The organism is Brevibacillus humidisoli, from assembly GCF_020923435.1.
GTDB lineage: Bacteria > Bacillota > Bacilli > Brevibacillales > Brevibacillaceae > Brevibacillus_E > Brevibacillus_E humidisoli.
The window spans coordinates 1666840-1897525 of sequence record NZ_CP087263.1 but is presented as its reverse complement, the minus strand read 5'-3'; the positions used below and the strand labels follow the sequence as shown (position 1 = coordinate 1897525).

Genomic DNA, 230686 nt, shown 5'->3' with positions numbered 1-230686 from the left:
CTGGAGACACGTTTGCCACCAGACAGCCTGACCCTGTCCTGCAGCAAATCGAACGCTGCCATGATGCAACGATCACGACGAACGATGCCTTTCGGGCGGTCAGCAAATACTGGGACCGAGTCAACCGACCGGAACAATTGATGACAGCGATGATCCATGCGATGCGTGTCCTCACTGACCCGGCGGATACGGGGGCGGTAACGATTGCCTTGCCTCAAGATGTGCAAGGTGAGGTTTATGATTTCCCCGCCTATTTCTTCCGCAAACGGGTACATCGGATCGAACGGCGTGTGCCAAATGAAGCGGATATACAAGATGCGGTGGAACTGCTGCAAAGGAAGAAAAAACCTGTGATCATCTGCGGCGGCGGTGTACGATACTCGGAAGCTGCCACAACATTAAAGCGGTTCGCGGAGAAATTCAACATCCCATATGCCGAAACGCAAGCTGGAAAAAGTGCGATTGAAAGCGATCATCCGTGGAATCTGGGTGGAGTCGGTGTAACCGGTAACCTGGCAGCCAATCTGATCGCCAGAGAAGCTGATCTGGTGATCGGGGTTGGGACCAGGTACTCGGATTTTACAACTGGCTCCAAACAATTGTTCCAACATCCGGAGGTAGAGTTCCTGACGATCAATGTTTCCGAGTACCACGCTGCCAAGTTGGATTCTGTGAAGATCGTAGCTGACGCGAAACGAGCCCTTGAGGCATTGGAGTCGGAATTGGAGCGGATCGGATACCGTTCCGCCTATACGGAAGAAATCCAATCGGCCAAGACGGCATGGGAGAGGGAATTGAATCGCCTGTACCAGGTGCGTTATCGCCCTGAAGGATTTACCCCCGAGGTGGCGGGTCATCTGGATGAAGTACTGCCGGAGTTCATCGACACCTATCAATCCTGTCTGACCCAAACAGAAGTGATCGCGTTGGTCAATCGCCGCATCCCTGAAGATGCAATCATTATCGGGGCTGCTGGCAGCCTGCCCGGCGACTTGCAAAGAATGTGGAAGTCTCGTCGCCCCAATACCTACCACATGGAATACGGCTATTCCTGCATGGGTTATGAGATATCTGGAGCGCTTGGCGTCAAAATGGCTGAACCAGACAAAGAAATATACGCCTTGGTGGGGGATGGCAGCTATCTCATGCTGCATTCCGAATTGATCACCAGCATCCAGGAAGGCCTAAAAATCAATGTATTGTTGTTTGATAACGCCTCCTTCGGATGCATCAACAACTTGCAAATGGATAATGGGACGGGCAGCTTTGCCACGGAATTCCGCTACCGCAATCCCGATACCGGTCGGCTGGACGGCCCGTTCATCAAGATTGATTTTGCGCAAAGCGCAGCCGGATACGGCATCCAGACTTACTCGGTGCAAACGCTGAAAGAACTGGAAGAAGCCCTTGAAGATGCCAAAAAGCAAACCGTCTCTACGCTGATCGATATAAAAGTACTCCCGAAGACGATGACCATTGGGTATGAATCGTGGTGGCATGTTGGGATAGCAGGCACTTCGCAAAATCCCAAGGTCAATGCCGCCTATCTGGAAAAAGAAAGCCATCTGAAAAAGGCAAAAAAATACTAGTTTGAAGAGGTGGAAACGATGGCAGTGGAGCAAACGACCAGGAACCACTTCCGGATCGGGATCGCTCCGATCAGTTGGGTAAACGATGATATTTCTGGTCTCGGCGATCACTATTCGCAAGACCAGGTCTTGTCTGAGATGGCCTCATTGGGGTACATCTCAACCGAGATGGGGCGCTTGTTCATGCAAGATCCCCCCGCTCTGAAGGAAAAATTGGCGGAGTACGGCATTCAGTTGGCAAGCAAATTCGTTGGGACTTTGTTTACGGATGCAGATCGACTGGATGAGGAGCTCCACTCCTTCGGCAATTGGGTGAAATATCTGAAGGAAATGGGTTGTGAACATGTGATCGTATGTGAAATGGGTGGTTCCATGCATTGGGATCCACGTCGCCCTCCCGGAACAAAAGATGTCAAAAGATTTACGGATGAAGAGTGGAAAAACCTGGTGAACGGACTTCATCGTGCGGCTACACTCGCCCAAGCAGCAGGGATGCAGCTTGTCTACCATCCCCACGCTGGCACAGCGGTAGAGACAGTAGACGAAATCGATCGCTTGCTGGCGTCAACGGACCCCGAGCTGGTCCATCTCTTGTACGATACAGGCCATGCGCTGTATGGCGGGTATGATCCGCTGGAACTTCTGCAGAAATATTATGAACGGATCAGCTACGTCCATGTAAAAGATGTCCGCCGTGACATTTTGGAGACGGTCAGAAGGGAGCAGATCGATTTTCGCACGGCGGTGCTAAAAGGGATGTTTACCGTTCCAGGAGATGGCTGCATTGACTTTGCGCCCATATTTCGGGAACTTGTCCAGCGAAACTACGATGGCTGGGTCATTGTGGAAGCCGAACAAGATCCCGCGGTTGCTCATCCATACACGTACGCCAAACTGGCAAAGGAGTACCTGGACGCGACCGTCGTCTCCGTAAAAGCGATGTGTCAAGGATAGGAAAGGGTGGAGAAGCATGTCCAGATTGATTGTCCCCAGCCTAAGACCCAATCACGAAGGCAACGTGTTGACGATTACCCCGAAATCCGCCGGGTGGCAGTATATCGGCTTTGAAGTCTACACGCTGAAGCCAGGGCAAGTCTTGAAAAAGGAAACGGCTGATCAGGAGGTCTGCCTTGTTCTCCTGGCGGGAATCGCTCATCTCTCTACCAACCGAGAAAGATGGGAGAACATCGGACAGCGGATGAATGTGTTCGAAAAGATTCCCCCCTATTCCGCTTATGTACCTGCCGGAGATTCGTTTTCAATAGAGGCGGTTACGGATCTGGAATTGGCCGTATGCCGCGCGCCGGGCAAGGGAACATACCCTGCCCGGCTACTTGCTCCTGCAGACGTAGGTGTCGAGATCAGGGGAGCTGGAAACATCGAAAGACAGATTCACAACATCCTTCCCGAACAAAAACCGGCGGACAGCTTGCTGGTAGTAGAAGTGTTCACGCCGGAAGGAAACTGGTCCAGTTATCCTCCGCACAAACACGATCAAGACAACCTGCCTGATGAATCCTATCTGGAAGAGACGTATTATCACAAAGTAAATCCCGGTCACGGATTTGCCGTACAACGAGTCTACACGGACGATCGTTCTCTGGATGAAACGCTGATCGTCCAGAACGGCGATACGGTATTGGTGCCCAAGGGTTACCATCCTGTTTCCGCTCCACCTGGTTACGAAGTCTACTACTTGAACGTGATGGCGGGCCCGGTCCGTACCTGGAAGTTTCAGAACGATCCGGATCACGAGTGGGTGATGACCAGTAAACTGGCGGCAAAGTAGTGTGAAAGGAGGGAAAGCGGATGAATCACGTAACGTTTGACGGCGAAAAACCGCTCGATTTTATCGCGATGGGACGCCTGTGTATCGATCTAAACGCCAATGAGATCAATCGCCCGATGGAAGAAACGGTCACCTTCACGAAATATGTGGGGGGCTCACCGGCCAATATTGCGATTGGGCTGTCCAGATTAGGGATGAAGACAGGGTTTATTGGCCGCGTGGCTGATGATCAGATGGGGCGGTTTATCGTCCGCTACCTGCATCAGAACCAAATCGACACCTCCTGCGTCATCACGGATCGGACGGGAAGTGTTACAGGACTTGCTTTCACAGAAATCAAAAGTCCGACCGATTGCAGTATTCTCATGTACCGCGATAATGTAGCCGACTTGAAGCTGGAACCAAAAGATGTTAGCGAGGCCTACATCCAAAAAGCAAAGGCGCTTTTGATTTCAGGCACAGCATTGGCTCACAGCCCATCCCGTGAAGCCGTATTTCTGGCTCTGAATTATGCCAGAAAACACAAGGTAGTCGTCTTCTTTGACATCGACTACCGGCCCTATACGTGGACTTCGCCAGAGGAGACGGCGGTTTACTACAATCTGGCGGCTGAGAAATGCGATGTCATTATTGGAACCCGTGAAGAGTTTGATCTGATGGAATGCTTCGAACAAAATGGAAATCACGATGATCGCTATACAGCGAACAAATGGTTTGACCACTGCGCCAGGATTGTCGTGATCAAACACGGCAAAGATGGCTCCATTGCCTACACGAAAGAGGGAGAAGCCTATAGGGGAACTACCTTTCCGGCCAATGTGATCAAAACATTTGGCGCCGGGGACTCCTACGCTGCAGGGTTTATATACGGACTGATGAACGGGTGGGAGATCCCAAAAGCCATGGAGTACGGTGCAGCCGCCGCTTCTATCGTCATTTCCAGTCACAGTTGCTCAGATGCGATGCCAACAGCACAGCAAATCGACGATTATATGGCGATGTGCAAAAGTAGAAAATGGGTCATGAAATAGGAAAATAGAGGGGGAGAGAGACATGTCTACAGACACGAAAGGGCAAACAGTAAAAAACTTTATCGGCGGCCAATGGATGGTGTCCACTTCCGACAAAATCGAAGCCGTACCAAATCCCGCAACGGGAGAGGTGCTGGCCCATGTATCGATCTCCAACCGAGAAGATTTGGATCGGGCGGTGGAAGCGGCAAAGGAAGCGTTTAAAAGCTGGAGGAAAACGGCTGTTCCGCGGAGAGCGCGCATCCTGTTTAAATACCAACAACTATTGGTTGAACATTGGGAAGAGCTGGCTCGCCTGGTAACCTTGGAGAACGGCAAAAGCTACGGAGAGGCATACGGCGAAGTACAGCGCGGGATTGAATGCGTAGAGTTTGCAGCAGGTGCTCCAACGCTACTGATGGGCAGGCAGCTTCCCGATATTGCCACGAATATTGAATCCGGGATGTACCGTTATCCGGTTGGCGTGGTCGGAGGAATTACGCCATTCAACTTCCCGATGATGGTTCCGTGCTGGATGTTCCCGCTCGCCATCGCTTGCGGAAACACCTTTGTGTTAAAGCCGTCCGAGCGCACCCCCTTATTGGCGAACCGTCTGGCAGCATTATTTCAGGAGGCTGGACTTCCGGATGGAGTACTCAACATCGTTCATGGCGCTCATGATGTGGTAAACGGATTGCTGGAACACCCTGGGGTCAAAGCGATCTCTTTTGTCGGCTCACAACCGGTTGCCGAGTATGTGTATCGTACCGGTGCCGCACGAGGGAAACGTGTTCAAGCATTGGCCGGGGCGAAGAACCATTCGATTGTGATGCCGGACGCAGACCTGGATTTGGCAGTCAAGGAGATCATCAATGCCGCCTATGGTTCAGCCGGTGAGAGATGTATGGCAGCATCTGTTGTGGTACCGGTTGGAGAGATTGCTGAACCCCTGATCGAAAAATTGGTTCAAGCCGCCGACCAGATTACGATCGGAAACGGGTTGGATGAAGGGGTGTTTCTTGGACCGGTGATTCGCGATTCACATAAAGAAAGAACCGTAAAATATATCGAAATCGGGGACCAAGAGGGAGCGCTGTTGATCCGCGATGGACGTAAAGAGGCAGCGGCTGACCGACAAGGTTATTTTGTCGGGCCCACGATTTTCGATCAGGTCACCCCGGATATGACGATCTGGAAGGAGGAAATTTTTGCACCTGTCTTATCGATCGTGCGTGTCCATTCGCTGGATGAAGCAATAGAGGTAACCAACCAGTCACCCTTTGCCAACGGCGCTTGCATCTATACCAAAGATGGCAGCAACGTACGTCAATTCAGGGAAGAAATCGATGCCGGCATGTTGGGAGTAAACCTAGGTGTGCCCGCACCGATGGCCTTCTTCCCGTTCTCGGGATGGAAAAACTCCTTTTACGGCGATCTCCACGCCAACGGACCGGATGGCGTAGAGTTCTACACACGCAAAAAGATGGTGACAGCCCGCTGGTAATTGAGCAGAGAGTACCAGGTTTGCATCAGCTTGGTGCTCTCTCTTCCCTTATAGCTACACATCGTAATTTCGTGGGAAAGGAGAGTGGCGATACATGGCATTGGTTTCCATGAAAGAAATCCTTGGACACGCCCTTGCCGAAACGTATGCCGTGGGTCATTTCAACCTGAATAACCTTGAGTTTGCCCATGCGCTCGGCGTTTCCGTGGAAGCAGAACTGGGCAGAATCGGGGGACAAGAATATGACATCATCGTAGCTGAAGCGGATGCGATGTACGCAATCCCGGAAGAGTGTGCGCGTCTGGTGCGCGAGACAGGGGTTGATTGTCTCGCACCAGCCCTCGGATCGGTCCATGGACCATACAAGGGGGAGCCCAGGCTTGGATTTGCTCAGATGGAGGAGATTCGGCGCTTAACAGGAGTGCCGCTCGTGCTGCACGGCGGTACCGGAATTCCGCTTCCGGATATTCAGCGTGCGATCGCTTTGGGCACGGCCAAGATCAACGTTAATACAGAAAATCAAATCTCCGCCACCAGGGCCATTTGGCAGGTACTGGCGGAACAACCGAAGCTGTATGATCCACGCACCTACCTGGGAGCGGCCAGAGAAGCGATCCAAGACACTGTAAAACAAAAAATGAGAGAGTTTGGTTCTTCAGGACAGGCAGACAAGCTGGTAACCGTGTCAACAGCCTATCAGTAACCAGTTGCCTGGACGTTTCAACACCTGTTTGCATGGCATGAAGCATTGGTCGAACAGCCATTCAAACAGGTGTTTTTCATGCTGCCCTTGTTGTCCAACCGTTACGGGAACGGGAAGAGGTCCCACAGGCCAAGGTTCGGTCGTTCCACCGCTAATCAGCCGCATGCTGCGCTTTCTTGCCAAGGCGAATGGTTAGGGGCGGATACCGGCTGTCTTACACATGGAAATACTCGATTTGCTGCTTTAATGTTTTGGACTGCTCTCGCAAGATCTCTGACGATGCTGCGATTTCTTCCATCACGGCTGTTTGTTCCTGGGTGGAAGCGAACACGCCTTTTGCACCCAGACATATTTTGGAGGCAATGTCAGCTACGTCACGCGCTTCGTGAAAGGCGCTCTGTACTTGATCCGCTTGGTAGGAGACCATGGAAGCGATATGATTCACGGTTTGCGCCACTTTCTCGGCTTCTCCCGCGATCTGTTGGAGGGCCACAGCAGCCGTTTCACCGTGGGCCGATTCCTGCTTGGCCACATCACTTTGCTCCGCTATTTTCTGTACGGTGTTGCTTACTTCGGACTGAATTTGACTGATCAGTTGATTGATATCATGAACAGCCTGAGAACTTTGTCCGGCCAGTTTTTTCACTTCTTCTGCCACAACCGCAAAGCCTTTTCCGTATTCGCCGGCTCTCGCTGCTTCAATGGAAGCATTAAGAGCCAGCAAGTGGGTCTGGTTGGCAAGTTCACCGACAACTCCGGATATTTCGCTTATTTCTTGTGCGTTTCGTTCCAAACACCGGACGACCTCAATCGATTCTTGGCTGGAGGCGGCCAGTTTTTGCATGCCGTCCACTAATGATTGGATCACGCTGGTGTGATCCTCAATCGTTGCCACCATTTGACTTGTCACATTTCGTGCCGTACTAGCTTTTTCATTGATTTCATCCGTGATCTTCGTCATATGCTCGACGGAAGCGTACATCGCTTCTGAAGACTTCGATTGCTGCTCAGCTCCTTGTGCGATATCTTCAATCGTCGCAGTGATCGATTCCACGTGAGAGGCAGCTTGTCCAATCACTGTTCTTAATTCATCCACATGGACATCGGTTGCCATGAAGTTGGTTGAAATGCCATCAATCATTTTTCTTAGATTTTGGATCATCTGAGCAAATGATAGACCGAGTGCTCGCAGTTCATCATCCGATTGATGCGGAATGATCTCAACACGCAAGTTTCCCGCGGAGGCGCTGTTGGCCGCTTCTGTCAGTTGCAGCAGCGGTCGGACGAACCATCTGGCCGCAAGCCATCCCAAGAAACCAGTCCAGAAAACACCCAATGCAAGTGTGATCCAGATGAAGAGCCACTCAGGGATGTAGGGGTTCAACACATCTTGCAACGTAAAGATACAAAACGCACTCGTCCCATAGGTGATAACGGAAACCCCGGTAATGCCCCATACCATTTTCTTAACCACACTATATTTCGGTTTTGCCATCTCGTTCGACCCCATTCTGTTCCCAGCTTGATTTCAAGAAAGATACATGATTTCAATTCAAAGATAACAGAATGCACTGGAAAATGGTGTGATTTTTCTCACACAAGCCTCATCCCACCTATCGCAGTTCCTTCATGAATAGAACCCGATCTTGCCCTCTGCCATCGTAATCAACGGTTACCGGTACGCCATCGATCGCACCATTTCCTGGTTCGATTTCAACTCCCATGCGGGAAATCACTCCCATGCTGCGTGATCATTTTAACGCATGATGCGATGCTAAAATCACTTGCGGTTAGAGGAGGTGATAGCCCTGTTCCCCTAATTGAACCGGCAACCGCTCCTGCAGTTGTTCCAGTCTGTTTACGTATTCGGCATAGAGGGGGCTGATCCGCTTCATCAAAGGGGGAATCTCTTCGTAATACCCGGCTTGGGAGAGAACACGCTTGCTGTCCCGCATCATAGAGGCGAGCTGGGAGAGGGTGTTGGGTTGACTGTGCAAGTGCTCGCGGAGACGGTCAGCGATCGCGGCCAGCTTTTCCGGCGAAGCGGCGAGCAACTCCAAGGCCTGTTTGCGGTTTTGTTCGATCAACTCCTCGATGGTGCTGTCGGACAAGAGGTCAAATAACCCTTCCATCTCTGCAGGCAGCTTAAACCGCTCCAGCTCCCGCAGCTCTCTAATCATCAATAACCTCTGTAGTTCTTCGGTGGTAAAATGCCGATAACCGCTCTCTGTTTCACCGACAGGATGGAGAAGGCCTTGCTCGATATAATAGCAGATCGCCTTCTTGGTCAAGCCAGTACGCTTTGCGATCTCTCCCATCAGCATAAGAAAATCCTTCCTTTCTCAATGAAGTGATACACCTATGCTAAAAGCTTACCCTGTTCCCTCAGGGTACGGTCAAGAGGCAGGCAGCCAACAAGTAAGAAGGCAGTATGCCCATCCGATGGCAGACTGCCTTTTATCGTTACCGTTTCTACTAGTAAAAAGCCTCGTACCCGGGAAGAGAATGATCGTATTCGTGAAGCAACGAAAGAAAATATACGCACGGCTTGAAGTGCAGTGCGAGATGTTCGCCAAACTGGGGGTGAGCGATTGGCGTTTGCGCTCTCTCTATTTTTCCTCCACTCTGCATGGGGCGATGCTGATGATATCGACTTTTCCTGATGATTACCCTGTCAACGAGATAAAACAGAAAATCACACAGCAATTCTGTATCGCGCCTTCACAGAGCTGAGCATTTACGGAGAGGAGCAGTTAGGCAAAGGAACGTTGGCTTGTTTCGACGAACTGCTTTTCCAGTGGTGAGAGCTCATAATGCAGTCGTGTCACCAAATATTTCTCGACATATCGATACGTTGGGGGCAGTTCGAAATAATCTGTAGCCTTGAACTGCTCCGCAATCCTTTTGGAGGTCAGGGTAATTCCCATACCCAGGGAGGCAAGCTGAAGCAACGTTTTCCATTGCTCCTACTTCTGTTGTTGGCCTTGTTCTACGCCGGTAGCAGTATACATTCTTGCTAACATCGCGGAATACAAGCACTACGCTTTTCGGGGGAGAGGAAGAACCCGAAGCGCCCATGCGCCAAGTAGCAATCGCGCATAAAATCCTCGCCAGGGACATAGAAAATGGAACGTTTGCATCTCCAAATTATCATGATGCCATTCGCTTGCATCGACTGAGGTTATCCGACTCGCTGCGATGACAGGAACCAGACAGGTGCTCCATGGCAACAAGCATTAAACCCAATCGATTAGCCGAGGAGAGGTCACCGTATCAGCTCCAACACGCATCATCCCCATTCTACGTTTATATCATCACAGTTGTAATGGATTTTAACATCTCAATCATTCTCGCAATAAAAATCGTAATGATAAAAGGACGCTGATTGACGACACAAACCCATAATCCGTATCCGATAACAGATACAGCCCCAAAAACTGCCGCATCCCGGTAAAGTTTCTTACGAAGCAATCCCAAAACCGGGATACCTATCAAAGGCGCCAGCAGGATGTGAAGCATCAACATGTTCAATTCATCCTCCTTTTGATTCGTTTCTCGAACCTGCGTTTGGCCCATGTTGTCACCAGCAACAAAAAGGGGATCAGCAGAACAAAGAAACTGTCGTATATGAATGTATATTTTACATTCCATTCCCCGTTTTGGATCGGGTTTTCATAGATGGACAGGGCGGTGGCCGACAACAAAATCGTCAAACCCAGAAAGTGAGGCCAGCGGGTTTTGGGACGAAATACTTGACGCAGCGTTTCGTAAGCCCCGTAGATCAGTACCAGCAGCTTGATGAAAATCAGTATCAGCAAAATGACGGAGATGATGGAATGGATGTTGATGATCGCCTCGCCGATCGAAACTTCCTGCACGACCGTATACACCGGAAAAGTAAGCCGGGAAGCCCTTTCCACACCCAATAAACCGATAATCATAAACATGGTCAAGCTGAGCGAAACGGAAGCGGTCAACATACCAAGCAAAATGGGGCGGCCTGCCCCCTGTTTGACCAGCGGGAACAACATCGTGAGCGCAATGGTTTCCATATACGGAAAACCAATAAAGGAGTGGTATTGCAGGATGGCGCCCAGGTCGGAATGGAATACGGGCTGAAGTCTTTCCCAATCCCAATTCACCGTCGCCAGCAACAGAACAAGCCAGAACGGGAAGAACAAAAACGGAGTGATGACCTGATTCAATCGTCCGATCGTTTCCGCTCCGTGAGCGACCGAATAGCAGGCGACAAGCAGAAACATGACATGAAGCATGCTTTTCGGCGTCTCCGGCATGAGGGTTGCATTCATAAAATCGCTTAAATTTCGCAGGACCCATCCGGCCAGATTACAGAAGAAAAGAAAGTACAGGACGGCAACAAATATTCCCAGAGGACGTCCCCACGCATCCATCGGGATTTGCACCAGACTTTTGCCCGGGTAATATCGGAAAAGCAAGATCCAGAACAGACCGACGAGTAAGCCAAAACTTCCTGCCCACATGGGCATGAGCCAGGCATCCTGTCCCGCCTGTGTGACCAGCCGTTGGATCAGCACGAAAAGGGTGGTTCCGAGTATATAGTTGATCGTCAGCAGATAAAACTGGAAGCGGGAAATCATTGGCCTCATCCTGTTCCTTAATAAGGTTGACTTATGCTGACCGTTCTCAACAGCCGGGTGTTTACATGAATCATGACTTCCGCGTTTTTCGCCGCCCTGTCGATGTCCGGATGATTTGGCGTCTGTTTACGCAACAAGTCCCTGATTCTTAGCAGATCCCAGCCCCGCTCCCGTGTCATTTGATAAAAGGCGAGCGACTCGTCTGCTATGATTTGATCCAGTCTGTTCTCAAGCCTCTCCACCTCATTCCGGGAATGCGGGATGAACTCGCTTGCCAAGGCGGTGGACAGTTCGAGGTCCAGGCGGATCTGGAGGACAGGTTGGTCGGATTTCCAAAAGACCTCACGTTTTATGCGAACCAGTCTCAATTCTACGGATACCTGTTTTCCCTCCACCTGAAACCGCCGCACGTGGCGACCTCGATCGCCATTCAGCAAATGATACCAGACCAGTTGTGCATCATTCAGTTTGCCCGCCATGCGGTAATCCCGGAAAACCGCCCCGCCTCCGACGATAAAGTTGTTTTGATTGGCGTCGATATCCGCCGACGTTTCCCCGCTGTTGGAAGAAGGTGACTCCTTCATTCCGGCGATCAACGGCAATACGATCGTATCCGACTTTTCCATCCGTTCAATGACATCATTGACCTTGATATGTTTTCCCACCAGGAGCGAATTGCGGATCAGCAGTTTGAGCCTGGAATCGATCGCGTCAGACGGCACCCGCTCCAGGGGAGTAAATGTTTTCATGACCTGAGATATCGGTCCGTCGACGATCAGCATCGGGACCGACGAGCGGCCGTTGGGTTGCATTTCGATAAAGTTGACAATATCGCGGATGCCTTGTCTGGCGACCCGCTGGGAAACGAGCAACACTTCATAATGGGCGACGAATAATTTGCGGGGCAGCAATTGGTAGACGGTTGATTTGATTTCCCCAAAAGACGATCCGCTGATTTCGTAGGTGTAGACGGGGGCTTGTTCGCCTCCCGGCGTTCCTCTGGCGGAAGTGCCGCTTAACGGGTTGATGATTTGGTAATACACCTTTTTTTTGCCGCTGTCCGGATCGCTGTCCACCCCCACCATGCTGACCAGCGCCAGTTCGTTCATCTCCGTCTTGTCCCAGCAAGCCGTAAGCAGAGTGGTAAACATCATCAGGATGAACAGGCCCGCTGCATACCGGTAGGCCATGTGTGCTCCTCCAAGTTACCTTTTTCTTTTCAGGTTCCGAATATATCCGGGCAGACGGTTCGGATACAGCCAGGGCCGGGGCAGCCGCACCAGCACATCTTTCCAGCCGGCTCCTTTGAACGGCGCGGCGGGGGTCATGTACGGAACGCCAAATGACTTGAGCGACACCAGATGGGCGACCAGAAAGAGAGCGCCGCACAGAATGCCGAATAACCCCATAAAACCGGCCAACAGCAGGAATGAAAAGCGAAGCAGACGTTGGGACATGCCGAAGCTGTAAACCGGAACGACAAAATTGGCGATGCCGGTAACGGCAACGACAATGACAATCGCGGCGGATACAAGACCGGCTTCCACCGCCGCCTGACCCAACACAATTGCCCCCACGATCGAAAGTGCCTGTCCGACCGCCCGGGGCATACGCAGCCCCGCTTCCCGAATGATTTCAAACAAGACTTCCATAATCAACACTTCGAATAAAGCGGGGTAGGGAACCCCTTCCCGCTGGGCGGATAAACTGATCAGCAACTGGGTCGGGATCAGTTCCTGATGAAACGACGTGGCCGCGACATACAAGGAAGGAATGAACACGGACATAATAAAAGAGATCAGCCGAATCCAGCGAACAAAGGTGGCGATATCCGCCCGTTGATAATAATCTTCGGGGGAACTGAAAAACTCAAAAAACGTCATAGGGGCAAGCAGGACGCTGGGCGTCCCGTCCACCATCACGGCCACTTTACCATCCAGCAACTGGGCAGCTACCATATCGGGGCGCTCGCTGTTGGTCAACGTTGGAAAAGGAGAGGTAATCCGGTCCTGGATAAATTCCTCCACATAAGTGCTTTCCAGCACGCTGTCGGTCCGGATGGCCGACAGCCGGTCTCGCACTTCCCGAACCAGCGAATCCGGGGCGAGGTTCTCCATGTACACCATAAGCAAAGTCGTCCCGGTTTGACTGCCAATGTACATCTTTTCAAACCGGAGAAACGGATTGCGGATTCTTTTGCGGACAAGCCCCACATTGGTCAGAATGCTCTCCGTAAACCCTTCATGTGGCCCACGAACAGTCGACTCCGCTTTCGGTTCGTCAATTGGGCGATGCCTGGGTTTGGTCACGTTGATGAGACAAACGCGTTCCCTTGCAAATTCGGTCAGCACGCAATGACCTGCAAGGAGTGCTTTTACGGCATGTCCCCGCAACTCTTCATACGGATCGGAAAAAGAAAATACGTGCAAAAAACCGCTCTCGGTCGAACGGGGCGCTTCCCCTTCGGCAAACGTATTTTTCGTGAACGATTTCAAAATGTAATCATCAATCGTTTTTTTATCGACCATCGATTCCAGATAAACGCACTGCACGGTTTGTTCCTCTTGGACAAACAAGGACCGGCAGACCAAATCCAGCGGAAATCCAAGGGCTGATTGAATATCTCCGAAAAAATCGTTCCGGATCGATTGGTTTTGTTTTCTTCTTGCCATCGACGAACCTCCGGATTGATCAAATCCCATCATCATCTTTATTTTTCCTATTAGGTGGATTTTTATTCCAATGGTAGTCGCTGTTTTTATCATTCACAATCTGCTGTTCCTGCTGCGGTACGGGATCCTGGAAAATCAACCGTCGGTAGTCGGGATGGTGGAAAAAAACGTGGACTCCATGTATCGGGGCAGGATATATGATCACATTGGCTTCGGGTTTGCCCGTTACTCGGTGGATCGGAAGTGGTTGGTGCCTCACTCTGAAAAAGCGCATTGCTCATTGCTGTATGGATCGTTGCCTAAAGACCGACAGGATGCGCGCCTCCTCTGCGACGGTACACACTGATCCGCAAAAGCGTCGCCAACCCGAGATAGCCGAACAGCGGGTACAGAAAGAGCAGTAGTTGGGAGTAGCCAAACAGACAGAAGGCGAAGCTGACGGTAAACAAGGTTACATGAATCGTTCTCTCTTCCAGCGTAAAGATTTCCCGCAGTTGCTCGGTGATGCCGTAGACGTTGGAGATCAGGGTGGTGAAGATCTCGGCATAGAGTACGATGATGAAGAACAAACCCAGATAGTCATTCCACTGCTCCGTGATGAATGCCATCGGGATGTCCATCAGGCGGACATCGTTCCAATGAGATAGCATCGCGATATGGGCCACGATCAGCATGAAACCGAGGCCGAGACCACCTATGATCGCCCCGTTCTTTAAGACCTGCACATTCTTGATCTGATACCCCATCGGAATTAATACGGATTGGGCCATGGCCAGATTAAACGAGACATAGAGAATCGACTCCCAGATAAAGCCGTACTGTGTCGGCAGTTCCTCTGGCATGACAGGAGAGGTTGCTGGGCTGGAAAAGAGGATCAGACAAGAAAATAGCAGCATCGAAGGGACCACGATCGAGTTGACCACGAGCAAGCGGTCCAATCCTTTATTCAGTGCGATCATGCCGAGGCCAATGGTTGCCAAAATGCCGATCAGATAAGGCAGCCTAAACTGTTCTTCGTAAATAGCTCCCGACCCGGCCAGCATCACCGTCGTCACGCCAAGCAGAGTAATGAAGACGATCAGATTGATTACCCGTCCGAACAGGGGCCCAAACATCGCTTTGTTAAACGATTCGTACGATGGGGAACCGATCTCGCGGGCAATTCGCATCATCTTATAGCCTAACCACATGAACAACCCGGTGGTAAGGGCAATCCCTACCGTACCCCAGACACCATAAGAGGTGAAAAAGGCGAGGATTTCCTGGCCGCTGGCAAAACCGGCACCTACGATCGTTCCGATATAGGTAGCAGCCACTTGAATGCTTTTCCCCCAGTCCTGCATCACAACTCTCTCCTTTTCATCCTTCTGGTACTATTTTATGTTTGACTGGACGAGATAGTAATGAAATGTCGGAAAAGAAGAATCGCCCCTCACCACTTACTGGGAGGAGCCATCATTGATATCAGTTTGATAGCGTTGTGTGTTCCTTACAGCAGGAACATGGCGACGATGGTCGTCACCGCAAGTCCAATCCCGACCGGCAGCAGATTGCGCCGGGCCAACTCGAAAGGATCAACCCCGCATATGGCAGCAGCTGGGATCAAGGCCCACGGTATCAGAGTACCGCCACCGACCCAGATCGCTGCTACCTGACCCAATGCCGTTAGCGTGTCAATCCCCGTACCTAATGCAGCAGCAAACAACTGGGCAACTGAGCCTGCCAGGGTAATACCGGAAAATCCGGAGCCATCCAAACCGGTGATCACACCGACGATCGTCAATGTAATCGCCGCGATTTCGTGATTGAGCGGGATTGAGTGAGCCAGCGCGATACCAAGATCATTTACAATTCCTTGCGATCCATCCGGCAGAACTTCGCCAAATACCTTGACAAAGCCGCTGTCACCCATGTAAAAAAAGGCAGCGATCGGAATGACCGGTCCAAACACTTTAAAACCAAACTGGAATCCCTGAATGAGATAACTGGTCGTTTTCTCCAAACCGGCTGACTTGTGCGCCATCATCGCAGACACAAGAAGAATGATCAAAGCCGTACCTCCAACCAGTGCTGTCGCATCTCCTCCCCGCAAGTCCAGTGCGAACATGGCTGCGACGTCTAGCAAAAACAGGATCGGGACGAGCAGGGCCAATACTCTGCGTGCTGAAGAGGAGAGAGGAGTGGCAGGGCCATCGGATACAGGTTGAGGGGAAAGAGAAACGGACTCATCGTTGATTGCCGGGATTAGTTTGCCTTTTTTCATGTCTCGTGTAAGCAGCCAGAACGCTGTTACCGTCGTTACCACACCCATCACGATGACAAGGGGTACACTGGCACTCATCACATCACTGACTGGAATTCCGGCTGCTTTGGCAGTCAGCGTAGGAGCGCCCTGAATCATGTAGTCTCCGGAGAGGGCAATTCCGTGACCGAACAAGTTCATCGCCATCGCCACCCCGAGTGCGGGCAGTCCGACGCGAAGGGCGACCGGCAGCATAACGGCACCGATCAGAGCGACCGCAGGGGACGGCCAGAAGAACCAGGAGATGACCATCATCACGAGTCCGATGATCCAGTAGGCGAGACCAGGGGAGCGGATCAACCGGGTCATCGGTTGGATCATCGTTTGGTTCACTCCTGTTTCCGTCAGCACGTGACTCATCGCCACGATGATGCAAATCACCAAGATAGTAGGCAGCAATTCGGTAATCGCGTAAATAAAACTGCCAAAGATACCGCCAACAGAGGAAACAAGTGATCCGGTCGCGGTAAGACCGAGCAAGGCGATGCCGATTACACAGATCAGACTCGTGTCTCGTCTCGCAATCATCATACCGATGATGAGGAGGACAAAAAGCACATAAACGGCGTGCAGCAGGACAAGCTCAACACCCATGCGAATTCCTCCTTTGTCCATAGAGCAGGTACTGCTCTTTTGCTTAAAGACTATGCGGAGGAGAGAGCAAGAGTGAAAGCAGCCCAACTACTGCCGTCCACATGGATCGTGATTCGTTTTTATTGGGTGGACGCCGACGGGTCCGACCGGTTTGTATTGCTGTAATACAGCAACCGCCACACATCCCACATCATATGGTGAGTGACATGATCCAACTGTTCGGTCCGATTCAGTATCTGGTAGATTCGCTCCATCAAGCGATCGTATTCTTCTGTAGATAATCGAAAATCGGGCATGCGGCAACCTCCTTTCGATTGTCATCATTTGGTATCATTCTGGACGAATCAAGCAGTCTGCATAAGTGACAAGCTGGCATTTTTGCTTGGATTGTGTCAGTATAGGAAGCGAAATCATCCATTCAACCGATCTTTACGGAACGGGAGGGAAGCGCTTCGCGCCACTTCGATGAATGCCAATCCTACGACGCTGCAGGGAAACATTGAGAGAGCTATCCAATTGTTGGAACAACGCTTTTTGGAGCGTGGCGAATTGATCCGCTTGCTTTTTCTGGGGATCATGGGCGGAGAAAACGCCCTTCTGATCGGACCGCCTGGAACAGCCAAATCACAGTTGGCTCGCGCCTTGTCCCAAATGTTTGGTACGGAACATTGGTTCGAGTACCTGTTGACCCGATTTACGACACCTGATGAGATCTTCGGTCCCGTGTCGTTGACACAGTTGAAGCAGGATCAGTATGTGCGAAAAACGGAAGGGTACTTGCCCACGGCCGAATTCGCCTTTCTGGACGAGATTTTTAAAGCAAACAGTGCGATTTTAAACTCGCTGTTGTCTATTCTCAACGAGCGTGTTTTCTTTAACGGACGAGAAAAAGAAGCGGTGCCGCTGTTCTTTCTGATCGCTGCTTCCAATGAATTGCCGGATGAGAATGAGCAGTTGGCGGCGTTATACGACCGCTTTCTGATTCGCTACCAAGTGACCTACTTGAAGCACGCTTCCAGTTATGAGTCGATGTTTCAGTTGCCGACAGAACCGCTCCCTGTGCTGTTCTCACCTGAAGACTTGAAACATGTTCAGCAACGGACAGTACAGGTGACCATTCCTGAAGCATTGATCTATCTGCTGTATCGTCTGAAGCAAGACATGGAGGAAAAAGAATACGATCTCTCCGATAGGCGCTGGCGCAAGATCGGTTCGATCTGGAAGACGTCCGCTGTATTAAATGGGCGCGAAACCGTCTCGATCTGGGATACGGTATATACGCCCCACATGTTGTGGGACGATCCGGAAGACGGGGCGATCCTGCACGAGCTGTTTGACCGCCACTTCACGGAAGCATTAAAAGCTGAGGTGAGGAACGAATTGCCGCTTGACCGATATGAGCAGGTGACCCAGCGCTGGATCGAGCAGGAAAGTGAACTGCACGCCTTTCAGTTTAAAAAGGAAGTTGGCGCCAAACTTGGCCAAGAGGCGACGGAGCGGTACCGAAGTATGCTGGAGCAGTGTCGCGCTGAAGTAGAGGAAGCAGCGCGCGCCCTTCGTACCCAGCTGCAGCAATGGCAGCAAGCGGAGCAAGATATCACTGGCTATATCCTGGGCAAAAACTTTCTGATCCACAACCTGCAGAAGTATGCCGTCAAATACAGTCACCTGCGAATCGAAGGGGAACGATTGCTGCAGATGCTGCAGGGCATTTACCGTACCATCTTCGATCGGGAGATTCCCGGTGTGGAGTACGACTACACGCTGTAAAACATCAGGAGGCAGATTGATGATGATCCGCTGCAATCGTGTCGACCGGTACGTCTTTGACGCTTACTTCCGTTCGTCCAGGGTAGCCCGCGAATGGATGGAAGAAGCGAAGCTGCGGGCTGCCTGGTTTGAGCGCGAATTGCTTGCTGATTTTTTTCTTTGTTTCTACCTGGAAAAGCCGCAGATCGATGAGACAGCGGAGGCGACACCGTTTCATCGCTGGATCGTCCGCAGCCTCATGAAGCAGTACTTTTACCAAATGATTCACCCGCGAACGATTGGCCATGAAAGTGCCGCGTTTAAAACGGCGATCAAGGCACTGATGTGGCTGTCAGAGACTTATGCAGCGGAAACGAAACGACGTGAGCAGGAAGCGGCACCCATGCTGACTGGCATCCAGTCAAAGACAGGCCAAGCAGATGATACGGGAACAATGGTAAGCCAACACTTGACGGAAAACCAGATCGAGCGCTTGCGGTTGGTTGGCTACACGCTGCAGCACGGCAAACGGGTAGTGGAAGAGAAGCAAGAGGCGAGAGATACCAGGCCACTCGTAGAAGCGGAAATCCGCTCGCTCAAGGAGAAGATCGAAACGCTGCAAATGGAAATGCGCACCCAATATACCAAACGAGCAAAGCTGCAGCAGAAGGCCAAAAAATGGCAAGACGAGTTGGAACAGCGGGAGAAGCAGCGTGAACGACTGCTAAAACAAGAAAAACAGGTGATGCAGGAACTGGAGACAGAATTAGGGCAGTGGCTCGAACAGTCGCTGCGACAGACACTGTCAGACGAAGCTGAGGAGAGCTTGTTTGTACAGGAGTTGATCGAGGCCAGTCTGCGCTTTGCCAGCCCCCGGTGGGGCACCGAATTGGGTCGGCTGCGTCGGCAGCAGCTTGAAAAGTATCTGGAATGGGTGAACAAATTAAAAAAGCACCCGGAGCTTTTGCAATTTTTGCAGGAGGTGGGCCGCAACGTTCATCATTTCCGTCTCAAACGAAGAGAGCGGCGCAGCAGAGAGCTGCCTGAGGAGTATTACGATTTGCGCCAGTCCGGCGACATCTCCCATCTGCTGCCCAGTGAAGCGGTGCTGTTGGCCGATCCGGACTACGAGTACTACTTTGCATTAAAGTGGTTGGAACAAAAGCTGCTGACCTACGATACACTGGGCTGGGTCGAACAACCGCCTAAAGGGCCGGTAATCTGCATGCTTGATACCTCTCATTCCATGCGTGGCGGGAAGCTGCGATTAGCGCAAATCTTCGTGATGACCTTTGCCGCCATCTGTCTGTTGGAACGTCGTGATTTTCTGCTGCTGCTGTTCGGCGCAAAAGGGGAGCTGCGCGAACAGCAGCTGTACTACAAGCGGCCCGATTGGCAGGCGTTTTATGACCTGGCACGGATGGCTTACGGAGGCGGCACTCATTTCGATGCCCCGATCAAGCGCGGGATCCAGCTGATTGGAGAGAACCGCAGCTTTCAGGCCGCTGATTTTGTCATGGTCACAGACGGGATTGGCCGCATATCCCCATCAGTGCAAGATGAATTGGCGGGGCTGGCTATAGACAAACAAATCCGTCTATTTACCCTGTTGATTGGCTCTGTGCGACAACATTTGGCCCATTCGTACGATATCCTGGGTGTTTCCCATCAGATTCGTTTTGCCGCTAGTTGGGAGACGCAGGAGGAGCCCAATACGCAGCTGCTGCTCGATGTATTTCAATAATGATGTACGAAAAAGCTCGCCTTTCCCTTGAGAAGGCGAGCTTTTGTTTATCCAACCCAGGATAGGGCTGTTTTACCGAACTCCAATTCAGCAAACTTCTCCAACACACGTTCTCGCTCATAGGACCAGACGGCCTGCGCACTGTCCAGTTCCACCGGAGCGTCCCGGAAAATGGTTGCTAGTCGACGGCTGGTGTATATGAGTTCGCGATGCTCCTCCAGTTTGCTGCGCCAGCGAGGTGGGACCGCATCAATCTGTTCATACAGGACATCCAGATTCCCGTATTCTTGAATCAGTTTGATAGCGGTTTTTTCACCAATCCCCGGACATCCAGGGATGCAGTCGGAAGGATCTCCCTGCAGTGCCTTTACATCGACAACCTGTTCCGGAGTAATTCCTCTCATTTCGTGCAAACTGAAGGGAGTGAAATGTTCGTGCTTACCTCCGTTTTTCAGGATCTTTACACTGATCCGGTCACTTACCAACTGCAGGGTGTCGTAGTCACCGCTGACTATCGTGATGGAATGCCCTTCCTGTGCAAAACGCTCGCCAAGTGTGCCCAGCACGTCGTCTCCCTCATAACCAGGTACACCGACGTTGGGAACATCAAAGGCAGCGGTCAGTTCTTTGACCAGGTCAAACTGGGGCAATAGTTCAGCAGGCGGATCAACGCGGTTTGCCTTGTATCCGGGAAACCATTGACTGCGCACAAGCGACTCCCTTGAGGCTACGTCCCAAGCTACGGCTAGATGTGATGGCTGCACCATGTCAGCGTACTGCAGCATCATTCGGGTAAAACCATAAACGGCGTTGGTGTAGAGGCCAGTTGAGGTTTGACGTACGGAGCCTGTCCAGGAAGAGGCGTAAAAAGCACGAAACAATAGACTCATCCCGTCGATTAACAAAAACGTATCACGATTCATTTCGACGTACTCCTTTCGTTCCATTGCACAATGCGTTCATTATACCATGGATCGACGGAAAGCCTGCAGGAACCTTAACAAAAATTGCTTGAGTCGATCGGGAATTGAAACATCAAAACGAGGGATGATAGTATTACGGAGCCGCCAATCAAGGCTCCAACAACTCTCGGTCTCAGACGGTGAGAAGCAAATAGCTGACGGTTCAATTCCGTCCCGGGAGAAAAAACGCTGAAGGAGGAATCGTAATGGCTAACAACGGAGGCGGCAACAACAACCAACTGTTAGTTCCTCAGGCTAACCAAGCTCTTGACCAACTGAAGTATGAGATCGCCCAAGAGTTCGGTGTTCAGCTTGGCGCTGACACGACTTCGCGTCAGAACGGTTCGGTGGGTGGAGAGATTACCAAGCGTCTGGTGAGCTTCGCCGAACAACAACTGGCCCGCCAGTAAGCAACTGAATAAATGGATGCGTGAGGAAGGCACAATTGGGTGCCTTCCTTCACATTATAGCCGGATTTGCTGGCTGTGAAGACATTGCATGGAATTGTGCCGTGCTCACCCGTATCATGCAGTAGACCGTTAAGAATAGTAGTAGTACAAATAATCCGCACCAAAAGTGGAATGATCTTGTTTATTATGCCGGGGCGGTTTGGAAAAGACTTGATGTTTCTTACCGTGGCGCTTATTCTGCTTGACTCTTTGCTGTTGCTTTTGTACCGTTTCGGTTTCGCTTGACTCCGACACATGCTTTTGCACATCCCGGACAGACTTGTTTCCTTCCTTTGCCCATTTTTTGATGATCCAGTCCAGATTTCGCTGTCTGTACAAAAGCATTTTTTTGATCTTCTGTCTGTTCTCGTAGTCCAAAATCGACGCGGGTACCGCATCAATTGCGGCTTCAATGTCACGCGAGGGGATCCTCTGGATTTGCTTGATGTACGGTACCAGCTGCCGGTAATTGCGGACATAGGACAAGAGACCTCGCACGTAGTGACGATTGTACCTCCATACATTAGTCCAGTATGACGAGTTCCAGGGTCGCTTCCGCCATTTTAACGCACCGTCGAGTGCCAACCCGTGATCGATCAGGTAAAACCCGTACCGCTTGCCACGCGGGAATGTAATCAGATTGCCGCCATGTCGGTCCACATTACAGATCCAGACGTCAAACACAAACGTACGTAAAAGCTGCTCAGGATGGTCGAGATGATGGATCGCCGATCCTTTCATTCGATGCAGTCGATTCCAGCTATACAAATGGCGTGCAGGCCTGGCAATGGAAACAACTCCTCTGCGACCACGAATCTTTGCCAGCTCAACATTTGCCACGTTCAGATCAATCAGTTTGGCCAGTCGATAGGAGATCAGTTCATTGGCAATCAAGTTTCCTACGTATTTTCTGTTTCGGCGGGTGGGAAACTTGAAGTACCCAGTCTGTTTATGATTGTGATGCGTTCGGCGTACGACCCAGACAGGCCCCAGTTTTCTAACTAGCTTGCGTACCGGTCTCCAGCTTTTGGTAGTCATTCTGTATTCGATTCCTCCTTACCTTCCGGATTAAGGTCGGACCTGGAACATACCTACGTTTGCCATCCCCCGACAAATGATGCTCCGGGACTGCTATTCCCTAGTATGCTATTCATTTGTGTGCTGTCGGCTAGAGCGAATCACCCAGTCTTATCGTGGAATTTTTGTGCATTGTCTCTATATCCGGGCTGCAATCTCGTAAACGGATGACTAGACAGGACACCAGCTTACGAGTAATAGTCTATTTCTTTTAGAATTGGTGCAAACGTTTATGGCGCGATGCTGATCGGCACATATACATGCAGTACAGCTGCTCCTACAGGACATTTGGAGAGAGGGGAAAGAGCAAATGGAAGAAGATTGCACATTGATTACGTATCTGGAGTCTATGGTAGGGAAGGTTTTGCGCGTATACGAGTCGGGCCTGGAGCCGAAACATGTCAGACTAATCGCAGTAAAAGGTAGTTGCATCGTCGTTGACGCCGATCAAGACGGCCTTATGTATTACAACATGGAACACATCAAGTTCGTATGTGAAGATTTCAATGAGACGTATCCTCCTACTGATAGGAGAGAAGGTTACGACGATGGATTACCCGATTCACCTAGTTTCAATGAGGTACTAGTGATTCTAAAGCATCAACCTGTCCGAGTTGATCAGGGAGGACCGAAATCTCAATCCGGTCGTATTCTGAAAATTGGAGAAGATTTCTTCGCTCTGCACACCGGAGAGGATGGCGTCGTGTATTACAAGACCGCTCACGTAAAGAGTCTCAGCCAGGATAAAACCTATAGCTTCCATATGGACGAGGACCCTGAGTTTGTTGACGCGGAGACTTTTGTAGAACTACTTGAGAACTTGCAGAACTGTTGGGTAACAATCAATCAGGGAGGATCGGAAGCGGTCGAGGGGTTGCTGATGGAGGTACAAGACGACCATGTGACAGTGATGGACAACCAGAAAGTCTTCCGGATCGCTATCCTGCACATTCGCAACATTGCGGCAGTGGACGAAAAAGAAAATAGTGGGGAGTCGATGGGAGAAGAAGATGGCGAGGAGATGGCTGCGAAAGAGAACCGGCTGCGAGGAAGGAGATCCTCTAAAAAAATAACGGTTGCGATTCAACCGCAGAAAAAAGTGTGGGTACCCAAGCGCCCTGCGTACAGTACAAAAAAAGTTGTTCGAATCGCTGAAAAGCGGTTCCTGAAGCAGAGCAGCAAATGGTCACCGAGAGTGGCGAAAGCAGTGGTACGGAAATCGAAGCCAGTGATCAGAAACAGGAGGATGGCAGCTTCTCGCGTAAGTTCTCGTGTGAATTCCCGTATGAATTCTCGTATGAACTCGCTCCTTCATCCTCAGATTCAAGTTATCAAAGTGGACGCTAAAGGCATGAAGGTAGTGAGAACAATCCAACGAAGCACATAAGCGGTGAGGTGTTTGGCAGGATCGTACTGGAAATCATCAGTATCATCCCTCGCTATGTCTTGATCGTTATGGATCGTTTATGGTGCACTGCTCGTCGCTGGTGTCAGTGCACCTAATCGACTCCGAGAATCCGACCAATATGGACTCTGTGGGTCATCTTTTGAAAGGAGGACTGCTATGAGCCATTTCAAGCATTACTTGGGAAAGCCAATCATTTTGGCATTGCCGGGAAAAAACCAGTGTGAAGGAGTCTTGATGGATTACGGCTTGGACATTTTGGTGATCTACGACGGCCAACAGTTCCTCTACATTCCCGTGCACCAGTTGCATCATTTTCGACCAAGTCCTCGCACGGATGTCCAGATGGAACACCCCCAGGTGCCCCCCTTGGATACGCACAGCGACAAAATCTCACTTCGCAATATTCTCAATCATGCCAAGGGCAGATTTATTCAAATTTACGTGACGGGTGGTCAACCGATTCATGGCTACATCACCAGCATGTTAAACAACTATTTTGTCTTTTACTCTCCGGTATACCAAACAATGTTTGTCTCATTACAACATCTAAAGTGGTTGATCCCCTACGCTCACAATAAGACACCGTACACGCTGGGCCTGGATCGACTGCCTGTACACCCAACCACTTACGTTTTGCCCCGCACATTTGAAGAACAGGTAAAAAAACGAGAGGGACAAATGGTAGTGTTTGATCTGGGCGATCATCCAAACAAAGTGGGGCTCCTGCAAAAAACAGATCAGAATATGGTCGGAGTAGTTGCAGGTGATGGTACAACCACATACTGGAATCTCCAACATCTGAACATCATGCATCTGCCTTAGGAGTCCCACTGACTTGGAGGATCTTTCGCATAAGCCCTTCTTCTAAATACAATTGTTTTAGCGGAAAGGAGCGGTCCTGCCGCTACAACGGCTTTCCTCGAAGATGGGAAGTCGTATTCTTCCAGACTCGGCGCATCGTCCGCCGTGCTTCAGCGCTCAGCGACGCGTTAGAGTTCCGTAAAAACCGCCGGATCGGCAATACCCGAAAGCGTGGTTTTCCCTTTACAACCCGTTGATGAACCCATGTTGGAATATAATTGACATGTGTGATGGACACCTCGCCCTGATCGTTTTTCTGGATGTTGATATTGAGAATGACGCCGCTATCCGCATGGATGTTGTTTAGCATGCGATCGGAAATAAAGTTGCCGAGCGAGTAAATGACGAACTTCTTCTTCAAGCCTGGACCGGTTCCGCTTGTGTGTTGGAAGGCCATTGGCTGCAGCACGTGAGGATGGGCACCGAGGATAATGTCCGCACCCTGCTGAAACATGGTTTTCACCAGCGACCGTTGCGAAGCATTGGGGTACCTTTTGAACTCCTGCCCGAAGTGCAAAGCAACGATAATCACGTCAACCTTTGGGCGAAGCGCTTTTAGATCCCTGAGAATCTTGGGCTTTTGAATTCGATTTACCAGCCATGGCTTTGATTGGGGGACCGGGATGCGGTTGGTGCCGTAGGTATAGGCAAGGATGCCAAATTTGATTCCTTTTACTATTTTGATCAAAGGAGTCTGGGCTGCCTGCCGGTTGCGAAACGTTCCTGTATGGGGCAAATGGTGCCGGTCCAGCACATGAAGCGTCCTGACTAACCCTCGCACACCTCGGTCCATACAGTGGTTGTTGGCCGTAGTCAGAACGTTGAAACCCACTCTTTTTAAGGCAGCGGCCAACTCATCCGGACAGTTGAACATCGGCCAGCCTGTCTTGGGATTGCGCCGCTCGTACTGCGACTCTCGACCGGAGAGGGTCGTCTCCAGGTTGCCGATTGTCAGATCAGCCGACCGCAAATAAGGAGCTACTGCTCCAAACATGTTGTCAAACGAGTATCGATTGCTATTCCCCACCCGCGCAGAGGCAATCTGTCTTCTCCACATCAAGATGTCGCCAACTGCAGCAATTTTTACTCGTGTCGTCATCAGATAACCACCCCTCTACCCTCTTTCCAGCAGTCTATTCATCCGTCCCAAAAAAGGTTTGGGTGATCGCAAAAGTCGACATTCGTCCAAACAAGCTGTCAGCTGCATACATAGAATGTTTATTAGATCTGCGCACTAGAAAAGACAGCAGAAGGGTGGGGAACCCATATGCCGGGGATACTCGGGAATAAAAGACCGATCATCGCGGTCACAGGGAGCGCCGGTAAAACGACGACAAAAGAGATGGTCGCTGCCATACTGAGCGCACGCAATAAAATATTTAAAAGCGTCCGCAACAAAAACACCTGGGTCAATACTCGCGCTTACAAAAAACAGATCAACGCTTCCCATCGCGCTGTTGTACTGGAGTATGGGATGCTGCGTGCCGGACAGATTAAAAAACACTGTCAGATGATTCAGCCCAACATCGGCGTGGTTACCAACGTTGGCACGGCTCATATCGGGAACTTTGGAGGCAGCATTCGCGGCATTGCGAGAGCCAAATCAGAGTTAATCCAGCATATGAGACCACGTGGAGTGTTGTTCCTCAATGCAGATGATGTCAACTCGCGCATGCTGTTAACCAAGGGATTCAAAGGGAGAATCTTTAAAGTCGGCATCAACAATCCCGCCCAGTTCAAAGCGTTTCATATTCGTGAAGAGGGTAACGGGGTCTCCTTTGATCTGAAGCTGAGGGGCCAGGTTCATACGTTTCACGTTCCGCTTCCTGGCCGCCACAATGTCTATAACGCACTGTTTGCGATTGCGATTGCCCACTGTCTGGGCTACCCGGTCTCCGCCATGCAGAGGGGATTAAGAAGATTTGCACGGCCACAGCGACGCTTAAGCACGTTCCGCGGCAGAGACGGAATCGTGATCATTGATGACACCTTTAGCGCCAATCCCAATGCCGTAAGAGCAGCCATTGACGTACTACAGCAAAATAAGGGGCCAAAAATTGCCGTGCTGGGTGCCATGCTGGAGATGGGGAAGTACCATGTGAGGGGGCATAAGGGCGTTGGTCGCTACATTGCTAAAAAAGGAATCGATTACCTGTTTACCTTTGGGAAGAATGCTGCTCTGATCGGGAAGGGCGCAGTGGAGGCAGGGTTTCCTGCCGCAAAAGTGATTCACTGCAATACGAGAGAGGTGCTGCATCGCAAGCTGTTGCAAAAGATCCAGGCTAACAGCTCCATCCTCGTCAAAGGTTCTCATAAAGTGAAGATGAATCTGACTGCCGCATTTTTGCGGAAACGCTTTGCAAGACAAAAGAGTAACTGACGCTTCCAATCCTGACTGGAAGCTTTTTTTTTTTCGGGTAGGAGGGTGCAAACGCACAAGCGGCTGGAGCGGACGATCATAAGGTAGTAATGACCATGCAAATACCTTGCTGATCTCAAACCGAAGGGAGCAGACGGTACATGAAGAGGAGAGATCTAAAAAGAGTATTGAGGGAAAACCCTCAGTTTGCGGCTTGGCTCAGGCAGGACGCAAACCGAGTGAAGGAGGTTCGCACCAAACCAGAAGAAATCACAAATATGATCAACAAATGGAAGCAATCGACGTCCGGGCGCCGCTCCTCCGCGCTTGACTTTGAAGAGATATCACGCAAAACAAAACGGGCATCCGACGTGCTGGGCAAGGTGCAAAACTTTATGAATTCGATTGCCGATTACGCAAAAGAGCAGGATTCGAACAAATGAAACCATCTGTTTAGGGGAAGGTACCGTCCACAGAATGAGACGGTGCTTTTTATTTTTGTCAATCGGACAAGTTAATTTTTTCATTGATTTTTGAAAGAATAAGGAATATAATCATAAACAATCAAGAAACAATCAAAAACAGTCACAAAAAATCATATAACGACAGAAAGTGATCAATAACAATCATGACGTGGTGAGGGATGAGCGTGATTTATGGAGAAGAGCGAAAGGCCCAAATCCTTGAGTACGTGAACCGGCATTCACGTGCTTCCGTTCAGGAACTGACCAGTTCCTTTGGAGTCTCGGAGTCGACCATCCGCCGCGACTTGCAGGAGTTGGAAGACGCAAAACTGCTGCGCAGGACGCATGGCGGAGCGGTATCGTTGCAAAGTGTCACATTTGAGCCGACTTTTGGTGAAAAGGAAGAAGCCTATCGCAAGGAAAAAGAGGCAATTGCCCGTAAAGCGGTTTCTTTTATAGAAGAAGGAGATACCATCCTCTTGGACTCGGGGACGACTACCTTTTTCATCGTGAAAGAACTGAAAGCGTTCACACGTTTAACCGTTGTGACCAATTCTGTGATGTTTGCCCAGGAACTGCAGAACCAACCGGGCATCGAATTGCTGCTGGCAGGTGGATCGCTGCGAAAAGAGACGCTGGCACTAGTCGGTCCTCTCACCGAACAAGCCTTGCAGATGGTTCGCGTCGACAAGGCATTTATCGCTACCAACGGGTTGGATCTGGAGGAAGGGTTGACAACCCCCAATCTCGTGGAGGCCGCAACTAAAAAACAAATGATAAAAATAGCCAAGGAGGTCATTCTAGTAACAGATCACAGCAAACTAGGGAAGGTCGCGTTTGCAAAAGTGGCTGAACTCGCCGATATCGATAGGTGCATCATCGACAATAACGCACCGCTCAGTACGATCAGGGAGCTGGAGCGTTCCGGGATCGATGTGCATGTTGTACAACCAGAGGAGGAGTAGCAGCATGGTTTCGTCGATCGTGACGATCACTCTCAATCCTGCATTGGATAAGACGGTGACAGTGGAGCACTTTCAACAAGGCGGATTGAACCGGGTTAAGGACGCCCGCATCGATCCGGGCGGAAAAGGGATTAATGTGGCACGAGTACTGAGGCAATTCAACACCCCAGTTACGGCAACTGGCTTCATCGCCGGGTTGCCGGGACGACAGCTGCTCGATCAAATCACGGAGCAGGGGATTGTGGCAGACTTCTGCACGCTGCCAGGCGAAATGCGGATCAACATGAAAGTGTACGACGAGGCTGCCAAAGTAACGACCGAAATCAATGAGCCAGGTTTTCAGGTAACTTCAGCAGATCTGCAACGGATCAAAGAAAAACTGTTCACTCTGCTGGCTGATGCGGAGGTTCTGGTGATCGGCGGAAGTTTGCCGCAAGGTGCTCCTGAATCGTTATATCGAGAGTATATCGATATGGCAAACGAGCAGGGAGTCAAAACGATTCTGGATGCGGACGGCGCAGCTTTCCTCGAAGGAATCAAGGCCCAACCAGATGTCGTCAAACCCAACCAGTACGAATTGGAGCAAGCAGTCGGCAAGCAGCTGCACTCGTTGCATGACACTGTTTTGGCCGCACGAGACTTGCTGGAACGAAGTGGTGTCAAACTGGTCGTGGTGTCGATGGGTGGCAACGGCGCGATAGCTATCACGCAAGCGGAGGGGTATTATGCTAAACCGTTTCCGATTACCCCCCAGTCGACAGTTGGTGCGGGTGACTCCATGGTTGCAGCATTGGCATATTCGTTGCAGGCAGGTTGGACTGTAAGCGAAACCATTCGATGGGCTACAGCGGCAGGCACCGTAACGGCGGCTAAATCCGGCACTCAAGTGTGCACATTGGCAGAGGTACAGCAGAGTCTGAATCGAGTAGAAATCAAAAATCTAAAGGAGGGGATTCTGACATGAAAAAGTTGCTGGCGGTGACCGCATGTCCAACAGGGATTGCTCACACCTATATGGCTGCGGAAGCCCTGCAGAATGCAGCAAAAGAAAAACAAGTGGAGATCAAGGTAGAAACACGGGGTGCAGTTGGTGTGGAAAACGGCTTGACGGATGATGAAATCCGTGAGGCGCACGCGATTATTATCGCCGCTGCCACAGACGTGGATGAAGCGAGATTTAAAGGGAAACCTGTGATTAAAGCCTCACCTGGGGACGCGATCAAAAACGCGGATCAGTTGATCGAAGAAGCGCTGGCCCAACAAGCGACGGCTGACGCATTCGTCGATCAAGTGAAACAAACAAAGTCAGAGCGCAGCGCAAAGCGAACAGGACCATATCAGCACCTGATGAACGGGGTATCGTTTATGATCCCGCTCGTCGTCGCAGGCGGTTTGATCATTGCTCTTTCCTTTGCTTTCGGAATTGAAGCGTTTCAAGAAGAAGGAACACTGGCTGCAGCCCTCATGCAAATCGGTGGCTCATCTGCTTTTGCCCTGATGATACCCATTTTGGCTGGCTATATCTCGTATTCCATAGCGGACAAACCTGGATTGGCTCCTGGCCTGGTGGGAGGGATGCTTGCGTCCAGTACGAATGCTGGCTTTCTAGGAGGAATCATCGCAGGTTTTCTCGCCGGATACATCGCCCGGTTCCTACGGGATGCGATTCGGTTGCCGCGTAATCTGGAAGGATTGAAACCGGTACTCATCATTCCATTTCTGGCAACCCTAATCGTTGGTCTGTTGATGATCTACGTGGTGGGTACTCCAGTCAGCGCCTTGATGAACGGCTTGACTGCATGGCTGACCGGCTTGAGTGGCACGAATGCAGTGTTGCTGGGGCTTTTGCTGGGTGGCATGATGGCGGTCGACATGGGTGGACCGCTGAATAAAGCGGCCTACACATTTGCGACAGGACTGTTGGCCAGCGATGTTTTTGCTCCGATGGCGGCGGTAATGGCCGCCGGGATGACCCCGCCGCTGGGATTGTGGTTGGCCACGCTGATGGCGCCTAAAAAATATACGTTGGAAGAAAGAGAAGCTGGCAAGGCTGCCGGTGTACTGGGCATCTCGTTTATCACAGAAGGAGCGATCCCCTTTGCTGCGGCTGATCCGCTGCGGGTGATTCCTTCCCTGGTGATCGGTTCTGCTGTCACCGGTGCTTTATCGATGGTGTTCGGTGCTGCCCTGCGAGCGCCGCATGGCGGAATCTTCGTTCTGGCCATCCCGCATGCCGTCACCAATGTACTGCTATATGCCCTGTCGATTGTGGTAGGGACGGTCATCACAGCGATTCTGGTCAATCTATTTAAGAAACGACAAGAAGCAGCAGATGCGTAAAACAGGAGGTAGCAACAGATGGACATCACATCATTGATAACAGATGAGACCATTCTTTTGTCCCTGGAGGCAAACGATAAGGCGGATTGTATACGCCAGATGGCTGGTCAGCTTCAGCAGACAGGATTTGTGGCGGATTTGACTGCTTATGTGGAAGCAGTGGAAGCACGTGAAGAAACGGGGTCAACGGGGATCGGCTTTGGCGTCGCGATTCCGCATGGAAAGTCTGCTGGTGTAGGGCGAGCCGGACTTGCTTTTGCTCGTCTCACCAAGCCGATTGATTGGGATTCGCTCGACGGCAAACCGGTAACACTGGTGTTTATGATCGCTGTCCCGGAAAACCAAGCTGGCAATGAACATTTGCAAATCCTGGCTGCTCTCTCCCGAAAACTGATGCACGAACCGTTTCGCGAGCAGTTGAGCAGTGCCGCATCATCAGCGGAGATCATCCAACTATTGCAGGCATAGAATCAGGAGGATACATCATGGTAGCAAGACAGGTTACGATTCAAAACGAAACCGGGCTCCATGCCCGTCCGGCTTCCGAGTTTGTCAAGGCGGCCAATCGATTCCAATCAGCGATTAAGATCAGAAAAGATGAGAAGACAGTAGCCGATGGCAAAAGTATTCTTGGATTGATGACGATGGCCTTATCCAAGGGAACAGTTATTACGATTGAAGCTGAAGGTGCCGATGAACAACAAGCAGTTGACGCGCTGGTTCAGTTGATCGAAAGCAAGTTTGGTGAAGAATAAATTGTACATTTGCTGGCTGCATGTGTAATTGCAGCCAGTTTTTTTCTTCTCAATATTGGCTGTCTGTGCTACTGTTAGGTACAGGAAGCAGTGCGCAAAAAATAGTCTGCAATAGGATCCTTGCTGTAGGTGCCACAGTTCGTGGAAAATGTGAGACCCTTCGCTCCATGCCCACGTGCCATGGAGCTTTTTTTATGTAGAAGAAAAAAATGGCGACCTGGGGCTGATCTAGGACTGCCCGATCAAGCAACGGAAGCATAAACAGGGCGAGGCGGTGTGATCGCATGAACAACAAGACTGACAATCCCATGCAGTGGATAGAACGGTACGGTCACGGGGGTGACGTCTGGACGGCCGCAGAGGTATTTGGAACAAATACCAGCGACTTGCTTGATTATAGCGCCAATATCAATCCGCTCGGACCGCCTCCCGGCCTGTATGACCATCTCCGGCAGCAGTTGTCGGAGATCGTTCGCTATCCAGATCCAACCTGTCGGCGTCTTCGCGCCAGATTGGCGGACAAGCTGGGAGTGAGATCGGAGCAGATCCTGGTCGGGAATGGCGCTGCTGAGTGTATCCAACTAGCGGTGGACAGTCTGGGGGTGAAGAGGGTTGGCGTCATCCAGCCCTGCTTCTCCGAGTACGAATCGGCGGCCCGCAAAGCAGGATGCCATGTCTTTTCACACATTACATCACCCGATCAGTTATTTCTCCCCACTGTATCGGATCTTCTCCCGTTTATCGAACAGATAGATCTGTTATTCCTTGGCTATCCCAATAATCCAAGTGGCAACCTGGTGGAACGGGATGTGCTGCTGGAGATGGCGCAATTATGCGAGCAAAAGGACGTGTATTTCGGTGTGGATGAGGCTTTTCTCGATTTCTTGCCGGACGCTCATAAACGTTCCCTGCTGCCGCAGCTGCAGCGCTTGCCGCACTTGATGCTGTTTCGCTCCATGACAAAAATATTCGCCATTCCCGGACTCAGGCTGGGGTACGTGATTGCTGATGCAGGCTTGATAGACCAGCTCCACTCCCGTCAAACCCCGTGGAGCGTAAACGGATTGGCTCAGTCTGCAGGGGAGTGGCTGCTGGAACAAGAGGCTTTCGTCAGTGAGTCGCAGCGCTATGTGCAGCAAGAGAGGGAGAGGATGGCTGCTACGATTGCGGCATGGCCCGGCGTCTTTCTCTTCCCCAGTGAGGTGAACTACCTTCTGCTCTATATAAAAGGGATATCCGGCCGCCGCTTGCAACAGCGGATGGCGGAAAAGGGCTATCTAATACGCAACTGCGGGATGTACCCCGGACTCGACGACGGTTATATCCGCCTTGCGGTCAAGCAGACGGACCAGAATCAGCGGATGCTTGCCAACCTGCAGGCGGCGATCGCCGAGTGTCGGTAGAGAAAGGAGGAGAACAGGTGAGTATCGTATTGGTCATGGGTGGAGTTCGATCCGGCAAAAGTGTCTATGCCGAAGCACTGGCCAGAGAACGGGGACGCGATTCTGTTCTCTACGTCGCGACAGGGCGAGCGGTTGACGAGGAGATGGCACAGCGTATCGAACAACATCAAAAACGTCGCCCCGCATCATGGGAGTCGTGTGAGGAGTCGATGGTGCTGCCAGCAGCCCTGAAGGTTTATTCCAAATGTAAGGTTGTGCTCTTGGACAGCTACTCAGGCTGGATTGCCAATCTGCTGCTGTCCTATCCTGAACAACAATGGCGAGTGCCTCATGTACAGCAAGAGATCATGCAGCAGGTGAGAGACCTGCTGGGATACTGCCAGGAGCAGTCCGAACAGTGCTGGATTCTGGTCAGTGACGAAGTAGGGTGGGGAGGGGTCGCACCTACTCCGCTGGGCAGAGCTTTTCAGGATACGGTAGGACTAGCCAACCAGGCTGCAGCAGAGATGGCTGATGAAGCATACCTGATTGTCGCGGGGCAGCCAATCTTGTTAAAAGAGGGAGACAGGTAAATGTCCAGGTTGCTTTGGGTGCGCCATGGTGTGACGGCAGAGAACCATAACAAACAGTATCTGGGACAGCTTGATGTGCCGCTCAGCGCACAGGGCAGAATACAAGCGGAACAGTTGGCCGAGCGGTTGAGACACCTGCCGATCAACGCGGTCTACAGCAGCAATCTGCAGCGCTGTATGGAGACGGCCTCCGAGATCTGTCGTTTTCATCCTCATCTAGATATCCATCCATCTGCTGATCTGCGTGAACTGGCATTCGGCAGATGGGAAGGAAAGACATACGAGCAAATCGCTGCAGAGGAAGAACAAGTGATTACGCGCTTTTACGAGGACCCCTGGCGGAATGCTCCACCAGGCGGCGAGACAGTCGAAACACTGGCGTTTCGGCTGCAACGCTTTGTGGAGCAGGTGCTCTGCGCCCACAGTACTGACGAGACGATACTGATCGTCAGCCACAGAGGGGTGATAGGATTGTTCTACGCGCTCTATCTGGAACAGCGTCGAGATGCGTTGTTTTCACTGCAAATTGACCCTTGTGAAGGGTTGCACTGCGCTTTTGACTATCAACTGGGGAAGTGGACTTATGCAACCTCTTAATCAGTGGCTGCTGCCAAAGTGGAGCATCTCAACCAGCGAAGAACGCTTGCTCATCCGCTGTGAAGAACCGTTTCGGGCCTGTTCCAACGCTTTATGGAACGGCGGCTTTTATCAGGGTTATGGCATTTTGAATCAGCGCGTCGACCATGACTATCACTCTTCCGATCCCCTGGCGGATATACAGCGAAGAATCGAGGAGTTGGGAGAAGAACCAGAGAAGTTCATCGGCATGTTGACCGCTGCCCAAGTATCCGCAGCCGGAACAGCTTGCCTGCAGGGGGATCAGTTCCGGCTGTGTGCCGTTGTCACTGCCGGTGTAGGCAATGCTGTGAGAGCCGGACAGGCACAGAAGACGTATTCGGCATATCGGGCTGACACCATCAATACAATTGTGATGTTGGATGCAAACCTAACCGATTCTGCAGTAGTGAATGCACTGGTCACTGCGACAGAGGCGAAAACAGCAGCGTTGCAGGATGCAGGTGTAATGGACGCCTTGGGCAGAACTGCCACTGGTACCTCAACAGATGTCGTGGTGATTGCCGCAAGACGCATAGATGGCAATCTGCCTACTCATCAGTACGCTGGAACAGCGACGTCACTGGGGGATTCGTTGGCTAAATCAGTCTATACCGCCACTGTAACGGCAGTGGAACAGGAGAGGATTCGCGGCCGTCGGAGGGAGACGCATCGATGAGCCCGCTGTTCCCTTACCAGGTTGCCGTTGCTTTCGTGCTCGATTGGCTCGTCGGCGATCCTCGCTGGCTTCCGCATCCCGTGATCGGTATGGGAAAGCTGATCGTCTGGGTAGAGCGAATCGTCCGTCCATTGTACGATGCGTTTTCCTGTGACAGTCGCTCACGGCAGCGTGCCGGCAGATGGCTTGGCCTGCTGTTTCCCCTCCTGGTTGGAGGCGCTTCCTTTCTTTTCGCTTGGCTGCTGGTGCAAACGGCTGCTAAACTTCATTGGCTTCTAGCCGATGTCGTCGAGATTCTTTTGATCTCTACAACGATAGCTACCAAAGGGTTGGCGGACGCCGGGAGAGCGATTTACCGCAAGCTGGTTGAGCGTGATCTGCCAGGTGCTCGGCAGCAGCTGTCCCAGGTGGTGGGACGTGATACGAAGCACCTGGACGAGCGGGAGGTGACACGCGGGGCGGTTGAGACAATTGCCGAAAACATCGTTGATGCGGTGACGGCTCCCCTGTTATTCGCCCTGATCGGCGGCGCTCCGCTTGCCTTTCTCTATCGTGCTGTCAATACGCTTGATTCGATGGTTGGCTACAAGAACGAACGTTACCGTGATCTCGGCTGGGCCTCCGCGCGTTTGGACGATCTCTGCAATTGGCTTCCCGCACGACTTACTTATCTGACCATCCTGATAGCTGCCTGGGTGTTGGGACACGATGCGCGCGGTGTATGGAAGATCGGGAGAAGGGACGCCAGCAAGCATCCCAGTCCCAACAGCGGCTGGGCGGAAGCAGCCGTCGCCGGTGCGCTCCGGGTCCAGTTGGGCGGAACCAACTATTATCAAGGGGTACCCTCGCATCGCGCGCTGCTCGGTGACCCCGCAGTAGTTCTCCACCCCGTTCATATCTTGCACACGATCCACTTGCTGTACCTCTCGACGGCGCTGTATTGCGGGATCGGTCTGCTGCTGTGTTGGCTGCTCTCCTACCTGTTATCCTGAATGTTTTTTCTGTTTGATATGGAACACAGGCAGGAGAGAACAAGTGTGCGTAGAATGTTTTTATGTCGATGAGTTGTTCCTGTCAAGAGATGGAGGGGAAACGAAAAAATGAATCTTCAGGTACCGAGAAAAGTGCTAAACACCCTTGTCCATTTTCTGGCTCCGTATGAGCAAGCGGTAGAAGAATTAAAGTTGAAGCTAAAAGGCATCAAATACGGATTTCAAAAGAGCGGCCGGTACTCCCCGATTGAATTCGTCGTTGGCCGTGTCAAAAAAGCGGACAGTTTGTTTCAAAAAGCACAGGAAAAGGGGATCGACTTTACACGCGATACCTGGCAGGAAGAACTGAGCCGTGAGATTGCCGATATAGCCGGATTGCGCGTGGTCTGTCGATACATTGATGACGTTCGGGAAGTGCAGCAATTGCTGCAGGAGCGAGAGGATATCCAAGTGATCGATGTTAAAGATTACATCACCCACCCCAAGGAATCGGGCTATCGCAGCATTCACATGATTGCCACTTACACCGTCTACCTTGGAAGCGATAAAAAGAAACTGTTCTGCGAGATTCAAATCCGCACCCTGGGGATGAACTTTTGGGCGACCAACGAACATGAGCTTCGCTACAAATACGCCGGAAACATCCCGGAAAATGTGCTGCTGCAGCTTAACGAAGCGGCGATGATCGCCCACGAGCTGGATGTGCAGATGAACAACCTGCGCCAGGAAATCCTAAAACCAACTCCCTTCGATCATTCGTTGGAAGAAAAGCTGGAAGAGATTTTCTCTCTGTTCGTCAAGCAGGATTACGAGTCGGCCGCAGCCTTGTACCGCGATCACCTCAGCGGGTATGAAGGGGCCTTTGTCGACAATCCCAAGTTTAAAATGATTTACGACTTGATCGGCAAGCGTTTAGGCGGTTAGGAGACTGGTCCCGACGTATACACAAGGATCCTACACATGGCGTTGCGGATCGAGATGTTCCGCCAACTGCTCAAGACTCAACCCGGTCTCTCTGCCGGCAATCTCGCGGATCGTCTTCCCTTCACGATACGCTTGTTTGGCGATCTCCGCAGCTTTTTCATAGCCGATCAAGGGGTTGAGCGATGTCGCCAGCGCCAAACTTTGCTCCACATAAGATGAGCAGCGCTGCTCGTCTGCTGCAATTCCCTCGATACAGCGTTCGCGCAGTACACGGAGCGCCTGAGTGAGAATGTCAATCGAAAACAACATATTAAAAGCAATGACCGGCATCATCACATTAATCTCCAGTTGGCTGCCCATTCCTGCTGCAGTAATGGTCGCATCATTGCCAATCACCTGGCTGGCCACCATGTAGACCATTTCCAACATAACCGGATTTACCTTTCCAGGCATGATGGAGGAGCCTGGTTGCACGGCCGGAAGCTGTAGTTCGGCAAGGCCGGTGCGCGGGCCTGAACTTAGCAAGCGCAAGTCGCTGGTGATCTTGATCAGATGAATCGCCAACTCTTTCAGTGCGTGGCTGCTCTGGATAGCAGCAGACGTATTTTGCATAAAAGCAAACCGATCGACGGGCTGGCGAAACGGATGACCGGTGCGGCGTGCAATCTCCTGTACAGCCCGTTGGGGGTAATCAGGATGGGCGTTAATGCCTGTACCGACAGCATTTCCACCGATCCCGATCTCGAGCAGTGCCTTAGAGCTGCGGTGAAGACTCTGCTCACAGTTAGCGAGCGTCTGTGCATAGCCGCCGAACTCCTGACCCAACCGGATCGGAACAGCATCCTGTAGATGAGTACGCCCCGATTTGAAGATCGGTTGGAACTCCTGTTGTTTTTGGCGCAGACTGTCAACCAACTCACGCAGGGTGGGGAGTAATCGTTCAGTCAGTTCCGTATAGGCACTAATGTTTATGGCGACATGGATCGTATCGTTTGTCGACTGTGCCATGTTCACATGGTCATTCGGGTGTACTCGTATAAATTCTCCTTTTTTTCCACCCAGGCGTTCATTGGCCAGGTTGGCGATGACTTCATTGGCGTTCATATTTTGTGATGTGCCTGCCCCTGCCTGAAACACATCAACCACGAATTGATCGTCCCATTTTCCCTCGGCTACTTCTTCGGCGACCTGCTGAATCACTTCACCAATCTCACGCGGCAGGCTGCCCACAGCCATATTGGCTGCGGCTGCTGAAGCTTTGATGATCCCTTGTGCACGGATGAATGCACGCGGTAGGCGCAGCCCACTGATTGGAAAATTCTCCACAGCCCTCTGAGTTTGCGCGTCGTAATAAACATCCTGGGGAATTTGCACTTCTCCCAACGTATCCCGACTTATCCTCATTTCCACAGCCTGATCCTCCTGATTCGTTCTCATTTTCATTTCCTCGTCCTCCTGACTCGAACTCGTTTTGTTGAAAGGTTGTCACTTGTCCCCTCACCCGGTATATTGGTAAGGTGATAAAGAAACGTTTTACGAATCAGAAAGGACAAGTCACCATGCTCCAACATTTACTAAAGCTTATTCTGTGTATAAACGTACTGATCTTACCCTTTTTTCATGCAGGAACTGCCGGTGCCGCAGGGAATGATACCCTCGCACCTGAAGAGATAAACGGAGAAGCGGCGATTCTGATCGATGCTACATCGGGTGATCCGCTGTTTGAAAAAAATCCTGACCAACGACTGTACCCGGCTAGTATCACCAAAATTGCCACCGGCATTTATGCGATTGAAAACGGAAATCCCGACGATATTGTTACTGTATCGAAACGGGCCAGATACGAAGAGGGGACACGTGTCTACCTGGCAGAAGGCGAAGAGGTGACGCTGCGCAAACTGGAATACGGGCTGTTGATGAACTCCGGTAATGATGCAGCGACCGCCATCGCGGAACACTTGGCGGGCAGTGTTGAGCGATTCAGTGAGCAGTTGAATGAATATTTGCAGGAGAAAACCGGAGTGGAGGATACTCATTTCACCAACGCTCACGGATTGCACGATCCAGACCACTATACTACCGCATCTGATATGGCCAAGATTACCCAATACGCGATGAAAAATCCAACATTCCGTGAGATTGTGGGGACCAAGACACTCCCTTGGGAGGGTGAGGAATGGAATACGGTAATTGTCAACCACAACAAGATGCTTTGGCGTTACGAAGGAGCAACTGGTGTGAAAAACGGTTTTACCGATCAGGCCCGTAACACACTGGTCGTTTCGGCCAAGCGAGGAGAGACAGAACTGATTGCCGTCACCATGAAAGCTCCATCAAGTGAATTGGCATACAGCGATGTAACCAAACTGCTTGATTTCGGTTTTGCTCACTATGAAACGAAGCAGGTAGCCAAAGCAGGCGAAACGTTTGCTTCGACCACAGTGGACCAGCAGGGACGCCACCTGCAGTATTTTGCGGAACACGATCTGTACGTCGCAGCTCCAATCGGTGAGACATATCGGAAAAAGGTGACGGCAGACGGTCAACTGCTTCTCCAGTTTTCAGGAGGAACGGAGTACCGACGATCATTGAAGCCAAAGCAGCTGCCTCCTGTCCAGCCAGCCGCATCGAAACAAACGGACAAGCAGTCGGCACCATCAGCCGGCCAACAAGCAGCCAAGTACGCGATTTTTGTCACCTGGTTTCTCCTCAATCTCTTTCTCGTTTTCTACCTTTATGCAAGGCGGAACAGAAAGAGAAAGATGATGAAAAAATGGTACAACCACTCATTTTTAGGTAAAAATTAACACGGATAGGGCACCCACAGATCGAAGAGGGTGCCTTTTCACAAAACAACCGGAACGAATCCGGTTGTTTTTCATTTATTGGATTATTTCTCTATTTTGTAGTAGAAATGTATCCATTTTAAGGGTAAATTGGAAGTGTAATTTTTTTTCTATAGGAGCAGCGAAGCTGGTATGTTTCCGAATGCTTACTTACCGACTTGATGCTACTACCCAATATTGTTTTGTTGGAGGGGGAAATGTCATGCAGAAGCAGGATTACCTCACACGATTAAAAGAACAAATCGATTCACTAAAGGAAAAGAAACGAAATATGACAGTACGATTTGCTACAGAATTGGCAGCAGTAGATGAAGAATTAAATCAAAAATTTGATGAGTATTATCGACTGATGACTGGCGTTGTCTACCCTAGCCACTCATCCGCCAATCAGGCACGGACTAACGATCATCCCAGTCTCTCCGTTGCCTCGGCAGACAGGACAGTGACAGTCGATGAGGAGCCTTTTAGGCGGGCTAGACCCGATCTGCATGTTAAGTATCAACGTCCGTACTTTAATGTAGAAAAAGATATCGTTCCCAAAGTGGAGCATTTTTTAAAGCAGTTGGGGCGACCTGCTACGAAAAATGAAATCGTTGAGTACCTAAAGAAAGATCACAACATCGCCTATAAGAATCCCTTTATCATTTTAAAAAAATGCGAACAGGTGAGCGATCATGTAGAAAAAATCGGCAGAGCCCTGTACAAATATTCCGAACAAAAAGAACCACAGTATCTTCGAATGGAAAAACAGAAAAAGAACAATTCATTTAAAACAGATGTTCTCCCCCTGATCATTGAGATCATGCGCGAGAGAAACCAGCCAGTGACCGGCAAGGAAATTTTTCAAACCCTTGAACAGAAGCACCAATTGGTTTATCTTAATTACACGCTTACGATGAACAAGGTCATCAGCCTGGACGATCGCGTCCGAAGACTTGATCGTGATCAGTACATATTGGTAGAGGAGGAAACAGGGCCTGAGTCATCTGAGTCCTAGGTATGCTGATCTTCCATTCGTTCCTGCAGCTATTGATAACCCATGCCAGCGCCTTGGCGCAATATGGATCAGGCCTTGTATCGGCTAGGAGCTTAGTGGCAAACATGGAGAAGATACTTTGATGGGAACCGGGTGCATCGATCACACCCGGTTTTGTTTTTTGGGTCCTCGCGGAAAACAGCAATCGATAAGAAACTATACGAATTGTTCCCTGATAGAATGGGGGAGTAGCTTGCGTGTGAGCACATACGCACCATGTAAAGAAGTTAGATAAAAAATCGATAGGGTGAAGAAAGGAAGCAGACAGAAATGAAAACGACGGAGAGCAGAACCATATCTGAGGCCGACTCTTCTACCTTGAAGAAAAGTGTGCCGTGGATTTATTACGTGATCTTTTTTGCTGTACTCAATGAATCGGTATTTAATGTATCCACTCCAAGCATTGCGGAGCAGTTTCAGCTGGATGCTGCCGGCGTCAGCTGGGTCGTTACGATCTTCTTTATCGTCTTCGGCATGGGTATGGTGATTTTTGGCAAACTGTCCGATATGCACAGCGTCAAAAAGCTGATTACAATGGGCATTGTTCTCTACAGCCTGGGGTCTGTACTCGGCTTTGTATTGCAATCTTGGTACCCCGCTGTCATCTTATCCAGAGCGATCCAAGGGGCAGGTGGATCCGCCATCCCGGCATTGGTCTTTGTCATGGTTGCCCGGTTTTTTACACAGGCAGAACGTGGGAAGATGTTTGGCATCATCACCTCGACAGTCTCTTTCGCGATCGGTATTGGTCCGGTGCTTGGCGGATACGTAGCCGGCTCATTACACTGGTCCTATTTATTTCTCATTCCGCTCCCGGTACTTGTCGCCATTCCTTTTTTCCGCAGCTATTTGCCGGAGGAGGCGCGCAAACCGGGAACACTGGATATAATGGGGGCGGTGCTGCTGGGTGTTGTCGTGACGGCGCTGATCTTGTTTACCACAAAATCAGAAACCCTCTATTTACTCGCAGCTGTGATTGCACTGGTCCTATTTGTGATTCGCATCCGCAAAGCGAAGGAACCTTTTGTTGATCCCGCGCTGTTTGCCAATTCGCTCTACAGAAGTGGAATTCTCATCGGCTTTCTCATCTTTGGTACGGTGATGTCCGTGATGTTCGTGATCCCGCTGATGCTGCATCATATGTATCATCTGAACACAGAAACAATCGGGCTTATTTTGTTTCCGGGTGCGATCAGCGCGGTGATCTTTGGAAGAGTGGCCGGCAACATGACGGTGAAAAGAGGAAGCCATTTTGTCGTCTACCTAGGGCTGTTGCTAATCGCGATCAGCCTGCTGCTGCAATCTTCCTCGATCGGGTTTTGGGTGTGGTACATAGGAGCAGCCCTTATCATGATGTACATTGGATTTTCATTCTTGCAGACGGCTTTGGCCGAAAGCATAACGCAAATACTGCCCGTCCACCAAATCGGCGTCGGCATGGGGTTTTTTAATATGACTTCGACTCTTTCCGGGGCAGTCGTGACGGCCCTTGTTGCCAAAGTGATGGAGCAAGAATTGTTCGCATTCCCATTCCATCCTTTTATCTCGGATGCACGTGCTTACTTGTACGGCAACCTGATTTTGATCTTAAGCTTGGTTGTTGTCACCAGCGCGCTCCTGTATTTCTTTACTTTCGGCAAAAAGGCGCCACAGCCGGCTCAGGATCCGATCTGACCACACCTACGTCAGTTGATCCCGCTTGTCATGGGCAGTTCCATAGAAGTCCTTCTTCTGCACGATAGCGGAGAAGGACTTCTTATCATCTCAAGACGACGAAATCGTCCGGCCTCTGCTGCTAGTTCTTTTCGCGTACAGCACCTGTCCTAGCGTAAATCCCTGGCAGCACGAGCAAGCTTACCAACACGAATACTCCCCCGAGTACGCCAAAGACGACGATCGCTTTTAGATGAGCTAAGAACAGTCCGGATATGACGGGGCCCATCGCCATCCCGATATAGCGGACAAAGTTAAACATTCCGATTGCACTGCCTCTATTGTACTCAAACTCATTGGTCAGCATAGTGGAGTACAAGGGGGTGATGACGCCGATCATCATCCCATAGAGCACTAAGGCGAACGACATGCCGATCAAAGAAACCGCATTGGTCACGGCAAACAACAGAATGCCGCAAGCTGCTACAAGATTTCCATAGGTGTATAGGATTCTGAGTTGGATTCTCCGCTGCAAATATTTGTAGATCATGCTGCCGATGATCGTGCTTACAGCCATGGGCAAATAAAGCAGACCTACAATTTCCAGGCTTACATGATACTGATCCGTCAATTTCCTGTTCTATTTGTAAAAACAGCTTGGTAATGGATCAATAACTCGCTTATGTTCCATGACTTTTTCCTATCCACCTGATCCTTGGGGAAATACATCCCGTTTGTCAGAAGCAGCATGGCTGCAATGATGACCAGAAACCAGAAAATACCCGGATAATGGAGTATCATTCGAAACTTTATAAACATAACGATATGTGTTAAAAAAATGATGTAAAGAAAGGCCACCGTCGATATTGCACAAAAAAACGTTGAGAGGTCGTAACATGTCAAAAACAATACTAATTGTGGAAGATGAGCCTATTTTACGAGAGGTCATGAAGGATTATTTGCTCGACGAAGGCTATGCAGTGCTTGAAGCGAGCGACGGGAAACAGGCGTTGTCGTTATTTCAAGAACGCGAGGTACACTTGATTATTCTGGACATCATGCTGCCGGAGTTGGACGGGTGGGCTGTGTGCCAGCGTATTCGCAAAGCGTCGGACGTTCCAATCATCATATTAACAGCCCGCTCGGACGAGGACGATACGCTGCTAGGATTTGAACTGGGTGCGGATGACTATGTGACGAAGCCCTATAGTCCTCCAATATTGTTGGCGCGGGCCAAACGACTGCTGGAGAGTCGGTATCACCGTGAACGGGAGGGGGATACCCTGTCTGGCGGGGGTATTACGATCCATTTCCCATCCCGCGCTGTTTCGGCAGGAGGGGCCAGCTGCAGCCTGACGTATACGGAATTTGAAATCTTGGCTTATCTGATGAAAAACAAGGGGATCATCATCACTAGAGAGCAATTGCTATCGAAAATATGGGGATACGATTTCGTGGGCGATGATCGAACAGTCAATAGTCATATTCGCAATCTGCGTTCCAAACTGGGAACACATGCGAAGCAGATCGTCACCGTCGTACGTTCCGGTTATAAATTTGAGGATCAGCCATGAACATGAAAATAGGCATTGTACCGAAGCTGTTTCTGTTCACCACCGCCTTATGCCTGTTCATTGTGGCGATCATTTTTTTAGGACAAACCATGTTCTTTAAGCATTTTTATGTGTATCAGAAAGTAGAGGATGTGAAGGAAGCCCTCCAATCCTTTCAACAAGACTATGTAAACATGGCTGGCGATGCACAGGCCGTGGCCAAGCTGGAACAAGATTTTTATCAAAAGCACAACACCTGGGTCACGGCATTAGATGGTATGGGCTATTTGCGAAATGCAGATGATTATTACATGGAGATCCGCTTGGAGCATACGGACAACAACCCGGCTCTTTCTGATCAAACGATATTCGTCCCGCTGTATACAGTAACGAATGTGGAGGACTTCCACACAGACAATCCGTTTCTCCAAAATACGTTGATCCAAGTGGGGCAACGGATCGCGATTGAAGGACTCATGATGCAGGATCAGCTGATTCCCCTGCGGATGGGAAGGAATGTATCCAACCTGAGAGAGGAAAACCGCCTGATTAACCTGCAGTTGGAGAGCAAAGAGTACGAAGTTGTCCCAAGATATGAAAGTCCTACCCAGTATCATGAAGAATACCCCAATGTGCTCGTGTACGGGACCATTACGAAAGTCCAGACACCAGAAGGGGCGCATGTTGCGCGCTATACGAACCGGTTATTTTTAGACCGGATCAAAGCATTTCAAGCAGATCTTCTATACGGAGACTACGACGGGAATTCAAACCAAATCATCAATTATGAAGAAAATCATGTCAATTATAAAATGTTCGTCAACCGCACCCAGGATCAGTCAGGCAATGTTATCTACATTGTCGCCTTGACATCCCTACAGCCTGTGAGTGAAGCTGCTGGGGTGATGCAAGATTACTATGTCTATCTGATTTGATTATCGCCACACTGCTGCTCGCGCTGTTGGCATCGTTCTATTATTCCCGCCAAATTGCCCGTCCTCTACTCAGAATCAACGATACGACGCAAAAAATGGCCGGGTTGGACTTCTCAGAGAAAATTCCGATCTTGACGCAGGATGAGATCGGGGACTTGTCCCGCAACATTAACGCGATGTCGGATCGGCTGCATTCCCATATCACCCGACTGGAGCAGGATATGGAGAAAGAAAAGCAACTTGAGCAGACGCGAAAGCAATTTATATCCGGCGTGTCGCATGAATTAAAGACACCACTAAGCGTCATTCAGAGCTGCCTTTCCATTCTGAAGGACGGGGTTGCGAGTCATAAGCGGGATTATTATTTTGCGGCCATGGAAGATGAAGTGAAGAAGATGGACCTGCTGATAGCGGATATGCTGGAGCTCGCGAAATATGAGTCCGGCACGTATCAGATGAATCTGACCTCGTTCTGGATCGATACAGTCATTGAGCGACTATGTGCAACATTCGATTCGGACATCGCGGACAAGCGATTGCATCTGCAGACTCGCCTCGACCCAGTCGAAGTCGTAGCCAATCAGCACCGCATCGAGCAAGTCATCGTTAATTTCCTCACCAATGCGATTCGCTACACGCCAGAACAGGAATCAATACATGTATGGACTGTTGAGGAGCGAAATGTGGTCAAAGTATGTATTGAGAACAAAGGAGCCCATGTACCGGTCGAACAAATGGAGAAAATATGGGATCGTTTCTATCGCGGCGAAAGTTCCCGCCATCGTGCAGAAGGAGGAACCGGCCTGGGACTGGCCATCTGCAAGCAGATTCTAGAGCTGCATAGGGTGCCGTATGGCGCGGCCAATACCGACGATGGCGTGATCTTCTATTTCTATCTGAATAAAAAAGGGGAAGTGTAGGACTTCGGTTCTGCACTTTTTTTATTTACTTTGGATGTCATCTGCACATTATCTTTATCTCGCTCTTTTATTCTTCTTGAGTGGGGAGGGCCGACGGTGAAGAGCTAGCGTCACTAAGGCTCGGCACACTGATTTTATTCATAAAAAGAGAGGGATTATGAAAATGATGAAAAAAATCGCCGGAATGTTGCTAATCGGGATCGCTGCACTATCGTTCGCGGCATGCGGGAATCAAGAGAGCTTTCAGGAGCCGGCTTCCGCGCCCCATGGACACGAGAAGGATACGGCAGCATCGTCACAAGCTTATATTTCAAACAAGCGTATTTCTCGGGGATTCGATTACGGAAGGGCTGTCGTATCACGATGTGCTGGATGAAGCCAATGTGCTTGCTGGCGCGGGAAAAACGGCCGAATTCGCGCTGGAAGATATTGATGAGTTGATCAAGCGCAGCCCGAAGCATATTTTTATCCATTTGGGGTCGGATGATATCTTGTGGCCGACGGACGATCCCAAGGAATATTCATTGAAACACTATGCTACATTGATCGGCACGATCAAGGAGAAGCTTCCGGAGGCAAGTATAACGCTGCTGGCGGTTACTCCGGTGACAGCAGAAGTGGAGAAAAAAGAACCGCGCTATGGCAATATTGAAGCTTACAATCAGGGGCTGCAAGAATTAGCGACCCAGGAACAGGTCGGATTTGTCGATCTATCCCCGATCCTTGCAAACAACCCCGATCTGTATGACACGGACGGCATCCATTTTAAAGAGGCGTTTTATCCGCTCATGCTGGATGAATTAAAGGATCAGGTGAACTGAGATCGGCCCTGCAAAAGACTACTCGGGAGGTGACGAGCATTGGTTTTCAGCAGTCTTCTCTTCCTGTTTCATTTTTTGCCAACTACCCTTTTCGCTTATTTAGTGTGTCCCCAAGGGCTTCGCAATGCCGTATTGCTCGTCGCAAGTCTCATATTTTATGCCTGGGGAGAACCTTTCTATATTTTCATTATGATCTGTTCAACCTTATTCAACTACGTCAACGGGTTGTTGATCGATACCTACAGGCATCGCAAGCCGGTCGCCAGAGCGGTCCTCATCGGTTCGATCGCCGGCAATGCAGCCATTTTGTGTTTCTTCAAATATGTCGGGTTCGTCGTGGACAATATCCTGTCCGCGAACCTGGTCTTGCTGATTGCGCTGGCATTGTGGGCGACTCCACTTCCCCGGAGAGTTTTCTCATTGCTTCAGGAAAGAGGGGGGAGGGCAGGCGTTATCGCCGTTCCGGCTGTTTATTTTGTGATGATGGTGCTGTCCACGGCTTATATGGTTACGGAAACCTATAATCCCTTCCTATACTTTCGTTTTTGAAGGAGGAGGACACTCTGAATAGATATGACAACCTCTACAGAAGAATCATGGCTTTATTGCTGCTGCTGTTTATAAGTACAATGGCCATTCTGCATTTGGTGATGCCTGATAGGGCATTTTCGGAACCGGAGAATCGGGTGCTAGAGGTGCTGCCGACATTTTCGCTGCAATCGCTGCTCTCAGGGAAGTTTACGTCCAACTATGAGAAATACGTGTCCGATCAAATTCCCTTCAGAGACGTTTGGATCGGTATGAAAACCGATGCAGATCGGGCGATGGGGAGAAGGGAGAGCAACGGCGTCTACCTAGGTAAGGACGGATACCTGATTCAATCGTTTACTCCGCCGACAGACGGGGATATGGAGGAGAAGATTGCAGCCATCCATTCGTTTGACAGCGCCACCCCGAGTGTTCGCAAGCATATGATGCTTGTGCCGACGGCCGCGTCGCTGTATAAAGATAAACTTCCGGCATTTGCCCCGGTCGCCGATCAACTTATGTACCTGGATCAAGTTCGGCAAGCACTTCGTCCGACGATTCGCTTTGTCGATGTGTATCCCGCACTGAATGTCGAACGGGAGCAGTCTATTTTTTATAAAACCGATCATCATTGGACGACCAAAGGGGCCTTCTATGCCTATCGGGAGTTATGCAAGAGTATGGGGATCGCTCCGAAAGACGCAGAGGATTTCAACATTCGTCTTGCCACAAATGAATTCTATGGTTCTCTCTATTCGAAGAGTGGATTCAAACATATTGAACCTGACAGGATTGAACTGTACCTACCGAAGGATAAAAAGAAATATAGAGTGGAGTACGTTGACGAACGGCAAACCTCGAATTCATTGTACGAGATGGAACACCTGGACAAGAAGGATAAGTATGCTGTGTTTCTTAACGGCAATCATGGACTTGTCAAAATCACAACGAACCATCCGGAGGGAAAAAAACTGCTAGTAGTGAAAGATTCGTATGCCAATAGCTTGATTCCCTTTCTAGCAGAGCACTTTAGTGAAGTGTATGTCGTCGACCTTCGGTATTGCGAGGAAAATCTAATAAGTTTCGTGCAAGAACACCGAATCCCTGACGTGCTGCTGCTTTACAATGCCAATACCTTCTTTGAAGATTCCTATATCAAGAACATATCGGAGGTGTCCAAATGAAACAATGCAGAGGTGGAAAAGGGGCGTTTTTATCCACTTTCGCCGCGGTTGCCATGGCGATCGGCTTCTTAGCCGGATGTTCTAGCCAGGAAGACAGGGCCACAGAAAATCTTTCGGCCGCCCAAATAGGGGAACGAATCCAACAAGCGGTAAGCCTGGATGATATGAAACAAGGAGGTAGCGACAAGCTGCAAAAGTTATATCATATCGATGTCGGGGAAGTTGAAGATTTTATTCTTTATACGGCTTCGTCAAATGTAAAAGCAGACGAATTGGCTGTGATCAAAGTAAAAAATGCGAAACAGTCGGAAAGCGTCAAAGAGAAAATAAAAATATTAGAGAAAATAGTGCAGAGAATCGATGCGCAAACGGCAAAGTTTAAAGACTATCGCCCGGACGAATATTATCTGATCAAAAAACATGTTTTAAAATCGAATGGCCCATTTATATTTTTTGCGGTCTCAAAAGAAGCTGATCAATTGGATTTGGCGTTTGACGAGGCTTTTAAGTGATAAATCTGCAGTAAAAATGGTCGTCTGACCGTACTCAATGACCAGGTCAAAGAACCCGAACGAAGCTTCGCGTTTTGGACCTGGTCATCTTTTGAGATTTTATTGAGTCCGATAATATATATTATGTTAACTAATAAAAAAGTGAAATTACATTTGGTTACATGTATGCAAATGATGATAGACCGCCCCGATCATACCTGCCTGGTTTTGCAAACGGCACACGTCCAGGACAAGATCCTTTTCGGAAAGACCTAGGTAGCGCAAATGACGCCAAAGTTCATCCAACAACGTCGCTCGCGAAGCAACGGCCCCGCCTAGCAATATTTTTTGCGGATTGAGGATAAAGGAGAGATTGTACAGACAAATGGCCAAACTCTGGAACAAACTCTCCACATAATAAACGGCCATCGGTTCTTTCCGATCGTACGCGCGAAACACGTCCTCGCCTGTCACGTCCTCCAAAGAGCGGCCCGTTGATTTCGCATACTTTTCACGCAAGGGCAGGATAGCGCCGATCCGGCTGATCGTGCACTCATCCGGCGTGTTGTTGTGCAAGCCTTGTGTGATCATGTAGCCAAACTCGCCCGCGCGAAACTTATGGCCTCTGTACAGTTTGTTGTCTAAAAACAGGGCGCCGCCGACTCCGGTTCCGATGGTGAGGCAGAGAAAATCCGTATCGTCCTGGGCATTTCCCCTCCACTTCTCCGCTAAAGCCACGCAATTGACGTCATTTTCCACGGAGACCGGGACTTCCAGCTTCTGTTCCAGATACGCTTTCATAGGGAAATGATGAAAAGCGTGGACCGCTCCCCCTGTTTCCATGTAACCACTCACAGGGTCGATAAAGCCGGGAGCGCTGATCGCTACCCCCTGTATGGGTGTGGGGCAGCGTGCAAACTGCTCCGCAATGCCTTGCAAGACCGTTTCACCGTCTGCCTGGTTGGACGAAAATCGGCCGTGTTGCAGGATATTCCCCTGTTCATCAATACTTCCATATTTGACATCGGTTCCCCCGATATCAAAGGCTAAATATACGGCCATCGTCTTCACCCGCTTTGTCTGGAAAGGCCATTTTGCCTGATTACGTCTCGATACCAGTAGAAGCTTTTCTTCCTGATTCGACGCAAATCCTTTTCTCCCTCTTCGTCCCGATTGACATAGACGAAGCCATACCGCTTCTGATAGCCGTTCAGCCAGCTCAAGAGGTCAGTAAAAGACCAGGTGCAGTACCCGAGCACCTCTACACCGTCACTGATGGCGCCCTGGATCTGTTCGATATGGCGCTGCAGATATGCGATGCGATAATCATCGTTCACCATATCGTCGGGTTCGAGCGTATCGAATTCCCCTAGACCATTTTCCGTGACAAGCACCGGCAATCGATAACGGTTGGCGATACGGCGCAGTCCGACGCGCAGGCCAACCGGGTCGATCGTCCAATCCCAGTTGGTTGTCTCTAGGTAAGGATTCCGGTTGGTCCGAAATATTCCCGGCACACCGGAATCCTGAGAGGTCCCCTTCCTCCCTGTCGTATTCATCGCGCCTTCCCCGATTCCATCCAATGGATTATGGCTGACGGTCGTGGTCTGGTAATAATTGACCCCCATGAAATCAGGTTTTGCGGCTGCAAGCAGCTCTAGGTCTCCTTCCTCCAGATCAGGCGCCACCCCTTGTTCCTGCAGATAGCTCCACATGATCCGGGGATATCTACCCCATGCGTATACATCCATCCACCAGTGATTCATCAGTTCCTCCGCGTTTTCAGAGGCGAGGATATTGCCGGGATGACAATCCAGCGGGTAGATCGGGCTGTAGGCGAAACTTGGCCCAATCTTTCCGTCTGGCACATGGTTGCGAAACGTTTGAATTGCCCTGGCGTTGGCAAGGTTGGCAATATGATTGGCTTGATGCATGCGCTTGACATCCCTCACCCCGGGAGGATGGATTCCTGCGCGATAGCCCAAGCCGATGAAGATATTCTGCTCATTTAACGTAACCCAGAGCTTCACCCGATCGCCAAAACGCTTGTACAAGGTGACGCAGTATCGGTCGAAGTCTTCGATGATCTCACGGGATTCCCATGCCCCGTAAGCATCCATCAACGCTTGAGGGACGTCCCAATGGTAGATGGTGATGATCGGTTCGATCCCTTTTTCGAGCAATTCATCGATGAGATTGTCGTAAAACTGAAGCCCTTTCTCATTCACCTCACCGCGTCCCAGCGGGTAAATGCGGCTCCAGGCAATGGAAAAGCGATACGCCTTTAACCCCATCTCCGCCATCAGCTGGACGTCTTCCTTGTATCGGTGGTAATGGTCAACGGCGACATCGCCATTTGTCCCCTTGTAAGTCGTGCCTGGAATTTTGCTGTAGAGATCCCAGACGGACGGACCTTTTCCGTCTTCGTTCCACGCCCCTTCAATCTGGTAGGCAGCCGACGCTGACCCCCATAAGAATGATTCCGGAAACTTCTTCCATGATGAATGTTCCATCTCTTCACTCCTCTCCACTGTTCTCGCCGCATGACCCTCGAACGATCAGCTCCGGTTCCACCATCAGCGAGCGCACTTTCGTTTCGCCGTTGATCAAATCTTCCAGCAGACGGGCGGCCAGCTTGCCGATCCTCGCTTTATCCTGCCGCACGGTTGTCAGCGGCGGATCGACATACCGGCAAGCATCCAAATCGTCGCAGCCGATGATCGCAATGTCCTGGGGGATGCTCAGCCCCTTCTCCCTGATCGCCCGGATCGCTCCAAAAGCCATCTGGTCGGAAGCGGCAAAGACAGCGGTAGGCACGCGCTCCCCTTGCAAAAGCTGCTGCATCGCCCTGTAGCCGCTTTCCTCATAAAAATCACCGTACGTAATCCACTCTTCACGTTGCGGGATGCCATAGGTCTGGAGAGAATGTATGTATCCTTCCTTGCGTATATTCCCGATTGTGGAGGATGGCGTCCCGCTGATATAGGCAATGTCCCGGTGCCCCAATAGATACAGATGCTCGACCGCTTTTGCCGAGGCTTTGTGGTTATCCGTCATGATGTAGCCTGAGTTTTCCCCTGTTAGCTGGAGATCGACGCCGATACACGGTATTTCGCTCTGTTCCAATTCGAGAATGGAGGATTGGATATCATCCCCGTTGATAAGGATACAGCCATCGACCTGATAATAGCGGCATCGGGCCAAATAATCTTCTTCGCCTTTGGTAAACTTCTCGTTGGAAAAGAAGAGCAGGTCATATCCTAACCCGCCAATCGTTTTTTTGAACGAGTTTACCACTTCAATAAAAAACGGATGGTTGAAGCTCGCATTGATCTTACCTGCATAGATAACCCCGATCAGGTTCGATTTTTTGGTGGCCAAAGTATGTGCCGTATAGGTAGGACGATATCCGGTCTGTTCGATGATATCCATTACTTTTTTTCGCGTCGATTCGCTGACATCTTCATAATCGTTCAGGATCTTGGAGACCGTAGCGCGTGAGACGCCCGCCATTTCCGCGATTTCTTTGATTGTGATCTTCATACTTCGCCACCTGCCGTCATTAACTTCGTACTACTATTGTAACCTTCCCTGGGAGAACGGTGGTAGTTCGACATCCATGCAATTAGCTTCGCGAAGTGGTTCACGACTTCACGGCTCCGGCCATCGCTCCGCTGATAATATATCGTTGGATGAGCACATACAGCCCGATGAGCGGCGCTGCCACGATCGAGATGCCGCAAGCGAGAAGCGGCCAGTTGTTGCCGTATTGACCGCGGAACTCCTTGAGGCCGGTCGTGATGGGGAAATTCTCAGGACTGGTCAGATAAAGCAGCGGTCCGACGAAATCATTCCATGTCCCGATCGCGGTCAGAATCACACCCGTGGCGATGACAGGCTTCATCAACGGGAACAGGATTTGGAAAAGGTACCGGACATAGCCGCATCCGTCGATACTTGCCGCCTCGTCCAACTCCCGACTGATCGATTTGATGTGGCCGACAAACATCATGAAGACGACGCCCGTTCCCGTCGCTTTCAACAGAATGTAACCCAGCTTTGAATCATAGCCGATCAGAGGCATATGCTCCTTGAGGCTTAGCATCAGTTTAAACTGTGCCACCAATGGATTGGGCAAGAATTGAGCCATGATGAAAAAGAGATAGAGAAACCCCGCCCACTTCACGTATCCTCGTGCAACCGGAAAAGCGGCTAAGAGCGAAATGATGACCGTAATGATCGTGGATGCCGAGGTATACAGAATGCTGTTCCAAAAATAGCGGGAAAACTTCCCCTGATTCCAAGCCTCGACGTAGTTGGACAGCTGGATATCGGTGACGATGCCCATCGGGTTGAGCAGATACTCTTCAAACGATTTGAACGAGACATTGAACACAATCAGCAAGGGAAGAACGTACACGACGACCAGAAGCAGAATCAATGTGTAGGACAGGAATTGGGATATTTTAGAATCCTGCATCAATGTTCCACCTCTCTCTTGCGCAGGAAATGTACGGCGAGCACCACAAAAACGAGAATAAACAAAAACTGGATAACCGAAAGCGCTGATGGCAGCCCCATTTCCAAAGACCCGCGGAACGTTTCTTTGTATACATCGTAGGCCATGGTCCTTGTATTGAATCCTCCATCTGTCGTCGCCACAATGATATCGAAGGTTTGCATCGCGCCGATGATGGACAGCAGCATATTGACCGTAAACGCTGGGGCAATCATCGGAAAGGTGATATGGCGAAAGGCTTTCCAACTTGTCGTCCCATCAATATACCCGGCCTCATACAGTTCCTTGGGTACCGATTGGAGGCCAGCAAGAAAGATCAGCATGGAATAGCCCATATACATCCAGATCTGGACGAAGATGATATATTCAAACGCATGCTCGAAGCTGCCAAAAAAGGTATCGGAATATCCGAATAGCTGATAGATTTGATTGACAGGACCGCCTACCGGATCAAACATCATGGTCCAAATCAGAGAGACGACCGCTACCCCAAGGACCACCGGAAGGAAAAAAACCGCGCGGAAAAATGTATCGCCCCTCAGCCTTTTGTTGATCAAGACGGCAACGAGCAGCGCCACCCCGTTTTGCACGACGGTTACAACCAGCGTAAAATAGAGCGTCCGGCCAATCGAGTCCCACCGCTCGCTCGCATTGCCAGAGAAAAACAAGTCCCGATAGTTGTCCAAGCCGACGAAATGGTAATCCTTGCCGGGAACATTGGTTATATCGGTAAACGAATAAATGACTGTAAAGAGCGATGGCCCAGCATAAAATATGACGTATTGCGCAAGGGGAAGCAGCAGCAGCAAATAGGGCAAATATCGAGCAGGTCCTTGGCCAAAAGGATACAAGCGATCTACCTCCATTCGAGCAAGTCAGGACCGAGCAAGTCAGGACATGGAAAGGGCCTGTCTTTCAGACCCTGGTTCTCCATGCTTTGTTGTCATAAACTACTTCTCGGGGGCTGCCGCTTCCCATTCCTTCTGCTGCACATCCGCAAGTTCTTTTGCCGATCGGAATGGACCTCCTGGCGCAAGGAATTCGGTATGCACACCTTCTGCCGCCAGATGCTCGCCGACATTTTCGCGATTGATCATGAGAATCTCATACGCCAACTGGAATCGATCCATATAGGGCATCACTTCGTTGTCTAGGAAGGCGCTGTTCGTTTTTACGTTATCCATCGTCGGCAGGAACCCTGCAGCTTGCACGAATTGCTGATAAATCTCCGGCTGCGAGAAGAAGACGAGCCACTTGAGCGCTCCCTCTTTGTTCGGCCCTTTCTCTGCCACATACCAGGTCATGTCGTACTTTCCAACCAGGAAGTTGTTTTTAGCAGGATCTTCGGTGCCTGGCAGCGGGAAGTAGCCGAACTTCAGGTTGGGATTCGCAGCAGCCACAGTAGGGGCTTCCCAGACGCCGTTTGGCATCATGGCTACCTTTCCGGAGGCGAAGTAGGAAGGGAGTGTGTTGTAGCTGATTCCCATAAAGCCGTCGATGGTATAGTTGTCCTGGATGGTTTTCATTTTTTCCAGAACCTCTACCGCGTCCGGGTCATTAAATTTCGCCGTGCCTTTCCAGACGCCTTCAATCCACTTGCTTTGATCCCCGCCCGCCAGGATTTGCGCCTGCAAACTGAATACGGGGAGCTTAAGCGGCCAAATATCTTTGCCCGCCATGGCAATCGGGATAACGCCATTCTTCTTGAGCGTTTCGGAGACGTTGACGAACTCTGTCCATGTTTTGGGTACCTGGAGGTTATACTTTGCGAAAATTTCCTTGTTGTAGAACAGTCCAGACATGGCTACCTTGCCCGCGGGAATTGCATACACTTTGCCCTTATATGTACCTGCCTGTGCGATATCGTTGGCATTCCAGTTTTTGACGAATGCCTCATTAGAAAGGTCGGCGATCAGCCCGGCATCAATCCATTGCTGCCAATCCGGTACCTTGGCGCCTGGCGTCCAGTCTTTCGGTGACAGTCTCATACCCGACAGATCGGGAAAGATATCCAGATCGCCAGCGGTAATCCTTGACCGCATCGCCTGCTTGTATTCCTCATCCGGCGCTGTCGTCGTATACTCCACTTTATACTCCGGATATTTTTCCTCGAACTGCTTGTTGATGGACTCGATAACCTTGTTGATGTTGTCCTGTTTCCAGTGGAGCATCTTGATCACTTTTTTCTCACCGGACGGTTCATTCTTATCCGTTTCCGTTTTCGGTTCCGGTGTCGCTTGGCCGTTCGTGTTGCTGCTGGAGCAAGCAGACATCGCAAACATCAGCACAATGCACAACATAATGGAAAGCCTTTTCATTTTTTACTACCCCCATCGCCCAAAATTTTTCATGTTCTCCCACTGCGGAAAATGCAAGCGCATACATTATTCGAAACCGGTTTAGGTAATATCATTATTCAACATTTTCCTGTTGTTGTAAATACTTTTTGTTTAAAAAATTCAGAAATAACGAGAAACGCATGAAAATTCTATGTTTTCACCGATTTGATGAGGTTTCGCTGCACGTTCCTGCAATTCTCATCTGGCAGATAAAGAGATTGATGCGTGTACCTTTTAGCCGATGCGATCGCGTTTCGATCGTCATTTTTGCGAAACCGGTTTCGGTAAAGAAATAGTTCCCCCATATCACATACCACAAAAAAACGTGTAAACCTCGTACTTTGTAGTACGCTGTCTACACGTTGAGCAAACCTACTTCTAAGAATAGGTTTGGTTGATCGTGTGGCAACTGCCGCATAGTCCGTTGCCTATACCTTTACGTTGTGAATGTTAGTCCGCTATGCATGACGTCGGTCTATGCGTCCTCTCGACCCGGCGTCTTGCTTTAGGTAACGTTTCTGCCAAACCAGGGTGGTTACCAACGTTACTACCAAAAGGACAAGCCCTAAAACGAAAGGATACGTGATCTCAATGTCATATAACGCACCAGCAAATGTGGGGCCTAATACGTTTCCGATACTCATATAAGCATTATTCATCCCCATGGCAAACCCTTGTTCGTCTCCAGCCATCTTGGAGATAAGCGTATTTAATACAGGACGAAGTATCGAGGTCGCCAGAAATATTAATAAGGTAATACCAAAGAACAATGTGTAACTGGAAGCAAACAACGACAGGAGGAAACCAATCGCTGCTACACCTAAAAAGATGTTCAGAACGGCTCCTTCTCCATAACGACGAACCAAGCGGTCCACAATAAAGAGCTGCACAATCACACTAACGATGCCAGTTGCCGTAACCATAAAGGCAATTTCCTGAGGGCTGGCACCGAATTGTTGATCGACGAACAGACCCAGGACAGATTCATACGCCATCAAACCAAAGCTCATTACGAGTGTAATAATGAGCGGAACGAAGAACGGCATCTTCACAGACCGAACCAATTTCTTGGCCATTGATTCATCATCTTGCGCATACATGTCTGTTGAAGTCTGCTTATTTCCACTCTCTTTAAGCACGGCAACAGAAAATACAACCGCAAGAAGCGATACGACGGCGGAGATCAAAAATGGCGTTTTCAATCCAAAGTCAGCCAAAAATCCTCCAATACCGGGCCCTATGACGATCCCAAGAGACATAGCGGCGGATACCCAGCTATTGCCTTTTGCCCGCTGATCCAACGTAGTAATATCAGCAATATAGGCAAATATAGCCGGAATCAAGAGAGCTGCTCCAATCCCTCCGATGACACGTGAGGCATAGAGCCACCAAATGGAATCAAAAGCATAAAAAACGAACATGGAAAGCGTTAAGCCGGCAAGTCCGTATATGATCATCTTTCTCCGGCCATATTGATCCGCCCATTTGCCGGCAATCGGAGAAAAGATGAACTGAGAGCCTGCAAAAATGGCGATCATCAAGCCTGCAGCAGTCCCTCCCTGATTGATTGACTCCAAATATGCCGGTAAGATCGGGATAATGATCCCAAAGCTACCAATTGCAATAAACATATTGATCATCAAGATGATCATCTTTTTTCGTTGTTCTGCTGACATTTTGCATCCTCACCTTCTAAAGATCACTACTAGGTTTTCTTCGAGATTACTTGTCGTTTTTAGTACATAAATCTTGTCGTGAACGCTTGTGGAGAACGGATAACAAATAAACCGCAGGGATAGCCTGCGGTTAGGTAATCGGAAACAGATCGCATATAAGCAGAAACTCCAAGCTTGTTCACCCATGGCCTGTTATCAGACGGAGAGGACCATAAAATAGCTTGCTTAACGCATGGATCTGGTATGGATTGTTTTTTGGCATAGAAAAAAGAGGTTGAAATCCCCTCTTTTTTGAACGCTCCGAATGAGTTGCATCAAAAAAAGGCATTCCGATCCCGATTACTCTGCACACGCAGGCAGAGCCCATTAAGCACTATTTAATTAGCAGCTCCAAGGTTCAATCGGACTCGAAAAAATGCCACGGGTAACCCCTCCATTGCCATAAGTAGATATAGATTATCATATTTATGATCGGTTAGCAACTCCGTATTTCAGGATTGATGTACGTCTGTGATAATGAGCGCTATTAACCCTAATAGGATTATATTAAGAAAGTGGATTTGATGCATTACAACAAGTATCTTCCTGTGATCGACTGCTCCGCATGGATGATCTGCGGAGGTATACCCTCGAACACCACCTGGCCACCCTTGCTGCCTCCATCGGGTCCCATATCGATGATCCAATCCGCTTGGCTGATCACATCGAGGTTGTGCTCGATGACGATCACCGTATTGCCGGCATCCACGAGGCGGTTCATGATCCCCAGTAGATGACCGATATCTGACATGTGCAGGCCGGTCGTTGGCTCGTCCATCACGTAGATGCTGCCCTTCTTGTGCAGCTCGCTTGCCAACTTGATGCGTTGGCATTCCCCGCCCGAGAGCGTGCTGAGCGGCTGGCCGAGTGTAATATAGTTCAGCCCCACATCACTCATCGCCTGGAGCTTGCGCACAACCTCTTTTAGCTGAAAAAATCCAATGCCTGCTCCACAGTCATCTCCAGCACTTCTGCAATTGACTTGCCGTTCAGCTTGTACGCGAGCACCTCTTCCTTGAACCTTCTACCTCCGCATACTTCGCATGGCAGCTTCACGCTGTCGAGGAATGCAAGGTCTGTATACACAACCCCCAGCCCTTGGCAGTTCTCGCAAGCTCCCTTGGAGTTGAAGCTGAACAAGCCTTGGTTGACCTTGTTCGCGGAAGCAAACGCCTTGCGCACATCATCCATAATGCCCGTGTAGGTCGCGGGATTCGAGCGTGTTGACACGCTACTGCCGATTGGTCGATGACGATCGCATCCGGATGCTGACTGAGGAATACTTCGTTAATCAGCGTACTCTTGCCCGAGCCGGCGACACCCGTAACTACTGTCAGCGTACCTGACTCCAGCAGGCCTTGGAAGCTTCCTTCATACACGATGGTACCGCCGCGGCTGTCGGCGTAAGGCCCGACGTCGACGATATGATCCGCCACCTTGATCACATCGGGATCATGCTCGACGACAATCACGGTATTGCCCTTGTCGCGCAGCTTCTGAAGCAAGCCATTTAACCGGTGTACATCCCGGGGGTGCAAGCCAACGCTGGGCTCATCGAATATGTAAGTGACATCCACCAGACTGCCGCTCAGGTGTTTCACCATCTTGACGCACTGCGACTCGCCGCCGGACAATGTATCCGTCTCGCGGTCCAGCGTCAAGTAGTCAAGTCCGATATCCACCAGATGCTGCAACCGCTCCGCGAGCGACTTGACGACCGGCGCAGCGGACATCGCATCGGCTCCCTGTCTCATGTCTGCGTACATGATCTGGTACATGAATCGCTGATTCTAACGGAACAAGGTTGCACCTACCGAGCGTTTCTGTTGAGAACGCTGAGCGAAAACAGGATTCCTTTTCAGATCACGTTTGAATTCGGGAGCCTCGACGCAATCAAACAATGCGTGATGCATGGCTGGGGAATCGCTCTGCTGCCGCGGTTTGCCGTGGAGGCAGAATCAGCAAATGGCAGCGTGATAGCGATTCCTTTTCACCATCCCACATCAGACTTTGCTACTCAGGTCATTTATTTACAAAACAAATGGCTGCCGAAAGCGTTTCGATTGCTTTTACAATGGGTCTCCGCCCCATCACTGAGTCAAAGAATGGATCAACGATGACGGACATTTCACCTGTGCGATCACCGGTGGACCCGCTCATCCGCACTTCTCCACTTGTACCCGCCCGGAGAAAAACACGGCTCCGCCACCCATGTCCGCAATCCGGTCGGGTGTCAAGGTGTTGACCGGTTGACCGTTGGTCTCCGCGTCTGACCGCAAACCTTGGCACACGACGACGCCTGGGAGAACGTCTGTCCCCACTGCGGCCGTAAACTCACACTGGCCCCGTTGATTCCAAACTTTTACCTTGTCTCCGCTTACAATACCAAGAGGAGCCGCATCCACTTCGTTCATGTACAGCGTTGGTGTTTTCTCCATGCTCACATGCTTTTCGTTGTGGGCAAACGTCGAGTTCAGGAAGTTATGGTTGGGTGCCGGAAGAAACTGAAACGGCAATTCGCTCTCCCCGTCTGTCGGAAGCGGCACATAGGTGGGCAATGGTGGATAGCCTTTGTCCGCCATCTTTTTGGAGTAAAGCTCAATCTTCCCGCTTGGTGTACGCAGCCGACCTGGAAATAGAGGCTTTACTCTCCCTTTCATAAATTTTTTCTCCTGTAGAGCTTCAAAAGTGATGCTTTCAAGTGCCGGATTGGCCGGATAGTCGAGCGCCTGCCGGATCAGTTCCTCGTCGCTATCCTGCAGCGCTTGCTCTTCGTATCCCAATGCTTTAGCAAGCAGGCGGAACACTTCCGTATTCGACTTGCTTTGCCCAAAAGGCTCGATAACGGGCTGTTGAAGCTGCACATAATGATGCCAATAGGAACGGTACAAGTCCGTATTTTCTAACGATGATGTTGCCGGCAGCACAAGATCGGCGTACAAGGCTGTTTCGGTCAAGAACAACTCGTGCACGACCGTAAAGAGATCCTCCCGCGCCAGCCCCCGCCGTACCTTGTTGGCTTCTGGTGCGACGAGTGCTGGATTGGAGTTGTATACATATAGCGAGCGAATCGGCGGGTCTAGCTCAAGCAGGGCGCTGCCGATGAGGTTCATATTAATCTGCCTGGTTTGCTTCTCAAGCAGGTCCGGGCGTTGAAGCGCAGCGGCATTATGGGCCAAATATCCGCTGTTTCCTTTGATTGCGCCACCTCCCTGCTTCAGCCACTGGCCGGTCAGCGCCGGTAGACAGGAGATCGTCCGCACGAACATACCGCCGTTATCGTGATGCTGCGGTCCGTTGCCGATCCGGATAAACGATGGGCTTGTCGTTCCATACAACCGTGCAAGGCGGTAGATATCTTCTACCGGTACGTGCGTGATCGCAGAAACCGCCTCAGGGTCGTACTGCCGGACATGTTCGCGCAGTTCCTCCGCCCCGACCGTATACTCCCGCAGGAATACTTCATCCACCATCTGCTCGGCAAATAAGATATGCATGATCCCTAGCGCCAGCGCCGCATCCGTCCCCGGGACGATCGGAATGAACCAATCCGACCAGCGGCCAGTTTGATTCCGGTGGGCGTCGATTACGATGATTTGTGCACCGTTCTTCCGCGCTTTCTCTGCCAGCATGACCTGATGCATATTGGTACTCGCCGCGTTGATGCCCCACATGATAATCAGCTTTGCCTGCACGCTATCTTCCGGATCGATCCCAAAGCTGCCGCCCATCGTATACCTGTAGCCTTCTGTTCCGGCAGACGAACAAATCGTATACATCAGCCGGCTTGCGCCAAGCCGATGGAAAAAACGACGTCCCATCCCTTCAGCACTAATCAACCCCATGTTGCCATAAAAGCTGTAGGGAAGGATCGACTCCGCTCCCGCCTCATCGATCAATCGTTTCCAGGTGGTTGCTATCGTATCGATTGCTTCTTGCCAGGTGATCTGCTTGAAGCGGCCTTCGCCTTTCCTGCCGATCCGCTTCAACGGATACTGGAGTCGCTTTGGATCATAGAGGCGGTGCGCCATCTGGCGGACTTTGTTGCAAATCTTCCCCTGTGTGACAGGATGAGCAGGGTCCCCTTCAATTTTGACAATGTTGCCCGCTTCTTTATGGATAAGCAGTCCGCACTGGTCGGGGCAGTCCAGTGAACAGACAGACGGAAAGACTCCGGACGGACGATTGGTAAAATCCCGGTTCATGCTTCTCCTTCCTTCCTCTTCAAACGATTCTGTCATATTCTGTCATGATACCACAGATGGGTAGCAAGATCATTGAGTAATCTGTTGTTGCTTTTTGATAGTTGGAACATTCATGATCACTTTCTGGTTTCCTCTGGATCCGATTGGACATACTACCAAGGGAATCCATTTAACCGATAGGTGTCTAATCATGAATCCCAATCAGGGTAATCTCACCATCCTGCACATTGCTATGTTGATCATCACGGCTGTTGGACTGATCAACCATGTGATCATCATTCCCGTTCTGTTGAACGTGGCCGGAAGAGATGCGTGGGTATCTGTCTTGCTCATCGTCATCCCATACCTCCTTTGGATCGGACTGCTTTTGTCAATCGTCAAGAGGACCAAACAGAAGCCGATTATCAGATGGCTCCAGGATCACTATGGCAGAATGGTTGCTCGTATCGCATCTGTCATGTTTGCAGGCCAGTTTTTGCTGCTGGCTCTGGTCACCCTGAAGGACTTGGCCGATTGGACCCATGCCTCCTATCTGCCCAAAACCCCTGTTCTGCTGATCAGCCTCGTCTTTTGGCTGTTGTGCATCCTTGCTGCGATGACAGGTATTCGCTCACTGGCTATTGTAAACGGTATATTGCTTCCATTCGTGGTCTTGTTAGGGTTCTTTGTTGCGAGCTCCAATCTGCCCAACAAAGATTACAGCCTGCTTTTTCCTGTGTTTGAAAACGGTATCGTTCCGGTAATGAACGGTATGCTCTACGCTGGAGCGGGGTTGTTTGAGATCGTGATCCTGCTCAACCTGCAACATCGATCGAAATCGCCTATACGCTTTCGGTCCATTGCACTGACGGCTCTGTTTCTGCTCTACATGACGTTTGGTCCCATAACGGGTGCCATTGCCGAGTTTGGACCCACGGAAGCTGCCCGACAGCGATACCCGGCATTCGAAGAGTGGCGCCTGGTGACGATTGGCCACTACGTGGAGCATGTCGATTTCCTCGTGATCTATCAGTGGATGTCCGGAGCATTTGTCCGCATCTCGCTCTATCTGTTCCTAGTTCTCGAGATACTGGCGGTGCGTCCCACGCGGACGAAAGGGAGCTGGATCCTGCTCCTGTCACTGACCGCTCTTATGCTGTTTGCGATGTATGGAGTAGGTAGTGATATTCAGTTTTTACGGTTGTTGAATGAAGGAATACTACCCTTTTCCTTTGCCTATTACATTACGATTTCCCTGGTTCTCTTTGCCCTGGTTAGACTCCGAACATCAAGAAAGGGCGATGTTAAATGAATCATCACGCACGGACTACTGCCCAGGCAAAAAACAGAGAGGTATCCCCCGACATACACGAAAACGAACACTGGATCAAGCAAGCTTTTACCCGGTGTGAAGATGTCAAAATCAAGCAGCACCCTCCCGGCAGAGCGCCCGAGCATTCCGCTTTGCTCATCTACTGCAGCGGAATGATTAATTACGAGAAACTGGAAACCGATGTTCTCCCGAAGTTGGATGCCTGGTTGCTGAAAGAAATTGCAATTGAGACGTCCACCTCCACTCACCCCATACCTGTGTTTATGGAAAACTGGGAGGTCAACCAGGGGACGCTGCTGGATGACATTGTGCTGCGGGTGTTTAGCGGGGAATTGGTTTTGTTTGTGGATGGGATTGCGACTTATTATGCTATCAACATCGCCAAAATCCCGCAGCGAGACCCTGAAGAAACCAAAACAGAGATCTCTGTCAGAGGACCGCGGGACGGTCTGATCGAAGAAATCGGGGTAAATGTTGCCCTTATCCGCAAACGATTGCGTACCGAATCTTTTAAATACGAACAATATGTGATCGGCGCCCGCAGCAACACCAAGGTGGGGCTGCTCTACATCGATGACATCGTCAATCGGGACATATTGCAAAAAGTGCGTGATCGGCTCTCCCAGATCCAAACCGATGCCCTTACCAGCATTGTTCAGTTAGAAGAGCTGTTGCTGCCCAGCAGCTATGTGCTCTTTCCGATGTTTAACTACACCGGCCGACCTGATTTTGCGGCAAGCAGCCTGCTCCGCGGCCGATTTGCGATCGTGATGGACGGCGCCCCAACGGCGATTATTGGTCCGGTCAATCTGCTCTTTCTGCTGGATAGCGCAGCTGATAAACAAATGCTGTTTTTCATTCCGGCGGCTGAGCGGCTGATTCGAGTGATCGGTCTGTTGATCTCTCTACTTTTGCCCGGTTTTTGGATCGCGCTGGCTACGTACCATCAGGATCAGATCCCGCTCAGTCTGCTGGCGACGATCGTGGAAGCGCGCAAAGGGGTACCATTTCCTACGCCACTGGAGGCGTTCTTGATGCTGGCATTATTTGAACTGTTTCGGGAGGCAGGACTGAGATTGCCTGCTCCTGTCGGCCCTACTCTATCTGTGGTAGGTGGTCTGATCATCGGCGATGCTGCGATTCGCTCAGGTTTGACCAGCCCCGCTATGGTGGTGATCTCAGCCGTCACAGCCGTTTCTTCCTTTACCTTGGTCAATCAATCATTGAACGGTACCATCACACTGCTCCGATTGGTTGTCCTGCTGGCTTCATCTGTCTTGGGTCTGTTCGGCTTTCTCATCTCGTCATTTGCCATCCTGCTCTACCTGGCTGCGCTCCGTTCCTTTGGCATCCCTTATCTGGCACCACTCTCTCCGATTAGTTGGACCGATCTGATCAAAAGCGTACTGAACGTACCCACGAAAAAAATGAATCGACGCCCTAACCTGTTGATGGTGAGGGATCAGGATCGACAACCCCAGAGGTCATCCGATGAGTAAAATGCTGCAGGTGTTATGCTTGCTACTTCCCGTCGCCCTTGGAGGTTGTTGGGATGCAAAAGAGTTGGATCGGGTCTACTACGTTCATGCAATCGGTGTCGAGTATAACCATGGACGCTTTGAGGTCTATGCACAGATCCTCAACTTTGCCTCATTGGCCAAGCAAGATATTGCCGGTCAATCCGCGGAACAGACAGCATGGGTAGGAAAAGGCGTGGGAAAAACCTTGGACACGGCGATTCACGATCTCTATGCGACATCACAAGAAGAAATCTACTGGGGCCATCTAACGGCAATTGTACTTCACGAATCAACTCTGGAGCAGGGGCTAAAGCAGGTTTTGGATATTTTTACACGCTTTCATGAAACCAGGTACACGATTTGGATGTTTGCTACTCGGTCATCCGTGCAAGAGATCCTGTCCGCATCGCCGATCTTGAATGAATCCCCCGTCTTTTCGCAACTAGGCAACCCTGAAGATATTTACGATCAGCGATCCTTCATTGAACCGATTCGCATGCACCGCTTCATCGCAGACTTGCAAGAACCGGGTAAAACATCGCTGCTCCCGTATCTGACAGTGGCAAAGGAAAAATGGTACACCCGGGACAAAGCGATGTCCGTCTTAAAAATGGAAGGAATAAGCATCCTCAGAGACGGACGGTTGGTTGGCTGGCTGCCTTCTGAAAAGATTCCAGGACTTCGTTGGATGACCAGGGCAACTAATCGAGCCAGCCTGGTTGCGACCGAACGATCAGAGCCGGTTGCGGTCATCTTGCTTGGCGATGCACGCCCTGCCATTATCCCAACCGTAAAAGGGGATACGATTTATTTTTCTCTGTCTGTAGAGGTAACCGGAGAGATTATTCAACTAATGAGAAATGCCTCTGAGAAAGAAGTAACCAGACTGTCAGAACAAGCAATCAAGCGGGAAATCGAATCAACCTTCGCAAAGGGAGTCGAGATAGGTGCCGATTTGTATCAAGTTACCCATTCTCTCTATAGAAAGAAAACAGCAGAATGGAAAAGGTTAGACAGCCGAGGCCACTTTCCGCTGCGAAAAGATTCCCTGAGGACGGTAAAGGTGAAAGCCGATATTTATTCCGCCAGAAAGACAAAGCTGGAAGAGTTTAAGATAGAGTCCGATTAACCGTCTAACGCTCATGTATACGATAAAGAGGGGGCTTTCTCCCCCTCTTTTTACAGCCCATTTGTCTGATCGTTACGATTTGCCTCTTAGTGCTTTTTTTAACTCCGCGCAATCAAATGCTAAACCGCTCCCTTGTTGACGCAGCGCGTACTTTTGGATGCGCTGTGTGGCTGTCTTCGGCAATTCCTCGACCACCTCAACATAGCGTGGCACCATGTAATAGGCCATGCGTTCCTGGCAAAAAGAAAGGAAGTCTTGATAGTCCAGGGAATGGTTGGGCTGAAGCGTGAGCACCACCTTGACGTCCTCCTCTCCTACTTCAGATGGAACGCCAATCGCAGCAGATTCCCGAACACTAGGGTACTTGTTCACCACTTGTTCGATCTCGTACGAAGAAATATTCTCTCCGCGATACCGTATGCAGTCTTTTAATCGGTCTTTAAAATAGAAGTAGCCGTCCTCATCCCGGTATCCTCGGTCTCCTGTATGGAACCAACCATCCTTGATCGCTTCTTCGGTCTTGTCAGGCATCTTGTAATAACCACTAAACTGCGTATGAGGGACATCTTCCCGGATCGCGATTTCCCCCACTTCATTTGGGGCCGTTTCCTGGTCTTGTTCATTGACCACTCTGATCGAGATATGGGGCAGCGGCTTCCCAATAGAACCGACACGAATCTCCTCCAAGGAATTGCAAAGGCATACAGTGGCTGACTCGGTTAAACCGTATCCCTCGACTATCGTCAGGCCAAATCGCTGCTCGAACTCCCTCCAGATTTCCTTTGGTGCTCCTCCTCCGAACACGCGGGTTATCGTATTGTCTTGATCTGTCAATTGTGGAGGCTGCTTCATCAAAATCGTCAGCATCGATCCAATGTAATTAAAGATCGTCGCTTGCGACTGACGGATCTCCTCCCAAAAGCGGCTTGCACTGAATCGTTCGGAGAGGACGAGCTTCGCCCCCGACAGCAACGTAGACATCACCGACAACTGCTGTGCGTTGCAATGAAACAATGGCAAGCAGGTATACAAAATATCGTCTTTCCGGATCCTCATCATCACATCACGAAACATGAGCCCCGTATTGATATAAGAATAGTGGGAGAGTACGACTCCTTTTGGACGTCCTGTCGTACCCGAGGTATAGATAATGGAGAGGGGGTCCTCCTTCCGGATCGCTGTATACGGACGATGCCGCCCGCTTTCTTTATGGGCCTGCCTCATCAACTCATCGCGATGCAATATTTGTTGCAGCTGTGTCAAATCCGTCTTAATTTTCACTATTTCTTCGCTATACTCCTGGTCAACGATCAACATCACCGCGTCCGAATGATTCATCGTGTAACAGAGACTCTCGCCTTTCGCATGCACATTGAGCGGTATCATCACAGCCCCAAGCTTGGCGATGCCAAACCAGATCCACAGATAATCTGGATGATTCTTCAGCATCAAGGCGATATGATCACCTTTCCGGATTCCTCGCGCAGCTAAGAGATTGGCCACTTGATTTGATTTTTTCTCTGCATCGGCGTAAGTGAAGCACTCGTTTTGATATACCAGGAAGGTATCATCGGGAATCCTCTTTGCTTGCTCCCCGATCAGTTCAACCAGATGAGAAGTCTGTCTGTTCATATTCTCTCCTCCCCGCGTACATTAAACCAGTAACCAAAAGCCCAACGATCCAATCAGAATATAGATGATCCCGGCCAGCAAACAGTACCCCCAGATATCGCGAATGCCCAGCCCGGCCACTCCTAATGCGGGAAGGGCCCAAAACGGCTGGAACAGGTTCGTCGTCACATCCCCCATCGTTACCGCATTGACCACGGTTGCTGGGTCCACGCCAATCGTCTTGGCTGCTTCCACCATAACGGGTCCTTGAACGGCCCATTGACCACCAGCGGAAGGGACGAAGAGATTGACGAGACAAGCCGACCAGTACGTAAACAAGGGAAGTGTACCGGTGGTCGAGATGGAGCTAAACCAGTTGGAAATCATCGTAATTAAGCCCGCGCTTGCCATCATCCCCATGATCCCGGCGTAAAACGGGAATTGCAGCACAACGCCAGCAGAGGCAGGAATCGCCTTTTCGATTGCTTTGATATAGTTTCGGGGACTGCCATGAAGCGCCAAACCTACGATGATCAGGAGAAAGTTCATAAAATTGATGTTGAGATCCAAACCTTTGGTGGCGAAGTGATAGATGATCCAAGCGAGCCCGCCGGCTACGATGAGATAGCTAAGAATGGAGTTATTATCCATTCTATCGGCAAAAGTGGGCGCTGCCGCCGCAGCGGACTCATCGACAGAAGTCTCTTTGCGCTTCTCCTCGTTTTGGACGAATGGAATCGTCTCTTCCGGCTTCGGGTGCATCGCTGGAAAAAGGAAAGCAAAGAAAAGCGTAACCAAGATGGAAGGAACCAAAAGCATCGGACTGAAGATCGTCTGCTCTAGCGAGATCAATCCGATCTGTTCTTCCAGGAAGTGTCCAGGCGTGTTGACCAACAAGGGAGCCGTGATCGACAAGGATGCGGGCAGCATCGCCATCGCCCCGCAAAAAGCGCTGGCGATCAGTACCCGATAATCAACCGTGCGAAGATTTCTGGACAACTCACGCGCAAAAATGGGTCCCAGCACCAGTCCAAGGCCCCAACTTAGATAAGCAGCCACTGCACTGACGATAACGGTACTCAAGACAGCTGCGGTTGGACTTCTGGGAATCTGGGCCAGTCGTTGGACGAGCTTCTGAACGGCAGGAGCCAGCGCTAGACAGTAACCTGCTACCAGTATGACCACCATCTGCATCGAGAAGGAAAGAAAACTCCAAAATCCACCATACCAGTATTCAATCATTTCAAAAGGACCCTTCCCTGCTACTAAGATGCCCACTAAATAAACAATAAGAGTGAGGACGATAGCGAAAACAAAGGCATCAGGCAGATACTTCTCTACCCCGAACTTAAACCGGTTGACCACTCGATGAAGCATACCATCACTCCTTGCAGTTTTAGAAAACGCTTTCATAATGCTATCAGCAAGATTGATGCCAAACCGACGTCTGTCATATTCAAAGGCATGCAGCAGGAAACAGTAGGTTTATATGTATTTATGCATATGTTAGAATACAAATAATATTTGCAAAAATGCATAAAAAAGATGAGGTGTAGCTACTGATGAAAACCTCTCATTATTTTCAAAGCAAATCAACGGAAGAGATCGCCGCTTTCTTTCATTCCATCTTTAATATCTCCTCCGACGGGCTCTATATTTGTGATGATCAGGGGCATACACTGCTGTTTAACCATTCCTTTCTCGAAATCTCCGGCATTCCTGAAGAGCTGCTGTGGAAATACAGTGTGTTCGAGCTAGTCGAGATGGATGCCGTGCCAAACTCCTGCGCAGCGGTGACGATCCGCACCTTAAAGCCACATGACACAATTATTGATTACTACAACGGAAAAAAGGCGATTCTCACTTCATCTCCGATTTTTGAGGATCAAAAACTGGTGTGCGTCGTTTCCAATGTCCGAGACATTACCGAACTGAACCGCCTTCAACGGGAATTAGAGCAGACAAGACAGATGAACTCCAAGTTTCAGGAGGTTTTGCTGCAGATACAGGGAGACTATCAGTCCTCCCAGCAATTCGTTTACCGCAGCAAGGAAATGCACACGATTACGTCTCTAGCTGCTCGATTTGCCAAAAACGATTCGCCTATCCTCCTCCTTGGGGAGTCTGGGGTAGGAAAAGACGTGCTTGCTCATTATATCCATCAGCAAAGCGGACGAGTTGGTTCCTTTGTCAAAATAAACTGTGGAGCTATTCCCGATCATCTCTTGGAGTCTGAACTGTTCGGCTACGAAAAAGGAGCGTTTACCGGTGCCAACCGACCGAAAGAGGGTCTCTTTGAATTGGCCGATAAAGGGACCATTTTTTTGGATGAAATCGGTGATCTACCTTATGCACTGCAGGTGAAGTTATTAAATGTTTTGCAGGAACAGAAGATTCGCAGGTTGGGCGGTGTTGAGACGATTGAGGTTGATATGAGGATTATCGCGGCGACCAATGTCGATTTGGAACAACGTGTCGAAAAGAAGAGATTTCGGCATGATTTGTATTACCGATTAAATGTGTTATCTTTGACTATCCCCCCGCTGAGGCAACGAAAGGATGATATTGCTGCGCTGATCTTTTATTTCCTCGATAAATTAGAGCAGAAATACGGAGAGAAAAAAAGTATGGGTGCGCATGAACTGGAAAAGTGGATTGCGTACAACTGGCCTGGGAATATTCGAGAATTGAAGAACATGGTTGAACGAGCGTATCATATGAGCGACCATTCCCGCATTCAAAGTGATGTCCTGCATTACTCTGCGCGACAAAACAGGGATACATCCTTTTCCTCACAGTTTCAGCACTTGTTTGATCAGCCGCTTGCCCTCAAGCAGGCAGTCTTGCAGTTTGAGCGGGATTACATCAGACAAGCACTAGCCAAATCAAGGACAATGAAAGAATGCGCTGACAAGCTAAATATCGATATATCCACTTTGGTTCGCAAAAAACAAAAGCTCGGGTTATAGGAGGCTGTCGGTTACCGGCAGCCCCCACTCGATTGTAGCACCAAAGGGGACTGTGGAATTCGGCGATCGCCATGTATGGCAACAACCTTGCGATGGACGTGATCAACCGCTACACTTTTGCCTTCTCTCGAGCAAAACGCTTGGCTACCTCTTTGGCTTGTGCAATGGCATTTTGCTTAATCGTTTCCGCTTTATCCGGCATTTGGGCCATACCTTCCACGATAATCGATTCAGCGTCCGTTATCCCGATAAACGAAAAAATGGCACGAATGTAGCGATCGCCAAACTCGAACTCTATCGCAGGACCTTCCGAATACACACCGCCACGCGCTTGGATGTGAACAGCCTTTTTATCAGTCAAAAGACCAACTGAGCCTTCAGCGGTATACTTGAACGTTTTTCCTGCAATACAGATGGTATCAATATACTTCTTCATCCTGGGTGGTACACTGAAGTTCCACATCGGGGTTACAAAAACATATTTGTCCGCAGAGATGAACTGCTCTGTCAGTTCGTTAATTCTCGCTACTTTGGACTTTTCGTCTGCTGACAGTTCCTCAAAAGCTTTACCCTGCTGCAGTTTTCCCCAGCCGCTAAATACATCGGTATCGATATCGGGAATCTCTGTCTGATACAGATCCAGTTCAATCAGTTGATCGTTTGGGCTTTCTGCACGGTAAGCTTCGAGGAACGCTCTTCCTACCGAAAGACTATAGGACTGTTCCTCCGATTTTGGATTCGCTGTAATATACAAAACCTTCGCCATTGCTATCCCATCCCTCTCTAAGTAGTTATTCCGCTTCGCTCACAGCTGCGTCCGCATCTTTGTCAATCTGTGATATTCTCAAGAGGGATTTCTTTCCCATGCATGTACATAAACTCTTTCTTTTCGTGACCTCCCGCATCATTGCGTGAGACAACAGAGGTCTCTGCTGTTACAACGTCCTGCAAGGGAATATCTTGACCGTATACAAACAACCCTTCTCAACCAGTACCCTTATTTTCACCTGAGAAGGTATTTTTAGTCACAACCAAATGAAAAAGGAGCTTCCCTTGCCGAGTGTGTTGAGACGCTGTCCAACAAAAAAAGACCAGATTATGACTTGGATGTACAAGTCATAATCTGGTCTTTTCAACTCAATTGTTGCTTGCTCTTGTATACCTGTGTTCCGGATATTAGTCCTCTTGCTTCTGTTCAACTACTTGCAAAGGTCCTGATGATTCCTCCAGGTCGTCGGTCTCCACATAGCGCCTAAGTGCAGTAATTTTATTTTCCCAAAACCGTTCATAGTAAGCGAGCCATCGCTTTAACTCCTGCAGCGGTTCCGGTTCAAGCCGGTACCGTGTCTCCCGCCCCACTTTCCGTTGTTTGACGAGCCCGGCCTCTGACAGAATGCGGAGGTGCTTGGACACAGCCGTCCGGCTCATCGGGAAGTGGTTGCTGATCACTGTGACAGGCATCTCCTGATCTCCCAGCAATCTCAGCAGCTTGCGGCGGGTAGGATCGGCGATCGCTTGGAAAACGTCATGTTTCAGTGCAGCAGCCATCTCAAGCCTCTACGTAGGCGCCCAACTTCTTGACAAGACCAACCCAGCCCTGGTCCATCCGGTCACGTACAATCTGGTGAGTCTCCCCGAATTCCGTCACCTTGTCCGGATCCCAACCTGAGTGAATCAGGGTAAATTCCGTTTTTCCATCAAGATCCTTTAATTCAAAGGTAATGGTCCAATCTTTATCCCAGTTAAAGGAGAGGCGATTGGGCGGATCGATTTCGGTCACTTTGCAGGGTGACTTGCCATATGGACCCGCGTTAAGGTGGAATTCATGGCCGAGTACAGGTTGAAAGTCATTCGGCATGAACCAAGCAGCGATGCCTTCCGATGTGGCAACAGCCGCCCATACTTTCTCGATGGGAGCATTGAATACAGTGGTTTGCCGGATGTCCGGCAGTGTATGTTGGTTTTTGTTTTCCATCTTTCATCCCTCGCAGTCCGTAATCGATTTACTTTCTTGCTTTCGCTTTGTCCTGGGGACGGAAGCGCAAGGCTGACCACTTTTCGTTAACCGCTACATTACTGACGGCTCTGTATGGTGATTGATTCTGCACCATCTGAGCAAGACTGTCCCGGTTGATATCGGTCTTGATCTTGGTACTTTGCTTTGGATATGTGATCCAGAATACGGCATCCTCGTTTAGCATCCCAATCACCTTGGGCAGCCATTTCTCAACTTCCGCCGCGTTGTTTACAAAAAGTTGGACAAAATCATACTTCCCGTCTGTTTCATCACCGAATACCTCATCGGTTTCAATACCTAATCGATATCCGTCAGGTGCATTCAGAACAACAGCTCGACCTGACTTATAATGCATTTTTTTCAACAACTCTGCTGACATGGGATCATTCCCTTCTTGCTGTAATGAAACCGATCAGTTTCGTTTTGCATTATACGAAACCAATCGGTTGCGTGTCAAGTTCTGTTCGATGACTGAATTGTTTTTTCCTTTTGTTGCTGCTGATCCCTTTTTTTCTTGAAATGACGGTTGGACCAAAGCAGGCGTGGTATTGGTAGGCATTAAAAAAGAACAGGGATGTGGGCTCACTCGAACCCATATCCTTGTTCCTCTAAAAAGGAGCGCATATGCTGCCGTGTTGCTTGTCTAAACTTTTCGCTCATCTCCTGAGACCATGTCGTATCCCGCTTTCCTCCCGTGCGGTGGCGGTAATATTCTCGCATCACTGTATTATACTCCTCAATCGCCTGATCAAAGCGCTGAGTGGAATAGACGTTTTGATGGTACACCGCTTCGAGAGGAAGCCGCGGTCTCCGATCCGGGTCTTGATCGGGATAGCCGAGACACATCCCAAATACCGGATAAACCAGTTCCGGGATCTGCAGCAAGCGAGACACTTCGCGGGGGTGGTTGCGGATACCGCCGATATAGACGATGCCTAGGCCCAAAGACTCTGCGGCGATGGCCGCATTTTGTGCTGCCAGCGCCACATCGACAGTAGCGACGATGAAGTTTTCCATCGTGCCGTGAACCATCTCCACCTGCTCCCTCTCGCAAGAATGACGCAGCCTCAGCAGATCGGCACACCAGACCAGAAACAGCGGGCACTGTTCGACGTACGGTTGGTTGCCGACCAGGATTGCCAACTCCTTTTTCATCGCCGGATCGGTAACGCCAATGATGCTATAGGCCTGTACATTGCTGGAGGTAGAAGCAGACTGTGCACTGCGCAAGATCAAATCTACCTGATCAGGAGGAATCTGATCCGGTTTAAATCGTCTGATGGAGCGGTGCTGCTGCATCAATTGGATAACGGAATTCATCTTCGATCACCTCTTCTCTATCCATCCCTGACTATTATCGACTGATTGGACAAAGGATACAAATGATCTGGCATAATCCAGGTCATCGTTTGGCGTATAGTGCCTCCGGTAGGTTTATACTTGGTACAAGCCCTGCTGCTGCCGCTCTGCCTAGCAGCGCGGCAACTGCTCCATACCCTTCTTCACCCAGGTTGGCGGTAAACGAGTTGACGTATAAGTCGATATGCGCTTGTGCCACTTCTGGGTCCATCTCCTGGGCATGGTTCAATACGTATGATCTGGACGCATCCGGGTTGGCCCATGCGTACTCGACAGAGGTACGAACCCAGCCGGCAATCGCATCCAGGTCGAGTGAACGGCGAGCGATGATGGCTCCCAGCGGGATTGGCAGTCCGGTGTCTGTTTCCCACCAACTGCCCAAGTCAGTCAGCATGTAAAGACCGTAAGAGGGATAGGTAAACCGCGCCTCGTGGATGACAAGCCCAGCGTCGATCTCTCCATCCCGCACGGCTGGCATGATTTGATGAAACGGCATGATCACGATCTCACCGACGCCTCCCGGCACGTGTTGAGCCGCCCACAGCCGGAACAGCAAATAAGCTGTCGATCGTTCACTGGGAACAGCGACCCGTCGGCCGGACAAATCCCTCGGATCGCGGATCGTCGTACCATTTGTCAAAACGAGTGGGCCGCATCCTCTGCCCAGCGCACCTCCGCAAGGGAGCAAGGCGTACTCCGACAGAACCCATGGCAGTGCTGCATATGATATCTTGAGAACGTCCGGGCCGGTGCCGCTTGTCGCCATACCGTTGGTGATATCGATGTCTGCGTAGGTGACGTCCAGTGCCGGCGCTCCAGGGACCAACCCGTGCACCCAGGCATGGAAGACAAAGGTGTCATTGGGACAGGGAGAAAAAGCGATATTCATGGTAATTCCTCCAGTAATACTGAACTTGCTGCTTCCAACATGGAAAGCGCTTCTTTTATTCGCCAGGAAGTCCGATCGCGTGGGCCAACGGGGTTGGAGATCGCTCTTATTTCCAAAACCGGTACGCCTTGTGCTTGCGCCGCCACTGCTACGCCATAGCCTTCCATCGCCTCTGCAGTCGCACCGGGTATTCGCGTGCTTAATTGATCAGCCGTTGCAGCGGTTCCGGTTACAGTGGAGACACTTAGTACCGGCCCCAAGCTAACCGGCAGTCCCGCTCTAATCAGTTCCTCAGTCACTCTGCTGGCCAGCTTTGCATCGACGGGAATCCGGGTCGAACCAAAACCCAGCTTGTCCAGACTGCAGAAGCCTTCCGGGGTCTCCGCTCCCAGGTCGGCCGCGACGATTTCGCTAGCGACAACAAGCGAGCCGACTTCCGCCTTGCCCGCAAAAGCGCCGCCGATCCCAGCACATACGACCAAGTCATATGGGGCGGACGTCAACGCAGTTGCCGTGCTGGCTGCAGCAGCGGCAAGGCCGACGCCCCCTACCAGAACGTCAAACCGCTGAGAGTCACCCAATCCTCGTCTGACCGCATCTGCTTCGGCGGACACCGAAGTCACGATAAGCGCTCGCTTGATTGCCGTCAGGTGATCAAGCGGAGCCCCGCTCGTTTTCCGGGTTGCATCATTTTTCACAGTAAAACTCCTTTTTTCGGTGATCCGGATCTAGTCTATCCTTTTCAACGGTATCCTGAATTCCCTTTCATGTAAAGAGGCGGTGCGATCTAAATGTGTTGAAACTCCGGGCTGTGGTTACGTGCAGCAGCGGTTGAATCAACATTTCACTGCAGGGTAGTCATGAGTCATTCTGCCATGTTGCCGGCCATCGGATGGTATTGATAATGTTCTAAGCTAACAGTGCGATCATCCATCAATTCGATCCCTTCTCCGAGTAAAAGCAGCTTTTGCAGCGAGTGCATGTCAGGGTCTTGCAGAGCGATCTGCCCCTTGGCATTGATCACTCGATGCCAGGGAAGACGGTGCTTTCGGCTCATGGCATGCAAAATTCTGACCACTTGTCTCGCCCCTCTCGGACTTCCGGCTAGTGCTGCGATTTGCCCATACGTCATCACTCGTCCCGCGGGTATCTGTTTGATGATCTCTACCACTTTTTCTGTAAAAGGGTTCATTCGTTACCTCCCGAAGGGTCTTGAATCATTCGCGTACGCCAAACATGGGATCGCTTCCCACGCGATGTTGCCGCTCTGCCTCGTCACCAAGCGGCAAGGCATTCGGACCTGATAAGCTATATTAAAGTCAAGTATAGCAAAGGCAGAATGAATGATGCTGAATAAGCGACGATTATCCGCCCATGCTGGACTCACAACAACCAAAACAGCATCCTTCCGCGGAAGGATGCTGTGGCAGAATTGTTCACTTCTTATAATCGCAGCATTGACGAGGCTTATAATTGAGAAGGGATAAGGGTCTTTAAACTCTTCTTTGGACGGACTTGTTTCGTTTGAAAGCAGGGACAGCATAAGTGCGACTGCATCCAGCCCCAAGGGCATACGTAAAGGCGCTGCTCCCCTAGCTGTCAGAGTAGGCCGCGAACTTGCCGAAGTCCGCAAACTCATCTACAACGGAAAGTGGCAAGCTGCCATCTGCCCCTCTCCCTGCTGTTGAAGAGTAGGAGCCTGTTCCCGACATATAGCCTGTACATATGGGCAGCGGGTATGAAAGGAGCAGCCTTGCGGCGGATTGGCCGGATGAGGCAGGTCTCCCTGCAGGATGATTCGTTCTCCTCGCTGGGTAGGGTCCGGGATCGGAACCGCCGAGAGCAATGCTTGGGTATAAGGATGTTTAGGGGTGGCAAACAGTTTGTCGCGATCTGCCAATTCGACTATTTTCCCCAGATACATCACCGCGATTCGGTCACTAATGTGCTTGACCGCTGGGAGCCCATGGGCGATAAATAGATACGTAAGCTGTCGTTCTCTTTGCAATGTTTTTAGCAGATTGAGGATTTGCGACTGAATCGAGACATCTAGCGCTGATACCGGCTCGTCACAGACGATCAATTTTGGTCTGAGTGCCAATGCTCTGGCTATGCCGACCCGCTGCCGCTGCCCGCCACTAAATTCATGTGGGTGACGACTCATGTGATGTTCACCCAGTCCGACCAATCGAAGCAATTCGGCCACCTGCTCCCGCAGTTCTCTTCCCTTGTACAAACCGTGCACCTTTAAGGGCTCGGCAACAATATTTTCCACCCTCATCCGCGGATTTAGCGACGAGAACGGGTCTTGGAAGATCATCTGCAAGTTGCGCCGTACCTGACGAAGCTGTTCCTTGCCCAGCGTTCGCAGATTGTTCCCTTCGAACCAAATCTCCCCTGCTGTCGGTTCCAATAACTGCAGTACCATTTGTCCAGTTGTCGACTTGCCGCACCCTGATTCCCCCACAATTCCCAGCGTTTCTCCTCGACGAACGGCAAAATCGACACCGTCCACTGCCCGCACATAGCCCATCTTTCGCGAGAATATCCCCCGTTTGACGGGAAAGTGTTTTGCTAACCCTTTTACTTCGAGCAGTGGTTCCACAAACTCTTGTTGCCGATTCACTTACACCCCTCCTCCGGCAAAAAAGCAACGCACCCGATGAGCTGGCGCAGCATCGGTCAGCTCCGGCTTCTGCTCTCTGCATGACTTGGCAGCCAGCGGGCAGCGTGGGTGAAAAGTGCAGCCCTGCGGCATCGCCAGTGGATGAGGGACGGTGCCAGGAATCGCGTCCAATTGATCCCGCTGTTCATCTAGTCTGGGCAGAGAGGACAGCAGTCCTTTTGTATACGGATGACGAGGATTCGCAAACAGCTGGTACACGGAAGCTTCCTCCACCACTTCTCCGGCATACATGACGAGGACGCGGTGCGCCATCTCTGCCACGACACCTAGGTCGTGAGTGATCAGGATCATGCTGGTGGCAGTCTGGCTGTTTTGCTGTTTCAACAGGTGGAGGATCTGGGCCTGGATCGTAACATCAAGAGCGGTCGTCGGCTCGTCAGCAATCAGTAAATCAGGGTTGCAAGCCAGTGCCATGGCGATCATGACCCGCTGCCGCATGCCTCCGGAGAGTTGATGAGGAAACGAATCGACGACCGATTCCGGATGGGCAATACCCACCTGAGCCAACATCTCAATACTGCGCAGCCGTGCTTGTCGTTTATCCAGCCTCTGATGAAGGCGAAACACTTCCCCCAACTGGCTGCCAATCGAAAAGACCGGGTTTAAAGAGCTCATCGGCTCCTGGAAGATCATCGAGAGTCTCCTGCCCCGTAGTTTGCGCATCTCTCGCTTGCGCAGACGAAGCAGATTAGTGCCGTCAAACAGGATTTCTCCCTCCGTCACCTCTCCAGGAGAAGAGACGAGTCCCATGATGGATAGCGAGGTGACGCTTTTCCCGCAGCCCGATTCGCCTACGATCGCCAATATCTCTCCTTTTGCGATCGAAAAGGTGACATCATTTACAGATGGTACAATCCCCGCCTCCGTTTTGAAAATGGTTCGCAGGTTTGAAACCTGCAGTAGGATTGCTCCCACCACATGTCCCTCCTCTCTGTTCGGTCTATCTGGACATTCCTGATTTCAGGCGTGGGTCCAGAATGTCGCGCAGCCAGTCCCCCAAGAAGATGATACCGAGTACCGTGACGGTGATGGCAATGCCGGGGAAAGTGGCTACCCACCAACTGGTAGCCAAATACTGCCTGCCATCGCTCAGCATCCCGCCCCACGAAACAGTCGGCGGCTGAATCCCCAAACCTAAGAAACTCAGGGAGGCTTCCAAGATAATTGTCGTAGCCACGCTAAGTGTAGAGACGACGATAAAGGAAGCGGCAACATTGGGCAGAATATGAGTGAAAATAATCCGCACATCTTTTGCGCCAACCGAACGGGCGGCCCTGACATAGTCACGTTCCTTGATGCTTAACACTTCTGAACGCACGATCCGCGCATAGGTCACCCAGTTGGTGATCCCCAACACGAGGATCAATGTTGGCAAGCTAGGCCCCATTATCGTCAGGACTACCAGCATAAACAGGATGTTGGGAATAGCTAGAAAGGCATCGACGATCCGCATGATCAGATGGTCGATCCATCCCCCGTAATAACCGGAAACAAGCCCGAGAATCACACCGATGATACCCGCAACGACAACAGCACAAATGCCAACCAGCAAAGAGACCTGCGACCCGTAGATGATCCTGCTCAGTACGTCTCTGCCCAGATTGTCCGTCCCTAAGGGAAACTGAGCCGCCCCCCCTCCAGCCACATCGGCGGCGTAAGTCGTTTGGCCGCATTTGTTTGGACCGGGTCATATGGGGCAAGCCAATCGGCAGAAAGCGACATCAACATGGCCCCGATGATAATCAGCAATCCTAAGCTGCCCGTTTTGCTTTTCCAGAGTTGGCGAACCGGCACCCGCCAACCGCGATGCGGCGCTGCGGCCGGTTGGCAATCGGTCACACCCGTTTGCGTTTCCGTCGTTGCCGACATTGTTTGCTCCCCCCTCGCTCAGTCGTATTTGATGCGCGGATCGAGATAGCGATATACCAGATCAGCCATTAGATTGCTTGCGATCACTAATAGGGCAATCACAAATACAGCCGCCTGTACAATGGCCATATCGCGTGTGTTGACTGCCTGAATCACCAACTGCCCCATGCCCGGCCAAGAAAAGATCGTTTCGGTGATCAAGGTGCCACCGATCAAAGTGGAGGTCTGCAGGGCCATGATGGTGACGACCGGGATCAACGCGTTGCGAAAGGCGTGTTTATTGATCACAATCGCTTCTCGCAGACCTTTGCTGCGCGCTGTGCGGATGTATTCCTGTCCGAGAATTTCCAGCATGCTGGAGCGGATCAGACGAGTCATCTCAGCGGCAATGCCAGTCCCCAGCGTCAAGGCGGGAAGAACCAGGTGAAAAAGCGAACCACGTCCGGAGACGGGAAAGGCGCCAAGTTCGACGGAAAGCATCAGGATCAGCATAATTCCCAGCCAAAAATTAGGCATCGCCTTGCCCAGTACGGCCCCCCCAGTGATAAACAGATCAAATATGCTGTTACGCTTGGTTGCCGAGAGGATGCCAAGCGGGATAGAGATAACGGTAGCGACAATCATCGACGCGATCGCCAGTTCAAAACTGGCTGGCAACCGCTCCAAGACAATGGGCAGAGCGGGTTGATCGTAGCGAAACGATTGGCCAAAATCGCCTTGCAGCAGATTGGACATAAATCGGACGTACTGGACGTGCAGCGGCTGATCCAGACCAAGAGCTTGTGTCAGAATTCGCCGATCTTCGTCAGTAGCCGTATCAGCCAGCATCAAATCGACCGGATCACCCGTCACGTGAACCAACACAAAGACGATGAGCGTAATCAGAAACATGACCGGAACTAGCTGCAGCAGCGCTTTTACCAGGTACCTCTTCACCCTGCTTCACCTCCGAAATGGTCTGTGTAAAAAGGAGCGCAGTACAACGCCCTATCTCCAGAGATGACAACGTTTATACCTACTGCAGGCTGATCTCGTCGGCTAACAGCATCTCGTCGAGTCGCGGCTGAAAACGAATCCGGTCACTCACCCCATAGTTGGCATCCATCTGGAACAAATAGATCTGGGGACGCTCGTCGGCCACGATTTCCTGAGCCCGCTGGTACTGCTTCTCCCGTTCCGCTGGATTCATATTTTGTTCGGCCTCCGTTAACAGCGCATCTACTTCCTCATTGTTGTAGTCCGTTTCCCCTTTTGCCCGTTCGGAGAATAGACGGTCAAACGCCAAGGAAGCGTCAAACATCGAGTTGCCGTAGGCGATCATAAACAGTTCATGAAATGTCTTGGACTTGTAGCGGGAACTAAAACTGCTCCATTCCAGCAGTTCCAGGTTGGCTTTGATGCCTACTTCTCCCAGCATCGCCATGATCAACTCGGCTGTTTCCTTATCCTTCAGGTAGCGCCCGCTGGGAGCACTCAGCGTCAGTTCCAGTCCGCTTGCATAGCCCGCCTCTGCCAGCAGTTTTTTTGCCCGTTCCGGGTCGTACAGAGATGTATCATACAAATCAGGATGGCCCCCGAAGTTGCCGGGGGTGACCCGGGTTCGGGTTGGCGTCCCGCCGCCCGCCAATATGTTCCGGACGATCGCCTGCTCGTCGATAGCTAGATCAATCGCTTCTCGGACGCGGTGATCGGCGGTGACCGCACCGTCCGTCATACGAACGGCCAACAGCATGACGCGTTGTGTCGATCCCTGCACAGTATGGGTTCCCTGATTCTCCTCAATCCGCTGCAAATCGCTAGGCGGGATGTTGACGGCTAGATCCACCCCGCCAGTTAACAGTTCCGCAACACGAGTCGCGTCCTCCGGAATGGAACGGAAAATCAGTTTGTCCCATTTTGGCTGATCGCCAAAGTATTGATCGTTCTTCACCAGAATCAGCCGATCATCGCGAATCCACTCTGAAAACTTGTAAGGGCCAGTGCCCACAGGCTGGGATAGAAAGTGATCCCACCCGTTTTCCTCGATGTAGGTGGACGGCAGCATACCTGAGCCCAGTCGGGACAGGCGGTTGAGCAACACGGGTTCTGGTGCGTGGGTGATAATGTCTACAGTATGTTCGTCTACCACTTTCACTTCTTTGATCTGTTTGTAGTTGCCATATTCCAACAGCTTGTTGTCGCCAGCCACACGCTCCAATGTAAACTTCACGTCGGCAGCGGTAAACGGATCCCCATTGTGAAACGCGACCCCCTCCCGGAGTTGAAAACGCCATGTTGTCTCATTCACGGTTTCCCAGGAAACAGCTAAATCAGGTTGGATCTGCTGGTTGGCATCCTTTCGCACTAGGTAATTGAACATATTGACGTGGACAGCTTCCGTCGATGTATTGTTGTGATCGTGGATATCAAAGCCGACGATATCATTTCCGCTGGCAATCGTCAGGACCTTTTCTCCGTCGTCCATTCCCTGCCCATCCGCTTGACTGCTGTTGCCCGCTGGCTGGCTGCAGCCTGCCGCCAAGGCGGACAACGCCAACAGAAAGACCAAACTGATCATCGAAACACGCTTCATGAACCTGCCCCCTTTTCTATCGTTCAAAATGGACCCAAAAACAGAGCGGATGCGGTTGCCAGACTATCTGTTACGACTTGCCGAGGTAGGTAAGTGCCAGCTTCGACAACAAGGCTACACCGATTGGCAAGGCATCTTCGTCAAGATCAAACATCGGGTGGTGCAGTGGATAGCGGGCATGCTGCTCATCTCCTACACCAAGCCGGAAAAAAACGCTTGGAACATGTTGGGTATAGTAAGAGAAGTCTTCGCCGCCCATGGAGGGTCTGTCCATGCGATACTTTCCCCTCCCCAGCACGTCATCCGCCACCTCCAGCAGCAGGTCAATCATCGAGACGTCATTGACCACAGACGGATAGCCCTGTTGGTACTCCAGTTCATAGGCGGCGCCATTAGCTTCCGTCACGCCTTTGACCATCCGTTCGATCTGCTGGGGAAGCTGTTCTCGCAGGGCAGGGTTGAGCGTTCGAACCGTGCCCCATAGGTTGACTTCAGGGGCGATCACGTTGCTGGCAGTTCCTCCCTCAATCTTGCCTATGGTAATGACCACTGAATCGAGTGGGTCAACCTGACGGCTTGTGATATGCTGTAGAGCGGTGATGACTTGGGCCGCGACAGCAACGGCGTCAACCGATTGATGCGGCCGAGCGGCATGACCGCCGCTGCCAATGATCCTGATGAATAGCGTATCTGCCGCTGCACAGCTTACACCTCTAACGGCAGTAATCTCTCCTGTAGGCACACCTGGAAATACGTGCAGACCGGCCATCGCCTCAATCCCGTAATCGCGGAGCAAACCGTCTTCGATCATCAGGCGTGCTCCTCCGTGGTTTTCTTCTGCCGGCTGAAAGACAAATACGATGTTTCCCCTCTCAGGTGGTCGCATCTTGGCGAGAAACGTCGCTGCTCCCATCAGCATGCTGGTGTGGGCGTCGTGCCCACAGGCGTGCATTTTTCCATCGATCGTAGAACGATAGGAGGTTTGCTTTTGATCCTGAATCGGCAGGGCATCCATATCTGCGCGCAACCCAATCGTCCTCCCCGGATTGCTTCCCCGCAGCACTCCCACCACGCCTGTCCGGGCCAATCCCTGTTTCACCTCAAGACCCAATCTACGCAGATGGGCGGCTATCACCTCAGCGGTTCGTTCCTCTTCCAACCCCAGTTCCGGATGCCGGTGAAAGTCGCGCCTCCAGGCGGTCACTTGTTCTTTTAGTGCACTTGCTTCAGTCAGGATGGCCGAACTTCGATACAATGCCGCGACGTCCTCCACATTAAATCCCCCCTCCCTATAGTCACGACTGACGTGAAAAGTCTTCAATGATGGCTGCTATGTGTTTAATGCCTTGAATAAAATCGTCAACCTTGATGTTTTCGTTTGGGGCGTGGTTGTTGGAAGCGAAATGGCCGACACCGACCGAAACGGCTGGAATGCCCAAGCTCTGGCACAACAAGAACATAGGTCCGGTCCCCGGCGACATTGGCATAATCGTCGGCCTTATCCCGTACACTTCCGTCGCGGTAGCGACGACGGAGCGCGTCAAAGGATTGTCGAGGGGAGTACGTGCGGGGTGTTCCAAAGTGTATGCGTCAATCTCGATGTCGGAAAAACCGTGCTGATCCAGGTGTTGTCGCAGCCGTTGAATGATGTCATGCGGATCTTGGTCTGGGACAAGCCGAAAATCCAGCTTCACCCGCGCTTCGGCAGGCAGCACTGTCTTCGCTCCCTGGCCGGTATAACCGGATTGAAACCCGCAGATCGTACAGGTTGGTTGAAAGATCAGTTTCTCTTTTAGCGGAAGTCCGGATAACTGCAGCAAAAAGGAGCACAGGTCCAGTTTTTCCAATGTATGTTCCTCGTTGTAGATCATCTGCTCCAGCACGATACGATCGTCGTCAGCAAGCGGGCGAACCTTGTCATAGAAGCCGGCGATGCTGACACGTTCGTCAGGTGTCTTCAGCGTAGACAAGGCCCATACCAGGCGCCAAGCCGGGTTTTCAATGATCGCGGCATTTGCCGAGTGCAAATCGGTATTGGCTCCCCGACAAATCAACTCGACATAACACATTCCCTTTACACCTAGGCTGACCTGCGGACGACCATCCGCGTTCTTATATCCGAATTCCCACAGACATCCATCGGCTTGCAGCAGATCCCGACTCATCTCCACGAATTCCGGCAGATGTACGCTGCCAATCTCTTCTTCTCCTTCCACTATAAATTTGACTCGCAGCGGCAGGCGGCCACGCACATTCAGGAGGGCGTCGACAGCAGCCAGACGTGCGATCAGGTTGCCCTTGTTATCAGCCACGCCACGGGCGTAGATATACCCATCGCGAATCTCTGCGGCAAATGGCGGAGAATCCCACAATTCAAGCGGATCTTCCGGCTGCACGTCGTAATGGTTGTAAAAAGAGAGCGTCCGGTCACTCTCCCCCGCAAACAATCCGTACACAACCGGAAAACCTGACGTGTTCACGAGCTGAACCTCCCCGCCCAACTGTTTGAGATACCTCTCCACCATGGCCGCTGTCTCTTTCATGCCCCTGTCTTGCGCGGCAACACTTGGCTGTCGGCAAATTTCCTGTAGCCACTCCACATATCTGTCTCGATGCCGGTCGACATACGCATAGATATCCTTCACCCAACCCCTCCTTTACGGAAAATTTCCTAAAAGATGCTGTTATTTAAACACTATAAGAGATTGGTAAAAAATGTGTCAACAACCAATTTAGAAAGTTTTGAATTTTTTGTTCGGTTCATCCTGTCTATTGGTTTAAATCTCGAAAAATACGCACTGATTTGTTCTTCAAGCTGTCGAGATTCTCGGTGGTCCCTTGTACTATACTGGCATCTAACATGGCATTATTTGTGGATTTGAGCAGGAATTTTGTGTAAGACGTCAAAATAACTACGATATTCAGAAATTTTCCTAAATAGGACCTAAAACATAAACAGCAAAGGAGCTTATGATGACTACTGATATTCAACACCATGTTAATCAGTTGTACCCTACCCTTGTGCAATGGCGGCGGGATTTTCACAAGCATGCCGAAACCGGCTGGCTTGAATTCCGCACGGCCAGTCTGGTTGCCCAGCGCTTAGCCTCTTGGGGTTATCTTGTGCAAGCTGGCCGCGAAGTGATTGACGAGCACGCCAGGATGGGCGTTCCGACACAGGAGGTGCTCACTCGTGAGGAACAGAGAGCTCTTGAACAAGGAGCGGACCCGAATTGGCTGCCCTATTTTTCGGGCGGTTTGACCGGGGTGGTCGGCATCCTGGATACGGGACGGCCAGGTCCGACGATCGGCTTTCGCTTCGATATGGACGCTCTTGATTTGCACGAGTCGGCCGATGAGTCTCATCTGCCTGCTGCATTGGGCTTTCGCTCCATCAACGAGAACATGATGCACGCTTGCGGACACGATGCACACACGACGATTGGTCTAGGGGTGGCGCATACTCTCGCTCAGATCAAAGATCGTCTGTCTGGACGAATCAAGCTGATCTTTCAGCCCGCCGAGGAAGGGGTACGCGGGGCCAAAGCAATGGTAGCAGTTGGTGTGGTTGACGATCTGCAGCTCTTTTTTGCCAGTCACGTGGGGGTTAACCACCCACTCGGTGAAGTGGTTTGCGGCGCCAATGGATATTTGGCAACGACAAAACTGAACGTTTCCTATACGGGGGCGGCTGCCCACGCCGGAGGCAGTCCGGAAGAAGGGAAAAACGCGCTGTTGGCCGCTGCAACCGCTGCGTTGAACCTGCATGGCATCGCCCGGCACAGTGCAGGTTCCTCCCGGATCAATGTGGGTGTGCTGCAAGCGGGCAGCGGCCGCAATATTGTCCCTGCTTCGGCTCAGCTCAAACTGGAAACACGCGGGGAAACGTCAGAAATTAACCAGTATGTGCTGGATCGTGCTTTACGGATCATTCGTGGTGCGGCTGCGATGTACGACGTTACAGAAACGATCGAGATTGTCGGGGAAGCGCAAACCTGCAACTCCAGTCCCGCGCTCTTTCCGTTCGTCCGGGCCCAGGCCGCTCAAGTGGAAGGGATCCACTCCATTGTGGAGTTAGCCCAGGCTGGCGGTTCGGAGGACGCCACCACGATGATGGCACGTGTACAGCAAAATGGCGGCTTGGCCAGCTACGTATACTTCGGTACGACACTGGCGGCAGGGCACCACAAAGAAACGTTTGACATTGATGAAAAGGTGTTGGGGATCGCCGTCAAAACCTTGTCCTTGTGTGCTTTGCACGCTGCGCAGCTTGAGCGCCAAGACGGACAAGCCGCAACCGATTGATGATCCCAGACGAAATACCGCGGAGGGACCAACGGATGATCACAAGAGTTGGTGCAGTCGGACCCAGAGACTCAGTAGAGCTGATCTGCGAGGTCGGCCAGGAGTTTAAAAAGCAATTGCAAGTTGTACCATTTATCTACAACGATGTGGAGGAAACCATTGATCTGATCCGGGATGGCGAGCATCAAGTGGATGTATGGCTGTTTTCTGGACAAGCTCCCTATTCCATTGCCAAACAACACCAGCTGAAGCAGAAGGCGTTCGTTCCCCAACTGAACGGCTCCAGCCTGACCAAAGTGCTGCTGGAAATCGTCTACCGCGATGGCCTATCCCTTGATCGGATCAGCTTCGATACGATCAGCGAAGCTCACTTCTATGAGACGAGTTCTGAACTGGGACTATCCTCAGAGCGTACCTATTTGCTCTCCTATCGAGACTTTAAGCCGACAAACGAACTGGTCGCCTATCACACCACCCTTTATAAGCAGGGGTTGGTTGACGCTTGTGCCACCTGTATGCGCGCCGTATACGAGGAGTTGCAAGCCCGCGGTATCCCTGTCTACCGGATCCGCCATAACCGTATGACGATTCGTTCGATGCTTCGCCTCGCCTGTCAGCAAGGAGAAACTCTCCACTTTAAGAAAGCGCAAATCGCCGTTCAAATGATAGAACTGGAGGGTCTCGACAGCTTGATCGGAGAAAAGCAGAATACGTACGAAGTGCGGCGGCTCGATTTGAAGCTGCAGGAAACGATCCTGCACTATGCAGAGAAGCAATCCGGCTCATTTGTATCGCTTGGCAATGGCAGCTTTATTCTATTTTCCACCCGAGGCTCGGTTGAAGAGGACGCCCAAGCCCACACCACGGAGTTGTTGGCCAAGATCTCTTTGTTAACAGGTCTGACCGCCAATATCGGGATCGGGTTTGGCGTGACTGCCCTTGCCGCAGAACGAAATGCCCGACTTGCTCTGCTGCATGCCAAAAAAATGGGAGGCTTTTGTGCCGTCTTAGTCAACGATGAGGGCTTGATCAAAGGTCCGCTGCAGCGGACGGACAGCATCGCCTTCCACTACCGAACGGAAGATATGGAGTTGGCCGAGAAGGTAAAGCAAGCCGGTGTATCCCTTACTACATACAGCAAGATTCTCTCGTTGCAAAACAGTCTCGGCAGTCATTCGATCACAGCGATCGATGTCGCGGAATGGCTGGGTATGACTCAACGCAATGCTCGCCGGATTCTCGCCGATTTAGAGCAGCATAACCTCGCACAGCTGATTGGCGAGGAGAGTCCTGCCAGCCGCGGCCGCCCCCGCAAAATGTTTCGCATCACCCCTACCCCCAACCGGGGGAATGAACAAGACAAGGATGTGTTGGGATGACAGATCTGCTCTCTTTTTGCAAGGTGAACCAGCAACAGATGATTGACGATTTAGAGCGGTTGGTTGTAGCTGAATCCCCCTCCCACGACAAGCGGCTCGTCGATCAGTGTGGGGTTGTACTGCAATCATTGTTTCGGCAGCATCTGGGGGTTGAGGCTGAAGTGATCCCACAAACGACGACAGGGAATCATCTTCGTTTCGTCTGCGGAGAGGGGGCGGAGCAGATTCTCATCATCGCCCATTTTGATACGGTATGGGACGTAGGCAGGCTGACGTACCGTGTGGAAGGAAATCGAGCCTATGGACCTGGCATCTTCGATATGAAAGCGGGCATCATCCAAGCTTTGTGGGCGATCAAGGCTTGTCGCGAACGCGGGCGGCCCATGGACAAAAAAATCGTCTTTCTATGCACCACCGATGAGGAGATCGGCAGCGAAACCAGTCGTCCTTATATCGAACAGGAAGCTCGAAATAGTGCCGTTGTGCTGGTACCCGAGCCGCCGGTTGCCAATAGCGGGGCATTGAAAACTGCTCGTAAAGGGGTGGGACAGTTTCTGCTGAGAATCAAAGGAAGAGCTTCTCACGCCGGCAATCATCACGAGCAGGGCATCAGTGCCGTGGAGGAACTGGCCCGCCAAATCCTCTATCTCCACGGCCTGACGAATTACGCGGCAGGAACCACGGTTAACGTCGGCATCGCACGCGGCGGCACCCGCACCAACGTGGTGGCCGAACAGGCCGAGGCGTACATTGATGTCCGTGTATCCAGCAGCGCTGAAGGGGAGCGAATGACAGAGCTGATACGCGGATTAAAGCCGCAGGCAGCCGACGTCTCCCTAGAGGTGACGGGTGGTATGGAACGCCCTCCGATGGAGCGAACTGCGGCAACAGAGCGGTTGTTCCAACTGGCTGCCGGATGCGCCAAAGAGCTGGGCTTTCAGGTTGCGGAAGCTTCTGTCGGCGGCGGAAGCGATGGAAACTTTACTGCTGCTCTGGGCATCCCCACTTTGGATGGCCTGGGAGCGATGGGCGACGGACCACACGCTGAGCACGAACACATCCTGATCGACCAGCTTCCTCAGCGGACAGCGCTGTTCACCACACTGCTCACACGATTGTAGATATAGTCGCAACCCGTTGTAGGCCCTGTCGCTTGCAGATTATTCTGCCGATGCCTCATATCGCAACAAACGCCTGACAAACACGGTGAAAATCAATAAGGAAACGGCTACCGATACGGCTGTCACGACAAACATCACCTGATATCCCGTGTACTGTGACACCCAGCCGAGTATGATGGAGCCAAGTCCGATGCCTAAGTCAAATGCGGTAAAGAAAGAAGCATTGGCAACCCCTTTCCGATCCGGAGGAGCGAGACGCAGCGTGGCCGCTTGCAGGGCTGGCTGTGCCGACCCGAATCCCACACCGTACATAATGGCTGCCACGATCACGCCAATCAACCCGTTAGAGAAGCTCAAAACCAGCAGGCTTGCGATCGTAATCAGAAGCGCTGGCGCGATCACAAATGGTTCCCCGTACCGATCCGAATGTTTTCCGGCGATGGGGCGGATCAAGGTGAGTGCCACAGCGTATACGAAAAAAAATGTGCCGGCATTTACCTTGATCGATTCTGCAAACAGCGGCAAAAAGGTGGTAATCCCTCCATAGGCGACGGATAGAAAAAAGATAGCCACTGTAACGGACAAAACCGATTGCTCGATCAATTGGATTCGCCCTCCGGTGGGTTTCGCCTGAAACGGGATGTTCGTCAAATAGGCTAAAAGCAGGGCTATAATGGAAAAGCCGGCACCTACCAGGAACAAACTGTGAAACGAATGATTCTCGATGGTCCAGATTCCCAGCATCGGGCCAATTGCCATCGCCACGGTCATGGCCAGGCCGAACCAGCCCATGCCTTCACCACGACGAGCAGGTGGAATAACATCCGTGATCGCCGTACCAACAGCAGTAGTGGAAAGCGCCCAGCTGACACCGTGGATGACCCGTAGCGCCATCAACATGAAGATGGTGCCGATCCAATCGTACACATACATGGCCAGTGCAAAAAAAAGCAGTCCCCACAGAATAAATGGTCGCCTGCCGTAACGATCCAGCAGTCCTCCGACGATCGGACGGAACACCACGGCGGCCAGTGTATATACGCCGATTACCAATCCGACCTGTGCTTCAGTTCCTCCCAACTGTTTGATAAAAAGCGGGAGCGTCGGCACCAGCAAATAAAACCCCATAAACAGGAAAAGCATGGCCACAGTCATTTGAATAAACGGTCTTGTCCATAGGCGCTCCACCTCTATCCCTCCCAATCCATCGTCGAATTCTGACGTTGAAGTTTTCTCTGACAAGACGGAAGCTTAGTCCGAAGGTGTTTTGATCCGATCGATCTCCTGCCTCACCCACGCGATATCCGCCTCTGCTACGTGTCTGCGGTGATCAAACATGCGCAACAATTGTATCCGCTTTTGCTCAGGAATCTGTTTGCTTCTGATCATTTGTGATTCGGCATTTACGTACCTCAAATTGACATGAAGATACTCCAGATACTGTTTTAGGCAGGCAAGCTGAACCTCTTTCGTCACATATTGAAAGTATGCCATTTTAAAATGAAACATCAGTTCCGCATCCGTGCTGATCGGTATCGGCTCGGCCATCAATTCCAGGAAGCGTTCGCGGCCAGCTGTCGTCAGTTCGTAGATTTTTCGCTGCCTCCTTCTCTGCTGTTCCCCTCCAAGCTGAAGACTGATCCATCCCTTCTTCACGAACCGGGAGAGCAGCGGATACAAAGTTCCCGAGCTTATTCGCCGGATCGGTCCAACGGCATGCGTGAGCCGCTCTTGCAGCACATATCCGTGCGTACCCTCTGTCATCAACTCACCTAGGACAAACAAGTCATACATTACTACACCCTCATTCACATATATCGAACCGATATGTCGTACCGATATAAATGATATGCCTTTATGACATCTAGTGCAACAAAAAAGATGCCACTCTAGCACATTTCGGTTCAGACTTTGGACGTTGGCTCCCACTCATGAAACATTCTCCGTTCCTGTTCGTAAAGAAGATATACGTGTTGTTCGGTCTTTCATCGGGGAATTACCATGTGTGATCGGATATATCGTTGGATCATCAAGCTTGGCAAAAGGAGTGGTATCGGTGTTTCAAGAGCTAAACAACCAGCTGGCTGAGATGAAGATCGCACTACGGCACCAGTTCAATTGGTCCCAGCGATTGCAGCAGTTGAAGGAAGAACTGAAACAGGAGGAGGCGGTCCGTGATCAATGGCACCATCAACTGCTCAAGGAGCAAAAAGATGTTGACCGACTCACGGGTCTATCTTTTGGCGCTCTCTTTTTCAGCTTGATTGGTAAAAAAGAGGACAAGCTGTCCAAAGAAACGGAAGAACTGCTGCAGGCGAAGTTGAAGTATGAAGAAGCTGTTCAAACAGTGCAGGATCTGGAGCAGGAGAGGACCGAATTGGAGCAAAAGCTGTTGCAATTAGGCGATGTAAAGCGGGAGATTGAATCACTACTGGCGGAAAAGGAGCAACTGATACAGCAGCGACACCCTGCGTTGGCCGGCCAATTGGATGAACTGAGTGAGCAGGAGACAGAGGTTCTAGCTAATCTACGCGAGCTGCAAGAAGCCGTTTCTGCCGGGCACTCGGTTCTGAGCGCCTTGGATCAAGCTCGAGAACGGCTCCATTCAGCAAAAAGCTGGGGCACCTGGGACATGCTTGGCGGTGGGATGATCTCCACTGCGATCAAGCACAGCAGGATCGACGAGGCTCGCGAAGCGATACACGCGGCCCAAAGAAGCCTGCGGCAGTTTGAAAAAGAATGCAACGATGTGAGGCGGGACGTCTCTGTTCAGATCGAGATTGGCGGACTGCTCACCTTTGCCGATTACTTCTTTGATGGTTTGATCTCTGACTGGATCGTACAAGGACGTATATCGGAATCACTGCAGCAGGTTGACGAGAAATACTCGCACATAGAGCGCATTGTCAACCACCTGAAGGCGGAGTGCCGTAAAGCGGAGTCGGAGATACTGGAACTGCGCAGTCGATCGGCGGCGTTGATTGAGAACGCATAGGAGGACAGAAGAGCGGCAAACGCATTCAGCTTGGCCAAAATGCCTTTGCCGCTTGTACTATACGAACGATGGCTTACTTGCCAGATTGATTCTTCCGGCGGTAGCGGGCTTATGAATCCCCATTGTTATTTTGGTCAAATAAAAAGAACTCGCAATCAGTCGGGACACCGGCGTAACCCATTTGGCGCAGCATCGCGGTTAGATTGCCGCAGTGATATGTTCCGTGGTTTACAACATGTTGGACGACCTCAGAATAACTGGTCATAAGCTCTCCAAAACGGGGATGTCGGTAAGACGTGACCGCTACCATATCCGATTGACGATGAAAAAGTCCCGATACTGTTCAAATAGCTGGTGGAATCTTGTCTCCATCTTTTCCATGCCGGATTCTTTACCCTCTACTGTTAGTCGATTGATGGTAGCTACTACTTGCTCGTAACTGTCACCGAACATAGTATAGAACTTATACGTTCTCCACCCGATACATGTGAAGGATCGTCTCGGTGACAGACGGGAAAACACTCTGAACTTCCTGGCGATAAATCTCCTCTGGTAGTTCTCTCAAGTGCAGAAAGACCCTTCGCGTTGCCCATACGTGATAGTCATATCGCTGCAGGGAATGATGCTTCATGATAGATACCCCCTTTTTGGTGCCGCATAGGACGCATGAAAACAAGTGCACCTGTGCAGGTGCACTTGTTGATCGGAACCTGCCTGCTGCTCTCCTCTACTGGTTGGTCAATACACCATAGCGTTCACGCAGTTCCCGCTTAAGGATCTTGCCGCTGGGATTTCTGGGCAGTTGGTCAGCAATGATCGCATACTTGGGTGCCTTAAACGAGGAGATCCGCTCCTTGCAAAAGGCCAGAATCTCGTCTGCTGTTAGCGACTCACCCGCCTTGGGCACGACCACCGCCGTAACGGCTTCGATCCAGTAAGGATGGGGTACGCCGATCACCGCAACCTCTGATACTTTCGGATTTTGATAGATGATCTCTTCTACTTCTCGGCTGGCTACATTTTCTCCTCCCGACTTAATCATGTCTTTTTTTCGATCGACGATGGTAATGTAACCTTCTTCATCCATGATACCGAGATCGCCACTGTGGAACCAACCACCCTTGAATGCCGCCTGTGTCTTCTCTTCATCGCGAAAATAGCCCAGCATGGCATGACTCGTACGATGGACGATTTCCCCAATCGTTCCTGGCGGCACCTCGACACCGTCATCGTCTACGATCTTGGTCTCCACATTTAGCGATGGTTTTCCAGCGGAACCTGCTTTTCGCAGTTGATCGTTAGGTTTTAGCACCGTAGCCAATGGCGCCACTTCCGTCTGACCATAAAAATTATAAAATGCTGCATTGGGCAGACGAACATTCAATTCTTTTAAAATCTCCACCGGCATAATGGCCGCTCCATAATAACACTTTTTCAAGGAAGACAGATCCCGAGTAGCAAATCCGGGTGAACGGAGCAGAGCAATCCAGACCGTCGGCGGACAAAACAACTGGGTTGCCTGGTAGCGTTCAACCGTCTCCATCATCAGATCGGGTGTGGCCTGCTCCAGTATGATACCGCTTCCACCCAAATAGATGTAAGGTCCTAAGAAACAGTGCAGCTGTGCACTGTGAAATAGAGGCAAGGCATGCACCGCTATATCGTCTTCACTCATTCCCCCATCAATGATTGTACTGACGTATTCGGAAATCACGTTTTTGTGTGTCAGCATGACGCCTTTTGGCTTCGATTCCGTTCCACTCGTATAGAGAATGTTTACCACATCATCGTCATCCAGTTCCACTTCCGGGGCTTGTGGGCCAGCGTGTTGGATCATCTCGCGGAATGGCTGCCACTCACCCTGCTGTATGGCAGGTCGGGAGATGATAGACAGCAATTGAGGTTTGCAGCCGGATTGTTTGATCGCTTGCTCTGCCGTCGATAAAAACTCCGGCGACACAAAGCAAGCACTAACTTCCGCATGTCCCAGGATGAACGCCACATCATCCGAATTCAGCATGTAATTGATCGGGACCATGATGACCCCTGTCTTGGCCAAGGCGAAGGTCAAAATCGCAAAGTCCATCGAATTTCGGGACAGCACAGCAGCACGCTGCCCTTTTTGCAATCCGTGGGAGATAATCGATTGCGCCGCTTGATTCACAATCATATCGAATTGTTCGTATGTAAATTCCTCTTCTTCGAATCGGAGGGCCATCTTGTTCGGAAAGCGTCTTCTGCTCCGCTGCAATATATCGCCTAGCGTGTTTCGACGTGCCCGCTGAATCTCACCCATCACTATTCCTCCCTACCGAATTTTCTTTTATTATACACGATTTGTCTGTATAATGGGCAAATTCTGACTTTATTATATGCATCTCTTCCCCGCCCTCTTCTTGATGTTCCTGTGCAGATTGCGTTACTGCCCCATCTGGGATTGCGTGATTTGTCGTTTCTTTTGGGCATGATTCACAGACATGATCCAGACTCCCACCAAGGCCATTAGTGCCGCCACTCCATAGGGGGCATGAGGAGACAGGCTGGCTCCAATCACTCCAGACAACAAGGGAGCAATCGCTGCTCCCAGCCAGCGAACAAAATTATACACTCCCGAGGTAATGCCGCGCGCATACGGGGACAATTCCATCACAAGACTGGTAAACAGGGCATTGTTTACGCCAGCAATCAAACCGGAAACAACAACGAGTGCGATTTGCAGCCAAGCGATGTCTACAACCAGCAGGCCGAACAGGATCACGGTAAAAGAGAGCAATCCAAGCCGTACGAGTGCAGCAGGATGCATCTCCGTTCCAGCTGGTGAGAAAGAACGGCCGAACCGTAGGCCAGACAAAGACCCCAACCGAAAAAAACAAGACCCAACTGAATCGATGAGTTCGCCATCAAGATCTATGCGATCTGGTTGACGGACCCAGAAAAAGCCAGACGCTTCCTGCTGGAACGGATGGAATCGATGGAAAAGAGCATTGCGTATCGGGATGCAGAGATTGAAACTATGGAGCGGGAATATGGAGGCGATCTATTGCAGCTCGGCTCGAAACACTTTGGACGCTACCTGCTCTTTGAACGAAAACGCAGGCTGGAAAAAGAAGAGGTTGACTGGTGTCACTGGGTCATCTCGCTCTTGGATAAGAGCTCATCGTCCGCTAACCAGCAGTAGCAACCAGAACGATGGTCATGATTCTCTTCACCAGTACCGGCATCTCCTATCCCTCCGACTCTTTTTATCATATTGAAAGCAACATAAAATGGTTGTCTAAGCAACACAACCAGATGTAAAAACAGAAGCAGCCGGTCTGCTGCGCATCACTGCACAGGATCGGCTGCTTTAGGTGACCACAATGATTTATTTGCTCGATGTGGCAAGAACCTGCTCTTTCGACGTTCGCTTTGACTGCTTTGCTGTGTGCTTCTTTTGATTCCGTTCGAAGGCGATCGGGATCGCTTCCTGGCGCTGCACTCCTGACTGTTCCAGTTCCTCAATCGTGTTGATGATCTGTTTGTAGTCCTTTGGTATGACTTTCACGATTTTTGATACGGTTTGCTCCCACTGGTCGAGCAGTCGTTGCGCGTGCTTACTTCCTGTGTTGCGCACGTGCTTCTCGATTAGTTGTTTCACTTCTTCGATCTCACGCTGCTCCTCCAGCGCTTCAAGCAAAACCATCTCCTGGTTGCACAGCTGGGAGAAGTGAGCGTGATCCTCGGCTAGCACATAGGCGGTACCTCCGGACATTCCTGCTGCGAAGTTTTTGCCCACCGGTCCGAGGATGACAACGCGCCCACCTGTCATATATTCACAGCCGTGATCGCCTACTCCTTCGACAACAGCAGTCACACCGCTGTTTCGAACACAAAAGCGTTCACCCGCCATACCATGAATATAGGCTTCACCGGCCGTCGCCCCATAAAAGGCCACGTTCCCGATGATCATGTTCTGTTCTGGAGCATACGTGCTGCGTGCGGACGGATGGATGATCATTTTTCCGCCGGATAACCCTTTGCCGACGTAGTCATTTGCGTCCCCTTGGAGATGAAGTGTGATGCCTCTCGGGACAAATGCGCCAAAACTTTGTCCGGCCGAACCTTGGAAATGGAGGCGAATGGTGTCTTCGGGCAGACCATGCTCACCAAATCGCTTTGTCACTTCGCTGCCCAAAATCGTCCCTGCCACACGGTTGGTGTTGCTGATTGGCAGAGTGGCTTCTACCGGGCGACGCTCATCCAGAGCTGGCTTGCACAAGCGCAGCAGTTCTTTGTGATCCAGCGTCTCCTCCAGCTTGTGATTTTGCTGGCGTTGATGGTATCTGCCCACATCCTCCGATACATCCGGCTGGTGCAGCAACGGCGTCAAGTCGACGTGTTTCGCTTTCCAGTGCTCTTTTGCCTTCTCACTCATCTTCAGCATCTGGCTTTGCCCAATCATGTCATCCATGGAGCGGTAGCCAAGCTGAGCCATGATTTCGCGCACCTCACGAGCCACAAAGCGCATAAAGTTGACCGTGTGCTCTGGGTCGCCCTTAAATTTTTTGCGAAGATCCGGATTTTGTGTCGCTACCCCTACCGGACAGGTGTCTAGATGACATACGCGAGCCATTACACAGCCGATCGAAACCAGCGGTGCTGTCGCGAAGCCAAACTCTTCAGCGCCGAGCAGGGCGGCAATCACCACGTCGCGTCCAGTCAGCATCTTGCCGTCGGTTTCCAGTACGACCCGGTCGCGAAGCTGGTTGAGCAGCAGTGTTTGATGGGTTTCCGCCAACCCCAATTCCCACGGCATTCCAGCATGCTTGATGCTGCTCTTGGGAGATGCGCCCGTTCCGCCGTCATGACCGCTGATCACAATCACATCGGCCAGCCCTTTGGCGGCACCTGCTGCAATCGTACCCACGCCTGCCTTGGAAACCAGTTTGACACTGATTCTGGCACGCGGGTTGGCATTCTTCAAGTCAAAGATCAACTGGGCAAGGTCTTCAATCGAATAGATATCGTGATGCGGTGGAGGCGATATCAGTCCCACCCCTGGCGTAGAAGCGCGCACTTCCGCAATCCACGGATACACCTTGCTGCCAGGCAGTTGACCCCCTTCACCTGGTTTTGCCCCTTGCGCCATTTTGATCTGGATCTCGTTGGCATTGACCAAGTAGTGGCTGGAGACGCCGAAACGTCCAGATGCAACCTGTTTGATCGCACTGCGGCGAGAATCTCCGTTGGAATCCGGGATAAAACGCTGGGGATCCTCTCCCCCTTCCCCACTGTTGCTTTTTCCGCCCAGGCGATTCATGGCAATTGCCAGTGTTTCATGCGCTTCCTTACTGAGCGAGCCGTAAGACATCGCACCCGTTTTAAAGCGCCGGACGATCGAGTCAACCGATTCAACTTCACTGAGCGGTACCGGCGGACGATCGGATTGGAAGTCGAGCAAATGGCGCAGCAGCGTGATCTGCTGTTGATTCACCTGCTCGGAATACAGTTTATACTGCTCGTAATCTCCCTGGCGGCACGCTTTTTGCAGTGCGTGTACCGTTTTGGGGTTGAACAGGTGATATTCACCGTCCCGACGGAACTGAAACTCACTTCCAGGCTCCAATGCTTCCTCTTGATGCTCCGCTGAGAAGGCTTTGCTGTGACGCATCAACGTCTCTTTTGCGATCACATCCAGCTTGATTCCGCCGATTTGCGAGGAAGTCCGGGTAAAATAGCGATCAATCACGGATTGGTCAATGCCGAGCGCTTCAAAGATTTGAGCGCCGCGATAACTTTGGATGGTGGAGATCCCCATCTTGGACATCACCTTCACTACACCCTCTACAGCAGTGCGCAGGTAGATGGATGCGGCCTCCTCGTAGGCAAGATCGCCAACTTTGTCTTCGTCAACCAACTGCTTGATCGTCGCGAGTGCCAAATACGGATTGATCGCATCTGCACCATAACCGATCAACATCGCAAACTGATGGACATCACGCGGTTCGCCGGACTCCAGGATCAGACTTGTTTTTGTACGCGTTCCGGAGCGAACCAGGTGATGGTGCAGACCGCTTACAGCGAGCAGCGCAGGAATCGGTGCCATCTGTTCATTCATCTCCCGATCAGAAAGGATCAGGAGGGTATAACCGTCCGAGATAGCTTGATCAGCCGCCGCAAACAACTGGTCGAGCGCTTGCTCCAGTTCCGCTTCACCACCGTCGACAGGGAACAGGATGGGCAGTGTTTTCGCCGGAAACTCCGGATGCGGGTTTTGGCGAAGTTGAGCCAGTTCCTTGATGGAGATCAGCGGCGTGTTCAGCTTGATCCTGCGGCAACTCTCGGCGCTGGGAGCAAGCAGATTTCCTTCCGCACCCAACATCGTCAAAGTGGATGTGACGCATGATTCGCGAATCGCGTCAATCGGCGGGTTGGTCACTTGGGCAAATGCTTGTTTAAAGTAATTGTACATTAGCTGAGGTCGATCGGACAGCACAGCCAACGGCGTATCCACTCCCATGGAGCCAACAGGATCTTTTTGCTCCGTCACCATCGGGGCGAGGATTTTGTTGACTTCTTCCTGTGTATAGCCGAACGCTTTTTGCCAGGTCAATACGCCCTCTTCTGGCAGTTCTTCGCGGTACTCCGCTTCCGGCAGTTCCGTCAGCGAGAGCAGGTTCTCGTCAATCCATTTGCGATAAGGTTGCTCGCTGGCAATCTGCTGTTTTACTTCCTCATCGGAAACGATGCGTCCCTCCTCCAGATCAACGAGCAGCATCCGGCCCGGACTGAGTCGTCCTTTCTGGACAACCTTTTCTTCCGGAATGTCGAGCACTCCTACCTCGGAGGAGAACACAATGGTATCATCGGAGGTTACATAGTAGCGTGCCGGTCTGAGACCGTTGCGGTCCAGGATTGCCCCTAGCTGTCTCCCGTCGGTAAAGGCAATCGCGGTCGGACCGTCCCACGGTTCCATCAAACAGCTATGGTATTCGTAAAACGCTTTTTTCGTATCATCAATCTGATCGTCCCGGTCCCACGGTTCCGGGATCATCATCATCGCCACATGCGGCAAGGAACGGCCGGCCAATGCGAAAAACTCCACGCAGTTGTCCAAAATCGCCGAGTCGCTTCCTTCCATATCGATCACAGGCAGCACCTTTTGCAGGTCCGTACCAAACTCTTCGGACTGGAACATTTTCTCCCGGGCTCTCATCCAGTTGATGTTCCCCTGCAGGGTGTTGATTTCACCATTGTGGATCAGGTAGCGGTTGGGATGTGCTCTTTCCCACGTCGGAAAGGTATTGGTGCTGAACCGTGAATGTACGACGGCAAAGGTGGATGCGTAATCCGGATCACGCAAATCAAGATAAAAAGCGTCCAGTTGTACAGGTGTCAGCAAACCTTTGTAGACTATCGTGCGGCTGGACATCGATGCAGCATAAAATCCGTCTCCGGCTGCCAGTTCCATCTGTTTGCGAATGACGTACAGCTTTCGTTCAAACGCCATTTGATCGCTCAGATTGCGGCTCGCACCGATAAACACTTGTCGGAAAAAGGGCTGGCTCGCCGCTGCCGTTTTGCCGAGCTTGCTTTGGTCAACGGGGACCGTTCTCCACCCGAGCAGCGTTTGCCCCTCTGCCTCGATAAGCGCTTCCAGTTGTTTTTCATAAGCGGTACGACGTGCTTCATCCTGCGGGAGAAAAAGCATCCCCACGCCGTAGTTTCCGGGGGATGGCAGTCCAAAGCCTAACTCTTTGCAGACCTTGCGAAAGTATTTGTGCGGAATCTGCGTCATGATCCCTGCTCCGTCACCAGTCTCTGGATCGCTCCCCTGTCCGCCGCGGTGCTCCAGATTGCAGAGAATTTGCAGCCCGTTCTGTACCATCTGATGGCTGGCTTTCTGCTTCAGATTGGCTATAAAACCGATCCCACAGGCATCATGTTCAAATATCGGATCATACAATCCCTGTTTTTGCGGCATTCCTGTTTGTATCATAACCCTCCACTCCTTCTCCCTGTAGTCGTTTTCTCTCTGTCTGGTTTCACCATACTGACGACTCTTTTTGTCTTGAATATTTCGTCTTTTGAGACGGATAAATCGTTACATACAAAGACCCGAACAGATTACCTGTTCCCATTGTTTAAAAATGAGAAGCTTTAGTTAACATTTTAGTTTGGTGAATTGATATAAACAATATATAATTTAGTTAAGAATCATCTCGTTCTGAGATGAATAGGGAGATGGAGGATGGAATGGAATTACGACAGATTCAATATTTCATTGAAGTGGCCAAGCGGGAACATGTTACGGAAGCAGCGCACAACCTGCATGTAGCCCAATCCGCAGTGAGCAGACAGATCGCCAATCTCGAAGCGGAACTGGGTGTGCCGCTCTTCATCCGGGAAGGCCGCAATGTCAAACTGACTTCTGTGGGAAAGATTCTTTTGGAGCATGCAGAGATTGCTCTCAACGAGATTGAGAAGGCTAAGGAGAAAATCGGAGAGTACCTGGACCCGGAACGCGGTATTATCCGGGTTGGGTTTGCCAGCAGTCTGGCCGCCAATCCGCTGCCCACCGTGATCTCTGCTTTTCGCGCCAGATATCCCAACATTGGCTTTCAATTGAAACAAGGCGCCTACAAACAACTGATCGAGTCGGTCATCAAAGGAGAGATCGACCTGGCTTTTTTAGGTCCCGTACCAACACAGGAAAAGGATGTTCGCAGTCACATCTTTTTTGCTGAAAACATCGTCGCCTTGCTCCCTACCAGGCATCCACTGGCAAAGCAACCGTCGATCCGCCTCAATGAACTGCAGCAGGATACGTTTGTACTGTTTCCACCCGATTTTATCCTGCGAAACATCGTGATGAACGCCTGTGCCCAGGTTGGTTTTGAACCAAAGGTATCATTTGAGGGAGAAGATATCGATGCGATCAAAGGGCTTGTATCTGCCGGCTTAGGCGTTACCCTCTTGCCGGAAGTAACACTGATTGACAACGTGCCCAGGGAAACGGTCAAGATCCCGATAAGCGAGCCTACCGTAAAGCGGACTGTGGGGATTATCATCCCTAACAACAGAGAACTACCGGCTTCCGAAAAACTGTTTTATGATTTTCTGAAAGAGTTTTTCTCCGTGCTGAACAAGTTTAGTCAATAACGGGATGACCGTCGTCAGCCCCGTCAAAATGCACAAAAAACCCGTATCGCATACTGATGTGATACGGGCGCCGATGATAGCTTTCTTGACGGATGATTGGGTGGGATGGCGGTCAACTAGAGCAGACTGCCTCCTGCAATGAACCGCAACTCCCAAGCCGTACCCCGGAAATCAGTTACTTTGACTCCACCGGCTTTTTTACTAAAGGTGTGCAGCAATTTGTTGTCCCCCATATAGATAGCCACATGGGTAACACGCTGTTGTTGTCGATTGATCCCGCTGTAATCGGACTCATTGGAACCTCTGTGACTCATGAAAAACACCAGGTCGCCCTTTTTCAACTGGCTGATATCTTGCAGCAAGATTCCGTTTTGTTTGACGTACTTTAGCTGGGTTCTCGAACTGCCTCGGCCCAGATCCAGTCCTGCTCCCTCACGATAAGCCCACATCACGAATTCGGAGCAGTCCATCGTGCTCTTGGAAGAGCGGGAGGAGCCGAATTCATATGGCGTTTTCAGGTACTTTAACCCAGCACTGATCACGTTATCGCGAGCAGAACCTTGATTGGTTCGCTTTGCACCGTTGTTGTCGGATACAGCTCTCTCTTTTTTGGGTGCAGTTGCGTCGGTGTTGGGCGCTTTCTCTCTTTTAGGTGCATTTGTGTCGGTATTAGGAGCTGCCTTTTCTTTTTTAGGTGCGGCCTCGTCATTGTTGGACGCCCCCTCGTCCACTCTGGGCGCTGTCTCCTCTGTGTCGGGATCTGCCGTTCTGGCTGGAGGAGCAACGTCTCCTTTTCGTGCCAGGTACTCATCATAAGAAATAGCGTTCTGGTATCCAGAGTTGTTTTGGCCGTCAGGGGCCGCCGCGTAGGAATGCGGGGCAAAACCGGTTGTTAACAAAAAGGCTGCCGTTATCGTCGCAGCAACGTACTTTTTCATTTGCTTGTTTCACTCCTCTGTATTGATTGGCTTCGCAAAGACAGGTGTCCATCATCATTTTCGGTGCTTCTTTTCGGTCTGGTTTGCCCACGACACATGGGTCGGAACCACCGAATCGGGCCTAAATGCTGCTGGTGTTTTGACAGGAGCAATCGCTCCTGCTACACGTTGTACCGCTTCGCAATAAGTCAGTCAAAGCAGAGAGTGCTTTATCTGAATATTACAAAAATTATAGGCGGTTCAATACACAGCATCACATCATGCTGCCCATTCACAGCGTATACGGCTCTCCATCTCGTTTTCTTATCTATATATTATAGAGGGAAAACAGTATCAACTCACGGGCCAAGCGACTATGATGTTTTGCTTAAGAGGCAATCCCATGATAACATGATGTCGCTGTAAGATCATTGTAAAAAATATGGAAACAAAATGGAGCCGATGCTCCGGCTCCATTCGTCTTTCTATCGCGATGTGTTTTGGTTGTGGAAGGCTGCATACCAGCCGAAACGGAAAGAATCATGTAGAAGAGACGATCACGTATACAAGTCAAACATGTTGATCTCATGTCCAAGCTGTTTCATGTAAGTGAAAAGTTGAGCACGATGATGCTGCATGTGTGTGACGATCTCGATCAGCCACTTCGCTTGAGCCGTTCCGTGGTCGAGATAGAACGGGGTTGTCATCTTATGCAGAAACTCATCATGACTCAAGCTATCCATATAGGCGCGAAGCTCTCCCACACCTCGCTCCATGGCAGCGATCCATTGCTCTGCTTCATCTACGGCGGAGAACTGACTCTCTAACTGACGTACCTGAACCTGACTTCCTTCTTGGAGAATCAGCAAATCCACAGTAGGAATCGCTACCAGATGTTCTGTTAGCTCCTGCAGTGTTCTCATCTCTTTGACTGGTCGATAGTTCCACTCCTCGGGCTTGACCTTGCGGATCAGATTGGCCGACGTCCTCACAATCAGTGCAAGCTCCTCAAATAACATTTGCTTCATCTCGTTTACTGCACTCATGTCCTGTTCACTCCAATTCAATCGTTTTCTTCCTTGGTTCCTGGTTTCATTCTTTCTTACATCCCGATCCTACCATATAATAGTGACAGGTCTTGTCATAGTCATAGAAATAATGAAAACGGAGTTTTTCAGGATGTCCAAATCAAAACGGCTCATCGAGTTGATGATGACGATCAATCGAAAACGAAAGTTTACAACCAAAGAGCTGGCAGCTGAGTTCGGGGTTTCTGTTCGAACCATTCTGCGGGATTTGCAGGAATTAAGTGAACTGGGCGTGCCGCTCTACTCAGAAGTGGGGCCGCACGGCGGTTATCAGGTTCTGCATGAGCGCATGCTTCCCCCGATTGCCTTTACCGAAGAAGAAGCTGTGGCACTCTTTTTCGCCTGCCACGCCCTGCGGCATTTTTCATCACTCCCCTTTGAGGCAGAGACCAACTCTGCTCTGCACAAGTTTTTCTCCTATCTGCCTGGCGACGTGAAAGATCGTATCGATCAGATGAAAAATCGAGTGGATCTCGTGCAACCGACGCGGGAACAATCTACTCCGTATCTTTCGATTCTGCTGGAAGCAGCGATTCGCCAACAGATCATCCAGATTGAATACGATTCCCGCCAAGGTGTCTCCTCACGAGACATCCAACCGATCGGGATCTATGCCAAAAATGGTTTTTGGTACTGTCCCGCTTACTGCTTCGCGCGTGACGACTTCCGACTGTTCCGGGCCGACCGGATATACTCGGCAGCGTACAGCACATCTGGCTTAAAACCGCGGGAATTCTCTGCAGTCAACCTTGCCAATTGGGAATCGTTCGTGCGAAAGGAACAGGACTGGATCAATCTTCGCGTTGAACTAAGTCGGGATGGCGTACGCCGTTGCCAGGCAGAGCTGTCACCCTTGCCGAAACTGAAGATTGAAACAGATGGGACGGGTATACTCTCTGGTCGCATACCCAGGAGTGAAATCTCTTATTTTGCAGGATTTTTTATGGGGCTTGGCAAAGAAGCAATTGTAGCAGAACCTGCAGAGCTAGTCACGCAGATCACACAGCGGATGAAGGAAATGATCGAGAGGTATGAAAATCATGAGGAACAAACCAGATAACGTGCACAGTGGAAAACGGGTCGCTTTCCTGACCGGAACATCCAGCGGTTTGGGGTTGCTATCAGCAGTTGCACTGGCTCAAGCAGGCTATCATGTGATTGCCACCATGCGCAACGTACAGCAACATGAGCAACTTCTGAGAGAGGCAACAGACGTAGGCGTACAGCAGCAGATAGACTGCAGGCAGTTGGATGTAACTAATCGAATAGCGATTCAAGAGGTGGTGTCAGAGATTCTTTCGCACTATGGGCAGATTGACGTCCTCGTCAACAACGCGGGCTTTGCCCTTGGCGGTTTCGTAGAAGAAGTCTCTCTGGACGATTGGTCGGAGCAGATGGAGACCAACTTTTTCGGACTTGTAGCGGTGACGAAAGCGATTTTGCCTCATATGCGGGCCCGCAGGCAGGGAACAATCATCAATGTCAGCAGTATCAGCGGGCAATTCGGGTTTCCCGGATATGCGCCCTACGTCTCCTCTAAATACGCAGTAGAAGGATTTAGTGAATCCCTTCGTCTGGAAATGCTTCCATTTGGCGTGCATGTGGTACTGGTGGAACCGGGAGCATACAAAACGTCTATCTGGTTGAAAGGGTTTGAACAGATTGGGGTAAGCGAATATTCGCCCTATCGACAAAGACTGGCTGCTATTCTCCACTATTCACGCAAATCAGCGGAAACGGCAGGCGATCCGACTGAAGTGGCTCGCACGATAGTGCGGATCGCCGAAAGCCGTGGTCCAAAACTTCGCTATCCCGTCGGAAAAGGGGTAAGGTCCACAATCATCTTAAAGAAGCTCTTGCCGTGGAAGTGGATCGAAGCAGTGGTGCTGAGTAAGCTTCGCTGAACAGTTCGGGCTGGTGGCGGTGACGACAGCCGATTTATTTTTTCTCTATTATGCTTTGTCTAACGCTGTGTAGTGTTAGGTTGGAATGTTGTATTGTATTTTTAGATGTTGCCGAGGTAGCATCTCCGAGATGATAATTCTTTAATATATCCGTATCCTTTAGAATATTTCCCGTCAAGATGCATAATACCGATTCGTCTTTGGCAATCAACTGCTTGGAAACTAAATTGCGCAGTCCCGCGATTGTTGCTGCTGAAGCCGGTTCGCAGCCAATACCACTTCTGTCGATAGCAGCTTTAGCGTCAAGAATTTCCTCATCCGTTACCGAAATGGTAACTCCTCCTGTTTCTCTAAGAGTATATAATGCTTTTTTCCAGCTTGGAGGATTGCCAATATTCAACGCGGAAGCTTGAGTATGCGGAAAGAGCTCGGGAGTGAGTTCGTTTTCTTCTCGAGAATCATCTTATGAAATGGGCTGGCTCCCTCTGCTTGAACGATTGCAACGCGCGGCATCTTATTGATCAATTCAAGCGTAAATAAATCATGCAAGCCTTTGCCTAACGCTGCTGCATTACTTAACGCTCCACCAGGTACGATGATCCATTCAGGCAATTCCCAGTTTAAATACTGTGCCACTTCATAAATGATGCTTTTTTGCCCTTCAATTCGAAATGGATTGATAGAATTACATACATACAATCCGAGCTCACCGCAGCGATTGATCAAGTAGTCAATTATCAAGCGGAGATCGCTTTCATGGGCGGGAGTCGAGAGTTTCATCCGTTCATTAACAGGACGGAATTATTTGAAGATGATATGTGGTTTGTTGTCCATAAAAACCATAAGTTTGCTTCGAAAAAGGTTACGTTAGCTGAAACTGTCCGAGAGCCTTTGTGTTTCGGGAAGAAGGTAGTTCTTCACGCGAAAAGTTAGTTTCGCTGTGTAAAATCCACAACGTACATCAGCCGACTGTTGGATTGCAGATGAATGGATTGCATGAAACCATTCGATCTGTTATGGAAGGGTATGGAGTTGCATTTGTTTCATCGTTAGAAGTGAAAGAATATATTGCCCGTGGCGATTTGGCAAAAGTAGATGTAGATGGAATTGAGTTGAAAAACCCTATCTCCATCTGCACAAGAAAAGAAGATGGCCTTTCGACGCCTGCACTTCATTTCATCGAAATGGTTATGAATGAGATTCATAATGAATTCACATTTTAACTTTAAAAACGGGGCGATTGTAAAAAGGGAGAGGATATACAAAAGGGGCCTTAACAAAAGACCCCTTCGACAAAATGGAGCAGATGATGGCTCCGATATCCGACTACTCCCGTGGTCTCCTCCACCGATTGCTTAGACGATCAGTCTCGAACTGCCCCCCTACAACGGATCGTCTTGCATCTCGATGCGCCGCGGATAAGAAATGGTGACACCGCTTGCTTTCAGTTCACGCAGCAATCCCTTTCGCATCTCTTTTTCGGCTGTCCAGTAATGTTCATCTTTTACCAGTGCGACGACCGTATATTTCGCTCCGAGAGCGTTGTTTTCCACATCCGTGATCCCGTATAGTTGAGGCGGCTCCAAGACATGGCCGCTACTATCCTGTATAAACAGGTGGGACTGGGTTTGCAGCAATTCCTCCGAGACAGCATGCACGGCCTTCTCTACTTCGGCTGGCTCCGTCTCATAGGGAACCGTGACACTCACGATCGCTCGCATCCGTTCACGGTTGTAGTTTTGACTGATCCGAATCTCCGAGTTTTGAATCACGACTACGTGTTGAGCCCAGGTGCGGATTTTGGTCGCCCGAAGTCCAACACTTTCTACTGTGCCATTAATCTGCCCATTGTTAATACTCACATAATCACCGACGGAGAACTGGTCCTCAAAGATGATAAAAAAGCCTGTGATCAAGTCTTTGACCAACGTTTGCGCTCCAAATCCTACGGCCAAACCAAGCACGCCGGCCCCTGCAATGATCGGGCCGATATCCAGTCCAAGGTTGCTCAAGATCATCAAGAACGAGATGATGAAGAAGACATATTTGGTAAAGGAAAGCAGGAGGGATTCCAATGTGTTTTTTTGCTTCTCGTCCAGCCGGGTAAAAGCAAAGATGCGAGCGATAAGTATTCTTCTTGCTTTGAGCGCTAACCAGGTTAACACGATGATCAAAAGAATCATGACAGAACGATTGAGTAAAAGCGATAGATAAGGGGACCAGTAGTCCCACTGCAGGTACTCTTCAAGCAAAGGGATGTCAAAGGCTGCCACGCTAGGATGATACCTCCTCCGTTCAGCAATCGCTCTTCCGCGGGACCTGTTGCAAGTATACCATGCTCCCTTCCAAGGGCCAACCAACCATCCGTGATACGGTGGGGCTGCGTGCTGCTCGTTCCCCTGTTCCCGGCAAGCTACGATTTGGCCGCATACGAGCAGTGCCGGACCTGCAGCGAATCGGACAATTCGACCAGCCCGTACGTATACAAGGGCTGTCTCCGTTTGTCGGTCGGAGAGCCAGGATTAAACAACAAGATCTCTCCATGCGGTTCCAGCAGCGGGATATGAGAATGACCGAATATAAGCAAATCTAGAGACTCTCCAGCGAAGGCGTCTAGAGCTCTGCGGCGGGTCGTTTTCCCTTTTCCGTCTCCGTGTACGACGCCGATCTCATACCCTTCCAGCCGCAGCACTTCTTTCTGTTTAAAATGCTGTTTTACCTCCTCGTCATCCGCATTTCCGTATACGCCGACAACAGGAGCCAAGCACGCTAGCTGTTCATAGACCTGCATCGTAGTCCAATCTCCGGCATGTACAATCAGGTCAACTCCGTATAAACCGGCCACGAGCGGCTCCGGCAGTTTGCGGTCGGGTTTTGCGATATGGGTATCAGCCACAACTCCGATGATCATCCGTTCGCCCCCCCTCTCTGCATCACGGCCACCTCTTTCACTGACCATCACGTATACAAGCTGCAGCGTCAATTGGGCTTGCCCTCGCCCTACTTTGCCTGCACGGTCACTTCTTTGTGCTCATGCAGTTGATCGCCCTTTTCCACATGAACAACAACGGTATAAACCCCCGGTGAGGAGATGGGAACGTCAGCTTGGTATACGCCTGGGTCTGCTTCTGTCGCATCGACAAACTGGTGTTGCTCTTCATCTCCCCGCCAGTACTCAAAGCGAACAGTCGCTTCGCGGAGCGAATCCTCTCCTTGCTGGATATGTGCCTTAAATGTGTTCACCTGCTTGGCCGTGATCTCGTCGCTGGTCAGGAAGTGGATCGCGATTCCGCTACTGTGCTGATGTTCCGATCCAGGGGCAGCATGCTCTTCGCTGTGGTCGGCTTCTTGTCCTGTACCTGCTGAGACATCCCCCTTCCCCTGGTCCTCAGGCTGCTCTCCCTCTGCTCCCATGACTGAAAACTGCTGCTTGTCCATGCTGTGAAATCCTCTGGCCGTCACATGGTACATCATGTGATAGGTTCCCGGTTGAGCGAACGACTTCTCTGCTTCGTATACGCCGTCGCCTTTGCTTTTTGCATCGACAAACGCATGCTCCTCCTGCCCTTCTTGCCACAGTTCAAAGCGGACCTCCTTGGCATCGTCAACTGTTGCCTCTCCCTGTTTCACCGTCACAGAAAACGTGACTGGCTGTCCCGTTTCAGGCGCTGACGGATTGATTTCGCTTGATACCTGAATCGGAACGGGAACTTCCAGATTTGCTTCTTCCTTGCCGCATGCCGGCAGCAGCATGATAGCCACCGCCAGCCAGACCCTGTTCCATGATTTCATTGCTCGCTACCTTCCTTTATCAGATTTTCCATATCGTTTCGTACTTGTTCTGGGTCGAAGTCGCCGCCCATCCCGTAGGTTTTGTAGATGTGGTTCTGCTGATCGATCAGATACGTAATCGATGAGTGAGCGACCAGCCCACTTTCCAGTTTTTCCGTATAAAACTGAAAGGCATCCGTGATTTGGCTGGTCTCGTCCTCCGATCCGCGCAAGATCGCCCAGCCGTCGGTGTCGATTTCCAACGCCTGGGCGTACTTCCTCAGCACGTCGGGTGTATCGTTGAGTGGATCAATCGTGATCGTCACAAATTCTGCTTGCTTGCCAAAGATCCCTTCTTTGCGCAGCTGCTGCTGCAGCTCCACCATCTTGATCGTGGTAGCTGGACAGATGTCCGGACAGCGTGTATATATAAACGAGAGCAGGCGAATGGGTCCTGCCTGCTGTTTTAATCGATACGCCTCTCCATCGATGGTGGTCAGGGTAATATCGGGCAATGTGATCCGCTGCTTGGCTCCCTGAACTCCCCACCAGAGCCAATAGGCCAACAGACCAATCAGCGCCACTGCCGCCAGCAGTATCAGCGCATCCGTTTGTTTGCGCGCTCTGCTGATATGGTGTTTGACCGTCACGGCCAACTCCTCCCTCCGTCGCATGACTCTCCTTCGCATTACTCTTTTTGCGGATCAGCCAAATCCGTCAGGTCGTCTTCGCGCTCCCGGCGGAACCAGCGAAAGAAAATATAGGCTAGGGCTGATCCGTACGTAACTTCCTGGACCAGCTTCATCATGACGCCGCCCAATTGTTGATCGTCTAATGTGCTGATGACGCTCAACAGCTTCGGCCCCTGCAGCGGAACGGCGTAAAACGGCGTGCAAAACAGGGCGGTTCCCTTGATATAGGTATCATACAAGGGGACCCCAGCAAAGATGATCAGCGCACAGGCTGGTGTCAGCAGCACCCCGTTGAGAAACATATACCCCATCTTGCGCAGGTCTGACAGCCGCTCAAACTCCGGCAGAGGGGCGATGATCGGCAGCCACATCAAAAATGCTGTGAACAGCAGCGCTAACCGGAAAAAGGTGGTCAAGGCAAAGCTTTGCATCACCGCATCAAAAATGCTTGGCATGTGATAGAGCGAAAAAAGTCCGTTAAAAAGCACAAGTGTCAGGACAGGGTGGGTAATCACTGGTACCAGCTTTGACAGAAGCGGCAGACGAATAACCAACCCTATCAACCAGTTGGGCGTACCCAACAACAGCAATGGAGGCATGATCAAATACAGCATCGCTTGCTGAAGCATGTGGACACTAAACATAAAGTGGCCAATCAGACTCAACGGACTGCCCAATCCAAGATAGAAGAAAACCAAGCCGCTCAAAAACAATAGTTTTTTACCTAGTGGGACGGGGGACGCCTCAGTCAGATAGAGGCGGAACCGTCCCGTGACCAGGAGGTATACTGTTGCCAGCACCACTGTGAGCAGCAGCACCTCAGGTGTCCAGACAAGTTGAAAATCGTAGGCTGACAAGAGAGATTGCAGCGACATAAGACCCTCACTTCTTCACTCGCAGTATGATTTGATCCGCCGCCGTCCCGTGTGTATGAGTGACTGGCGCTCACGTCAGTCCAGTATAGCGACATTGCTACTGCAAGGATTTGATATCGTCAATGATCGTTTCATCCCAGCTTTGGTTTGGGTGAGGAGGTGATCCCCCCTGTCAAGAGGAGGATCGCTCCCGCCACAGCCGCTATTCCCAGTATGCCCAGCCAGACCGCTCTTTTGCTCACGCTCGCTATCGCCAACACGATGTGTCACCTCTCTTCTCTCTATAGGTCAAGTGTAACCTCGTAGAGGCTAGAAGATGATGACCCGATTGAGCTATCTTTCACCTCGTACGAGAGACATGTCACATAAAGTTCGCTTTTTGGCGTTTGCTACGCTCTTACGTCCTTCAATAGAAAGAGGCGGCAGCTTTCGCGTAGAAACTGCCGCCCCTTTGCAGCGGGAACGATCCTTGCTGGTAGACAGGAAAGTTGACGAATATGAGTGCTAGCGAAGGCGATTGGTCTGTTTGTCATAAGCCAACCTAGCTCCGCTGACAAATTTGTACCCTAGCCCGCGAATCGTGACGATGGATTTGGGGCGGGTAGGATCTTCTTCTATTTTCTTGCGAAGATTGTTGATATGTACCTTCACTGTTCGCGCATCGCCGTAGCTCTGCGTACCCCACAATGTTTGAAAGATCTCCTCTGTGCTGAACACCTTGTCCGGGTGGTTTGTCAGAAGCAGCAGCAACTGCAATTCTTTGACAGAAAGGTGGACAGGCGTACCATGTAACCTGACCATGCAGCTGTCGACATCGATTTCCAATCCTTCATAGATTCGCACAGCTCGTTTGACCTCTCCTTTTCTTCTGAGGCGATCACGGCGGAGATGCGCTTTTACCCGTGCTACGATCTCTTCCATGCTGGCCAGTTTGGAGATATAATCATCTCCCCCAATAGCCAAGCCTAACATCTTTTCCTCGTCTTGATCCTTGCAGCTCAGAAATAATATCGGTACATCGGTCCATTCGCGTAGTTTGCGGCAAAGCTGAAACCCGTTTAGTCCCGGCAACAGCACATCGAGCAGGATCAAGTCTGGCTCCCGCTCTTTCACCAGCTCCAAAGCTGTGTCGTCATGAGCCAGTCGAACCTGAAACCCTTCTCGTTCCAAATACATCGATAACAGATTGCAAATCTCTATATCGTCCTCGACGAGCAGGATCGTTTCTCTGGTCACGAAGATGCCCCCCCTATCGGTGAACCGTGCCCATGACCACGGTACTCTATGCAGTATAGGAAAAAGTTGTGGATTGTTTCCATCTCTTTTACCTATATCATATCACATGTTCTATCCAAGATCACAGGTTTGGCACGTGTTGTACGGTTCACTATAAGGAGGAAAGAGACTCCTTGGCGCGATCAGAAATAGAAAGACTTCAGTACGCAGAGGAACTGAAGTCCTGGGTCGCTCGCCTGTTATCGCTTTTGATCTTCTCTGCTTTAGCTGCCGGTATTCTGCTGGAGTACCTCATCTCTCAAAGTACGGCGCAGTATCTTGCCGACAGCTGTCTTGGGCAAGGAAGTTCGGAATTCAACCGAGCGGGGAACCTTGTAGGAAGCCATCTGCTGCCGACAATACGTGATGACCTCCTCTTCTGTCAGCGTCGATCCTTCTCTAGTGACGACAAGAGCCTTCACCGTTTCGCCCCGATAGCTATCGGGGATACCGATCACGACCGCTTCCTGGATGAAAGGATGCTGATAGAGCACTTCTTCCACCTCGCGGGGATACACGTTGTAGCCACTGGCGATGATCATATCTTTCTTTCTGTCGACAATGTAAAAGTAGCCTTCATCATCCACTCGGGCAATGTCTCCCGTGTACAGCCACCCATTGCGGATCGTCATCTCTGTCTCCTGGGTCATGTTCCAGTAACCAAGCATCACCTGCGGTCCACGTACGATCAGTTCACCTGCTTCACCTGGCGGAACTTCTGTCAGACCTTCATGCAGGTCGACCACTTTCGCTTCCGTAGACAGCAGTGGTTTGCCGATTGATCCTGGTTTTCGCTTATCCATCGGATTGAAGTGGGTGGCGGGAGCAGCTTCCGTCAGTCCGTATCCTTCCAGTATCGTCCCGCGCGTTTTGGCTTCAAACTCCTTGATGACCTCGACCGGCAGTGGTGCAGATCCGCTAACGCATAGACGGATGGAGGAAATCCCATATTCCTCCACTTGGGGGTGGGAATTGATCGCGACGTACATCGTAGGGGCACCTGGGAAAATGGTTGGTCTGGTCTCCCGGATGGTCTCCAAGGTCTCCTTGAGGTCAAAACGAGGCAGGATGATCATCTGGGAGCCTCCGAGTATGGCCGCATTCATCCCAACCGTCATCCCGTACACGTGGAACAGCGGCAAGGCATTTAAGATGCGATCCTGCTCTTGCTGTTCTCCACCAAACATGATGAAGACTTGATAAGCGTTGGCCATCAGATTGCGGTGGGTGAGCATTGCACCTTTGGAGCGTCCGGTCGTCCCTCCCGTATACTGCAGAACGGCAACGTCGTCAGCCGTTTGCTGGACTTCAGGAGCATCCTGTTGCCCGGAAGCGATGAGGGATTCAAACAAAATCGTACCTTCCGGATACGGGGAGGAGGCGGGCTGGAAAGCAACAGCGATCTTTTTCAGCGTTTCAGAACCACTTCGTATCTGCTCCACTTGCGGCAAAAACTGATCGTAGACGATGATCGCCTTTGCTGCGGAATCTCCCAGATAGTGATCCAGCTCATTGGCTATCGACATGGGATTCACCTGCACCACGATCCCGCCTGCTGTCAGGATACCATAGTAAGCAATCACATACTGCGGGCAGTTGGGCAGCATGATCGCCACACGGTCTCCTTTTCCGATACCCAGAGCGCTCAAGCCACTCGCAAATCGGTTTACATCAGCCAATAGGGACTGGTAATCCCAGGTGCGCCCCTTAAAAAAGAGGGCATCCCGCTCCGGAAAGCGCTTGCAAGATTGTGCGAGCATGTTGGTCAGCGTTTGATTCCATACTTCAGCAGTCAAACTGTTCGCCTCCTGACTTTTTTTCTTCCAACATCCTGTTGATGATGTGATCGGTACGACTATTATTTTAAAACATTTTGAAAATTCTATCTAGTGCCATCCCTTCTGTTGCGAAGCAATGGCAAACGATTCTACAGGGCATCAATCAGATCGCTGGCAATCAGGGAATAGCTGGTTCCCCTCTGCGCTGCTACCCGGTCGCCTGCCTTCCCATGCAGCCAGACAGCGAGGCAGGCAGCCTGTTCAGCCGTCAGTCCTTGTGCCAGCAACGAACCGATCATGCCGGCCAGTACGTCTCCACTCCCGCCTGTGGACATGCCCGGATTTCCCGTGGGATTGATATAAGTGGTTCCATCTGGCGATGCCACTACGGTCCCCGCTCCTTTAAGTACGACTGTGAGTTGGTGATCCACGGCATAAGTGCGGGCAACCTCGACTCGATTGGCCTGCAGTTCGCTCGTGGACAGACGAGTGAGGCGCGACATCTCTCCAGGGTGCGGTGTGAGGAGGGTTGCTGCTCTGCGCTGGGGCCAGCCGCTAAAATCCGCAGCATCGGACAGCATATTGAGGGCGTCGGCGTCCAGCACCAGTGGACAGTCGCTCTGTTCCCAAATGGTTCTGAGCCAGTTCGTATCGCCAGAAAAACGTCCGATGCCGGGGCCGATTACCACAGCATCACGACCGTGTACCAGCTCACATACTGATTCGGCAGAAGAGGAATCCGTCCATCCACCAGGGATGGCTGCCAGTATGGCCTCCGGAACCAGCCCGATAAGGGAAGGAACCAGCGCTTCAGGAACTGCCCAGGTTGCCAGGCCACAGCCAGTACGCAAGGCGGCTTTTGTGCATAAGAATCCGGCCCCGCTCATCTGCATGCTCCCCGCTACAACTAGCAGGTGGCCATACGTACCCTTGTGTGTGTCACTTTTCCTAGGGAGCGTGGGATCTAAGTGGAGCCGTTCCCTAAAGCATGACTTGCCCAACTGAAAACAACGGATGTCTAATTGTGCCGCATGCTGCGGCCAGATGCCGATCGGGGCGACTGTCACTTCTCCTGCCGTCTCCCGCCCCGGCGATTGAACCAATCCTCTCTTGAGAAAGGCAAAACAGATTGTCTTCGCGGCCTGGATACAAGGATCATGCCTCCTCCCGGTGTCAGCGTCCAACCCACTGGGGATGTCGACTGCCAGAATAGGTAGACCGCTATCATTGACCATACGAATCAGTTCTGCATACGGACCGCGCGGAGCCCCCCGCGAACCCGTACCCAACAAGGCGTCAACAACACCATCGTACGACTGCCAGTCAATCCCCCCAGAGCCAGAACCGTAAACAGACGCCGGAATCCCCAAGCGCTCAGCCGCATCCCGCTGCCGTGCTGCATCTCCCCGCATCTCTTCCGGTGGCTCGGCGTACAGAAGCGTCACGTCTATCCCGCTTTCTACCAGATGCCTGGCCGCAACAAGGCCATCGCCGCCGTTGTTGCCTTTTCCAATCAGCAGGAGCCAGTGGAGAGGGCGGTTGGTCCGCTTCTCCCCTTTCTCACGTGTAAAAGCCACCACTTCTCGAGCAACAGCAGCCCCGGCGTTTTCCATCAGCGCAATCGCCGGTATGCCGATCTGATCGATGACGTATTGATCCAATCTCCTCATCTCATCGGCAGTCACTACGAACATCTGATGGATCCTCCTGTCTCACGCAATCTGTCAGCACATGAGAGAGCCAGGCATTAGAGTTGATCGGCGATCATCTCTCGACTCTCCTTATCCTCATCATAAGAGAAAACCTTCTTCATGTACATCTTCTGCATTCGGATGACCGACACGGCACAACGACACACTGCAACCATTATGAGGCGGAACGCATCGCAGCTGCCTGGGGGGAGAGGAGTACGTGCTCGGATACATCAGCTTTCTCCGATTCGGTTATATATCCAAGTTCTACCATGCGGTTTAGAACCACAGCTTGCCGTCGCATCGCTTTATCCCAATCTTTCACAGGGGAGTAGAGTTCTGGGGCTTTGGGGAGGGCTGCCAACAGCGCCGCTTCACCTAAAGTAATCGTCTGTCCCTCTTTCGAGACGCTTTTCCCAAAATACCAGTTGGCAGCTGACTCGATCCCATACTGTCCATGCCCAAAGTAGATGTAATTCAGGTACATCTCCAAGATCTCTTCTTTTGTAAGCATACGCTCTAGATTGATCGCGATCACCATTTCCTTCAGTTTGCGAGTGACCGACTTTTCATGGGTAAGAAACAGGTTGCGGGCCAACTGCATGGTAATGGTGCTGCCCCCCTGTGATAATTTTCCTTCATTCAGATCAACCCATATAGCTCTGCCGATCCCTACCGGGTCGATCCCGAAATGGTAGGAAAACCGATGGTCTTCAATAGAGACAAATGCTTCCCAGACGTAATCCGGCATCTCCTGCAGCGATACATATGTCCGCTCTCCTCCTTTGACCCTCCCGTCGACCGGTTTCAGATACTCGGCGAGCTTCGCATCATCGATCAGCCATTCTCCGGCTGCAACAATCCCAATCCAACTGATCAAGAAGAGACTGAGAGAGCCAAACAGCACTCTTTGAAGCCATTTCCCCAGCCGTTTCCTGCTCATCTCTGCCTGTTTATCTACTTTCTTCTGCTGACTTTGCTGTCGAGGCCTTGTCTTTGATGTCAGGATATACCCCATGGAGAAGCCCCCTTTCTACATGATAGGACGGACCCGCGTTCCAAAATGTAACGGAGGGAACAGATCGTTCTCTATCTTCATTGTAGAAAGAAGCGGCAGCAGAAACTATCGGTTCGACTTACAGGCAGCTTACAATCTTGTAAGGAAAGCGAGAGCAATCACTCTCCTGTGTCTTTATTTCAACTGATCGATAGCTTGACGGATCCGTCTTGTTTCTGTCAGGATGCGTGCCCGCTCATCAGCGTCGTCAGGCAACTCCTGTCCGATTAAGCGGGCAAGTTGCCATTCCAACTGACGTCGTTCGTTTTCCCTGTGCTGTTCTTCCGTCGTGAGCGGACGAACAGCGCCGGATTCCATGTACTCCTCGTAGGTTCCGGAAAACAACTGCACACTTTCTCCATCTAGGATCACGAGTCGGTTGGCAAGTCGGCGGATCAAGTAACGATCATGAGAAACCAGCACCATTGCACCCGGATATTCTGCCAACGCTTCTTCCACCTTCTCCCTGGTATTGATGTCGAGGTAGTTGGTCGGCTCATCCAACACCAACAGGTTCGCTCTGCTGAAATAAAGAGAGAGAAAAGCGACCCGACATTTTTCTCCCATGCTGAGATCACCGATACTCTTGAAGGCATCCTCTCCTGAAAAGAGGAAGCTCCCGAGGATGGTGCGGGCTGTCGTCTGGGTCATATCCGGCAGTCGCAACAAACTGTCTAGTATTGTCTCTTCCATACGCAAAGCAGATAGCTCCTGTTCAAAATAGCCTATAGCGGTCTGCGGATGCAGGTAGACGCTCCCCTCTTGCGGCGAGAGGTTACCAGTGATCAGCTTCAGCAGCGTACTCTTTCCCGTTCCATTTGGCCCGATCACCGCGATTCGATCCCCCCGGTTCACGGAGAGATTCAGCCCCTCGAACAAGGGTTCGCCGCTATAAGCAAAACGAACCTGATCCAATCGAACAAGGGTATGAGCAGAAAATTCCGTTCCCTGCAACCGCATGTTCAGCCTCCGCTCTTCTCTTGGCTTTTGCACCTGCTGTTGCTCCAAGCGTTCCAGCGCAGATTCTTTCGCTTTCATCCGGGAGACATTCTTTTTGGACTTTGCTCTGTAAAAATCGTTTTGTCCCGCCGCTCGGTGAGCTTGATGGAACCATTGCTGGTATCGGCGGATGTTTTCCAAAAGGGCTTTGCGCTCCTGCTCCTGTTTTCGGTGCTCTACCTCCAACGTCCGCCGCTCCCGATCTTTTTGCTCTTTGTATGGTGTATATCCTCCAGAATAACGAGTACTGCCATCCGCTCTCATCTCGTAGATCGCGTGTGCGACCTGATCCATAAAGTAACGATCGTGTGTGACGAGCAAGATCGCCCCTTTATAGGCGTTTATCCACTTTTCCAGCCATTGCAGTGTCTCCGAATCGAGATGATTGGTAGGCTCATCCATTAAAATAAATGACGGATTTTGCAGGAGCAGCCGAGCCAACTGCACCCTGGTCTTCTGTCCGCCGCTCAGTTGGTGAAACGGGAGTTCCCAGGCCGACGGATCCAGCTGAACCTGGCGCAGACATTTTTCTACTTCGGCCTCCCAGGTATAGCCATCGTTTGCTTCATACTGTTCAAGGAGGCGGCTGTAAGACTCTATCGATTCTTCCTGATCTCTGCCTTCTACCGTCAACTGCCGCTGCAAATGATCCAGCTTTTGCTTCAGTAGATCCATCTTCGGTATGCCAGATTGGACAAACTGGATCGCCGAGTGCTCCGCTTCTCGTCCTACGGACTGTTTCAACCAGCCCCACTTCTCCAGCGGCAGAAAGCGTTGAATCTCTCCCCTGTCTAGTTGTAGTTGGCCGATCAGCCCCTGCAGCAGCGTCGTTTTTCCAACCCCGTTTTGACCAAGCAGGACGACATGTTCTCCACTGGCTATCTCCAGATCAATATTTTCGAACAAGGTCCTGCCGTTCCATTCTTTGCGCAGTCCTGTCGCTTTTACGATCATCATAAACATCCCTCCGCATCATTACGATTTCTCACGATACGATTGATCGCTTCAAGAAATCAAAAAACCGCAGGCTTCTTCCTGCGGTTGAATGCGGCTATCGGGAGGTAGTCACGATGCTTGCCTGCACAAAGGGAAAACAGCACAAATCCTGCTGCCGTCCGTAAGCATCAACATACCCATGTATCATCCCGTAAGGACACACGTATCCCGTACCGCTCTCCCTATCGGAAGAAGCTGCTTGCCTGCATACAAGCTGTACTGAGATCGTGTGCTTACTTCATCGCTCTATTGGTTACCTCCGAAATCATCAATGTGGGGTTCGATCTGAGTATATCACAATTTCTGACAAGACTGCAAAAACGATTGTGGCCCAAGGTACAATTTTTTGGCAGAAAGGAGATCTAGAACAGTTGTGAATAGAAAACATGTATCGGGAAAACAGCAGCGAGTGCACACTGCCGCCTTCCTATATCGTTTGGGAAACGATCGCCTGGGCGATCAACCGGCCGTGATGGCGCCCATTTTCGATAAAGATCGCGTTTGCTTCGTTTCCTGCCGCGATCACACCTGCGATGTAGACCTGCGGCACATTGGTCTCCATGGTGTCTGGATCAAACTGCGGCGCACCGGTTTGCGGATCCGTGTGGACTCCGATGGCAGCTAGCAAGGTTCGATCAGGTCGATAACCAATCAACGTGAACACGTAATCGTTTTCCAGCGTAAGCGGCCCGTTGGGTGTTTCGATCTCGATCATCCGTTCGGCAATTTTCGTCACCTGGGAGGAGTACAGCATGCGAATCCGTCCCTTCTCTACCATGCTCTCAAAGACCGGCCGAGTCCAAGCCTTCACTTTGGGTGACAACTCCGCGCTCCGATAGATGACGGTTACCTCCGCACCTGCCCGCTCCAGGTCCAGTGCGGCGTCTACTGCTGAGTTGTTGCCTCCGACGATGGCCACTTTCAACCCCGTATAGGGATGGGCCTCTTTATAAAATGACATCACTTTGGACAAGTCTTCCCCCGGCACACCGAGGCGGTTGGGATGATCAAAGTAGCCGGTGGCCACAATCAGATGCTGGCACTGATAGTGATGCGTCTCTCCAAAACGGCCTTCGGCGGCAACCTGGTAGAACCCATCTCCCCGCTCCACCCCTTTCACCGTCTGGTAGCTGTTGATGCGCAGATCATGTCGAGTCGCCACTAGCCGATAATACTGCAGGGCTTCTATCCTCGTCGGTTTCTCGTTTGCTGTGGTAAAGGGAATGTCGCCAATCTCCAACAGCTCCGGTGTGCTGTGAAAGATCATATACGTAGGGTAGCGATAGATCGAATTGACAATCGGCCCTTTATCGATCAATAGCGGATCGATGCCGAGCTTTTTTAATTCAACGGCGGCAGACAGTCCACAGGGGCCTGCCCCGATTATGATCACCTGTTCCATGGTATGGTTCCAGTCTCCTTTTGTCTGTAAAAATGTCTGTTCCTATACAATAGTAAGTAATTTTGCAGGAAACCTCAACGGCTTTCCGATACCGATATGCCCGTTCCTATTTGTCCCGGTTCGATTTTATGTTATCGTCTAAAGAGTATATGTCGATTCGCTTCGCACAGATTTTTCTCAAGAAGGTGACCATGTATGAAGGTTCAGGTTTTTTTATTTGCCGCCCTCGCTGAACGCACCGGGCAACGTCAGATTGACGTATCGGTAGCAGAACCGGCCACTGTGCAATCGCTGCTTGAGGCCGTCTCTCGCTCGTATCCAGAGCTGTCATCCTTGTTAGACAGTTGTTTTGTTTCCGTCAATCAGGAGTACGCATCTCCTGCTCATCCGGTTGGTCCGGAAGACGAAGTAGCGATCCTGCCCCCTGTGAGTGGTGGCCAAGAGTTGTCTGAGTCGGAGAGGAAGATTTCCTCACAGAAGGAACGGTTTCGCATCACGGAGCATCCGATCAGTGCTGACTCGCTCATCCGACTGGTATCCAATCCGCATGCTGGCGCCGTGCTGACGTTCGTCGGTACGGTACGCGAGTATACGCAGGGTCAGCGCACTGTCTCCCTCACTTATGAAGCGTACCCGCCAATGGCAGAAGCAAAGATGAGGCAGATCGCCGAAGAGATCAATCAACGCTGGCCAGGAACCGAAGTAGCGATTCATCACCGCATTGGTCAATTGAAGATTGAAGAGATCGCCGTGGTGATCGCGGTCGCCGCTCCTCACCGCCAAGAGTCGTTCGAAGCGGGCCGCTATGCGATTGAACGACTGAAGCAGATCGTCCCGATCTGGAAAAAAGAGATCTGGGAGGACGGCAGTGAGTGGAAAGGGCATCAGCTGGGGCCCTGGAATCCACTTGCCCCATCAGATCCTTCATGAGAGTGATTCATCAGCAACAAAGGAGGGCCCCCATCGTCCCTCCTTTCTGGTTTAACCGCCAATATGCGACATCTCAACTTTCTTCCTCTTGGTAAGTCCGTCTGTATTCTGCAAGCGTTCTTCAGAGTAGCGATCTGCTCTCTCGCGCCATATCCCTGTGATCAACTCCCTCAGTTCACGGTCAGTGGCGCCCTCTCTCAGCGGCTCTCTAAGATCCACCCCTGTAGATGCAAACAGACAGGTGTAGAGCTTCCCCTCTGCCGAGAGTCTGGCTCGTGTACAAGTGGCGCAAAACGCCTGGGTAACAGACGAGATCAAGCCGATTTCCGCGCCTGTTCCCCGGTAGCGGTACCGGGTGGCTACTTCTCCATAGTAATTGGGATCAACCGGCTCAAGCGGCATCTCCGCGTCAATCATCTGTACAATTTGTCGACTGGGGATGACCTGATCGAGTCGCCAGCCATTGCTGTTCCCTACGTCCATGTATTCGATAAAGCGCAGGATGTGTCCCTTGTTCCGAAAATAACGAGCCATCGGTAAAATATCTTGCTCATTAACGCCTTTCTGAACGACCATGTTGATTTTTACCGGCAAGCCTGCCGCCGCCGCCGCTTCGATGCCCTCCAGCACGGTCTCCACCTGATAGCCTCTCGCATTGATTTGCTTAAACCGAGCGTTGTCCAGACTGTCCAGACTCACGGTTACTCGCCCCAGTCCAGCCTGCTTCAACGCCTGCGCATGCTTGGCCAGCAGCGAACCATTGGTGGTCATGGCAATGTCACGTACCCCCTCCACTTCATGCAGCATCGAGATCAAACGGGGCAAATCCCTGCGCAATAGCGGCTCTCCACCCGTTATCCGGATCTTCTCCACACCGAGCGATGTAAAAATGCCTGACAGACGAGTCAGTTCTTCAAAACGCAGCAGTTTGTCTTGTGGGAGAAATTGGTAATCAGAACCGAAGAGCTCAGCTGGCATGCAGTATTGGCAACGAAAGTTACACTTGTCCGTCACGGAAATGCGCAAGTCACGGAGAGGACGTCGCAACGAATCTGTCGTCTGTTTTTCCATTCTTGACACTCTCCTTCAACGCACGAAATTATACGATCAGCAGTTCCATTTGCCCTTTATCATAACATATTGTCATGGGGGCACGAATAGTGTTTTGCACACTTATGTGTGATAATTGTCTGATCGTATCGCTGATGATGCCCAATCCTCAATAGGCATCCCATCCGTATGCTTGGCAACAAAAAAAGACCATGCTCTCTACGACTGTAGATAAGCATAGCCCTGCTTGCGGTTCGCTCCCATCAGCGGAGTGAAAGTGAGTTTTTTATCATGACGCTTCAGTGATCAAGCTTGCTTGTTCATCTCGACAGCAATACTCTTGTTCTCTTTCTCTGCCGTTTTTGTAAAGTTGCTTTTCAGAACCTGGCGGATGATGTACGGAGAAAAGAGTGTGCGCGGACTGGCCACCAAGTTTTGCACCAGGATCACTTGAAAATAGATTTTTTGATCGACGGAAGCCAACTCAAACAGCTTGCCCATATACCAATTGAGCAGCTTTGTTCCGAACGGCTTTGGCCCTTGCGCCTGCGGATAGCGGAAATCTTCCGTAACGGCCGCCAGCCATGCCGCGTCAACGATTTTCGCCACTTTGCGAAAATAGCGACGATGCAGGCCAGCTAAGTTTCCCTTGTTGTACATCGCTTGTTCCTGCAGGCATTCGTCCAAAGCATTAACTCCCATTGCTGTGACGCTCATCCCTTGGCCATACACCGGGTTGAAGCTGCTGACTGCGTCTCCCACTACCAAGAGGCCATCGGGAAAGCGGGACAGTTTTTCGTAGCGTCGGCGCAGACTGGCCGGGAAACGATGGATTTTGATCGGTGTGAGCGGCTTCGCATCCTTGATCGCCTCATATACATCCGGTCTGTCCAACTGCTTGGCATACTCAAGAAAGCCATCCTCGTCGTTCGGCGGATAATCGCCGACACATCCAGCCAAGGTAACGATCCAGCGATTGTGTTCGATCGCCTGTACAAACCCTATTTTAGAGCCATAAGGAGCTTTGGGATAGACTAGCAGAAATTGCCAATCGAATGTTTTATGCTTGGGTGGCTCGTATAAACGGGTAGAATAGCCGATATCGATCTTGACTGCGGCCTCTTCTGGTTTGGGAAAGCCAATCGCTTCCAGCCAATTGGGGGTTTGTGAACCTCTGCCGCTCGCATCTACTACCAGGTCAGCCGAGAGGTGCTCCATCGCGTCAGGATCTACATCGGAGGAGTGACGCTCGGCCGCAGTCATTTTACCTTTGCCTTTCTGACCGATTTTCACACCTGTAACGCGATTGCCGCTCTCATCGACGATTAGACCGGCTACTTCACACTGCTGTCTGATCGTCACGTTGGGCTGGTTGACAAGTTTTTCGCGTATCTTCCACTCAAAATACGGTCGGGTCATCAATGTTTTCGGCATGCCTGTCCGAACACGCAATCGCCAAACACCGTAATGAAACCAGTTGATATCAGCAGAATCAATAACCGGTACTTCGCCTGAGGCATTCAATTCTTCGTAGAAGTCAGGGAACCACTTGGCAATGACCAGTTCGCCAGCCTTCAACATGATATGGCTGTGTAATCCCTGGGGCGCCCCCTTGCGTGCGCCTCCATCGTCGGGCAACTGATCCCGCTCGAGGATCGTAACATAGTCAAAGTGCTCAGCCAAGATCCGGCCTGCCAACAAACCGGCAATACTGCCTCCGATCACCACTGCATGCTTTCCACCAAACTGTGGCACGATCACACCACCTTTCCTTCGTGTGGCTAACGTGAGCGCTAAGGCTTCTCTAAATAGAGATGAAACCAGTATTTTCCTAACTCACGCGCCCAGTCTTTGCCCTGAACCAGACTGTACAAATGACGCAGCGGGAATCCTTCGCCTACCCAGTCCAGCACCTCTCGTTGTGTGGGCAGGTACCCGCCCATTCCGCCAATGCGGCACTCCCACACAGGGATACCGGTTTTGGTGGCCAGCTCGCGAACCTCTGCTTCCGGGATGCCCATCTCCATCGCCAGTTTTAAAAACGTACGGCCCGATTGCGGCGCTGCGTCCAAGATCTGCTCCCGCTGCTCCAAGGGGACGTCCCCGCTAATATCGGCGATATAGACCAGTCCGCCTGGCCGGACAACCCGGTAGGCTTCTTGCAGCCCACGAATCTGGTCGTCCCATAGTCGAAAAGAGAAACAACTGGTCACCAGATCAAAGGAATTGTCAGGGAACGGAAGCTGCCCTGCATCACCTTGGACGAAGCGCAGATCGGTATATTGTTTCTGCTGGGCGATGGTCTGGGCGGCCTCTACCATTTCTTCCGACAGATCCAGACCGCAGCAGAATGCTTCAGGAGACATATCCTTGAGGATGAAAGTAAGCCATCCGGGACCGCAGCCGATGTCAAGCACATCTCCCTTGGTTTTGTGCAAACCTGAGCGGTACAATCCGACCGCGGCCTGCCAGTGGTACGCGCCCCAAAACGCTTCTCGTGAAAAATCGGTATAGTTCTCAACGACAGGTGCATCTGACCAATCAGGGGGAGTCGGTTTCTGGATCATGAGTGGTATACCTCCGCAGAGAAATGAACGTCTTTTCGATTAATCCAAGCTTTCCAGACGATTGGTACTTCATTTAACCAGGCGAGACGGGAGGAACCGGTTCCCGCCCTACCGGTTCCCTCCAGCAAAATCATGTCTGGGTCTTCACTGGGAAGAGAATGACCATTTCGTTCAATGGTGATTTTCTCACCTTGATCAGTCGTGAACAGTTCATGGATGTGGATGTGAACAGTGCCGTCCTTGGTCAGGGCGTAGTCAACTCCGCGCAAGGTACCCTTCAACTGCTCGCCTTCGCAATCCCCCATGAAGTGAAAGTTCTTTCGTTCCCCTCCCGGAATGTTGCCTATCTCATCAATCTTCACAAACCGTCCGCTGATCTTGTACAGCAGTTTTGGCATGAATTCTCACCTTTCCCCGCCGGCAAAATCGATACGAGCCCAGTACCGGCAGACCTCATCGCCTCTCACCACGCACTCTCTTTCTTCCTGTATGTAATTCTTGATGCCAAGCCCGGCAAACCACCCTTCCCGCAGTGCCAGTCCCGGGCATTCGTATTTGTCGAGAGTGCCTGCCTTGCGCAGCATCTCGATCGCAAAATTTCTGCGATTGACCACTTCGAAGCTGTCGGGGCCGAGTATATTTGCTTCGAGATGCACCCAGTGCTCGGGCCACATCTCGGACGCTCCTTCCATGTAGTGGTGAGCCAGGCTTTCGATGGTGGTAATCTCAGACAGATCGATGCCGTTTTCGCGCACATAGGTCTGCATGCCGCGCTTCGCCATGTATCGCAGTGCTTCCTTGTTCAGTTCATTGGCTGCCTCAAAGCCAAACTTCCTGGCGACATTCTGGTACCACGCCCCATCGTGGAACCACCAGTAGCGGTAGATTTTTTCTTCGCATGGTGCTGTATTCATCCTGTCCCCTCCTGGCATCTAGCGTCGTTCTCTCCTTGCCCTTCTTCTCTCCCTATGCTCCTAACCTTCTCTGTCTATGTTCTTTACACGGTCAATCGATCTGCTTCGCTTTGCTCATGAGTTGGTGTGTAACCGTGTATGACCAAATCGGCGGCAATTTTTCCGGCAATGGTGGCGGTCAGCAACCCTCCGGGATAGAGGGCCCAATGTCCGGCGCAGTACAGATTGCGGATTGGCGTAGTTACCCGCTGCTCGGTCAGTTTGACGAACGTCCGTTTGGGATTCCACGTCCACGCTCCCGTAGCGCCGTTCGCATTTAACGTGTACCGTTCGTGCGTCAGCGGTGTAGATGAAAACTGATGGACGATCTTGCTGCGCACCCCTGGGATGACCAATTCGAGATTATCAACCAACTGCTGCTCCACCTGTTTTTTGAGCGCACGGTACTTGGATGCCCGACGACCATCGGCGTTGATCTCCCAGCGGTTCATCCAGTCATAGAAGCTGAACGTCTGCAGGACAACGTTAGATTTTCCACCGGGGGCGAGCGATGGATCGTGCAAGCAGGGTGCAGAGATTTCCATCGGCAGGCTCCCGTGGAACGAGACATCAAACGGTTCAGCAAGTGGCTTGTGTGTGGGGAAAATCCAGCTATGATGGGCGCCTTTCAGGTACTCGTTCAACTCTTCCGGCGACATGTCCAGACCCAGGTAGACGGTGTAGAATGCTTCGCTGAGCGTTGTCTTGCGCATCTGGTCGATCCAGCCCCGCACTGCTTCGTGGCCTCCCAACAGCCGTTCCATCGTCATGCGCATGTCGGCATTGGAGAGGACATGTTCGGCACGGATTACTTTGCCGTTGGCTAACCGAACACCTACAGCGGCGTCATCGTCAACCAGAATCTCTTCGACATGAGTTTCCATCGCCAGGGTGCCGCCGCGTTCGACAAATGCGTCTGCCAGCATATCGACAAACTCCTGCTTGCCGCCCTCATTGTAGTAGTAGTCGTCACGCCACAAATGCCAGAAGATTCCGGTCGAGAGTGCACTTTGGTTGCGATAGCCAAAGTGGGTCAACACTCTCGCGACGCGGCTGTTTCCACCGAGGAATTCTCTCGCTTTCCGCCAGGAGTGAATCGAATCGTAATCCATCATTTCTTCGTAATACGGTTTCGTTTTCCAATAGGCGTGATAATCCGGCATAAAGGACGTGGAGTTAGTCGTGATGATGCTGCCCAGTCCTTCCTCGTTGACCAGTTTGGCTACTTCGGTCACACGGCGATAGTATTGGAAATAGTTGCGCAGACCGGCTTCACTCTCCGGGTACGCTTCCACAAATGCACGCTCTGCATCGTCGAGAGTGTGGTAGCTCAGATCAAGTCCTTCGCTGCTCATGAAGCGATGGTGGCATTGGTGAAACGTAACCCGATCATCCAGCTCCAAGACCTGCAGGGCAGGCAGAATCGCCCCCTTGATCTCGTTAGACTGTGTGCCATAGTCGAAGTAAAAACCTTTGTGCCAGCCGCCTTGCAGGTATCCCCCCACCACGTTATGCCGTTCGATGAGCAGCGTTTTGACACCGGCTTTGACCAGAAAATTGGCAGCGAACAAGCCTCCGATTCCTGCACCGATTACGATCGCATCGTATTTGTTTTCCAATACTGCTTCACCGCGGACCGTTCGTTCTTTGCCGACAACTCCAGATTGTTTCTCCATACAAGCCTCCTCTATTTCGCTCAGGTTATGGAAACGATACCTTTTTACGTAACCAGGCTTTTGCCCAGATTCGTCGACCCTTTGTAATAGGTAGGAAGCATTTTTTCGATGTTGGTAAAGCCAAGCAGGGTCATTCCCCCGTCAATCACGAAGTTTTGTCCGGTAATATAATCACTCATCGGAGTCAACAGGTATTTGACCAGGGAAGCCGTTTCCTGTGGATTGCCAAGCCTGCGCAGCGGAATGTGCTCTGCCCATACTTCGCGAATCTCGCGGGGAAACTTCATCCCTTCGGTGTCAATCATGCCTCCGGTAACCATGTTGACCGTAATATTGAAGCGGGCCAGTTCATAAGCCAACGACTTGGTAAAACCGACCAATCCGCTTTTTGAGGCACCGTATGCCACTTGATAGGGACCTGCGATCAGCGCGCCGCTTACGGCCCCCATGCAAATGATTCGTCCATACTTCTGCCGGATCATGTAATAGGCAACGGCGCGCGAATAATAGTAGACGCTGTTCAGGTTGATGTTCATCTGATCAGCCCAGTCTTCATCCTGCATCATCACAAATGAACGATCCAGTTTGTACCCGGCATTGTTCACCAGTCCATCAATCTTGCCAAAGCGGGCTAATGCCAAGTCAACTACCCGTTTGGCCCCTTCCGGATCACGTGCGTCCTGCTCCACTCCGTCCAACTGCTCTCTGTATTCGCTCAGTTCTTCTCGCAGACTCTCTACATGTTCCTGATCTTGATAGTAGGTATAGTAGACGTTGGCACCATCGGTAACCAATTGTTTTACCAGTTCTCTGCCAATCCCGCGGGCAGCACCGGTTATCAGGTATGTACGTCCGGAAAACATCTCGCTCATCTCGCTCATCCCCCTCTCTCCCTTACTGTTTGCTGGTAACCAGCTCAAAAAGCCGACCGGAAACACGTTCTCCTGGCGGAAGCATATTGGCGAACGAACGGGCTGCCCAATTGGCTGCCTCCTGATTGTGGCTCAGTGCCTCAACGAAGCGATTGTACGCCGCTGGCCTTTTCAGCATCCGGTGCATCTGCCTGGACTGCTCCAGACTTTCTGCCTTTTCCGCCATAAACGTCTGCTCGTAGAGGGCATGTTCCTGTTCCCAATTAGCGCCTCCCCCCAGCAGCCTGGCGACCGTTTGGGCTGCCAGTTCCCCGGAGCGAATCGCCATGCCAATCCCTTCGCCGGTAAGAGGATCAAAAAACCCGGTCGTATCTCCCACCATTAAAATACCGTTCCTGGTGATCTGTTTCGTCGTAAAAGCGAGCGGCCCAAACGCTACCACGTCAGAAGCTCTCCTGGCCGATGACAGCCATTCCCGCACCACCCACTCGTCACGCTGCACAAATGCATCGACCCATCCTGCCGGATCTGGCTTCACCGTGGAAAACACCTGTGGGTCGAGTATAAAACCGACGATCGAAACGCTGTCGGTCACCGGAAAAATGCAAAAGTAACCGGGACCAATCGTTTCATCCGTTCCAATCGTAAACAGCGGATACGGAGGCTTCACCCCCTCATACTGGCAAACTACCGCGTACCGTTCGTGATCCCTCATCATCTCAAAAAGGCCATTCTCTCTGGCGACTATCGATCCTCTACCGGCAGCGTCAATCACAAAATCGGCAGAAATCGATGCGCTATGTCCCTTGTGATTGCCACGCACACCAATCGCTCGTCCGCTGTGATCCGTAATCACTTCTTCTACGGCCCAGTCTTCCAACAGTGTTACCTGAGGTAGTTGTTTAATCCGATTGGACAAAGCCGCATCCAACCGATAACGGGGGATGGTGTGGCCGAAGTTGACAAACGGATAGTGCGGTTCATAATACCCGCGGTATGAGGTTCCCTCATAGCTGTATCCCTGCATGCCTTCAATCGGGATCATCCCGTCTGACATCAGTTCTTTCATCACACCCATCTTCATCAGATAGGTCATCGCATACGGATTGACCGTCGAGGTGCAGATCTTGTCTCTGGGGAACCGAGTCTTATCGACGACAACGACTTGGAGTCCCTGCATGGCCAGGAAAAAGGCTGATGCAGAGCCGGCCACCCCGCCACCCATTACCACAACATCTGTTTTCACCGCTTCTCTCCCCCTCATGGTTGAACGGCGAACGTGAGATCAGCCTTTGCCACGATCTCACCGTCAACCTGGGCAGTCGCTTCCACGACCCCACCCGTACTTACCATTTTTATCACCGTGCACTCATAACGGATCTGATCACCAGGCACAACCGGCCGCAGAAAGCGGGCTTTTACGCCGGCGATCATGAACGCAGAACGATCGCTGTCCGACTTGCTTTCGTCCAATCGGAACAGCAAGATCGCCGATTGTGCCATGCCCTCAATCAACAACACGCCAGGATAGATCGCGCGTTCGGGAAAATGCCCAGGGAACATCCACTCGTTCCCTGTCACATTTTTCCGACATACAATACGGCTGTCGGCTTCCCACTCCTCGATCACGTCCACCAGGACAAACGGATAGCTTTGAGGCAGTAGACGACGAACCTCATCAAAGCCTAACCGAACCGTCATCATCTCCATTGCCCCCTCTCTATTCCCGAGATCCGGCCAGAACGACCGCACTTGCCGATCCAAACAGATCTTGACTGGTCAACAGTACCGTCCCTCGTTGACTGCCGGATCGAAGTTCACCTCCGGGCAGTTCCTGCATGTTAGAAGCGGCAGCGACTTCGTCCGCAGCAATCCGGTAGGCAGCGGGAATCGTCCCCTCGTTGATCGCACAGACTGCCGCAATCGACTGAAACGTGCCGCTGGCACCGTAACATTCTCCCAGCGTCTCTTTGGCCGGCAGTACGGGAACGTCTGGATGGTCGGCAAAAAGTGTGCGGAGAGCTAAGCTTTCCGCCCGATCCTGTTCTACCAATCCATTGGCACCTGAGAGGACCAAATCGACCTGATTCGGGTTTATTCGTGCTGTGACCAGTGCATCTCGAATTGCTCTCTCCAGTCCTGCGGAGCGCTTCTCAGGTGACGAGGAAATCGCGAAGGAACTTGACCAGGAGAGTAGTTCTGCCAAGATCTTGGCACCCCGTTTTTGGGCGTCCTCTTTACGCTCCAAGATCAGCACCGCTGCCCCTTCGCCTGGAAGCCACCCCGTACTGTCCAATCGATACGGCTTGCCTGCATCCTCTGGACGATCCTTGGGCAGTACGCCTGCATTCCGGTACACCCACATCACCCGCGGATTTAATTCTTCCACCCCTCCCACGATCACGTAACGCGCCCGCTTTTCCCTCAGCATCTTGGAAGCGTAGCCTAAGGCGTCAAAACCGGCGCACTGACCGGAAGCAATGGTGGTGTTAAAAGCTCTTGCCTGAACTCGTATTGCCAGATGAGAAGCGGGCGCATTGGCCAGCGTATTGGGAGCTTCCATCGGGCTGACGTATTGGGGGCCCTCGGTCACGGCAGTCAAATCGTACTCCGTAATACTTTGCAAACCAGCCAAGTTGCTGCCGACCACAATCCCTACTTCATCAGGATCAGGCGACTTGGGCGACAATTTGGCATCCTGCAGGGCAAGCAAGGAAGCGGCATGCAAGTACTTCGTACTCGGTCGCAAAAACTGCAAACCGCGCTTGCCGAGCAGTTCGGCAGGATTCCACTCTCCTACTTGAAGCCCATACAGCACATCCGATTCTGGCGCCTCCTGATCGTGGATCAAGGTTTTTCGCGGTACGCGCTTGCCGATAGCAGACCAGAGAGACTCTACACCCAAGCCGTATGCCGACACTGCTCCGATTCCGGTAATCGCAATGGATTCTGCTTGATTAGACATGTTACGACACTCTCCCCATAATGATCGTGGAGATATTGCCACCAAATGCAAAGGCATTGCTTAACACGACATCGATCGGGTAGGAAATCGCTTTATTGGGTACGATATGCTGCAGACATTCCGGGTCTGGTTCTTGGAAGTTAGCCGTTGGAGGAATGGTAGAGTGGTAGATGGTAAGAGCGCAAGTAACAGCTTCAATGGCACTAGCAGCACCCATTGTATGTCCCAGCATCGATTTAATCGAACTTGTTGGAATCTCATCAGCTGTTGTTCCAAATACCTTGCGGACTGCGTGTGATTCAGAGGAGTCGTTTGCGCGGGTACCTGTACCGTGTGCACTGATGTACGATACAGATGTCTCATTCAATTGAGCGTCGGCCAGGGCTTTTCGCATCGCCCCTTCTGCTCCGATCCCTTCCGGGTGAGGGGCGGTAGGATGATAAGCATCGCAGGCCAAGCCGTATCCGAGTAACTCTGCGTAAATATGGGCGCCGCGAGAGACTGCTTTCTCGTAATCTTCCAGGACGAGCACGCCTGCTCCCTCGCTCACCATCATGCCCTTGCGGTTTAAATCAAAGGGCTGACAGACTTGCGGGGCGATCGCGCCCAATCTGTGGAAGACGGCAAAGCAACCGCGTGACATGGCGTCGGCGCCACCGACAATCGCCACGTCCACGACCCCGTCGCGGATTAGATCCGCACCCCAACTGATCGCGTAATTGCCAGCCGCGCAAGCAGTGGGAATGACTTGGCACGGTCCTTCTACCGCTAACTCTTGTGCAACGGCTGCGGTAATAAAGGATTCAGGGTAATGGGAGATATGCGCAGAGTCTAACGAATCCTTCCTCTGGATTTGCCGATCGTTCTCGTCTTCCACAATCGATTGATTGCCCATCGTCGTTCCCATGCAGATGCCGATTCGCTGCCGGTCGTATCCACCATCCAGCACTCCTGAATCTTCGGCAGCCAGACGGGATGCTGCAACTGCCAACTGGGTGGTGCGTCCGCAAAGAGTAGGATCGAGGACTTGGAAGTAGGGAACGGGGTCGAAGTCGTCCACTTCTCCCCCATTATGTACGTCAAACATGCTTGAATCGAATGAGCGAATCGGCTTCGTGCCCACTGTTCCTGCAACGAGTCGCTGCCAGAACACTTGATGGCCGATACCTATCGGAGAAAGCACTCCAAGCCCAGTAACCGCGATTCGCCGGACCATTTTCTCTCCCTCCTTATCTTCTTTTGCTCAGCCACTGATCGGCTGCATGACTTGTGTCACGATGCGAGTCACATCGTTAAGCGACTTCACTTCCGGCAGGTACTCCTCCGGAATTCGGATTCGATACGTTTTTTCAATACGGGCCACGATTTCGAGCGCCATCATCGAATCAACACCCAGGTCTGTGACGAAGTTTTCATCATCTCCAAAGTCATCCACCTCGATAATCTCGGCAACAATCGACTTCAATTGACTGCGCAGTTCCTGTTCATTCATCGTGAAATCCTCCTCACAAAATATTTTCATTAAGGCGGATTGCTCGCACCTACGAGCTGAGTCCACCATCAATGACCAGCACACTACCTGTGATATAGGCTGCCTCCTCCGAGAGTAGAAAGCGGATCGCGGCAGCTACTTCTTCCGCTTTTCCCAGTCGTTTTTGCGGGATGCTATTCATGATTCCTTCCCGTTTTGACTCGGGTATCGATTCCCAGATGTCTGTTTCAATAAAACCCGGTGCAACGGCGTTCACGGTCACTCCGTATGCGGCAACCTCCTTGGAAAGCGATTTGACGAAGCCGATCTGGCCCGCCTTGGTAGCCGCGTAATTGGTCTGTCCAGGCACGCCTACCAGACCACTCACGGAACTGACACAGACAATCCGTCCAGAACGCTGACGAACCATGTCATAAATTGCGGCACGAGCGTAGTTGAATGTCCCTTTGAGGTTGGTTGTCATAACCTCGTCCCAACTCTCTTCCGGCATCATCACCAGCGGTCGGTCTCGGGTAATCCCAGCATTCAGAACCACCCCATCCAGCCCGCCAAGCATCTGGCGCACGTGTTCCACTGTTTCTTTTGTTTTTTCAAACTGTTCTGCTTCTGCTTGCAGCGCCAAAACTCGTGCTGACGCCTCTTCCGCTTCCTGACAGACAGCTTCGGCTGCTGCCGTATTACTGTGATACGTAAAGGCGACGTCAGCTCCCGCTTTGGCGAGGGCCAACACTGTTGCACGACCGATGCCGCGTGATCCGCCTGTAACCAGGATTTTCTTGCCGCTTACCAATCAATGATCACCTCGCAGGCCAAGGTATGACTTGGCAGGTCTTCAAGCTCCATACTGAGCGCTGGTTCATCACCTCCCATCAAGAAGCGGCATCCAAATTAGGATCTACAGACCACAAGATGAATTGTATTCCACTGATGTTAATGGAATGCAAGCTAAGTATTATTTTTTGGTAAATATGTTAGTATATTACTACGGACGTGCCTTTTAGGCAACAAATCAAAAAATTTTTTTTAATTTTTTCACTATTTAAACGTGTAGGACATCTGAAAGAAAAAAGGAGGGAGAGGGAAACGAGAACCGTTTCCCGATAAGGTGATGTGTGAGGTTCCTCCTGCAAATGGAGGATTATTTGGCCGTTGTAGTTTCTGGTGCTGCCGGCTCACTGCCCTCTTTCACCAGATACATCGTCAGCGGCATCACCAGAATGGCAGAGATGGCGCACATAATCCCTACGGCCAGATAGGAGAGACCGGATTGCAGCATGGCGGCGGCAACTGCAGTTGACGCCATCATTCCCAAGTATAGTGCCGAACTGTTCAAAGACATGATGGTTCCGCGCACACTTGGATTCAATTCGGAGATCAGCGCAGTCAAAGTAGCCTGCCCGATGCCGACAAAACCTGCCCAGAATAGTTGGGAAATGAACGCACCCCAGAACGATTGTGTCATCGTGGAGAAGACTAGGACTCCAATCGCTGACATGACAGAAGCGATTCCGATCATCGTCTTCCGCCCGACCTTGTCTGACATCCGTCCACCGATCACACTGCCGATCACGCTTACTGCAGCGGCAAACATGGCAACAATCCCGATTTCATTAACTTCCAGCCCAAAGTTCTCTTCATAATACACCCCTACATAAGCAAACATCCCTTGCAAACCGGCAGTCCACAAGAACGTGCACAAGAGAGCAAACAAGACCGAGGGAATAGTGAAGGCTGTCTTAAACTGCAGCATGTACGCTTTGACTGGTCCCACCGGAATCTGCCGTCTTGCCGGTGTCTTGGCAATCCCCACCAAAACGATCAGGAATGCCAGCAGTCCCAGAGCTGCTATCGCCCAAAAGGAGATCTGCCACGACCCCACTTTGGCCATGAAGGTACCGGCTGGTATCCCCAATACCTGTGAGCCAATAATCGCTCCGGTGATCAGGCCCATTGCTTTGCCTCTCTTTTCGTTGGAAAAGGTATCGCCAATCAGGGCGTAAATACTAGGCATGCACATAGCTCCGCCGAGTCCGGCAATCCCCCGGTAGATTAATGACGTAGTCAGATCAGTTGCAACCGCAGTTAGAGCAGTTCCAATCGAAAACACGAACATCCCGAGCAGGATCATCTGCTTGCGGCCCCAGCGATCGGAAATCGGTCCGAACAGCGGAGCAGCCAACCCGAACAACAGCCCGTACGCGGTCACCAGCAATCCCCCCAGCTCCGGCTGAAATGCCAAGTCGTCAGAGATCACCGGAACCAGCGGACCGACAATGAGCGAGTCTAATCCCACAAGAAAGGCGCATAGAATAAAAATCCGCAACATTCTTGTGGCTGTTTTAGCCTGTTCAGCTTCCGTCATATGGTTTCCTCCTTTTTCACTCATAGGATTATCTGGATAATTTCTCCACACCCATAATCATAAGTTATAAGGTATATTTTTTCAACTTACTTTTTCTTTTTTACCTGGTTGAGATTCTTGTGAAGTTTGATTATGCTTAGGAGAGATTTATGCCAAGGATTCCCACGGCTTGGCAGAAGCCAACCGATTTGGCCTGCAGTTAAGGAGGAAAATGATGAGCAAAACCTATAATTTGCCGTGCAATATTGCCTGCACGTTGGATTTGATCGGTGACCGTTGGACGCTGTTAATCATACGTGAATTATTATTCGGAAAGACAAAATTTAATGAATTAAAACAATCACTGCCGGGGATTGCTCCCAATCTTCTCTCTGACCGGCTGCAAATGCTGGAACGTGAGGGGCTTGTAGCATCGATCCTCTATCACTCACACCCGCCGCGCTACAGGTACGAGCTAACCCAGATCGGCAAAGATTTGCAGCACGTACTGCATGCGCTGGCAATCTGGGGCAATCGATATCTGGAGCCCAAACACTATGAGTTGGTTCATTCCACGTGCCAGCATAAAGTGACCATCTCCTGTTACTGCCCGCACTGTGACGCGATGACGGATGATGTGACATATGTCCCTGTGACGGATCAAACCGAATCAAAAAGGGGCACCGGTTAAGACGCCAGGTACCTAACTGAACTTTCTCCTGCAAAATCTATTGACACTCTTACCGTTTTGCTCTTCAATAGGGTTATTACCTCGTTGATTGTAAGGAGAATGTGATATGGAGATTTACAAAGCTCTCACCATTGCCGGATCAGACAGCAGTGGCGGTGCAGGCATTCAAGCTGACCTGAAGACATTTCAGGAATTAGGCGTGTACGGGATGACCGCGCTCACGACGATTGTAGCAATGGACCCGCACAACGACTGGTTTCACAATGTTTTTCCGGTTCAGGTAGAGACCGTGGAAGCACAGTTGGAGACGATCATCACCGGAGTTGGTGTTCAGGCTTTGAAGACGGGGATGCTCGGCTCGACTGATATTATCGAACTGGCAGCCAAAACCATAGATCGTCACAAGCTGCAGAACATTGTCGTTGACCCCGTCATGATCTGCAAAGGCGTCGATCAGGTCCTGCATCCAGAAACGGCCGTCAGTTTACGTGAGACACTGGTCCCGCGGGCAACAGTGGTAACACCAAACTTGTTCGAAGCTTCACAGCTGAGCCAACTGCCACCGCTTACAACGGTTGAGGATATGAAAGAGGCCGCTCGCAGGATTCACGCGCTTGGCGCCAAGTTCGTACTGGTCAAAGGCGGTGGTAAGCTGCAGCATGAGAAAGCAATCGATGTGCTCTACGACGGCAGCGTGTTTGAACTGTTGGAGGGCGACCGGATTGAGACCACTTATACACATGGTGCTGGCTGTACCTATTCAGCGGCGATAACGGCTGAATTGGCAAAAGGAGCCTCCGTAAAAGAAGCGATTTTTACCGCGAAACGTTTCATTACGGAAGCGATTCGTCATTCTTTCCGTCTGAATCAGTACATCGGCCCTACGAATCATTTCGCTTATCGCAAATATCTGGTTGAAAACCGCTAGATGAATACGAAACAGCACACGGTTCACACCAATTGATCGCAACAGAAAAGAGAAGCTGCCCAGTTCCCAAATAACTGGACAGCTTCTCTTTATGCTTCCTCTGCAATGATCAATTTTTTTCCTCGCCGTTTCAACAGCAGCGGCACGCCAATCCACAAGGCCGCCAAAATCAGGAACACCAGCGATAACGGTTCCGTGAGAAAGACAGTAAAGTCTCCGTTGGAAGTGGTCAAAGCTCTGCGCATGTTGTTCTCAATCATCGGTCCCAATACGAGCCCAAGCACCAGCGGCGCCAAAGGGTAATCATGCTTCGACAAGTAATAGCCGACAACTCCGCAGACAACCAGCAGGATCAGATCAAATGTGTTCACCTGCACGGCATAAACTCCAAAAACGGAGATGGCGATGATGATCGGCAGCAGGTACCGGGATGGTGTCTCGATGATCTTGGCAAACACCTTTACCAGTGGCATGTTGAGGATCAGCAGCATTAGATTACCGACAAACATGCTGGCTATCAATCCCCAAGCCACCTTTGGATGATCGGAAAACAACAATGGCCCGGGTTGGACGTTGTACATCAGCAGCGCCCCCATCAGAATCGCTGTCGTGCCAGAACCTGGGATGCCCAGCGTCAATAAGGGGATCATCGCTCCTCCTGAGGCGGCGTTGTTGGCTGATTCCGGAGCCGCCACGCCGGCAATCTCGCCGGTTCCGAAACGTTCCGGATGCTTGCTTAACTTTTTCTCCGTGATGTAGGAGAAAAAAGACGATAGCGTAGCGCCTGCTCCGGGCAAAAGACCGATGAAAAATCCCAACAGGGAACCTCTCATGATCGGAGCCGCACTCTGCTTCAGCTCTCTCCTTGAAGGAACGATCCTGCCCACTTTGGCAATCGATCCACTCTGCTGCTCCTTCTCATGGATCGTGCGAAACACTTCACCCAACGCGAACAAACCAACAGCTATGGTCAAGAACTCAAATCCTTGATAGAGGACGGGTATGTCGTAGGTGAACCGGGCGACACCCGATACACTGTCTATCCCGACCGTCCCCAACGATAAACCAAATACGGTCATTAGCAACGCCTTTGTCATCGATCTGCCGCCAAGCCCGCTCACTGCACAGAGCCCCAGGATCATCAAGGAGAAATACTCCGCCGGACCAAACTGCAATGCCATCTCCGATAGAGGATTGGCCAAAAAGACCAGCCCGAGAAGGGCAACAATCCCAGCCACAAAGGAGCCGATTGCTGCGATTGAAAGCGCTGCGCCTGCTCTCCCCTGCTTGGCCATCTGATAGCCATCCAATGTGGTTACGACGGAAGACGATTCACCAGGTGTGTTGAGGAGAATCGAAGTTGTCGATCCACCATACATCGCCCCATAGTAAACGCCGGCCAACAGGATCAGCGCACTGGCAGCCGCGTCTTCCGGCGGCAAACCGCTGGTGATAGAGGCCGATACCGGGATCAGCAGGGCAACTCCACTCATCGGTCCGATCCCTGGCAAAACTCCGACAGACGTGCCGATCAACACCCCGACAAAGGCAAACAATAGATTGTGCCACTGCAGAGCGGTCGCAAATCCGTCCAGCAAAAAGGACCAAGCTGACATCGTTTTCCCTCCTTTCCGTTAGCTCATCCATAACGGCCATCCGGGCAAGGTACCCTTCAACCCTTCTACGTACGCATAGTAGACAACGAGCGAGAAGCAGCAAGCGATCAATGCCGATTTCCACCATTTGTCTTTGTTCATCAAAAGGAATCCGATAAATAGGAACAAGAACGTACTGATGATATATCCCAATTGCTCCAGCGTAAGCGCGTACAAGATGGTGATGACTACAAATGACAGCAGCCGTTTGTGATGTACCGGTGCGGAAGGACGATCCTCTTCCCGCCGTCTGGCCGTCTCCATCCACAGCCGAAAGCTGATGAGGATCAGCAAGATTCCCAATCCCATTGGAAAGAGGTTGGGGCCTACTTCGCTGCCATACGCACTTGCCGAAATATTTCGGCTCTCGACAATAAAAAACGTACCAATCAGGACAAAAACAATACTAACGTACCGATCAAACCGCTTGTTCATCAAAATCCTCCTCATAAAACGGGAGAGGGGATGGGTCCCCCTCTCTATTTGGCCATACCCAATGATGTGAGAAGTTCTTTGATCTGTTTATCCTGTTCTGCTAGAAACGTTTTAAACTGAGCTGAATCTTTATATTCGCTCTCCCAGTTGTTCCGCTTCAATTCAGCCTGCCAGGCTTCGCTCTCAGAGAGTTCTTTTAACGCTTTGTCCCAAAACGCGATGGCATCCGCCGACATCTCCGGTGGACCGAAGACCCCGCGCCAGATCGTAAACGAAGCATCGATTCCTTGTTCCTGGAACGTTGGGATGTCTGCCAGGTCTCCGCCAAGTCGTTCGGTCGAGCTGACACCGAGGACACGAATACGGCCCGCCTTGAGATACTCTCCTACATTGGAAGCGTCGGTGGCAATGGCATCAGCATTATTGCCCAGCAAAGCTGCCATCGCTTCGCCTCCACCGTCGTAAGAGACGTATTTCACCGCTTTCGGGTCGATTCCGTACTCTGCTGCAGGCAGTACGGCTATCAGATGATCCATCGAGCCAGGTGCCGATCCGCCTGCTATCGTCAGTTTAGTGGTATCGGCTTTCAAAGCTTCAAGCAGACTTTTTAGATCCTGATAAGGCGAGTCTGCCGGCACTACGATCGCACCAAAGTCTCTGGTCAACTGGGCAAGCGGTGTCACATCCTCGTATCCAAAGGGACTGTTACCCTCCTTTTTGCTGTGATTAATCAGCAAGGGCGGCGAATTTACAAATAAACGATAATCATTTCCCTGATCCTTGGTTACGTACTCGGCAAGGAATACAGCCCCACCGCCACCTGGCTTGTTCTCAACCGTGATCGGCTGCGTGACCTGTTTGTTCTCAACCAAAATTTTTGCCATGGAGCGAGCTGTCTTATCCCAACCACCGCCGGCGCCGGATGGTGCGACGACGACCAGCGGCTTCTCCGGATAGGCAGAAGCTGCTGAGGGTGTCTCTGGTTTGGAGCTGGTCTGCGTTTCTCCGGCAGTCGATTCTGTCCCGCCTCCACAGGCTGAGAGCCCGAAAAGCAAAACCAGAGACAATAAACTGTAGGTCCATTGTTTTTTTCTCATTCAAATCCCCCTTTTCTCCTCTGTCGTGGAACCGCTTCCACGATTACATCTACAGTACCATCCATGCAGAGAGGGGGATAGTTTTTGAACGTAAACGCTTTAATGGACATTACGATTATTTTGTCCATTTTGTTCACGACTGCTTAGTCGCTTTTCCAGATATATCGTCTTTCTGGTCTGCCTACCGTCCCATAGACCAGATCCGTATACACTTGTCCTGCTTCCGTCAGGAACTCCAGGTAGCGCCGTGCCGTTGTCCGACTGGCCCCAATCACTTTTGCCACATCTTCTGCGGTTACGCCCGTCCCACTGGTTGCTGCCACCGCTTCCTTCACCTTTTCCAAGGTGACACTGTCAATTCCCTTGGGCAATTGAGGAGTGATGGACCTTCCTGCCTCCCGTCCTCTCGCCCATAAACGATCAATCTCCTCCTGCTCTAGCGTGTCTGACTGATGAAGACGGATAAACTGCTTGCGGTACGCTTCCATCCGCTCCCGAAAACGTTCGAAAACGATCGGCTTGATCATGTAGTCGAAGACACCCCCGCGCAATGCCGTACGCAGGGTCTCTACCTCTTTGGCAGCGGTGATCATCATGATGTCCAACTCAGGATAGTGGATACGTACGTATCGCACCAGTTCTACTCCCAGCATATCTGGCAAATACACATCGAGCAGGAGCAGATCCGGTTCGAGAATCTCAATCTGCTCCTTTGCCTCTGCCCCGTCGCAGGCCAGACCGACGATTTCAAATCCTTCGATTTTTTCTATAAAGCGTCGATTGATCTCAGCAATTCGCAAATCATCCTCCACAATGAGTACCCGTATTTGCTTATTCATCGACTACCTCCCTTACTTTCGGCAAAGAGATCGTAAACAAAGTACCACCTAATTCACTCCGATTGACAAGGATATACCCCCTGGCATCATCGACGATTTGTTTTACCTTAGTCAAACCGATCCCGCGGTGTTCTCCTTCTTTTGTGGAGTACCCGTACTCAAAAATCTTCTCCACCTTCTCTTCAGGAATTCCTTTTCCTGAATCCTCAACTTCCAGCAGGATGTCATCTCCTCTGTCAGAAAGATAACAGAGAACTTCTCTGTTGGCCGGATCTTGATCCAGTACGGAGTCAAAGCTGTTTTGAATCAGGTTGCCAAGCAGGATAATCATCAGTTGATGCGGCAGATGCTCAGGAAGCCGCTGCAGACTGCTGTCACGATCAATCGTAAACCGAACCTTCAGTTCCTTGGCCCGGTTGTGCATACCTACGAAGAATGCGCTTACATACGGATCGTGAAGCGCTTTCACAAGAAAGGTGATCAATTCTTGCTGAGTAGAACTCTCCTGGGTGATCAGTTCAATTGCCTCTCGTGTCGCTCCGAGTTGCAATAGTCCCGAGATCGTATACAACAGATTGTGAAACTCGTGCGTCTGGGAACGCAGCGCTTCCGCATACTGCCTCACCTGAGACAACTCTTTGGCCAACAGGTCCATCTCGGATTTTAAACGAAAGCTGCTGACAACCCCGATCACCTGCTCATTTACCTTTACCGGAATCCGATTGACGATAATTTCTTTTCCCGCTACGACAATCTCGCGATCAAGCTGCTGTTCGCCCGTCTTCAGCACTTCCGGCATCTTGGTCGCCGGAAACACTTCCTCAATCGAGAGCTTTTCCTGAATTGTAACCTGCGGAAGGTTCAGGATGGCGCTCGCCGCTTTATTCATCATCGTGACCTGTCCTTCCCGGTTGATGGAGATAATGCCCTCTCTGACCGACTCCAGTACAGCGTTGCGCTCGACAAACAGGGCGGCGATTTCTGCCGGTTCCAATCCGAATATCGCTTGTTTGAAGCGTCGACTCAAGAAGATGGCTCCGAAAATCCCGACAATAACTGCCAAGAAGGCGATCACGAGGACCTGCTTCAGGTACCCGGCAATGGCCAGATCGATATCTTTCAGCAAAAAGCCAACGGAAACAATCCCGATCACTTCCCCTCGATCGTTCCGGACAGGTGTTTTACCGCGTAGGGAAGGACCAAGTGTGCCAACCGCCTTGGAGAGATACGTACGGCCGTATACAAGCGCCTGCTCATTGTCTCCGCCAACCATTTGTTTACCTAGTCGGTCTGGATAGGGGTGGGCATAACGTATCCCGTCGCGATTGCCGACAACAATAAACTCCGCTTCCGTATTCCTCCGTATTCGTTCAGCGATCGGTTGAATCACCTTGGATGGGTCCGGCAATTGAAATGCCTCTCGAACCTCCGGCATCGTAGCCACTGTTCGAGCGACCAACAGTGCCCGCTTGCCGATTTGTTCCTCAATTGTAGAAGAGATGATCGAAGAAAAGGCCAATCCTACTAACGCGATGAGCAGCACCAGTAAAAAGCCAATCAAGAGGATCATTTGAGTCTGCAAGGATAATCGCTTTTTGGCACCCGTTGTCATGTTGATTCCTCACCTTTTCCTATGCGATGTCGTGTTGCAACCGAGCAACCCTGCCTCTAAAACAGACGTCCCGTACCACTTGTGCAGTGATACGGGACATTGCGTGCGGTTATGGCATCTGGACTGCGTCTCTAGTTTTCCTTTCGCAGCATCTGAAACACTTGTTCCACATCTTTGTCCCCTCTGCCGGAGAGATTGACAATGATGATCTGGTCCCTATCCATAGTTGGTGCCAGTTTCAATGCGTACGCAACAGCGTGTGAACTCTCTAGAGCGGGTATGATCCCTTCCGTCTTGGACAGGATTTGGAACGCTTCCAGTACCTCTTCGTTGGTTACGGCGTGATATTCGGCTCTGCCTGATTCTTTTAAGTAGCTGTGTTCCGGACCGATCCCGGGGTAGTCCAGGCCAGCCGCAATCGAGTACGTTGGCTGCGGATCACCGTTCTCATCAAGCAGAACAAGACACTTGAAGCCATGGATAACAGCGGGAACCCCCTTGGTCAGGGTGGCGGCCTGTTCCGGTTCAACTCCGATCAGGCGAACCTCTTTGTCCTGGAGATAGTGGGCAAAAGCGCCGATCGCATTGCTTCCACCACCCGCGCAGGCGATCACGGCATCAGGAAGACGCCCTTCCTTCTCCAAGATCTGGCTTTTCGATTCTTCGCTGATAATCGATTGAAAGTGCTTAACCATCGTGGGAAATGGGTGGGGTCCAACGGCCGATCCCAACAGGTAAAAAGTGTCCCGGTAATTCGCCACGAGGTCGTCGAGTGCTTCATCAACGGCATCCTTCAGGCGTCCCTGCCCTTTTGAGACGGGAATCACCTTGGCTCCGAGCAATTCCATCCGAAATACGTTCAGCGCCTGGCGTCTCGTATCCTCTGCCCCCATGTAGATCGTACAGTCCATATCAAACATGGCACAGGCGGTAGCGGTCGCCACTCCGTGTTGACCGGCTCCCGTTTCGGCTATGACCCGCTTGGCTCCCATTCGTTTGGCCAGCAAAATCTGCCCGATCACGTTGTTGATCTTATGAGCTCCGGTGTGATTTAGATCTTCCCGCTTCAAGTATATCTTGGCACCGTTTAGTTTTTCCGTCAGGTGGCGGGCATAGGTGAGCGGATTCTCCCGACCCACGTATTCACGCAAATAGTAGCGGTACTCTTCGTTGAACGTTGGATCATCCTTATACGTTTCGAACTGCTCTGCTAGATAATCCAACACCTCTTGCAGTTGTGGCGGTACAAAACTTCCACCAAACTGGCCAAAATACCCTTTGGCAAACTCTACTCTGCTCATTCTCTTCTTCCTCCTCTGCTCATCTCTTCGTATCGGTTGGAGATACAGAACAATATATACCTTATACTGTGAAAAAGCGAAATTGTCAAGCTATTTCGTCGATTGGACGGACAAAAAGCGTCTCAGTTCAGTAAGAAAGCGTTCTGGCTTTTCTACATGTGGCGCATGTCCTGCCTCCTCAATTACAATCTCGTTGTAGACTCCCCCCGCCTCCTGGTATTGCTGAAGCAGGCGGCGCATTTGCGAGACCATCGGCTGCGGCGGATAGACGTCTTCCCCAGGCCAGCCTGGCACCAACCCCAATTTGCCTAATGTACCGAAGTCAAATAGCGACTGATCGGACACGATGGCGTCTTCAGCACCACGAATCCAGAGTATTGGACATTTCGGTTCTGCTTCTACAATAGCTGTCAGGCTGACGTACTTCGGAGACATCGCATTATTGATGCCATCACTGCCAGGGATCACACCCGGCCACTGTTGGCACGTCTCAAAAGAACCTGGGTAATACCCTATTCCAGTTCGCGTTGAGAGCATTGCTTCGACGAACAGCTCCTCGATTTCCCGCTCCGCTCGAAACGGCGGGCGGAAGTAAAATCGGTTCATCACATTGCGTGGACTGTTCTCATCCGCTTCCCCGCGATCCTGTACCGCAATGCACTGGACAAACTGGGGATTGGCCGTACCGCCGCCGGACCCTGCGTAGTTAGGGTAACAGGGAGTACCCTCGACATCCTTGGTACCTCCGAAGCCAAAAGGAGACATAGGGGCAACCAGCGTCAGAGATGAAACATCCTGTGGATGGTCGATCATATACTGCATCGCCACACCCGCTCCCATTGACCAACCGACTACGTTGATGGGCTGTTCGATCCTCATCGCCGTACAGAGCGCCCACAGATCATCCGACCAGTCTCTCAGACCGCGTGAGGCGTCAATCGGCCGCGCTTCCGTCTGTCCATATCCCCGCAAATCAGGAGCGATCAGATAATAGTTGTCCGCCATAGCTCGGATCGTCTCCCGCCAAAACAAGTTGGATGAGACATTTCCGTGGAGCAGGATCAGCGGCGGGTTAGATGGACTGCCGATCGCCAGCACGGAGATGCGGAGACGATCAGTTTGAATCATGATTGGTTCCAGTAATTCTTTCATAAGCCTACTCCTCCCTTATAGAATCTGTTTACCTGATGTACGTGACAATCCTATTTATCACGCTTCCGCTACTCGCGCAGCCACTGCTCAATCTGGTTGGCCGCCGACTGTGCCCAACCTAGTTCCAAGTGATTGAGCTGTACAGTTACATTGTCGGCAACATTGCCGATTCCCGCTTCTGAGGCTGCACTGTCGATAAAGACGACTCCATCGCTTGGTCCTGTGTGTTCATTGTGGATCGTCGGAATGTCGTTTTGATTGCCGGAGAGCAGGTACGTATGAATGCTGGATGGCACTCCTGCATCCAAGATCGTTTGCACCAGTGATCCCTGCTCTATCGCAGTATCGATGCCATCTCCTTTGGTATAAAACCCTTGACCGCCGTAATACGTCGTGTACCAGTCCTGCTCTGCCATGGGCAGTGGATAGACATCATCCCATTTGGCCAGCATCTGTTTCTGGCCAGGGAAAAAATTCCCTTTTGCCGTCGTATAGATAGAGAGCTCGGGATGATTTCGCCACAAGCCGTAGCAGACCATCTGCGTATGCGGTGCAGGCGCATTTACCGTACCGCCGCACTCGGTAAAGATGCTGAAGTTGTGGTACCATCCGTGCCGGAAGATGTAGTCAAATCCCTTGTTAGGATTGCCGAGCAAAACCAGCTTGCGGATATCACCGGCGTACGCTGTGCCACCGCTTTTTTTCACCGAGGAAGCGTACATGCGGGCAGCAAAAGCGCCTTTGCTCCAGCCAACTACATCCACTTTGTCGGCTCCGGTCACGTTTTTGACGATCGAGATGGCGTTGTGGATATGTTCAGCCGTATAGTAATTGTCACCTTGTTTGTGGCTGAAGTTGACCGCAAACACTTTATATCCTCTGTCTGCCAGATACTGCATCAATCCGGTATCGGGACATGAGGTAGCTCCGCAACCATAGGAACCAAGCTCGTTGGGATTGGCCCAGGCACGATCGGCATTGTCATTGGCACCGTGAACCAACAAGACCGGGGTTGCAATCGGATTCGTCTCATAATCGGGACCGTAGTAGAGGAGAAACCGACTGGAATGGGGCTGCTTTACGTTGCCGAAAAAGGTGAGCCGCTGCCCTTCTTGGTCACCTCGTCCGTCGGGTGGGTAATCTTCCGCTTGAAATAATGGATTGCTGTCATGCCAACGCTCCACTTTGCTCCACCCGTTCTTGACGCTGGTAAACGTCTGTTCCCGTTCCAAAGTAGCAGTAGAAGCCATACCCTTTTTAGCCGGCACTGACATCAGGCTGACTGAGAGAGAAAAAATCAGAAAAGAAAGAAAAAACAACCGCTTCATGGTCATTCCTCCTTCGCGAAGTGCTGCTGTTTAAACAAAGACAGCGCAACCGAATCATAAAAGAAAGCGGTTGCAAAAAGGTTGCACAAGACGCGCTCGTTTCCGCTACAGCTTCCCGTTTTCAGATGACCAGACCACCGTCCACTGCTAGCACTGTTCCATTTACATAGTCCGATTCCGATGAGGCGAGGAAGAGGTATGCGTACGCTACATCAAGCGGACTGCCCAACCGTCGCAGCGGGACACTCTCCCGCAGTTTGGTGATGACTTTCTCTGGAATGGTGGCAACCATCGCCGTTTCAATAAATCCCGGCGCAACCGCATTAACTTGAATGCCCTTGGGTCCCAATTCTTTGGCCCAGGTTTTGGTCATGCCGATTACTCCTGCTTTGGAAGCGGCGTAATTGCTCTGACCGATGTTGCCGTGCACGCCGACAATGGAGGCGGTGTTGACAATCTTGCCGTTGCCTCTCTCCACCATCTGCGGCACCAATACCTGGGTGCAGTAGAAAACGCCGCTCAGGTTCACATCGATTACCTGCTGCCACTCTTGAGTGGTCAGCTTGGTCAGCATCCGGTCCTGTGTGATTCCCGCATTGTTGATCAGAATGTCAATTCCGTCAAATCGAGAGAGAGCTTCTCCAGCCATCCGCTTGACGCTCTCTTGGTCTGACACGTCCACCTGTATCCATTCCGCTTCGCTACCGATTGCCGCGACCTCGTCAACTACACTGCGGGCGCTGTCGACACGATAATCGGCAATCACCAGTCGTGCCCCTTCCCTAGCAAACAGGAGTGCTGTCTCCCGGCCAATGCCGCCTCCACCGCCTGTGATTAATGCTGTCTTCCCTTCCAGCCTCATTTCGGACTCCCCCTTATCTCAACACGAATCGCTGTCTATCTTTGTGACGTTCACAGTCTTTTTCCTGCATCATCCGATGAGAGAAACGCAGCAATCGATTGCAGCACTTCAGGCAGCGCATCGACCAGCGGTGAGTGGCCACAGTCATCCAGCACTACCCATTTGGCGTGGTTGCCGATATCAGTCAGCAGTTCCTGTGTCATCTGCTCGCTTATCACACGATCCTGCCTCCCCCATATGACGAGGGTCGGCATCGTAATCCGCCCGACTGCTCCGCTGCCCTTTGCCACAGCATGGTCTTCCCGACTGATATTGAACCGGTTCATCGCATCGTACACGTCCAACAAGTTGCGCTGGGTCAGCATATCCTCTAAATACGCTGCGTAGCGCTTCTCCGTCGGTTTTTGACACGTGTAGACCATTTCGTCCCACAGCTGGCGCAAAAACGCTTTATCCCTTCTGGCATAGGCGTCTTGAACCAACTGCATCTTAGGCAAGCGGGCAATCTCCTGTCTGCTTTTCAAGCGCGCCATGCCTACCCCGCCGGCTTCTTTAGGGTCCGGACGGTAGTAAGGATATCCGCGCGTGGAGAGAGAGGCCAACAGGACCAATCGTTGCACAGATTCGGGATGATCGGCGGCATACTGCATCGCTACACCGCCGCCCATCGACCAGCCAACCAGCGAGCAGGCAGGAAGCGAAAGCGCGTCGACCAAAGCTTTGACGTCGCCGGCAAAATCGCTCAGGCCCTCAATCGGTCGTCGGTAGCTGGAGAGGCCAAACCCGCGCAAATCGACAGCATAGATCGTATAATCCGGGGCGAAGGCTTCCAAGAAAAGATCCCAGTGTGCCGAAGATGTCATATTGCCGTGCAGCAAGAGCAACACCTCTTCCTTGCCGGGCCGCTTGCGATAACCCAGCGTTTCCCCGTTGGGCAGGTCAATCGTTTCCAGAATTACACTACTCATTCCACTCCCCCCATTTCATCGTCGTCGCTCCCCAGGCGTACCCGATCCCTGCGCTAACCAGCACAACCAAATCGCCATCTTTTAGTTTCCCGCTGGCCGCTGCCAACTCCAGTGACAGGATTTGATCAAATTGACCGATGTGGCCGTACTCGTTGAGGTAGATTGAGTTGTCTTGGTCCAGCCCCAGTTTTTGCAGCAATTGATCGTGCGCCGACTTTTTCATGTGCAAGACTGCCAAATAATCAATCTGGCGTCCACTTACGCCGCTTTTGGCCAGCGAGTGGCGAATCACCGTGAGAAAACGGTCCATTGACTGCTCCAGTCGCTGCTTCATTCTCTCCGGATGCGGCACGTCAAAGCAGGCTCGTCCCCGCTTGATTTCCTCAGCGGTTAATGGATTCTTTGTACCACCTGCGGCGATCAGAACGTCCTCAGAAAGGGAGGCATCGGTCATCAGATGGCTTTCCAGTACCTGGTTGCGCTGTAGCCCCCTTCGTAAAAGGATGGCTCCGCCGCCTGCTCCCAGGTTTAAGAGAAAGCGCGTGCGCGGGTTGCGGTAATCGACCAGATCGCCATTGCGGTATCCCCCTGCCAACAAAACGGTTCGAAGCGACGGATCTGCCCTCATCATGCTGCAAGCGACGTTTAACGCCATCACTGTCGAACAGCAGCGGAGTGCCGCGTCGAACGACCAGGCGTTTAGCGCCCCTATCTCCTGCTGCAGCTTCAAGCTAGCTGTCCAGACCGGATATTCCTTGTACTCTTCCCCGATGTAGATGACCAAGTCGATCTCCGTTGGATTGATCTGCGCTCTTTCTACCGCCTGACGGGCAGCGCGAATGCCCATCTCACAACTATGGTCTTGCTCACCAGGCACTGGCTTGCGCAGGATTCCCAGTTTTTCTTCTACTACATCCTGGGGCAAACCTGAGAGGCGACCGATCTCCTGGCTGGTTACAAACGAGTTTGGAATGTACAGACCGGTGCTGAGCACCCCGATCGGTTCTCTATCCATTTTCATCAGTTGATCCACTCCTACCTAGTGATGTTATGGTAGATTCGCTGTGTTGCGTGCATCGGTTCTACGCCGAACTCCGTTTTCAGCACCTCGCACAGGCGCTGGTACCACTTGATGGCTTGATGTCTGTTATGGGCGGCATCGTGCGCTTTCATCAACATTTGGTACGCTTCTTCCCAGCAGGGATCTTTGCGGATGATCTGTTCACACCAATAGATTGCTTGATCATAGGCCCCTCGAGAGAGACAAATCGCCGCCAAGCGCTCCGCCCCTTTTAGAAATAGCAACCGCAGGCGCTCCCGCTCCTCGCGGCACCAATCCGTATAGCGCCGATCTGGCAGATAGTCTCCTTTGTAGAGACGCAGTCCGGTATGGAGCAAGTCTTCCGCCTGTTCTGCATCATCTGTACCCAGCCCTTGTCTGATCCAACGTTCAAAGTCAGCCGCATCCAAGGTGAGGCCCGATGCAGGATGAAGCCGATACAGGGATCCTTGGCGATCGATAAAAAAAGGGGGTGACCAAGCCTGACGATTTGGCTCCAGTGCCGCATTTAGAGCATGCAAGGCCACTTTGAAATCTCGGTTGGCCGCCTTTTCATCAGCGCTGCCCCACAACAGGGAAATGATCTCCTCTTTCGGCAGAAAACGCTCCCTACAGGTAATCAGCAGTTGAAACAGTTCTTTCGCTTTGCCCCGGTGCCAATCCCGCTCTGCTACTTCTTTGTCACCTAACTGCACATGAAATGTCCCAAGTGAGGCAACCTCCAGGGAATGCCCCGGATGATAGCTCACATCTCGCAAGTGGAGATTGGTGATGAGCATGGAGCTAACCTCAGCCTGCAGCAGCTTCTGATGCGCCACCAACAGTAATGGGACAAGCTGCCGCACATCTCGTGGTCCAAACAGAGTACGTCCGGTCAGCAGGAAGTAATATCCCCCTTCGTCGACCATTTCGAGGAAACCGGTCATCACATCCTCAAACCGATCCGGCTCTGCATGGTATGTGAGCAGCGACTGCCAGAGCAGCGAGACGGTCACCCCAAACGAATCACCGCACGCCTGAAAATCGTCACGACACTGGGCCAAAAGGCGGGACGCCTCCGCCCAGTGTCTGCCGTATAAGACAGCAATACCAATGCTTAAGCGAATCCACGCAGACAGCCAACGGTCGTCTGCCCTCTCCGTCTCTTCTAGCGCCCGCCTGCCGTAGGCTACTGCTTGCTGCGTTTGTCCTGACCGGCCCAAAAGCAGGCAGAGGCCCATTAGCGGCTCCGCCTTGCCGCGTCTGAAATGAATCGCTTCCATACACTCCAGTGCTGTCCGATAGCAGATGTGCGACAGTTCTGACACGTATCCTGGCAGCAACTGCATCGCGTGGCCTTTCCTCATCCACCCGCACGCTTCCAGGTAAGGAGTTTGTGCGGACATACCCTGCGCAATCGCGGACTCAGCCATTTGCCTGGCATTTTCCGGGTTTCCCATCAGCGATTCGACAAAGGAGAGCAATACCGTTGTATCCCGATGGGTCTGGGAACGCAGCCGGACGCACTCGCGGCTCTCCCTGCGCCATTTTTGCTCCAGCAAGCGACGGGCCTGCTCAAGACGGCCCGTTCGCAAGTAAAGTCGTGCCTCCAGCTGCTCATCTGAAAAGTCGGTTTGCAGCAGCTGACAGCGACGATACCACCGCTCTGCATCCAGACTCTTTCCGGAATTGAGCAAATTTTCCGCAATTAGCTGATACAATTCCACCTTGGATGAAGCCACCTCACTCTCGCCATTTGCATCTGCGGCGAGAACTTGTTTCAGTACTTGTTCCGCTTTGTTCGGCTCAATCGTATCCAGAAAGATTTGCGCCTTCCTTTCCAGACCGGCATTGTCAGCTAGCGGAATACCTGCTTGTTCTGCCAGTCGCTCTCCCCTCGCATAGCAAGCGATAGCCTGCTCGTACTGATTGCGACGTCGGTAGAGATCCCCTTCTGAGATCCACAGGTGATAATGGCGATCTTTTACCGCTGGCGGAATCTGTTGCATCAACAACTGTAATCGTTCTATGTCTTCTACTGCTAGTATGATCTGACTGTGGCTACGAAACTGTTTGGACACTGCATCATAGTCATCGATCGCCATGAAGTGGACGATCGACTGCAGATACTCCTGCTGCTGCCAAAAAAAGTAGGCAGCACGCCGGTGTGCGTTCGTCGTCGATGCAATTCCACAAGAAGATTGCCGCTGCAGAAACAATCGAAACAGCGGATGGTAACAGTATTTGTCGCGGTCGATGGAACGGACAAACAATCCCTGTCGCCGGATATAGGCAAGCAATTGCTCTCCCACTCCCCAATCGCACAGTTCATCACACAAGGTCCCACTCATCCACTCCAGGACCGATGTTTCCAATAGAAAACGGCAAATCTCCTGCGGCTGTCCCTGCCATACTTCCGAGCGGAGCGAGTGAAACAGATCGTCAAACGTCTCTTCTCCCTCCCGTATGGATACCCCATGACGCTGCCTCTTCCACTGTTGGCGCATCGCATCTGCTGCCAGAACCCATCCTTCCGTCTGACGGTAGACTTGCTCTACCGCATCTGGATACAGTGTTATAACATCATCCCCGTCGAGCAGGAGTTGGATTTCCTCCCGGTCAAAGGCAAGTTGCTCATAACCAATCTCCAACAGTTGGTTTTTTAGCTTGTAGGTGCTCATCTTCTCCCAGCCCGGGTAGGTTCTGGTGACAATCACTAGATGGACGTGTTCTGGCAGATGCGCTGCCAGACACTGGACAAACCGATCGACCGGACCATCGTGTTCAACCCAATGGTAGTCGTCCAACAAGATCGCGAATTGCTCGTTCCTGGTACACAGGACGTTGACCAGCCAGGCGCACAATCGATGAAGTTCGTCCTTCGTACGTTCACCGCCGCTCGGGTCCGGCCACTCCAATTTGGCTGTGGCAAACGAGGGAAACTGCGACTCTACAGCGTGAATCAGGTAAGAAACAAATAAAGACAAATCACGTTCCTCAGGACCAATCGTGTACCAGCAGACCGGCAGCCGTCTGTCGCGGAAAAAGGCGGACAGCGCCGTGCTTTTGCCATAGCCGACTTCTGCAAAGACGAGTGTAATCCGATGATCAACCAGTCGCCGCAGCTGCTTCATCAGCCGGGGCCGCCAGATTGCCGTTTTTGGCAGTGCCGGAGGCATTAGCTTGGTTTTAACAATGGCGTGATGCATCATGCATAGGCTCCTCCTCTCTTCCCATTTGCCGTATGATCGATGTAAGCTACTCCAAAACGACGTGCTGTTGTGCCCAACGGGCTACGCTTCTGCCAGCAGTTGCCGTATCCGCTTCTTGTCCAACTTGCCAACGCCGGTTTGCGGAAGCTTATCCACAAACACCACTTGTTTGGGGACCTTGTATCCCCCCAGCTTAGCGGCGCAAAATGTTTGTACCTGATCAGCGGTCAGCAAGTCAGCAGCAGAAGGCACGATCACCGCTGTCACTCGTTCGCCCCACTTTTCGTCCGGCATGCCGACAACGACTGCTTCCTGCACATCCGGATGCTCCAATAACCGCTGTTCAACTTCCTGTGGGTACACATTTTCCCCGCCGCTGATGATCATCTCTTTTTTGCGGCCAACGATAAAGTAATCACCTTGCTCGTCTCGTCGTGCCAAATCTCCCGTCCGCAGCCAACCGTCAACCCATACTTCACCAGTCGCTTCTGGCTGGCGCCAGTAACCGCTGAATAGGTGGGGGCCGGCAATCAGCAGTTCTCCCGTCTCGCCCGGCTCTGCATCCCGTCCGTTCTCTGTAACCAGTTTCACCTGATTGAACCACATCGGTTTGCCGACTGACCCACGCTTCACCGCCGCCTCGCGCGGATCGATATAAAAGTTGTTGGGTCCCGCTTCTGTCAGTCCGTACCCTTCTTTAAAGGGGAGGCCTTTGCGGGCAAACGCCTCGTAAATGGCATGTGGACAAGGCGCCCCTCCCGAGAGAAAGGACCGCATCGAAGGAAGTTGCACCGCGGCAAATGATGGGGAGCCGATCACCAGGTGGTACATCGTTGGCACCATCAGCGCAATTGTGCAGCCTTCCCGCTCCAACAGGTGAATCGCTTGTTCCGGCTGGAACTCTCTTGCGATCACGACCCTGCCGCCGATGGCCAGCACCGGCAGGCAGAGAGAGTTTAAGCCGCCCGTGTGAAACATCGGCAAAAAGGTAGGGGTTACGTCATCTGCGCTAAGCTGCCAGCTGACAATGGTATTCAGGCAGTTCCAGATGACCGCCTGATGGGAAAGCACCACTCCTTTCGTTCTGCCTGTCGTACCGCCAGTGTACAAGATCATACAAGCATCGGTAATTACCGCTGTCGTTTCAGCTTGTGAGAGCTCCGGCCCGGTACCCAGCGCGCAGTGATACACCTCGCTATGGACGGCCAGTTTGTTGGCGATCGACAGGGCAGAGCCCGTATGCTCCTGTCTCTTGTGAAACAACAGCAGCTTAGGCGTGCAGTCAGTGACAATCTGCTGAAGCTCCTCAAGCGAAAGGCGCCAGTTAAGCGGCACGAAAATAGCTCCTAGCTTGATACAAGCAAACAACACGTCGAAATAGCAAAGATCGTTGGGCGCAAGTAAAGCGACCCGATCCCCTTTTCCAATCCCTTGACCACTGAGATAGCTGGCTATCCGGCTGGCACGCTGTTCTAACTGTCCGTACGACCACGCTTCTCCTGTCTGCGGATCGGTCACCGCCACCCGTTTTGGCGTCAAGGCAGCCCGTTCAGCCAACCAATCAATCATTCCCGCACTCATTCTCGTTCCTCCCCAGAGGTATTGGTTGAATACACATCGGGAAGCAGCCGCCATGACCGTTTCCCTGACAGCAGCCGCTTGCGTTCTCTTTTGTTATACCGTAAGCGGTTGCAAAAAAGTTGCACCGTTTCCGGTCCAAACGTCTTATCGTGCAAAAAGAAAAAACTGCTGGCTCATCATCGCAGCAGTCATCTCCCACGAGCTACGTTCGGCCTGGCACCGATCGAGGGCAATGCGGTTGTAAGCGAGAATACCCGGCCATCTGGAGTGTCATTACGTTCCCTCCGTACCACGGTTTCACTTGTTCCTAGATTATCATGTTTTCAGTAGAGTTCAAACGCGTTTTTCATTTCTTCCCATGACAAATAGAGGCGGACAATATCTTCTTCAACCAGTTTGGTTCCCAATTGTACTTCAATCACTTCCAGTTCTGTGATCGCCTTTACTCCGTGCTTGGCACCGACTGGAATCTGCAGCACATCCCCTGGTTTCACCTGGTACAAATGCCCGTCCAGCGCAACTTCACCCGTACCGGCAACAATCGTCCACACTTCACTCCGCATCTGGTGATATTGATAGCTAATGTTTTTCCCTGCATGAATACATAGCCGCTTGGTCAACACTTCCCGCTCGGTCGTCGTTTTGTAATCGAGGACCCGGTACCAGCCCCACCGGCGCTCCTCGAACATTGGTCTTCGTTCCAGTCGCTCGACTAGTTCCTTTACACGATGGCTGGCCAACTTGTCTGAAACCAAAATACCGTCCGGGCTTGCAGCCACTACTACGTTGGAGACACCCAATACGGTGATCGGGATGTCCAGATCATTCATGACATGGGTATTGGCGCACTCCTCGCTTACCAATCCGTTCCCGATCAGATTGGTCTGCATATCTTCGGTCAACGCATTCCACGTCCCCAAATCTTTCCACAAACCACAATAAGGAGCGACAACGACTCGTTCCGCTTTTTCGACTACTTCGTAGTCAAAGCTGGTGGTGGGCAGCTGTTGGTATTCACGCTTGAGGTCATCATACTGTGTCGGCAGCCCCCTATCTTCCATAAGCTGAATCAAATATCGTAATCGAAAGGAAAAAACACCGCAGTTCCACAGTGCGTGCTGCCGGATTAGGAGTTTTGCCTCTTGTTTGGACGGTTTTTCTTTGAAGCAGTCAACATTTACGAATGGCTGGTTCCTGTCACTCGTTTCACGGGAAGGAACAATATAACCGTATTTGGTAGAAGGGTCTGTCGGCATTACTCCAATCAAGGCAAGATTGGCATCCGAATCGTGTATCACATCCTCCAACCCTTTTATTTTATCGAAGAATTGATCCTCCACATATGGATCAACTGGCATCACTGTGATTACTTCATCCAGGTCGTCGCCATCAGCCGAATTAAAGTACGATGCCGCAAGCGCAATCGCCGGAAACGTATCTCTGCGCTCTGGTTCGATGATCAGGGGCACCTGCTGTCCCAATTGGCTGTGAATGAGTTCCACCTGCGCCTCGCCCGTCGAGATATAGGTGATCTCGGACAAATCGTTCCTCTCCAGTTGTCTCCACACTCGCTGCAGCATCGATTCCCATTGATCGCTGCCGTTTTTTAATCTCTTGATAAATTGCTTTGGCCTGGCATCACTCGACAGCGGCCACAGTCGTTTCCCCGATCCGCCCGAGAGCAGTACAAGCTTCATGCTGACACACCTCTTTTTTCGCCATAATCCCATAATTTGTACATGGAATATGCTATGACGATCCGGTGCAAGTTGAGTGGATAGATCAACCGGACAGCATGCGGAAAAGTACTGTTCTCATCCTTACTCAAGGAATGGATACATGTCCGTTGCGGTTCCATGCGAAGAGCATACGATGAATCAGATGTCCTTCGTAAGGATCAGGAGGTGTTCAGCCATGACCAATTGGAAAAAGCGATACCAACGCTGGCTCCATTTCTCACAGTTGGAGAGCGACCTCCGTCAACAGCTGAAAGATTTGCGGGAAAACGAGCATGTCCTCGAAGATTGCTTTTATAAACACCTGGAGTTCGGGACGGGCGGGATTCGTGGAGAAGTGGGGCCGGGTACCAATCGCATGAACGTGTATACGGTTCGCAAAACATCAGAAGGCCTGGCTCGCTATATCGGCGATCACGGGCAAGCGGCAAAACGTCGCGGAGTTGTGATTGGCTATGATTCAAGGCAAAAATCAGCCGATTTTGCCCGTGAGGCGGCGAAGGTGCTCAGAAAACACGATATTCTCGTCTATTTGTTCGACCGTTTGTGTCCAACCCCGCTTCTATCGTTCGCGATTCGCTATTTGCGTGCATTCGCCGGAGTCATGATCACAGCCAGTCATAATCCCCCCGAATACAATGGGTATAAAGTGTATGGTGCAGAGGGCGGACAGCTAACCCCTGCGGCTGCCAAACTGGTAACAGCGAAAATAAACGAGGTAACAGACGAACTGTCCATCAGTGTATCGGAAGTGGTCGACTACGATCGGATTGATCAGTTTAGACTGGTCTATGATGAGATTTTACAGGCTTATTTGTCCTGCCTCCATACCATACGCATACATGATCAGCGTTCAGCCGCCGCAAACCCGCAGGTACACATCGTGTTTACCCCGTTGCATGGTACTTCCTATCAAACGATTATGTGCGGTTTGCGTCACTTTGGCTATCGACACGTGACCGTCGTTCGGGAACAAGCAGACCCGGATCCCAACTTTACGCATGCTGCCTCCCTCAATCCGGAAGAACGACAGGCATTTTTGCTCGCCCTTGAGTACGGCGGACGAAACAACGCCGATCTGCTGATCGCCACCGATCCAGATGCTGATCGGCTAGGATTGGCTGTCAAAAGAGAGCCTGGTCCGTACATCGTGCTCAATGGCAATCAGATTGGTTCACTGCTGCTGTACTACCTGTTGACGGCGCGAAAAGAGGCAGGCACACTGCCTGCCGACGGAGTCCTACTGAAAACGATTGTCACCACGGAACTGGCCCGAGAGATTGCCACCGACTTTGGAGTTAAGACGGTTGATACCCTGACCGGATTTAAGTATATCGGCGAAAAGATGAGTGAATATGAGCAATCGGGTGAGCATCGCTTTCTTTTGGGAATGGAAGAGAGCAACGGCTATGTGATCGGCGACTTTGTACGGGATAAAGATGCTATCCAAACGGCGGTAATTGCCGCAGACATGTGTGCCTACTTTAAGGCACGTGGAAAATCGTTGCATCAGGTTTTAGCCGACCTGTATCGGACATACGGATTTTATCGTGAGAGTTTGTACTCGATTACGAGGAAAGGCAAAGCAGGACTGGGCCAGATATCTGCTCTGATGACTTCCTTTCGGCAAAGTGGACTGGCAGAGGTAGCCGGCCAACAGATTACCGCAATCGAAGATTATCTAACCGGTGAGAGGAAACAGATGGACGCTTCCGCCGTTGAGATCATTTCCCTGCCGAAATCAAACGTACTGAAGTATTACCTTGCCGACGGATCGTGGTTTTGTCTGCGACCGTCGGGTACGGAACCAAAAATAAAATTGTACCTTGGCGTGAGAGGAACATCGTGGGAGGAGAGCGGGCACAGACTAGCGTGTCTAAAAGAATCTGTCATCTGCAAAATCAATGAATGGATCACGTGATTTCTTCCAAACCACCGGCCAGTGCAACACAACAGCGGGTCCTCCGTTTTCGCGAAGGATCCGTTGTTATTCAATCGTAATACAAAATTCTCCATTCAGTTTGTATGCTTTCTTTTGATTCCTGAAATACATATACGCCTTGATCGTATGGAGGCCAGGCTGCAAAACTGTTTTATCAAGAACGATCTCCCAGCCGGACCGACTCATTCTTTTGTCTCGAAAGACGTTGGCTACATCTTTCCTCTCTTTATTGGCCACACAATGTCCAATCAACACATTCTCTGCATCAGCAGTCAGAATGACCTCGGAGGAAACCGTCGCATTGAATGGATTTCTCGCCCAGCCATAGCCAAAAATTTTGTTCCCTTTTGCATCGACACGATCAAAATAACCGGTCAGGTCACGATGATCGTCGACAAACTGCTCCACAACGATTTGATTCAGGAGAAAATCTTTTATTTGTCGTAACAATTCATCCCTATCACGCAGTTGGTCCTCTATTCTTTGGAGCGACCCTTCTCTACTCTGTATCATCCTCTCCTTGTTCGCTATCTCATACGACAAGGTTTTGACCCGGCGATCCAAAGCTGTAAAGACTGCATCTATTTTTTCTCCAAGGGATGGGGAGATTTGTTTGTATACACACATTTGGATTCGTACACGAAAGGGGGAGGCATTCGTAATTTTGGGGAGATTTCTCACATACAGTTGTGGGTCATGATTGGTCGAGAGAAAAGAAAGCGAGGTGCTTTGCTCCCCTAAGGGAAGCGTTCCATGACCGAACGTGATCCCCGCAAAATGGTTGCTTGCCGACCTGTGCATGAGTACGGTCCGTTTTTCATCGATTACCTCTATCGACTTGATTTCAACATAGGAGGGTATATTGACTGGGTCTATCCGCAAATCTCCCGACAAATCATCTGTGAACGCAAGCTCATACGTGTGGAACTTTCCGTCAGGAAACACCCTTGCCACAGTAGAATGCTGCTCGGAGTAATGACCGTTCGAGGGCAAAAAAATTTGAATGCGACAGTTGCTGTCTTCTCCATCGGCAGAGATCATGTTGGCTGCAGCGCGGTAGTCAAGATAAAAATCGTTGATTTGCTGATTGAATTCATCAGAAGCCAAAACCTGCACAGAATGCTCTGCCTGAAGACACAACTTGTACGTGTTGGTAAGCGATGATCCAATCTGTTCGTGGTCAAACAACTGTTGCAGTTCAGTTTTGGTGTGCCTGAGCTCCGGTTTTAAAAACCGTGACATGCGATGCTGCAACTCGCTGATCTGTTGCGGCCACAACAGATGAAACGTATTTGCTATACGCTTTAGATTTGTCTCCCAGTCCTCTAAAAAATGATCGTAATGTACGATAATTTTTGGTTTGTCCCGCAGCCAATACAACGATGAGAGTGTATATAGATTCCAGACTCCTAACGATTTCTCTATCGAAAAGCCGTCTCTCTTTTTTAGCGAATGAGCAACATCCAATGGGTTTCTGATACAAATCACGTAAAAAGGATCAACCTGTAATCGCTCTAAGATGTCATGCCATAGCGGCAACAATAAACTGGTTCTCGGGTCCTTCCAAGCCCACAACTCTTGTGGCAAAAGTTCCGCTTGAATGAAATCAGTTAATTCCTCACGCAATGGGCGAAGTACGGGGCTTTTCCACCATTTGTCCGGAAGAGGAACTGTTGTGTGCCAGGTTCGATTCAAAACAGATAATATCCTTTCGTGTATATCAACAATTCTGGCATGTTCCCAAAAGCCTTCGGGATTGTCCTCTCCAGGCGGCACAAGATCTTCCCTTTTACCAAGATAGGCCCCAAGAATATGCAAGGCTCCAGTCACCATGGACGTTCCACTTCGGTGCATACCAACAATGCCAATTGCCTTCGATCTTTGCCCCATGTTTTGCCGACCTCCGGTTCCTTGGCTTTATACGGGATCCCTTGCCGGATATCATGGTATGATTTGTGTGGGCATGGTCTCTTGTCCTTTGCGAAAAGATAACATTTTTTGATTGCGGGGGTGTCCCCAGTCACCAATATACTCCATATGCAAGGAGAGTCCGTCGACCAGATACGCAAACAGCGAACGATGATAATGATAGGGATCCTTGTCAAGGTAGGTTTTCAGTTCTTGATTTTGCCATATCTCATCAAGGTGAAACTTGTCATTCACTTCAAAAAAAGTGGTGAAAAATTTGCCCCCCGGTTTCAGCACTTTATCTATATTCACCAAACACCGATGAATCACATTTGCTGGAAGATGAGTAAAAACGGAATGGGCAATGGCAAAGTCAAACTTCACTCCGAACTGATCAAACTGAAAACAATCGTTCACAACCAGCGAAGGCAGCCGATCTAGCAAGGCTTGCTCCTCCAGTTCCTTCCATCCGGCTTCTATCAGGGATGAATTGATATCCAAGCCGTAGTAATGTCCCTTGTTTAGATAACGAATAAAGTGGATGCCCCCTCGTAAACTGCCGCAGCCTACATCAAGGAAATGGTGTTCCGGTTGCAGGCCGTTTTTCACCAAATAGGCAAACTGCAGGCATCCGATTTCATCCCAGAGTCCGCCAACTGCTTCTCTATGTTTCCCGTTTGCTATCTCTTGTTTTGTCAATGACAACCGTTCATATTGATTCCACAAATGAGAACCCTCCCAGAAGAACCGAAGCAAGAACTGTGTTATAGGATAGGGTATGAACATATTCCCATACAGGGACACGGCATTCTTCCTTGGATAAGAGCCTTTTTCGCATCCATTGACCGCTGCCTATCATAGGGCGCAACCAGCGGTTAACGTGTAATCAGCGGAGAGCAAAAGCCGCAGCATCCGAATACCGTAGGAGTATGAGCGAATGTTGCACTGGAGGGTATTCATGAGAATCTTGCACGCTACTTACTGGTACCTGCCTCATGTAGGTGGTGTTCACACCTATCTGAACGTGTTAAAACAAGGACTGGAAGAACGCGGACATCATGCGGATGTGCTTTCCCATCACCCGCATATGAATCATGTTTACCTACTCGGAGAGGAACGGATCATCGAAAAGAAACCGATCCTCTACCCCCTTTACGACATGATGATGGATTATTTTGATCAGGAACTCCCTGAGCTGGAAGACTGGGCCCGATTTCGAGAAATTGAGAGTTACGTTTTTGAAATGGCCTCTGTCTTGCTTGGTTTGAAAGAATATGACGTAATCCATACGCATGACGTGATTTCAACCAGAGCCTTTTCACGCGTCATCCCCCCTGAGACCCCCCATGTTGCTACCCTGCATGGATTATTGATGGAAGAATTTTTTATAACCGGTGAAATCAAACAAGAAGGGTCGATCCGTTGGAAATACAGTTTTGTTGAAGAACATCTCGGAGCTTCTTTGGCTGACGCAACGATTCTTCCTAGTGAATGGCTTCGCAGAGAGTATATTAATCGTTTTTTCGCCCCTCCAGAAAAATTGACGGTGATTCCCTATGGATTGAATACGGAAAGAATTATCCAGGAGACGGCATCGATTGAACGCATCCCGCGATCTGACGGCAGGTTGGTGATGATCTGTCCCGCGCGAATCGTCCCTTACAAAGGGCAACGTTATCTGATAGAAGCTCTTGCCAAACTAGTCAAAGAGGAGTCTCATTTTATATGCCTGTTTGCCGGCGACGGGGTTGACAGACCAAAACTGGAGAGAATGGCCCAGCAGCTTCATCTGCAGGACAATGTTCAATTTCTAGGCAACCGCAAAGATATCTACCACCTGCTGAAACAGGCCGATATATTCGTACTCCCCACACTTGTGGAAAACCACTCCCTCGCTGTCATGGAGGCACAAGTGATCGGACTGCCGGTGATTACAACCCGGGTTGGCGGAAATGCGGAACTGCTCACACCCCATCATACTGGATTGCTGGTTGAGCCTAGAAACAGCGAGGAATTATATCAGGCCATTTTGATGGTTATAAGGGATCCCGACTTACGGAAAAGCTTGTCTGAAAACAGTAGGAAATGGGCGAGGAAATACTGGCATCCCGATAATATGGTGGAGCGAACACTTGCTGTGTATCAACACGTGATAGGAGAACAGAAGAAATGAGGTGCCTCAGCAGCACCTCATTTTTTGTTTGGTATAATAGACGCTCGCCTCCCGCGGTGAATCTCTCGATCAGCCTCCTATTGCTTTTACATTTTTCAAAAAGTGATCGCGTTCCATGCGGGTAGAAGCGTCAAGGTTAGCCATTTTCTCTTCAAACAGTTGTTTTGCATACGCATATAGTTGAAGATCCAGTTGATTCTTCTTCATGATTAACTCAAGCGCATCCCGGGAGATCTCATCCTTATGGGGGCGATTGGGTGTTCTATTGGTGAACCAATAGGCATCAATGTTGCTCCAACCCAATTCCTTTATCAACAAAAACAACGAGTCAGCAAATCTCTCCGTGATCCCAACAACCGTAAAATAGGTTGCCAGGTTTGCTTTGGCACGTTGCAGGTCAAACTGTCCGCCTGCCAGGTAAAGAGTCTGATGGTTCTCTACTTCAGGGAAGTCGGATGAAACAAACTGCTGCAATGTCGTATGACTCAGTTTCTCTTTGTGAAAGTAATACAATGAAATGACCCTGTCTACAGGGTCGCGCAGCATCGCTGCATAGGAAAAAGGTCTGGAAGTATACTGATGCAAACCGAACATAAAGTGGCCATAAACACATCGTATGTTTCCTGTGGTATCCTGTGAGAGATTCGTCATTGCCTCTTTTTCATTGCCATAAACCAACTGCAAAGCACTCGACGGATACTGGTTCGTCATAAGCTCAAGCAAAGTGGTCCCGGACGTTTTCGGCAGATGGATAAAGAAGATCAACCGCTCTGTATGCTCCTTGGCTGGTTTCACTACAAAACTCCTTTCTCTCGCTATTGGCGATTCACTTACACTTGTTTTCGAAAACCCGTGCAATAAAATCCTGTCCCAAGCCAGCCCTGATGCAGTTGGTTTCTTCTTCGATCTGCTGAAATCCAAACGGTTCAAAAACCAGCTTGTAATTTCGCGGGAAATGTCTCTCGGTGACTGAGCTTTCGGCTTCTATCGTGATAATATACGATTTGGCGATTCTCGCCATTTCAGCAAAAATCCAATCACTGTCAGGGTGAATGTGCTCCAAGACAGCCATCGCGTATACCATGTCAAACTGGTTCGTCTTAAATGTGGCGATTACGTCTTCGATCGGGGCGTTGTAGATCGCGGCTTCGCGGGCTAGGTCGGGGTACGTTTCTTTGAGCAGGTTTACTGCGTTCTCACTGATCTCAATCCCTGTCAGATCTTTATAACCGGCTTGATAAAGATAGTTGAGGTTTCTCCCTACGTTACAGCCTGGTTCGAGAATGCTTGCGTTGGGATCTGTGACGTATTTTTTGATGTACTGATGCAGAAAGCGGCTTCTTTCCACTGGTACAATATATTTGTCAGGATGGTTCCCCTCTTCCGGATTGCGCCAATAGTTGTACAGTTCCTCCCGGCTTTTCATCGGTTGTTTGCTCATGTTACGTTCCTCCCATTTCTATGGTGTACTGCCGCTACACCAACGGCAGCATTGGAATGTGTATCACCTTGCCGTAGTTGTCCTTCCGTATACGTATTTGCTGTTCACCGTACGCTGTCGCACTCCCACAGATAAGATAGTCCCCAGGGACGACTTCTTTAAAGGAATAGGTTCCTTTATCATCAATCACGGTTTGCATGACAAGCTGCTTGTCGCCGTCCAAGAGCTGCACTTCGCCCTCCTGTAGTGGAAGACCCGAAAATTTATGGTAAACTGTGCCCTGGATGGACGTATCAGCCACAGGTTTCACGCTCTCCCACCATTCCGTCTCTTTGAGCGGGTTCATCATCTTGCGGAAAGGTATCTTGTAATTGTCAGAGAGCATATAAGAAACCAGGTCCCAAACGTCATCGTCCAGAAAATACACCTTCTTGGATGGTTTGAAGTCAAACAAATGAACGTAGGGCTCCATCAGGTCAGGCAGCCCGGGTACCAGCACCTCGTCCAGATAAAAACACAGCTTCCGCACATCCTCATTGATCCCTTTTTCCTTGGGAACGAAGTAGTCGCTTGCCACGATCTCCAATGTTCCCCTGATCATCGGCGGAACCACGGCGCGAATCGTAAACTTACTGTCCGGGTTCACAGCTTGTTGAATCAAGGTTCCATTTACATAAACAGAGATGGTCAGCTTCTTCGGGTATGGGAAACGACGGCCGTGGATGATTAAAGGGGATTCCTTTTTGATATGTCGCAAGGGAAGAACAAACCGTCTCGACACCCAGCCGTCCTGATATCGTCCGGTAAACTCGTCATCGATCATCACAATCACCCCCCTGTGAACCATCCTTCATGCTGTCAGTCTCTCGATCACGGCGTCCCAGCTGAGATTCAAATGCTTGAGCAAATCCTGCCCGTTCATGCCCATGGTTTTCGCTATCCGTTTATGCTGATAGAGTTGATCGATGGTTTCCGCGACTGCCATGGGGTCGGGAGGTACCGTAAAACCGTTTGTTCCCTGTTGGACGAATTCAAGCGGACCGCCGGAATCCGTACAGGTAATCACCGCTTTTCCCGAGAAAAAAGCTTCCAGGGTAACGTATCCGTAATCTTCTTGAAACGGTGCGTAATACACTGCCAAAGCGTTGGCATAGTAGCTCGCCTTCTCTTCTTCACTGATCCAACCAATCAGATGAACCTTGTCTCGCAACGCGTACTTTTCGATCAGTGATTCCAGGCGATCGATATAGCTCTGCTTTCCAACTCCGGCAAGCAGCACCTTGACCGGACTTTTCACATAACGGAGCGACTCTATCAAGAGATGCTGCCTTTTTAGCTCTTCCAGTCTGGCCGGGCAAAAGATATAGTCGCCAACTGATTCGAAGCGGAAAGATTCATAGCCAAACGGAGGATGGTAAACCGGGGTTGATGCAATCCCGTTATATTGACGCAGCCTTGTCGAAACCGTGGCTGAAATCGTATAAATTTTTTGGCACCGGGAAATGTGCTTGCGGTCGTAGTCCATGATCAGTTTGCGCAGCCGGTCCCGATGCGGCATCGTGTGCAGCCCCTCATACTCGGTTCCCCACAAGTCATAGGCTTCCCGATGCTGATGCAGCAGCCAAAGCACTTTATTTTGATGTTCCGCCAGGTAGATGGGGAACTTGAGGGCGATCAGCAAATCGATCGGCTTCCCTTTTACTTCCGATAAATCAAGCAGACGGGCAATCCGGATGCTGCCGAGAAGGCTTGCTGACGGATACCATTTAAACGGCATTGTCACGATTTCCGCTTCAAACCCACGGCGCAGCAACTGATGTTTCAGATTGGCAGCAAGGAATTCGGCTCCTCCGTATTCAAACGGCACTTGTACGGTGGCGATGGCAATCCGCATCTTGAACACCTCTCATCTTGCTGTCGGTTTGAACCAGACGGTCAGCCAGGGTTCTTCTCCCGTGAAAATGCTTTTCTGATCATGGGTGGCAACCGCTTGTGCCGGCAGCCGAAATACGCGCCCAACCTGCGGTAAAAATTAATCCACCACCGAAAATACACCCAGTAAATCTTGTCGGCGAACGGTAATTCGGTCTCTTCAAAGATGTACCGCGCATCTTTGAGTGTGATGCTGAAGGTATCTGGAATCAGCCTGAGCAAACGCACATCTTCTTTGTAGCCAAAGGCCATTTCCATCCCTCTTAATTCATCAAAGAAACGCTGAAAATACTGAAAAAAAGTGGGATAGCTGTGCGAATGAAAAACGGCAGCTTTCGGCGCGTACACCTTTTTATACCCGCTCGTAATAATCTCTCGGCCGATTAACTGATCCTCCGTATAGAGAACGTCCCGAAACCTTATTTTCTGCCAAACATCTTTTTTCAGCGCGGAGTTGACATTGGAATTAAACCCGTACCAATACGGTCTTTGCGCAAACAGCTTCCACCCCTCAGGGGTGTTCTCCATTTGCTGGAGAAGCGGTGCATCCGTTTTAGAAAACGCCTCAAAATGCAGCAACAGATCGCGCTTGGTGATGGGATCGCAACCCGGTCTCGGGATCTGCTTTCCAAAAACGCAGCCGACCAAAGGGTCGAGAACAAATCCCATGATTAGTTCTTCCAGCCAATCATCATCTGCCGGCGTAGCATCCTGTGTGATGAACACGAGGAAGTTTCCCTGCGCCAGTTCTGCTCCGTAGTTCCTTGTTTTACCGTGACCAAATTCACTTTTTTCGATTTGATACAGTCGCACCGGATATTGTTTGATCACATCCAGCGTTCCATCTGTAGAACCAGAGTCAATCACGATCATTTCAAAACGAAAACGGGTGCGTTGCCCAAAAACAGCTTGTAGTACCTCCTCAATATACTCGATACCATTGTAAGTGGGGAGAATGATGGAAACTGTGATCACCCGCTTTCCCCCCTTCTCCCTTCGCACATGATTGTAGTACCATCTGCTCCTTACAGATAATCGCTGATGAACGCTTGTAGTGCCTCTCTCCAGTGTCGAAACTGGTCAAAGCCGTTTAAACGGATAGCCATGTGGTCAAGAACAGAATAAGCTGGCCTGGGTGCCGGACGGGGAAATTCTTGCGTTGCGACAGGCGTTATCTCGATGTTGAGCCTCGCATCTGCAGCAATCGCTCTGGCGAACTGATACCAGGAGCAGCTGCCTTGGTTGGAAGCGTGGTAGATGCCGTATTTGTCCGTCAGCATCAGCTTCTGTAAAAAATCAGCCAGATCGACCGTATAGGTGGGCGTTCCTGTCTGATCGTCAACCACCTTCAGTTGATTACGCTCCTTGGCTAATTGCAGTATGGTCTTGACAAAATTCTGGCCATGCTTGCCATAGAGCCAAGAGGTTCTCACGATGAAATAGCTGCGCGTCAGCGACTTCACCATTTTCTCGCCAGCCAGTTTCGATTTGCCGTATACGCCAAGGGGACCGACCGGATCAAACTCACCGTAGGGCTTACAACTTCGTCCGTCAAATACGTAGTCTGTGCTGATATAGATGATTTTCGCTCCCGTCTGCTCAGCAGCTACAGCCAAGTTGCGGGTGCCGTAGGCATTCACCAGAAACGCCTTATCCGCTTGAGACTCCGCTTCATCCACTCTGGTATAGGCGGCTGCGTGAATAATCACATCTGGCTTGACGGACCGAACGGTTTCAACGACCCGGGAAAAGTCGGCAACATCCAGTTGCTGTCGGCCATAGGCTAATACTTGATGGTGAAGCGACAAATTCAGAGCCAGGTCGGTACCCAGTTGTCCATTTGCTCCTGTAATCAACACTCTCATCGCTTCGCATCTCCTGCGCGCATCTGCCTCGTCATTCCACCATTTCCACCTTGCAACGGCTGGTCTGCCATACTCTTGATTCCTAACCACCATTCTCGGTTATTGATGTACCACTGGATCGTTTCTGCTATGCCGGTCGCAAAGTCGTAGTGCGGCTTCCACCCCAGTTCCCTCCGGATCTTGGCAGCGTCTATCGCATACCGGCGATCGTGGCCTGGGCGATCCTCGACAAATCGGATCAACCGCTCCGGTTTCTGCAACAGCGACAAAATCTTCCTGACGATGGCTAGATTGGTCCATTCGTTGCTGCCGCCCACATTGTAGACCGAGCCGTGTATCCCCCTGTGGATGACCAGATCGATTGCTGCACAGTGGTCGTAGACGTGCAGCCAATCCCGTACGTTGCCTCCGTCACCGTAAACCGGGATCTCCTTGTCCGCAAGCGCATGGGTGATGATAAGCGGGATCAGCTTTTCCGGAAACTGGTTGGGTCCGTAATTGTTAGAACAGCGTGTGATCATAACCGGCAGTCCGTATGTCTGATAATAGGCACGGACGAGGAGATCTGCAGCCGCTTTACTGGCTGAATAAGGACTATTGGGGGCAAGCGGCGTCTCTTCCGAAAAATAACCTGAATCACCCAAACTGCCATATACCTCGTCTGTGGACACCTGTACGAACTTCTTTATCCCGTGTCTGCGGGCAACATCAAGCAGCACTTGCACTCCCTGCACATTGCTCCGAACGAAGATGTCAGGATCCGCGATGCTGCGATCCACATGCGATCCCGCCGCAAAATTGACGATCACATCAACTGGTTGAAGCGATTCTATTAGACGGCGATCACAAATGTCCCCTTTTACAAAGCGGTAATGGGGATGGGATTGAAGTTCTCTGAGGTTCTCCAGATTACCGGCATAGGTGAGCAAATCAAGATTAATCACATGATAATGAGGATATTTATTCAGCAGATATCGGATAAAATGACTGCCGATAAATCCTGCCCCGCCCGTTATCAAGCATTTCACAGACCCTCCCTCCTCTGTTTCCCTCTTTCGCTGACACCCGCTAACTAATCCGATTCAATACGTCTCTTATTTGAATTTTGTATTCCAATCAAACCCGATCTCCGGGTCATTGTGAGCGATCCGGTACTCGTCAGGATTGTCGGGATCATACGATTGATTGGTCAAATACGTGATGATCGCGGGTTCGTTTCCCAATACCCGGTAGCCGTGGGCAACGCCTCGCGGAATCAAGAGGGAGATCAGGTTATGCTCCCCCATGTAGTAGACATCCGTCTGTCCCACGGTCGGCGATGCAGGGCGCCGATCATACAGAACCACCTGTGCGTTGCCTTTCGGGAAAAACCAGATGTCATCTTGATGTTTGTGGTAATGAAACGCTTTAATCACGCCAGGATAGCTGAGAGATGCCGAAAGTTGGCCGAATCGTTCCAGCAGATTGTCGTCGTCTCTCACTACCTCCATAAAGTATCCTCGGTCATCCATGTGTTTCAGCAGCTTTTTCACTCTGACACCATCAATCAAGCAGACTCATCCTTTCCAGCGTTCTTCGTTCTGCCAAAATCTCCAAAATCAAGATCTTTGGCCAGTTCGTTGGCACGAAAGAAGGAGGCATGGGTCCCGGCATCCGTCCACCATCCCGTCATGACGTCATACGTCAATTGCCTGCGCTGGATATAAGCATTGTTCACATCTGTAATCTCCAGCTCGCCGCGTCCGGAAGGAGTTAAGGTTTTGATGATGTCAAATACACTGCTGTCATACATATAAATGCCTGTTACCGCATAATCGCTTTTGGGCGTACACGGTTTTTCTTCGATCAAGGTAATCTTGTCTCCGTGCAGTTGGGGGACGCCGAATCGGGAGGGATCGGCCACTTTCGCAAGCAGAATCTTGGCCCCTGTGCCTTGTTTTCTAAAATGATCCACATAGGGGAGGAGAGTATCGGAAAAAACATTGTCTGCCAAGATGACCGTCATTTGTTCACCATTTGCAAAGTCTTCTGCCAATCCCAATGCTTGGGCTATTCCTCCTGGTTCATCCTGCACCTTGTACGTTAACGTCACTCCAAACTCTTGTCCGCTGCCTAACAAGCTGACTACATCACCCATATGCTCCCGTCCGGTAACGATCAACAGGCTTTCGATGCCTGCCTCACGCAGTTTGTAGATGGCATGGTAAATCATCGGGTACTTGCCGATCGGCAGCAGGTGTTTATTCGTCACCTTGGTCAGCGGAAACAGGCGGGAGCCGGTGCCACCAGCGAGAATTACACCTTTCACATTCACTCCCTCCATTCCCCTGCTATGGTGCACATGGTTCAATCAGAATCACTTGATCCTTGAGTACTCTATGCATGCGAGAAAAGGAAGGACATGATCGAATCACCCAAATTGCGAGATGGCTCATCGTTACTCTTTCATCCCTCTGATCAATACATCCGCTACCTCGGGACGAGTGAATTCTGCCGGCGGAACGGTCCCTGCCGCTAGCATCTCCCTTACTTTCGTCCCACTTAACGTCAGCCGATCTGCTTCGGGATGCGGACATGTTTTGGCAGAAGCCATGCTGCTACACGTTTTGCAGTAAAAACTGTGTTCAAAAAAGAGCGGTACAATCCCTATATCTGCTGCTGGAAACTGATCAAAAATCCGCTGTGCGTCATAAGGACCGTAATAATTTTTAACCCCAGCGTGATCCCGTCCTACAATGAAGTGCGTACATCCGTAATTCTTGCGGACAAGCGCGTGAAAAATCGCCTCCCTCGGACCCGCATAACGCATCGCCGCTGGAAAGATCACCAGCCGTACACGATTGCTTGGATAGTAGTTGGCCATCAAGACCTGATAGCTTTCCATCCGAATGGGCGCAGGAATATCGTCAGACTTGGTCTCCCCGACTAATGGATGGAGCAGCAAACCGTCTACCGTTTCCAAGGCGGCTTTCTGTATATACTCATGGGCGCGATGGATCGGATTTCTGGTCTGAAAACCAACAATCCTCTTCCACCCCAGCTCGGCAAACAAATCGCGCGTCTGTTTTGGGGATAAATAGAACGATTCAAACGGGTGGTGCGAAGGTTCATTCAACAACCAGATCGGTCCCGCGAGATAGATCTCCCCTTTTTCCCGGATCTTTTTCACACCTGGATGGGCAGGATCCACAGTCCCGTATACCAATCGTGCTTCTTCTTCCTTGTTATAAGAATACTTTTCATGCAGATGCAGAATCCCATATACGATGCCACCTTCACCGATTAAGGCGATCTCTTGCCCTACTTGCAAGTCTGCAGCCTCTTTCCTCGATACGGGCAGCGTCACGGGAAGTGTCCAAACCAAACCGGAGGAGAGCCGCATCTCTCGCAGGACATGAAAATAGTCCTGTTGCCCCATAAATCCGGTCAACGGACTAAACGCTCCATTGGCAATCAACTCCAAGTCTGATCGTATCCAAGTGTCGATGTACAATTTCTTCAATCCTGCTGCTTTTTTCAGCACCTCATCTCTTTCCTCGCCTGTCACAGTTCGTTGAATCAGTTCTCCGCCATGAGGAGAAATGCTTGAGCGCTTTGTCACATTCATGTTTGTTCCTCCTCGACGTTGCATTCCCTAGCAAAGCGTGCACTGTTTTCCAAACAACACGAAATCAAAACAAATATCACCATAGTTTGACGGCCGAGACGAGTAACATCACGATCAACCCAAGACGAATGACCCGATCCGGCAATACCGCACCAAGCTTGCTTCCGATCAACACGCCAGGAACCGACCCGAGCAACAGGTTTCCGGCCAACGCGAGGTCAATCGTTCCCAAAAAGAAGTGGGACAGTCCAGCTAATCCAGTAATCAAGACACCATGGACAATATCGGTGCCCACCAGGCGTGCAGCAGAAAAGGGGTAGGTCAAAAACAGCAAAGCGGCAAACAAGCTGCCGCTGCCAACAGAGGTGACGGCGACCAAAAAACCGACCACGAAACCGATGATGGCTACTCTAGCCAGCTTCATCTGTGTCCCGTCTGCCAGTTGTTCCCCCATCCGTTTTTTTGCGGACTGCAGAATCATGATTGCAACGATCACAAAAAACACGATGGCCAACGTCTTGCTGATGAATTCGTCCGGCAAATTCTCATGTCCATCTGCGAGCCACTTTAATACGACAATACCGATCAACGTCCCGGGAATACTGCCCAGCAGCACCCGTTTCAACAACACATAGTCAACTGTTTGTTGGCGCCAGTGCTGCCATGCGCCAAACAGCTTGGTGACAGAAGCAAAAATCAAGTCAGTCGCGACAGCTACTTTTGGTGGAACGCCAAAACCGAGTATTAACAAAGGGGTCATGATTAGCCCCCCACCCATCCCGGTAGCTCCGATCACAATCCCGACGCACCACCCGCTTATGATCAACCAGATATCCATGGGACTTCTCCTATCAACAACAAGCAGATTAAGTTCCGATATAGTTGTGCTCTCGCAAATAAGTGAGCAACTGCTCCACAGATTGGCTTACGGATTGTTTATCTGTTTCAATGATCATGTCAGGTTGGTCGGGCACTTCATACGGAGCTGAGATGCCGGTGAAGTTTTGGATTTGCCCAGCTCTCGCTTTTTGGTACAATCCTTTTGGATCTCTTCTCTCGCATTCACTGAGCGGGCACTTTACGTAAATTTCGATAAACTCTCCTGGTTCAAAGAGACAACGGACCTGATCCCGATCTCCCCTAAAGGGTGAGATGATGGCGCATAAGGTGATCAGACCGGCATCGACAAACAACTTGGATAACTCGCCGATTCGGCGAATGTTTTCGGTTCTCTCTTCCCGACTGAAACCGAGATCCCTGTTTAAGCCATAACGAAGATTATCACCGTCCAGGACGTAGGTTCGTATCCTGCGTTGATAGAGCTCTTTTTCCAATTCAGTTGCCAATGTTGACTTTCCAGAGCCGGATAAACCGGTGAACCACAGCACGCAACTTTTGTGGCCGTTTAAGGTTCGACGATCCTCCTTATTTACTTTTGAATCGTGCCAGCATATGTCGGTTGATTTGGAGATCATACCTTTTCACCTCAAACTATTTGTATGCTTGTTTACTAGCTGGCAACATGATCATTCCAACCAAATTTGCAAAAATCGACAGCTATCTACATCATTAATTCTCGTAGTGTTTGGGTGAATATCCTCCTGTTGTATTTCGATACAATGTAGTTCAATCCGTTGTTCCTCAGACGGCTCCAGGTTTCTTTTTCCGTATAGCACCGGACAATTTTTTCAGTGAAATCTTGTGGATCCTTCCCGATCAATACCACGTTCTCATCCAATCCCATCTGCCGGGCGATTAACGGCGTAACGACGGCAGGAACTCCATGTGCCAAGGATTCCAGAAGTTTCAGGGAAATACCGGCTGCGTATCTGGTAGGAACGACAAAGAGCTTGCAGCGTTCATAGTACTCCCGCACATTCTCCACCCTACCAGTGACGATAATACGATCCGATGACAACTGTTGAATCGATTCCAAGAAATTCGTCCCAACAATCCAAAGCTTCACTCCTGTTCGTTGATGGACAGCCGGAAACGCGTCACGCACAAACGAGAGTATCGCATCTTCATTGGGAGAAGCGGGTGTAAAACCACCGAGGAACAAGATATCTTTCCGCTGTTCAAACGATTTTGACGTTGCCACAGCGTCAACACAGTGACTCAATACCTTTACATTGACGATCCGGTGGCGTTCGATCAGCTGCTTTTCGTGTTCGGAGACGGTGACAACAAGATCCGCTTTGGACATTAAGTCGATTTCTTCTTGGATCAATACCTTCTTTTCATGTTCCGGCAAACGAATTTCTTGTAGTTCCAGTCTGAGAATTTCCCGCTGTGCAAAAAGGGCTTCCGCATCGTAGATGATTCGCTGATCCGGATTTAGTGTTTTAATGAGATCGACCACTTCCTTCATGTTGTGCGGTCGGCTGATGAAAACGGCATCGTAGACGTTTTTTCGCACGGTATAAAAGCGGCTGAAGTTTATCTTATGGTGATTTACGCTGTACAGCACTTCGATCCCTTTTTGCGTCAGACGCGATCTGTAGGGCTCAACCGGGTCGGGAAACTGCAGCGGAAAGAGTGTCACGCAATACCCTACATCTGCCATCCCTTCCAGAATGCCCAGACTTCTCGGGTAACCGCAGCCTAGCTCTGGAACCGGTATGCGGTCGTCGATGACCAGTACTTTGTATGGTTCTTGCCCGGTTTTTTTGGTCATCTTTGGTTCCATCCCGTGATCCATTTCCCGATCTAGCCTCCCTTCTGCTCACTTTCTACCGACACTTAGGGTTTAATCAATTTTTTCAACGTTGCTTTAAACTGATCCGCATGAAAGTTGTTTTTTACATAGTTGATCCCGTTTTGTCGGAGACGGTTCCACATGTTCTTGTCTGAATAGCAAGAAACTACTTTTTCGCTAAATACGCGGGGCGTATTTCCCACTAGTACCACTTCATCCTTTAGTCCCAACTGCTCGGAGATCAAAGGAGTTACCACCGCAGGCACACCATGGGCCATGCATTCCAACAGTTTAATGGGGATTCCAGCCGCATACCGTGTTGGAACGACAAACACCCGGCACTTGTTGTAATACTCCCCCACATCGTCTACCTGATCGGTAACGATAATCCTCTCGGAAGCCAACGATTTGATCGAATCGAGATAATTGGTTCCGACGATCCATAGTTTTGCTCCCGTTTCAGCATGGACCTGCTCAAATATCTCTCGGACGAAATAGTAAATAGCATCCTCATTCGGAGAAGGCGAGGCCAGAAATCCCCCGACAAATAGGATGTCTTGCCTCTCACCAAACCCATTGGGCGTAACCCGAAGATTGACGCTGTGCGCCAGTACCTCCACTTCTTTAAATCCGTTACGGATGATCGTTTGCCGTTCACGCTCCGAGACGGTAACGACTGCATCTGCTTGATAGATCAACTCCATTTCTTTTTTGACCATCTCTCGTTTTTCTTTTTCTGATAGCCGATCACCATTTAGTTCCAATTGAAGAATCTCCCTATCTGAATAGAGTGCTTCGGCATCATAGATGATTCGCTGGTTGGGATTTACTTTTTTAATGACATCCACGACTTCTGTCATGTTATGCGGCCGGCTGATCCATACCGCATGATAATAATGTTTACGGCTTTCCAAGAACTCCTCGAACCGCAGTTTCTCCTCAATGGTGTTGAAGAAAGCCTCTATTCCTTTTTGGTGCAAGCGATAGGTATACGGCTCTACTTTTTGCGGAATCTGCAAGGGAAACAGCGTTACCTGAAATCCAGCTTCCGCAAGACCGTCCAGGATGCTGAGACTTCTCGGAAAACCTGACCCCAACTCGGCAACCGGAATTCGATCATCAACCACCAGTACCCGGTATTTTTGGCGGCTGCCATGCTCTCTGGCGTACAGGATATTTTCAAAAGCTGGCGGATAAAACTTGCAGAGCTGTTTTTTCCATTTTCCAACAAACGCTGTTCGGTTCTGTACTTGAAGGGCAATCGCCTCCTCCATTGAACTGGAACTGCCGAACTCATAATGGATAGCAACTGCCGCAGGTTGAAAGATCACCTTATATCCCAATTCACGGATGTTCATGCACAGGTCAGCCTCTTCGTAGTATGCGGGTGCAAAGGTTTTATCGAACATGCCAGCTTGACGAAAAATTTCGGTCTTGACCAACAAACAGGCACCCGAACAAAAGTCGACCTCTTTCAAATAGGAGTATTCCGGTTTGAACGGATCATCATCTCTTCCGTAGCCTAGGCACGATCCGTCGCTCCAGATGATGCTCCCCGCTTCCTGCAGCTTTCCATCCGGAAAGATCAGCTTTCCCCCGACGGCCGCGCACTGCGGCGTCGTCTCTCCTGTATGCAGCAGGGATGAGAGCAAACCGGGCATGATTTGCGTGTCATTGTTTAGAAACAGAAGCCACTTCCCGCGGGCAACGTTCGCTCCTTGGTTGCAGCCTTTTAAAAATCCTGCATTTTCGTTGTTTTTTACAAGTGTTACGTTTTCCACTTTGCTCAACAGTGCCGATGTTTGATCGCTCGATCCGTTGTCTACAATGATGATTTCATAAGGGACGTCCGCATGAGCCTTGATTGTTTCGAGACATTGATAGGTATATTCCGCTTTGTTGTACACGACTAGAATGATTGAGATATCGGGTTGTTCAGATGTAGGAAACGTCATCACGGATGCCTGATTTTTCAGGAAGATCGTTACCTTTTCCTGCAAAAACATTCTCAGGTATTCCTTTTGGTTCTCTCTGCTTTCCATTTTCATTCCCTCGCTTACATGTATGATACATGGCCGATGGTCTACTTTAGTTCAAGCTCGAGAACATAAGAAGCAATGGTATATCCTGCTCGAAAAAACGCTTTTCTGGACGCAATGTTGCTTTCTTTTACATGTGCCTGCAAGCAGGTATACCCTAGCTGGTCTCTTGCCACTCGTGCCGCTTCCGTCAGGATTTGCCCGCCGAACCCCTTTCCCCTGCATGGAGGGGCAACGGTGATGCTGATCTCGGCCCTACCGCTGTCGATCCGGTTCAACCGAAACGTCCCGATGGGTTGTTCCTGATCCTCAACGACAAAGATGTGGAGGTCGTCTCTGCTAACTGCCTGTTGCAACCATGCGACATGTGTTTCCCATCCCAATGGCTCGGAGTGAAAAGAATTGGCTCTGGTTACCGGATCGTTACGCCAGTCAAACAAAAGCTGTGCATCCTCCATCGTCGCCTCCCGGATGACCACTTGGTTTTCTCCTCCCTCCGGATTTTAGACCATGTCCCAGGTCAAGATATCGTCTTCGTCAATGTCCATCTGGGCAACTCTGCCCACGACAAGCTTTTTATACTTGGGCAATATCCCGTACCCAGGGCGTTTGACCGCCACCATCTCTTCCGTAATTCTGGTCCCGGCGGCAATCTTTCGCGCTGCCACTAGGCTGCGCCGGGCTTTGTGAAACATTTCAGCTTCTTCTGGCGCACGCGCTTTGACGCCGCTGCCCAAGGCGGATTCGACGGTACGGATATGGGCAATCATTTGTTTTAGCTCATCCGGTTCCAATGCAAATTGGTGATCTGGCCCTGCAAGCTGCCGATCTAAGGTAAAATGCTTCTCAATCACATGGGCCCCTCTGGCGGCGGCGGCCGTCGGGATTACCGTCCCCAAGGTATGGTCAGAAAAACCGACCGGAAGTTGGAAAGCACGCTTCATCGTCTCGATCGCCCGCAAATTGACCACATGTTCAGGTGTCGGATAGAGCGAGTTGCAATGCAATAGGATGATCTGTTCGTTTCCCGTTTTGCGGATGGCATACAAGGCATCTTCAATGTCGCCGAGAGTGGCCATTCCGGTCGAAATGATGACCGGTTTCTGTTTTTGCGCGGTATAAGCCAATAGCTCCAGGTCGACCAGCTCAAAAGAGGCCATTTTGAACGCTTCCACTCCGATTGCGTCCAATTGGTCGACCGCCTCCGTGTCAAACGGCGTTGACATAAACATGATTTGTTTCGCTCTTGCGTAATCGGCCAACTCTTGCTGCCATTCACGGGGCAGTTCGATGCTTTTGATCAACTCGTACACATTTGCGTCTTTCAGATAGGTAAACCTGGGTGCTTTCTTGGAGTATAGTTTATCAGCGCTGAACGTTTGGAATTTGACCGCATCTGCTCCGGCTTCGGCTGCAACATCGATCAATTCTTTCGCCAATTGTTTGTCCTGGTTGTGGTTGGACCCTGCCTCAGCAATGATGAAGCAGGGATGATCTTCTCCGACAGATTTAGCCCCGATCTGAACGGTCACTGGCAATGTCCGCCCCTCCCTTTACCCGTTCGTGTAGAAGTTCTTTCATATGGGTAATAACACGTGAGACACCGTACCCGTCCACCAACGCAATCGCCCTCCGCCCAGCCTGCATCAGTCTGGATGAGTTTTCCGCCAGATTGCTCAGTTCCAGCTGAATCCGCTCAGGCGTCACATCTGCTGATCTTCCCAGATAGCAGTCGATCCCAAGTTGATGCGTGTTTTGCGCGAGTGCCATCTGGTTCTCCGCCACAGCGATGACGATCGCCGGCAGTCCCAGACAGAACCTCTCCCATGTCACGGTCCCGCCCGCGCAAATGGCGAGGTCAGCCCGCGCCATCAACGCAGCGATATGGGGAATCTGGCAATGATACTGTGCATGCGGCAGTGATGCGCAGAAGTGTCTGATCTGTTCTTTGTGCGGATTGATCCCGCCGACAACCACGTCAACGGCAAGCCTTTTCCCGTGCCAAGCTTGAATGGCTTCGAGCGCTTTTCGCGTTTCGTTGGTCGGATCGCTTCCGCCGAAAAATATGAAAATGCGATGGAGCTCGTGACGTTGCCTCATTTGTTTTCGAACTTCTCTGAATTCAGTCCGCAGCAGGGCAAAACGCGGCCCCAACAGTTTGATGCAGTGAGGAGGAACCCGTTGATCATAACGAGACTCCATCTGTTCATATATATTTTGATCCAGCAGCAGATCACAGTCGTGAGGCCGGTTTGCCAAATCATCGATCACTAGCAGTTTCTTCACATATGGTCGCACCCGACGTTCCCACTTCGCGTCAAGGCCGTAATGATCGACGATCAGCCAGTCGACCACTGCTGACTCTCGCTGCAGAACAGCGATCGATCGTTCCACATCAGAGTCTCCATCGCTGATCCGGTAGACGGGAAAACCCTTCTGCTCAATCTGTCCACATAGATCGCCTGTGAGCTTCCGGCACAGAAACGAAATGCTGGCACCTCTTGCGCGAAGTTCCTCAGCAAGCGATAGGCAGCGCATCACGTGACCTGTGCCAATTGAAATGGATGCATCAACACGAAAGAATACGTTCACAGAGCATACCCCTTAGCGAATTCGGAATAACGGTTCCAGTGGCGGGCAGGTGAGCAGCTGATCCAGTTTGGACTGATCTACCGCCATATTTAGAACGGCGAACACTTCATCGTAAACAGCCATCAGCTTCTCAAGATCGCTATCGCTATGGGCATAGCTGAGATTATGAGTACCGACCGTGAGAATGCCGCGGGCAAACACCTCTTGCAGGAACAACGTTTTGATCTGCCACTGGCTGTACGCTCCCACATCACTAAAATGGAAAAATGACCAGGTAGGATCCCCTGATACAGAGAGAAGATGCTCAATCGAATGGCGTTTGATCAAATCCTGAACACCGCTGACTACCTTTTGCCCCTGCTCCCTCAACGTTTGGATCACCGGCTGCGTCTCTATCTTCTGCATCGTTGCAAGAGCGGCTGCCAGTGACAGCGTTTCACCGCCAAACGTGAACGAGAAGAAAATCTCTTCCATCAAACGCATGATCTCCGCTTTACCAGCGATCGCAGAGATAGGGTATCCATTTGCCATGCCCTTGCCAAACGTGGCCAAGTCGGGAGTAACCCCGAAAAGCTCCTGCGCTCCGCCTTTCGCATAGCGAAATCCCGTAATGGTCTCGTCAAAAATCAGCAGCGCCCCGTTTTGGCGACTCAGATCTTTGATGTTCTCCAAAAAGTGATTTTCTGGCGGAACTGCATTCATCGGTTCCATAATGACAGCAGCGATCTGGTCCGGCCACTGCTTGAACAAGGTTGCGAGCGAATCGATGTCGTTGTAGGAAAATGGATGACTGAGATTCCGGACTGCTTGCGGCACTCCCCGGTTTCTGGGTGTCGTCCCGATATACCAATCCTGCCAGCCGTGATACCCGCAAACCGCCACATGATCCCGCTTGGTATAGGCCCGTGCCAGGCGGATCGCTCCCGCTGTCGCATCTGAACCGTTCTTTCCGAACCGAACCATTTCCGCGCACGGCACCAGCTCGCTTATTTTTTCCGATACCTGGTGTTCCAGAGGGTGGGGCAGCGAGAAAATCACCCCGTCTTCCAACTGTGCTTTTACTGCGGCCGTAACATCCGGGTCGTTGTAGCCCAGGTTGATCGAGGCCAGGCCATTGACGAAATCAATATATTCGTTTCCGTCTACGTCCCACACCCGACTGCCTGCTCCTCTGAGCAGAAAATAGGGGGAGACGCCGAACGGGTATTGGGTTTTGCTCTTGCTAAAAGTTTGACTTCCCAACGGAATCGTTCGTAACGCTCGCTGCAGCATCTCTTCCGAACATCGATAGCGGACTGACACCGATCACCCCTCCTCTGCTCGAAATCCTTCGTTTCGTTTAATTGATCCGTTTAGCCTTTTTGTCTCAGGATGCTGGTCCAGGAAGTCCAAAACGTCTTGGATGGTGAAAGCTGGATTTTGAGGGTACAGGGCTTCATAAATGGTTGTGATCAGTTGAAAATCGAGCTGTTCGTCAACCGTGAGCCGAAGGGCTGACAGATCGGTTTGGTTTTTGAAGATTCCGATGGAAAACCTTTCGGGGTGCTGGTAGAAAAAAGGCGTGACATGCTCTCGGTGGGAAGGCGACACCGCTTCCTTCCAGGCTGTTTCCAGGCAATCATAGCGAATCACTTCAACGTCCAATCCATCGGGAAATGTCGGCTCCAGCGCATTGCTTGTATAATCGTATCCGCCATTCAGATGATAGCGAATCACCTGGTCGATCAAGACAGAATCAGCAAGCGGACAGTCACCCGTCAGGCGGACGATATGCTCGGGACGTAAGAGCTGAGCCGCCTGATAGTATCGGTCGAGCACGTCGCACAGCTTGCCGCGATAACAAATGATGCCATTTTCTCGGCATAAGGTTTCAATTCGGTCGTCTGTGGGATCATCGCTTGTGGCAACGAGCAAGTGGCCGATTAACGCGGAACGCTGCACCCTCTCTATCTGGCGCAGCAGCATCGGTACGCCGAGAATCGGAAGCATCACCTTTGCCGGAAGACGCGTCGACGAACATCTGGCCTGCAAGATCCCAACTATCATGAAGATTCCTCCGCATTTGGAAATGGTGATAGCCAATATCTCGGGTCCACCATCTCCGGATCGTCAATTGCGAATTGGGCCCAATCGACCGTGGGTAGATGCTTCTGCACCGAGGCCAAATTTTGTTTCATCTGTTCAGCTGTTTCCACTCCTACAATGATCGTGTCGATTTCCGGCAGGTTGGCCAAAAAAGCCAAGGCGGCTTGTTCTGAGGAAAGTCCTTGGCTTTGCAGGAAGCGGTGGTACTCGCGCAAATGGTGTCTAATGCGGTAAAAGTACGGAGGGAGTTGTTCAGGGGGCGTTAGCAGCAACCCTTGTAAAAAGGCAGACCTTGCATGCACCTCTACCCCGCACATTTTCAGTCTTTTTAAATACCCGCCTTGGATCAACCGCTGGTCGAGCATGTTCACCGGCACCTGAACGAGATCCATTTGATAGTGAGAAAAGATCACTTCTATTTGTCTTGCCGTATACAGTGAAACACCGATTTTTTGCACCAAGCCTTTATACTTCAACTCCTGCAGTGCTTCGTATAGATGCTGCCCACCTTCTGCCAGCAAATCATCGGCGTGATGGATCAGCAGACCGTAGATACTGGACTGGCCCAGTTTTTCCAATGATCTCATCAACGTCGCTTTCAGTTGCTGAGCCTGTTCCTCCGTTATGACGGTCGTTTGAAACACGGGTGTTTTTGTCACGATGAAAAAGGGGTGCGGGTCGGGCAAACACTGACCAAGCACATCTTCGCTGCTTCCGTAAGCGGGAGCGGTGTCAATGATCGAGACTCCCCATTTCATCGCTTCTCTCAAGATGGACGAAACCTCATCGATTGTCGTCCGGCCGTGCCTGTTGAACGCGCCGTACGCCATTCCGAACTGAACGGTGCCGATCCCTACTTTCATCTCTCATCCCTCAATCGTCTGGAGCTTACCTGGCAAAGTGGGCGACTACCTTCTTTACCCCTGTGATCACATCTTGCACATCCCGCTCTGTCATGGCAGCATACAATGGCAAGGTGATCATTTCTTCGTACAATGTTTCCGCATTTGGACAAAGCCCTTTTTTGTATCCAAGTTTTTGATAGTACGGATGCCAATAAACCGGCAGATAGTGAACATTGACGCCTATATTTTCTTGCTGCAACGCTTCAAAAATCTCTCTGCGTCCTACAGTCAGCTGATCCAAGTTGAGGCGAATGATATACAAGTGCCAACTGGATACGCCATCCTGCGACTGATACGGCAGGCGGAGTTGGCGCAGAGGCTGGAAAGCTGCGTTGTAGATACCTGCATACGTTTGGCGACGTCGTATAAATCTGTCGATCTTTTGCAATTGACTTGTTCCCAAGGCAGCCTGCATATCTGTCAGCCGATAGTTAAGCCCCAAAAACTGCATCTCGTAATACCAGGGCCCCCCCGGGAGCGACAGTTTTGTGGGATCGCGGGTGATGCCGTGCGTTCGAAACTGCAGCAGTTTCTCATAGTAATCGGTGCTGTTGGTTGTGATGACGCCGCCTTCTCCCGTTGTGATCTGTTTGACCGGATGAAAACTAAACATCGTCATATCGCTGAGCGAACCAATCTTTTGACCTTTGTACGTCGCCCCTAGTGCATGGGCAGCGTCTTCGATCACGACCAGATTGTAGTCTGCTGCAATCTTTCGAATCGCGTCCAGGTCAACTGGTTGGCCCGTGTAATCAACAGGAATGATCGCTTTTGTCTTCTCGGTAATCAGGTCGCTGATTGATTGGGGGTCAACGTTGCACGTCCGCGGTTCAATATCAGCAAAAACGGGGATGCCGCCCTGGTACAGGATGCAGTTGGCCGTTGCGGCAAATGTGATCGCTGTGGTAATCACCTCGTCGCCAGGAGAGATTCCCGCAGCATAACAGGCAGCGTGCAGCGCAGCCGTACCGTTTGCAAAGGCAACCGCGTATTTGGCACCCACGTAGCTGGCGATGCTTTGTTCAAATCGGGCAAGCTCAGGGCCGGTTGTCAAATAATCGCCTCTCAGCACATCAACCACTGCTTGCACGTCATCTTCGTCTATCCACTGTCGTCCATACGGGAGATAGCGCTCCCTGACCGGCTGCCCCCCGTGAATGGCTAGCTTGTGTTTATCTCTCATCATGCCTTGGCTCCCTACAGCAGGCTTGTTGCTTGAATCCAGTCTTCCGTTCTGCGCAGCCCTTCCGCAAGTCCCACCTGGGGCTCCCAGTTCAGCAGTTGTTTCGCCTTATCGTTATTGCACAACAACCGTGCGATCTCGCTTTGCGGATGAATATGCTCAACGTGTTTGATGCGCGACTCATCGCGGACAATCATTTTCGCCAAATGATTGATGCTAACATCTTGACCCAGTCCCGCATTGATGATTTGACCGTTAGCTCTATCGGAATAACCGGATTGGACGACAAAATGGGCGCAGTCCTCCACATAGAGCAGATCGCGTGTCTGTGTTCCATCCCCGTAAATATAGAGATCTTCCCCCGCCAATTTGCGCTTGATGAATATGGCGACGACGCCCCCTTCTCCTCCCGTTTTTTGAAATGGGCCGTACGTGTTGAAAGGACGAATGACAACCGTTGGCAGACCATAGGCGAAGAAATACGACAGGACCATATGTTCCGCCGCCAGCTTTGAACCCGCATAGGGGGAGGCGGGCTTGGTCGGGTGTGTTTCGCGAATGCCGTCGTCGTTAAGCGCCCTGTCGTACACCATGCAGGTGCTCATAAAGACGGTTTTCACTTGATGCTTCTTCGCCTCTTCCAACACATTGAACGTACCGATCGTATCGTTTTCAAAGGTGGTTTGCGGATCGTCGATGCTGTCCTGTACATTAATACTGGCCGCCAGATGGTAGCAAACGTCGAAGCGATGCTGAAACAAATCGGTCAATAGGGTGCGATCCTTGATGTCTCCCTTGAGCACATCCTGCAAATGCGGATGTCCCGCAAACTCTTCCAGATTCACTTCTCTCCCATTGGAGAAGTTATCCAGTACCCAAACATCGTGACCGTCTCTCAGCAATTGCTTCACCACCGATCGTCCGATAAATCCTGCTCCACCGGTTACCAAAGCTCGCAATCGGATCTCCCCTTTCTGTCAGATTAACTTTTCACCTTGGATCAACTCACGAACAAGACCGAGGGAGAGCGGTTCCTGGGTGTTTGAGGTATAAGACCCGGGACTCGCCTGTTTGGCTGCGGAATACTGGTATTCATCCGTAAACAACGACGGGATCACAAACATATCCGGAAGTTCCCAGGCAATTGTCGATTCGTCATAGGTCATCAGCTCTTCGTACATCTTTTCTCCCTTTCGCAGTCCAATCTCATCGATTTTGATCTGTTCAGGTGCAATCTGGTATTTCTTGCACGTCTCTTCAACCACAACCGCGACCAAGTCTTTCAGGATCACAACAGGCATTTTTAAAACGAATACTTCTCCTCCCTTGGATTCCTTTAAGGCTTTGATCGTCAACCTGGTTGCCTGGTCGAGGGTCATCATAAACCGGCTCATCGCCAGATTCGTCACCGTGATTCTTTGATTCTCCAGTATCTGTTTCACGAACAACGGGATTACCGAACCCCGCGAACCCATCACGTTGCCAAATCTGACTGTTGCAAACGTGGTTTGACTTCTCCCTCTGCTGTATTGAGCAGCCGCAACGAGACGTTCGGCAGTCAGTTTGGTTGCACCATACGTGTTGGTGGGAGAGATCGCTTTGTCCGAACTGGTAAATACGACCTTCTTTACCTTTCTTGCAATCGCCGCTCTGATCACATGATGGGTGCCGACAATATTGGTCATCACCGCTTCATAGGGATTGTACTCGCACGAAGGCACATGCTTCATCGCAGCGACGTGAAACACGTAGTCGATATCTTCCATCGCCTTATAGACTCTGTCATAATCCCGAACGTCCCCGATCAGGAAACGGATCTCTTCTCGTGTTCCATATTCGTCCTGCATCAAATATTGTTTGTGTTCGTCCCGACTGAAGATTCGAACGACAGTAGGCTCTTCTGCCAGGATCCACCGCAGCAAACTTTGACCGATCGTACCCGTTCCGCCAATTAGCAAGACCTTCTTCTCTTTAAAAAACACGTTTCTGCCCCCTCCCTCCTTACACGACGGCTACGCGCCAGCCAGTTTATCGATTAACTCCATCAGTTTTTTTCCGGAACATTTCACGGGATAAGCGTACTCGACAAACGCTTTTCGCTTCTTATCCGCATCGTTTTGCACAGCAACATCGTCGATTAATCCCTTCATAATCTGGATCAGTTTTTCCGGATCTCTCTGCACGAAAGGATCCAGTCTCTGCTGGTTGTAATAATCTCCGATGCTGTTTAGGAATACCACAGGTTTGCCAAATAACATCGCTTCTAATCCAACCGTTGACGATCCAACTGCGATGAGATCGACATTTGGCAGCAAGTCGTACAGTCCCACCTCAAAATCAAACACCTTTTCTGCTTTGAAGCGGGGCCGCAGCAGCTTGACTGACGGGTGCTTCTCGCAAATCGCTTCATAAATCGGCAACCGTCCCATCACGATTTCTTGAGGGTGAGGTTTGATGATGATTTCCATCCACGAATGCTGTACCAGCAGGTCTACAAACTGAGGCCAAAAATCATCGTTATCTTGCGTGATGATCAGGACTGACTTTTTTTGTGGATGTAAACCGAGCTGCTCGCTGAGATGGCTCTGGGACATGAATGATTCGGTAAAAATACGGTCAAACCGCGGGTGTCCGGTGATTTCAATACAATCATCCGAGACACCCCGGTCTAGGTACCATTCTCTTTCGTAATGCCCGTATACAGCCATTTTTGAAGCGAATACCGGCATATACCCCGGCTCCCCCATCACCACGCCATGCTGCAGGCAAATGCTGGGGATTCCTTGCGAAGCGGCAATGATGGTGAGAATCCGTTCCGGCATGAGTGCTGTCGTTCCGACAATGACACACTTTGCCGGCACTTGATTCAAATAATGATAAGCAGCGTCTACTCCTTCTACCATCAAAGGGATTTCATCCAAAAACTTCTGCTGAAAGAGTGGATTTCCAAACACCGGGTGATCCCCGCAAGCGGAAAAGATTGCTTTTGCTTTTGTTGCGAGCTGGTGCGTCAGGTCCCTCACATCCGCACCGTAATCAGGAAGAGAGTGGATGGGTATACCGCAATAGTGTGGATTCTGTATTTTCCAGGAAGATACAAATACTGTTTGGGACGGGTCAAAAAATTGTTGAAGCGTTTGATCTGGGATGCGCAAAGCGCCACCCATGCAGAGCAGGATTTTTCCCGATCTCCGTTTGCTTCCACGATCTCTCTTAATCGTTTTCATGAGAGAGTCAAAACCATGTTGGATCTGTTCATTCGAATGCAGCTTCGCTTTGATATGTTGTTCCAGTCCCGGTTTCATCAACTCGTTCCGTGCCTCTTTACTGACCGCCAGATATTCGTTGAAATGAGACAATAGCGGCAGAGGAATTCCTTTATGATTCAAACTTTTGAACGCATCGATGAAATCTAAGAACAAAGACCAATAATGTCGACGATACATATCCATTGATTGGCACTCCCTGGGGTTTGATGTCTACTTTCGGTTTACAATCTCTGGATTGCAAGCACACTCATACGTTATGAAAAGGAAAAAAAGAGGGACACGGCGTATGGCTTTGACTGAAAAAATGTATCGGCATCTAGACAGGATAGAGACGCCGAATCAAAAAAGAGCCTGCAGCTGCTCAGGCTTACTGCAGGTACGCATAGTTGCTTGTTTCATTCAATCACCATACCGTAAACTTCTCTGGACGGTAACGATATAAACTCGCTGGCTCGCTCCACATAATTGAACACATAGATTCCGCATATCATCCCATGATTCTTTGCCGCTTCTGTTGCTTCTTCCCCCATGTTTCTGGAGATACTTTGACCAACAAACAGATAGGGAGCGTTTATCGCCAGGCCTCTGGTATAGGACGCTGTCGTGAAAATCACTTCTCCGCCTCTCTTCACTTCATAAGGCCTTGAATTGCAATAGAAGATTTGTCCATCGTGATAGAGCACACTATGCGGCTGGTTTAAGTGATCATGGTGAATCTTCTTTACTTTGTTTTCCAACAAATCGTACTCTACAATGACTCCCCCATGACCACATTGCGGCAGCCACTCGTCAAGCGGAGAAAACATCGATATAAACAAACGGTCTCCTGCAACATACAGATCATTGATGTGATACACATCGATATCGGAAGGATGAAAGCGTATTTCACTGCTTCTCTTCAGACTTGGCAAATCATAAATACCGATCGAGTTTTTCATTGTCTCCACAACAAAGGCATTATCCTTGTAAACGGCAACCCCATGTATATCCAGATAGATTTCGTCTGACGCGGCTAACACCTGAAACTGCCGGTCGAAAAGAAAAACTTGTGCCGGATTGGCTATCACATATTGATCTCGATACTTGGCGATCCCTGTAAAATGCCCGTATTGAACTTTGGTGACGGAATAGGTGTTCTTTTGAAATAAAATCTGATAGAGCCCGCCCTGTTCATTGCAGCAAGTCACCAGTAACTTGCATCTCAAATTTTCATACATTCCGATCCCCTCATCTTCTCGTTGAATCTAGGATTGCGTTAACATGCGTCTGACCCGGCTTGCGAACAGCGGTGCCTCATACAGTCTGCCAACCCGCTCCCGTCCCTTGGTCCCCATTTCTCCGCTTTTGTCAGGATCATCGATCAACGCCTGCAGCGAGGCAGCTAATAAACCAATCTCACCGGTACGAACCAAAAGCCCGGTTTCTCCATGGACTACGATTTCCTTCAGACCGCCCGATTGATAGCCGACGACCGGTTTTGCGTACGCCATCGCCTCCAAGGCAACATTTGGAAATGCCTCCTCGACACGACTGGGAATCACTACAAGATCCACAGCAGGCAGCATCTCATCGATCGTGGCGAGTGGTCCTACATAGCGGCACACCGCTGTTTTAATGTTTTTTGCTTCTTGTTGGCAAATGTGAAAGTAGCCTGGATGAATCACATTGCCCGCGGCTAGGATGACAATCGTTTTATCTCCGTTTGCTAATCGAGCGGCAGCCCGAATGAAATCCACAAGTCCCTTGCCGGCATAAATCGATCCAAACCATCCGATGACGATGTGATTCCCCGTCCAGCCCTCAGCGTCCCGGACCCGTTTCCGACTGTCGGCAATCGTTTCTGCAGAAGGCAGCTTAACGCCATAGGGGAGCAGTTCGATTTTGTTTGATGGTTCGTTGCTCAGTGAAACTGACTTTGCCACTGAGGCAGATGGGACGAGAATCCGGTCGGCATGAGAATGGATCACGCGCCGTAGGTCATCGGCCGGTTCAAATCGCGTCATTACTTCATGGATGTACCACCAAACAGGTACTCCTCTCCTCCGCGCAATCAGTGCAGGCAATGCATTGATGACGCTGTTGGACACGATCAGATCAGGTGATACGTTGGCAATCTCGCGATGTAAAGGATTCTCGTCTAATGTCTGTTCAAGCAGCAGGATCTCCTCTCGCAGCCGCTGCGGAAAATGAATCAAGCTCCACAACAACGGAAAAGGAATCGCTTTGGCCTCCATTCCCATCTGCACGGCCCTGTCTAAAGACATCCCTGGCCTTGGACTGATCCAAACCAGCTTGCATGGCAGTTCTTGACACGCGGCCCCAAATGTGAGCAATGCCTTCTCTGAGCCGGATACCATCTCCAGGTTTGCATCATGGCTAATCAGCATCACCTTTTCCAACATTGCGCAACCACCTGCTACACCCTGCCCCGCCAATAGTCGAGCAAATCCTGCAGCGTGTGTTCAAACGGGATCTCTGGTTTCCAACCGGTTTGTCGATGAAACTTATCATAATCCCCAAGCAAGATTTCCACGTCCGATGGCCTCATTCGGCTAGGATCTTGCTGGATTTGAATCCTCACCGGAGTGAGAAGAAGCAGTTTATTGAGCATCTCTTCGATGGAATAAGCGCTGCCGGAAGCGATGTTATACACCTCTCCGGGCACCCCTTTTTCCACCGCCAGCCAATAAGCCCTCACCACATCCCTCACATCGGTAAAATCTCGTTTTGCTTGCAAATTGCCAACGTAGAGGATCGGCTTTTTGTGGCCTTTCTCAATTTCGGCAATCTGCTTTGCAAAGTTGGATGTGACAAACACTTCACCCCGCCGCGGGCCAGTGTGATTAAAGGTGCGAGTCCGTATCACCTTTAGACCGTAACTTTTAAAGTATTGATAACCGAGAAAATCCTGTGCCATCTTGCTCACCGCGTAAGGGCTAAGTGGACGTAGCGGATTTTCCTCCTTGATCGGAACCTCATGCGGGTATACATGACCGTATTCCTCACTGGAACAAGCGATTTGAATCGTACAATTCAGGTCGTATTTCAGGACTGCTTCAAACAGGTTGACCTGTCCCAGTTGATTGACCAGCAATGTTTCAGCCGGCGCGTTCCATGAAGTCGGTACAAAACTTTGCGCAGCCAGGTGAAAGATGTAGTCAGGTCTAACCGTTCGGATCATTTCGTTCACCGAATGGGAATCCTTTAATTCGCATACCACTAGATGAATCTCGTTTCGTATGCTCGTGATATTCTCCATCCTACTGCGCGGGCGATAGGTGCCGTATACATGGATGCCTGGTTTGTTACGCAAGATCCACTCTGCCAGATGGCTGCCGGCAAATCCGGTAATGCCTGTAATCAAAACGTTTGTCATGGTTGTTTCTCCTCACCTTCATCTAAATGATTGTTGGTAAAGTTCTCGATATCGATATCCGATTTGCTCCCAACTGTTTTGCTTGAGAAACAACCCCCCCTTTTCAACCAGTTGTTGCTGCAGTGTTTTGTCCGAGATAACACGACGTATGGCGCTTGCTATGGTCTCTGCCGAATTGTCCGGGATCTTGTAAACCTCCTCGGTCAAGTCTGAAAAAAACAGGTTGTCGGTCGTAATAATCGGCCGCCTCGCAGCCAGCAGAAATCGAACGGCTGAGGATACACCTTGATACGGAAGAGTTGCATAAGGAAGAACGTTAAGATCCATGGCATGAAGGTGTTGTACGATCGATGATTCTGGCAGGTACTCTTGTATCCACGTCAAATACGGATGTTTGTCTAAATGAGTCTGCAGTTCCTGTTGAAACGAATAAAAGGGGTGTGTATGGTCAAGGGAATTGGGGTAATGGGCTAAGAAGCAGCCCCTTATCCCAGGACATTCTGCCTGCAACATATGAATGGCTTCAATCAGCTGCAGCATTCCCTTGTGTGGAAATGGGAAGCCAAAAAAACCGATACAGAGGCCGCCATTGGGACAGACCGCTTCCACCGGCTCGCTCTGGGGCAAGCGAAATGAACGACAGCCCATCGGCATTACGATCACGTTATCCTGGTGATATCCATGTTCCAGACAAAGTCGCATCACTTCTTGGGAGTGTGCAATCACGATGCTGCTCTGCTCCGAAATCAGCCGATTATGCCGGATTAACCCGTGGCACCACGAGTGAAGAGTGGTTATGACCGGGATCCTCAGGCGGTGCAACTCTTTTAAGATGGGCGCCAACAGATCCAGTTCGTAGAGGGCATAATCGTATTGCAAATGGACAACATCAATCATATTGGCTTGTATGGTTGGTATAAAATAGTCATCCAGATCGGAATAAACGAAAAACTGAATAGACTCGTTTTGCGTGTGATCGATTAGCTGCTTGGTATAATCGGCAATCCCGCATTCCTTTCCCCATGTGGGAACCACCATTCCAACCTTGACCATCATCGCTATCCCCCTACAGCACCCAACAAGGCTTCGATTCGTTCGATCATGTTTGATGTGCTCCAGTACCGGACCGCATGTTCCCTAGCGCATTTTCCTTTTTCCCTGATTTCATCAGGATGTTCCAGAGCATGCCGCATCCGCTCGCGCAGATCAGAGAGAGAAGGAACCGCCCACCTGGCACCGCGGTATATCTGATCATTGGGGCTCCCGGATTGGGGAATCGGCTCAAAACCCTCTACGCGAATCAAATAACCCGTTTGTTCCTGTACAAAATCGACGTGTGCAGACCAATTGGTCGTAATGACGGGGATCCCGCAGGACATGGCTTCAAGAGCAGGCAGATTCCACCCTTCCCCGCGGCTGGGAATAATGTAGCAATCTCCCGCTGTATAGAAGGACGGCATATCTTCATCAGCGATGCCGTCTGTGATCCATTCCAGCAGCGGAGGTCGCCTGATCCCGTACCGCTGAATCATCTCTTTCCAAACTGCTCGCATTTTTTTACCGCTCGGATCAAAATGGCTTCCTTCGTATGTTTTGATCACCAGCGCTACCGGATCCGATTGGGAAAACTCTTCGAGATACGCCTGCAGCAGCAGATCATATCCTTTTCGGATCACCCACTCAAAATTTGACAGAAACACCAAACGGTTCTCGAACGGCCCCACTTTGAGTGGGGCAACCCTTGGATGAAATCGGTTGACGTCGACACCGATCGGTACAACCGCTACTTTTTCCGGTCTCACTCCGCTTTTGACAAACGTAGTTTGGTTAAACGTGGACGGCACCCAGATTTGATCCATCCGGTTACAGGTTTCCACCCAATGGGCGGGGACGTGGTCCGACTCCAACATGGTCATGCCGATATTGATCCGATTGGGGAAAAGCAAGAAATTTTGTACCAGACCGATTTGCACAATTGGTCCTTCCGGTAGGATGTTGGATTGGCATAACGTCTGCAATCTCTCTCTTTGCGCGGGAGGGAGGCCGGCATCTAGCTTATTCCCGTTACTAGGAAGAATGCGGATCAAAAAGCCTCGTTCAAGCAGGCCGAAAATGATCGAACGGGCGACATGCGCATAACCGGACGCGTCAAATACAGGGCAGATAAAGGTAAGTTTCATGTGTCATTCCCCTTTTAACACTCTCCGCCACTCATAGCGTATGTCTTGTCTATCGAAACGGTTATGAAACTACGATTTTTTAGGCATTCTTACATATTTGCAAGCCCTGTTGATCCATTCAAATAGATCTTGTGCATCATGTCGCAGTTTCCACTGTGACGGCTCAATCGGAATACAGGGTATGTGGTCTACCTGATGCGGTTTGATTTGGCGGCAGATGTCTGGCGAATTCGTAAAAATCACTCCTTGGATGACGGATTTTTGCAGCTCTATGAGCTTCTGCAGGTCATCGGGATGATTCACGCTTTCCAGATGGATGCTGCATCCATGTTCTCGCAAACCGGAAATCAGTTTCGTCATGATCTGTTCTGAGGGATAGGAAAGCTGTTTATCTAGAGCAAAGAGTAATGTCCAAGATTGCAGAGGACTGATCGACGAGTAATGTTGCCATCGCGACCAGAATGTGATCAGGGATCGCAGTTCCTCTTGGTACCAGGAATCCGGCTTTTTTTCCCTGCTGCTGCCTCTGGTCGATCCTTCGTCGTGAATCGCGGCCGCCTGCCCGCAATAAACAACCCTCCAACCCGATTGTCTCGCCCGCAGACAAAAGTCTACGTCTTCAAACGAGAGGAGGTAGTCTTCACTGAGAAGGCCGATATCGTCCAATACCTCTTTTTTTATCAACATGAGAGCACCGGTAACAGCTGGGACATCATACGTCAACAAAGCAGCCGGCTCATCACCCGGTCTGCCCCTGTGCAGGTGATCGTAGTGCCTCTGCGGATACAAAATACCGCCGCCGTGTTGAATCGTTCCGTCGGGATACAGCAGGCGGCATCCTACGATGCCAATATTCCACGCTTGCTGTGCTGTGTTTAGCATCAGCCGCAACCAGTCGGATTGCTCAAAAGCCACATCGTTGTTTAGAAGCAGAATGTAGTTGCCAGATGCCGCTCTCAGCCCCATATTGACTGCTTTCGCATAGCTTTGGCGGATCGGCAGTTCAAGCAAGGTACAGTCGTATTGGGATGAGAGCAGACGGATTCTCTCTTTTTCCGCTTGTTCGCTTCCGTCATCCACCACAATCAGTTCATATTGTTCATGCGCTGCTGTTTGCGAAAAGCTGGAGATGCAGATCTCTAGTAATTCAGAGTGGTTTAACGTGGGGATGATCACGCTTATGAACGTCTCAGAATGATGCTTTTCACTCATCGGTATCTCACCCGGCTAGAGAAGTCAACTCGTACTGGCCTATCACATACACTGTCTTAAAACATGCGTAAGGACAGTGGTATCTATGAAAATCGCCTTTTATTACGACTCCTCTTTTGATTGGAATGATTGTGATCTGGAAACAAAGGGAGTTGGCGGATCCCAATTGGCACTGATCAGGATCACCCGCGAACTGGCCAAACGACATGACGTGACGGTATACAACAGCACTTCCCGTGAAGGGGTATACAACCGGGTAGCGTATCGCCACTACTCCGGGTTGAATCTGGAAGAGCATTGGGATGTATTTATCAGTTTTCGCTGTGCAGTACCTGCCCCCGTCAAAGCATGCTGCAAGATTCACTGGTGTATCGATCCTGGTGACAATACGGTTGAGAAAGACATGCCCTATATCGATAAAATCATTACCATTAGCCCATTCCACACCAGAATCATGAAGAACATTTTTCATATCGATCGCAGCAAGATCTATGAAGCCCGTCTGGGAATCGACGCTGATGAGTACGAGGAAGTACGACCAAAACAGAAAAACAAATTAATCTTTTGTTCTGCTCCGGAGAGAGGACTGCAGCATGTGCCGCATATTTACACCCTCATCAAACAACAAGTGTCTGACGCATCTCTGGTCATCACCATGGATTACAGTCTGTGGGGATTTGATCCTGGGATCGAACAATACCGGGATTTATTTAAAGGATTGGATGGCGTCAATTACCTAGGGAACATATCCCGTCAGCAGTTGATCGAAGAGCAAAAAACGAGTGTGATCCACATCTACCCTTGTGATGGACCTTATGAAATGTTCTGTTTGGCCTCTATGGAGTGTCAAGCTGCCGGAACCCCCACTGTAGCTACTAGTCAGGGGGCGCTTACGACAACTGTTCGAGATGGCGAGACAGGTAGATTGATATACTCCTTGCCTGACCATAATCCCCTATTTTATGAAACGTTCGCTAACGCAGTGATAGAGCTGCTGCACAATCCTACTGCTTGGCAAAAGATGAGCAGCCAGGCGAGGGAACGATCTCTTTCACAATATACCTGCCAAGACCTGGTAAAGGAGCTGGAGCAAAAGTTTGTGGAATGGTGCAATTGATTGCCGCGTCTGCTGGGAGGAGTCGATTGTGCTGTCTTACAGGCACCGCCATTTGTATTTTCACTATATGAATCCTTGTTGCAGACGGAAACGGCGCTTGTCCCTCTCTAAGCCAGAAAACAAGATGCCCCGCCCTCAAATAGGACGAGGCAATCTGGTTATCTTTCCAGGTTTCCTGCAATAAATTGCTCGATCCGATCCCTTGCCTCTTCATCCGTATACTGCACAAGCGGATGTTTCATCGTATAAGCGGCAACAGAGGGCACGGCCCCTGACACGCCTCGCTCCAATGCCAGCTTGCAGCAGCGTATCACGTCGATTACCACACCTGCGCTGTTGGGAGAATCGTCCACCTTCATCTGAAGATCTAGATCGATTCGTGCTCCGCCAAAAGTGGTTCCCTCGATCCGCAAATAACAGATCTTGTTATCGCCGAGCCACGGCACGTAATCGCTGGGTCCGATGTGGATGTTCTCCTCTGTGAGAGGTGTGTGCAATTGGGATTGAACCGCCTCGGTTTTTGATGTTTTCTTGAGCGAGAGTCGTTCGCGATTTACCATGTTGAGAAAGTCGGTATTGCCGCCAATATTTAGCTGATAGGTGCGGTCGATTCGCACCCCTCGCTCTTGACACAATCGGGTTAGCACCCTGTGCACAATGGTGGCGCCCAGTTGCGATTTGATGTCATCGCCAATGATGGGCAGTCCGGCTCGTGCAAATCTGGATACCCAGTCCGGGTCGGAACCGATAAAAACGGGAATGCAATTAATAAAAGCAACACCTGCCTGTAGTGCGCATTCGGCATAAAACTCCACTGCCTCTACACTTCCTACCGGCAAAAAGTTGATCAGGATTTCTGCTCCACTCTCCTTTAATTCAGAAACCACATCACACTCCTGCTGTTCCGACAGAACAAACCGTCTTGCTTCCGGATAGGATTGCAGATGACTAGAGAACCCGTCCAGCAGGCGCCCTTTTTTCACGACCACGGATGAGGGCTCCACATGTTCCGCGATCATTTTTGTACAATTTGGCGGAGCGAAAATCGCCTCATGCAGCGGTTTTCCCACTTTGCGACGATCTACGTCAAAGGCCGTGACAACCTCTATGTCCCACGGTGCATAGCCGCCAATGGAGGTGTGCATCAATCCCACATGATCCCCATCGCGACGTTTTTTGTAATGATCAATCCCTTGTATTAATGAAGATGCACAATTTCCAACCCCCACAATCGCTACCCTGATTCCTGACAAAACGATCCCTCCCGTAGTCTAAACACACGTCTTTCCCAACTGCAGCACTGGCTTGTTACGACTGTTATCACAGTCTATGCAGGAGTCAATGTCTAAGTGAAACGACCGTTCCCCTACACGGGAAACGGTCGTTTACTTGTACCTTCGATCGTTTTGATGGATCGCCGCAGCTGTTATCCGACCCGGGCTACTGCCAGCCCGTCACCGATCGGGATCAAGAGCGACTCGAGGCGAGGATGGTCAGCTAACTGTTGGTTAAACGTGCGCAGCGCTTCTATCGCCGGATCCTGATTGGTCTCATCTATGACCCGTCCGTTCCTGAGGACGTTGTCGGCTACAATCAAAGCGCCGGGATTCGCTAGGCGAATCGACCACTCCAGGTATTGCGGGTAGTTTATTTTGTCAGCGTCAATGAAGAAGAAGTCAAATCGTTTTTGCTCTTGTTTTAGCCGGGCCAGGCTGTCCAATGCATCCCCCAACAGATATGTCACCTGCTCGCCAAAGCCAGCCCGACGCAGGTTCCCCCCGGCCAATGCTGCATACTCCGGCTCCAGTTCCAATGAGGTGAGACGGCCGTCGGGCTGTGTACCGCGCAGCAGGCAAATGCCGCTGTATCCTCCCAGCGCACCGATCTCCAGGATCTGCTTCGCCCCGGAAATCCGTACGAGCATCGTGAGCAGCTTCCCGCACTCGGGAGCGACAGAGATCTGCGGCATGTTTTTTTCTTTGATCGTCTGGAGCACATCTGCCAAAACAGGATCCTCGCCCACAAATAAGGAACGAATATATTCCACTTTCTCCATGTTCCATCCCTCCTGAAATCAGCTCAATTCAAAAAAAGCAGCATTTTCTCAAACGACTGACGATACGCGTCTTGATTGTAATGAGGTGAGAAGGGATCAGAGCATCCATGCAGTCCGGGCAGCTGATGGGGGGTTACGTTTTCCTTGTCCCGAAGCTTCGCGAGCAGTTGACCCACGTCAAACGACTTTTCCTGCTGCGGCAAGAAAAGCAGAACAGGGGTGATCGGCTGAATCTCCAGATAATCCCTGATACGAGAGCCGTAATAACAGACAACCCCGGAGCAAAGCAGCGTCTCCCCGCTCAACAACCAGGCAATCGTCGCACCCACACTGTAACCAATGATAAAAACTCTTCGGTATCGTGAGCGACTGCTGTCGATGACAGAGCGCACTTTCCTTGCTGCTGCTTCAAAACCGACCTGATGAACAAAATGCTGGTAGGCAGCTTCTTCCTCACAGTAGTCAAAGGGCTGATCCCTGTTGAGCAGATTAGGGCAAAACACGTCAAATCCATGGTTGGATAAAGTCTTGCACACATGCTCCATATGGCGATTGATGCCATAGATTTCATGCAGGACGAATAGGGCGGTGTCGGAGTGATTTTGGATAGTGAGCATAGCAGCGATTCCCTTCCATGTAAATAGTACCTGATACTTTTACCATTTAACTACTCCTTAATAGTACAAGATCGAAAGGCAAAGGAAAAGTGCGGCACCCACCCGCCCATACAAACCACGCAAGAAGAGAAGCGTCAGTCTCTCTTCACCCTAAAGTTACCAGATGGCATATCTGTTTTACGGGACACACTACACAAAAAAGATCCCGGTGAAGCGGGACCGTCATTTTTCAGGAGGTGGAAAAGCAATGTCCGTTACCTGCTATTACTGTGATCATGACAGTGAACGTGTGCGCTATGTGACCTTTTATGAACACGATGGGGAGCACGATGAGCCGCTCTGCGATTCCTGTTATGCCGAATGGTTGGAATCACTGAAAGGATAAGACTTAGCCTGAAGGTACTCTACCACCTCTTCCATGTTCATGCTGATCATCCCATATGCTGAGGACATATGGGCATAATGGTCAAGAATCCTCCGCAGGAGATCGAGATTCTCCTGCAGGTGGTTGCCAAAGTTATGCGGATGCCACCATAGGTGATAGATCATGCCGTGACGGGCGGCGTGCTCCATGCTCTTCATGATTCTTCTCTGGCGCAGCGGTTCCAGCAGAGCCAGCTTCCTCCCATACGGACGCAGAAATCGGCTAGCGGGGATGTTGCATGGCATCTGACCAACCAGTTGAGCAGGATGGTAACAGTTATGTCCTGACACATTGCAATAAGCATCGACTAAGCGCAGTCCCCGTTTCAACAGGGACTCGTTTTGTTCACTGGCTGCTTCATACAGCCAATGCGGCTGATTTCCCCGATACGATTGGATTCCATGTTCAGCGCAAACAGACAAGTAAGCAGGATTGCACTGATTGCGTGGAAAAACAATGCTCTCAAAGTGCACCCCGGATGCGGCTGCCACCTTGACCGCACAGGTGAGATCCTGGTCAAAGTCGGCAAGCGTTTGCCCGTCTTCTAGACAGTAGTAATGAGAAAACGTATGCGTGCCAATCCTCTGGTGTGGTGTAGAGAGAATCTGTCTCAGCAACGATGGAGCGTAGTGATACGGATCGTCCTGTTCGTCTGCACCGAGTAGCTCCTCCTCGATGTACAAATAGGGCGACAATCTCCGACGATTGTACTGGGGACGCCTTTCCGGCAAACTTTGCAGCAGCTGCCACCGAGACGAACAAAACAGAAAGCCCACGGTTGCCCACGTGGCGTGAATCTCATACGCAGAAAACAGCTCCAAGATGGAAGAAACGGCTCTGCGGGCGCCGATCAGCATCTCCTGACAACTGCGTAAGGGCCATTGATCCCGTATCCCCCAGTACAGTTCAAAGTCAAGGGATATGACCAGGATTCCTCGCTTCTCGATCTGCTCCAGTTCTCTTCTCCTCATACTTTCGCCAACTTGTTTGCATACTCGAGAATTCGTTCGTAATCGCGCAGAGTATCCACTTCTGCCCAGAACAAACCGGGAGGGATCTCCTCTACATATACATCCCGTTCTCCGATGAAAGAATACAACACATTCTCCCACCACAAATGATGCTGCTGCCGGTTGATCAACTGCTCCATCCGCTCTTTGAAGAGCGGCAGAAACGGACGGCAAATCTTGGCGATTCCCAGATATTCACCGGTTACCTCATCTCCGTCCAGTTCTTTCCCATGCTTTTGCAGGACTCCATCGCGGTAGGACAGCTTATAGTCTGCTTCCTTTCGTCGCGTCCCGTCGGAGAACAGAACAGGGCTTGCCTCGTCAGCCAAAATCTCGTCCAGGACTCTCTCCTCCATGTACAGATCGGCATTAAGCAGCAAAAAGTCGTCGCCGTGGAGAAATTCGCGAGCAAACCAGAGGGAGGCAATACTGTTTGTCATATCAAAGAACGGATTGTGATAGATATGCAGCCCTTCCCCTTTGAGCAGATCACACAGGCGGTTGGCTTGATAGCCAACGACGACCGCGATCTCCTTTACCTCTTTTCTTCGCAGCTGGCTGATCGTGTGTTCGATCAGCGTTTTTTCTCCCACCCGAACGGTGCATTTCGGAATGCTCTTGATCTCCTTGCTAACCCTCGTCCCCATCCCGGCAGCCATCAGTACCGCTTTCATGGAAAGCCCCCCTCATTGTTCATGCAAGACAGCAGATCCACTTGCAGCTGGCATCTATTTGAGATAAGCCAAGTTTAACTTGATTTTATACAGCGCGCGGAGCACTGCGATGATCAGGTGGTACAACGTCCAGACTAGAATCGGCCACTTGACGCCTGCTGCAAACCAAATCAGGCCGAACAGAAACAATCCGAACTGAAAACCGGTTGCCGTGAGCAAGAGGAAGATTACGCCGTCCAGCCACTTGCTTTTTTTACGGGATGAGACACTTTGAGCGGTCACGTTCGACTGTGGAAAAGCAAGCATCGATCCGTCCGAAGCCATAATTTCGGCAAAGATGGCGAACAGCGACACGTACAGGAGATATGCACCAGCCGCATCGTGGAAGAGACCGTAGACAATACCAAAAAAGCTGATATATAGCGCATAGTTTAGTCCAATATCGAGCCACAAACCGCCGCTGCTTGTCTTTCCCTTGAATCGAGCCACTTCACCGTCCAAGCAATCAAAGAGATAGGCCAACTGATAGAAAAAACAGCCTAACAGAACGGATGTTGCCGAACCGGCCATAAAGAAGGCCGCCGCGGTCAGTCCACTCAGAATGCCAGCTACGGTCAAGGAGTTAGGCGATACTGCCGTCCGTTGGGCAAGCCACCAACTAACGTAGATGGAAAGACGCCGCGTCACGTAAAATGACCAGAATTCTTCCCTGTCCCATGGTTTTTGCACCTGTCGTCGTCTGGCTAACCAACGTTCATCGTCGATCGCCAATGTCGGATACTGATTTCCCACATCTGTTCACCGCCTTTCACCGCTTGTCGAATGGGTAATCGGGACAAGCCTTCTGATAGGTGTCGGCAGGTACCATGTCCGAAAACCAAATACGCGTGATGCATAACGGGTCGCAAGCAGGTCTCTTACTCCCATACTAAGGGAGGTGGCAACCGCCGCCCCTGTCATCCCCCAAATCGGGATCAGCAGACAGTTGCCCAAAATGTTGACAGCAGCTGAGATCAGCAGCGTATCTCTGGCCCGCCGCTGATGCCCCGTCATATTGAGCAGAGCAATCACGTTGCCGGTCATGGAACTGATAAACTGGCCTGCGCACAAGATGAGCAGAGAGAGACCTCCGGAAACAAATTCCGCTCCAAACAGAGAGAGAAACGACTCGGCAAAGAATGCCAAACCAATAAGCATCGGAGCGGAAGTCCAGAACAACAGCCGATTGGATGTACCGACTAACTTCTGTAGACGAGTGACGTCACCACTCCAGTACAACTCGGAAAACTTGGGCAGCAAAATCGTATTGATCGAGGCAAAGGAAAAACTGGTTAACAGGGACAACTTGAGGACGATACTGTAAATGCCAACAATCTCTGGAGTCGTAAATACGCCAAGCAGAAGGGTGTCCGTCCAGTCCATGAGCAGTACCATTGAAGAACTTAGGTACATCGGCAGTGACAGAGACAAGATCTGGTGTACTTCGATCCTGGTTGAAGTAGTGGTTGCCCCCTCTTTCACCATTCCGTGTGAGTTGCTGTCCTGTGAACCGGCTGCCTTCCGATGCCACGTTATCGCTCCCCAGAGCGCAGTCACTGTAACGGCCAGCCCATACGTGTACATCACATAAAGCGAATCGAGCGGAAAGAGCAGCAACATCAATAACAGTCCAGAAATGTGCAGCACACGGATCGCCAACACTTCAAACCAGATCGAAGAAGATGTCTTCTTTTCGGCGCGAAACGCAGCGGCATACAGTCGTGTCAGCAGCACACAGGGAAGCAGTAGGGCGGCGATCTGCAGCGGCACGATAAGCAGGTCATCGGTAAAGATTGCCCTCGCCAGCCATTCGGCACTGGCCCACAACCCAATCCCCGCAACGACGGCTGCGATCGAAGTGACGGCAATCACCTTGTTGACCAAATGTGGGATCAGATGACTCGATCCCTCTGTACGCAACTCCGGTATCAGCCTGATCAATGAGGTGTCCGTTCCTGCTGAGATCAACACCATTCCGATCGTGAGAATGGTTACGGTCAGATGAAACACACCTACTTCTGCGGCGCCATACACTCGGGCGATCAGCAGCTGCAGCAGGTAGATCAAAGCGAACGAGAGAAACCGCAACAGGAAAGCGGCAGTAGAGGAGCGCATCACTTCAGCGTAGTCATGGTCGCTCCTCCATCTGTCCCGTTCTCTGTTAAGCAGGCGGTGCAGATAATTGATCACGGGACTGCCCCTCCAAGAGGCCAGTGCCGCTCTGTCGTATCCTCTAGCAGAAACGCTTCAAAACGGTCATGAACTCGCGCCCTCTCTTCTGGTGTTACGATGTAGTAGTAGATGCCATCGATGACCTTGCCGCTTCCCCGCAACTGATCCGTCTCTACGTTTTCAGCAGCGGGCCGATAGCGCCCGATCACTTCTTTCCATTCCTCATAGTGTAGATTGGTCTTCACGCTTGCCCCAATCCGCTCAAGAATCTCATGGTTATTTGTCACCAGCGACATCTTTGCCTTATCAAGAATCGCCTTGATCACCTGCTGCTGCCGCAAATTCCGTCCCAAATCGCCGGCGGGATCATAATAACGCATCCTGGCGTAGGCTAACGCCCTTTCCCCGTCAAGGTGAATCGTTCCCACCGGGAATTGGTATCCCCAATATTGGTAAGCCGTCTGATTCTGCACCTCTATCCCACCCAAGACATCAATCAGTTGCTCAAATCCTTCCATATTGACAGACACATAGTAATCAATCGAAATGTCAAGAAACGCCTGTACGGTGTTGATGGTCATCTCCGTTCCACCGAACGCATACGCATGGTTGATTTTGTCTAAAGTCCCACGTCCGACCAACTCGGTTCGGGTGTCTCGCGGAATACTGACCAAAAGCGTCGTCTTTTTGGCAGGATGAACGGCAGCGAGGAGCAATGTATCGGAACGCCCTCTGTCATTTTCCCGTTGATCCACTCCAAAAAGCAGTATCGTAATCGGCTTTGCATTCACAAGGATAGGCATCTTGTTGTGCCTCACGGTCGGTGAGGTGTCGAGTGGTTGGTACACTCGATCGGCCGTCAGCTTGATCGTGTAATAGAAGCTGTACAGATAAGCAGCAATCGCCGCCAGCAGCAGGAGCAGCAAGCTAACTGCGAAACGCAGCAAACGAACCTTTTGGGTACGCCGCTTAGCGTCAATGGCCTGACGCCGGGTAACCGTTCTGGAGTACGTCACTTGGCGGACACTTCTACTTGTGGTTGATCAAACCGCAGGGAAGGGAGTGAAAGCGCACTCTGGTTGGCTGCCGTTTCAGGCACTGGCTCCCCCTGTCGGCCATTGTGCAGATAGGTCGGAACAATCTGCTGCAGCATTCCGACAATATCATGTTTGCTGCAGTGATAATCAGTGCGGGTGACCACCATCTCCAACTCCTTGATCTGCTCTGAAAGAACAGGCCAATAGTGGCCAGTCGGTTTACAGACGAATATACGGTCGTGATTCGTTGCGCCCATCCCTTCTTCGCTGGTCAGCAGTTCCTCACGCAGCTTCTCTCCCGGACGAATGCCAGTGTAGACGATCCTCACATCCTGATGAGGCACAAGTCCGGACAGGCGGACCAAGTCCTGAGCCAGATCGGATATCTTGACTGGTTTGCCCATGTCGAGGATAAAAATCTCACCTCCCTCGGCCAGTGCACCAGCCTGAATCACCAGCTGTGCCGCTTCTGTGATTGTCATAAAAAAGCGCATCATCTCTGGATGGGTGACGGTCAGTGGGCCTCCTTGCTGGATCTGCCGCTTAAAAATCGGAATCACACTCCCCCTACTGCCAAGTACGTTACCGAAGCGCACAGCGACGAACTTCGTCTCGCACTGATCGTTGAGTCCTTGTATCAACATCTCTGCTATCCGTTTGGTAGCTCCCATCACACTGGTAGGATTGACCGCTTTGTCGGTGGAGATCAGCACAAACTTGCTTACGCCGCATTCCACGGCGCACTCAGCAACGTTTTTCGTCCCGAAGATGTTGTTCTTCACCGCTTCTTCCGGGTTCAACTCCATCAAGGGAACATGTTTGTGAGCAGCGGCATGAAATACAACGGATGGTCGATAAGTCGTCATCACATCCCGAATCCGCTTGCGGTCTTTGATATCAGCGATAATGGCCACCTGTTCGACAGTTGGAAACTTGCCGCTCAACTCTTGCTCTATCTGAAAGATGCTGTATTCACCTCTTCCAACCAGCAGCAGCTTGCGCGGTCCAAATGAGGCAATCTGACGGCACAGTTCCGAGCCAATCGATCCGCCAGCCCCGGTGACCAGTACGACTTCCTCTCTCAGATACTGGGAAATTTTAAGCGGATCAAGCTGTACCGGTTCTCTGCCGAGCAGATCTTCTATCTTCACTTCCCGGATCATCTTGATCGATACATCGCTGCAAAGGAGGTCTGAGACGCGCGGCAGAATCCTTACTTCCACGTTGCACTCTTTGCATATTGCAAGTGTATCCGTAATGGTCTCCTTCGGAGCAGACGGCATGGCCAACACCACCTTGGCAATCGCATACCGCTTAACCACTTCCGGAATATCGATCCGTTTGCCAACAACAGGTAGTCCATACACATGCAGGTTCAGTATTCTGGGATCATCATCGACAAAAGCGACGGGCAGATAGTCCGATTCGCCCGACAATGTCAGTTCTCTCGCTACTAACACTCCTGCATTCCCTGCCCCGACAATCAAGGTCCTGTATCGACGAGGTTTTCGTCTCCGGTAGGTGTCGTTCACTACCCTCCAGATAAAACGGGACCCACCAATGCCAATAATCGTAAAAGACCATGAGATCAGATAGAAGGACGGCGGAATGGCTATCTGCGACAATGCATACTGTACAACCGATGTAGAGCAAAAAAACAATACTTCTGCCACTGTGACGGATTTGATGATTGCGATCAGTTCCGTATAACTGGCGTACTTAAACACGGGGCGATACATTTCTGTCCAAGCAAGCAGACCGATCACAAAGCCGATTTGCCCAATCAGTATGTAAAACATCACAAGGGAGTCAAACATTCGAAATAGATCGGACAATACCAGATAAGCGATTGCAACAGCCAGACTAACGATTGCCACATCCGACAACCCCATGAACAGCAGCCTTTGTCGATAACCCATAAAAACACGTCCCAACTCGTTTTACTTTCTATCTATGCCAGCCATTTGGGACTTATGTCCTTCGTCCTTTCTTATGAGCAGCATTTTTTTACAGCAACCGGATCTGCTCATACTTGACCATGATGCTTCCATCGGGATATGTGCGGCAATCGCCGGGCACGTTGGCTATCCCGGCAAGATTGTGGAGGATTAGTCGGATAAAGTTGACACCGCATTCGTAAGCATGTGGATATCCCCCTCCAAAGCGCGGATTGATCTCGGATATGACGAAGCCCGTATCGGTTTGAAAGCAGTCGATGTCGATCGGTCCTCTGAGCGGCAGCGCGTACAGCAAATCTGTCGTTAACTGCTCAAGCGATTGATTATGAACCGAAACTGCTTTATCCGTTTCACCGGCACGCATATTGATTTTTTGCTTGCAAAACATGGAGATGAGCTCACTGGAGTGAAGGTCGACGTACGCATCGATTCCGTACTCCGCAGCGGTAAGAAACGGTTGTACAACCAGATGCGGATGGGATGGATCGGACCACAGGCTGTCCAACTGCTGGAGAGAGTCGATACGTCGGAGGCCGATACTGGCACTCCCCCATCGCGGCTTACAGAGCAAGGGAAAAGAGAGTTTGCCGCTATCAAGGGCATCGAAAATCTCGTCGAGCTGATCATAGGTAGGAACAGCGGGCAGCGCATGTTTGGTCAGAAAATCATACATCGCCTTTTTGTCGAGGCAGAGTTCATTCACTTCATAACAGGAAGCGACCAACTCCACACCTTCCTCTTGCAGAACATCCCGAGCGGCAGAAAGCCGCGACAGCTCTGGGTCAATCAAGGAGAGCACACCACGAATCCGATGCCGCCGACAGATCTTCAGCAAAGCAGGGAGGTAAGCGGGGTCGTCAATTGCCGGAACGATTTCGTAATGATCGGCGACGTAGAGGGCAGGAGCATAACGGCTGCAGTCGACAGCCACTACTTTGCCGCTGCCTGCCAACTCCCGACAGAAGTACTCGACGATTGGGACCCGCCGGCCGACACTACAGAGCAGAATATTCATCATCAACCCCCCTACGCACATCACGCAACAGCAGCTCGTGATGATACTCCCGCAGCTGATCGGGGAAGAACTGGTCAAACCTCTCTTTTTTCCTGACTAAAAGATATCCTCCATCGCTTGCCGCCACGATCGGAGGACGTTCCCGGATGAACGGGGGCTGAAACACAATCGTGTAGGCACCAACATGTCCAAATTGCAAAAAATCGCCTGGCTGAGGCAGCGGCGCCAAACAATTTTCACTCAGATAATCTTTTTCCATGCAGGTGTAACCGACAACGTGAAAAAGCTGTTCGCTCTGACGATTATCGTTGTTGTTCTGACGGATCACCTGAACGGGCAGCGGTTTTTTGTGCATGGTAGGTTTCACATTGTGGACACTCCCATCTACCAGAACGAACGTCTGATCGCCAATCTGTTTCAGATCGATAACCTGACAAATAAAGTGGAACGTGTCAGCGACGAGCGAAACACCCGGTTCCAGTATTAAAAGCGGAGTCAGGCCATAGGAAGTCAACTGTCGGCTTACCGTGTCGCAGATGACACGTGCATAGTCGTCAAATGAGGGCGGATCATCCACCCCAAACGAGTCTGGCAGAGGTCCGTAGAAGCCTCCCCCCACATCGATGTATTCCAGTTCCTGGCCTAACCATGTCCGTCCCAACTGACAGAGGTGGCTGGTGATTCGCTCGTAGACTTCGAGACTGCGATTAGTCGAGAAATGGGCGTGCAGGCCATTAATTGTGAGGTTGGGGATTTGACGCAATCGACTGATTGCTTCTCGAAGGCTGCCATTTTCCACACAAAAGCCAAAGCGACTCCGTTGATAACCATTTTGCAGGGGACTGTGGCCGTTTTTAGACAGATCAAAATTGACCCGCAGTCCTACCCTGATCGGTTGATCTGGACGTATCTCCCGATAGTGCTTGACATGATCAATCTCATAAAACGAGTCCAGATGAAGCATACTCTTGTTATCCAAGGCTAGGCAGATGTCATCCAGATCCTTGAGTGGACCATTAAAGATGATCCTTTGAGGTTCTACCCCGATTGTTTCGGCCAACTGATACTCCAAGCGGGATACGACTTCCGCGTACGCTCCCCACCTATCCATTTCCGTACACAGGTACGGCAGGTAATTGGTCTTGTAGGAATAAGCGATCGCAACCTGTTCGTATCGTCTAGCGAATGCATCATGCAGGCGTGATGCGTTTTGTGTCAGTTGATCGGGATAAAACAGAAAAAAGGCTGAACCTGCTGCATGGTACAGTCTGCTTATCATCCGATAGTCGTACATTATCATCTGCTCCCTTCACCCTCTTTGCTTCAGCACCTGTTTTAAGCAGGCTATCACTCTGGTCTGTTCATCGTCAGTCAGATTGGAGCCGGAAGGCAGACAGATTCCGCTGGAGAACAGATGGTCCGATACGCTCTCCCGCTCGCTGTGCGGGTAATACGGACAGTTTGCAAACAGCGGCTGCCGGTGCAGCGGTTTCCATACGTGACGAGCCTCGATGTTGTCTGCTTCCAGTGCTTCGATCAGTTCAGCCGGTTTGACAGAAAGACGTTCGTCGATGGTCGCAGTGCTCAGCCACCGGGTGCAGCGCCCGTAAGCCGCTTCCGGCATAAAATCGACGCCTGGGATCTCCGACAACTCCTCCTGATACCTGCCAAAGATTTTTCTCCGCGCTAAAATTCGTTCTTCCACTACGCTCAGTTGGGCTCTCCCTACTGCTGCCAACAAGTTGCTCATGCGATAGTTGTAACCCAGTTCACCATGTTGGTAGTATGGTAGCGGCAGACGGGCCTGTGTCGCCCAATAGCGGGCCTGCTCCAACGCTTCCAGATCATCGCTGACCAGCGCCCCGCCGCCAGAGGTGGTGATGATTTTGTTGCCGTTAAACGAATAGATTCCATAGCGGCCCAGTGTGCCGCTCATCTTGCCTTGGTAGGTAGCGCCAAGTGACTCTGCCGCGTCTTCGATCAGCGGCACTCGGTAGGCCGTACACAACTCCTGGATTGGGTCCATGTCTGCTGATTGTCCGTACAGATTGACGACAATGACGGCTTTGGGCCGTCGGCCTGAGCGGACGGCATCTGCTAAAGCACGCTCCAAGGCTGCCGGAGACATATTCCAGGAATTGGGCTCAGAATCGACAAAAATGGGCTCTGCCCGCTGATACAAGATAGGATTGGCACTGGCGACAAATGTAAGGGTAGAACATAATACAGTGTCACCCTCCCCTACCTCCGCAAGACGAAGCGCGAGATGAATCGCCGCCGTACCCGATTGGAGAGCGATGGCACCCGCCGCTCCGGTATACCCCGCCAGTTCTCGCTCAAATGACTCAATCTGCGGGCCATGCGGGGCGATCCAGTTGGAGGCCAATGCTTCGTTGAGAAGCGACTGCTCCCGCCCGCACAGGTGCGGTGGAGAGAGATAAATGCGTACAGGCGCCCGCTCGTGCTGTAGTTGCAACATCTGGTCCTTCTCTTTCCTAATGACACTTCTACCTGGATTGATCTGCTCCAACCTGCTTCGCTCCCTCCGGCATCTTTTCCACACCAGCAACACTGGCTGGCTGATTTCTGTTCCCTTCATCCATGATGCTGATGCTGATTCAACCCGGTAAAATCCTCAACCGTACAGTGTCCTTGTGCATGAATCCCTTTTGGGACAAACAAGGTCCCCGCCGTCCGCCACAAGATCTTCAGGTCTAGCCAGAACGACTGATGATCAACGTACCAAACATCCAGCGCAAATTTTTCCTCCCAGTCAATCGCATTGCGCCCATTCACCTGTGCCCATCCGGTAATTCCCGGCTTCACCTGATGCCGACGGGCCTGCTCGGCCGTGTAGAGCGGCAGGTACTCCAGAAGTAGTGGACGCGGTCCCACCAAGCTGATGTCGCCCCGGAGCACATTGAACAATTGAGGCAGTTCATCCAGGCTGTATTTGCGCAAAACATGTCCAAACGGGGTAATGCGCTCATCGTCCGGCAGCAGCTTTCCCGCTGCATCACGCTCATCGGTCATCGTGCGAAACTTGTACAGAGTGAAGGGCTTTCCCCTATACCCTGCACGCTGCTGTTGAAACATAACAGGTCGCCCCAGTTTGTACCGTACCAACAGGGCCACTCCTGCCAGCAATGGAATCGCTAATATGAGCAGGATACTGCCGACAAGCAGATCGAAGCAGCGCTTCATGATGATCCCTCCATTGGTTTGCGTTTGATGGGCGGCTGTTTGACCGCAGCCGAAGATGCAATCTGAGCAGACTTCAACGCTGCCATTGGCAGTAAGGCATCACGGTAGATGGCCTCCCACTGCTCCAAGCAGGAACGGAGATGGAAGCGGGCGGCCAGTTCACGGCTGCGCAGCCCCATGCTCTTGCGAAGTTCCCGATCCTTGCACAATGTGCGAAGAGCCTCCGCAACCGCCTGTGCATCGCCAATCGGTACCAAAAATCCGTTCTCCCCGTCTCGCACTAGTTCACGACTTCCCCTGACATCCGTCGCCACCACCGGTTTGCCTGCCGCCATCGCTTCCATGATCGCTCGAGGCAGTCCTTCCCGTCTGGAGACCAGTACACATAGATCGGCGGCAGCAACCATTTGGTGAACGTTCCGGTGGTACCCCATCAGGTGAATGCAATCGTCAATCCCGAGCTGCTCTGCCAGACGTTGAAGGTACTCTCGCATCTCTCCATCGCCGACAAGCAAACAGTGAATCGGCTGATCTTTGATCATGTGGATCGCTTCCAGCAGTTGCTGCTGGTTTTTGTTTTTGTTCAATTCAGCAACACACAGAATGATCAATGCGTCCCGTTCCACCCCCATTTGAGCCTGCAGTACAGAACGAAACGAGCACGATTGGGGGATGCGATACCACTCACTTGGCACACCGACACCAGGGATGTGGATCGCTTTGCTGCGCACCGGAAAGTGAGAACTGCGAGTAAAATCTTCTTCATTGATCGTCACCAGCAGATCGGTGATCCGGGCCATCAACCACTCCAACGGGTAGTACAGCAGCCAATTCAACCAGGGGGCGCCACGATAAAAGTGAAAGCCGTGCGCTGTATACACCACCTTCGGCACACCTGTCACCCACGCTGCGATTCTACCCAGGATACCCGCTGTCGGGGTGTGGACATGGACCAAGTGAAACTGCTCGCGGCGGAAACTGTGGATCAGCTGGCCTAACGCTGTCGCATTCGTCCACGAGTATGGACTTCTCTGGATTGCGATATCATGGCAGCAGACGCCCATCCGCTCGACAGACTGTCGACCGTCATCGGGAGCGGCGTAGGCGTGAACCTCACAGCCCATTTCCTGCAGCAGAGCAAAATAAGGCAGGTGAAACGCTTCGAAGTGACGGTAAACAGAAGCGATATAGGCCACTTTAGGCTGAATCTGATTCACGTTCTTTCCTCTCCCTTGTCAAACTGCAAAATGATGCCGGACTCCCTGACCCTAGAATCAAGCGGCGCTTTTACCGCCGCGACAGTAGCCAAGCCGGCCATAATCAACCACCAATGCCGCTGGTAGAGTGCCTCAATCCCCAACGACAAACCGATCATAGACAGATGCGCCATGATCAAACCGTACAGCAGTGGTCTTCCCGCTTGATCTGAGGAGCGATAAGCGTCAATTCCCCGACGCAAGAACCAGAGTAAGAAACCGGTAAACACCACAAAACCGACCAAGCCAAACTCAGTAAGAAACCATGTGGGCGTGTTGTGGATAATGATGCCGTAGACCTGCAAATAACTGCCCAAACCGGCTCCAAACAACGGATACTGCTGAAACATGGTGAGCGCATCCTGTAAAATCTCCAATCTCACCAAGATCTGCTCTGGTCGGCTGGCCAATACCATCATTTCGCTAATAAACGCTGTACCGCGAATCACTAATATAGCGGCGAAGGTGAAAGCCAGTGCCACCGTGGGATGAAGCGCGTAATAAAGTCGGTAGCCGATCAACATCAGCAGTACAATCACCAGACCAATCCAGGCAGAACGGGAAAATGTAAGCAAAATCCCGATCGGCAGTGTAAACAGGGTAAACAATCCCCACCTGCCGGCAATCAGCGGTCTATTCTGACAATAGGTGACGATATGAATCGCGAAAGCGGCTACCAACAGGCCGCCAAATGCATTGGGATCGTGCAGCATACCGGATATTCGCACACCCAATTCATTGATTCCGGGGAGTTCAATACCACTGAGGTAAACAGCGATCGCCAACATGTTGTGTATGCTTACATTGATCACAAACAGGCGCAACAAACGCACCCATTTGGCTTCACTGTCGATCACAGAGGTAAGGGCAACGTAGGTGGCGAACAAAACAAGAAGCCCGATATCCTTGTTGAGCAGTACATAGCGAGTCAGGTTGCCGTTATAGATGACAGACAAAAAAGTAGCCAGTCCGAATATCGCCGGCAGCAGAAAGTGCCAAAGGCTAAACACGGTGGCGCGAAAAACCAGTTTTCGCAGGCCCAGTAAAAGAAATATGGCCAGAAACAGATCGGATGGCGCAAAGCGCAGGTCAATCCCTGTTTCCAGTTGAATCGGCAGGCAGATCACAAACGCGTTCAGCAGTATTTCCAATCGCTGAGTCTCTCTTTGCTGTGGCAGAAGATATGCCTGTACAGATTGCTGTCGGATTGTGTACGCCTTCTCTCTTGCCAACACCTACCCGTCATCCCCGTAGTAATAAGTATCATTGAGATGGGACCGCTGTTTTTGGTTTAAAACGGTGCCGATCAAGTTAGCTGATACATGTTCCAGCAGTTGTTTCGCCTTGATTGCTTTCTGCCGATGGATATGCCCGGACCGCAGGACGAGAATCACCGCGTCCACCTGACTGGAAAGAAGTTGGGCGTCCGTTACCGGGAGTACAGGCGGCGTGTCCAGCAGAACAATATCATACTCCTCCTGCCAACGCTTGATTAAGCTATGCATCCTGCTGGAAGCCAATTCTTCTGCCGGATTGGCTACCCGCCTCCCCGCTGTCAACACATACAGGGGATAATCTGTCACTGGCTCAATGCAGGCTTCCGGCTCTTCCTCGCCGATCAGCACATCGGTCAAGCCGTTTGTATTAGCCAGTCGAAAAACGTGATGAATCGACGACTTGCGCAAATCGGCATCGATTAACAGCGTCTTTTTCCCCGCATGAGCCAGCGCCAACGCGAGATTGCTGATTGTCGTCGTCTTTCCCTCAGCCGGTTCAGCGCTGGTTACGATCAAAGACCTGTACTCCTTCTTACCTCCCGCCGTCGCATACTGGATATTGGTCCGCAACGTCCGATATGCTTCCGCATGGGGAGACTTGGGATTGACCATGTAAATAAGTTTGGGGGCATCTCTATGTCTCATCGGCGTGTCCTCCTCAGGTTTTCTTGACCTGGCGCTTACCTTTTCCCGTGTTCAGATGGTGATCGGCAATCACACCCAGGATCGGCAGTCCTAGCAATTGTTCCGCTTCTTCCTCGCTGCGGATCGTGTTGTTTATCAACTCCTGATAGAGAACAAACAGCGAAAACAGCACGATGCCAACGACCAGCGCCAGCGCCATGTTGAGCAATGGCCGCGGCCGTACTGGCTCGACAATCGCTTTTTCTCTGGCCGGATCGAGAATCGTTACATTGCCCACTTTCATAATCTGATGAATATTGTCCAAAAACGACTGGGCAAACGCGTTTGCGATCACCACCGCCTGCCCGTAATCGCGATCGCGAGCGCTTACGGTCACAATCAGCGATTGATCAGAAGAGTGGATACGCAGCTTTTCCAGCAGCTCCTCCGGGCTGATAGAAAGGCCGATACGTCGGATGACGTCTTCGGCGATCTGATTGCTTCTCATCACTTCTCCATATGTGGTCAGCAATTCGCGATTGGAAAGCAGTTGACTGTAATCGACCGATTCTATCGACTCTCCCTGCACGATCAGTTTGGTCGTCGCTTCGTACTCCGGCTCAATCAGATACAAGCTGATTAAACCAGTTGCGGCAACTGCCAATCCGCACCAAACAAGCATATATACCCAACGCTGCAGCAGCGCCTTCCACAATTGAGCAATGCTAAGGTCCACCCGGCTGTCCTCCTCCTCTCCCTACTGTCATCTCCGCGAGAAGAAAAACCATCGCTTCCCCCCGTGAGCAGTTGCTGTCAAAGCACGTAGCGGGATCTCTCCCTCAAGGACCATTTGTGCATTCTGCAAAAACAGCTCCGCCGTTTGGGGAAAAAGTCGCCAAACGCATTGGTAGGCTTCGCTCAGCACCGGTTGTCTGCCTGTGCAGTTGTGTCCGTCGCTCGCGACCAGGTGAACAAGCCCATGCTTGACCAATTCAACTGTTTTCTTCTGCAGTCTCTTGCCCATTGAACCAATCAGACTACCGGCCGTCACCTGGGTTACAACACCAAACTTGCTGATCCAACGCAGCAGCAAATCAGGATCGTTCTGAATGGCCAGACAGCGTTCCGGGTGGGCGATGATCGGTGTAATGCCGCGGTGCGCTAATTGGCTCAGCACATTTTCCGTATAGAGCGGCAGCTGCATCACTGGCAATTCCAGCAACAAGAATCGGCCGCCATCGCCGATCGTTAAAACGCGCTGTTGGTGCACGTTGTCCGCCAGGTCCGGGTGGATATGCACTTCTGCACCAGGATGGAGCCTGAGCCCTACGCCGTGCTGCTCCAACAACCGGGCAAAACGGTTGACAGCAGCCACAATCCTGGCTGGTTCGTTCTCATGCATGCCATCTTGGCTGTGAGGAGTGGCCACCATTTGGGTAATCCCGTCGGCGACCGCCTGTCGGGCCATCCGGATCGCTTCCTCGTCCGTCTGGGCACCATCGTCTAGTCCAGGCAGGATGTGGCTGTGCAGATCGATCACTCCTACCTTCACCTCCGTCTCGCTAAAAAGCCATTTCCCCTCGCTACTTGTACCACTATTCTATGGATGATCCGAAGCAGATAGAACGAGTCATCGTCCGTTCTCCCCACATAGAAATGGCGGACAATAACCTTCCTTTTCCAGATATTCTGGATCGTCCAAAAAAAAGAAGAGGCAGTTGCCTCTGCCTCTCCTCAAACGATTTCTTCCCCAGGATAGTCCTCGGAGCAGTAAAGCTGAATGTATTCCAGCATCTCTTTCTTCCACTCCTCATAGGATTGGTGCGCCTTCGCTTCCTTCCATTCGACAGCATCTTCAAACTGCGCGTTGTGCTGGTATGTGTCCTGCCAATGGTTCCATATCTGTTGCGCTTCTCGTTCTTGCCTTTCATTTTCCTTCATCGCTTTCTCTTCTTCTTCCTGCCGTTTTCTTTTTTTCGACAAGTTTTCAGCAGTCTGGGAAGTCGTCTGGCTGGTGTGTTGCTCTTTTTCTTGTTCCCCGCTCTGCAGAGGTTCTGCCAGCGTATAATTGTCTCCCTCTTTGATCGTCTTCACGTAGGCACCGAAGGGAAACGCCTTTGGATTTGACTGACGGATATTGGACACGGTTTGCTGGGCATTGGTGATGAAATCTTTCGGTGCTTTTTGATACCATAAATACTCCAGCCGGTTCTCGATACCGCCGTAGGTAATGTTTTTCTCTGAGGTTGCATTGCCGCCGTACTTGTTGAATTGCCCCAGCAATTCCTCCTGATGTTTTGGATCCTGATACCCCATTTTGTAATCGAGATCGGTAACCGTTCTTCGCTCCTCTTGCGATGGATAGTAATGCGGCTGAGGTGACTGGGTGTAGCCATCGACAAACGTTGCGTCGGAACGCCCCTGTCGCATGGTATCGGGGTTGGGCGTACCGTACGGTCTTTCAACATGGATGATCTTTAGTTCATACAAGCCCTTCAGACTTTGATGAATTTGGAACTTGTAACCGCTTTTCTGTCCTTCCCACAATTTGCCCTGCTCAATGTCCCGCTTCAGGTCTTTGTACAGGGCGTCCGCTCCAGGAACGCGTTCATCCTGCAGTATTTTGCAATATGTGAGCAGCTCGTTGTCTGACCAGCTAAAGATTTTGCTCACATTTTGCAGGCTCGGACAACGTTGAAGAAGCAGCTGCTTTTTCGACTGGATTGCACTGATCACACGACCATACAGCATCTTCACTTCCGTAATGTCGCGACAGTGTGTCGGAATCCAGGATGGATGGTAATCAGCCGTCATACGCTGCATCCGTCCTAGAGTTTGCTCCGGGATCGTACCCGTAGGCTGCCGTAAGAGTTGTGAGTAGCGCTCCAGCTCTTCCACAACCTCGTCGACATCCTGTGCCTCTTTTTCGATGTGTCAAACAACCTACCGGGAGCGTGGCTGGATTCGTACTGACTGCCGACTTTGCGGACTTGTCGCTGCACAACCAGTTCAGTAGGAACCGGGGAAGGTCCACTTGCCAACATCCGCTGCACGACTCTGTTGCCTGCCGTCTGCTGAAGCCACAAAATCCTCTCCCGCCAACCTGAAATGGCACCAGAGGAACGAAGGGCAGGTTCCCTTACTTGTGGTCTGGCAGGAACTTGCTGTTTGGAAAAAAGCTTATCGTAGGGTATGATCGATCCTCCCCGCAGCGTACCCTGAACGGATCGTGCGACAATTTTAATTTAGCATCGGGAAACAGCTCAACTGTTTCCGCTACGGCAGGGCAACATGTCCAAGGCCAGGGGATTCATCAAGCTGGACGTATCGCCCATGGGCAGCCCTAGGAAGCGCTGTTTAATCAGCCGCCGCATGATTTTTTGTGTTCGGGTCTTTGGCAAGTCTTGGACTAGGTGGATTTCAGACGGTTCGTACGGCTTGCCCAGCGAATCCGCCACATGCTTGCGCAGCCCGTCTGCAGCCACATCCGAACCCGGGACGACAACAGCAAATACGATCAACTCTTCTCCTTTGATCGAGTGCGGAACACCGATTACCGCTGACTCCAACACGCCCGGATACTGGTTTACCACGTCTTCAATCTCGCCAGGACCGGTTCGTCGTCCGGAGACCTTAATCACATCGTCGGCCCTGCCGAGATGATACCAGTACCCGTCCTCGTCTACCATCACCATGTCACCCTGCCACCACATCTGTTCCCCTAGAGAGAAGTAGCTGTCGAGGTAACGCTGCCGATCTTTCCAGAACCCTCGTGTCTGAGCAGGCTGGGGAACCGTAAAGACCAGGTACCCGGGTTGTCCCGCTGGCACCGGATTCCCTTGTTCGTCGACCACTTTGGCCGCGACAGCAGGTGTCTGTCCCAGGCAGGTAGGTTTCTGCGGCTGAACACAGACGGATGAAATGATCTCGGCGAACACCTCGGTTCCTCCGCTGCCGTTGATAATCGGTGCCCTTCCTTCCGCCCAGGAAAGGAACCAGAGCCAGGTCTCCTCATCGATTGGTTCCCCTGTATGACCTAGCATGCGCAAGCTGCTCAGATCAGCCTTCTGGCGAAACGGCTCTGCATATGTTTTCAGCAAGCGAAGCGCCGTGGCTGGAGCACCAAAGCTGGACACCCTGTATTTCTCCATGATGGAGTACAGCCGTCCGGGATGCGGGTGGACCGGGCTGCCCTCATAGATCAGGTAGGGGGCGGCCACTGCATGGGCGGAAAACAAGGGGAGCTGTCCCATCATCCAGCCAAAATCAGTTATCATAAACACCACGTCATCTGGCTTCGTATCATAGAGAAAGATGCCTACTTCGGCGGTCTTGACGGCAATCCCCCCATGCACGTGCACAATCCCCTTGGGGTTCCCGGTAGTTCCCGACGAGTAACTGGCCATGCAGATATCCTCTGCGTCCGTTTGCACAGCTGTAAAGCGATCGGAAGCAGACGAAATCAGACGGCTCCAACGATAATCCCGGCCTTCTAGATAGTCGGCGTCTCCCAGCCGCTCGGCGACGATGACAGCCTGCACACCAGGAACTGAAGCAACTGCCTTGTCCAGTACTTGCTTGAGTGGAACCGCCTGTCCGCCTCGGAGAAAACCGTCAGCCGTAACAACCGCTTTTGCCTCTACATCTGCCAGACGCAGGGCGACGGCATCAGGTCCAAAGCCGGAAAACAACGGTACTGCTACCGCACCTGCCTTGTAGATCCCATATAGGGCAATCACCGTCTCCGGAATCATCGGCATGTAGATCGCGACACGATCCCCTTTGACAATTCCCAGCTCTGTCAGCACGTTGGCAAAGCGGTTGGTCTCTTTTTGCAGATCGGCAAACGAGTATTGCTTGGAGGTGCCATCTTCCCCCTCCCACAACAGTGCCGTACGGGCAGATGTTTGCGGATCATCAGCCCATTTGTCCAGGAAGTTGTGCACGAGATTGATTTTGCCGTCGACAAACCACTTAGGCCAAGGCAGACCCTCCGTAAGATCCACAATTTGTGTGTAGGGCTGATAAAACTGGATTCCCGCAAACTGGACAAACGCGTCCCAAAACCAGTCGATATCCTGCTCAGAACGGGACAGCAGCGTCTGATAATCGGGGATGTTGTGCCGATCCATAAACTGCTGCAGATTGCTTTTCTGCATGATTTCTTCGGTCGGTTCCCAGGCGATCGGTCGGATACGTGACATAGTATACCTCCTACAGATACAGGATTGACGTATTGACTTAATTTTCGATCTTTTCGGCGCGCTTGTCAATCATTGTAAAAAACCTCTCCAGTGTGGACAGGTGAGCCCGCAGGATCCAGTTTGTTTGTTACCGTTCATCGTCATCTATATGTCGGGGTCTGCGGCATTTAGTTGACGAACCGTACCGGCAATACCGTGCCGCTTTGAGTTGGTTGCTCATGTAAGGGGGGATTGGTTGCAAGCGAGGGGGAACGATCAACATCCAAAGGATGGTAAGCTTGAAGCATGCGGCCAAACAGCCGATTCCCATACGTCTGTTGCAACTAGCTGTACATCGTTTCTGCTTGGGGAATCAGCCCAAAAGATTAATGCTGACAGGAACTATCGTATACATCCAGCAGCGAATGAGCAGGTTAGTAGAGGAACGGATAACCAGAAAAGGACGTGTCTGCTGTGAAAGCTGTCACCTTTCAGGGGATCAAGGATGTGCGGGTTGCGGATGTGCCGGACCCCACCCTGCAAGATCGGGAGGATATCCTGGTCAGAATTACGAGCACGGCGATTTGTGGATCGGATCTTCACCTGATTCACGGGATGGTTCCCAACCTGCCGGAAGGTTACGTGATCGGTCATGAACCGATGGGGATCGTGGAAGAGGTTGGCCCCGACGTGCACAGAGTAAAGAAAGGAGACCGCGTCATTATTCCCTTCACCATGGCATGCGGACGCTGCTACTACTGCCAGCATCAACTGGAGAGCCTCTGCGACAATTCCAATCCCCATGGAGAGTCAGGAGGATTTCTGGGATACAGCGATACGTATGGCGGATACGCTGGCGGACAGGCGGAAATGCTGCGGGTCCCCTTTGGCAACTTTACTCCATTTGTCGTGCCCCAAGACTGTGAGTTGGATGATGAGCATCTGCTGTTCCTCTCTGACATCGTGCCGACCGCTTATTGGGGGGTTGACAGTGCCGGTGTCAAAGAGGGGGATACGGTGATCGTGCTGGGATCAGGTCCCGTCGGGCTGCTGACGCAGAAGTTTGCCTGGCAAAAAGGAGCCAAACGGGTAATCGCGGTCGACTACATCTCCTATCGGCTTGACCATGCCAAACGGGTGAATGGGGTGGAAACGGTAGATTTTTCCCAGCACGAAAACACAGGTCGCTACCTAAAAGAGATAACCCAAGGCGGAGCCGACGTGGTGATCGATTGCGTCGGTCTCGACGGGAAAATGACCGCATTGGAACTGGTTGAAACCGCGTTGAAGCTGCAAGGGGGCGCACTGGGAGCGATAGTGATCGCCAGCCAATGCGTCCGCAAGGGGGGAACCATCCAATTGGTCGGCGTGTATGGAGCACGCTACAACGCCTTCCCGCTCGGTGATTTATTCGCACGAGGCATTACACTAAAGATGGGACAGGCACCCGTCATTCATTACATTCCGACCCTCTACGAGATGATTGTAAAAGGAGAATTTGATCCGACCGACATCATCACCCATCGGCTGCCGCTCTCTGAAGCAAGACAAGGGTATGAGCTCTTTGATACCAAAGATGACAACTGCATAAAAGTCGTACTTCGTCCATAAGCCTGCATGCGTGATATTCCATAAGCCTGTATGGCGATAGCGTTAAACGGTTATCCGCGGAGAAAGACCTGGCGGTAGTCAATCCAGCCGTACGCATTCAGCCGAATACCGTGCAGCTTGTGGTGAACCATCATCTCGATCCGATTGCTGTACAATGGCAGATAGATTCGTTCGTCAAGCAATCGATTGATGATGTGCCGACAGGTAACACTGCGCTCATGAACATCAGGTGTTGCGAGCAAACGGGAAGACAATTTGCCAAGCTCCTCTGCCATTGCAGCGGGCAGATGATAGCGGAGACTTCCAATTCCACTGTAGAGGAATTCCAGCAGGGATCGTTCTTCTCGTTCGTCCATATTGGCACTGTCCAGAACCAAGTCAGCTTGTTGCAGCAGGAACGGGTTGGCTAACTCAGCCGGACCTGCTGCAATCACTTCCAGTGAGATGCCGTATTCTTGGCAGCGTTGGACGATCCATTCCGCATCCTGCAGATGATCTGCTTCCGGATAGGTGTACAGATAAAGCGTTTCACCGTGATAGCCGCATTGCTCCAATAAGGAAGAGATGATCTGATCCTCTGCAACTGTCCTTTCTGGTTTAGATGGCTGACTGCTTGCAGGGAATATCGTCCATTCGGTTGTCTGCTCACGACTTCCACCTAGTTGGGCGATCAATTCCCGCCGGTCAAGGATCAGGTCAAGTGCAGTCCAAAATGCCTTGCGCTTCCCTATTCCCGGCTTGGCGGCGTTTATGCTCATGTATTGAAAACAGCTCTCACGCCTTTCTTTTCGCTTCCAGGGAGTGCTGTTGCTGTCCTCTGTCGGAACCTGTTCGATTGCAGGCGGCGCTAGATGGATAGTGGGCGGCTCGTCCTGCTGTTCCTGTGCCACTGCCAACTCAGGAACGAACCAGATCTCCACTCGATCAAGAAATGGACGTTGTCCAAAATAGGAATTAAACGCCTCCATGACCAGCATCGAATGATCGTTTCGCAACAACCGAAACGGTCCCGTACCAACGGGCATGCGTCCAAATCCCTCTCCTGCCTGTTCCACGTATTCACAGGGAATGATCGCAAGCGGCTCTTTACTCAGGAAATGCAAAAAAAGGTGATTCGGTCGATGCAGCTGGATCCGAATCGTCACATCGTCCACTGCCTCGATCTGCTTGATTTCTTCTACCAACCAATGATGGGGCGTCGCACTGCCCAACTGCTGCAAGCGAAGCAGGCTGCGCAGCACATCATGAGAATCACACACCCGTCCATGGTGAAACAATACCCCTTTGCACAGGTAAAACAGCCACTCCGTTGCGGATTCGTTCCGTTCCCAATGATGAGCAAGCTGGGGAACGATCTCTTCCTGCTCATGGTCAAAAGCAACTAGACAATCGAACACATGCCGAGACAAGTGACTTTCTGAACGCAGCAGCAGAAATGCAGGATCAATCTGCCATGACGTCATATCATCCTCGTAGCAGAGGCGCAGCGTGTCGCAGCGCCGCTTCCCCTGACTTTCCACATGTAGCCCAAACTGGCTCAGCATCCAGCGCTGAAAACGCTCTGCCAGCTTGGGATAGTCGACGGCTTGACGTGCGATCAGCCTGCGGGCCGTCTGAATCTCCCCTGTCAGCACCCATTCTCTGGCAACAGTGAACAACAGCTCATCTGCCGGAAAGAAGAAGGTGATACGCGAACGGTGACCTCTCCCTCGCCCAGGCTCCCAGGCCAGCCAGTGTCGGGTTTGCATTTTTTTAATGACCAGTTTGGCGTTGCGCTCTGTGCAGCACAAGATCTCTGCCACCTCGGCGAGCGATATCTCTACTGCTCTTCCTGTCCCAGGATTGCCGCAAGCACTCACCAATCGGAGATAGTCATCCAACAACTGCATCTGCCCCACTCCCACAAAAACCTGAAAGATATGTAGGAAACATTGTACCCTTTTTCTACTTCTTCCTCCACGTCTAAAATGAAAGCCAACTCTACCAAAGGAAGAAGGATAGGATAGCTGATGGGACGATTCCTGCCTATGCACGTGATCAAGCAGTATCCACCGGTCGTTTGGGTGGGTCTGCTTGGTGGTGCGATCATCGAACTTACCGCCGGAATGATCGCTCCGTTTCTCGTACTCTACCTGCATGACAAGCTAGGCGGATCTGTTGCGATGACCATGATCGTCATCGGACTGCAGCCGTTTAGCGAGATGATACTGTCGATCATCTCTGGGGAAGTGACGGATCGCTTCGGCAGAAAGCGAATCCTGGTGATCGCTCTGATCCTTCAGGCGGCTGCCATGTTGGGAATGAGCTTCGCCGAATCAGTAGCGGCTTTTGCCCTGCTTTACATCGTCAATGGCGCCGGCCGCTCACTGTATATCCCTGCAGAGCGCGCAATCGTGGCCGACACGGTGCCGCCTGAGCGGCAGGCGGAAGTGTTTGCACTGTTCAGTACGGCCGGTTCGGTTGGCGCTGCTATCGGTCCCTTGCTCGGACTATGGATCTATCGGGCAGACCCAGCCTTTGCTTTTGTCTGTTCCGCCTTGTTGCTCACTATGTACGCAGTTGCAATCAGATGGAAACTGCAGGAAAGCCTGCCCACTGTTGCGGCATGTGATACGATCAGCCATCATACACAGCCGCTCACGATGGTCTCGCTTCGTCCAATCATCACGATGATGCTGTTAACTCTTCCCATCAGCCTGTTTTACGCGTAGGCGGAGACCAACCTGCAGCTTCACTTGCGGGCGACCTTTGATGATCCCGTATCCCTTCTCTCATGGTTGGCGACCAGCAAAGCGATCCTCTCGATTCTCCTGGAGTACTGGTTAGTGCTGCGAACACGACACATCTCGGCCCACTTGCTGATCTGGATCTCGTATGTCTGCTTTGCAATCGTCTCCCTAGGTTACGCTTTTTCCAACAGCGTCTTCTTGCTGATATTCCTCCAGTTGGTATTGGTTTTTCGGGGAAAGCATTGGCCTTACGCAACTGTTGACAACGGTTTCGCTGCGAGCGCCAGCATCGCTGCGCGGTCGTTATTTTTCGCTCTACGGGCTGCACTGGGACATTTCCCGATCGTTTGGTCCTTATCTGGGGAGTATCGTAATGGTATCCTACGGCGGGGAATGGCTGTTTTCATGTTCCGCCGGCCTGCTGCTGTCAGGTGGGCTAGTGCAGTGCTGGCATCTGCGGAACGCGAACCGACCTGGTTTACACGCCAACAGGTAGTGGCTCATCTCATTCTCTTACCTTTTTTCGTTGGTAACGTTCTTCCTCGACGAACGAATTCTTTTTGAGGCGGCTTTGACTTGAAACCGTCGGTTAGAGCAAAGAAAGAGGATTGCGCTTGATATTTTATAGATGTATAGTTATAATGTCTATTATCAGATAGACTAAAATGAATATTGTTTATTTGTTGCGCTGGATAACAGACGAGGAGAAATGAAAAATGAAGCCCCTAGACGGTAGTAAACAAGGCTTTGATTCGCAGACGATGGAAGCGGACAACAAACCCGTATGGCGTTTGATGCTCACGTTTCTCGTCCCTCTGCTGCTCAGCAATGCTCTGCAATCAGTGGGACAGTTGGTTGGCATGATCGTGGTCGGTCGTTGGATCGGTGTCGATGCCTTGGCCGCCATTTCAGCCTTCTTTCCTTTGTTTTTTCTACTGATTTCGTTCACGATCGGGATCGGTTCCGGCAGTTCCATCTTGATCGGTCAGGCATATGGCGCACGTAATGAAGAACGATTAAAGGCAATCATCGGTACCACTCTCACCTTTACCTTTATCCTCGGATTGGTTCTGGCGATTATCGGCAGTCTTTTTGCCTGGGATATCTTGCGATGGTTAGGGACACCGGGCAATATTATTGACGTAAGCGTTCACTACGCACGAATCTTGTTTTGGTCGATGCCGGTTATGTTTTTGTATATTGCCTATACCACCTTTATCCGTGGGATTGGGGATTCCAAGACACCGTTTTACTTTCTGATTGTCAGCACGGCGCTCAATGTGGCTTTGCTTCCGGTGCTGATCTTTGGCTGGCTGGGGTTTCCAAGCCTCGGTATCTACGGGGCCGCATACGCATCGGTAGCTTCAGCGGTTACAACCTTTGTGATCATGCTGATCTATCTGAACAAAACAAAGCACGTTTTGCGATTTGATGCTTCTGTCCGCAAGCACCTGCGGATCGACAAGGGATTGTTGCAGTTGCTGCTGCGCCTCGGCATTCCTTCAAGCATCAACATGATCCTCGTATCACTCGCCGAAGTTGCCGTCATCTCATTCGTCAACTACTATGGATCCGATGCTACCGCAGCCTACGGTGCAGTGAATCAAGTAGTCAGTTATGTATCGATGCCTGCCATTAGTCTAAGTATTGCCGTCTCGATATTTGCCGCCCAGTCGATTGGGGCAAATCAGTTTGATCGGCTGAAGCAGGTGATACGGGCGGGCATCCTGCTCAACTATGCCATCGGTGGTGTGATCATCCTGCTTGTCTATCTGTTCTCGCAACAACTGCTCTCTTTGTTCCTGACCAGCAAGGAAACACTTGATATCGCCCACCGTTTGCTCATCATCACGCTCTGGAGTTATCTTGTGTTCGGCCATACTCTCGTCATTGCGGCTACGATGCGGGCGAGCGGGACTGTGCTGTGGCCAACGGTGTTCAGCATTCTCTCGATCTGGTGTGTCGAAGTTCCTGTTGCTTACGTACTCTCACACTACAGCAGCCTTGGCATACTGGGGATTTGGATCGGATATCCGGCCGCTTTCATCGTCAATCTCGCGCTGCAATATTCTTACTATCGTTTGTCGTGGAAGAAGAAACGAATCGTACGTCTCGTCGAATAATCGACCGATCAGAAAAGTAGAGGACAACACCAATCGTGACGAGCAAAAGGGCGCAAAACAATATCATGACCAGATTGATCAACAGCACCATCTTGCCCCCTATCAGCATCCTGCCTGTCACTTCGATTACGAATGGAACGCGATAAAGGTTGCATCTGCCTTTTACGTTCGATTGAGGGATAAAGGTACCGTGGTTCTGCTCATGAAACACCTGCGTACAGCACGTAAGAGCGGCAATTGGGGATAACAAAAAAACGGGGCATCCTCCAGATGATCGAAAAGTGATCAACAAATGGAGCGCCCCTTTTGTCTTATCAACTGCCGCCACGCGTTTCTAGTGTACGCTCATCCCCTCAACCGCCTGTAATATCCAGAAGCAAAGTGCAAGAATACATGCAGCGCAACACGGGATGTTGCGTCCCGCACATCCTTGGTCGGGTCGACGCAGACCATGTCCATGCCGATTACGTTTCGCAGGCATCCCAGTTGGTACGCGCTGTAAAACACGTCTTCGGCCGATAAACCAGCCGGTCCGATCGCCGGTACGCCCGGTACCAACGACTGATCCATCACATCGATGTCAAAGGTGGCATAGATCACATCACACTTGGATTCCAAAAAGTTGACCGCCCACTCTAGAACCTGCTTGATTCCTGTCTGCTGAACATGTTTGGCCGTAAACAACGTCATCCCCTGCTGCTCTGCGTACTGCCGGTACTCTTTTGAATTGGCAAAGCTTCTCAGCCCGATCGATACGATATCCTCGGCGCGGATGGTGTTGGTTTCGATCAGACTGCGGATGGGCGTCCCGTTGGAACGGCCGCCGTACTGCGTGTCACGCACATCGAGATGGGCATCAAACTGGATCAGCCCCACCCGCTGCTGGCGGCTGCGGTTGATCCCGCGAATCGCCGGGTACGTGATGGAGTGATCGCCTCCCACCAGTACGGGTAATCCAGCATAGCGAGAAGTCACTTCATGCAGCGCTTCCTCAATATTGTAGTGACACTGGGGAATATCCGTGATGTGCATCTTGATGTCCCCCAGATCGACAGCGGTCAGACCAGCCAAGTCGATATCTTCGTCCATATTATAGGTGGTAAAAGAAGTCCACAGCTGGCGGAACTGCTGCGGATGGCTGTGCGCCCCGGAAAAACTGATCGAACTTTTCGACAGCGGCACCCCGATCAGCAGCAGCTCTGGGTCCCCTTCCGAAAGCCCATCAGTCTGAATCCAGTCAGACAAACGGGTCACATAGGGATCTCCTTTGCCAGGTGCAAAACGAACCGGTGGTGCCGTAAGATAGGAAAACTCGCTCATCTACCGTTCCTCCCTAACTGTTAGTTCGAATGATCAATGGCTAAGAACCTTGCTTAGAAATAGACGGGTGCGCGGGTTGTCGGGACTGGAGAAAATCTTGTCCGGCGTTCCCTCTTCGATCAATCGACCATCGTCCATGACCACGACGCGATCAGCCACTTCCCGGGCGAAGCCCATCTCGTGTGTCACGACCACCATCGTCATCCCTTCACGGGCCAACTCCTTCATCACGCCAAGCACTTCACCGACCAGTTCCGGGTCGAGTGCGGAGGTCGGTTCATCAAAGAGCATCACTTTTGGCTTCATCGCTAGTGCCCGGGCAATCGCCACCCGCTGTTTCTGCCCGCCGGAGAGGTTGTCCGGATAGGCGTCCGCCTTGTCCGACAGGCCCACCTTGGCAAGAAGTTCGCGTGCCAGCGAAACCGCTTCCGGTCTAGCCATCCGACGTACCGTCATCGGGGCCATGATGATATTCTCGAGCACGCTCCGATGCGGGAACAGGTTGAAGTTTTGAAACACCATCCCTACCTCGGAACGTATCTGGTTTAGCTGATGCTCTGGCATTTCCTTTACTTTCTTCTCCGTTTTGATCAGGCCGATCGGTTTGCCTTCGATGGCGATCGCACCGTCCTGAATCTGTTCGAGGTAGTTCATGCAGCGCAGCAGCGTACTTTTGCCGGAACCGCTCGGGCCGATGATGACGACCACTTCCCCCTTTTCGACGGTTAACGAGACGTCTTTGAGCACATGCACATCACCGTAATGCTTGTTGATCCCCTCGACGCGAATCATCCTCTCGCCCCCCCTGCGCTCATTTTGCGTTCAAAGTAACCGATTACCTTGGAGATCGTGAAGTTGACCAGGAAATAGAGCAGGGCAATGCCCAGATAGATTTCGAAATAGCGGAAGTTGTTCGCGACGATCAGGTTCCCTGCCCGCATCAGTTCCGAAACGGTGATGACCGACAGCGGTGACGAGTTTTTGGTCAGCGCGATAAACTCGTTGCCAAGAGGAGGGAGCATCCGCCGGACTGCCTGCGGCAGAATCACTTTGCGCATCGTCTGCCAGTGACTCATCCCTAGTGAACGCCCCGCTTCCATCTGTCCCTTGTCAATCGATTGAATCGCACCGCGAACAATCTCGGAAACGTAGGAGCCGCTGTACATGCCAAGACCCAGCACCCCTGCCATCGAGGCACTCAGGTCAATCTGCATGCCGATCGCCAAGCCATAGTAGAGAATCATCAGCTGGACCAGCAGCGGGGTGCCCCGGAACCAAGCCAGATAACAAGAGGAAAGCGAAGAGAACAACCGGTTGGACGACATCCTCCCCAGTCCCACCACCAGCCCGATGCACGAGCTAAGAATCAGGGCCATAAAGGTCATGGAGACGGTAACCCACAGTCCGCTCATCAGTGCGGAGAAGTTCTCACCTTCGAACAGTACCAGGAAGTCAAGCTGCATGCGTCATCTCTCCCTTCTGCCGTGTTCCGGAAAAGAGGTGCCTTTTAGGCACCCTCTCTATGCTCCGAACCACTTCTCTACGATCTCCTGGTACTTTCCGTTCTCTTTCAGTGTCTGCAGCGCTTTGTTCACTGCTTCGGTAAATGCCTTGTTTTCTTTGCGGATGCCGTAGCCGTAATGTTCCTCCGTCAACTCTTCGTCCAGGACGGTCACGGTGCCATTGTTTTTGGCGTACACTTTTGCCGCCGGTCTGCCCGTTACGACCGCTTCGACACGACCGCTCTCCAATTCCAGGAACATCTCTACGTTTTTCTCTACTTCCACCCGTTCGACATCGGGATACTTCTCTTTCAGGAAGTTGACCGATTTGGTTCCGATTTGCACAGAGACCTTTTTCCCTTTCAAGTCTTCCATTCCCTTGATTGCGTCATTGTCTTTCTTGACCATGATGGCCAGACCACCCGGATAGTAGGTGTCAGAGAAATCAATCGTCTTCTTGCGTTCGTCCGTTATATACATGGCCGATGCGATCAGATCGAACTTTTTCCCCTGCAACCCGGGGATCAGTCCTTTAAACTCGGTGTCGACAAACTCTACTTTCTCTGCCCCCAGTTCTTCCGCCACTGCCCGAATCAGATCGATATCAAAACCGACGTATTCGTTTTTCTCATTCTTGAACTCAAACGGTTGGAACGTAGCATCGGTACCGACAACAAGCGTCTTAGTCTCCTTGATCTTGTTCAAGACCTCGTCTTCTGTCGATCCTCCCGATCCTCCTGTTGCCTGCTCCTGGCCACACGCTGCCAGTGAACCTGCCAGCAGGATGGAAAGAGCCGGCAGCCATACGCGTTTCCATTTTTTCATGATGCGAAAACCCCCTTAGAAGAATAATAGAGTAGATTACATTGCACAGAATCTTTCAAAAATCGTGCCAACGGGCAAAATAGCTTGGCAGAAGCTGATGAAAGGAGGGAGGGATACTGCTTTTCATCAACGAAATCAGGAGTGTTGCTTACCTTTTTATTCTTAGTGGCGTTACCGAATACGGCACTCTGCGAACATTAAAAAAGGCGGCAGAATCTGCCGCCCGGCGAAATCCGCCGCCTACTCGTCCTGATATTTTTTCAACTTGTCCCGCAAGGTCCGCTCGCCAATCCCGATCACCTGGGCCGTCCTGCGCCTGTTACCTTTGCAGGCGGACAGGTTGTGCATGATCACCTTTCGTTCCACTTCCTCCAGTGTTTCTCCGACATAGACGGGGATGAGCTGGTGACTGGAGAGAGATGGCTTGCCTTGAAGCTCGGGGGGCAGGTCACGCACCTGGATCACAGACGATGCGGTTAGCGCAATCGCTCGCTCAACGATGTTTTGCAGTTCTCTGACATTCCCCGGGAACGAGTAGTTTTCCAGTACCTGCAGGGCTTCCTGTGAAATGCCATCGATCGGCTTGCCCAACTCCTCGCCGATTTTTTGCAAAAAGTACTGAACCAGCAGCGGAATGTCTCCCTTTCGTTCCCGTAGGGTCGGCAGGTTGATCGGGATCACGTTTAAGCGGTAGTAGAGATCCTCGCGAAAGCGATTTGCCTTCACCTCTTTTAACAGATCCCGGTTGGTGGCGGCGATAATCCGCACATCTACCGGCTTCTCCTCCGTTCCGCCAAGCGGTACAACCGTCCGCTCCTGAATCACCCGCAGCAGTTTGCTCTGCACCGAAAGGTCCATCTCCCCGATCTCGTCGAGAAAAATCGTTCCACCATCGGCCAGTACGAACTGACCTGGTTTGCTCTGGTTCGCCCCGGTGAATGCTCCTTTTTCATAACCAAACAGCTCTGATTCCAGCAGGTTGTCTGGAATCGCTGCACAGTTGACAGCCTGGAAGCGTTTGCGCTGTCTTCGTCCCTGGTAGTGCAGGGCGCGTGCGACCAGTTCCTTGCCGGTCCCGCTCTCACCGGTGATCAGGACACTGGAATCGATATCTTTTACCTTGTCGATTAAGGAGAGTACCTGCTGCATCACCGTGCTCGTTCCAATCAGTCCGCAGCGATTGGTCATCTTGTCCAGTTCATCGCTCAGCCACTGTACTTTTGACTGCAAGTGGTAAAACTCCTCTGCCTTCAGCAGAAGCAGCTCCAACTCATCCATCATCAACGGCTTGGTTACATAGTAGAATGCTCCCTTCCGCATCGCGTCTACCGATGAGGGGATGCTGCCGTACGCAGTCATGATGATCACCACCGTATGCGGTGAGATGCGCTTGATTTCCTGCAAGATCTCCATGCCGTCATAGTCGCCGATCTTCAGATCCAGCAGTACAATCGGCACCTCCAGCCGCGCCAACAGCGAGAGTCCCTCCAATGGATCGGTAAATGTGTAGACGGTGTATTGTTCCTCAAGAGCAAACTCAAGCGAGTTGCAGATAGCCGGTTCATCATCAATAACGATTAAATGACGCATTTCGCTCCACCCCTTCTTCTGGTCTCGGCAGCTGGATGATCATGGTGGTGCCTTGATTCCGTTGGCTTTTCACATCGATAACGCCGTTGTTCTTTTTGATCAGCTGATAGCTGATCGATAGGCCAAGTCCGACACCATGCGGTTTGCTGGTGTGAAACGGTTCAAAAATGCGATCCAGTTCTTCATCAGGAATGCCGTAACCGTTATCCTCCACTTCCACCACGGTGATTTGCTCTTCATAGTAGGCACGTACCCGGAGAACGCCGCCTGACTCCATCGCGTCAATTGCGTTGATCACCAGATTGATCATCACCTGTTTGATCTGATGCGGATCGGCCAGGGCAAATACGCCTTCGGACAGCTCTGTTTCAACGACGAGCTGCTTTTCTTTGATACGCGGTTTGAGCAGTACCAGGACCGATTCTACCAGGCGTTCCACGGAAAAACGGGTCGGCTGAGAATGCTTTGGTTGGGCATATTCAAGCAGATCGCCAACCAGCGCATTGAGCCGCTGTATCTCCTTTGGCACCTGCTGGCCAAAGAATTCGCGAAACTTGGCATTGTCAAACTTTTTGGGCAACAGCTGCGTATAAGTGAGAATCGACATCAGGGGATTGCGAATCTCGTGGGCAATTCCCAGCATCAACTGTCCCAGGGAACGGAGACGGTCTTCTCGTTCGATCTTTTTTTCCATCTCTTTTTGTTCGGTCACATCCTGAAAGTTGATGATCGCCCCGGTAATCACCATCGATGTGCCATAGATGGGGTAGATGCTGTAACGAATCACCCTCTCCCGCTCACTCTGCCACTGAGGAGGTGACCAACGGCACTCCTGCTGTTGGTGCACGGTGCCGTCGCTTAGCGTGAGTGCGACCTCTCGGACGGGAATAAACTGGCTAAGTACCGTCTCCGTCAGATTGTGGCCGATGATCGGTTGATCCAGCAGCAGATAGTCAAGTGCTTTGCGGTTGTTCATCAAGATGTTCATCGCACGATCAAGCGTCACATATGAACTGTACGTGCTGTCCAGCAGCTGCTGCTGAAACTGCAGATTCTCCTGCAGCTGCCTCATTTTCTCCTGCAGTTGAACATTTATCGCAGAAATCTCGTTTGTACGCTTGGTTACTTCCCGCTTTAACTGGCGATTCCACCAGGCGACGCCGAGGAAGATCAGCAAGCTTGCTGCAAGGCCCAACTGCAGGTAAAACAAGACCCGCTGAAGCTTTACGGCAGATGGCATGATGTACTCGCCAAACCACTTCCGCTCTATTTTTTCATACGTGCCATTTCGCTTGATCTGCTCGATTCCCTGATTGATCATCGATAGCAGCTCACGATTGTGCGGCATGACCGCTACGCCGTAATCGGTCGGGTTGATTGGTTCTCCAACGATCTTGATCAACGACTGCTGATTTTTTCGCTGGATGAAGTATTGACCGGTGATTCTGTTTCCGACAAATGCGTCAACCTGCCCGTTTAGCAGCAGTTGGATCGCTTCTTCCTGACTTTCGGTTGCGACGAATTCCGTACGTTCCAGTTGGCTGAGCAGGTCGTTGGCGATATCCCCTTTTTGCAAGGCCACCCTCCGCCCTTCCAGATCACGGATATGGTGGATAAACATATTGTTTTTCAAAACAAATATGCCTTGCGAACTGATGAAGTACGGTTTGGAGAAATCGTAGGTTACATCACGACTGCGACTGTACTTCATTCCCTGAACGGCATCCACTATACCGTTCCTCAGCGCACTTAGCGCTTGATTCCATGACATCGGCACGTACTCAATCTTCAACCCTGTCTCAATCGACACAGCGTTTAAGACGTCAATGTTAAAACCGGTGTAACTGCCCGCCTCGCCGATGTATTCAAACGGCGGGAAGTTGTTGTCGCCGGCAATCCGGATCACCTGTTGGTTATCGGCACGGCTCACTTCTTTCGTCATCAAGAAGCATAGGATGATCGCAATACTGATAGACAAAACGCTTCGTGTTAGTCTCTCCACAGCTTGTCCCTCCCATTTGAAGCGTTTTTGCAAGAATCGCACCAATAGACCAAACCTCACTTTGGCGCTGGGGAACACAATATGTGACAGTTTTTAATAAATTCTAATCGATTCCGCATATATTTACATAACATTAATTATGTCTACATTTTTTCATGGATGCACCTTTTCGCGATTGCAAACTGCTACTATTGTAGTTGCGAGCACTTTCTATAAGAAAAAACCCCGTGTTCAACCACACCATGTGTTGACCATCGGGGATGGCTGCAGACAAAAATAGCAGGTTCAGATGACGATTTCTTGGCGAGAGCAGCCGCTTCTGTTCGAGTTTATTGATTTGCTGAATATGCCAGAACGATGCAGCAAGGGCAGAAGTAAGTTCCCCTGCCCTTTTTGCCGTCCAGCCAATCTCTCAGGTGCCTATCCATTTTATCTACTGCTCTTTCTTACCGGTCGTACAGTTTGAACAATGCTTGCGTACCGCTGTTCTCCTCTCCAGAAGCCGCCAACTGGTCATACAGCCGCTTGGCCAATTCCAGTCCAGGCGTATCAAGCTCCATCTCTTTCGCCGCCTCCAGGGCGATACCCATATCTTTGATAAAGTGCTTGACATAAAATCCCGGTTCAAAGTTGCCGCTGATCATCCGCGGGGCCAGGTTGCTGAGAGACCAGCTTCCAGCGGCGCCGGCTTCGATGCTCTTCAGCACGGATTCCGGATTGAGTCCCGCTTTCCTGGCGTAGGCCATTGCTTCACAGACGCCCATCATATTGGAGGCAATCGCAATCTGATTGCACATCTTGGTATGCTGACCGGCCCCTGCCGGCCCCTGCAGCACGATGTTGGTCCCCATCCGTTCCAGAATCGGCCGCACTCTCTCAAAAGTATCTGCGTCTCCCCCTACCATGATGGTCAGTCTGGCTTCGCGAGCCCCGATGTCGCCACCGGATACCGGTGCGTCCAATGCATGCATCTCCTTGTCGCGTGCCTGTTCATATATTCTCTTAGCCAGAGATGGGGTTGATGTTGTCATATCGATCAGATACGTGCCTGTTTTTGCATTCTCAAAAATACCATGCGTTCCGAAGTAGACTTCCTCCACGTCTCGCGGATACCCAACCATCGTGATCACGACGTCAGCCTCCCGCGCCAGATCGGCCACTCTCTCTTTCACCTCTGCGCCTCGGGATACCAATTCCGCCGCTTTCGCGCTCGTCCGGTTGTAGACCAATACCCGATAACCCGCCTGCAGCAGGTGTCCGGCCATACTTTTACCCATCACACCTGTTCCAATAAATCCGATCACTGTCTGCTCATGTAAAGCCGTCATCTGCAATCCCTCTCTTCCACTCGTACGATCTTGATTCAACTGCTACCATTCGCCAGCCATCCGTTCTTTCCCTGCCACGCCTTCCTCTCACTTGCCTGCAAGCAGCGAGGCAGTGATTCTTCCGTCACGTTATCCCTTCGTTTTGCCTCCCTTGGTTCCGGTGAGGCCCAGATACTCTTCGAGGGTAAGTCCAGCATCGCTAATCTCTTGTGCCACCTTTTTCCCGACGTAGCGTAGGTGCCAAGGCTCATAGGAGTAGCCGGTAATCTCTTCTTTTCCCTTCGGATAACGAATGATAAAGCCGAACTTGGGTGCATTTTCGGCCAGCCACTTCCCTTCTTTGGTCTCGCCAAAACGCTCTTCCAACGCATACCCGACGCTTGCACTGGACACGTCTATCGCCAGTCCCGTCTGATGCTCACTCTGCCCGGGAACCGCACTGGTCTTGTTGGCTACTTCCGCCCCCTGCTGCTGCGCATTCCAGTTAAAAATCGCCTGTTGTCTGGCGTACGAGCGGTATCCTGAAACGCCGGCCAACTCAATCTGCTCCGCTGCCGCCTGAGCAAATAGTTCCTCCAATGCTCTTGCTACTTCCTGTCGCACCAGTTTTTTGGGATCTTCTCCTTCAAACGAAAACGGAATATCAGGCTGCACGAGATCACTCGGCACATAATCGGCGGGGAGTTCCCGACGCTTGTTGACGACTACCATCACGTCCTGCACGTTGCTGACAACGACTACGTCCTCTCCCTCTCCAGAAGAGCCGACAGTTCCCTCTGCCTGCTGATCGATCGCCGTATCTGTATCTGCGCCGCTGCCGGTCGGGGCTATCTGTGTTGACTCGTCCTCCTGCTGCATAGAGTCCCCGCCAGCAGGTGGCTGCTCGATCCCCTCTCCTGTCGATGGGTCTGAATCAGTCTGCCCCGGTTGGGCATATGTCATATCCGGCTTCTGCAGTGATTCGACCAACTGCAGCAGTTCATCCTGTTTGGCAACACCCACCGCAGCCACGCCGGCAATAATCAGTGTAGAAAAAAACATCCGTTTTCCCATGGTTTCATCTCCTCAGCGATGTAAAAAAACTCTTCTCCTATACTACCACATGTTACAGCATAAACTTGGCAGGATTTTAGGGGCAAA

At 51.1% G+C, this 230686-nt stretch carries 205 protein-coding genes and 5 pseudogenes (1 of these 210 cut by a window edge); 57 read left to right on the top strand and 153 right to left on the bottom strand.

Annotated features, from left to right (window positions below; translation table 11 throughout):
• From iolD to LOK74_RS09355, 6 genes and pseudogenes are all read left to right on the top strand, one after another.
• Positions 1-1589 carry the 3' portion of a 3D-(3,5/4)-trihydroxycyclohexane-1,2-dione acylhydrolase (decyclizing) gene (gene iolD / locus LOK74_RS09380; RefSeq protein ID WP_230046373.1) on the top strand. Its footprint begins 346 nt before the window's first position, so 1589 of the gene's 1935 nt are visible here — the last part of the coding sequence; its start codon lies off the left edge, out of view; the stop codon is at positions 1587-1589.
• 18 nt (positions 1590-1607) lie between these two features.
• Positions 1608-2543 (top strand): myo-inosose-2 dehydratase, encoded by a 936-nt coding sequence (iolE, locus tag LOK74_RS09375; protein ID WP_230046372.1) that lies wholly within the window; start codon positions 1608-1610, stop codon positions 2541-2543.
• 16 nt (positions 2544-2559) lie between these two features.
• Positions 2560-3378, top strand: a complete 819-nt coding sequence (gene iolB, locus LOK74_RS09370) for a 5-deoxy-glucuronate isomerase (protein WP_230046371.1) — start codon at positions 2560-2562, stop codon at positions 3376-3378.
• A 20-nt stretch (positions 3379-3398) separates the two neighbouring features.
• The gene (gene iolC / locus LOK74_RS09365) at positions 3399-4409 is read left to right on the top strand and encodes a 5-dehydro-2-deoxygluconokinase (protein ID WP_230046370.1); all 1011 of its coding nucleotides are present in this window, start codon (positions 3399-3401) and stop codon (positions 4407-4409) included.
• Positions 4410-4431: 22 nt separating this feature from the next.
• Positions 4432-5892, top strand: a complete 1461-nt coding sequence (locus tag LOK74_RS09360) for a CoA-acylating methylmalonate-semialdehyde dehydrogenase (protein ID WP_230046369.1) — start codon at positions 4432-4434, stop codon at positions 5890-5892.
• A gap of 175 nt (positions 5893-6067) precedes the next feature.
• Positions 6068-6595: pseudogene (locus LOK74_RS09355) on the top strand (class II fructose-bisphosphate aldolase); the annotation flags it as partial.
• A 214-nt stretch (positions 6596-6809) separates the two neighbouring features.
• Here the strand turns inward: LOK74_RS09355 and LOK74_RS09350 are convergent.
• Together LOK74_RS09350 and LOK74_RS09345 are read right to left on the bottom strand one after the other, a co-directional pair.
• Positions 6810-8090 (bottom strand): methyl-accepting chemotaxis protein, encoded by a 1281-nt coding sequence (locus LOK74_RS09350; protein WP_230046367.1) that lies wholly within the window; start codon positions 8088-8090, stop codon positions 6810-6812.
• A 295-nt stretch (positions 8091-8385) separates the two neighbouring features.
• Positions 8386-8919, bottom strand: coding sequence for a helix-turn-helix domain-containing protein (locus LOK74_RS09345; protein ID WP_230046366.1), 534 nt, complete (start codon positions 8917-8919; stop codon positions 8386-8388).
• A gap of 193 nt (positions 8920-9112) precedes the next feature.
• Between LOK74_RS09345 and LOK74_RS09340 the strand changes: the two genes are divergently transcribed.
• Positions 9113-9328: a hypothetical protein gene (locus LOK74_RS09340; protein ID WP_230046365.1), complete on the top strand. Its 216-nt coding sequence runs from the start codon at positions 9113-9115 to the stop codon at positions 9326-9328.
• Positions 9329-9348: 20 nt separating this feature from the next.
• On the opposite strand, the gene LOK74_RS09335 is transcribed toward LOK74_RS09340, so the two are convergent.
• The 8 genes from LOK74_RS09335 to LOK74_RS09300 all read right to left on the bottom strand — a co-directional run bounded on the left by LOK74_RS09335 (position 9349) and on the right by LOK74_RS09300 (position 17078).
• Complete coding sequence (locus tag LOK74_RS09335) at positions 9349-9546, bottom strand: substrate-binding domain-containing protein (protein WP_230046364.1); 198 nt, start codon at positions 9544-9546, stop codon at positions 9349-9351.
• A gap of 355 nt (positions 9547-9901) precedes the next feature.
• Complete coding sequence (locus LOK74_RS09330) at positions 9902-10120, bottom strand: hypothetical protein (protein ID WP_230046956.1); 219 nt, start codon at positions 10118-10120, stop codon at positions 9902-9904.
• Between the two features lie 2 nt (positions 10121-10122).
• Positions 10123-11214 carry a GerAB/ArcD/ProY family transporter gene (locus tag LOK74_RS09325; protein WP_230046363.1) on the bottom strand — a complete coding sequence of 364 codons (1092 nt, stop codon included), beginning with the start codon at positions 11212-11214 and terminating at the stop codon, positions 10123-10125.
• A gap of 17 nt (positions 11215-11231) precedes the next feature.
• Positions 11232-12404 carry a Ger(x)C family spore germination protein gene (locus LOK74_RS09320; protein WP_230046362.1) on the bottom strand — a complete coding sequence of 391 codons (1173 nt, stop codon included), beginning with the start codon at positions 12402-12404 and terminating at the stop codon, positions 11232-11234.
• Positions 12405-12419: 15 nt separating this feature from the next.
• Entirely contained in the window at positions 12420-13886 is a 1467-nt protein-coding gene (locus LOK74_RS09315; RefSeq protein ID WP_230046361.1) for a spore germination protein, read from the bottom strand.
• Between the two features lie 299 nt (positions 13887-14185).
• Positions 14186-15229 (bottom strand): YkvI family membrane protein, encoded by a 1044-nt coding sequence (locus LOK74_RS09310; protein ID WP_230046360.1) that lies wholly within the window; start codon positions 15227-15229, stop codon positions 14186-14188.
• Positions 15230-15375: 146 nt separating this feature from the next.
• The gene (locus LOK74_RS09305; protein ID WP_230046359.1) at positions 15376-16782 is read right to left on the bottom strand and encodes a hypothetical protein; all 1407 of its coding nucleotides are present in this window, start codon (positions 16780-16782) and stop codon (positions 15376-15378) included.
• A 119-nt stretch (positions 16783-16901) separates the two neighbouring features.
• A complete protein-coding gene (locus tag LOK74_RS09300) occupies positions 16902-17078 on the bottom strand; it encodes a hypothetical protein (RefSeq protein ID WP_230046358.1) in 177 nt (58 codons plus the stop codon).
• A gap of 169 nt (positions 17079-17247) precedes the next feature.
• On the opposite strand from LOK74_RS09300, the gene LOK74_RS09295 reads away from it, so the two are divergent.
• Both LOK74_RS09295 and LOK74_RS09290 read left to right on the top strand, forming a co-directional pair.
• Positions 17248-18552: an AAA family ATPase gene (locus LOK74_RS09295; RefSeq protein WP_230046955.1), complete on the top strand. Its 1305-nt coding sequence runs from the start codon at positions 17248-17250 to the stop codon at positions 18550-18552.
• Positions 18553-18571: 19 nt separating this feature from the next.
• The gene (locus LOK74_RS09290) at positions 18572-20275 is read left to right on the top strand and encodes a hypothetical protein (protein WP_230046357.1); all 1704 of its coding nucleotides are present in this window, start codon (positions 18572-18574) and stop codon (positions 20273-20275) included.
• A gap of 47 nt (positions 20276-20322) precedes the next feature.
• On the opposite strand, the gene LOK74_RS09285 is transcribed toward LOK74_RS09290, so the two are convergent.
• Positions 20323-21198, bottom strand: a complete 876-nt coding sequence (locus LOK74_RS09285; protein WP_230046356.1) for a 5'-3' exonuclease — start codon at positions 21196-21198, stop codon at positions 20323-20325.
• A gap of 245 nt (positions 21199-21443) precedes the next feature.
• Here LOK74_RS09285 and LOK74_RS09280 point away from each other — a divergent pair, with 245 nt between their 5' ends.
• A complete protein-coding gene (locus LOK74_RS09280; RefSeq protein WP_230046355.1) occupies positions 21444-21647 on the top strand; it encodes an alpha/beta-type small acid-soluble spore protein in 204 nt (67 codons plus the stop codon).
• Positions 21648-21776: 129 nt separating this feature from the next.
• Here LOK74_RS09280 and LOK74_RS09275 read toward each other — a convergent pair whose 3' ends face one another.
• Positions 21777-22724, bottom strand: coding sequence for a HipA domain-containing protein (locus tag LOK74_RS09275; RefSeq protein ID WP_230046354.1), 948 nt, complete (start codon positions 22722-22724; stop codon positions 21777-21779).
• Positions 22725-23073: 349 nt separating this feature from the next.
• Between LOK74_RS09275 and LOK74_RS09270 the strand changes: the two genes are divergently transcribed.
• Both LOK74_RS09270 and LOK74_RS09265 read left to right on the top strand, forming a co-directional pair.
• Positions 23074-24150: a hypothetical protein gene (locus LOK74_RS09270; protein ID WP_230046353.1), complete on the top strand. Its 1077-nt coding sequence runs from the start codon at positions 23074-23076 to the stop codon at positions 24148-24150.
• A 177-nt stretch (positions 24151-24327) separates the two neighbouring features.
• The gene (locus LOK74_RS09265; protein ID WP_230046352.1) at positions 24328-24993 is read left to right on the top strand and encodes a DUF2642 domain-containing protein; all 666 of its coding nucleotides are present in this window, start codon (positions 24328-24330) and stop codon (positions 24991-24993) included.
• Positions 24994-25075: 82 nt separating this feature from the next.
• Here LOK74_RS09265 and LOK74_RS09260 read toward each other — a convergent pair whose 3' ends face one another.
• A complete protein-coding gene (locus LOK74_RS09260) occupies positions 25076-26131 on the bottom strand; it encodes a CapA family protein (protein ID WP_230046351.1) in 1056 nt (351 codons plus the stop codon).
• Positions 26132-26299: 168 nt separating this feature from the next.
• Between LOK74_RS09260 and LOK74_RS09255 the strand changes: the two genes are divergently transcribed.
• The 13 genes from LOK74_RS09255 to LOK74_RS09195 all read left to right on the top strand — a co-directional run bounded on the left by LOK74_RS09255 (position 26300) and on the right by LOK74_RS09195 (position 37100).
• Complete coding sequence (locus tag LOK74_RS09255; protein ID WP_230046350.1) at positions 26300-27412, top strand: UDP-N-acetylmuramoyl-tripeptide--D-alanyl-D-alanine ligase; 1113 nt, start codon at positions 26300-26302, stop codon at positions 27410-27412.
• 218 nt (positions 27413-27630) lie between these two features.
• Positions 27631-27834: a hypothetical protein gene (locus tag LOK74_RS09250; RefSeq protein WP_230046349.1), complete on the top strand. Its 204-nt coding sequence runs from the start codon at positions 27631-27633 to the stop codon at positions 27832-27834.
• Positions 27835-28034: 200 nt separating this feature from the next.
• Positions 28035-28820 carry a DeoR/GlpR family DNA-binding transcription regulator gene (locus tag LOK74_RS09245; protein WP_338148650.1) on the top strand — a complete coding sequence of 262 codons (786 nt, stop codon included), beginning with the start codon at positions 28035-28037 and terminating at the stop codon, positions 28818-28820.
• Positions 28821-28824: 4 nt separating this feature from the next.
• Positions 28825-29784 (top strand): 1-phosphofructokinase, encoded by a 960-nt coding sequence (gene pfkB / locus LOK74_RS09240; RefSeq protein WP_230046348.1) that lies wholly within the window; start codon positions 28825-28827, stop codon positions 29782-29784.
• Complete coding sequence (locus tag LOK74_RS09235) at positions 29781-31160, top strand: PTS fructose transporter subunit IIC (protein WP_230046347.1); 1380 nt, start codon at positions 29781-29783, stop codon at positions 31158-31160. The genes pfkB and LOK74_RS09235 overlap by 4 nt, the downstream gene beginning before the upstream one ends.
• A gap of 18 nt (positions 31161-31178) precedes the next feature.
• Positions 31179-31628, top strand: a complete 450-nt coding sequence (locus tag LOK74_RS09230) for a PTS sugar transporter subunit IIA (protein WP_230046346.1) — start codon at positions 31179-31181, stop codon at positions 31626-31628.
• Positions 31629-31645: 17 nt separating this feature from the next.
• Entirely contained in the window at positions 31646-31915 is a 270-nt protein-coding gene (locus tag LOK74_RS09225; RefSeq protein ID WP_230046345.1) for an HPr family phosphocarrier protein, read from the top strand.
• A 284-nt stretch (positions 31916-32199) separates the two neighbouring features.
• Entirely contained in the window at positions 32200-33318 is a 1119-nt protein-coding gene (gene cobD / locus LOK74_RS09220; protein ID WP_230046344.1) for a threonine-phosphate decarboxylase CobD, read from the top strand.
• Positions 33319-33335: 17 nt separating this feature from the next.
• On the top strand, positions 33336-33890 hold the full coding sequence (gene cobU, locus LOK74_RS09215) for a bifunctional adenosylcobinamide kinase/adenosylcobinamide-phosphate guanylyltransferase (RefSeq protein ID WP_230046343.1): 555 nt from the start codon (positions 33336-33338) through the stop codon (positions 33888-33890).
• Positions 33891-34487, top strand: coding sequence for a histidine phosphatase family protein (locus tag LOK74_RS09210; RefSeq protein WP_230046342.1), 597 nt, complete (start codon positions 33891-33893; stop codon positions 34485-34487).
• Positions 34474-35184: an adenosylcobinamide amidohydrolase gene (locus tag LOK74_RS09205; RefSeq protein WP_230046341.1), complete on the top strand. Its 711-nt coding sequence runs from the start codon at positions 34474-34476 to the stop codon at positions 35182-35184. Before LOK74_RS09210 ends, LOK74_RS09205 begins: the two co-directional genes overlap by 14 nt.
• On the top strand, positions 35181-36176 hold the full coding sequence (gene cbiB / locus LOK74_RS09200) for an adenosylcobinamide-phosphate synthase CbiB (RefSeq protein WP_230046340.1): 996 nt from the start codon (positions 35181-35183) through the stop codon (positions 36174-36176). Before LOK74_RS09205 ends, cbiB begins: the two co-directional genes overlap by 4 nt.
• Positions 36177-36284: 108 nt before the next feature.
• Positions 36285-37100: a GTP pyrophosphokinase gene (locus LOK74_RS09195; RefSeq protein ID WP_230046339.1), complete on the top strand. Its 816-nt coding sequence runs from the start codon at positions 36285-36287 to the stop codon at positions 37098-37100.
• Positions 37101-37130: 30 nt separating this feature from the next.
• Here LOK74_RS09195 and LOK74_RS09190 read toward each other — a convergent pair whose 3' ends face one another.
• Positions 37131-38543 carry a class II fumarate hydratase gene (locus LOK74_RS09190; RefSeq protein ID WP_230046338.1) on the bottom strand — a complete coding sequence of 471 codons (1413 nt, stop codon included), beginning with the start codon at positions 38541-38543 and terminating at the stop codon, positions 37131-37133.
• 116 nt (positions 38544-38659) lie between these two features.
• Here LOK74_RS09190 and LOK74_RS09185 point away from each other — a divergent pair, with 116 nt between their 5' ends.
• The 3 genes from LOK74_RS09185 to LOK74_RS09175 all read left to right on the top strand — a co-directional run bounded on the left by LOK74_RS09185 (position 38660) and on the right by LOK74_RS09175 (position 42656).
• Positions 38660-39907 (top strand): D-alanyl-D-alanine carboxypeptidase family protein, encoded by a 1248-nt coding sequence (locus LOK74_RS09185; protein WP_230046337.1) that lies wholly within the window; start codon positions 38660-38662, stop codon positions 39905-39907.
• A gap of 241 nt (positions 39908-40148) precedes the next feature.
• A complete protein-coding gene (locus tag LOK74_RS09180; RefSeq protein ID WP_230046336.1) occupies positions 40149-40943 on the top strand; it encodes a Rok-like winged helix domain-containing protein in 795 nt (264 codons plus the stop codon).
• 309 nt (positions 40944-41252) lie between these two features.
• Entirely contained in the window at positions 41253-42656 is a 1404-nt protein-coding gene (locus LOK74_RS09175; protein ID WP_230046335.1) for an MFS transporter, read from the top strand.
• A gap of 121 nt (positions 42657-42777) precedes the next feature.
• On the opposite strand, the gene LOK74_RS09170 is transcribed toward LOK74_RS09175, so the two are convergent.
• Complete coding sequence (locus LOK74_RS09170; protein WP_230046334.1) at positions 42778-43266, bottom strand: MFS transporter; 489 nt, start codon at positions 43264-43266, stop codon at positions 42778-42780.
• Positions 43267-43531: 265 nt separating this feature from the next.
• Between LOK74_RS09170 and LOK74_RS09165 the strand changes: the two genes are divergently transcribed.
• The 6 genes and pseudogenes from LOK74_RS09165 to LOK74_RS09140 all read left to right on the top strand — a co-directional run bounded on the left by LOK74_RS09165 (position 43532) and on the right by LOK74_RS09140 (position 49088).
• Entirely contained in the window at positions 43532-44209 is a 678-nt protein-coding gene (locus LOK74_RS09165; protein ID WP_230046333.1) for a response regulator transcription factor, read from the top strand.
• 2 nt (positions 44210-44211) lie between these two features.
• Positions 44212-46043: pseudogene (locus LOK74_RS09160) on the top strand (sensor histidine kinase).
• A gap of 266 nt (positions 46044-46309) precedes the next feature.
• Positions 46310-46864 (top strand): GDSL-type esterase/lipase family protein, encoded by a 555-nt coding sequence (locus LOK74_RS09155; protein WP_420908750.1) that lies wholly within the window; start codon positions 46310-46312, stop codon positions 46862-46864.
• 39 nt (positions 46865-46903) lie between these two features.
• A pseudogene (locus LOK74_RS24360) lies at positions 46904-47212 on the top strand (MBOAT family O-acyltransferase); the annotation flags it as partial.
• A 248-nt stretch (positions 47213-47460) separates the two neighbouring features.
• Complete coding sequence (locus tag LOK74_RS09145) at positions 47461-48576, top strand: DHHW family protein (protein ID WP_230046332.1); 1116 nt, start codon at positions 47461-47463, stop codon at positions 48574-48576.
• On the top strand, positions 48573-49088 hold the full coding sequence (locus LOK74_RS09140; RefSeq protein WP_230046331.1) for a DUF4358 domain-containing protein: 516 nt from the start codon (positions 48573-48575) through the stop codon (positions 49086-49088). Before LOK74_RS09145 ends, LOK74_RS09140 begins: the two co-directional genes overlap by 4 nt.
• A gap of 147 nt (positions 49089-49235) precedes the next feature.
• Here LOK74_RS09140 and LOK74_RS09135 read toward each other — a convergent pair whose 3' ends face one another.
• The 9 genes from LOK74_RS09135 to LOK74_RS09095 form a co-directional block, all read right to left on the bottom strand.
• A complete protein-coding gene (locus LOK74_RS09135) occupies positions 49236-50129 on the bottom strand; it encodes an ROK family protein (protein ID WP_230046330.1) in 894 nt (297 codons plus the stop codon).
• A gap of 5 nt (positions 50130-50134) precedes the next feature.
• Positions 50135-51580 carry a glycoside hydrolase family 1 protein gene (locus LOK74_RS09130; RefSeq protein ID WP_230046329.1) on the bottom strand — a complete coding sequence of 482 codons (1446 nt, stop codon included), beginning with the start codon at positions 51578-51580 and terminating at the stop codon, positions 50135-50137.
• Positions 51581-51584: 4 nt separating this feature from the next.
• Entirely contained in the window at positions 51585-52610 is a 1026-nt protein-coding gene (locus tag LOK74_RS09125) for a LacI family DNA-binding transcriptional regulator (RefSeq protein WP_230046328.1), read from the bottom strand.
• A gap of 100 nt (positions 52611-52710) precedes the next feature.
• Positions 52711-53547, bottom strand: a complete 837-nt coding sequence (locus tag LOK74_RS09120; protein WP_230046327.1) for a carbohydrate ABC transporter permease — start codon at positions 53545-53547, stop codon at positions 52711-52713.
• Positions 53547-54437: a carbohydrate ABC transporter permease gene (locus LOK74_RS09115; protein ID WP_230046326.1), complete on the bottom strand. Its 891-nt coding sequence runs from the start codon at positions 54435-54437 to the stop codon at positions 53547-53549. Before LOK74_RS09115 ends, LOK74_RS09120 begins: the two co-directional genes overlap by 1 nt.
• 99 nt (positions 54438-54536) lie before the next feature.
• Complete coding sequence (locus tag LOK74_RS09110) at positions 54537-55904, bottom strand: ABC transporter substrate-binding protein (protein WP_230046325.1); 1368 nt, start codon at positions 55902-55904, stop codon at positions 54537-54539.
• A 479-nt stretch (positions 55905-56383) separates the two neighbouring features.
• A complete protein-coding gene (locus LOK74_RS09105; protein WP_230046324.1) occupies positions 56384-57601 on the bottom strand; it encodes an MFS transporter in 1218 nt (405 codons plus the stop codon).
• 568 nt (positions 57602-58169) lie between these two features.
• Entirely contained in the window at positions 58170-58529 is a 360-nt protein-coding gene (locus LOK74_RS09100) for an ATP-binding cassette domain-containing protein (protein ID WP_230046323.1), read from the bottom strand.
• A 163-nt stretch (positions 58530-58692) separates the two neighbouring features.
• Entirely contained in the window at positions 58693-59418 is a 726-nt protein-coding gene (locus LOK74_RS09095; RefSeq protein WP_230046322.1) for a hypothetical protein, read from the bottom strand.
• Between LOK74_RS09095 and LOK74_RS09090 the strand changes: the two genes are divergently transcribed.
• On the top strand, positions 59326-59760 hold the full coding sequence (locus LOK74_RS09090; RefSeq protein WP_230046321.1) for a substrate-binding domain-containing protein: 435 nt from the start codon (positions 59326-59328) through the stop codon (positions 59758-59760). The genes LOK74_RS09095 and LOK74_RS09090 overlap by 93 nt on opposite strands.
• Positions 59761-59796: 36 nt before the next feature.
• On the opposite strand, the gene LOK74_RS09085 is transcribed toward LOK74_RS09090, so the two are convergent.
• The gene (locus tag LOK74_RS09085) at positions 59797-61845 is read right to left on the bottom strand and encodes a molybdopterin oxidoreductase family protein (protein WP_230046320.1); all 2049 of its coding nucleotides are present in this window, start codon (positions 61843-61845) and stop codon (positions 59797-59799) included.
• 190 nt (positions 61846-62035) lie between these two features.
• Here LOK74_RS09085 and LOK74_RS09080 point away from each other — a divergent pair, with 190 nt between their 5' ends.
• From LOK74_RS09080 to LOK74_RS09070, 3 genes are read left to right on the top strand one after another with little or no spacing between them, the layout of a single operon-like run.
• Positions 62036-63136, top strand: coding sequence for a GerAB/ArcD/ProY family transporter (locus tag LOK74_RS09080; protein ID WP_230046319.1), 1101 nt, complete (start codon positions 62036-62038; stop codon positions 63134-63136).
• Positions 63133-64656 carry a spore germination protein gene (locus tag LOK74_RS09075; protein ID WP_230046318.1) on the top strand — a complete coding sequence of 508 codons (1524 nt, stop codon included), beginning with the start codon at positions 63133-63135 and terminating at the stop codon, positions 64654-64656. Before LOK74_RS09080 ends, LOK74_RS09075 begins: the two co-directional genes overlap by 4 nt.
• Complete coding sequence (locus LOK74_RS09070; RefSeq protein WP_230046317.1) at positions 64649-65806, top strand: Ger(x)C family spore germination protein; 1158 nt, start codon at positions 64649-64651, stop codon at positions 65804-65806. The genes LOK74_RS09075 and LOK74_RS09070 overlap by 8 nt, the downstream gene beginning before the upstream one ends.
• Positions 65807-65878: 72 nt before the next feature.
• On the opposite strand, the gene LOK74_RS09065 is transcribed toward LOK74_RS09070, so the two are convergent.
• Positions 65879-67438 (bottom strand): ATP-dependent acyl-CoA ligase, encoded by a 1560-nt coding sequence (locus LOK74_RS09065; RefSeq protein ID WP_230046316.1) that lies wholly within the window; start codon positions 67436-67438, stop codon positions 65879-65881.
• A gap of 21 nt (positions 67439-67459) precedes the next feature.
• Complete coding sequence (locus tag LOK74_RS09060) at positions 67460-68794, bottom strand: short-chain fatty acid transporter (RefSeq protein ID WP_230046315.1); 1335 nt, start codon at positions 68792-68794, stop codon at positions 67460-67462.
• 185 nt (positions 68795-68979) lie between these two features.
• On the opposite strand from LOK74_RS09060, the gene LOK74_RS09055 reads away from it, so the two are divergent.
• Positions 68980-70386: a sigma-54 interaction domain-containing protein gene (locus LOK74_RS09055; RefSeq protein ID WP_230046314.1), complete on the top strand. Its 1407-nt coding sequence runs from the start codon at positions 68980-68982 to the stop codon at positions 70384-70386.
• 109 nt (positions 70387-70495) lie between these two features.
• On the opposite strand, the gene LOK74_RS09050 is transcribed toward LOK74_RS09055, so the two are convergent.
• From LOK74_RS09050 to LOK74_RS08980, 15 genes and pseudogenes are all read right to left on the bottom strand, one after another.
• Positions 70496-71152, bottom strand: coding sequence for an FMN-dependent NADH-azoreductase (locus LOK74_RS09050; RefSeq protein WP_230046313.1), 657 nt, complete (start codon positions 71150-71152; stop codon positions 70496-70498).
• Between the two features lie 410 nt (positions 71153-71562).
• On the bottom strand, positions 71563-71934 hold the full coding sequence (locus LOK74_RS09045; RefSeq protein ID WP_230046312.1) for an ArsR/SmtB family transcription factor: 372 nt from the start codon (positions 71932-71934) through the stop codon (positions 71563-71565).
• Between the two features lies 1 nt (position 71935).
• Entirely contained in the window at positions 71936-72361 is a 426-nt protein-coding gene (locus LOK74_RS09040) for an SRPBCC family protein (protein ID WP_230046311.1), read from the bottom strand.
• A gap of 28 nt (positions 72362-72389) precedes the next feature.
• A complete protein-coding gene (locus tag LOK74_RS09035; protein ID WP_230046310.1) occupies positions 72390-72782 on the bottom strand; it encodes a hypothetical protein in 393 nt (130 codons plus the stop codon).
• 203 nt (positions 72783-72985) lie between these two features.
• Positions 72986-73723, bottom strand: coding sequence for an oxygen-insensitive NADPH nitroreductase (gene nfsA / locus LOK74_RS09030; RefSeq protein ID WP_230046309.1), 738 nt, complete (start codon positions 73721-73723; stop codon positions 72986-72988).
• Between the two features lie 82 nt (positions 73724-73805).
• Positions 73806-74651, bottom strand: coding sequence for a 1,4-dihydroxy-6-naphtoate synthase (locus tag LOK74_RS09025; RefSeq protein ID WP_230046308.1), 846 nt, complete (start codon positions 74649-74651; stop codon positions 73806-73808).
• Positions 74648-75349, bottom strand: coding sequence for a futalosine hydrolase (locus LOK74_RS09020; RefSeq protein WP_230046307.1), 702 nt, complete (start codon positions 75347-75349; stop codon positions 74648-74650). Before LOK74_RS09020 ends, LOK74_RS09025 begins: the two co-directional genes overlap by 4 nt.
• 167 nt (positions 75350-75516) lie before the next feature.
• Entirely contained in the window at positions 75517-75843 is a 327-nt protein-coding gene (locus LOK74_RS09015) for an MGMT family protein (RefSeq protein ID WP_230046306.1), read from the bottom strand.
• 447 nt (positions 75844-76290) lie between these two features.
• Positions 76291-77277, bottom strand: a complete 987-nt coding sequence (locus LOK74_RS09010) for an ABC transporter ATP-binding protein (RefSeq protein ID WP_230046305.1) — start codon at positions 77275-77277, stop codon at positions 76291-76293.
• Positions 77278-78252 carry an ABC transporter ATP-binding protein gene (locus LOK74_RS09005; RefSeq protein WP_230046304.1) on the bottom strand — a complete coding sequence of 325 codons (975 nt, stop codon included), beginning with the start codon at positions 78250-78252 and terminating at the stop codon, positions 77278-77280.
• Positions 78253-78277: 25 nt separating this feature from the next.
• Positions 78278-79206 (bottom strand): annotated as a pseudogene (locus tag LOK74_RS09000) (ABC transporter permease).
• A gap of 18 nt (positions 79207-79224) precedes the next feature.
• Entirely contained in the window at positions 79225-80142 is a 918-nt protein-coding gene (locus LOK74_RS08995) for an ABC transporter permease (protein ID WP_230046303.1), read from the bottom strand.
• A 79-nt stretch (positions 80143-80221) separates the two neighbouring features.
• Positions 80222-81778 carry an ABC transporter substrate-binding protein gene (locus LOK74_RS08990; protein ID WP_230046302.1) on the bottom strand — a complete coding sequence of 519 codons (1557 nt, stop codon included), beginning with the start codon at positions 81776-81778 and terminating at the stop codon, positions 80222-80224.
• A 70-nt stretch (positions 81779-81848) separates the two neighbouring features.
• Positions 81849-83051: a M20 metallopeptidase family protein gene (locus LOK74_RS08985; RefSeq protein WP_230046301.1), complete on the bottom strand. Its 1203-nt coding sequence runs from the start codon at positions 83049-83051 to the stop codon at positions 81849-81851.
• Between the two features lie 22 nt (positions 83052-83073).
• On the bottom strand, positions 83074-84423 hold the full coding sequence (locus LOK74_RS08980; RefSeq protein ID WP_230046300.1) for a M20 family metallopeptidase: 1350 nt from the start codon (positions 84421-84423) through the stop codon (positions 83074-83076).
• A gap of 328 nt (positions 84424-84751) precedes the next feature.
• Here LOK74_RS08980 and LOK74_RS08975 point away from each other — a divergent pair, with 328 nt between their 5' ends.
• From LOK74_RS08975 to LOK74_RS08965, 3 genes are read left to right on the top strand one after another with little or no spacing between them, the layout of a single operon-like run.
• Positions 84752-86083: an amidohydrolase gene (locus tag LOK74_RS08975; RefSeq protein WP_230046299.1), complete on the top strand. Its 1332-nt coding sequence runs from the start codon at positions 84752-84754 to the stop codon at positions 86081-86083.
• A 35-nt stretch (positions 86084-86118) separates the two neighbouring features.
• The gene (locus LOK74_RS08970) at positions 86119-87462 is read left to right on the top strand and encodes a helix-turn-helix domain-containing protein (RefSeq protein ID WP_230046298.1); all 1344 of its coding nucleotides are present in this window, start codon (positions 86119-86121) and stop codon (positions 87460-87462) included.
• A complete protein-coding gene (locus tag LOK74_RS08965) occupies positions 87459-88583 on the top strand; it encodes a M20 family metallopeptidase (protein ID WP_230046297.1) in 1125 nt (374 codons plus the stop codon). Before LOK74_RS08970 ends, LOK74_RS08965 begins: the two co-directional genes overlap by 4 nt.
• Positions 88584-88622: 39 nt before the next feature.
• On the opposite strand, the gene LOK74_RS08960 is transcribed toward LOK74_RS08965, so the two are convergent.
• Both LOK74_RS08960 and LOK74_RS08955 read right to left on the bottom strand, forming a co-directional pair.
• Positions 88623-89771, bottom strand: a complete 1149-nt coding sequence (locus LOK74_RS08960) for an MFS transporter (RefSeq protein ID WP_230046296.1) — start codon at positions 89769-89771, stop codon at positions 88623-88625.
• 63 nt (positions 89772-89834) lie between these two features.
• Positions 89835-90377 (bottom strand): PadR family transcriptional regulator, encoded by a 543-nt coding sequence (locus tag LOK74_RS08955; RefSeq protein WP_230046295.1) that lies wholly within the window; start codon positions 90375-90377, stop codon positions 89835-89837.
• Positions 90378-90639: 262 nt separating this feature from the next.
• On the opposite strand from LOK74_RS08955, the gene LOK74_RS08950 reads away from it, so the two are divergent.
• A complete protein-coding gene (locus LOK74_RS08950; protein WP_230046294.1) occupies positions 90640-91578 on the top strand; it encodes a hypothetical protein in 939 nt (312 codons plus the stop codon).
• Between the two features lie 109 nt (positions 91579-91687).
• Here the strand turns inward: LOK74_RS08950 and LOK74_RS08945 are convergent, their stop codons facing one another.
• The 4 genes from LOK74_RS08945 to LOK74_RS08930 form a co-directional block, all read right to left on the bottom strand.
• Complete coding sequence (locus LOK74_RS08945) at positions 91688-91843, bottom strand: DinB family protein (protein ID WP_230046293.1); 156 nt, start codon at positions 91841-91843, stop codon at positions 91688-91690.
• A gap of 198 nt (positions 91844-92041) precedes the next feature.
• Entirely contained in the window at positions 92042-92209 is a 168-nt protein-coding gene (locus tag LOK74_RS08940; RefSeq protein WP_230046292.1) for a DinB family protein, read from the bottom strand.
• Positions 92210-92305: 96 nt separating this feature from the next.
• Positions 92306-93874 carry an acyl-CoA synthetase gene (locus LOK74_RS08935; protein WP_230046291.1) on the bottom strand — a complete coding sequence of 523 codons (1569 nt, stop codon included), beginning with the start codon at positions 93872-93874 and terminating at the stop codon, positions 92306-92308.
• Between the two features lie 123 nt (positions 93875-93997).
• A complete protein-coding gene (locus tag LOK74_RS08930) occupies positions 93998-94381 on the bottom strand; it encodes an MFS transporter (protein ID WP_230046290.1) in 384 nt (127 codons plus the stop codon).
• A 117-nt stretch (positions 94382-94498) separates the two neighbouring features.
• Here LOK74_RS08930 and LOK74_RS08925 point away from each other — a divergent pair, with 117 nt between their 5' ends.
• Positions 94499-94756, top strand: a complete 258-nt coding sequence (locus LOK74_RS08925) for a hypothetical protein (protein WP_230046289.1) — start codon at positions 94499-94501, stop codon at positions 94754-94756.
• Between the two features lie 186 nt (positions 94757-94942).
• On the opposite strand, the gene gltB is transcribed toward LOK74_RS08925, so the two are convergent.
• Positions 94943-99556, bottom strand: a complete 4614-nt coding sequence (gene gltB, locus LOK74_RS08920; protein WP_230046288.1) for a glutamate synthase large subunit — start codon at positions 99554-99556, stop codon at positions 94943-94945.
• Between the two features lie 257 nt (positions 99557-99813).
• On the opposite strand from gltB, the gene gltC reads away from it, so the two are divergent.
• Positions 99814-100719: a glutamate biosynthesis transcriptional regulator GltC gene (gene gltC / locus LOK74_RS08915; protein ID WP_230046287.1), complete on the top strand. Its 906-nt coding sequence runs from the start codon at positions 99814-99816 to the stop codon at positions 100717-100719.
• A 116-nt stretch (positions 100720-100835) separates the two neighbouring features.
• Here gltC and LOK74_RS08910 read toward each other — a convergent pair whose 3' ends face one another.
• Positions 100836-101657, bottom strand: a complete 822-nt coding sequence (locus LOK74_RS08910) for a C40 family peptidase (RefSeq protein WP_230046286.1) — start codon at positions 101655-101657, stop codon at positions 100836-100838.
• Between the two features lie 536 nt (positions 101658-102193).
• The gene (locus LOK74_RS08905) at positions 102194-102682 is read right to left on the bottom strand and encodes a DinB family protein (protein WP_230046285.1); all 489 of its coding nucleotides are present in this window, start codon (positions 102680-102682) and stop codon (positions 102194-102196) included.
• Between the two features lie 133 nt (positions 102683-102815).
• Between LOK74_RS08905 and LOK74_RS08900 the strand changes: the two genes are divergently transcribed.
• Both LOK74_RS08900 and LOK74_RS08895 read left to right on the top strand, forming a co-directional pair.
• On the top strand, positions 102816-103784 hold the full coding sequence (locus LOK74_RS08900; RefSeq protein ID WP_230046284.1) for a helix-turn-helix transcriptional regulator: 969 nt from the start codon (positions 102816-102818) through the stop codon (positions 103782-103784).
• Positions 103765-104628 (top strand): SDR family oxidoreductase, encoded by an 864-nt coding sequence (locus tag LOK74_RS08895; protein WP_230046283.1) that lies wholly within the window; start codon positions 103765-103767, stop codon positions 104626-104628. The genes LOK74_RS08900 and LOK74_RS08895 overlap by 20 nt, the downstream gene beginning before the upstream one ends.
• A gap of 34 nt (positions 104629-104662) precedes the next feature.
• Here LOK74_RS08895 and LOK74_RS08890 read toward each other — a convergent pair.
• A pseudogene (locus LOK74_RS08890) lies at positions 104663-105336 on the bottom strand (pyridoxal-phosphate dependent enzyme); the annotation flags it as partial.
• Positions 105337-105521: 185 nt separating this feature from the next.
• On the opposite strand from LOK74_RS08890, the gene LOK74_RS08885 reads away from it, so the two are divergent.
• Entirely contained in the window at positions 105522-105851 is a 330-nt protein-coding gene (locus LOK74_RS08885) for a substrate-binding domain-containing protein (protein ID WP_230046282.1), read from the top strand.
• Positions 105852-106010: 159 nt separating this feature from the next.
• Here the strand turns inward: LOK74_RS08885 and LOK74_RS08880 are convergent, their stop codons facing one another.
• The 12 genes from LOK74_RS08880 to LOK74_RS08830 all read right to left on the bottom strand — a co-directional run bounded on the left by LOK74_RS08880 (position 106011) and on the right by LOK74_RS08830 (position 119164).
• Positions 106011-106901: a mechanosensitive ion channel family protein gene (locus tag LOK74_RS08880; protein WP_230046281.1), complete on the bottom strand. Its 891-nt coding sequence runs from the start codon at positions 106899-106901 to the stop codon at positions 106011-106013.
• Between the two features lie 140 nt (positions 106902-107041).
• Complete coding sequence (locus LOK74_RS08875) at positions 107042-107539, bottom strand: metallophosphoesterase family protein (protein WP_230046280.1); 498 nt, start codon at positions 107537-107539, stop codon at positions 107042-107044.
• An 89-nt stretch (positions 107540-107628) separates the two neighbouring features.
• On the bottom strand, positions 107629-108420 hold the full coding sequence (locus LOK74_RS08870) for a FixH family protein (protein WP_230046279.1): 792 nt from the start codon (positions 108418-108420) through the stop codon (positions 107629-107631).
• A complete protein-coding gene (locus tag LOK74_RS08865) occupies positions 108417-109049 on the bottom strand; it encodes an SCO family protein (protein ID WP_230046278.1) in 633 nt (210 codons plus the stop codon). The genes LOK74_RS08870 and LOK74_RS08865 overlap by 4 nt, the downstream gene beginning before the upstream one ends.
• Positions 109050-109087: 38 nt before the next feature.
• Entirely contained in the window at positions 109088-109966 is an 879-nt protein-coding gene (gene ctaG, locus LOK74_RS08860; RefSeq protein WP_230046277.1) for a cytochrome c oxidase assembly factor CtaG, read from the bottom strand.
• 131 nt (positions 109967-110097) lie between these two features.
• On the bottom strand, positions 110098-110226 hold the full coding sequence (locus LOK74_RS24045; RefSeq protein WP_255679559.1) for a hypothetical protein: 129 nt from the start codon (positions 110224-110226) through the stop codon (positions 110098-110100).
• Between the two features lie 244 nt (positions 110227-110470).
• The gene (locus LOK74_RS08855; protein WP_230046276.1) at positions 110471-111202 is read right to left on the bottom strand and encodes a response regulator transcription factor; all 732 of its coding nucleotides are present in this window, start codon (positions 111200-111202) and stop codon (positions 110471-110473) included.
• A gap of 263 nt (positions 111203-111465) precedes the next feature.
• Positions 111466-113001 (bottom strand): long-chain-fatty-acid--CoA ligase, encoded by a 1536-nt coding sequence (locus LOK74_RS08850; protein ID WP_230046953.1) that lies wholly within the window; start codon positions 112999-113001, stop codon positions 111466-111468.
• Between the two features lie 167 nt (positions 113002-113168).
• Positions 113169-114713 carry an NAD(P)H-hydrate dehydratase gene (locus tag LOK74_RS08845; RefSeq protein WP_230046275.1) on the bottom strand — a complete coding sequence of 515 codons (1545 nt, stop codon included), beginning with the start codon at positions 114711-114713 and terminating at the stop codon, positions 113169-113171.
• A 172-nt stretch (positions 114714-114885) separates the two neighbouring features.
• Positions 114886-115728, bottom strand: a complete 843-nt coding sequence (locus LOK74_RS08840) for a transglycosylase domain-containing protein (protein WP_230046274.1) — start codon at positions 115726-115728, stop codon at positions 114886-114888.
• A gap of 174 nt (positions 115729-115902) precedes the next feature.
• The gene (gene abc-f, locus LOK74_RS08835) at positions 115903-117723 is read right to left on the bottom strand and encodes a ribosomal protection-like ABC-F family protein (RefSeq protein ID WP_230046273.1); all 1821 of its coding nucleotides are present in this window, start codon (positions 117721-117723) and stop codon (positions 115903-115905) included.
• Between the two features lie 466 nt (positions 117724-118189).
• The gene (locus LOK74_RS08830) at positions 118190-119164 is read right to left on the bottom strand and encodes a YpdA family putative bacillithiol disulfide reductase (RefSeq protein ID WP_230046272.1); all 975 of its coding nucleotides are present in this window, start codon (positions 119162-119164) and stop codon (positions 118190-118192) included.
• 195 nt (positions 119165-119359) lie between these two features.
• On the opposite strand from LOK74_RS08830, the gene moaD reads away from it, so the two are divergent.
• Positions 119360-120094 carry a molybdopterin converting factor subunit 1 gene (moaD, locus tag LOK74_RS08825; RefSeq protein ID WP_230046271.1) on the top strand — a complete coding sequence of 245 codons (735 nt, stop codon included), beginning with the start codon at positions 119360-119362 and terminating at the stop codon, positions 120092-120094.
• 51 nt (positions 120095-120145) lie between these two features.
• On the opposite strand, the gene moaA is transcribed toward moaD, so the two are convergent.
• From moaA to LOK74_RS08755, 14 genes are all read right to left on the bottom strand, one after another.
• Complete coding sequence (gene moaA, locus LOK74_RS08820; protein ID WP_230046270.1) at positions 120146-121165, bottom strand: GTP 3',8-cyclase MoaA; 1020 nt, start codon at positions 121163-121165, stop codon at positions 120146-120148.
• Between the two features lie 285 nt (positions 121166-121450).
• Entirely contained in the window at positions 121451-122899 is a 1449-nt protein-coding gene (locus LOK74_RS08815; protein ID WP_230046269.1) for an NAD(P)/FAD-dependent oxidoreductase, read from the bottom strand.
• Positions 122900-122937: 38 nt separating this feature from the next.
• On the bottom strand, positions 122938-123711 hold the full coding sequence (locus LOK74_RS08810) for a class I SAM-dependent methyltransferase (RefSeq protein ID WP_230046268.1): 774 nt from the start codon (positions 123709-123711) through the stop codon (positions 122938-122940).
• Entirely contained in the window at positions 123708-124109 is a 402-nt protein-coding gene (locus LOK74_RS08805; RefSeq protein ID WP_230046267.1) for a DUF3237 family protein, read from the bottom strand. Before LOK74_RS08805 ends, LOK74_RS08810 begins: the two co-directional genes overlap by 4 nt.
• Before the next feature lie 6 nt (positions 124110-124115).
• A complete protein-coding gene (locus LOK74_RS08800; protein WP_230046266.1) occupies positions 124116-124625 on the bottom strand; it encodes a hypothetical protein in 510 nt (169 codons plus the stop codon).
• A gap of 83 nt (positions 124626-124708) precedes the next feature.
• Positions 124709-126340 carry a phytoene desaturase family protein gene (locus tag LOK74_RS08795; RefSeq protein ID WP_230046265.1) on the bottom strand — a complete coding sequence of 544 codons (1632 nt, stop codon included), beginning with the start codon at positions 126338-126340 and terminating at the stop codon, positions 124709-124711.
• Between the two features lie 44 nt (positions 126341-126384).
• Positions 126385-127212, bottom strand: coding sequence for an SDR family NAD(P)-dependent oxidoreductase (locus LOK74_RS08790; protein WP_230046264.1), 828 nt, complete (start codon positions 127210-127212; stop codon positions 126385-126387).
• A 22-nt stretch (positions 127213-127234) separates the two neighbouring features.
• Positions 127235-128458 (bottom strand): NAD(P)/FAD-dependent oxidoreductase, encoded by a 1224-nt coding sequence (locus LOK74_RS08785; RefSeq protein ID WP_230046263.1) that lies wholly within the window; start codon positions 128456-128458, stop codon positions 127235-127237.
• A 14-nt stretch (positions 128459-128472) separates the two neighbouring features.
• Entirely contained in the window at positions 128473-128916 is a 444-nt protein-coding gene (gene fabZ, locus LOK74_RS08780; protein ID WP_230046262.1) for a 3-hydroxyacyl-ACP dehydratase FabZ, read from the bottom strand.
• A 16-nt stretch (positions 128917-128932) separates the two neighbouring features.
• Positions 128933-130177, bottom strand: coding sequence for a beta-ketoacyl-[acyl-carrier-protein] synthase family protein (locus tag LOK74_RS08775; RefSeq protein WP_230046261.1), 1245 nt, complete (start codon positions 130175-130177; stop codon positions 128933-128935).
• Between the two features lies 1 nt (position 130178).
• Positions 130179-131393, bottom strand: coding sequence for a beta-ketoacyl-[acyl-carrier-protein] synthase family protein (locus LOK74_RS08770; protein WP_230046260.1), 1215 nt, complete (start codon positions 131391-131393; stop codon positions 130179-130181).
• A gap of 27 nt (positions 131394-131420) precedes the next feature.
• On the bottom strand, positions 131421-131669 hold the full coding sequence (locus tag LOK74_RS08765; protein WP_230046259.1) for an acyl carrier protein: 249 nt from the start codon (positions 131667-131669) through the stop codon (positions 131421-131423).
• Positions 131670-131718: 49 nt separating this feature from the next.
• Positions 131719-132459: a 3-oxoacyl-ACP reductase FabG gene (gene fabG / locus LOK74_RS08760; RefSeq protein ID WP_230046258.1), complete on the bottom strand. Its 741-nt coding sequence runs from the start codon at positions 132457-132459 to the stop codon at positions 131719-131721.
• A 348-nt stretch (positions 132460-132807) separates the two neighbouring features.
• Positions 132808-134031, bottom strand: coding sequence for an MFS transporter (locus tag LOK74_RS08755; RefSeq protein WP_230046257.1), 1224 nt, complete (start codon positions 134029-134031; stop codon positions 132808-132810).
• A 214-nt stretch (positions 134032-134245) separates the two neighbouring features.
• Here LOK74_RS08755 and LOK74_RS08750 point away from each other — a divergent pair, with 214 nt between their 5' ends.
• Together LOK74_RS08750 and pdxK are read left to right on the top strand one after the other, a co-directional pair.
• Positions 134246-134701, top strand: coding sequence for a winged helix-turn-helix transcriptional regulator (locus LOK74_RS08750; protein ID WP_230046256.1), 456 nt, complete (start codon positions 134246-134248; stop codon positions 134699-134701).
• Between the two features lie 106 nt (positions 134702-134807).
• Positions 134808-135629, top strand: coding sequence for a pyridoxine/pyridoxal/pyridoxamine kinase (pdxK, locus tag LOK74_RS08745; protein WP_230046255.1), 822 nt, complete (start codon positions 134808-134810; stop codon positions 135627-135629).
• A gap of 89 nt (positions 135630-135718) precedes the next feature.
• Here pdxK and LOK74_RS08740 read toward each other — a convergent pair whose 3' ends face one another.
• The 14 genes from LOK74_RS08740 to LOK74_RS08675 all read right to left on the bottom strand — a co-directional run bounded on the left by LOK74_RS08740 (position 135719) and on the right by LOK74_RS08675 (position 154407).
• Positions 135719-137245: a tripartite tricarboxylate transporter permease gene (locus tag LOK74_RS08740; RefSeq protein ID WP_230046254.1), complete on the bottom strand. Its 1527-nt coding sequence runs from the start codon at positions 137243-137245 to the stop codon at positions 135719-135721.
• Positions 137246-137263: 18 nt separating this feature from the next.
• The gene (locus LOK74_RS08735; protein WP_230046253.1) at positions 137264-137719 is read right to left on the bottom strand and encodes a tripartite tricarboxylate transporter TctB family protein; all 456 of its coding nucleotides are present in this window, start codon (positions 137717-137719) and stop codon (positions 137264-137266) included.
• A gap of 44 nt (positions 137720-137763) precedes the next feature.
• A complete protein-coding gene (locus LOK74_RS08730) occupies positions 137764-138816 on the bottom strand; it encodes a Bug family tripartite tricarboxylate transporter substrate binding protein (protein ID WP_230046252.1) in 1053 nt (350 codons plus the stop codon).
• Between the two features lie 143 nt (positions 138817-138959).
• Complete coding sequence (locus LOK74_RS08725; RefSeq protein ID WP_230046251.1) at positions 138960-139655, bottom strand: response regulator; 696 nt, start codon at positions 139653-139655, stop codon at positions 138960-138962.
• The gene (locus tag LOK74_RS08720) at positions 139648-141267 is read right to left on the bottom strand and encodes an ATP-binding protein (protein ID WP_230046250.1); all 1620 of its coding nucleotides are present in this window, start codon (positions 141265-141267) and stop codon (positions 139648-139650) included. Before LOK74_RS08720 ends, LOK74_RS08725 begins: the two co-directional genes overlap by 8 nt.
• 131 nt (positions 141268-141398) lie before the next feature.
• Positions 141399-142568, bottom strand: coding sequence for a tryptophan synthase subunit beta (gene trpB, locus LOK74_RS08715; RefSeq protein WP_230046249.1), 1170 nt, complete (start codon positions 142566-142568; stop codon positions 141399-141401).
• A gap of 90 nt (positions 142569-142658) precedes the next feature.
• A complete protein-coding gene (locus LOK74_RS08710; RefSeq protein WP_230046248.1) occupies positions 142659-143720 on the bottom strand; it encodes an alpha/beta fold hydrolase in 1062 nt (353 codons plus the stop codon).
• Positions 143721-143788: 68 nt separating this feature from the next.
• Positions 143789-145048: an esterase/lipase family protein gene (locus LOK74_RS08705; protein ID WP_230046247.1), complete on the bottom strand. Its 1260-nt coding sequence runs from the start codon at positions 145046-145048 to the stop codon at positions 143789-143791.
• A 121-nt stretch (positions 145049-145169) separates the two neighbouring features.
• On the bottom strand, positions 145170-145910 hold the full coding sequence (fabG, locus tag LOK74_RS08700; RefSeq protein ID WP_230046246.1) for a 3-oxoacyl-ACP reductase FabG: 741 nt from the start codon (positions 145908-145910) through the stop codon (positions 145170-145172).
• Positions 145911-145960: 50 nt separating this feature from the next.
• Positions 145961-146878: an intracellular short-chain-length polyhydroxyalkanoate depolymerase gene (phaZ, locus tag LOK74_RS08695; protein ID WP_230046245.1), complete on the bottom strand. Its 918-nt coding sequence runs from the start codon at positions 146876-146878 to the stop codon at positions 145961-145963.
• Positions 146871-147899, bottom strand: a complete 1029-nt coding sequence (locus LOK74_RS08690; RefSeq protein ID WP_230046244.1) for a 3-oxoacyl-ACP synthase — start codon at positions 147897-147899, stop codon at positions 146871-146873. Before LOK74_RS08690 ends, phaZ begins: the two co-directional genes overlap by 8 nt.
• 14 nt (positions 147900-147913) lie before the next feature.
• A complete protein-coding gene (locus LOK74_RS08685) occupies positions 147914-151129 on the bottom strand; it encodes an AfsR/SARP family transcriptional regulator (protein WP_230046243.1) in 3216 nt (1071 codons plus the stop codon).
• An 81-nt stretch (positions 151130-151210) separates the two neighbouring features.
• A complete protein-coding gene (locus LOK74_RS08680) occupies positions 151211-152710 on the bottom strand; it encodes a class I adenylate-forming enzyme family protein (protein WP_230046242.1) in 1500 nt (499 codons plus the stop codon).
• Between the two features lie 323 nt (positions 152711-153033).
• Positions 153034-154407: a sugar phosphate nucleotidyltransferase gene (locus tag LOK74_RS08675; protein WP_230046241.1), complete on the bottom strand. Its 1374-nt coding sequence runs from the start codon at positions 154405-154407 to the stop codon at positions 153034-153036.
• 217 nt (positions 154408-154624) lie between these two features.
• On the opposite strand from LOK74_RS08675, the gene LOK74_RS08670 reads away from it, so the two are divergent.
• Positions 154625-156367 (top strand): phospho-sugar mutase, encoded by a 1743-nt coding sequence (locus tag LOK74_RS08670; protein WP_230046240.1) that lies wholly within the window; start codon positions 154625-154627, stop codon positions 156365-156367.
• 66 nt (positions 156368-156433) lie between these two features.
• On the opposite strand, the gene LOK74_RS08665 is transcribed toward LOK74_RS08670, so the two are convergent.
• Both LOK74_RS08665 and LOK74_RS08660 read right to left on the bottom strand, forming a co-directional pair.
• Positions 156434-158278, bottom strand: a complete 1845-nt coding sequence (locus LOK74_RS08665; protein WP_230046239.1) for a sulfotransferase family protein — start codon at positions 158276-158278, stop codon at positions 156434-156436.
• Positions 158279-158329: 51 nt separating this feature from the next.
• Positions 158330-159022 carry a class I SAM-dependent methyltransferase gene (locus tag LOK74_RS08660; protein WP_230046238.1) on the bottom strand — a complete coding sequence of 231 codons (693 nt, stop codon included), beginning with the start codon at positions 159020-159022 and terminating at the stop codon, positions 158330-158332.
• A gap of 232 nt (positions 159023-159254) precedes the next feature.
• On the opposite strand from LOK74_RS08660, the gene LOK74_RS08655 reads away from it, so the two are divergent.
• The gene (locus LOK74_RS08655; protein WP_230046237.1) at positions 159255-160469 is read left to right on the top strand and encodes a glycosyltransferase family 4 protein; all 1215 of its coding nucleotides are present in this window, start codon (positions 159255-159257) and stop codon (positions 160467-160469) included.
• Between the two features lie 69 nt (positions 160470-160538).
• Here the strand turns inward: LOK74_RS08655 and LOK74_RS08650 are convergent, their stop codons facing one another.
• The 30 genes from LOK74_RS08650 to LOK74_RS08505 form a co-directional block, all read right to left on the bottom strand.
• Positions 160539-161264 carry a sulfotransferase family 2 domain-containing protein gene (locus LOK74_RS08650; protein WP_230046236.1) on the bottom strand — a complete coding sequence of 242 codons (726 nt, stop codon included), beginning with the start codon at positions 161262-161264 and terminating at the stop codon, positions 160539-160541.
• A gap of 31 nt (positions 161265-161295) precedes the next feature.
• On the bottom strand, positions 161296-161910 hold the full coding sequence (locus LOK74_RS08645) for a class I SAM-dependent methyltransferase (RefSeq protein ID WP_230046235.1): 615 nt from the start codon (positions 161908-161910) through the stop codon (positions 161296-161298).
• A 34-nt stretch (positions 161911-161944) separates the two neighbouring features.
• Positions 161945-162733, bottom strand: a complete 789-nt coding sequence (locus LOK74_RS08640; protein WP_230046234.1) for a carboxypeptidase-like regulatory domain-containing protein — start codon at positions 162731-162733, stop codon at positions 161945-161947.
• A 27-nt stretch (positions 162734-162760) separates the two neighbouring features.
• On the bottom strand, positions 162761-163804 hold the full coding sequence (locus tag LOK74_RS08635) for a glycosyltransferase family 4 protein (RefSeq protein ID WP_230046233.1): 1044 nt from the start codon (positions 163802-163804) through the stop codon (positions 162761-162763).
• 41 nt (positions 163805-163845) lie between these two features.
• A complete protein-coding gene (locus LOK74_RS08630; protein WP_230046232.1) occupies positions 163846-164817 on the bottom strand; it encodes a glycosyltransferase family 2 protein in 972 nt (323 codons plus the stop codon).
• Positions 164818-164867: 50 nt separating this feature from the next.
• Positions 164868-165707 carry a dTDP-4-dehydrorhamnose reductase gene (rfbD, locus tag LOK74_RS08625; protein ID WP_230046231.1) on the bottom strand — a complete coding sequence of 280 codons (840 nt, stop codon included), beginning with the start codon at positions 165705-165707 and terminating at the stop codon, positions 164868-164870.
• Positions 165704-166735, bottom strand: coding sequence for a dTDP-glucose 4,6-dehydratase (gene rfbB / locus LOK74_RS08620; protein WP_230046230.1), 1032 nt, complete (start codon positions 166733-166735; stop codon positions 165704-165706). Before rfbB ends, rfbD begins: the two co-directional genes overlap by 4 nt.
• A gap of 66 nt (positions 166736-166801) precedes the next feature.
• Positions 166802-167257, bottom strand: a complete 456-nt coding sequence (locus LOK74_RS08615) for a dTDP-4-dehydrorhamnose 3,5-epimerase family protein (RefSeq protein ID WP_230046229.1) — start codon at positions 167255-167257, stop codon at positions 166802-166804.
• Positions 167254-168015, bottom strand: a complete 762-nt coding sequence (locus LOK74_RS08610; RefSeq protein WP_230046228.1) for a sugar phosphate nucleotidyltransferase — start codon at positions 168013-168015, stop codon at positions 167254-167256. The genes LOK74_RS08615 and LOK74_RS08610 overlap by 4 nt, the downstream gene beginning before the upstream one ends.
• Before the next feature lie 129 nt (positions 168016-168144).
• On the bottom strand, positions 168145-169314 hold the full coding sequence (gene sat, locus LOK74_RS08605; RefSeq protein ID WP_230046227.1) for a sulfate adenylyltransferase: 1170 nt from the start codon (positions 169312-169314) through the stop codon (positions 168145-168147).
• Between the two features lie 76 nt (positions 169315-169390).
• Positions 169391-170152 carry a sulfite exporter TauE/SafE family protein gene (locus LOK74_RS08600; RefSeq protein WP_230046226.1) on the bottom strand — a complete coding sequence of 254 codons (762 nt, stop codon included), beginning with the start codon at positions 170150-170152 and terminating at the stop codon, positions 169391-169393.
• Between the two features lie 28 nt (positions 170153-170180).
• Positions 170181-170786 carry an adenylyl-sulfate kinase gene (cysC, locus tag LOK74_RS08595; protein ID WP_230046952.1) on the bottom strand — a complete coding sequence of 202 codons (606 nt, stop codon included), beginning with the start codon at positions 170784-170786 and terminating at the stop codon, positions 170181-170183.
• Positions 170787-170875: 89 nt separating this feature from the next.
• On the bottom strand, positions 170876-171991 hold the full coding sequence (locus tag LOK74_RS08590; RefSeq protein ID WP_230046225.1) for a glycosyltransferase: 1116 nt from the start codon (positions 171989-171991) through the stop codon (positions 170876-170878).
• Positions 171992-172056: 65 nt separating this feature from the next.
• Positions 172057-174054, bottom strand: coding sequence for a glycosyltransferase (locus LOK74_RS08585; protein ID WP_230046224.1), 1998 nt, complete (start codon positions 174052-174054; stop codon positions 172057-172059).
• Between the two features lie 41 nt (positions 174055-174095).
• Positions 174096-174530 carry a GNAT family N-acetyltransferase gene (locus LOK74_RS08580; RefSeq protein ID WP_230046223.1) on the bottom strand — a complete coding sequence of 145 codons (435 nt, stop codon included), beginning with the start codon at positions 174528-174530 and terminating at the stop codon, positions 174096-174098.
• Positions 174531-174554: 24 nt separating this feature from the next.
• Entirely contained in the window at positions 174555-175583 is a 1029-nt protein-coding gene (gene neuB, locus LOK74_RS08575; protein ID WP_230046951.1) for an N-acetylneuraminate synthase, read from the bottom strand.
• On the bottom strand, positions 175561-176643 hold the full coding sequence (gene pseG, locus LOK74_RS08570) for a UDP-2,4-diacetamido-2,4,6-trideoxy-beta-L-altropyranose hydrolase (RefSeq protein WP_230046222.1): 1083 nt from the start codon (positions 176641-176643) through the stop codon (positions 175561-175563). Before pseG ends, neuB begins: the two co-directional genes overlap by 23 nt.
• Before the next feature lie 12 nt (positions 176644-176655).
• A complete protein-coding gene (locus LOK74_RS08565; protein WP_230046221.1) occupies positions 176656-177945 on the bottom strand; it encodes an aminotransferase class III-fold pyridoxal phosphate-dependent enzyme in 1290 nt (429 codons plus the stop codon).
• A gap of 3 nt (positions 177946-177948) precedes the next feature.
• Entirely contained in the window at positions 177949-178689 is a 741-nt protein-coding gene (locus LOK74_RS08560; protein WP_230046220.1) for a glycosyltransferase family protein, read from the bottom strand.
• Positions 178686-179591, bottom strand: a complete 906-nt coding sequence (locus LOK74_RS08555) for an aldo/keto reductase (protein WP_230046219.1) — start codon at positions 179589-179591, stop codon at positions 178686-178688. The genes LOK74_RS08560 and LOK74_RS08555 overlap by 4 nt, the downstream gene beginning before the upstream one ends.
• Before the next feature lie 25 nt (positions 179592-179616).
• A complete protein-coding gene (gene pseC / locus LOK74_RS08550) occupies positions 179617-180816 on the bottom strand; it encodes a UDP-4-amino-4,6-dideoxy-N-acetyl-beta-L-altrosamine transaminase (RefSeq protein ID WP_230046950.1) in 1200 nt (399 codons plus the stop codon).
• Positions 180817-180830: 14 nt separating this feature from the next.
• The gene (locus LOK74_RS08545; RefSeq protein WP_230046218.1) at positions 180831-181775 is read right to left on the bottom strand and encodes a dTDP-glucose 4,6-dehydratase; all 945 of its coding nucleotides are present in this window, start codon (positions 181773-181775) and stop codon (positions 180831-180833) included.
• A gap of 18 nt (positions 181776-181793) precedes the next feature.
• The gene (locus LOK74_RS08540) at positions 181794-182798 is read right to left on the bottom strand and encodes an SDR family NAD(P)-dependent oxidoreductase (protein WP_230046217.1); all 1005 of its coding nucleotides are present in this window, start codon (positions 182796-182798) and stop codon (positions 181794-181796) included.
• A gap of 30 nt (positions 182799-182828) precedes the next feature.
• Entirely contained in the window at positions 182829-184268 is a 1440-nt protein-coding gene (locus LOK74_RS08535; protein WP_230046216.1) for a hypothetical protein, read from the bottom strand.
• Positions 184269-184480: 212 nt separating this feature from the next.
• Complete coding sequence (locus tag LOK74_RS08530) at positions 184481-185302, bottom strand: DUF4915 domain-containing protein (protein WP_230046215.1); 822 nt, start codon at positions 185300-185302, stop codon at positions 184481-184483.
• A 27-nt stretch (positions 185303-185329) separates the two neighbouring features.
• Positions 185330-186487, bottom strand: coding sequence for a glycosyltransferase family 4 protein (locus LOK74_RS08525; RefSeq protein ID WP_230046214.1), 1158 nt, complete (start codon positions 186485-186487; stop codon positions 185330-185332).
• 14 nt (positions 186488-186501) lie between these two features.
• Positions 186502-187461 carry a GDP-mannose 4,6-dehydratase gene (locus LOK74_RS08520; RefSeq protein ID WP_230046213.1) on the bottom strand — a complete coding sequence of 320 codons (960 nt, stop codon included), beginning with the start codon at positions 187459-187461 and terminating at the stop codon, positions 186502-186504.
• An 18-nt stretch (positions 187462-187479) separates the two neighbouring features.
• Complete coding sequence (locus tag LOK74_RS08515; RefSeq protein WP_230046212.1) at positions 187480-188517, bottom strand: glycosyltransferase family protein; 1038 nt, start codon at positions 188515-188517, stop codon at positions 187480-187482.
• A gap of 2 nt (positions 188518-188519) precedes the next feature.
• Positions 188520-189641, bottom strand: a complete 1122-nt coding sequence (locus LOK74_RS08510) for a glycosyltransferase family 4 protein (protein WP_230046211.1) — start codon at positions 189639-189641, stop codon at positions 188520-188522.
• A gap of 69 nt (positions 189642-189710) precedes the next feature.
• Positions 189711-190853 (bottom strand): glycosyltransferase family 2 protein, encoded by a 1143-nt coding sequence (locus LOK74_RS08505; protein ID WP_230046210.1) that lies wholly within the window; start codon positions 190851-190853, stop codon positions 189711-189713.
• A gap of 85 nt (positions 190854-190938) precedes the next feature.
• On the opposite strand from LOK74_RS08505, the gene LOK74_RS08500 reads away from it, so the two are divergent.
• The gene (locus LOK74_RS08500; protein WP_230046209.1) at positions 190939-191970 is read left to right on the top strand and encodes a glycosyltransferase family 4 protein; all 1032 of its coding nucleotides are present in this window, start codon (positions 190939-190941) and stop codon (positions 191968-191970) included.
• A gap of 158 nt (positions 191971-192128) precedes the next feature.
• On the opposite strand, the gene LOK74_RS08495 is transcribed toward LOK74_RS08500, so the two are convergent.
• The 20 genes from LOK74_RS08495 to LOK74_RS08400 form a co-directional block, all read right to left on the bottom strand.
• Positions 192129-193223, bottom strand: a complete 1095-nt coding sequence (locus LOK74_RS08495) for an inositol-3-phosphate synthase (RefSeq protein WP_230046208.1) — start codon at positions 193221-193223, stop codon at positions 192129-192131.
• Positions 193224-193396: 173 nt separating this feature from the next.
• Positions 193397-194026 carry an O-methyltransferase gene (locus LOK74_RS08490; RefSeq protein ID WP_230046207.1) on the bottom strand — a complete coding sequence of 210 codons (630 nt, stop codon included), beginning with the start codon at positions 194024-194026 and terminating at the stop codon, positions 193397-193399.
• Between the two features lie 23 nt (positions 194027-194049).
• The gene (locus LOK74_RS08485; RefSeq protein ID WP_230046206.1) at positions 194050-194643 is read right to left on the bottom strand and encodes a dienelactone hydrolase family protein; all 594 of its coding nucleotides are present in this window, start codon (positions 194641-194643) and stop codon (positions 194050-194052) included.
• A gap of 351 nt (positions 194644-194994) precedes the next feature.
• A complete protein-coding gene (locus LOK74_RS08480; protein WP_230046205.1) occupies positions 194995-196038 on the bottom strand; it encodes a polysaccharide deacetylase family protein in 1044 nt (347 codons plus the stop codon).
• Positions 196035-196751 (bottom strand): phosphocholine cytidylyltransferase family protein, encoded by a 717-nt coding sequence (locus LOK74_RS08475; RefSeq protein WP_230046204.1) that lies wholly within the window; start codon positions 196749-196751, stop codon positions 196035-196037. Before LOK74_RS08475 ends, LOK74_RS08480 begins: the two co-directional genes overlap by 4 nt.
• 54 nt (positions 196752-196805) lie before the next feature.
• Complete coding sequence (locus LOK74_RS08470) at positions 196806-197543, bottom strand: CDP-alcohol phosphatidyltransferase family protein (protein ID WP_230046203.1); 738 nt, start codon at positions 197541-197543, stop codon at positions 196806-196808.
• Between the two features lie 6 nt (positions 197544-197549).
• Positions 197550-198980, bottom strand: a complete 1431-nt coding sequence (locus tag LOK74_RS08465) for a flippase (RefSeq protein ID WP_230046202.1) — start codon at positions 198978-198980, stop codon at positions 197550-197552.
• A complete protein-coding gene (locus tag LOK74_RS08460) occupies positions 198977-199978 on the bottom strand; it encodes an LCP family glycopolymer transferase (RefSeq protein ID WP_230046201.1) in 1002 nt (333 codons plus the stop codon). Before LOK74_RS08460 ends, LOK74_RS08465 begins: the two co-directional genes overlap by 4 nt.
• Positions 199975-201918, bottom strand: coding sequence for a polysaccharide biosynthesis protein (locus tag LOK74_RS08455; RefSeq protein WP_230046200.1), 1944 nt, complete (start codon positions 201916-201918; stop codon positions 199975-199977). Before LOK74_RS08455 ends, LOK74_RS08460 begins: the two co-directional genes overlap by 4 nt.
• A gap of 88 nt (positions 201919-202006) precedes the next feature.
• Complete coding sequence (locus LOK74_RS08450; protein ID WP_230046199.1) at positions 202007-202972, bottom strand: ATP-grasp domain-containing protein; 966 nt, start codon at positions 202970-202972, stop codon at positions 202007-202009.
• Complete coding sequence (locus LOK74_RS08445; RefSeq protein WP_230046198.1) at positions 202953-204272, bottom strand: type III PLP-dependent enzyme domain-containing protein; 1320 nt, start codon at positions 204270-204272, stop codon at positions 202953-202955. Before LOK74_RS08445 ends, LOK74_RS08450 begins: the two co-directional genes overlap by 20 nt.
• Positions 204273-204281: 9 nt before the next feature.
• On the bottom strand, positions 204282-205451 hold the full coding sequence (locus LOK74_RS08440) for a DegT/DnrJ/EryC1/StrS family aminotransferase (RefSeq protein WP_230046197.1): 1170 nt from the start codon (positions 205449-205451) through the stop codon (positions 204282-204284).
• A 116-nt stretch (positions 205452-205567) separates the two neighbouring features.
• A complete protein-coding gene (locus tag LOK74_RS08435) occupies positions 205568-206176 on the bottom strand; it encodes a sugar transferase (RefSeq protein WP_230046196.1) in 609 nt (202 codons plus the stop codon).
• Positions 206173-207393: a glycosyltransferase family 4 protein gene (locus tag LOK74_RS08430; RefSeq protein ID WP_230046195.1), complete on the bottom strand. Its 1221-nt coding sequence runs from the start codon at positions 207391-207393 to the stop codon at positions 206173-206175. Before LOK74_RS08430 ends, LOK74_RS08435 begins: the two co-directional genes overlap by 4 nt.
• Entirely contained in the window at positions 207390-208667 is a 1278-nt protein-coding gene (locus tag LOK74_RS08425) for an O-antigen ligase family protein (protein ID WP_230046194.1), read from the bottom strand. The genes LOK74_RS08430 and LOK74_RS08425 overlap by 4 nt, the downstream gene beginning before the upstream one ends.
• Positions 208668-209354, bottom strand: coding sequence for a CpsD/CapB family tyrosine-protein kinase (locus tag LOK74_RS08420; protein WP_230046193.1), 687 nt, complete (start codon positions 209352-209354; stop codon positions 208668-208670).
• A gap of 13 nt (positions 209355-209367) precedes the next feature.
• The gene (locus LOK74_RS08415) at positions 209368-210069 is read right to left on the bottom strand and encodes a YveK family protein (RefSeq protein ID WP_230046192.1); all 702 of its coding nucleotides are present in this window, start codon (positions 210067-210069) and stop codon (positions 209368-209370) included.
• Positions 210070-210096: 27 nt separating this feature from the next.
• The gene (locus tag LOK74_RS08410) at positions 210097-210873 is read right to left on the bottom strand and encodes a tyrosine-protein phosphatase (protein WP_230046191.1); all 777 of its coding nucleotides are present in this window, start codon (positions 210871-210873) and stop codon (positions 210097-210099) included.
• Positions 210874-211067: 194 nt separating this feature from the next.
• Positions 211068-212231, bottom strand: a complete 1164-nt coding sequence (locus LOK74_RS08405) for a hypothetical protein (protein WP_230046190.1) — start codon at positions 212229-212231, stop codon at positions 211068-211070.
• A gap of 365 nt (positions 212232-212596) precedes the next feature.
• Entirely contained in the window at positions 212597-214537 is a 1941-nt protein-coding gene (locus LOK74_RS08400; protein ID WP_230046189.1) for an AMP-binding protein, read from the bottom strand.
• Between the two features lie 453 nt (positions 214538-214990).
• Here LOK74_RS08400 and LOK74_RS08395 point away from each other — a divergent pair, with 453 nt between their 5' ends.
• Positions 214991-216127, top strand: a complete 1137-nt coding sequence (locus LOK74_RS08395; RefSeq protein ID WP_230046188.1) for a zinc-dependent alcohol dehydrogenase — start codon at positions 214991-214993, stop codon at positions 216125-216127.
• Positions 216128-216177: 50 nt separating this feature from the next.
• Here the strand turns inward: LOK74_RS08395 and LOK74_RS08390 are convergent, their stop codons facing one another.
• Positions 216178-218016 (bottom strand): ABC transporter substrate-binding protein, encoded by a 1839-nt coding sequence (locus LOK74_RS08390; protein ID WP_230046187.1) that lies wholly within the window; start codon positions 218014-218016, stop codon positions 216178-216180.
• A 120-nt stretch (positions 218017-218136) separates the two neighbouring features.
• Between LOK74_RS08390 and LOK74_RS08385 the strand changes: the two genes are divergently transcribed.
• The gene (locus LOK74_RS08385; protein WP_230046186.1) at positions 218137-218838 is read left to right on the top strand and encodes an MFS transporter; all 702 of its coding nucleotides are present in this window, start codon (positions 218137-218139) and stop codon (positions 218836-218838) included.
• 734 nt (positions 218839-219572) lie between these two features.
• Positions 219573-220979, top strand: a complete 1407-nt coding sequence (locus tag LOK74_RS08380) for an MATE family efflux transporter (RefSeq protein WP_230046185.1) — start codon at positions 219573-219575, stop codon at positions 220977-220979.
• A 345-nt stretch (positions 220980-221324) separates the two neighbouring features.
• Here LOK74_RS08380 and LOK74_RS08375 read toward each other — a convergent pair whose 3' ends face one another.
• From LOK74_RS08375 to LOK74_RS08340, 8 genes are all read right to left on the bottom strand, one after another.
• On the bottom strand, positions 221325-222299 hold the full coding sequence (locus LOK74_RS08375) for an agmatinase family protein (RefSeq protein WP_230046184.1): 975 nt from the start codon (positions 222297-222299) through the stop codon (positions 221325-221327).
• A gap of 33 nt (positions 222300-222332) precedes the next feature.
• The gene (locus LOK74_RS08370; protein ID WP_230046183.1) at positions 222333-223091 is read right to left on the bottom strand and encodes an amino acid ABC transporter ATP-binding protein; all 759 of its coding nucleotides are present in this window, start codon (positions 223089-223091) and stop codon (positions 222333-222335) included.
• A complete protein-coding gene (locus LOK74_RS08365) occupies positions 223088-223762 on the bottom strand; it encodes an amino acid ABC transporter permease (protein ID WP_230046182.1) in 675 nt (224 codons plus the stop codon). Before LOK74_RS08365 ends, LOK74_RS08370 begins: the two co-directional genes overlap by 4 nt.
• Before the next feature lie 57 nt (positions 223763-223819).
• Entirely contained in the window at positions 223820-224626 is an 807-nt protein-coding gene (locus LOK74_RS08360) for a transporter substrate-binding domain-containing protein (protein ID WP_230046181.1), read from the bottom strand.
• A 240-nt stretch (positions 224627-224866) separates the two neighbouring features.
• Positions 224867-226216, bottom strand: coding sequence for a sigma-54-dependent transcriptional regulator (locus LOK74_RS08355; protein ID WP_230046180.1), 1350 nt, complete (start codon positions 226214-226216; stop codon positions 224867-224869).
• The gene (locus LOK74_RS08350; protein WP_230046179.1) at positions 226194-228218 is read right to left on the bottom strand and encodes a transporter substrate-binding domain-containing protein; all 2025 of its coding nucleotides are present in this window, start codon (positions 228216-228218) and stop codon (positions 226194-226196) included. The genes LOK74_RS08355 and LOK74_RS08350 overlap by 23 nt, the downstream gene beginning before the upstream one ends.
• A 446-nt stretch (positions 228219-228664) precedes the next feature.
• The gene (locus LOK74_RS08345; protein ID WP_230046178.1) at positions 228665-229546 is read right to left on the bottom strand and encodes an NAD(P)-dependent oxidoreductase; all 882 of its coding nucleotides are present in this window, start codon (positions 229544-229546) and stop codon (positions 228665-228667) included.
• A 129-nt stretch (positions 229547-229675) separates the two neighbouring features.
• Complete coding sequence (locus tag LOK74_RS08340; protein WP_230046177.1) at positions 229676-230599, bottom strand: M15 family metallopeptidase; 924 nt, start codon at positions 230597-230599, stop codon at positions 229676-229678.
• Between the last annotated feature and the right edge of the window lie 87 nt (positions 230600-230686).

Excerpts from the sequence above, each read along its gene's own strand:
- iolE (WP_230046372.1), top strand. The coding sequence starts at position 1,608 with ATGGCAGTGGAGCAAACGACCAGGAACCACTTCCGGATCGGGATCGCT.
- iolB (WP_230046371.1), top strand. The coding sequence starts at position 2,560 with ATGTCCAGATTGATTGTCCCCAGCCTAAGACCCAATCACGAAGGCAAC.
- iolC (WP_230046370.1), top strand. The coding sequence starts at position 3,399 with ATGAATCACGTAACGTTTGACGGCGAAAAACCGCTCGATTTTATCGCG.
- LOK74_RS09360 (WP_230046369.1), top strand. The coding sequence starts at position 4,432 with ATGTCTACAGACACGAAAGGGCAAACAGTAAAAAACTTTATCGGCGGC.
- LOK74_RS09350 (WP_230046367.1), bottom strand. The coding sequence starts at position 8,090 with ATGGCAAAACCGAAATATAGTGTGGTTAAGAAAATGGTATGGGGCATT.
- LOK74_RS09345 (WP_230046366.1), bottom strand. The coding sequence starts at position 8,919 with ATGCTGATGGGAGAGATCGCAAAGCGTACTGGCTTGACCAAGAAGGCG.
- LOK74_RS09330 (WP_230046956.1), bottom strand. The coding sequence starts at position 10,120 with ATGTTGATGCTTCACATCCTGCTGGCGCCTTTGATAGGTATCCCGGTT.
- LOK74_RS09325 (WP_230046363.1), bottom strand. The coding sequence starts at position 11,214 with ATGATTTCCCGCTTCCAGTTTTATCTGCTGACGATCAACTATATACTC.
- LOK74_RS09320 (WP_230046362.1), bottom strand. The coding sequence starts at position 12,404 with ATGGCCTACCGGTATGCAGCGGGCCTGTTCATCCTGATGATGTTTACC.
- LOK74_RS09315 (WP_230046361.1), bottom strand. The coding sequence starts at position 13,886 with ATGGCAAGAAGAAAACAAAACCAATCGATCCGGAACGATTTTTTCGGA.
- LOK74_RS09310 (WP_230046360.1), bottom strand. The coding sequence starts at position 15,229 with ATGCAGGACTGGGGGAAAAGCATTCAAGTGGCTGCTACCTATATCGGA.
- LOK74_RS09305 (WP_230046359.1), bottom strand. The coding sequence starts at position 16,782 with ATGGGTGTTGAGCTTGTCCTGCTGCACGCCGTTTATGTGCTTTTTGTC.
- LOK74_RS09300 (WP_230046358.1), bottom strand. The coding sequence starts at position 17,078 with ATGCCCGATTTTCGATTATCTACAGAAGAATACGATCGCTTGATGGAG.
- LOK74_RS09295 (WP_230046955.1), top strand. The coding sequence starts at position 17,248 with ATGAATGCCAATCCTACGACGCTGCAGGGAAACATTGAGAGAGCTATC.
- LOK74_RS09290 (WP_230046357.1), top strand. The coding sequence starts at position 18,572 with ATGATGATCCGCTGCAATCGTGTCGACCGGTACGTCTTTGACGCTTAC.
- LOK74_RS09285 (WP_230046356.1), bottom strand. The coding sequence starts at position 21,198 with ATGAATCGTGATACGTTTTTGTTAATCGACGGGATGAGTCTATTGTTT.
- LOK74_RS09280 (WP_230046355.1), top strand. The coding sequence starts at position 21,444 with ATGGCTAACAACGGAGGCGGCAACAACAACCAACTGTTAGTTCCTCAG.
- LOK74_RS09275 (WP_230046354.1), bottom strand. The coding sequence starts at position 22,724 with ATGACTACCAAAAGCTGGAGACCGGTACGCAAGCTAGTTAGAAAACTG.
- LOK74_RS09270 (WP_230046353.1), top strand. The coding sequence starts at position 23,074 with ATGGAAGAAGATTGCACATTGATTACGTATCTGGAGTCTATGGTAGGG.
- LOK74_RS09265 (WP_230046352.1), top strand. The coding sequence starts at position 24,328 with ATGAGCCATTTCAAGCATTACTTGGGAAAGCCAATCATTTTGGCATTG.
- LOK74_RS09260 (WP_230046351.1), bottom strand. The coding sequence starts at position 26,131 with ATGACGACACGAGTAAAAATTGCTGCAGTTGGCGACATCTTGATGTGG.
- LOK74_RS09255 (WP_230046350.1), top strand. The coding sequence starts at position 26,300 with ATGCCGGGGATACTCGGGAATAAAAGACCGATCATCGCGGTCACAGGG.
- LOK74_RS09245 (WP_338148650.1), top strand. The coding sequence starts at position 28,035 with ATGAGCGTGATTTATGGAGAAGAGCGAAAGGCCCAAATCCTTGAGTAC.
- pfkB (WP_230046348.1), top strand. The coding sequence starts at position 28,825 with ATGGTTTCGTCGATCGTGACGATCACTCTCAATCCTGCATTGGATAAG.
- LOK74_RS09235 (WP_230046347.1), top strand. The coding sequence starts at position 29,781 with ATGAAAAAGTTGCTGGCGGTGACCGCATGTCCAACAGGGATTGCTCAC.
- LOK74_RS09230 (WP_230046346.1), top strand. The coding sequence starts at position 31,179 with ATGGACATCACATCATTGATAACAGATGAGACCATTCTTTTGTCCCTG.
- LOK74_RS09225 (WP_230046345.1), top strand. The coding sequence starts at position 31,646 with ATGGTAGCAAGACAGGTTACGATTCAAAACGAAACCGGGCTCCATGCC.
- cobD (WP_230046344.1), top strand. The coding sequence starts at position 32,200 with ATGAACAACAAGACTGACAATCCCATGCAGTGGATAGAACGGTACGGT.
- LOK74_RS09210 (WP_230046342.1), top strand. The coding sequence starts at position 33,891 with ATGTCCAGGTTGCTTTGGGTGCGCCATGGTGTGACGGCAGAGAACCAT.
- LOK74_RS09205 (WP_230046341.1), top strand. The coding sequence starts at position 34,474 with ATGCAACCTCTTAATCAGTGGCTGCTGCCAAAGTGGAGCATCTCAACC.
- cbiB (WP_230046340.1), top strand. The coding sequence starts at position 35,181 with ATGAGCCCGCTGTTCCCTTACCAGGTTGCCGTTGCTTTCGTGCTCGAT.
- LOK74_RS09195 (WP_230046339.1), top strand. The coding sequence starts at position 36,285 with ATGAATCTTCAGGTACCGAGAAAAGTGCTAAACACCCTTGTCCATTTT.
- LOK74_RS09190 (WP_230046338.1), bottom strand. The coding sequence starts at position 38,543 with ATGAAAATGAGAACGAATCAGGAGGATCAGGCTGTGGAAATGAGGATA.
- LOK74_RS09185 (WP_230046337.1), top strand. The coding sequence starts at position 38,660 with ATGCTCCAACATTTACTAAAGCTTATTCTGTGTATAAACGTACTGATC.
- LOK74_RS09180 (WP_230046336.1), top strand. The coding sequence starts at position 40,149 with ATGCAGAAGCAGGATTACCTCACACGATTAAAAGAACAAATCGATTCA.
- LOK74_RS09175 (WP_230046335.1), top strand. The coding sequence starts at position 41,253 with ATGAAAACGACGGAGAGCAGAACCATATCTGAGGCCGACTCTTCTACC.
- LOK74_RS09165 (WP_230046333.1), top strand. The coding sequence starts at position 43,532 with ATGTCAAAAACAATACTAATTGTGGAAGATGAGCCTATTTTACGAGAG.
- LOK74_RS09155 (WP_420908750.1), top strand. The coding sequence starts at position 46,310 with ATGGACACGAGAAGGATACGGCAGCATCGTCACAAGCTTATATTTCAA.
- LOK74_RS09145 (WP_230046332.1), top strand. The coding sequence starts at position 47,461 with ATGGCTTTATTGCTGCTGCTGTTTATAAGTACAATGGCCATTCTGCAT.
- LOK74_RS09140 (WP_230046331.1), top strand. The coding sequence starts at position 48,573 with ATGAAACAATGCAGAGGTGGAAAAGGGGCGTTTTTATCCACTTTCGCC.
- LOK74_RS09135 (WP_230046330.1), bottom strand. The coding sequence starts at position 50,129 with ATGGCCGTATATTTAGCCTTTGATATCGGGGGAACCGATGTCAAATAT.
- LOK74_RS09130 (WP_230046329.1), bottom strand. The coding sequence starts at position 51,580 with ATGGAACATTCATCATGGAAGAAGTTTCCGGAATCATTCTTATGGGGG.
- LOK74_RS09125 (WP_230046328.1), bottom strand. The coding sequence starts at position 52,610 with ATGAAGATCACAATCAAAGAAATCGCGGAAATGGCGGGCGTCTCACGC.
- LOK74_RS09120 (WP_230046327.1), bottom strand. The coding sequence starts at position 53,547 with ATGCAGGATTCTAAAATATCCCAATTCCTGTCCTACACATTGATTCTG.
- LOK74_RS09110 (WP_230046325.1), bottom strand. The coding sequence starts at position 55,904 with ATGAAAAGGCTTTCCATTATGTTGTGCATTGTGCTGATGTTTGCGATG.
- LOK74_RS09105 (WP_230046324.1), bottom strand. The coding sequence starts at position 57,601 with ATGTCAGCAGAACAACGAAAAAAGATGATCATCTTGATGATCAATATG.
- LOK74_RS09090 (WP_230046321.1), top strand. The coding sequence starts at position 59,326 with ATGCTGCAACCGCTCCGCGAGCGACTTGACGACCGGCGCAGCGGACAT.
- LOK74_RS09095 (WP_230046322.1), bottom strand. The coding sequence starts at position 59,418 with ATGTACCAGATCATGTACGCAGACATGAGACAGGGAGCCGATGCGATG.
- LOK74_RS09085 (WP_230046320.1), bottom strand. The coding sequence starts at position 61,845 with ATGAACCGGGATTTTACCAATCGTCCGTCCGGAGTCTTTCCGTCTGTC.
- LOK74_RS09080 (WP_230046319.1), top strand. The coding sequence starts at position 62,036 with ATGAATCCCAATCAGGGTAATCTCACCATCCTGCACATTGCTATGTTG.
- LOK74_RS09075 (WP_230046318.1), top strand. The coding sequence starts at position 63,133 with ATGAATCATCACGCACGGACTACTGCCCAGGCAAAAAACAGAGAGGTA.
- LOK74_RS09070 (WP_230046317.1), top strand. The coding sequence starts at position 64,649 with ATGAGTAAAATGCTGCAGGTGTTATGCTTGCTACTTCCCGTCGCCCTT.
- LOK74_RS09065 (WP_230046316.1), bottom strand. The coding sequence starts at position 67,438 with ATGAACAGACAGACTTCTCATCTGGTTGAACTGATCGGGGAGCAAGCA.
- LOK74_RS09060 (WP_230046315.1), bottom strand. The coding sequence starts at position 68,794 with ATGCTTCATCGAGTGGTCAACCGGTTTAAGTTCGGGGTAGAGAAGTAT.
- LOK74_RS09055 (WP_230046314.1), top strand. The coding sequence starts at position 68,980 with ATGAAAACCTCTCATTATTTTCAAAGCAAATCAACGGAAGAGATCGCC.
- LOK74_RS09050 (WP_230046313.1), bottom strand. The coding sequence starts at position 71,152 with ATGGCGAAGGTTTTGTATATTACAGCGAATCCAAAATCGGAGGAACAG.
- LOK74_RS09045 (WP_230046312.1), bottom strand. The coding sequence starts at position 71,934 with ATGGCTGCTGCACTGAAACATGACGTTTTCCAAGCGATCGCCGATCCT.
- LOK74_RS09040 (WP_230046311.1), bottom strand. The coding sequence starts at position 72,361 with ATGGAAAACAAAAACCAACATACACTGCCGGACATCCGGCAAACCACT.
- LOK74_RS09035 (WP_230046310.1), bottom strand. The coding sequence starts at position 72,782 with ATGTCAGCAGAGTTGTTGAAAAAAATGCATTATAAGTCAGGTCGAGCT.
- nfsA (WP_230046309.1), bottom strand. The coding sequence starts at position 73,723 with ATGAATTCCGTTATCCAATTGATGCAGCAGCACCGCTCCATCAGACGA.
- LOK74_RS09025 (WP_230046308.1), bottom strand. The coding sequence starts at position 74,651 with ATGAATATCGCTTTTTCTCCCTGTCCCAATGACACCTTTGTCTTCCAT.
- LOK74_RS09015 (WP_230046306.1), bottom strand. The coding sequence starts at position 75,843 with ATGAACCCTTTTACAGAAAAAGTGGTAGAGATCATCAAACAGATACCC.
- LOK74_RS08990 (WP_230046302.1), bottom strand. The coding sequence starts at position 81,778 with ATGAAGCGTGTTTCGATGATCAGTTTGGTCTTTCTGTTGGCGTTGTCC.
- LOK74_RS08975 (WP_230046299.1), top strand. The coding sequence starts at position 84,752 with ATGACTACTGATATTCAACACCATGTTAATCAGTTGTACCCTACCCTT.
- LOK74_RS08970 (WP_230046298.1), top strand. The coding sequence starts at position 86,119 with ATGATCACAAGAGTTGGTGCAGTCGGACCCAGAGACTCAGTAGAGCTG.
- LOK74_RS08965 (WP_230046297.1), top strand. The coding sequence starts at position 87,459 with ATGACAGATCTGCTCTCTTTTTGCAAGGTGAACCAGCAACAGATGATT.
- LOK74_RS08955 (WP_230046295.1), bottom strand. The coding sequence starts at position 90,377 with ATGTATGACTTGTTTGTCCTAGGTGAGTTGATGACAGAGGGTACGCAC.
- LOK74_RS08945 (WP_230046293.1), bottom strand. The coding sequence starts at position 91,843 with ATGACCAGTTATTCTGAGGTCGTCCAACATGTTGTAAACCACGGAACA.
- LOK74_RS08940 (WP_230046292.1), bottom strand. The coding sequence starts at position 92,209 with ATGAAGCATCATTCCCTGCAGCGATATGACTATCACGTATGGGCAACG.
- LOK74_RS08935 (WP_230046291.1), bottom strand. The coding sequence starts at position 93,874 with ATGGGTGAGATTCAGCGGGCACGTCGAAACACGCTAGGCGATATATTG.
- LOK74_RS08930 (WP_230046290.1), bottom strand. The coding sequence starts at position 94,381 with ATGCATCCTGCTGCACTCGTACGGCTTGGATTGCTCTCTTTTACCGTG.
- gltB (WP_230046288.1), bottom strand. The coding sequence starts at position 99,556 with ATGATACAAACAGGAATGCCGCAAAAACAGGGATTGTATGATCCGATA.
- gltC (WP_230046287.1), top strand. The coding sequence starts at position 99,814 with ATGGAATTACGACAGATTCAATATTTCATTGAAGTGGCCAAGCGGGAA.
- LOK74_RS08910 (WP_230046286.1), bottom strand. The coding sequence starts at position 101,657 with ATGAAAAAGTACGTTGCTGCGACGATAACGGCAGCCTTTTTGTTAACA.
- LOK74_RS08905 (WP_230046285.1), bottom strand. The coding sequence starts at position 102,682 with ATGAGTGCAGTAAACGAGATGAAGCAAATGTTATTTGAGGAGCTTGCA.
- LOK74_RS08900 (WP_230046284.1), top strand. The coding sequence starts at position 102,816 with ATGTCCAAATCAAAACGGCTCATCGAGTTGATGATGACGATCAATCGA.
- LOK74_RS08895 (WP_230046283.1), top strand. The coding sequence starts at position 103,765 with ATGAGGAACAAACCAGATAACGTGCACAGTGGAAAACGGGTCGCTTTC.
- LOK74_RS08875 (WP_230046280.1), bottom strand. The coding sequence starts at position 107,539 with ATGATCATCGGAGTTGTGGCTGATACCCATATCGCAAAACCCGACCGC.
- LOK74_RS08870 (WP_230046279.1), bottom strand. The coding sequence starts at position 108,420 with ATGAAATCATGGAACAGGGTCTGGCTGGCGGTGGCTATCATGCTGCTG.
- ctaG (WP_230046277.1), bottom strand. The coding sequence starts at position 109,966 with ATGTCGCTGCAATCTCTCTTGTCAGCCTACGATTTTCAACTTGTCTGG.
- LOK74_RS08850 (WP_230046953.1), bottom strand. The coding sequence starts at position 113,001 with ATGCTCGCACAATCTTGCAAGCGCTTTCCGGAGCGGGATGCCCTCTTT.
- LOK74_RS08845 (WP_230046275.1), bottom strand. The coding sequence starts at position 114,713 with ATGTTCGTAGTGACTGCCGATGAGATGAGGAGATTGGATCAATACGTC.
- LOK74_RS08840 (WP_230046274.1), bottom strand. The coding sequence starts at position 115,728 with ATGGGGTATATCCTGACATCAAAGACAAGGCCTCGACAGCAAAGTCAG.
- abc-f (WP_230046273.1), bottom strand. The coding sequence starts at position 117,723 with ATGATGATCGTAAAAGCGACAGGACTGCGCAAAGAATGGAACGGCAGG.
- LOK74_RS08830 (WP_230046272.1), bottom strand. The coding sequence starts at position 119,164 with ATGGAACAGGTGATCATAATCGGGGCAGGCCCCTGTGGACTGTCTGCC.
- moaD (WP_230046271.1), top strand. The coding sequence starts at position 119,360 with ATGAAGGTTCAGGTTTTTTTATTTGCCGCCCTCGCTGAACGCACCGGG.
- moaA (WP_230046270.1), bottom strand. The coding sequence starts at position 121,165 with ATGGAAAAACAGACGACAGATTCGTTGCGACGTCCTCTCCGTGACTTG.
- LOK74_RS08810 (WP_230046268.1), bottom strand. The coding sequence starts at position 123,711 with ATGATCCAGAAACCGACTCCCCCTGATTGGTCAGATGCACCTGTCGTT.
- LOK74_RS08805 (WP_230046267.1), bottom strand. The coding sequence starts at position 124,109 with ATGCCAAAACTGCTGTACAAGATCAGCGGACGGTTTGTGAAGATTGAT.
- LOK74_RS08800 (WP_230046266.1), bottom strand. The coding sequence starts at position 124,625 with ATGAATACAGCACCATGCGAAGAAAAAATCTACCGCTACTGGTGGTTC.
- LOK74_RS08795 (WP_230046265.1), bottom strand. The coding sequence starts at position 126,340 with ATGGAGAAACAATCTGGAGTTGTCGGCAAAGAACGAACGGTCCGCGGT.
- LOK74_RS08790 (WP_230046264.1), bottom strand. The coding sequence starts at position 127,212 with ATGAGCGAGATGTTTTCCGGACGTACATACCTGATAACCGGTGCTGCC.
- fabZ (WP_230046262.1), bottom strand. The coding sequence starts at position 128,916 with ATGATGACGGTTCGGTTAGGCTTTGATGAGGTTCGTCGTCTACTGCCT.
- LOK74_RS08775 (WP_230046261.1), bottom strand. The coding sequence starts at position 130,177 with ATGTCTAATCAAGCAGAATCCATTGCGATTACCGGAATCGGAGCAGTG.
- LOK74_RS08770 (WP_230046260.1), bottom strand. The coding sequence starts at position 131,393 with ATGGTCCGGCGAATCGCGGTTACTGGGCTTGGAGTGCTTTCTCCGATA.
- LOK74_RS08765 (WP_230046259.1), bottom strand. The coding sequence starts at position 131,669 with ATGAATGAACAGGAACTGCGCAGTCAATTGAAGTCGATTGTTGCCGAG.
- LOK74_RS08755 (WP_230046257.1), bottom strand. The coding sequence starts at position 134,031 with ATGACGGAAGCTGAACAGGCTAAAACAGCCACAAGAATGTTGCGGATT.
- LOK74_RS08750 (WP_230046256.1), top strand. The coding sequence starts at position 134,246 with ATGAGCAAAACCTATAATTTGCCGTGCAATATTGCCTGCACGTTGGAT.
- pdxK (WP_230046255.1), top strand. The coding sequence starts at position 134,808 with ATGGAGATTTACAAAGCTCTCACCATTGCCGGATCAGACAGCAGTGGC.
- LOK74_RS08740 (WP_230046254.1), bottom strand. The coding sequence starts at position 137,245 with ATGTCAGCTTGGTCCTTTTTGCTGGACGGATTTGCGACCGCTCTGCAG.
- LOK74_RS08735 (WP_230046253.1), bottom strand. The coding sequence starts at position 137,719 with ATGAACAAGCGGTTTGATCGGTACGTTAGTATTGTTTTTGTCCTGATT.
- LOK74_RS08730 (WP_230046252.1), bottom strand. The coding sequence starts at position 138,816 with ATGAGAAAAAAACAATGGACCTACAGTTTATTGTCTCTGGTTTTGCTT.
- LOK74_RS08725 (WP_230046251.1), bottom strand. The coding sequence starts at position 139,655 with ATGAATAAGCAAATACGGGTACTCATTGTGGAGGATGATTTGCGAATT.
- LOK74_RS08720 (WP_230046250.1), bottom strand. The coding sequence starts at position 141,267 with ATGACAACGGGTGCCAAAAAGCGATTATCCTTGCAGACTCAAATGATC.
- trpB (WP_230046249.1), bottom strand. The coding sequence starts at position 142,568 with ATGAGCAGAGTAGAGTTTGCCAAAGGGTATTTTGGCCAGTTTGGTGGA.
- LOK74_RS08710 (WP_230046248.1), bottom strand. The coding sequence starts at position 143,720 with ATGAAAGAATTACTGGAACCAATCATGATTCAAACTGATCGTCTCCGC.
- LOK74_RS08705 (WP_230046247.1), bottom strand. The coding sequence starts at position 145,048 with ATGAAGCGGTTGTTTTTTCTTTCTTTTCTGATTTTTTCTCTCTCAGTC.
- fabG (WP_230046246.1), bottom strand. The coding sequence starts at position 145,910 with ATGAGGCTGGAAGGGAAGACAGCATTAATCACAGGCGGTGGAGGCGGC.
- phaZ (WP_230046245.1), bottom strand. The coding sequence starts at position 146,878 with ATGAGTAGTGTAATTCTGGAAACGATTGACCTGCCCAACGGGGAAACG.
- LOK74_RS08690 (WP_230046244.1), bottom strand. The coding sequence starts at position 147,899 with ATGAAAATGGATAGAGAACCGATCGGGGTGCTCAGCACCGGTCTGTAC.
- LOK74_RS08685 (WP_230046243.1), bottom strand. The coding sequence starts at position 151,129 with ATGATGCATCACGCCATTGTTAAAACCAAGCTAATGCCTCCGGCACTG.
- LOK74_RS08680 (WP_230046242.1), bottom strand. The coding sequence starts at position 152,710 with ATGAGTGCGGGAATGATTGATTGGTTGGCTGAACGGGCTGCCTTGACG.
- LOK74_RS08675 (WP_230046241.1), bottom strand. The coding sequence starts at position 154,407 with ATGAAGCTTGTACTGCTCTCGGGCGGATCGGGGAAACGACTGTGGCCG.
- LOK74_RS08670 (WP_230046240.1), top strand. The coding sequence starts at position 154,625 with ATGACCAATTGGAAAAAGCGATACCAACGCTGGCTCCATTTCTCACAG.
- LOK74_RS08665 (WP_230046239.1), bottom strand. The coding sequence starts at position 158,278 with ATGGGGCAAAGATCGAAGGCAATTGGCATTGTTGGTATGCACCGAAGT.
- LOK74_RS08655 (WP_230046237.1), top strand. The coding sequence starts at position 159,255 with ATGAGAATCTTGCACGCTACTTACTGGTACCTGCCTCATGTAGGTGGT.
- LOK74_RS08645 (WP_230046235.1), bottom strand. The coding sequence starts at position 161,910 with ATGAGCAAACAACCGATGAAAAGCCGGGAGGAACTGTACAACTATTGG.
- LOK74_RS08640 (WP_230046234.1), bottom strand. The coding sequence starts at position 162,733 with ATGATCGATGACGAGTTTACCGGACGATATCAGGACGGCTGGGTGTCG.
- LOK74_RS08635 (WP_230046233.1), bottom strand. The coding sequence starts at position 163,804 with ATGCGGATTGCCATCGCCACCGTACAAGTGCCGTTTGAATACGGAGGA.
- rfbD (WP_230046231.1), bottom strand. The coding sequence starts at position 165,707 with ATGAGAGTGTTGATTACAGGAGCAAATGGACAACTGGGTACCGACCTG.
- sat (WP_230046227.1), bottom strand. The coding sequence starts at position 169,314 with ATGAATGTGACAAAGCGCTCAAGCATTTCTCCTCATGGCGGAGAACTG.
- LOK74_RS08600 (WP_230046226.1), bottom strand. The coding sequence starts at position 170,152 with ATGGATATCTGGTTGATCATAAGCGGGTGGTGCGTCGGGATTGTGATC.
- LOK74_RS08590 (WP_230046225.1), bottom strand. The coding sequence starts at position 171,991 with ATGACCAAAAAAACCGGGCAAGAACCATACAAAGTACTGGTCATCGAC.
- LOK74_RS08585 (WP_230046224.1), bottom strand. The coding sequence starts at position 174,054 with ATGGAAAGCAGAGAGAACCAAAAGGAATACCTGAGAATGTTTTTGCAG.
- LOK74_RS08560 (WP_230046220.1), bottom strand. The coding sequence starts at position 178,689 with ATGATAGTTGGGATCTTGCAGGCCAGATGTTCGTCGACGCGTCTTCCG.
- LOK74_RS08555 (WP_230046219.1), bottom strand. The coding sequence starts at position 179,591 with ATGAAAGTAGGGATCGGCACCGTTCAGTTCGGAATGGCGTACGGCGCG.
- pseC (WP_230046950.1), bottom strand. The coding sequence starts at position 180,816 with ATGAGAGATAAACACAAGCTAGCCATTCACGGGGGGCAGCCGGTCAGG.
- LOK74_RS08535 (WP_230046216.1), bottom strand. The coding sequence starts at position 184,268 with ATGGATATGTATCGTCGACATTATTGGTCTTTGTTCTTAGATTTCATC.
- LOK74_RS08530 (WP_230046215.1), bottom strand. The coding sequence starts at position 185,302 with ATGTATGAAAATTTGAGATGCAAGTTACTGGTGACTTGCTGCAATGAA.
- LOK74_RS08525 (WP_230046214.1), bottom strand. The coding sequence starts at position 186,487 with ATGTTGGAAAAGGTGATGCTGATTAGCCATGATGCAAACCTGGAGATG.
- LOK74_RS08520 (WP_230046213.1), bottom strand. The coding sequence starts at position 187,461 with ATGACAAACGTTTTGATTACAGGCATTACCGGATTTGCCGGCAGCCAT.
- LOK74_RS08515 (WP_230046212.1), bottom strand. The coding sequence starts at position 188,517 with ATGATGGTCAAGGTTGGAATGGTGGTTCCCACATGGGGAAAGGAATGC.
- LOK74_RS08510 (WP_230046211.1), bottom strand. The coding sequence starts at position 189,641 with ATGAAACTTACCTTTATCTGCCCTGTATTTGACGCGTCCGGTTATGCG.
- LOK74_RS08505 (WP_230046210.1), bottom strand. The coding sequence starts at position 190,853 with ATGAGTGAAAAGCATCATTCTGAGACGTTCATAAGCGTGATCATCCCC.
- LOK74_RS08500 (WP_230046209.1), top strand. The coding sequence starts at position 190,939 with ATGAAAATCGCCTTTTATTACGACTCCTCTTTTGATTGGAATGATTGT.
- LOK74_RS08490 (WP_230046207.1), bottom strand. The coding sequence starts at position 194,026 with ATGGAGAAAGTGGAATATATTCGTTCCTTATTTGTGGGCGAGGATCCT.
- LOK74_RS08485 (WP_230046206.1), bottom strand. The coding sequence starts at position 194,643 with ATGCTCACTATCCAAAATCACTCCGACACCGCCCTATTCGTCCTGCAT.
- LOK74_RS08480 (WP_230046205.1), bottom strand. The coding sequence starts at position 196,038 with ATGAGGAGAAGAGAACTGGAGCAGATCGAGAAGCGAGGAATCCTGGTC.
- LOK74_RS08475 (WP_230046204.1), bottom strand. The coding sequence starts at position 196,751 with ATGAAAGCGGTACTGATGGCTGCCGGGATGGGGACGAGGGTTAGCAAG.
- LOK74_RS08455 (WP_230046200.1), bottom strand. The coding sequence starts at position 201,918 with ATGGGTTATCGACAAAGGCTGCTGTTCATGGGGTTGTCGGATGTGGCA.
- LOK74_RS08450 (WP_230046199.1), bottom strand. The coding sequence starts at position 202,972 with ATGAATATTCTGCTCTGTAGTGTCGGCCGGCGGGTCCCAATCGTCGAG.
- LOK74_RS08445 (WP_230046198.1), bottom strand. The coding sequence starts at position 204,272 with ATGATAATGTACGACTATCGGATGATAAGCAGACTGTACCATGCAGCA.
- LOK74_RS08440 (WP_230046197.1), bottom strand. The coding sequence starts at position 205,451 with ATGTTGCAACTACAGCACGAGCGGGCGCCTGTACGCATTTATCTCTCT.
- LOK74_RS08435 (WP_230046196.1), bottom strand. The coding sequence starts at position 206,176 with ATGAAGCGCTGCTTCGATCTGCTTGTCGGCAGTATCCTGCTCATATTA.
- LOK74_RS08420 (WP_230046193.1), bottom strand. The coding sequence starts at position 209,354 with ATGAGACATAGAGATGCCCCCAAACTTATTTACATGGTCAATCCCAAG.
- LOK74_RS08400 (WP_230046189.1), bottom strand. The coding sequence starts at position 214,537 with ATGTCACGTATCCGACCGATCGCCTGGGAACCGACCGAAGAAATCATG.
- LOK74_RS08390 (WP_230046187.1), bottom strand. The coding sequence starts at position 218,016 with ATGCAGTTGTTGGATGACTATCTCCGATTGGTGAGTGCTTGCGGCAAT.
- LOK74_RS08385 (WP_230046186.1), top strand. The coding sequence starts at position 218,137 with ATGGGACGATTCCTGCCTATGCACGTGATCAAGCAGTATCCACCGGTC.
- LOK74_RS08380 (WP_230046185.1), top strand. The coding sequence starts at position 219,573 with ATGAAGCCCCTAGACGGTAGTAAACAAGGCTTTGATTCGCAGACGATG.
- LOK74_RS08375 (WP_230046184.1), bottom strand. The coding sequence starts at position 222,299 with ATGAGCGAGTTTTCCTATCTTACGGCACCACCGGTTCGTTTTGCACCT.
- LOK74_RS08370 (WP_230046183.1), bottom strand. The coding sequence starts at position 223,091 with ATGATTCGCGTCGAGGGGATCAACAAGCATTACGGTGATGTGCATGTG.
- LOK74_RS08365 (WP_230046182.1), bottom strand. The coding sequence starts at position 223,762 with ATGCAGCTTGACTTCCTGGTACTGTTCGAAGGTGAGAACTTCTCCGCA.
- LOK74_RS08360 (WP_230046181.1), bottom strand. The coding sequence starts at position 224,626 with ATGAAAAAATGGAAACGCGTATGGCTGCCGGCTCTTTCCATCCTGCTG.
- LOK74_RS08355 (WP_230046180.1), bottom strand. The coding sequence starts at position 226,216 with ATGCGTCATTTAATCGTTATTGATGATGAACCGGCTATCTGCAACTCG.
- LOK74_RS08345 (WP_230046178.1), bottom strand. The coding sequence starts at position 229,546 with ATGACGGCTTTACATGAGCAGACAGTGATCGGATTTATTGGAACAGGT.
- LOK74_RS08340 (WP_230046177.1), bottom strand. The coding sequence starts at position 230,599 with ATGGGAAAACGGATGTTTTTTTCTACACTGATTATTGCCGGCGTGGCT.